General features: G+C 38.5%; 228 protein-coding genes, 4 tRNA genes and 5 pseudogenes (2 of these 237 running past the window's edge). 128 read left to right on the top strand and 109 right to left on the bottom strand.

All coding sequences use genetic code 11. The annotated features are described in order from the left end of the window. Window positions 1–350, top strand: the 3' portion of a protein-coding gene (locus DJ533_RS17095; RefSeq protein WP_065993734.1) for a Holliday junction resolvase-like protein. The gene continues 121 nt to the left of window position 1, outside the view; 350 of the gene's 471 nt are visible here — the last part of the coding sequence; its start codon lies beyond the left edge, outside the window; its stop codon occupies window positions 348–350. On the opposite strand, the gene DJ533_RS17090 is transcribed toward DJ533_RS17095, so the two are convergent. Next, window positions 347–967, bottom strand: a complete 621-nt coding sequence (locus DJ533_RS17090; protein ID WP_065993861.1) for a class I SAM-dependent methyltransferase — start codon at window positions 965–967, stop codon at window positions 347–349. The genes DJ533_RS17095 and DJ533_RS17090 overlap by 4 nt on opposite strands. 172 nt (window positions 968–1,139) lie before the next feature. Between DJ533_RS17090 and DJ533_RS17085 the strand changes: the two genes are divergently transcribed. Together DJ533_RS17085 and DJ533_RS17080 are read left to right on the top strand one after the other, a co-directional pair. Beyond that, window positions 1,140–1,700: a hypothetical protein gene (locus tag DJ533_RS17085; RefSeq protein WP_065993733.1), complete on the top strand. Its 561-nt coding sequence runs from the start codon at window positions 1,140–1,142 to the stop codon at window positions 1,698–1,700. 143 nt (window positions 1,701–1,843) lie between these two features. Beyond that, window positions 1,844–2,251 carry a protease inhibitor I42 family protein gene (locus tag DJ533_RS17080; RefSeq protein WP_065993732.1) on the top strand — a complete coding sequence of 136 codons (408 nt, stop codon included), beginning with the start codon at window positions 1,844–1,846 and terminating at the stop codon, window positions 2,249–2,251. 82 nt (window positions 2,252–2,333) lie between these two features. Here DJ533_RS17080 and DJ533_RS17075 read toward each other — a convergent pair whose 3' ends face one another. Further along, window positions 2,334–2,879, bottom strand: a complete 546-nt coding sequence (locus DJ533_RS17075) for a hypothetical protein (protein ID WP_065993731.1) — start codon at window positions 2,877–2,879, stop codon at window positions 2,334–2,336. Between the two features lie 22 nt (window positions 2,880–2,901). Beyond that, window positions 2,902–3,681 (bottom strand): class I SAM-dependent methyltransferase, encoded by a 780-nt coding sequence (locus tag DJ533_RS17070; protein ID WP_065993730.1) that lies wholly within the window; start codon window positions 3,679–3,681, stop codon window positions 2,902–2,904. 120 nt (window positions 3,682–3,801) lie between these two features. Here DJ533_RS17070 and DJ533_RS17065 point away from each other — a divergent pair, with 120 nt between their 5' ends. Further along, the gene (locus DJ533_RS17065; protein WP_065993729.1) at window positions 3,802–5,064 is read left to right on the top strand and encodes a hypothetical protein; all 1,263 of its coding nucleotides are present in this window, start codon (window positions 3,802–3,804) and stop codon (window positions 5,062–5,064) included. On the opposite strand, the gene DJ533_RS17060 is transcribed toward DJ533_RS17065, so the two are convergent. After that, a complete protein-coding gene (locus DJ533_RS17060) occupies window positions 5,061–5,492 on the bottom strand; it encodes a hypothetical protein (protein ID WP_065993728.1) in 432 nt (143 codons plus the stop codon). The two genes, DJ533_RS17065 and DJ533_RS17060, sit on opposite strands and share 4 nt — an antisense overlap. Before the next feature lie 274 nt (window positions 5,493–5,766). Between DJ533_RS17060 and DJ533_RS17055 the strand changes: the two genes are divergently transcribed. Beyond that, entirely contained in the window at window positions 5,767–6,465 is a 699-nt protein-coding gene (locus DJ533_RS17055) for a TetR/AcrR family transcriptional regulator (RefSeq protein WP_065993727.1), read from the top strand. Between the two features lie 105 nt (window positions 6,466–6,570). Continuing rightward, window positions 6,571–7,524: a 2-hydroxyacid dehydrogenase gene (locus DJ533_RS17050; RefSeq protein WP_065993726.1), complete on the top strand. Its 954-nt coding sequence runs from the start codon at window positions 6,571–6,573 to the stop codon at window positions 7,522–7,524. 102 nt (window positions 7,525–7,626) lie between these two features. Here the strand turns inward: DJ533_RS17050 and DJ533_RS17045 are convergent, their stop codons facing one another. The 4 genes from DJ533_RS17045 to DJ533_RS17030 form a co-directional block, all read right to left on the bottom strand. Beyond that, window positions 7,627–8,187 carry a hypothetical protein gene (locus DJ533_RS17045; RefSeq protein WP_065993725.1) on the bottom strand — a complete coding sequence of 187 codons (561 nt, stop codon included), beginning with the start codon at window positions 8,185–8,187 and terminating at the stop codon, window positions 7,627–7,629. 382 nt (window positions 8,188–8,569) lie between these two features. Further along, window positions 8,570–9,199, bottom strand: coding sequence for a RodZ family helix-turn-helix domain-containing protein (locus DJ533_RS17040; protein WP_065993724.1), 630 nt, complete (start codon window positions 9,197–9,199; stop codon window positions 8,570–8,572). A 631-nt stretch (window positions 9,200–9,830) separates the two neighbouring features. Then, window positions 9,831–10,214, bottom strand: coding sequence for a hypothetical protein (locus tag DJ533_RS17035; protein ID WP_065993723.1), 384 nt, complete (start codon window positions 10,212–10,214; stop codon window positions 9,831–9,833). A 65-nt stretch (window positions 10,215–10,279) separates the two neighbouring features. Further along, entirely contained in the window at window positions 10,280–10,729 is a 450-nt protein-coding gene (locus DJ533_RS17030; protein WP_109849264.1) for a hypothetical protein, read from the bottom strand. 18 nt (window positions 10,730–10,747) lie between these two features. On the opposite strand from DJ533_RS17030, the gene DJ533_RS17025 reads away from it, so the two are divergent. Beyond that, window positions 10,748–11,880 (top strand): IS3-like element ISAba14 family transposase gene (locus DJ533_RS17025; protein WP_223155595.1). Its coding sequence is split into 2 segments (ribosomal slippage): window positions 10,748–11,000 and window positions 11,000–11,880, totalling 1,134 coding nucleotides; the frame shifts between segments, so codons are not numbered across the junction. A 726-nt stretch (window positions 11,881–12,606) separates the two neighbouring features. Here the strand turns inward: DJ533_RS17025 and glyS are convergent. The 3 genes from glyS to DJ533_RS17010 all read right to left on the bottom strand — a co-directional run bounded on the left by glyS (window position 12,607) and on the right by DJ533_RS17010 (window position 17,368). Then, a complete protein-coding gene (gene glyS / locus DJ533_RS17020) occupies window positions 12,607–14,676 on the bottom strand; it encodes a glycine--tRNA ligase subunit beta (protein WP_065995536.1) in 2,070 nt (689 codons plus the stop codon). After that, window positions 14,676–15,653 carry a glycine--tRNA ligase subunit alpha gene (glyQ, locus tag DJ533_RS17015; protein ID WP_065995537.1) on the bottom strand — a complete coding sequence of 326 codons (978 nt, stop codon included), beginning with the start codon at window positions 15,651–15,653 and terminating at the stop codon, window positions 14,676–14,678. Before glyQ ends, glyS begins: the two co-directional genes overlap by 1 nt. Before the next feature lie 71 nt (window positions 15,654–15,724). Beyond that, window positions 15,725–17,368: an SIR2 family protein gene (locus DJ533_RS17010; RefSeq protein WP_228716499.1), complete on the bottom strand. Its 1,644-nt coding sequence runs from the start codon at window positions 17,366–17,368 to the stop codon at window positions 15,725–15,727. A gap of 75 nt (window positions 17,369–17,443) precedes the next feature. Between DJ533_RS17010 and DJ533_RS17005 the strand changes: the two genes are divergently transcribed. The 4 genes from DJ533_RS17005 to DJ533_RS19110 all read left to right on the top strand — a co-directional run bounded on the left by DJ533_RS17005 (window position 17,444) and on the right by DJ533_RS19110 (window position 20,379). Next, entirely contained in the window at window positions 17,444–18,421 is a 978-nt protein-coding gene (locus tag DJ533_RS17005) for an FAD-binding oxidoreductase (protein WP_228716498.1), read from the top strand. Then, window positions 18,370–18,921: a hypothetical protein gene (locus DJ533_RS19015; protein WP_228716497.1), complete on the top strand. Its 552-nt coding sequence runs from the start codon at window positions 18,370–18,372 to the stop codon at window positions 18,919–18,921. The genes DJ533_RS17005 and DJ533_RS19015 overlap by 52 nt, the downstream gene beginning before the upstream one ends. 183 nt (window positions 18,922–19,104) lie before the next feature. Then, window positions 19,105–19,740 (top strand): hypothetical protein, encoded by a 636-nt coding sequence (locus DJ533_RS19115; RefSeq protein WP_323809363.1) that lies wholly within the window; start codon window positions 19,105–19,107, stop codon window positions 19,738–19,740. 24 nt (window positions 19,741–19,764) lie between these two features. After that, the gene (locus DJ533_RS19110) at window positions 19,765–20,379 is read left to right on the top strand and encodes a hypothetical protein (protein ID WP_323809362.1); all 615 of its coding nucleotides are present in this window, start codon (window positions 19,765–19,767) and stop codon (window positions 20,377–20,379) included. Window positions 20,380–20,457: 78 nt separating this feature from the next. Here the strand turns inward: DJ533_RS19110 and DJ533_RS16995 are convergent, their stop codons facing one another. After that, on the bottom strand, window positions 20,458–20,898 hold the full coding sequence (locus DJ533_RS16995) for a hypothetical protein (RefSeq protein ID WP_065995539.1): 441 nt from the start codon (window positions 20,896–20,898) through the stop codon (window positions 20,458–20,460). Window positions 20,899–21,099: 201 nt separating this feature from the next. On the opposite strand from DJ533_RS16995, the gene DJ533_RS16990 reads away from it, so the two are divergent. After that, complete coding sequence (locus DJ533_RS16990; RefSeq protein WP_065995540.1) at window positions 21,100–22,215, top strand: HPP family protein; 1,116 nt, start codon at window positions 21,100–21,102, stop codon at window positions 22,213–22,215. A gap of 82 nt (window positions 22,216–22,297) precedes the next feature. Here the strand turns inward: DJ533_RS16990 and DJ533_RS16985 are convergent, their stop codons facing one another. Then, a complete protein-coding gene (locus tag DJ533_RS16985; RefSeq protein WP_065995541.1) occupies window positions 22,298–22,564 on the bottom strand; it encodes a PspC domain-containing protein in 267 nt (88 codons plus the stop codon). Window positions 22,565–22,869: 305 nt separating this feature from the next. On the opposite strand from DJ533_RS16985, the gene DJ533_RS16980 reads away from it, so the two are divergent. Next, complete coding sequence (locus DJ533_RS16980; protein ID WP_065995542.1) at window positions 22,870–23,499, top strand: hypothetical protein; 630 nt, start codon at window positions 22,870–22,872, stop codon at window positions 23,497–23,499. A 22-nt stretch (window positions 23,500–23,521) separates the two neighbouring features. Here DJ533_RS16980 and DJ533_RS16975 read toward each other — a convergent pair. From DJ533_RS16975 to DJ533_RS16950, 6 genes are all read right to left on the bottom strand, one after another. Further along, a tRNA-Lys gene (locus DJ533_RS16975) sits at window positions 23,522–23,597 on the bottom strand. A 294-nt stretch (window positions 23,598–23,891) separates the two neighbouring features. Next, window positions 23,892–23,967: transfer RNA gene (locus DJ533_RS16970), tRNA-Lys, on the bottom strand. A 140-nt stretch (window positions 23,968–24,107) separates the two neighbouring features. Continuing rightward, window positions 24,108–24,183, bottom strand: a tRNA-Lys gene (locus tag DJ533_RS16965). Window positions 24,184–24,321: 138 nt separating this feature from the next. Beyond that, window positions 24,322–24,397, bottom strand: a tRNA-Lys gene (locus DJ533_RS16960). 189 nt (window positions 24,398–24,586) lie between these two features. Further along, complete coding sequence (locus DJ533_RS16955) at window positions 24,587–26,428, bottom strand: long-chain-acyl-CoA synthetase (RefSeq protein ID WP_065993364.1); 1,842 nt, start codon at window positions 26,426–26,428, stop codon at window positions 24,587–24,589. Window positions 26,429–26,635: 207 nt separating this feature from the next. Further along, on the bottom strand, window positions 26,636–30,151 hold the full coding sequence (locus DJ533_RS16950) for an Rne/Rng family ribonuclease (protein ID WP_065993365.1): 3,516 nt from the start codon (window positions 30,149–30,151) through the stop codon (window positions 26,636–26,638). A gap of 247 nt (window positions 30,152–30,398) precedes the next feature. On the opposite strand from DJ533_RS16950, the gene DJ533_RS19010 reads away from it, so the two are divergent. The 8 genes from DJ533_RS19010 (at window position 30,399) to DJ533_RS16910 (ending at window position 39,122) form a co-directional block, all read left to right on the top strand. Further along, window positions 30,399–30,725 (top strand): hypothetical protein, encoded by a 327-nt coding sequence (locus DJ533_RS19010; RefSeq protein ID WP_228716496.1) that lies wholly within the window; start codon window positions 30,399–30,401, stop codon window positions 30,723–30,725. Between the two features lie 216 nt (window positions 30,726–30,941). Next, window positions 30,942–31,892 carry an RluA family pseudouridine synthase gene (locus DJ533_RS16940; protein WP_065993366.1) on the top strand — a complete coding sequence of 317 codons (951 nt, stop codon included), beginning with the start codon at window positions 30,942–30,944 and terminating at the stop codon, window positions 31,890–31,892. A gap of 173 nt (window positions 31,893–32,065) precedes the next feature. After that, window positions 32,066–32,722 (top strand): HAD-IA family hydrolase, encoded by a 657-nt coding sequence (locus DJ533_RS16935; RefSeq protein ID WP_065993367.1) that lies wholly within the window; start codon window positions 32,066–32,068, stop codon window positions 32,720–32,722. A gap of 714 nt (window positions 32,723–33,436) precedes the next feature. Beyond that, window positions 33,437–34,234: a 2-keto-4-pentenoate hydratase gene (gene mhpD, locus DJ533_RS16930; protein ID WP_065993368.1), complete on the top strand. Its 798-nt coding sequence runs from the start codon at window positions 33,437–33,439 to the stop codon at window positions 34,232–34,234. Window positions 34,235–34,289: 55 nt separating this feature from the next. Continuing rightward, a complete protein-coding gene (locus DJ533_RS16925) occupies window positions 34,290–35,189 on the top strand; it encodes an acetaldehyde dehydrogenase (acetylating) (protein ID WP_065993369.1) in 900 nt (299 codons plus the stop codon). 11 nt (window positions 35,190–35,200) lie between these two features. Beyond that, window positions 35,201–36,220 (top strand): 4-hydroxy-2-oxovalerate aldolase, encoded by a 1,020-nt coding sequence (dmpG, locus tag DJ533_RS16920; protein WP_065993370.1) that lies wholly within the window; start codon window positions 35,201–35,203, stop codon window positions 36,218–36,220. A gap of 502 nt (window positions 36,221–36,722) precedes the next feature. Further along, complete coding sequence (locus DJ533_RS16915) at window positions 36,723–38,015, top strand: OprD family outer membrane porin (RefSeq protein WP_065993371.1); 1,293 nt, start codon at window positions 36,723–36,725, stop codon at window positions 38,013–38,015. 246 nt (window positions 38,016–38,261) lie between these two features. After that, window positions 38,262–39,122 (top strand): alpha/beta fold hydrolase, encoded by an 861-nt coding sequence (locus DJ533_RS16910; RefSeq protein WP_065993372.1) that lies wholly within the window; start codon window positions 38,262–38,264, stop codon window positions 39,120–39,122. A gap of 73 nt (window positions 39,123–39,195) precedes the next feature. Here DJ533_RS16910 and DJ533_RS16905 read toward each other — a convergent pair whose 3' ends face one another. Further along, window positions 39,196–39,873, bottom strand: a complete 678-nt coding sequence (locus tag DJ533_RS16905) for a DUF1345 domain-containing protein (RefSeq protein WP_065993373.1) — start codon at window positions 39,871–39,873, stop codon at window positions 39,196–39,198. Window positions 39,874–40,169: 296 nt separating this feature from the next. Then, window positions 40,170–41,075 carry a DNA-binding transcriptional regulator HcaR gene (gene hcaR / locus DJ533_RS16900; RefSeq protein WP_065993374.1) on the bottom strand — a complete coding sequence of 302 codons (906 nt, stop codon included), beginning with the start codon at window positions 41,073–41,075 and terminating at the stop codon, window positions 40,170–40,172. Between the two features lie 280 nt (window positions 41,076–41,355). Here hcaR and hcaE point away from each other — a divergent pair, with 280 nt between their 5' ends. The 6 genes from hcaE (at window position 41,356) to hcaD (ending at window position 46,826) form a co-directional block, all read left to right on the top strand. After that, window positions 41,356–42,723 (top strand): 3-phenylpropionate/cinnamic acid dioxygenase subunit alpha, encoded by a 1,368-nt coding sequence (hcaE, locus tag DJ533_RS16895; protein WP_065993376.1) that lies wholly within the window; start codon window positions 41,356–41,358, stop codon window positions 42,721–42,723. Continuing rightward, complete coding sequence (hcaF, locus tag DJ533_RS16890; protein WP_065993377.1) at window positions 42,720–43,238, top strand: 3-phenylpropionate/cinnamic acid dioxygenase subunit beta; 519 nt, start codon at window positions 42,720–42,722, stop codon at window positions 43,236–43,238. Before hcaE ends, hcaF begins: the two co-directional genes overlap by 4 nt. Beyond that, complete coding sequence (hcaC, locus tag DJ533_RS16885; RefSeq protein WP_065993378.1) at window positions 43,238–43,564, top strand: 3-phenylpropionate/cinnamic acid dioxygenase ferredoxin subunit; 327 nt, start codon at window positions 43,238–43,240, stop codon at window positions 43,562–43,564. The genes hcaF and hcaC overlap by 1 nt, the downstream gene beginning before the upstream one ends. Window positions 43,565–43,566: 2 nt before the next feature. Next, on the top strand, window positions 43,567–44,382 hold the full coding sequence (gene hcaB / locus DJ533_RS16880) for a 3-phenylpropionate-dihydrodiol/cinnamic acid-dihydrodiol dehydrogenase (RefSeq protein ID WP_065993379.1): 816 nt from the start codon (window positions 43,567–43,569) through the stop codon (window positions 44,380–44,382). A gap of 217 nt (window positions 44,383–44,599) precedes the next feature. Then, complete coding sequence (locus DJ533_RS16875) at window positions 44,600–45,562, top strand: 3-carboxyethylcatechol 2,3-dioxygenase (protein WP_065993380.1); 963 nt, start codon at window positions 44,600–44,602, stop codon at window positions 45,560–45,562. A 16-nt stretch (window positions 45,563–45,578) separates the two neighbouring features. Then, window positions 45,579–46,826: a 3-phenylpropionate/cinnamic acid dioxygenase ferredoxin--NAD(+) reductase subunit gene (gene hcaD / locus DJ533_RS16870; RefSeq protein WP_065993381.1), complete on the top strand. Its 1,248-nt coding sequence runs from the start codon at window positions 45,579–45,581 to the stop codon at window positions 46,824–46,826. 85 nt (window positions 46,827–46,911) lie between these two features. Here hcaD and DJ533_RS16865 read toward each other — a convergent pair whose 3' ends face one another. After that, complete coding sequence (locus DJ533_RS16865; protein ID WP_065993382.1) at window positions 46,912–47,358, bottom strand: GNAT family N-acetyltransferase; 447 nt, start codon at window positions 47,356–47,358, stop codon at window positions 46,912–46,914. A 127-nt stretch (window positions 47,359–47,485) separates the two neighbouring features. On the opposite strand from DJ533_RS16865, the gene DJ533_RS16860 reads away from it, so the two are divergent. Together DJ533_RS16860 and DJ533_RS16855 are read left to right on the top strand one after the other, a co-directional pair. After that, entirely contained in the window at window positions 47,486–48,427 is a 942-nt protein-coding gene (locus DJ533_RS16860) for a cation diffusion facilitator family transporter (protein WP_065993383.1), read from the top strand. Continuing rightward, on the top strand, window positions 48,427–49,545 hold the full coding sequence (locus DJ533_RS16855) for an MBL fold metallo-hydrolase (RefSeq protein WP_065993384.1): 1,119 nt from the start codon (window positions 48,427–48,429) through the stop codon (window positions 49,543–49,545). Before DJ533_RS16860 ends, DJ533_RS16855 begins: the two co-directional genes overlap by 1 nt. A 172-nt stretch (window positions 49,546–49,717) precedes the next feature. On the opposite strand, the gene DJ533_RS16850 is transcribed toward DJ533_RS16855, so the two are convergent. The 4 genes from DJ533_RS16850 to DJ533_RS16835 form a co-directional block, all read right to left on the bottom strand. Continuing rightward, window positions 49,718–50,110 (bottom strand): DoxX-like family protein, encoded by a 393-nt coding sequence (locus DJ533_RS16850; protein ID WP_065993385.1) that lies wholly within the window; start codon window positions 50,108–50,110, stop codon window positions 49,718–49,720. Beyond that, window positions 50,097–50,543, bottom strand: coding sequence for a thiol-disulfide oxidoreductase DCC family protein (locus DJ533_RS16845; protein ID WP_065993386.1), 447 nt, complete (start codon window positions 50,541–50,543; stop codon window positions 50,097–50,099). Before DJ533_RS16845 ends, DJ533_RS16850 begins: the two co-directional genes overlap by 14 nt. A gap of 91 nt (window positions 50,544–50,634) precedes the next feature. Then, a complete protein-coding gene (locus DJ533_RS16840; RefSeq protein ID WP_065993387.1) occupies window positions 50,635–52,158 on the bottom strand; it encodes a catalase in 1,524 nt (507 codons plus the stop codon). Window positions 52,159–52,636: 478 nt separating this feature from the next. Next, a complete protein-coding gene (locus tag DJ533_RS16835; RefSeq protein WP_065993388.1) occupies window positions 52,637–53,251 on the bottom strand; it encodes a TetR/AcrR family transcriptional regulator in 615 nt (204 codons plus the stop codon). Window positions 53,252–53,331: 80 nt separating this feature from the next. Here DJ533_RS16835 and DJ533_RS16830 point away from each other — a divergent pair, with 80 nt between their 5' ends. Both DJ533_RS16830 and DJ533_RS16825 read left to right on the top strand, forming a co-directional pair. Next, window positions 53,332–55,008, top strand: a complete 1,677-nt coding sequence (locus tag DJ533_RS16830) for an acyl-CoA dehydrogenase family protein (protein ID WP_065993389.1) — start codon at window positions 53,332–53,334, stop codon at window positions 55,006–55,008. A 550-nt stretch (window positions 55,009–55,558) separates the two neighbouring features. After that, window positions 55,559–56,050 carry a macro domain-containing protein gene (locus tag DJ533_RS16825; RefSeq protein WP_065993390.1) on the top strand — a complete coding sequence of 164 codons (492 nt, stop codon included), beginning with the start codon at window positions 55,559–55,561 and terminating at the stop codon, window positions 56,048–56,050. A gap of 368 nt (window positions 56,051–56,418) precedes the next feature. On the opposite strand, the gene DJ533_RS16820 is transcribed toward DJ533_RS16825, so the two are convergent. Both DJ533_RS16820 and DJ533_RS16815 read right to left on the bottom strand, forming a co-directional pair. Further along, window positions 56,419–56,613, bottom strand: a complete 195-nt coding sequence (locus DJ533_RS16820) for a hypothetical protein (protein ID WP_065993391.1) — start codon at window positions 56,611–56,613, stop codon at window positions 56,419–56,421. A gap of 267 nt (window positions 56,614–56,880) precedes the next feature. Further along, the gene (locus DJ533_RS16815; protein ID WP_065993392.1) at window positions 56,881–57,786 is read right to left on the bottom strand and encodes a LysR substrate-binding domain-containing protein; all 906 of its coding nucleotides are present in this window, start codon (window positions 57,784–57,786) and stop codon (window positions 56,881–56,883) included. A gap of 132 nt (window positions 57,787–57,918) precedes the next feature. Between DJ533_RS16815 and DJ533_RS16810 the strand changes: the two genes are divergently transcribed. Both DJ533_RS16810 and DJ533_RS16805 read left to right on the top strand, forming a co-directional pair. Continuing rightward, window positions 57,919–58,596 (top strand): hydrolase, encoded by a 678-nt coding sequence (locus DJ533_RS16810; RefSeq protein ID WP_065993393.1) that lies wholly within the window; start codon window positions 57,919–57,921, stop codon window positions 58,594–58,596. Between the two features lie 181 nt (window positions 58,597–58,777). Then, window positions 58,778–58,972: a DUF7230 family protein gene (locus tag DJ533_RS16805; RefSeq protein WP_065993394.1), complete on the top strand. Its 195-nt coding sequence runs from the start codon at window positions 58,778–58,780 to the stop codon at window positions 58,970–58,972. Window positions 58,973–58,997: 25 nt separating this feature from the next. On the opposite strand, the gene ptsP is transcribed toward DJ533_RS16805, so the two are convergent. Continuing rightward, window positions 58,998–61,295 carry a phosphoenolpyruvate--protein phosphotransferase gene (gene ptsP / locus DJ533_RS16800; RefSeq protein WP_065993395.1) on the bottom strand — a complete coding sequence of 766 codons (2,298 nt, stop codon included), beginning with the start codon at window positions 61,293–61,295 and terminating at the stop codon, window positions 58,998–59,000. An 83-nt stretch (window positions 61,296–61,378) separates the two neighbouring features. Then, window positions 61,379–61,879, bottom strand: a complete 501-nt coding sequence (locus tag DJ533_RS16795; RefSeq protein ID WP_065993396.1) for an RNA pyrophosphohydrolase — start codon at window positions 61,877–61,879, stop codon at window positions 61,379–61,381. A gap of 183 nt (window positions 61,880–62,062) precedes the next feature. Here DJ533_RS16795 and DJ533_RS16790 point away from each other — a divergent pair, with 183 nt between their 5' ends. From DJ533_RS16790 to DJ533_RS16785, 3 genes are all read left to right on the top strand, one after another. Further along, window positions 62,063–62,713, top strand: a complete 651-nt coding sequence (locus DJ533_RS16790; protein ID WP_065993397.1) for an HAD family hydrolase — start codon at window positions 62,063–62,065, stop codon at window positions 62,711–62,713. Between the two features lie 100 nt (window positions 62,714–62,813). Continuing rightward, window positions 62,814–62,984 (top strand): hypothetical protein, encoded by a 171-nt coding sequence (locus tag DJ533_RS18745; protein ID WP_171488577.1) that lies wholly within the window; start codon window positions 62,814–62,816, stop codon window positions 62,982–62,984. Window positions 62,985–63,387: 403 nt separating this feature from the next. Further along, complete coding sequence (locus tag DJ533_RS16785) at window positions 63,388–63,630, top strand: DUF2789 domain-containing protein (protein ID WP_065993398.1); 243 nt, start codon at window positions 63,388–63,390, stop codon at window positions 63,628–63,630. Between the two features lie 319 nt (window positions 63,631–63,949). Here the strand turns inward: DJ533_RS16785 and DJ533_RS16780 are convergent, their stop codons facing one another. After that, window positions 63,950–64,807, bottom strand: a complete 858-nt coding sequence (locus DJ533_RS16780) for a LysR family transcriptional regulator (RefSeq protein ID WP_065993399.1) — start codon at window positions 64,805–64,807, stop codon at window positions 63,950–63,952. 412 nt (window positions 64,808–65,219) lie between these two features. On the opposite strand from DJ533_RS16780, the gene DJ533_RS16775 reads away from it, so the two are divergent. Then, a complete protein-coding gene (locus DJ533_RS16775) occupies window positions 65,220–65,894 on the top strand; it encodes a glycine-rich domain-containing protein (RefSeq protein WP_065993400.1) in 675 nt (224 codons plus the stop codon). Between the two features lie 27 nt (window positions 65,895–65,921). Here DJ533_RS16775 and DJ533_RS16770 read toward each other — a convergent pair whose 3' ends face one another. Further along, a complete protein-coding gene (locus tag DJ533_RS16770; protein ID WP_065993401.1) occupies window positions 65,922–66,179 on the bottom strand; it encodes a DUF2061 domain-containing protein in 258 nt (85 codons plus the stop codon). Window positions 66,180–66,320: 141 nt separating this feature from the next. Here DJ533_RS16770 and DJ533_RS16765 point away from each other — a divergent pair, with 141 nt between their 5' ends. The 5 genes from DJ533_RS16765 (at window position 66,321) to leuB (ending at window position 71,076) form a co-directional block, all read left to right on the top strand. Next, the gene (locus DJ533_RS16765; RefSeq protein WP_065993402.1) at window positions 66,321–67,058 is read left to right on the top strand and encodes a hypothetical protein; all 738 of its coding nucleotides are present in this window, start codon (window positions 66,321–66,323) and stop codon (window positions 67,056–67,058) included. Window positions 67,059–67,172: 114 nt separating this feature from the next. Further along, window positions 67,173–68,621, top strand: a complete 1,449-nt coding sequence (gene leuC, locus DJ533_RS16760) for a 3-isopropylmalate dehydratase large subunit (protein WP_065993403.1) — start codon at window positions 67,173–67,175, stop codon at window positions 68,619–68,621. A 24-nt stretch (window positions 68,622–68,645) separates the two neighbouring features. Continuing rightward, window positions 68,646–69,296, top strand: coding sequence for a 3-isopropylmalate dehydratase small subunit (leuD, locus tag DJ533_RS16755; protein WP_065993404.1), 651 nt, complete (start codon window positions 68,646–68,648; stop codon window positions 69,294–69,296). Window positions 69,297–69,387: 91 nt separating this feature from the next. Beyond that, window positions 69,388–69,951 (top strand): hypothetical protein, encoded by a 564-nt coding sequence (locus DJ533_RS16750; protein WP_065993405.1) that lies wholly within the window; start codon window positions 69,388–69,390, stop codon window positions 69,949–69,951. Between the two features lie 45 nt (window positions 69,952–69,996). Beyond that, the gene (gene leuB, locus DJ533_RS16745; RefSeq protein ID WP_065993406.1) at window positions 69,997–71,076 is read left to right on the top strand and encodes a 3-isopropylmalate dehydrogenase; all 1,080 of its coding nucleotides are present in this window, start codon (window positions 69,997–69,999) and stop codon (window positions 71,074–71,076) included. A 63-nt stretch (window positions 71,077–71,139) separates the two neighbouring features. Here the strand turns inward: leuB and DJ533_RS16740 are convergent, their stop codons facing one another. Next, on the bottom strand, window positions 71,140–71,514 hold the full coding sequence (locus tag DJ533_RS16740; protein WP_065993407.1) for a hypothetical protein: 375 nt from the start codon (window positions 71,512–71,514) through the stop codon (window positions 71,140–71,142). A 149-nt stretch (window positions 71,515–71,663) separates the two neighbouring features. Here DJ533_RS16740 and DJ533_RS16735 point away from each other — a divergent pair, with 149 nt between their 5' ends. After that, on the top strand, window positions 71,664–72,032 hold the full coding sequence (locus DJ533_RS16735) for a lysozyme inhibitor LprI family protein (RefSeq protein WP_065993408.1): 369 nt from the start codon (window positions 71,664–71,666) through the stop codon (window positions 72,030–72,032). A 53-nt stretch (window positions 72,033–72,085) separates the two neighbouring features. On the opposite strand, the gene infA is transcribed toward DJ533_RS16735, so the two are convergent. After that, window positions 72,086–72,307: a translation initiation factor IF-1 gene (infA, locus tag DJ533_RS16730; RefSeq protein ID WP_001284370.1), complete on the bottom strand. Its 222-nt coding sequence runs from the start codon at window positions 72,305–72,307 to the stop codon at window positions 72,086–72,088. Window positions 72,308–72,536: 229 nt separating this feature from the next. Here infA and DJ533_RS16725 point away from each other — a divergent pair, with 229 nt between their 5' ends. Both DJ533_RS16725 and DJ533_RS16720 read left to right on the top strand, forming a co-directional pair. After that, window positions 72,537–73,547, top strand: a complete 1,011-nt coding sequence (locus DJ533_RS16725; RefSeq protein ID WP_065993409.1) for an AraC family transcriptional regulator — start codon at window positions 72,537–72,539, stop codon at window positions 73,545–73,547. 92 nt (window positions 73,548–73,639) lie between these two features. Then, the gene (locus DJ533_RS16720) at window positions 73,640–74,350 is read left to right on the top strand and encodes an SMI1/KNR4 family protein (protein WP_065993410.1); all 711 of its coding nucleotides are present in this window, start codon (window positions 73,640–73,642) and stop codon (window positions 74,348–74,350) included. A 73-nt stretch (window positions 74,351–74,423) separates the two neighbouring features. On the opposite strand, the gene truA is transcribed toward DJ533_RS16720, so the two are convergent. From truA to asd, 5 genes are all read right to left on the bottom strand, one after another. Beyond that, window positions 74,424–75,221 (bottom strand): tRNA pseudouridine(38-40) synthase TruA, encoded by a 798-nt coding sequence (gene truA / locus DJ533_RS16715; protein WP_065993411.1) that lies wholly within the window; start codon window positions 75,219–75,221, stop codon window positions 74,424–74,426. An 8-nt stretch (window positions 75,222–75,229) separates the two neighbouring features. Then, the gene (locus tag DJ533_RS16710) at window positions 75,230–76,228 is read right to left on the bottom strand and encodes an asparaginase domain-containing protein (protein WP_065993552.1); all 999 of its coding nucleotides are present in this window, start codon (window positions 76,226–76,228) and stop codon (window positions 75,230–75,232) included. Between the two features lie 64 nt (window positions 76,229–76,292). Continuing rightward, complete coding sequence (locus tag DJ533_RS16705) at window positions 76,293–77,702, bottom strand: hypothetical protein (protein WP_065993412.1); 1,410 nt, start codon at window positions 77,700–77,702, stop codon at window positions 76,293–76,295. A 54-nt stretch (window positions 77,703–77,756) separates the two neighbouring features. After that, window positions 77,757–79,205, bottom strand: a complete 1,449-nt coding sequence (locus DJ533_RS16700; protein ID WP_065993553.1) for a type IV pilus assembly protein FimV — start codon at window positions 79,203–79,205, stop codon at window positions 77,757–77,759. A gap of 150 nt (window positions 79,206–79,355) precedes the next feature. Continuing rightward, window positions 79,356–80,474 carry an aspartate-semialdehyde dehydrogenase gene (gene asd / locus DJ533_RS16695; protein WP_065993413.1) on the bottom strand — a complete coding sequence of 373 codons (1,119 nt, stop codon included), beginning with the start codon at window positions 80,472–80,474 and terminating at the stop codon, window positions 79,356–79,358. A gap of 186 nt (window positions 80,475–80,660) precedes the next feature. Here asd and DJ533_RS16690 point away from each other — a divergent pair, with 186 nt between their 5' ends. The 3 genes and pseudogenes from DJ533_RS16690 to DJ533_RS16680 all read left to right on the top strand — a co-directional run bounded on the left by DJ533_RS16690 (window position 80,661) and on the right by DJ533_RS16680 (window position 83,954). Next, window positions 80,661–81,770: an endonuclease/exonuclease/phosphatase family protein gene (locus DJ533_RS16690; RefSeq protein WP_065993554.1), complete on the top strand. Its 1,110-nt coding sequence runs from the start codon at window positions 80,661–80,663 to the stop codon at window positions 81,768–81,770. A 307-nt stretch (window positions 81,771–82,077) separates the two neighbouring features. Then, window positions 82,078–82,305 (top strand): hypothetical protein, encoded by a 228-nt coding sequence (locus DJ533_RS16685; RefSeq protein ID WP_228716495.1) that lies wholly within the window; start codon window positions 82,078–82,080, stop codon window positions 82,303–82,305. Between the two features lie 203 nt (window positions 82,306–82,508). Beyond that, window positions 82,509–83,954, top strand: a pseudogene (locus DJ533_RS16680) (DUF2252 domain-containing protein). A gap of 98 nt (window positions 83,955–84,052) precedes the next feature. On the opposite strand, the gene DJ533_RS16675 reads toward DJ533_RS16680, so the two are convergent. Both DJ533_RS16675 and DJ533_RS16670 read right to left on the bottom strand, forming a co-directional pair. After that, window positions 84,053–85,156 carry a glycosyltransferase family 4 protein gene (locus tag DJ533_RS16675; protein WP_065993414.1) on the bottom strand — a complete coding sequence of 368 codons (1,104 nt, stop codon included), beginning with the start codon at window positions 85,154–85,156 and terminating at the stop codon, window positions 84,053–84,055. 69 nt (window positions 85,157–85,225) lie between these two features. Then, window positions 85,226–86,161, bottom strand: coding sequence for an LpxL/LpxP family acyltransferase (locus DJ533_RS16670; RefSeq protein ID WP_065993415.1), 936 nt, complete (start codon window positions 86,159–86,161; stop codon window positions 85,226–85,228). A gap of 121 nt (window positions 86,162–86,282) precedes the next feature. Here DJ533_RS16670 and DJ533_RS16665 point away from each other — a divergent pair, with 121 nt between their 5' ends. Together DJ533_RS16665 and DJ533_RS16660 are read left to right on the top strand one after the other, a co-directional pair. Beyond that, window positions 86,283–86,834 carry an O-acetyl-ADP-ribose deacetylase gene (locus DJ533_RS16665; protein WP_065993416.1) on the top strand — a complete coding sequence of 184 codons (552 nt, stop codon included), beginning with the start codon at window positions 86,283–86,285 and terminating at the stop codon, window positions 86,832–86,834. A 30-nt stretch (window positions 86,835–86,864) separates the two neighbouring features. Further along, entirely contained in the window at window positions 86,865–87,872 is a 1,008-nt protein-coding gene (locus DJ533_RS16660) for an acyltransferase family protein (RefSeq protein ID WP_065993417.1), read from the top strand. Between the two features lie 45 nt (window positions 87,873–87,917). Here DJ533_RS16660 and DJ533_RS16655 read toward each other — a convergent pair whose 3' ends face one another. After that, a complete protein-coding gene (locus tag DJ533_RS16655) occupies window positions 87,918–89,819 on the bottom strand; it encodes an ATP-binding cassette domain-containing protein (protein ID WP_065993418.1) in 1,902 nt (633 codons plus the stop codon). A 36-nt stretch (window positions 89,820–89,855) separates the two neighbouring features. On the opposite strand from DJ533_RS16655, the gene DJ533_RS16650 reads away from it, so the two are divergent. The 8 genes from DJ533_RS16650 to DJ533_RS16610 all read left to right on the top strand — a co-directional run bounded on the left by DJ533_RS16650 (window position 89,856) and on the right by DJ533_RS16610 (window position 98,192). Continuing rightward, window positions 89,856–90,101, top strand: a complete 246-nt coding sequence (locus DJ533_RS16650; protein WP_065993419.1) for a SlyX family protein — start codon at window positions 89,856–89,858, stop codon at window positions 90,099–90,101. A 119-nt stretch (window positions 90,102–90,220) separates the two neighbouring features. Continuing rightward, complete coding sequence (locus DJ533_RS16645) at window positions 90,221–91,228, top strand: hypothetical protein (protein WP_065993420.1); 1,008 nt, start codon at window positions 90,221–90,223, stop codon at window positions 91,226–91,228. A gap of 25 nt (window positions 91,229–91,253) precedes the next feature. After that, window positions 91,254–92,246 carry a PIN domain-containing protein gene (locus DJ533_RS18810; RefSeq protein ID WP_215900542.1) on the top strand — a complete coding sequence of 331 codons (993 nt, stop codon included), beginning with the start codon at window positions 91,254–91,256 and terminating at the stop codon, window positions 92,244–92,246. A gap of 68 nt (window positions 92,247–92,314) precedes the next feature. Next, the gene (locus tag DJ533_RS16630) at window positions 92,315–92,764 is read left to right on the top strand and encodes a hypothetical protein (RefSeq protein ID WP_065993422.1); all 450 of its coding nucleotides are present in this window, start codon (window positions 92,315–92,317) and stop codon (window positions 92,762–92,764) included. A gap of 29 nt (window positions 92,765–92,793) precedes the next feature. Next, window positions 92,794–95,436: a type I DNA topoisomerase gene (gene topA, locus DJ533_RS16625; RefSeq protein WP_065993423.1), complete on the top strand. Its 2,643-nt coding sequence runs from the start codon at window positions 92,794–92,796 to the stop codon at window positions 95,434–95,436. A gap of 310 nt (window positions 95,437–95,746) precedes the next feature. After that, a complete protein-coding gene (locus DJ533_RS16620; protein ID WP_065993424.1) occupies window positions 95,747–96,715 on the top strand; it encodes an NYN domain-containing protein in 969 nt (322 codons plus the stop codon). 28 nt (window positions 96,716–96,743) lie between these two features. Then, window positions 96,744–97,502: a hypothetical protein gene (locus DJ533_RS16615; RefSeq protein WP_065993425.1), complete on the top strand. Its 759-nt coding sequence runs from the start codon at window positions 96,744–96,746 to the stop codon at window positions 97,500–97,502. Between the two features lie 126 nt (window positions 97,503–97,628). Next, window positions 97,629–98,192: an HdeD family acid-resistance protein gene (locus tag DJ533_RS16610; RefSeq protein ID WP_065993426.1), complete on the top strand. Its 564-nt coding sequence runs from the start codon at window positions 97,629–97,631 to the stop codon at window positions 98,190–98,192. Between the two features lie 76 nt (window positions 98,193–98,268). Here DJ533_RS16610 and DJ533_RS16605 read toward each other — a convergent pair whose 3' ends face one another. Further along, complete coding sequence (locus DJ533_RS16605; RefSeq protein ID WP_065993555.1) at window positions 98,269–98,718, bottom strand: carboxymuconolactone decarboxylase family protein; 450 nt, start codon at window positions 98,716–98,718, stop codon at window positions 98,269–98,271. 100 nt (window positions 98,719–98,818) lie between these two features. On the opposite strand from DJ533_RS16605, the gene DJ533_RS16600 reads away from it, so the two are divergent. After that, a complete protein-coding gene (locus DJ533_RS16600) occupies window positions 98,819–99,952 on the top strand; it encodes a glycerate kinase family protein (protein ID WP_065993427.1) in 1,134 nt (377 codons plus the stop codon). An 18-nt stretch (window positions 99,953–99,970) separates the two neighbouring features. Continuing rightward, the gene (locus tag DJ533_RS16595) at window positions 99,971–100,300 is read left to right on the top strand and encodes a hypothetical protein (RefSeq protein WP_065993428.1); all 330 of its coding nucleotides are present in this window, start codon (window positions 99,971–99,973) and stop codon (window positions 100,298–100,300) included. Window positions 100,301–100,353: 53 nt separating this feature from the next. On the opposite strand, the gene DJ533_RS16590 is transcribed toward DJ533_RS16595, so the two are convergent. After that, a complete protein-coding gene (locus DJ533_RS16590; RefSeq protein ID WP_148245844.1) occupies window positions 100,354–100,602 on the bottom strand; it encodes a hypothetical protein in 249 nt (82 codons plus the stop codon). A 22-nt stretch (window positions 100,603–100,624) separates the two neighbouring features. Continuing rightward, the gene (locus DJ533_RS19070; protein ID WP_267285735.1) at window positions 100,625–100,753 is read right to left on the bottom strand and encodes a hypothetical protein; all 129 of its coding nucleotides are present in this window, start codon (window positions 100,751–100,753) and stop codon (window positions 100,625–100,627) included. 109 nt (window positions 100,754–100,862) lie between these two features. Between DJ533_RS19070 and DJ533_RS16585 the strand changes: the two genes are divergently transcribed. The 5 genes from DJ533_RS16585 (at window position 100,863) to DJ533_RS16565 (ending at window position 104,538) form a co-directional block, all read left to right on the top strand. Then, a complete protein-coding gene (locus DJ533_RS16585) occupies window positions 100,863–102,854 on the top strand; it encodes an ATP-dependent helicase (RefSeq protein WP_065993430.1) in 1,992 nt (663 codons plus the stop codon). 29 nt (window positions 102,855–102,883) lie between these two features. Beyond that, window positions 102,884–103,135, top strand: coding sequence for an RNA recognition motif domain-containing protein (locus DJ533_RS16580; protein ID WP_065993431.1), 252 nt, complete (start codon window positions 102,884–102,886; stop codon window positions 103,133–103,135). 68 nt (window positions 103,136–103,203) lie between these two features. After that, window positions 103,204–103,566: an ASCH domain-containing protein gene (locus DJ533_RS16575; RefSeq protein WP_065993432.1), complete on the top strand. Its 363-nt coding sequence runs from the start codon at window positions 103,204–103,206 to the stop codon at window positions 103,564–103,566. A 74-nt stretch (window positions 103,567–103,640) separates the two neighbouring features. After that, complete coding sequence (locus DJ533_RS16570; protein ID WP_065993433.1) at window positions 103,641–104,144, top strand: DUF6586 family protein; 504 nt, start codon at window positions 103,641–103,643, stop codon at window positions 104,142–104,144. 115 nt (window positions 104,145–104,259) lie between these two features. After that, complete coding sequence (locus DJ533_RS16565; RefSeq protein ID WP_065993556.1) at window positions 104,260–104,538, top strand: hypothetical protein; 279 nt, start codon at window positions 104,260–104,262, stop codon at window positions 104,536–104,538. 69 nt (window positions 104,539–104,607) lie between these two features. Here the strand turns inward: DJ533_RS16565 and DJ533_RS16560 are convergent, their stop codons facing one another. The 5 genes from DJ533_RS16560 to DJ533_RS16540 all read right to left on the bottom strand — a co-directional run bounded on the left by DJ533_RS16560 (window position 104,608) and on the right by DJ533_RS16540 (window position 108,907). After that, window positions 104,608–104,853: a hypothetical protein gene (locus tag DJ533_RS16560; protein ID WP_065993434.1), complete on the bottom strand. Its 246-nt coding sequence runs from the start codon at window positions 104,851–104,853 to the stop codon at window positions 104,608–104,610. A 156-nt stretch (window positions 104,854–105,009) separates the two neighbouring features. Continuing rightward, window positions 105,010–106,728 carry a cation:proton antiporter gene (locus tag DJ533_RS16555; RefSeq protein ID WP_065993435.1) on the bottom strand — a complete coding sequence of 573 codons (1,719 nt, stop codon included), beginning with the start codon at window positions 106,726–106,728 and terminating at the stop codon, window positions 105,010–105,012. Between the two features lie 160 nt (window positions 106,729–106,888). Then, complete coding sequence (rpmG, locus tag DJ533_RS16550; RefSeq protein ID WP_004976146.1) at window positions 106,889–107,044, bottom strand: 50S ribosomal protein L33; 156 nt, start codon at window positions 107,042–107,044, stop codon at window positions 106,889–106,891. A gap of 12 nt (window positions 107,045–107,056) precedes the next feature. After that, a complete protein-coding gene (rpmB, locus tag DJ533_RS16545) occupies window positions 107,057–107,293 on the bottom strand; it encodes a 50S ribosomal protein L28 (protein ID WP_000048256.1) in 237 nt (78 codons plus the stop codon). Between the two features lie 165 nt (window positions 107,294–107,458). Continuing rightward, complete coding sequence (locus DJ533_RS16540) at window positions 107,459–108,907, bottom strand: coniferyl aldehyde dehydrogenase (RefSeq protein ID WP_065993436.1); 1,449 nt, start codon at window positions 108,905–108,907, stop codon at window positions 107,459–107,461. A 112-nt stretch (window positions 108,908–109,019) separates the two neighbouring features. Between DJ533_RS16540 and DJ533_RS16535 the strand changes: the two genes are divergently transcribed. The 5 genes from DJ533_RS16535 to DJ533_RS16515 all read left to right on the top strand — a co-directional run bounded on the left by DJ533_RS16535 (window position 109,020) and on the right by DJ533_RS16515 (window position 112,761). After that, a complete protein-coding gene (locus DJ533_RS16535) occupies window positions 109,020–109,712 on the top strand; it encodes a TetR/AcrR family transcriptional regulator (RefSeq protein ID WP_065993437.1) in 693 nt (230 codons plus the stop codon). A gap of 85 nt (window positions 109,713–109,797) precedes the next feature. Continuing rightward, window positions 109,798–110,664 carry a formyltetrahydrofolate deformylase gene (purU, locus tag DJ533_RS16530; protein ID WP_065993438.1) on the top strand — a complete coding sequence of 289 codons (867 nt, stop codon included), beginning with the start codon at window positions 109,798–109,800 and terminating at the stop codon, window positions 110,662–110,664. A gap of 212 nt (window positions 110,665–110,876) precedes the next feature. Then, entirely contained in the window at window positions 110,877–111,704 is an 828-nt protein-coding gene (locus DJ533_RS16525; RefSeq protein ID WP_065993439.1) for an energy transducer TonB family protein, read from the top strand. Between the two features lie 32 nt (window positions 111,705–111,736). Then, window positions 111,737–112,357 (top strand): MotA/TolQ/ExbB proton channel family protein, encoded by a 621-nt coding sequence (locus DJ533_RS16520; protein WP_065993440.1) that lies wholly within the window; start codon window positions 111,737–111,739, stop codon window positions 112,355–112,357. Beyond that, entirely contained in the window at window positions 112,357–112,761 is a 405-nt protein-coding gene (locus DJ533_RS16515; RefSeq protein ID WP_065993441.1) for an ExbD/TolR family protein, read from the top strand. The genes DJ533_RS16520 and DJ533_RS16515 overlap by 1 nt, the downstream gene beginning before the upstream one ends. 68 nt (window positions 112,762–112,829) lie before the next feature. Here DJ533_RS16515 and msrA read toward each other — a convergent pair whose 3' ends face one another. The 5 genes from msrA to thyA all read right to left on the bottom strand — a co-directional run bounded on the left by msrA (window position 112,830) and on the right by thyA (window position 116,515). Then, on the bottom strand, window positions 112,830–113,354 hold the full coding sequence (gene msrA / locus DJ533_RS16510) for a peptide-methionine (S)-S-oxide reductase MsrA (RefSeq protein WP_065993442.1): 525 nt from the start codon (window positions 113,352–113,354) through the stop codon (window positions 112,830–112,832). Window positions 113,355–113,447: 93 nt separating this feature from the next. Beyond that, the gene (locus DJ533_RS16505; RefSeq protein WP_065993443.1) at window positions 113,448–113,870 is read right to left on the bottom strand and encodes an META domain-containing protein; all 423 of its coding nucleotides are present in this window, start codon (window positions 113,868–113,870) and stop codon (window positions 113,448–113,450) included. Window positions 113,871–113,964: 94 nt separating this feature from the next. Beyond that, a complete protein-coding gene (locus DJ533_RS16500; protein ID WP_065993444.1) occupies window positions 113,965–115,032 on the bottom strand; it encodes an Lnb N-terminal periplasmic domain-containing protein in 1,068 nt (355 codons plus the stop codon). A 28-nt stretch (window positions 115,033–115,060) separates the two neighbouring features. Continuing rightward, window positions 115,061–115,573: a dihydrofolate reductase gene (locus tag DJ533_RS16495; protein WP_065993445.1), complete on the bottom strand. Its 513-nt coding sequence runs from the start codon at window positions 115,571–115,573 to the stop codon at window positions 115,061–115,063. Between the two features lie 99 nt (window positions 115,574–115,672). Further along, window positions 115,673–116,515 carry a thymidylate synthase gene (gene thyA, locus DJ533_RS16490; RefSeq protein WP_065993446.1) on the bottom strand — a complete coding sequence of 281 codons (843 nt, stop codon included), beginning with the start codon at window positions 116,513–116,515 and terminating at the stop codon, window positions 115,673–115,675. Window positions 116,516–116,646: 131 nt separating this feature from the next. Here thyA and DJ533_RS16485 point away from each other — a divergent pair, with 131 nt between their 5' ends. Further along, window positions 116,647–117,456, top strand: a complete 810-nt coding sequence (locus DJ533_RS16485) for a YwqG family protein (RefSeq protein WP_065993447.1) — start codon at window positions 116,647–116,649, stop codon at window positions 117,454–117,456. A gap of 305 nt (window positions 117,457–117,761) precedes the next feature. Further along, the gene (locus DJ533_RS16480; RefSeq protein ID WP_065993448.1) at window positions 117,762–118,304 is read left to right on the top strand and encodes a peptidoglycan amidohydrolase family protein; all 543 of its coding nucleotides are present in this window, start codon (window positions 117,762–117,764) and stop codon (window positions 118,302–118,304) included. Between the two features lie 64 nt (window positions 118,305–118,368). Here the strand turns inward: DJ533_RS16480 and DJ533_RS16475 are convergent, their stop codons facing one another. The 3 genes from DJ533_RS16475 to lgt form a co-directional block, all read right to left on the bottom strand. Then, window positions 118,369–118,740 carry a hypothetical protein gene (locus DJ533_RS16475; protein ID WP_065993449.1) on the bottom strand — a complete coding sequence of 124 codons (372 nt, stop codon included), beginning with the start codon at window positions 118,738–118,740 and terminating at the stop codon, window positions 118,369–118,371. 2 nt (window positions 118,741–118,742) lie between these two features. Beyond that, the gene (locus DJ533_RS16470; protein ID WP_065993450.1) at window positions 118,743–119,126 is read right to left on the bottom strand and encodes a hypothetical protein; all 384 of its coding nucleotides are present in this window, start codon (window positions 119,124–119,126) and stop codon (window positions 118,743–118,745) included. A 142-nt stretch (window positions 119,127–119,268) separates the two neighbouring features. Next, complete coding sequence (gene lgt / locus DJ533_RS16465; protein ID WP_065993451.1) at window positions 119,269–120,087, bottom strand: prolipoprotein diacylglyceryl transferase; 819 nt, start codon at window positions 120,085–120,087, stop codon at window positions 119,269–119,271. Window positions 120,088–120,193: 106 nt separating this feature from the next. On the opposite strand from lgt, the gene DJ533_RS16460 reads away from it, so the two are divergent. Continuing rightward, window positions 120,194–120,973, top strand: coding sequence for an NRDE family protein (locus DJ533_RS16460; RefSeq protein WP_065993452.1), 780 nt, complete (start codon window positions 120,194–120,196; stop codon window positions 120,971–120,973). 63 nt (window positions 120,974–121,036) lie between these two features. On the opposite strand, the gene DJ533_RS16455 is transcribed toward DJ533_RS16460, so the two are convergent. The 4 genes from DJ533_RS16455 to tatA all read right to left on the bottom strand — a co-directional run bounded on the left by DJ533_RS16455 (window position 121,037) and on the right by tatA (window position 124,850). Beyond that, a complete protein-coding gene (locus DJ533_RS16455; RefSeq protein WP_065993453.1) occupies window positions 121,037–123,223 on the bottom strand; it encodes a PhoX family protein in 2,187 nt (728 codons plus the stop codon). A gap of 149 nt (window positions 123,224–123,372) precedes the next feature. Beyond that, entirely contained in the window at window positions 123,373–124,152 is a 780-nt protein-coding gene (gene tatC, locus DJ533_RS16450; RefSeq protein WP_065993454.1) for a twin-arginine translocase subunit TatC, read from the bottom strand. Continuing rightward, a complete protein-coding gene (tatB, locus tag DJ533_RS16445) occupies window positions 124,149–124,610 on the bottom strand; it encodes a Sec-independent protein translocase protein TatB (RefSeq protein ID WP_065993455.1) in 462 nt (153 codons plus the stop codon). Before tatB ends, tatC begins: the two co-directional genes overlap by 4 nt. An 18-nt stretch (window positions 124,611–124,628) precedes the next feature. After that, entirely contained in the window at window positions 124,629–124,850 is a 222-nt protein-coding gene (gene tatA, locus DJ533_RS16440) for a Sec-independent protein translocase subunit TatA (protein WP_065993456.1), read from the bottom strand. Between the two features lie 165 nt (window positions 124,851–125,015). On the opposite strand from tatA, the gene DJ533_RS16435 reads away from it, so the two are divergent. Continuing rightward, the gene (locus DJ533_RS16435) at window positions 125,016–125,894 is read left to right on the top strand and encodes an AEC family transporter (protein WP_065993457.1); all 879 of its coding nucleotides are present in this window, start codon (window positions 125,016–125,018) and stop codon (window positions 125,892–125,894) included. A 69-nt stretch (window positions 125,895–125,963) separates the two neighbouring features. On the opposite strand, the gene rdgB is transcribed toward DJ533_RS16435, so the two are convergent. From rdgB to DJ533_RS16380, 11 genes are all read right to left on the bottom strand, one after another. Next, window positions 125,964–126,590, bottom strand: coding sequence for an RdgB/HAM1 family non-canonical purine NTP pyrophosphatase (gene rdgB, locus DJ533_RS16430; RefSeq protein WP_065993458.1), 627 nt, complete (start codon window positions 126,588–126,590; stop codon window positions 125,964–125,966). An 85-nt stretch (window positions 126,591–126,675) separates the two neighbouring features. Further along, complete coding sequence (locus tag DJ533_RS16425; RefSeq protein ID WP_065993459.1) at window positions 126,676–127,173, bottom strand: hypothetical protein; 498 nt, start codon at window positions 127,171–127,173, stop codon at window positions 126,676–126,678. 138 nt (window positions 127,174–127,311) lie between these two features. Beyond that, entirely contained in the window at window positions 127,312–127,905 is a 594-nt protein-coding gene (locus DJ533_RS16420) for a tetratricopeptide repeat protein (RefSeq protein ID WP_065993460.1), read from the bottom strand. Then, a complete protein-coding gene (gene metW / locus DJ533_RS16415) occupies window positions 127,902–128,495 on the bottom strand; it encodes a methionine biosynthesis protein MetW (protein ID WP_065993461.1) in 594 nt (197 codons plus the stop codon). Before metW ends, DJ533_RS16420 begins: the two co-directional genes overlap by 4 nt. After that, window positions 128,495–129,655, bottom strand: a complete 1,161-nt coding sequence (gene metX, locus DJ533_RS16410) for a homoserine O-succinyltransferase MetX (protein WP_065993462.1) — start codon at window positions 129,653–129,655, stop codon at window positions 128,495–128,497. Before metX ends, metW begins: the two co-directional genes overlap by 1 nt. A gap of 109 nt (window positions 129,656–129,764) precedes the next feature. Continuing rightward, on the bottom strand, window positions 129,765–131,462 hold the full coding sequence (gene leuA, locus DJ533_RS16405) for a 2-isopropylmalate synthase (protein WP_065993463.1): 1,698 nt from the start codon (window positions 131,460–131,462) through the stop codon (window positions 129,765–129,767). Between the two features lie 290 nt (window positions 131,463–131,752). Next, entirely contained in the window at window positions 131,753–132,856 is a 1,104-nt protein-coding gene (locus tag DJ533_RS16400; protein ID WP_065993464.1) for an alpha-hydroxy acid oxidase, read from the bottom strand. Then, complete coding sequence (locus tag DJ533_RS16395; protein ID WP_065993465.1) at window positions 132,853–133,536, bottom strand: Fe2+-dependent dioxygenase; 684 nt, start codon at window positions 133,534–133,536, stop codon at window positions 132,853–132,855. The genes DJ533_RS16400 and DJ533_RS16395 overlap by 4 nt, the downstream gene beginning before the upstream one ends. Before the next feature lie 106 nt (window positions 133,537–133,642). Next, complete coding sequence (locus tag DJ533_RS16390) at window positions 133,643–135,904, bottom strand: catecholate siderophore receptor Fiu (protein WP_065993466.1); 2,262 nt, start codon at window positions 135,902–135,904, stop codon at window positions 133,643–133,645. A gap of 370 nt (window positions 135,905–136,274) precedes the next feature. After that, window positions 136,275–138,578, bottom strand: coding sequence for a TonB-dependent receptor (locus tag DJ533_RS16385; protein ID WP_065993467.1), 2,304 nt, complete (start codon window positions 138,576–138,578; stop codon window positions 136,275–136,277). 210 nt (window positions 138,579–138,788) lie between these two features. After that, complete coding sequence (locus tag DJ533_RS16380; protein WP_065993468.1) at window positions 138,789–140,984, bottom strand: TonB-dependent receptor domain-containing protein; 2,196 nt, start codon at window positions 140,982–140,984, stop codon at window positions 138,789–138,791. Between the two features lie 283 nt (window positions 140,985–141,267). On the opposite strand from DJ533_RS16380, the gene tig reads away from it, so the two are divergent. The 4 genes from tig to DJ533_RS16360 all read left to right on the top strand — a co-directional run bounded on the left by tig (window position 141,268) and on the right by DJ533_RS16360 (window position 145,659). Next, window positions 141,268–142,602 (top strand): trigger factor, encoded by a 1,335-nt coding sequence (gene tig, locus DJ533_RS16375; protein WP_065993469.1) that lies wholly within the window; start codon window positions 141,268–141,270, stop codon window positions 142,600–142,602. Window positions 142,603–142,788: 186 nt separating this feature from the next. Beyond that, window positions 142,789–143,400, top strand: a complete 612-nt coding sequence (gene clpP / locus DJ533_RS16370; protein WP_065993470.1) for an ATP-dependent Clp endopeptidase proteolytic subunit ClpP — start codon at window positions 142,789–142,791, stop codon at window positions 143,398–143,400. A gap of 34 nt (window positions 143,401–143,434) precedes the next feature. Beyond that, the gene (gene clpX / locus DJ533_RS16365; RefSeq protein WP_065993471.1) at window positions 143,435–144,745 is read left to right on the top strand and encodes an ATP-dependent Clp protease ATP-binding subunit ClpX; all 1,311 of its coding nucleotides are present in this window, start codon (window positions 143,435–143,437) and stop codon (window positions 144,743–144,745) included. A 158-nt stretch (window positions 144,746–144,903) separates the two neighbouring features. Next, window positions 144,904–145,659, top strand: coding sequence for a DUF2846 domain-containing protein (locus DJ533_RS16360; RefSeq protein ID WP_065993472.1), 756 nt, complete (start codon window positions 144,904–144,906; stop codon window positions 145,657–145,659). A gap of 66 nt (window positions 145,660–145,725) precedes the next feature. On the opposite strand, the gene DJ533_RS16355 is transcribed toward DJ533_RS16360, so the two are convergent. From DJ533_RS16355 to DJ533_RS16340, 4 genes are all read right to left on the bottom strand, one after another. Beyond that, window positions 145,726–146,259, bottom strand: coding sequence for a DUF2059 domain-containing protein (locus DJ533_RS16355; RefSeq protein WP_065993473.1), 534 nt, complete (start codon window positions 146,257–146,259; stop codon window positions 145,726–145,728). Between the two features lie 60 nt (window positions 146,260–146,319). Beyond that, entirely contained in the window at window positions 146,320–146,811 is a 492-nt protein-coding gene (locus DJ533_RS16350; RefSeq protein WP_065993474.1) for a DUF2059 domain-containing protein, read from the bottom strand. Continuing rightward, on the bottom strand, window positions 146,811–147,320 hold the full coding sequence (locus DJ533_RS16345) for a hypothetical protein (RefSeq protein ID WP_065993475.1): 510 nt from the start codon (window positions 147,318–147,320) through the stop codon (window positions 146,811–146,813). Before DJ533_RS16345 ends, DJ533_RS16350 begins: the two co-directional genes overlap by 1 nt. Window positions 147,321–147,402: 82 nt before the next feature. After that, on the bottom strand, window positions 147,403–148,929 hold the full coding sequence (locus tag DJ533_RS16340; RefSeq protein ID WP_065993476.1) for a fumarate hydratase: 1,527 nt from the start codon (window positions 148,927–148,929) through the stop codon (window positions 147,403–147,405). Window positions 148,930–149,254: 325 nt separating this feature from the next. Here DJ533_RS16340 and DJ533_RS16335 point away from each other — a divergent pair, with 325 nt between their 5' ends. Together DJ533_RS16335 and DJ533_RS16330 are read left to right on the top strand one after the other, a co-directional pair. Further along, complete coding sequence (locus DJ533_RS16335; protein ID WP_065993477.1) at window positions 149,255–149,869, top strand: M17 family peptidase N-terminal domain-containing protein; 615 nt, start codon at window positions 149,255–149,257, stop codon at window positions 149,867–149,869. An 8-nt stretch (window positions 149,870–149,877) separates the two neighbouring features. Next, window positions 149,878–150,288 carry a hypothetical protein gene (locus tag DJ533_RS16330; RefSeq protein WP_065993478.1) on the top strand — a complete coding sequence of 137 codons (411 nt, stop codon included), beginning with the start codon at window positions 149,878–149,880 and terminating at the stop codon, window positions 150,286–150,288. Window positions 150,289–150,354: 66 nt separating this feature from the next. Here DJ533_RS16330 and pta read toward each other — a convergent pair whose 3' ends face one another. The 4 genes from pta to DJ533_RS16310 form a co-directional block, all read right to left on the bottom strand. Then, complete coding sequence (gene pta, locus DJ533_RS16325) at window positions 150,355–152,496, bottom strand: phosphate acetyltransferase (RefSeq protein WP_065993479.1); 2,142 nt, start codon at window positions 152,494–152,496, stop codon at window positions 150,355–150,357. A gap of 62 nt (window positions 152,497–152,558) precedes the next feature. Then, window positions 152,559–153,776 (bottom strand): acetate/propionate family kinase, encoded by a 1,218-nt coding sequence (locus DJ533_RS16320; protein WP_065993480.1) that lies wholly within the window; start codon window positions 153,774–153,776, stop codon window positions 152,559–152,561. A 299-nt stretch (window positions 153,777–154,075) separates the two neighbouring features. Then, the gene (locus DJ533_RS16315) at window positions 154,076–154,477 is read right to left on the bottom strand and encodes a hypothetical protein (RefSeq protein ID WP_065993481.1); all 402 of its coding nucleotides are present in this window, start codon (window positions 154,475–154,477) and stop codon (window positions 154,076–154,078) included. A gap of 159 nt (window positions 154,478–154,636) precedes the next feature. Then, window positions 154,637–155,902, bottom strand: coding sequence for a glutamate-5-semialdehyde dehydrogenase (locus DJ533_RS16310; protein ID WP_065993482.1), 1,266 nt, complete (start codon window positions 155,900–155,902; stop codon window positions 154,637–154,639). A 314-nt stretch (window positions 155,903–156,216) separates the two neighbouring features. Here DJ533_RS16310 and DJ533_RS16305 point away from each other — a divergent pair. Both DJ533_RS16305 and DJ533_RS19175 read left to right on the top strand, forming a co-directional pair. Continuing rightward, window positions 156,217–157,261: pseudogene (locus DJ533_RS16305) on the top strand (alpha/beta fold hydrolase); the annotation flags it as partial. A 95-nt stretch (window positions 157,262–157,356) separates the two neighbouring features. Then, window positions 157,357–157,551: pseudogene (locus DJ533_RS19175) on the top strand (alpha/beta fold hydrolase); the annotation flags it as partial. A gap of 60 nt (window positions 157,552–157,611) precedes the next feature. On the opposite strand, the gene DJ533_RS16300 reads toward DJ533_RS19175, so the two are convergent. Together DJ533_RS16300 and nagZ are read right to left on the bottom strand one after the other, a co-directional pair. After that, window positions 157,612–158,460, bottom strand: coding sequence for a class I SAM-dependent methyltransferase (locus DJ533_RS16300; RefSeq protein WP_065993484.1), 849 nt, complete (start codon window positions 158,458–158,460; stop codon window positions 157,612–157,614). A gap of 72 nt (window positions 158,461–158,532) precedes the next feature. Then, window positions 158,533–159,552, bottom strand: a complete 1,020-nt coding sequence (nagZ, locus tag DJ533_RS16295; RefSeq protein WP_065993485.1) for a beta-N-acetylhexosaminidase — start codon at window positions 159,550–159,552, stop codon at window positions 158,533–158,535. Between the two features lie 193 nt (window positions 159,553–159,745). Between nagZ and DJ533_RS16290 the strand changes: the two genes are divergently transcribed. The 12 genes from DJ533_RS16290 to DJ533_RS16235 all read left to right on the top strand — a co-directional run bounded on the left by DJ533_RS16290 (window position 159,746) and on the right by DJ533_RS16235 (window position 175,411). Further along, entirely contained in the window at window positions 159,746–161,926 is a 2,181-nt protein-coding gene (locus DJ533_RS16290; RefSeq protein WP_065993486.1) for a carboxy terminal-processing peptidase, read from the top strand. 222 nt (window positions 161,927–162,148) lie between these two features. Further along, window positions 162,149–164,206: a bifunctional diguanylate cyclase/phosphodiesterase gene (locus DJ533_RS16285; protein ID WP_065993487.1), complete on the top strand. Its 2,058-nt coding sequence runs from the start codon at window positions 162,149–162,151 to the stop codon at window positions 164,204–164,206. Window positions 164,207–164,412: 206 nt separating this feature from the next. Continuing rightward, complete coding sequence (locus DJ533_RS16280) at window positions 164,413–166,002, top strand: peptide chain release factor 3 (protein WP_065993488.1); 1,590 nt, start codon at window positions 164,413–164,415, stop codon at window positions 166,000–166,002. 107 nt (window positions 166,003–166,109) lie between these two features. Continuing rightward, complete coding sequence (locus DJ533_RS16275; protein WP_228716494.1) at window positions 166,110–166,928, top strand: hypothetical protein; 819 nt, start codon at window positions 166,110–166,112, stop codon at window positions 166,926–166,928. A gap of 93 nt (window positions 166,929–167,021) precedes the next feature. Then, window positions 167,022–168,014 (top strand): RsiV family protein, encoded by a 993-nt coding sequence (locus DJ533_RS16270; RefSeq protein ID WP_065993489.1) that lies wholly within the window; start codon window positions 167,022–167,024, stop codon window positions 168,012–168,014. A gap of 21 nt (window positions 168,015–168,035) precedes the next feature. Then, the gene (locus tag DJ533_RS16265) at window positions 168,036–168,860 is read left to right on the top strand and encodes a TatD family hydrolase (protein WP_065993490.1); all 825 of its coding nucleotides are present in this window, start codon (window positions 168,036–168,038) and stop codon (window positions 168,858–168,860) included. Window positions 168,861–168,985: 125 nt separating this feature from the next. After that, a complete protein-coding gene (acnA, locus tag DJ533_RS16260) occupies window positions 168,986–171,742 on the top strand; it encodes an aconitate hydratase AcnA (protein WP_065993491.1) in 2,757 nt (918 codons plus the stop codon). A 107-nt stretch (window positions 171,743–171,849) separates the two neighbouring features. Then, window positions 171,850–172,617, top strand: coding sequence for a hypothetical protein (locus tag DJ533_RS16255; RefSeq protein WP_148245843.1), 768 nt, complete (start codon window positions 171,850–171,852; stop codon window positions 172,615–172,617). A 56-nt stretch (window positions 172,618–172,673) separates the two neighbouring features. After that, window positions 172,674–173,441 (top strand): tRNA threonylcarbamoyladenosine dehydratase, encoded by a 768-nt coding sequence (locus DJ533_RS16250; protein WP_065993493.1) that lies wholly within the window; start codon window positions 172,674–172,676, stop codon window positions 173,439–173,441. Between the two features lie 177 nt (window positions 173,442–173,618). Further along, window positions 173,619–174,152 carry a hypothetical protein gene (locus DJ533_RS16245; RefSeq protein ID WP_065993494.1) on the top strand — a complete coding sequence of 178 codons (534 nt, stop codon included), beginning with the start codon at window positions 173,619–173,621 and terminating at the stop codon, window positions 174,150–174,152. A gap of 176 nt (window positions 174,153–174,328) precedes the next feature. Further along, the gene (locus DJ533_RS16240) at window positions 174,329–174,733 is read left to right on the top strand and encodes a hypothetical protein (RefSeq protein WP_065993495.1); all 405 of its coding nucleotides are present in this window, start codon (window positions 174,329–174,331) and stop codon (window positions 174,731–174,733) included. A 12-nt stretch (window positions 174,734–174,745) separates the two neighbouring features. Beyond that, entirely contained in the window at window positions 174,746–175,411 is a 666-nt protein-coding gene (locus DJ533_RS16235; protein WP_065993496.1) for a CDP-alcohol phosphatidyltransferase family protein, read from the top strand. A gap of 58 nt (window positions 175,412–175,469) precedes the next feature. On the opposite strand, the gene dusA is transcribed toward DJ533_RS16235, so the two are convergent. After that, window positions 175,470–176,486 carry a tRNA dihydrouridine(20/20a) synthase DusA gene (gene dusA, locus DJ533_RS16230; RefSeq protein WP_065993497.1) on the bottom strand — a complete coding sequence of 339 codons (1,017 nt, stop codon included), beginning with the start codon at window positions 176,484–176,486 and terminating at the stop codon, window positions 175,470–175,472. Between the two features lie 133 nt (window positions 176,487–176,619). Here dusA and DJ533_RS19005 point away from each other — a divergent pair. Next, window positions 176,620–177,023: pseudogene (locus DJ533_RS19005) on the top strand (integrase); the annotation flags it as partial. Between the two features lie 73 nt (window positions 177,024–177,096). On the opposite strand, the pseudogene DJ533_RS19000 reads toward DJ533_RS19005, so the two are convergent. Then, window positions 177,097–177,677, bottom strand: a pseudogene (locus DJ533_RS19000) (IS1 family transposase); the annotation flags it as partial. Window positions 177,678–177,963: 286 nt separating this feature from the next. Here DJ533_RS19000 and DJ533_RS16220 point away from each other — a divergent pair. The 9 genes from DJ533_RS16220 (at window position 177,964) to DJ533_RS16180 (ending at window position 186,680) form a co-directional block, all read left to right on the top strand. After that, complete coding sequence (locus DJ533_RS16220) at window positions 177,964–179,430, top strand: purine-cytosine permease family protein (RefSeq protein WP_065993498.1); 1,467 nt, start codon at window positions 177,964–177,966, stop codon at window positions 179,428–179,430. A 205-nt stretch (window positions 179,431–179,635) separates the two neighbouring features. Then, a complete protein-coding gene (locus tag DJ533_RS16215; protein WP_065993499.1) occupies window positions 179,636–181,195 on the top strand; it encodes a 4-hydroxyphenylacetate 3-hydroxylase N-terminal domain-containing protein in 1,560 nt (519 codons plus the stop codon). A 33-nt stretch (window positions 181,196–181,228) separates the two neighbouring features. After that, window positions 181,229–181,771, top strand: a complete 543-nt coding sequence (locus DJ533_RS16210) for a flavin reductase family protein (RefSeq protein WP_081406082.1) — start codon at window positions 181,229–181,231, stop codon at window positions 181,769–181,771. Window positions 181,772–181,800: 29 nt separating this feature from the next. Beyond that, complete coding sequence (locus DJ533_RS16205; RefSeq protein ID WP_065993500.1) at window positions 181,801–182,733, top strand: VOC family protein; 933 nt, start codon at window positions 181,801–181,803, stop codon at window positions 182,731–182,733. A gap of 8 nt (window positions 182,734–182,741) precedes the next feature. After that, entirely contained in the window at window positions 182,742–183,467 is a 726-nt protein-coding gene (locus DJ533_RS16200; protein WP_065993501.1) for a ribonuclease activity regulator RraA, read from the top strand. Window positions 183,468–183,469: 2 nt separating this feature from the next. Beyond that, entirely contained in the window at window positions 183,470–183,895 is a 426-nt protein-coding gene (locus DJ533_RS16195) for a cupin domain-containing protein (RefSeq protein ID WP_065993502.1), read from the top strand. Window positions 183,896–183,915: 20 nt separating this feature from the next. Next, entirely contained in the window at window positions 183,916–185,481 is a 1,566-nt protein-coding gene (locus DJ533_RS16190) for an aldehyde dehydrogenase family protein (protein ID WP_065993503.1), read from the top strand. 45 nt (window positions 185,482–185,526) lie between these two features. Continuing rightward, window positions 185,527–185,913, top strand: a complete 387-nt coding sequence (locus tag DJ533_RS16185) for a RidA family protein (protein WP_065993504.1) — start codon at window positions 185,527–185,529, stop codon at window positions 185,911–185,913. Between the two features lie 65 nt (window positions 185,914–185,978). After that, window positions 185,979–186,680, top strand: a complete 702-nt coding sequence (locus tag DJ533_RS16180; protein ID WP_065993505.1) for a fumarylacetoacetate hydrolase family protein — start codon at window positions 185,979–185,981, stop codon at window positions 186,678–186,680. Between the two features lie 94 nt (window positions 186,681–186,774). On the opposite strand, the gene DJ533_RS16175 is transcribed toward DJ533_RS16180, so the two are convergent. Then, window positions 186,775–187,614, bottom strand: coding sequence for a hypothetical protein (locus tag DJ533_RS16175; RefSeq protein WP_065993506.1), 840 nt, complete (start codon window positions 187,612–187,614; stop codon window positions 186,775–186,777). A gap of 181 nt (window positions 187,615–187,795) precedes the next feature. On the opposite strand from DJ533_RS16175, the gene DJ533_RS16170 reads away from it, so the two are divergent. Beyond that, complete coding sequence (locus tag DJ533_RS16170) at window positions 187,796–188,737, top strand: LysR substrate-binding domain-containing protein (RefSeq protein ID WP_065993507.1); 942 nt, start codon at window positions 187,796–187,798, stop codon at window positions 188,735–188,737. A gap of 50 nt (window positions 188,738–188,787) precedes the next feature. Here the strand turns inward: DJ533_RS16170 and DJ533_RS16165 are convergent, their stop codons facing one another. From DJ533_RS16165 to DJ533_RS16155, 3 genes are all read right to left on the bottom strand, one after another. Further along, complete coding sequence (locus tag DJ533_RS16165) at window positions 188,788–189,759, bottom strand: MBL fold metallo-hydrolase (RefSeq protein ID WP_081406083.1); 972 nt, start codon at window positions 189,757–189,759, stop codon at window positions 188,788–188,790. An 18-nt stretch (window positions 189,760–189,777) separates the two neighbouring features. Then, window positions 189,778–190,599 carry a hypothetical protein gene (locus DJ533_RS16160; RefSeq protein ID WP_065993508.1) on the bottom strand — a complete coding sequence of 274 codons (822 nt, stop codon included), beginning with the start codon at window positions 190,597–190,599 and terminating at the stop codon, window positions 189,778–189,780. A 424-nt stretch (window positions 190,600–191,023) separates the two neighbouring features. Beyond that, window positions 191,024–191,512 (bottom strand): YajQ family cyclic di-GMP-binding protein, encoded by a 489-nt coding sequence (locus DJ533_RS16155; RefSeq protein ID WP_065993509.1) that lies wholly within the window; start codon window positions 191,510–191,512, stop codon window positions 191,024–191,026. Between the two features lie 91 nt (window positions 191,513–191,603). On the opposite strand from DJ533_RS16155, the gene DJ533_RS16150 reads away from it, so the two are divergent. Then, window positions 191,604–191,918, top strand: coding sequence for a rhodanese-like domain-containing protein (locus tag DJ533_RS16150; protein ID WP_065993510.1), 315 nt, complete (start codon window positions 191,604–191,606; stop codon window positions 191,916–191,918). Window positions 191,919–192,028: 110 nt separating this feature from the next. Here DJ533_RS16150 and mnmC read toward each other — a convergent pair whose 3' ends face one another. The 4 genes from mnmC to DJ533_RS16130 are packed head-to-tail and all read right to left on the bottom strand — an operon-like array spanning window position 192,029 to window position 195,458. Further along, window positions 192,029–193,969, bottom strand: coding sequence for an FAD-dependent 5-carboxymethylaminomethyl-2-thiouridine(34) oxidoreductase MnmC (mnmC, locus tag DJ533_RS16145; RefSeq protein WP_065993511.1), 1,941 nt, complete (start codon window positions 193,967–193,969; stop codon window positions 192,029–192,031). Window positions 193,970–194,027: 58 nt separating this feature from the next. Continuing rightward, complete coding sequence (locus tag DJ533_RS16140; protein ID WP_065993512.1) at window positions 194,028–194,525, bottom strand: hypothetical protein; 498 nt, start codon at window positions 194,523–194,525, stop codon at window positions 194,028–194,030. A gap of 4 nt (window positions 194,526–194,529) precedes the next feature. Next, window positions 194,530–194,832: a YciI family protein gene (locus tag DJ533_RS16135; protein ID WP_065993513.1), complete on the bottom strand. Its 303-nt coding sequence runs from the start codon at window positions 194,830–194,832 to the stop codon at window positions 194,530–194,532. 14 nt (window positions 194,833–194,846) lie between these two features. Continuing rightward, window positions 194,847–195,458 carry an inner membrane-spanning protein YciB gene (locus tag DJ533_RS16130; RefSeq protein WP_065993514.1) on the bottom strand — a complete coding sequence of 204 codons (612 nt, stop codon included), beginning with the start codon at window positions 195,456–195,458 and terminating at the stop codon, window positions 194,847–194,849. A gap of 47 nt (window positions 195,459–195,505) precedes the next feature. Here DJ533_RS16130 and DJ533_RS16125 point away from each other — a divergent pair, with 47 nt between their 5' ends. Then, window positions 195,506–196,357 (top strand): PHP domain-containing protein, encoded by an 852-nt coding sequence (locus DJ533_RS16125; RefSeq protein WP_065993515.1) that lies wholly within the window; start codon window positions 195,506–195,508, stop codon window positions 196,355–196,357. A 127-nt stretch (window positions 196,358–196,484) separates the two neighbouring features. On the opposite strand, the gene DJ533_RS16120 is transcribed toward DJ533_RS16125, so the two are convergent. Both DJ533_RS16120 and radC read right to left on the bottom strand, forming a co-directional pair. Beyond that, on the bottom strand, window positions 196,485–197,396 hold the full coding sequence (locus tag DJ533_RS16120) for a bestrophin family protein (protein ID WP_065993516.1): 912 nt from the start codon (window positions 197,394–197,396) through the stop codon (window positions 196,485–196,487). 39 nt (window positions 197,397–197,435) lie between these two features. Continuing rightward, window positions 197,436–198,173, bottom strand: coding sequence for a RadC family protein (gene radC, locus DJ533_RS16115; RefSeq protein WP_065993517.1), 738 nt, complete (start codon window positions 198,171–198,173; stop codon window positions 197,436–197,438). Between the two features lie 114 nt (window positions 198,174–198,287). Here radC and coaBC point away from each other — a divergent pair, with 114 nt between their 5' ends. The 4 genes from coaBC (at window position 198,288) to DJ533_RS16095 (ending at window position 201,694) form a co-directional block, all read left to right on the top strand. After that, window positions 198,288–199,553: a bifunctional phosphopantothenoylcysteine decarboxylase/phosphopantothenate--cysteine ligase CoaBC gene (gene coaBC / locus DJ533_RS16110; protein ID WP_065993518.1), complete on the top strand. Its 1,266-nt coding sequence runs from the start codon at window positions 198,288–198,290 to the stop codon at window positions 199,551–199,553. 130 nt (window positions 199,554–199,683) lie between these two features. Further along, the gene (locus tag DJ533_RS16105) at window positions 199,684–200,058 is read left to right on the top strand and encodes a cytochrome b562 (protein WP_065993519.1); all 375 of its coding nucleotides are present in this window, start codon (window positions 199,684–199,686) and stop codon (window positions 200,056–200,058) included. A gap of 180 nt (window positions 200,059–200,238) precedes the next feature. After that, a complete protein-coding gene (locus DJ533_RS16100; RefSeq protein ID WP_065993520.1) occupies window positions 200,239–201,096 on the top strand; it encodes a bifunctional transcriptional activator/DNA repair enzyme AdaA in 858 nt (285 codons plus the stop codon). Then, window positions 201,083–201,694: an alpha-ketoglutarate-dependent dioxygenase AlkB family protein gene (locus DJ533_RS16095; protein WP_065993560.1), complete on the top strand. Its 612-nt coding sequence runs from the start codon at window positions 201,083–201,085 to the stop codon at window positions 201,692–201,694. Before DJ533_RS16100 ends, DJ533_RS16095 begins: the two co-directional genes overlap by 14 nt. Window positions 201,695–201,951: 257 nt before the next feature. Here the strand turns inward: DJ533_RS16095 and DJ533_RS19105 are convergent, their stop codons facing one another. The 5 genes from DJ533_RS19105 to rsgA form a co-directional block, all read right to left on the bottom strand. Next, complete coding sequence (locus DJ533_RS19105; RefSeq protein WP_171488575.1) at window positions 201,952–202,179, bottom strand: hypothetical protein; 228 nt, start codon at window positions 202,177–202,179, stop codon at window positions 201,952–201,954. A 151-nt stretch (window positions 202,180–202,330) separates the two neighbouring features. Further along, the gene (gene secB / locus DJ533_RS16085) at window positions 202,331–202,789 is read right to left on the bottom strand and encodes a protein-export chaperone SecB (RefSeq protein WP_065993521.1); all 459 of its coding nucleotides are present in this window, start codon (window positions 202,787–202,789) and stop codon (window positions 202,331–202,333) included. Between the two features lie 30 nt (window positions 202,790–202,819). Beyond that, entirely contained in the window at window positions 202,820–203,077 is a 258-nt protein-coding gene (gene grxC, locus DJ533_RS16080) for a glutaredoxin 3 (RefSeq protein ID WP_065993522.1), read from the bottom strand. 16 nt (window positions 203,078–203,093) lie between these two features. Then, the gene (locus DJ533_RS16075) at window positions 203,094–203,501 is read right to left on the bottom strand and encodes a rhodanese-like domain-containing protein (protein WP_065993523.1); all 408 of its coding nucleotides are present in this window, start codon (window positions 203,499–203,501) and stop codon (window positions 203,094–203,096) included. A 91-nt stretch (window positions 203,502–203,592) separates the two neighbouring features. Next, window positions 203,593–204,651 carry a ribosome small subunit-dependent GTPase A gene (gene rsgA / locus DJ533_RS16070; protein ID WP_065993524.1) on the bottom strand — a complete coding sequence of 353 codons (1,059 nt, stop codon included), beginning with the start codon at window positions 204,649–204,651 and terminating at the stop codon, window positions 203,593–203,595. A 121-nt stretch (window positions 204,652–204,772) separates the two neighbouring features. On the opposite strand from rsgA, the gene orn reads away from it, so the two are divergent. Beyond that, window positions 204,773–205,330: an oligoribonuclease gene (gene orn / locus DJ533_RS16065; RefSeq protein ID WP_065993525.1), complete on the top strand. Its 558-nt coding sequence runs from the start codon at window positions 204,773–204,775 to the stop codon at window positions 205,328–205,330. A 175-nt stretch (window positions 205,331–205,505) separates the two neighbouring features. On the opposite strand, the gene DJ533_RS18990 is transcribed toward orn, so the two are convergent. After that, window positions 205,506–206,030, bottom strand: a complete 525-nt coding sequence (locus DJ533_RS18990; protein ID WP_228716493.1) for a hypothetical protein — start codon at window positions 206,028–206,030, stop codon at window positions 205,506–205,508. Between the two features lie 56 nt (window positions 206,031–206,086). Continuing rightward, a complete protein-coding gene (locus tag DJ533_RS18985) occupies window positions 206,087–206,743 on the bottom strand; it encodes a hypothetical protein (RefSeq protein ID WP_228716492.1) in 657 nt (218 codons plus the stop codon). Between the two features lie 54 nt (window positions 206,744–206,797). Between DJ533_RS18985 and DJ533_RS16055 the strand changes: the two genes are divergently transcribed. From DJ533_RS16055 to DJ533_RS16035, 6 genes are all read left to right on the top strand, one after another. After that, window positions 206,798–207,190, top strand: coding sequence for a hypothetical protein (locus tag DJ533_RS16055; protein ID WP_065993526.1), 393 nt, complete (start codon window positions 206,798–206,800; stop codon window positions 207,188–207,190). A 73-nt stretch (window positions 207,191–207,263) separates the two neighbouring features. Further along, entirely contained in the window at window positions 207,264–207,461 is a 198-nt protein-coding gene (locus DJ533_RS16050) for a hypothetical protein (RefSeq protein WP_065993527.1), read from the top strand. A 78-nt stretch (window positions 207,462–207,539) separates the two neighbouring features. Next, window positions 207,540–208,016: a P-loop NTPase family protein gene (locus tag DJ533_RS16045; RefSeq protein WP_065993528.1), complete on the top strand. Its 477-nt coding sequence runs from the start codon at window positions 207,540–207,542 to the stop codon at window positions 208,014–208,016. An 89-nt stretch (window positions 208,017–208,105) separates the two neighbouring features. After that, window positions 208,106–208,258 carry a hypothetical protein gene (locus DJ533_RS18980; protein WP_228716491.1) on the top strand — a complete coding sequence of 51 codons (153 nt, stop codon included), beginning with the start codon at window positions 208,106–208,108 and terminating at the stop codon, window positions 208,256–208,258. Window positions 208,259–208,300: 42 nt separating this feature from the next. Further along, entirely contained in the window at window positions 208,301–208,588 is a 288-nt protein-coding gene (locus tag DJ533_RS18975; protein ID WP_228716545.1) for a GNAT family N-acetyltransferase, read from the top strand. A gap of 12 nt (window positions 208,589–208,600) precedes the next feature. Continuing rightward, entirely contained in the window at window positions 208,601–209,149 is a 549-nt protein-coding gene (locus DJ533_RS16035) for an NADAR family protein (RefSeq protein ID WP_065993530.1), read from the top strand. 42 nt (window positions 209,150–209,191) lie between these two features. Here DJ533_RS16035 and DJ533_RS16030 read toward each other — a convergent pair whose 3' ends face one another. Next, entirely contained in the window at window positions 209,192–210,205 is a 1,014-nt protein-coding gene (locus DJ533_RS16030) for a hypothetical protein (protein WP_065993531.1), read from the bottom strand. 171 nt (window positions 210,206–210,376) lie between these two features. On the opposite strand from DJ533_RS16030, the gene pheS reads away from it, so the two are divergent. The 3 genes from pheS to DJ533_RS16015 all read left to right on the top strand — a co-directional run bounded on the left by pheS (window position 210,377) and on the right by DJ533_RS16015 (window position 214,176). Then, window positions 210,377–211,357 (top strand): phenylalanine--tRNA ligase subunit alpha, encoded by a 981-nt coding sequence (pheS, locus tag DJ533_RS16025; protein WP_065993532.1) that lies wholly within the window; start codon window positions 210,377–210,379, stop codon window positions 211,355–211,357. Between the two features lie 144 nt (window positions 211,358–211,501). Continuing rightward, complete coding sequence (pheT, locus tag DJ533_RS16020; protein ID WP_065993533.1) at window positions 211,502–213,883, top strand: phenylalanine--tRNA ligase subunit beta; 2,382 nt, start codon at window positions 211,502–211,504, stop codon at window positions 213,881–213,883. Then, complete coding sequence (locus DJ533_RS16015; RefSeq protein WP_004723042.1) at window positions 213,880–214,176, top strand: integration host factor subunit alpha; 297 nt, start codon at window positions 213,880–213,882, stop codon at window positions 214,174–214,176. Before pheT ends, DJ533_RS16015 begins: the two co-directional genes overlap by 4 nt. A gap of 278 nt (window positions 214,177–214,454) precedes the next feature. Here DJ533_RS16015 and DJ533_RS16010 read toward each other — a convergent pair whose 3' ends face one another. From DJ533_RS16010 to trxA, 3 genes are all read right to left on the bottom strand, one after another. After that, window positions 214,455–214,736, bottom strand: coding sequence for a hypothetical protein (locus DJ533_RS16010; protein WP_065993534.1), 282 nt, complete (start codon window positions 214,734–214,736; stop codon window positions 214,455–214,457). 381 nt (window positions 214,737–215,117) lie between these two features. Next, on the bottom strand, window positions 215,118–216,386 hold the full coding sequence (gene rho, locus DJ533_RS16005) for a transcription termination factor Rho (protein WP_065993535.1): 1,269 nt from the start codon (window positions 216,384–216,386) through the stop codon (window positions 215,118–215,120). Window positions 216,387–216,717: 331 nt separating this feature from the next. Then, a complete protein-coding gene (gene trxA, locus DJ533_RS16000; RefSeq protein ID WP_065993536.1) occupies window positions 216,718–217,044 on the bottom strand; it encodes a thioredoxin in 327 nt (108 codons plus the stop codon). Window positions 217,045–217,320: 276 nt separating this feature from the next. Here trxA and ppx point away from each other — a divergent pair, with 276 nt between their 5' ends. The 5 genes from ppx to DJ533_RS15975 are packed head-to-tail and all read left to right on the top strand — an operon-like array spanning window position 217,321 to window position 222,468. After that, window positions 217,321–218,841: an exopolyphosphatase gene (gene ppx / locus DJ533_RS15995; protein ID WP_065993537.1), complete on the top strand. Its 1,521-nt coding sequence runs from the start codon at window positions 217,321–217,323 to the stop codon at window positions 218,839–218,841. 51 nt (window positions 218,842–218,892) lie between these two features. Beyond that, window positions 218,893–219,717, top strand: a complete 825-nt coding sequence (locus DJ533_RS15990; RefSeq protein ID WP_065993538.1) for an acetyl-CoA carboxylase carboxyltransferase subunit alpha — start codon at window positions 218,893–218,895, stop codon at window positions 219,715–219,717. Continuing rightward, on the top strand, window positions 219,654–221,003 hold the full coding sequence (gene tilS, locus DJ533_RS15985; protein WP_081406084.1) for a tRNA lysidine(34) synthetase TilS: 1,350 nt from the start codon (window positions 219,654–219,656) through the stop codon (window positions 221,001–221,003). The genes DJ533_RS15990 and tilS overlap by 64 nt, the downstream gene beginning before the upstream one ends. A gap of 26 nt (window positions 221,004–221,029) precedes the next feature. Next, window positions 221,030–221,860 (top strand): pyrroline-5-carboxylate reductase, encoded by an 831-nt coding sequence (gene proC, locus DJ533_RS15980; RefSeq protein WP_065993539.1) that lies wholly within the window; start codon window positions 221,030–221,032, stop codon window positions 221,858–221,860. 38 nt (window positions 221,861–221,898) lie between these two features. Further along, window positions 221,899–222,468, top strand: coding sequence for a YggT family protein (locus tag DJ533_RS15975; RefSeq protein ID WP_065993540.1), 570 nt, complete (start codon window positions 221,899–221,901; stop codon window positions 222,466–222,468). Window positions 222,469–222,612: 144 nt separating this feature from the next. On the opposite strand, the gene polA is transcribed toward DJ533_RS15975, so the two are convergent. Continuing rightward, entirely contained in the window at window positions 222,613–225,384 is a 2,772-nt protein-coding gene (gene polA, locus DJ533_RS15970) for a DNA polymerase I (RefSeq protein ID WP_065993541.1), read from the bottom strand. A gap of 163 nt (window positions 225,385–225,547) precedes the next feature. Between polA and DJ533_RS15965 the strand changes: the two genes are divergently transcribed. Further along, window positions 225,548–228,253: a DUF2339 domain-containing protein gene (locus DJ533_RS15965; RefSeq protein ID WP_065993542.1), complete on the top strand. Its 2,706-nt coding sequence runs from the start codon at window positions 225,548–225,550 to the stop codon at window positions 228,251–228,253. 105 nt (window positions 228,254–228,358) lie between these two features. Here DJ533_RS15965 and DJ533_RS15960 read toward each other — a convergent pair whose 3' ends face one another. Next, on the bottom strand, window positions 228,359–229,297 hold the full coding sequence (locus DJ533_RS15960; protein ID WP_065993543.1) for a mechanosensitive ion channel family protein: 939 nt from the start codon (window positions 229,295–229,297) through the stop codon (window positions 228,359–228,361). A gap of 19 nt (window positions 229,298–229,316) precedes the next feature. Continuing rightward, window positions 229,317–230,138 carry a hypothetical protein gene (locus tag DJ533_RS15955; protein ID WP_065993544.1) on the bottom strand — a complete coding sequence of 274 codons (822 nt, stop codon included), beginning with the start codon at window positions 230,136–230,138 and terminating at the stop codon, window positions 229,317–229,319. Between the two features lie 100 nt (window positions 230,139–230,238). Here DJ533_RS15955 and gspE point away from each other — a divergent pair, with 100 nt between their 5' ends. Next, window positions 230,239–230,686: the 5' portion of a type II secretion system ATPase GspE gene (gene gspE, locus DJ533_RS15950; protein WP_065993545.1), read on the top strand. It continues 1,040 nt past the right edge of the window; only the first 448 of its 1,488 coding nucleotides appear in the window; the start codon lies at window positions 230,239–230,241; the stop codon falls past the right edge of the window.

The following is a 230,686-nucleotide window of genomic DNA, read 5'->3' as shown; positions in this document are numbered from 1 at the left end:
TAGAGTTAGAACACCAACAAGCTTTGGCTACAGCAAAAAAGCGTAGTGTCAATAGTAGTCGTGCCGTTTTAAAAGGCAAAATGGCAGAGCAATTAGCACCAATCATGCCCCAGTTTCAATACCTACCGAGTGATGCCAAATTTTTGGGTGATCCGATAGATTATGTGGTTTTTGATGGTTATACCGAGTTCCGTGATGATGGGGGAGCTGCTGAAAATATTGAAATTGTTTTAATTGATATTAAGAGTGGAGGCGCACGCTTAAGCAAAGGACAACAAGCCATTGCTCAAGCGATTCGTGAAGGTCGAGTTCGTTTTGAAACGATTCGGATTGATTTTGAGGATGGCTAAACTTTTTGGACACGTGCCATAAACATACGTCGCCCAACTTTGGGGAGCTCTTCTGCATCAAAATAATATTTTTCTAAAAACTTAAAATTGGCATTCGACAAATACAATTCAATATTACGGTTTAAATGACATCCATCGGCAATGACTTTTTGTACAGGAGTTAAAATATTTTGTAGTTTTTTGAGCTTTTCATTGTCATGATATTGCACATGTTCGACCAAATGTAGCGTACCTTCAGGTTTTAAAACCCGATGAATTTCAGCTAAGGCTTGTTCTAAATGGGCAATGCTACACATCGTCCATGTACTCACAATATTGTCCAAAGAATTATCTGCAAAAGGCAGTTTTTCTGCACTGGCTTGAATGTGTTGTACATGAAAAGGGGTATTTAAAACATTTTTTTGTGCTAATTGATAAATATCTGCATTCGGTTCTAAGGCAATCAGTTGTTCAACCTGATAAAAAGGTAAGTTTAATCCTGTCCCAAAACCAATTTCTAGTGCACTTCCATGTACTTTTCTTAACAGCTCCGCACGCGCTTGCATCATGCTTGGTGTTTTCATAACTTGATTAAGTAAATGCGGAAATATCCGTTGTTGGTAAAATTTATAAATCATCATTTTGTCGCAGTTTTATTTATTCAAAAATATTCTAACGAGAATATCAGCATAATGAGAAGACAAAAAAGCCACGAAGTTTCTATATTTTGTTACCCAAAATTGATTTTATTTTAATTTCCATCATGGATACTGCTTTATAGTTGATTCAATCGTGACGTAGGAGACTTAGATGACACGAAATTTAGTATGTGCTGTGGCATTGGCAGTATGTTCATTTCAAGTCAATGCGTCACAATCTGCGGAATATAATATTGCCAATGGTTTAGCCCCGATTATTAAAGATCAAAAAATTTCAGTACTTGAGCCATTTCATGGTGAGTTTCGAATTTTAGGCTCGAAAGAATATCGGGATGATGAACAAGCGAAATTCTCCCCCATTGATTATGCCGTGACACGCGGTATTTTTACTGAACCTGAAATTGCACGCCAAATCTCGATTAATCAATATGATCGGTTTTTAAACTGGAAAATGGCACGTCCACCTGTACCGCCAAAATTGGCAACACAAATGGTGAGTAATATGCACATCATTCCTGCTAATCCAAAAATTGCGCAGCAAATCAAAAAAGTTAAACGGGGGGATTTGGTACGTTTAACAGGTGATCTGGTACAAATCAATGATAAGGATTTGGTGTGGAAGTCTGCGCTAGATTGGAACGGGGTTGGCGATGGTGCTTGTAAGTTAATTCGAGTTGATTCGATCCAATGGGTTGAAAAACAAAATATTTAAATTATTTCCTTATTTTATGAGGAAATAATTTACAGCAATTTTAATTTTCCTTGGCATGTTAAGGCATTGAGGGAAAATATTTTAATAGATGTTTGGCATACTTATAAAATAATGGTGCTACATCATGAAAAAGAGTTAAGTTTATGAAAGGTTTTTGGGGTGTTGCAGCTTTGCTGACGGGGATGATCTTAACGGGCTGTCAAAGTAGTAGTCCGACCATCGATGGTCAAACACATCAATATTCAGTAAAGCAACATTGTCCAGCATTGATGGAAATGAAAGTGGGGGAAATTGTCGAATTCTCTGCGCCTGAAAATCCAAGTACAGGTTATCAGTGGCAGCTTTTACAACCTTTAAAGAATTTTAAAATTGAAGAAACCTATTTGCAAAATGATGCTGAAGAAGGTGCTGTCGGTGTGGGCGGTACAAAAGTTTTTCGTTTTACTGCATTACAAGCAGGGCATGATTATATCGAGTTGGTACATATACGTCCGTGGGAATCTAGCAAGCAACCTGACCAACAATGGCAATGTCGTATTCGGATTTCTTAATATTAAACTAATAATATGGAATGCGAGCAATCTGCAAAGATTGGAGTTTATCTCGCAATCTTTGCTTAAGAAAAATTAAAACTTATTTTGTGGTCTTGGTTTTCCAATGATCCAATTGTGCTTCCGCAGTGAGTAAGTCACTCATTCCACGTACAGATTCAGTAGGACTATTCTCCTCAGCATTTGTTGTGGTTTTACTGTCAAAAGCTTTGGCTTGGTTTTCCCAGTATTGATAAAGTAAACCTTGAATATAACGTCCTTGTTCAGTCTTTAAATCTAACTCTTTCAACATATTTAAAGCAGATTGGATGCTGTCACGTTTACGTTGTTGGTCGATTTCTTCGGTAAGAGTTCCTTCTTTATCCATTTTTTCTAAATCAGCTTCAAGGGCTTCATTCATGGCATCAAACTTTTCTTGATACTCCTCCAGTAAGGTAATATCGGCTGCATCTTGTGCTGTGCTTGGGAAGTTTTGAATTGGCTTGGTTTTTAGTTCTTTCATCACCGTCTCAGAACTTTGTTCGGTCTTTTCCGTAGGTTTGCTGTCGTTTTGAGAAGAACATGCACTGAACAAAGCAACACTGGTCAATACAGTAATATAGGTCAAAGGACGAAATAATAGATGCATAAAGATGAAGCTCCTTCACATTTTATGGTTTTAATTTTTGGAAGTGGTAAGCATAAGTGATGTAAGGAAAATCAATCACATCATGGGCATGCTTACCTGTGTGTTCAAAAACAATTTGCTCAAATTGCTGTTTTAAGTGTTGCTGCTGTGTGGGAGGCATTGCAGCAATAAAGCTTGTAGACAATAACCGTTTACTTACTACATTTTCAACCGTTCCTGTTTGTATTTGTGAAAATAATTGTAGACTGACAAATTCAAACAAAAACTGATGTTCAAATACCTGTTTCCATTGTTCATTATGAAAACGTGGTGTATCACCTTCAAAAGGTGCGATCAAATCTGCTAAGGCTTTGACCCACGGTACATTTTCATCACGTTGATTCCAAACTAAACCTAAATGTCCCTCAGGTTTGAGGATGCGGTCAATCTCATTTAGGGTGTCGATATTGGCAAACCAATGAAAAGACTGGGCACATAACACCGCATCAACACTTTGTGCGGCGAGGTCGATTTGGTCGCTTTTATTGTGTAAGGTTTTGACATCGGGATATTGCAGCTGTAATTGCATGAGCATTTCTGCAACAGGTTCAACTGCAATAATATGCTGAGTGACGTGTTGGAGATAAGGTAAAAATTTGCCTGTCCCTGCACCCAGATCGACAGCGATGGCTTTGCTTTGTAATTTCAGTTCATCTATTAGCCAATTAATGATTTCAGATGGATAGTTTGGACGAACTTGTTGATATAGTTCAGCGGCAGAGCTGAAGCCTTTTTGTGCGGCAGGATGTAAAGATTGTGTCATATTTTGCGCTTTTTTATCTGTGCAGACACGATAAAATATGACACCTGATACGATGAATAGGCAAGTTATCTATTTATTTAATTTTAACGAAAGATAAGAGAGCCGTTTTTCGGTATTGCAATGGACAAGCAAATCATTTTTGAAGACGATCATATTCGCGCAATTTATTTACAAGGCACCACTGACACGTTGGTATTGTCATTTGGTGATTTGATTACACGTGCCAAAGGTTTGTCTATTAATGCTGAAAAATCATTAATGAAATATGACTATAGCGTGGTTGGCATCATGCCAAAACAAAAGTCATGGTTTCCTGCATCCAGCATGTTGGCTTTACTAGAACAGTTACAACCGATTTTAAAACAATTTAAAAAAATAGTCGGTTATGGTGGTTCGATGGGCGGCTATGCTGCAATTAAATATTCAAAACCTTTACAGATGACCCGTGTCGTGGCAATGGTGCCACAATATTCAATTGATCCAAATGAAGTGGAAGACAAACGTTATACGGACTTCTATGATGCAACTTTAAATGCTGATATGCGTATTCAAGCCCACGATATCGTGGCAGACTGTGAATACATCATTGTCTATGATCCATATTTTGAAAATGACAAAGAGCATTATTTAAAAATTAAACCCCTGATTCCCCAGTTACATACCTTACATTTGCCCTATACAGGACATGATGCGATCGCTGTGTTGGCAAACTCAGCTTTATTGCATGATTTTATTGAATATCCTTATGATCAGACTTATTTTTATAAGCAAATTCGTGACGTTAAAAAGAACAGCAAATTTTATTATCGTAGTGTGATTGCGCATTTGCTTGGCACACATAACGAAGCTTTAGGTAAAATTTTAAAAGGTATTGATTTACAACTGGATAGTACTTTTTTGGATGCCAATTTAAAGCAGACCATTACCCGCATTTTATTGACCAATAAACGAGTTGATGAACAAGACTTACAAAAATTGGGTATTCAGGTCAATTTAGCTTTTGAAGAAAAAACTCAACTGCAAGACTGTTTTGGCAATATCATCGTCTTTAATGTGATTACCCAAAAACTAGAAAGTTATAGTCAGCAAGTTATTGATGTAAATGGTAAATATATTATTCCATTAAATGTTGAACACAGTGGTTTGGTGGAAATCGAAGTGAAGAAACAGACCTATTTGATCTGCATGAATGACCGCCGTGTCACCAAACTGTTTAAGCGTGAAGATGCATTGTCGATGGACATGAATCCGATTGTCATTAAAAAATGTACAGATTTTTATGTGCTGAGCTATAAAAATTTATATATGCGTTGTGACGCATCAGGCAATTGCTATTTTGATGCTGAAAGTGTGCAAGACACTGAAAAATTTACTGTGGTTTAATGGCATTTTTTTAATTCAGTGCGTGAAAATAAGCTGAGATACTCCTGAAAATCAGCCCGTGTTTTTGCAGTTTTAGGGTCAAGTTCAATCCGTTTTTGTAGAGATTTAAACTTGCCTTGATTGTCAGATAAATTACTTAAACCGCCATCAGAATAGGTGTATTCATAACGTGCAGCATAATTTAGCTGCTGTTGTTGAAACAGGTAGTTTTCTTTGACCTGACCAAGCTCACCATAAAATTGTGCTTCGATTTTACAGCCGTGTTTGAGTTTAGATAGTCGTAAAGTATTCCCTTCTGTAGAAGGGTATTGTTCAATATTTTCAAATGTTTGTAGCGTGGTGTCGGAATAGCATAAGCGACTAAATATAATCAGTAAAATGCCACCAAGCCGCAATTGCAGTTTTGGAAAAGCAGGCAAATTGAACATTTTCAAATACTCCTAAAATTTAAAGTTCAAATATGTTGGAAATGCTGCAAAAAAACAAATTTAGTCAAGATAATCAGGAAAAACGTTGATCTCTAAGATACTGTGCTATATTCAAAAATATTCATTTAATTTCTTATTTTAATTTCAATAAGTTCTAAATGAAAAAATAAATCATGGTCTGACATAGATCAGCGCAGTCAGGGAAAGACTTTTTATATCAAGCATTAGATTGTTGATATTAAAAAATGCAAATACAAATAAATAAGGGTAAAACATGATTAAGGCACAGGCGACTTCTGTTCTCAAAAAAATAAGAAAAAAAGCGGCACAGCCAAAACAAGAACGCACACAAAAGCGTATGCAGATGGTGATTCAAACCACGCAAGAACTTTTATTAGCCGTTGGAATTGAGCGTATTTCGATTCCTGAAATTGCCAATGCAGCAGGGATTCCTCGTACCAGTATTTATCAGTTTTTCCCTACAAAATATGATTTGTTACGTCATATCGCATTGATTCACTTAAATGTGCTTGTGACAAGAATTGGGCAAGCTGCCATCGAGGTTTTAACTGAAAATCCGAAAGCAAACATCGATGAATATGCTAAAAAGCTGTCAGCCAGTATGATCCGAACCACTGCAGATTTTTTTAATGCATCTGAAGTGGCGAGTTTAATTATTTTAAGTGGACCATTCACGCGTCAAGCGTATATGGAATACCAAGTTGAACTGAAAAAGGTCAGTGCAAGTGTACGTAAAGCCTTAGAAATGATTGATGTGGATAGTTATGTACCGCAGCAACCCGATGCGCTGACGATCCTCATGGAGCTGGTATTTACGTGTATGAAACATGGGTATTACACAGAGAATTATATTTCTGAGAAAATTATTCAAGAAGCTTATCGAATTGCGATTAGTTATTTATTTACGCTGAAAAATGATGCCTATGTGTTGGCAGAGGATTTACCGCAATAACATGACATATCCTTTTGCTCAGAGAATCTTTTACTTAGAGAGTCTTTTGCGTAAGCAATTATGCTAACGTAAATACATTATTCTGTTACTTTAGCCAAGAATGCTATGAAAGGTGTATTTTTAGATTACGCATCACTCGACAAGAATGATTTAGACTTTAAAGAATTAAAATCATATTTTGATGCGTTTGATTTATATTCTTCAACTGCTCCTGAGCAAGTGCTGGCGCGAATCCAAGATGTAGAGGTAGTGATCAGCAATAAAGTAGTATTAAATGCTGAACACATTCAACAAGCGAAACATTTAAAATTAATTCTGATTTCTGCCACAGGCACCAATAATGTAGACCTTGTGCAAGCCAAACAACAGGGCGTTGTGGTGTGTAATTGTCAGGGCTATGGTACTTCGGCTGTGGCGCAACATACGATTGCATTGATGCTAGCGCTAGCAACCTCGCTATGCAAATACGAGCAAGCCGTCAAACAAGGTGAGTGGAATAAATCCCCGATTTTCTGTTTGTTGGATTTTCCGATTATAGAATTGGCAGGTAAAACCTTAGGAATTATTGGCTATGGAGAATTAGGCAAAGCCGTTGCAAAATTAGCCAAAGCGTTTGATATGAAGGTACTTATCGGTGCATTGCCCAATCGCCCACATGATGATGAACGTGTACCATTGCAAGAGTTACTGCCACAAGTTGACTTTTTAACTTTGCATTGTCCATTAACCACAGAAACAGAAAACCTGATCGGTGAAGCGCAACTGCTTGCTATGAAAAACTCTGCTTTTCTGATCAACTGTGCCCGCGGTGGAATCGTAAATGAATCTGCTTTGGCAAATGCCCTCAGACAAGGGCTAATCGCAGGCGCAGCGACCGATGTATTGACGGTTGAACCACCAAAACAAGGCAATGTTTTATTGGCAGATGATATTCCAAACTTAATCATTACCCCACATAGTGCATGGGGCAGTGTCGATGCTAGACAACGGATTGTTAGTCAAATGACAGAAAATTTAAAAGCATTTAAACAGGGAAATGTGATTCGCCAAGTGAATTGATGTCGTAATTATCAAGACATCATATAAAAAATCCCTCAATATATGAGGGATTTAACAGCATTCAAAATAGATTGCTAAAAATTAAGCACCAGCTTTTGTGGTCTATTCAGCAGGTTTTGCTTGTTCGCCACGGAAGAAATTTTTAGTTTTTTCCCATGTTCTAGAGAAGAATCCTTGTGTTTTTTCGGACTGTTCTTTTGCAAACTCTTTGCCTTGTTCGGCTTTATCTGCAACAAAATCTTTTGCTTCTACGGATTTTTCAACAACAACATCTTTCGCATGCGCAGTTGAATCTACCACAGCATCTTTTGCTTCAGTAGTTTTTTCAACTGTCACATCTTTAGCGTGTGTGATTTTATCTTTTGCAATGTCTTTCGTTTCACCAGTTTTTGCAACTACAGCGTCTTTTGCTTCAGTGGTTTTTTCAACTGTCACATCTTTGGCATGTGTAATTTTATCCTTTGCAATGTCTTTGCTTTCTACAGTTTTATTGACCACCGCATCTTTTGCTTCAGTCGTTTTTGTAACCGCTGTGTCTTTAGCCTGTTCTGCATTTACTTTTACATCTTGCGTAATTGTATGGGTTGCAGTCGTTGCTTCAGCAAAAACAGATGTACAAGTTAAAATACTTGCAGTGATGATCGTTGTTTTTATGGTTTTCATGAAATGACATTCCTCAAAGTGAGGAGTACCGTATTGTACCCCAATAATAAGGCGGCAATATTAAAACGATGATTTTAATAAATGTGTAAATGAGATGAAAACAATACAGCTTAGCTACAACAAAGCGACAAAGGACATATTAAAAGAAAGCGTATTTTACTTTTAGATTAGTTTAATAATTTCAATTACTTATTTTGGTAGTGTATTATTTTAAATGTATTTATTATTTACATTTTATTACAATATGGTTGGAATATCAGCAGTGAATAAATGGTCTTTAATACTGATCACTTTGGTTCTGTCGAAAAGTAAAGTGTAGCTTAAATGAATAATTCATTGGGCTTTATTGAAAGTTTAGATAAAGCCCAAAGCTGTCTTGTTATTATTGGGGAATATCTTCTTTGACTGCTGTAGATGGGGTGGCTGCATCATCAGAGGATTGGGGTAATGGAAGAGATTTGAGTGAAATTTCAGGTTCTTCTGGTGCAGCAACATTCTGTTGGGTTGGATCAATTACACTCGCTGTAGTGTTTGTGGGTGCTGGTAATGTTGTTGCTTGTACAGTTGAGTGGTTTGGCACAGGTGTTGGTGGGGCTTGCGGTACAGTGGTTACAGGTGACGGTTGACTTAAACTGCCACGTTCTATCGGTACGCTGCCTTTGTTGGTTCCCACTATAACATCTCGTGTATTATTTGCAGTTTCTGCGACTTTGTTGACACCTCGTTGTAAGCTTGCTTTGGCACGTTCGCTTTGTTCTTCAGTATAAGTTTTTGTTTCTTCCCAAGCATTGTCAACTTTCGGTTTGATTTTCTCGATACCACGTTCAGTTGCAGCACCCACACGTTCTGCGGTATTTTGAACTTTTTCACCTGTTTTATGTGCAAGTACTTTGAAAATATTAGGATTATCACCATAAGGTGGTGGTGTTTTTGTTTCTGTGGTGGTTTGGGCATAAACGGAAGATGTTGCTAAAATGGCAACCGCAATAGGTAGTATTTTAATACTTTTCATTTTAATCATTCCCTCATAGGCGTGGGTAAATTTGGCACTTGTCAGCATGATACTGTTAAAAAACCTTATGCATGGCTTTTGTTAGCAAAGTCATACACAGGAAAAACAAAGTTGTTATACAGTCTACATCAACAAGAATAGCGTAGTCAGACGAAATTTATAAAAATGAAATACTTAAAATTATTGGCATGCACTTTTGCTTTTATATTTCTACAACCAAGTTTTGCATGTGGGTGTGGTGATGAATTTAGCAATGGTGGTATTTCAGGAATTGTTGTGTTTGGCTTGGTTGTTTTTAGTTTTTTTATTCCACTAATTTATGTACTTGCAAAATTTAAAGCTTATCGAATCTTAGCTAAGATATTGTTTATAATCTATATTTTTTATTTACGATCATTGAAGGCTTATATATTTTAGTGGGAAATTCGGAAGTAATATTCCTATTCCCATGATCCATACTGTTTCCATAGATACGATCGCAATAATAAGTTGTGTTTTAATCCTTTTATTATGGATTTTTCCTGCAATTTATACCTATAGAAAAAGTAAACTTTTGAAGTGAAAAATCACCATTGAGTCACAGCATCCCAAAGTACATCAAAATACAAAGGGATGAATTGTGCCTATTGAATTACTGGCATTTTGCTAAGTTCGTGGCTTTAAAGTTCTTTTTGAGTGAGTCAAAGTTTTTGAGCTTTTCTGCATCTTGGATATCAAAAATGGTTTGTTTCTTTTCTACTTCTGCATCGACATCTGAAAATGCGGAAATGAGTTGATCGCCCTTAAAGATCCAGTGTTCTGTGGCTTTGCCAGTTTCAAAGTTGCCAGTAAATTCAATCACGCAGTTATCACGTTGTTTGATCAAACGGGCAAGGTTGTGTTTAGTTGCTGGTTCAGCAGAGATGTTTTTGTGCTGTTCGAGGACAATAGGGGCGTTGGGGTTTGTAGGTGTAGTTGAGCAAGCGGTGAGAGCTGTAGTTAAGATTGTGAATACTAAAATTTGTGTTTTGATCATAAGATTCTTCTTTAAACTTTTGATTTGGAATAATTCCAAATGTAGATTTAATACATATTACTATGTTAAGTGATAAGTCCAGAACAGCCAATACGATCTCCACTTAAATAATATGCACCTTTGTAATTTAAAATATTAAGTAAATAAAGTCGAAGTAAGTCACTGACATTTTGTAAATCTTCCACAGCTTGTTTACTGTAATTAGGATCTCCTAAAGGTAATAGAATACCTTCATGAATCATTTTATTACGTTTATCCAAAGTTGCTTTAATCTGAGAATCTTCTTTGGATAATCCTATTTCTTGAAACATTCTTTTTGTCATTTCAGCTGTGCCACATTTACCATATTTTTTATGACGATATCTCTTTCTTGTCTTATGATTAATTGTCTCATATTCTTCTAAATGTTGAGGCTCATTTTCTAAATCAGGAAAACTAGGATGAAAGAGATGGATCCGTAAATTTGAACAACTCCTATAAGTGATATTCTGCTCCTCAAATGATGTTATAAACATCAATATATGGAGTATTTTATGGCACGTAGACCAAGAAGAAATCATTCAAATGATTTTAAAGCTAAGGTAGCACTTGCTGCGATTAAAGCAGAAAAAACACTTGCTGAATTGAGTGCTGAGTTTGATGTTCATCAAAACCAAATTATTGACTGGAAAAATCAATTGATCTCAGCTTCCTCGCAAGCTTTCGATCAATCAAAAGCTCCAACAGAACCACCCATCGATCTAAAAAAACTACATGCAAAAATCGGTGAGCAGGCATTAGAAATTGATTTTTTAGAAGGTGTGTTGAAGAAACTGGGCCGCTTCAACCACAAAAGTTAATCGACGACTCACTTCAGATTTCAGTATCTAAGCAAGCTAAGCTGCTGAAAGTCTCCCGTGGTTGTTATTACTATCGCCCAAAACCTGTGAGTGCATCAGATCTGAAGCTGATGCGATGTATTGATGAATTACATATGCAATATCCTTTTGCAGGCAGTCGTATGATGCGTGATTTGTTGAATCGTCAAGGACATCATATAGGACGACGTCATACACGTACTTTAATGAAGAAAATGGGTATTCAGGCGTTATATTGCAAACCAAATTTAAGCCAGGCTAATCAAGCTCACCGTAAATATCCATATCTGCTCAAAGGGTTGGCTATTCAGCGCAGTAATCAAGTGTGGTCTACGGATATAACGTATATCCCTATGGCAAAAGGCTTTGTTTATTTATGTGCTGTGATTGATTGGCATAGCCGCAAGGTACTTGCGCATAGGGTATCGATTAGTATGGAGGTGGATTTTTGTATTTCGGCTTTAAATGAAGCAATTGAAAAATATGGTCGACCTGAAATATTTAATACAGACCAAGGCAGCCAGTTTACCAGTGATGCATTTATTGATGTATTGAAATCAAATGGCATTCAAATCAGTATGGATGGTAAAGGTCGATGGGTAGATAATGTGATGGTTGAACGATTATGGCGGAGCGTTAAATATGAAGAGGTGTATCTCAAAGCTTATAGCAGTGTCACAGATGCGAAAAAGCAATTAAGTGCATATTTTGAGTTTTATAATTTGAAACGACCTCATTCGAGTCTAGACAAAATGACACCAAATGAGTTTTACTATGATCAGCTACCCCAACAAAACAAGGTGGCTTAACTAGAGCGGAATATCACTTATAAATACGCTTTTAGTTGTTCAAACAAGTGGGACCACCTCTTGAATATAATCACGCTCTTTTTCCTTTTTTATAAATCCATTATGAATGGCAAACGTATGTTTCAGATTTTCAATTAATACATAATGTAGAATTAGTTTGGCTTCTGATGCTAATGAATCACGATTTGATTCGCATATATAACCAATAACAACTGTTAGCTGTCTTGATAATTTTAACTTTTTAAATGTGGGATAAGTTTGTTCAATAAAGTTACGAATAGCTTTCCCTTGATCATTAATAATACTTTTCAGTGGGTTAACGATAATACCTAAACATGAGTCAAAACTTTCTTGACTAGCATTTACTTTATAGCCATGACGGGCAACAGGTGATTGTTGAGCAAAAGATAGTAACCAACAGATATTATCAATAATTTCTAAAATTTGAGGAATTTGCTCTTCTGTAATATCACGAACTGTAACTATAGTGGTTAAAATAGTTTTATTAATATATTCACTTTGTTTTAATTTGATGTCTTGTTGTCTAAATTCAAATACAAAACCTTCACATTGTATAATTGTAGTGTCAAGAACTCCTTAAATTGAGAATAATTCGCCCCACATAAATAAATTGATAAGAAATATTTCTAATTTTTCCATAGTAAATTTTTATAAAAAAACCCCACTTATTTAAGCAGGGTTTTTATTTTATTTCAAATATTTAGCTTAGTGCTGTAACACCGAAATATCCGCAACACTTGTAAACAAATCACGTAACTGCACAAGGATACGCAAACGGTTTGCTTTCAACTCTGCATCTTCTGCCATCACCATCACACTATCAAAGAAAGCATCAATCGGTGCACGTAAAGCAGCAAGTTTAGACAGCGCTTCTGTGTAATCTTTCGCAGCCAAAAGTGGTTGAACCACAGGAAGTAATTTTTGAATCTCGGCATAAAGTGCTTTTTCAGCATCTTCAACCAGTTTAGATTCAACGATTTCACCTGTAGGCGCAGCTTCTTTCGCCAAGATATTTGCAACACGCTTGTTTGCAGCAGCAAGCGCAGCAGCTTCAGGCAAATCACGGAAATGATTCACCGCATTCACACGCTTATCAAAATCTAAAGGAGATTTTGGAGAAAGTGCTTGAACTGCTTGGATTACATCTACCTCTACGCCTTGATCTTCATACTTCGCACGATAACGACCTTCAAGGAATGCAACCGCATCTGCCAAAGTCTTATCGTGATCTTTCACAACATCGCCATACGCAGCTAAAGCCAACTTGATCAATTCTTCAATCGAAACATCAAGATTATTTTCAGTTACAAGACGCAAGATACCAATCGCAGAACGACGTAATGCAAACGGGTCTTTCGAACCTGTCGGTGCTTGACCAATTCCGAAAATACCTGTCAACGTATCTAAACGGTCAGCAAGCGCAATCGTAGTACCTGTCTTCGTTTGTGGTAAAACATCACCTGCAAACTTCGGTAAATATTGCTCACCTAAAGCTTCAGCAACTTCATCATTTTCGCCTTCAATACGTGCGTAGTAAGTCCCCGCAATCCCTTGAAGTTCAGGGAATTCACCTACCAATTCAGATGTTAAGTCACATTTTGCAAGAAGCGCAGCTTTTTCAGCATCAGCAGGGTTTGCACCTGTGATTGCAGATAAAGCCACAGCTAATTTTGCAATACGTTCAGATTTATTCCAAAGCGTACCCAATTGAGCTTGGAAGACCATATTGGCTAATTTCTCTTTACGAGATGCAAGCGGTTGCTTTTGATCTTGTAAGAAGAAGAATTCAGCATCAGACAAACGAGGACGTACAACTTTCTCATTCCCTTCAATGATTTGAGTCGGGTCTTTAGACGCAATATTTGAAACGGTAATGAAGTAAGGTTGCAATTTATTATCCGCATTCACCAAACAGAAATATTTTTGGTTGTCCTGCATGGTCGTGATTAACGCTTCTTGTGGAACAGCAAGAAAACGCTCTTCAAAACTTGCACGAAGCGCAACAGGCCATTCAACCAATGCAGTTACTTCATCACGTAAGTCAGCAGGTACGATTGCAATTGCATTTACTTCATCAGCAAGCGCTTTCACTTGTTGGTCAATGATGGCTTGGCGTTCTTCAAAAGAAGCCACCACATGCGCTGCTTTTAGTTTCGGTAAATAGTCATCTGCATTTGCCAATGTAATCGCTTCAGGCGCATGGAAACGATGACCATAAGTCACATTACCTGCTTTGTGATCTTGAATCGTCGCCTCAATCACGTCGTTGTCTTTGAGCAATACCACCCATTTTACAGGACGAACGAATTCAGTACGGCTTGCCGCTGAACGCATACGTTTTGCAATTGGAAGATTATCCAAAGCAGTTTGTAAAATTTGTGGCAATAAAACGTCGAGGCTTTGACCTTTCACATCTTTCAAATAACAAACTTTTTCAACTTTACCTGCTTGGAAAGTAGATACTTGATCAACCGTGATGCCTTGACCACGCATAAAGCCTTCGAGTGCTTTGGTTGGTTTGCCGTCGCTATCAAAAGCCGCTTGTTTTGCAGGACCATCGAAACGTTTTTGTGTGTCTGCTTGTGCACCATCAACATTAACAATTTTCAACGCTAAACGACGTGGAGCAGCATAAGCTTCAATCGCATCAAACGCTAAGCTAGCATCTTTTAAACCTTTTACAGTTTCAGCTTGTAGTGCATCACGTAAATTTTTTAAGCTTTTTGGTGGGAGTTCTTCACAGCCAAGTTCGAATAAAACGGTATGTTTAGACATTATTTATTCTCCTCAGCTTTTGCATCGCTTTCAACTTGTGCTTTTAACTGTGCCAATACTTCATCACGTAAATGTGGTTCAGCCATTGGGAAACCAAGTTTTGCACGTGCAGCCACGTAACTTTGCGCAATAGAGCGTGCCAAAGTACGAACACGTAAAATATAGCGTTGACGTTCAGTCACAGAAATTGCACCACGGGCATCGAGCAAGTTAAAGCTGTGTGATGCTTTGATGACTTGTTCGTATGCAGGAAGTGGCAGTTCAGCTTCCATTAAGCGGGTTGCTTCTGCTTCGTAGAAGTCGAAAAGCTCAAACATTTTTTCTACGTTAGCATATTCAAAGTTATACGTTGATTGTTCAACTTCATTTTGATGGAATACGTCACCGTAAGTCACTGTACCGAACTGACCTTTGGTCCAAACCAAATCGTAGACTGAATCTACGCCTTGGAGGTACATTGCCAAACGTTCAAGACCGTAAGTGATTTCACCTGTGACAGGGTAGCATTCAACACCACCCACTTGTTGGAAGTAAGTGAACTGAGTCACTTCCATACCATTGAGCCAAACTTCCCAACCTAAGCCCCAAGCGCCGAGTGTTGGAGATTCCCAGTTGTCTTCAACAAATCGAATATCGTGGACGAGTGTGTCGATGCCGATGGCTTTTAATGAATCTAAGTACAACTGTTGAATGTTATCTGGGTTTGGCTTAAGCACCACTTGGAATTGGTAGTAGTGCTGTAAGCGGTTCGGGTTTTCACCATAACGACCATCTTTCGGACGGCGTGAGGGTTGAACGTATGCTGCGTTCCATGTTTCAGGTCCAAGCGCACGAAGGAAGGTTGCTGTGTGGAATGTCCCTGCACCCATTTCCATATCGTAAGGTTGTAACACGACGCAACCTTGTTCAGCCCAGTAGTTTTGTAAGGCAAGAATTAAGCCTTGGAATGTATCAATATGCGATATGGCGCGACTCATGCAGCATCCACTATAAGTATTAGAAAAATTGGTTCTAAGTATAAGGATTTTGAGGGAGAGTGGCAAAGGCTTTAACCATCGGTTGACCTCATATTTATTTCATTAGGTGCAGTGTGGAATATAGATTTATACCATGCACAGAAATCATTATTTTGGATTAGTGCTGGTATATATTCTTCTTGGAAGATAAGAACTTTATGTGATTTTATTATCTGGAGGGTTGGTGTTTCATTAAAGTAATCAATTAGTTGATTGAATTCTTCTAGTAATATATAGCACTCTAAAGAGTACATTACATGCTCTGCATAATCATCACTTAATCTAAAGTTCTGAATAGCATTATGTAAAAGCTCTTTTTTTCGGAGATCATTCATCTTAAGAAGTTTCGCCAGTTCTAATTGATAAATTCCACAAAAGTGAAAATTTCCGCCAAAAGATGGATCTTGTTTTATTCCTAGCTGCGTTATTTCTAAGGCTTTTTCAAAGGCTGAGATTTTTTCATCAATAAACTTACTATCAAACTCCTTATTTAGAGGGCAGTATGCACCTGCCCACCAGAAGAAAAATTCGCCTGATAAACTCTCTTTTAGTAGTGGATAGAGCTCTTCACAAGTTGAAATTAATTTTTCTTTTGAATAGTTTAGGTCATCTGAATCAGAGTGAAATTCTTCATTACCAATATAGTCTGTGACAATTTCTGCTAGCTTGAATTTGTTAATTACAGTATCATTTTTTAAGATAGAAATATAATTTTTAACTTTGGATAATAATTGATAACCTTTAGATTTTGATGTGTTGAAATTGATTTCTTTAGTGTAAAGTTCAAGTTCTGTATATGGTTGTTCAATAAAATCTAAACTGCAACTTAAAAGTTCTGCAATTTCCATAAAAGTTTCATCAGCATCACATCCATAAATGACTTTGCATTCCTCATCACTTTCTAAAAAATGATGACTGTCTTTTTGTAGAACTTGATTGCCATATTCAAGCCAGTATAACCAATTATTGTAAGGACGAAGTTCAGTTAATGCTTCCATCAATGGATCATTTTCACCACTATAACCCGCAACTACCCACGTTTTATTACAGCCAGTAGAGCGAACAATTTGCGTTAAAGTTTCCTTATGTGCTTTAAGTTGATCTGTGGTATTTCGTTGAACAAAACCAACATGCTGACCATTTAAATAAACAATACTTGGGTCATGTAAAAGTTCAGCATTCACTTTACCCATTGCCCCTAAATCATAAATTGCAGGGAATGGATACATGCCAACCATATAGCAAGCATGGATTAAAAGTGGATCAAAATTTACAGTAAGAATACGGCTGAAATAGCATTGTTTTAAAAGTTCAGCAATCGCAATGTGTGCGAAGTTCAGTTTGGCTTTTTCAATACCTTTATCTTTATTGCCTTCGATAAACCATTTAAAAAGCTCTTTACGTTTTACATTCGACAGTTTGGTCATAATGTCATTGTATTGAAGTTGGCTTAAATCTTCTTGAGCAAGCCTTTGTTCTTCTTCCGTAAAATAATTAGGAAAGTTTTCAATCGCAATTTTCATCAGTTTAAATGCAGGTGGGATACCTGCTGAGACAGAAATACCTGCACCGACTAGAAGGATTGCACCACCATCTTCTTTGGCATCTTTGAGTGAAGCAGCTAAATGTTTTAATAATTCATCGCGATTTTCAGACATTTTAGATAATATTTTCAAAAGTTAGTTTTATATTAAAGCCAAGAATTTGATTATCAAGCCAAACATTTAAAATTTGAATAGAATTAAATTACTATGCAAAAACACCATAAAAACACACTTTGGCTTAGCCTTTTACTGCTTGTACTCGCCGTGATTTCTATTCCTGCCTTACACTTACTGAAAACCAAACTCAATGAACATCCAAAGATTGAGCAGATGCCCAGTGGTTATCGTGATGATGTCAGCCAACTGAATAAAACCAAAGTACATAAAATCGTGGATGTTGCAGAAGATCCCGTTGCGATGCAAAACCAACTTAAGGAAATATTGATTTATGCCAAGCAGCATCATTTAAAAGTGTCGATTTCAGGGGCAAAACACAGTATGGGCGGGCATACCATTTATCCTGATGGTATTGCGCTCAATATGTTGCCATATAACCACATGAATTTAGATGAACAATCCAGTATTCTAAGCATTGGTTCAGGTGCAACATGGCAGCAAGCTTTGCAGTACTTAGATGGCTTTGGTAAATCGATTGCGGTGATGCAGTCTTTTAGTGACTTCTCGATTGGTGGTTCGCTGAGTGTGAATGGGCATGGTTGGCAAAAGAGTTCGCCACCAATTTCGTCCAGTGTTAAATCTTTTACTTTAATGAAAGCTAATGGTGAAATCGTCAATTGTAGCCGCACTGAAAATCCTGAACTGTTTAAATTGGTGATCGGAGGCTATGGTTTATTTGGCATTATTTTAGATTTGCAAATAAAAGTCGTAGACAATGCCACATTAAAATTCCATTCAGTTGCAATCGATCCACAACAATATACTGAAAATTATCAAAAATTAGTCAGTGACAAGCCACAAGTACAATTTGCTTATGGGCGTTTACGGATTTCTGATAAGCATTTTTTAGAACAAGCGACTTTAAACTATTTTACCAAAACAGATGAAAAACCAATGTCATTGATGCAACAGCAAAGTAAAAATGCAGAAGTCAGACGCATGTATTTCGTGGTTCAGTGGGAAATGAATATGGTAAGCGCTTACGCTGGGATTTGGAGAGCAGTTTAAATAAAGTTTCACCTTATGCGGTATTTAGTCGTAATGAAATTTTAAGCGAACAAGCTCGTTTAATTGAAAATAAAGACCCAAATTCAACCGATTTATTACATGAATATTTTATTCCCAAACAGCATTTGGCAGCGTTTATTCAGGATTTAAAACCAATTTTAAAAGATTCAAAAGTAGATTTACTGAATATTACCATTCGAGAAATTCAGCAAGATCAAGATGCTTTTATGAACTATGCCCGTGAGGATGTATTTGGTTTGGTGTTTTTATTTAACCAAAAGAAAACCGCTGAGCAAGAGCAGGACATGCGAACATTAACTAATCGAATTTTGGATGCTGCATTAAAAAATCAAGGCACGTATTATTTACCATATCGTTTGCATATTAGTCGTGAAAAAATGCGTTTAGCCTATCCGCAAGCAGATAAGTTTTTTGCCTTAAAGAAAAAATATGATGCCGATGAGATATTCAGTAATCGGTTTTATCTGCACTATCGTTGATGATTTTAATTTTAAAGATATTGTTTTTTAATCAAATATTTTAAAATCAGACCCTAATAAAAACTGCGAACTTCAACTTTGAAAATCAGCTCATCATAAAAATGAAGAAAGTATGATGCTTTGTTTATTGTTATGTTATAACATTTCTTAAATTTAAATAATACCAACCACTAGGATATAAGAATGTTTACTTCAAAACATTTATTAGCAATTCCATTGAGCAGTATTTTGCTAACTGCATGTGGGGGCGGATCATCGGATTCATCTTCTAACCCTGAACCTGTAAAACCCACACCAAAACCAACAGAAACACAGCAAGGACGCTTAGTGATTGCAAATGCTGATCCAGTTCGACCTTTGCTGTCTGTTTATGATTTAAATGAACATAAAAATATCAATACCACCGCACTCACAGTTGTACCCACCACAATGTATAGCAGTCCTGCATATCGCTATGCCGTTCTACTCGGACGCACAGATCATGTAGTCAATTTTGTCGATGGCGGTATTTTTAATAAAAACACTGTATTACAAAAAGATAATCCACATCTTTTGGTTTACAAATTAACAGGTGCAGCACCAACGCATTATCGTTCATTTAATGGTTTAGCTACGATTTTCTATGATGGAAATGAAACAGAAAGCTCAAAATTTGAAGCATTTACAGATCAAGATATTGAAAAGCAAAGTGTTGCTAAACAAAGCCTTGCTAAAAAACATCATGGTGTTGCAGAACCTCGTGGTGGCTATGTATTGAGTACTTATTTAGCGCCTGATTCAGATTTATTAAGTATTGTAAAAAGTTATGAATTACATTGAGATCATTTTCATGTTGATCAAACTTTGAAAAATCCGTGCAATAAATTACATGGCGCTAACTCAAATACAGACTATGCTGCTTTTGGTTGTGAGAATGGGATCTTGGTTGTTGAGCAAAGAGGCAATCAATTTATCGACAAAAAAGTTTTTATAGATCAGAGGATTAGTGCCATTGCAGGACATCAAAAATTAGCTAAATTTGCAGGTTTTGCGTCAGGAACAGGTGATTTATTTATTATTGACCCTAAAAACCTAAATGCAACCAGTTTAAATTGGGCACAAGGTGCAAAAGAAGCCGATGCTAAAACGCCAGTCAAACGCCTACAGCATGTCTTCAATACATCTGGTCAATTTCTGGTTATTTTAGACAGTACAGGCACTTTGCATCTGATTGATACTGCGACATGGACAGTAACAACAAAATTGAAAGTAATTGAAAATGTCGTGCCTGAAGAACTGCTAAAGAGCCGTTTAGTGGCAAACGCCAGTACCGATACAATTTTTATCAATGACACACATGCCAAGAAAATTTTAGAAATTGATTTAAAAGCGCTAAAAGTAAAACAAGCAATTCAGTTAACAGATGTGCCAAATACTTTTACTTGGGTAGGTGTAGTAAATAATTCAGTCAATAAATAATTTTTAAATCAAAGAGATAGTTTATGGTTTGTAGATAAAATTTTGAATTAAGGAGATCTTTGATCTCCTTAATTTTTTCTAAGATTTGACCTGATCTATAGCACCATCTCGCTGTTTAAGTCCAAGTAAGATTGCCCAATAACATACTCCGACAAAGACCGTCACAAAATAAAAGCTAGGATTTGAAAATAGTTTCCAAAAAGGTGTGGGTAATCCGCCCATAAAAATCAAATGTCCGATTATCAAGATTAAAAAGCAGATCAAACATGAACCCATGATAATGGTATAAAAATTCAAGTAATTTTTTCGGGAAAGCCCAATCGAAATCGCATAAGCGAAGGGTACAATAAGGACACAATACATCAGATAAATCATCAGATTAATGCCAATTACCACGACAAAAGTATCTAGACCATCGTGATAATTCATGACGATAAAAGATACAGCAACCAGAACTTGCAAAATAATCGGTGCAAATAATAATGCTTGGTAAATGGTTTTATTACGATAATGAGACATCATTACAAGCTAAAAATGAGTATATTTTAAGCATGCAAGATTATGCCGATTTAATCAATTTTTATCTGGTTAAGAAAATGGATAGCTTGAGTTCAGTTTATGAGAAAAACCTATAAATTTAAGATGGATAATAAATACATCTTATAAAAGCAACATCGTATAATTCACTACTTCTTGATCAGGTCACAACAAGGGAATGTCGTGTTTCATACACAACTTGAATGGTTAAATACGCTTAAACCAAATTTTAAAGTCTTGGCTTTTAAAGACCGTTTTCTATGCGGCTTCGGTGCATTGATGGGTCTCTTAATTTCATCCTTGATCAGTTGGTATATCTTGGGTGGATTTAATGCGTGGTATATTGCGCCGATGGGTGCATCTTCAGTGTTACTTTTTGCGGTGCCTGCCAGTCCTTTAGCACAACCATGGAATATGGTGGTGGGCAATACCATTGCTGCGATATTGGGAGTTACTTGTTATTTATTTATTCCAGATTTGACCATTGCCTTTAGTGTCGCAGTATCTTTGGCGATTTTTTGCATGATGAGTACTGATTCATTGCATCCGCCCAGTGGAGCCGTGGCAATTACTGCGGTATTGGGTGGAGAGAGTTTGCATGATTTAGGTTATCTATTTGTATTTTATCCTGTTTTACTCAACTCGATTTTATTAATGATCGTGGCAATTATTTTTAACCGCTTAATAGGCAAACAATACCCACAACAAGCGCAAGTCAATCTACGCTCCAAAGATCCAACACCTACCCAAAAAGTTACAATTCAACCGCATGACATTCAAGAGGTTTTAGATCAACAAACAGAGCTTTTGGACATCAGTGACTATGATTTGCAAAAAATCATTTTGAAAGCACAAGAAAAAGCCAATGCACGTGCTGTAAATCTATTTTTATGCCAAGACATTATGACCAGAGATGTGGTGAGTTTGTCCGAAAATGAAGAGATTCAAAATGCCTTAGACAAATTTAAACAGATGAATTTGATGAGTTTGCCTGTGACCAATGCAGAGCACCAATTGGTCGGTACGTTGGCATTATATGACGTTGTGGACTGGTTTAAGCGTGCAGCCGATATGCAAACTTCATGGGAACACCAAGTTAAACAAATTATGAATAGAAAAGTGGTGACAGTACGCCCCAATCAACCGCTTCAAGACTTAATTCCTTATTTTGTAGAGCGTTCTTTTAATTATATTCCTGTGGTGGAGCAACAAAAACTGGTCGGGATTATTAGTCGAGCAGACATGATTGCGGTATTAAATCAACAAGTAAATAATTTAAAAAGTTCAAATAATAGATAGGTAAGTTTTAAACATAAAAAAACGCTACGGCAGTTTAGGGGAAGTCTGTCGTAGCGATAAAATAAACTTAAAATCAGGTTAATTATTTCACGTGATCATCCTGAATCGTGCGAATGGACTGCTGATAGGAATTTGAGTAAGGTGGATTCAATTGTAAATCTTGTTTAGGAATTAACAGCCATAATACCAAGTAAACAATAATTCCTGGGAACGCTGCACTCATACATGAAACAAGTACAAAAATGATGCGAAGTAATGTTACATTCCAACCAAAACGTTCAGCAATACCGCCCATTACACCGGCGATCATATTGTGTCGGTTGGAACGATATAAACCAGATTTGGCCATGAATTGTTTCTCCTAAAACGATTTAAAAAGGAAAATACCTTTGATTTATATATTGGGTGAAGACTTAGTTTTTAAAGTGAAGAAATCACTTGAGATTGTGTATTTTATGTAATTTTAAAAAAGCATTTAACGGATAGACATGAGAAAATTAAGTCATCAGTTATGATGTACTTTTGTAACAATCTACACCGATCAATTTATACAGCACTGAAAAATAAATATCATAACGATTATTAAAAAAGCTTAAATTTTGTTGAAAAAATAAGCCTTAGTCTATTGGTATGATGTGGTTGATGAGTGTGTAAATGCGTCTAATAAAGTATCTTGGGGTTGGGCTATGTTTTTTGCTTAGCGCATGTGATGCAAAGCAGTCGGATATACATCCATCTGACAGCTCAGCATCAGAAAGCATAATTGAGTCAGATGCTCAAGCAGAAGTTGAAGAGGGTCGCCGTTTAACAGAAGTTGCAGGTCGAACTACCTTGCCAAGTGCGACAGATCAAGATAAACCTTTTCAGAAAAATCCATTGTCCAAACAAGCGCAAGCATATATAGGACGTTATCACGTTGTGGTGGATTGTACTGAGAAATTTGCGCTGTGTGAAAAAGAAGGTAAAGTTGAGTTTGTGATCAGTTTACTTAAAGATGGCACGTCTCATCGTACCTTGATTTATTTGGGTAAAATGAGTTATGAGAAAAATAAAGGCATTTCAAACCGAATGTATCAGCACAATACATGGACTTATAACCCTGAAACACATCAAATTGAAGTTAAACGCTCAGAAGGAGTAAACTTCTATTACGATGTGACTAAAAATGGCGATCTGGTAATAGATTTAGATCAGATCTATGCCAATAATAAGGTTAAAAACGGGCAATTTAGAGATGGGAGTTATGTGCCTACGCAAGAATATCTATTGAAAAAGCTATCTTAAAATACAAGAATATTAAAAAATATGGTGGGTTGTGTGGGGTTCGAACCCACGACCAATAGATTAAGAGTCTACTGCTCTGCCAACTGAGCTAACAACCCTAAGCGATGTAGCAAATAAATATGTTTAAACCTAAAAGCAAAACGGTATTATCTGTCTACCAACTACCAATATGTGCAAATCGTACATTACTGCTGAGTATAAAAAATCTATAACTTAAAAAGATGTATTGAGAATACCTTCTTATGTAATTTAGATAAAAGTCTTCAACAGGTCTTGCAGCAAAATTTCGAGAATGGCGAATCAACCGAATGGATTGGTTTGTCTTGGTCGGAACTTGTAGGTTTCATTTCATTGTACGCTGAAAAGCAATAGAAAGAAGCCTTAAGAAAGAATGGTGGGTCGTCCGCGATTCGAACGCGGGACCAACGGATTAAAAGTCCGCTGCTCTACCAGCTGAGCTAACGACCCTGAGTGAGGATTAACGAAACAAGGTTTCGTCCGAACGCAAGAGAAAATCTTTGATTTTCTATAGATATAAGAAAATATCACATTTTGCTTTGTCGGAAATTATCCTGGCAGGTTTTGTAAAATTGGATTTTACAAGTAAATGGTGGGTCGTCCGCGATTCGAACGCGGGACCAACGGATTAAAAGTCCGCTGCTCTACCAGCTGAGCTAACGACCCTGAACGAGGCTTAGTGAACTTAAAGCAAGACTTTAACAATTCACCCGAGTGCAAGATAAAATCTAGGATTTTTATAAGTTTATAATAACTTATATTGCAATATCGGATTAAGATCCTTTTCAAGCCAAAACAATAAAATGGTGGGTCGTCCGCGATTCGAACGCGGGACCAACGGATTAAAAGTCCGCTGCTCTACCAGCTGAGCTAACGACCCATCAGTACTTCAGTTTTCACTGTCATACATAGTGTTTTGACAACACTACTTTGTTTTGATGGTGCGTATTTTAGCAAGTTATTGATAGAGCGCAAGCAAAAATTAATAAAGTTTGCAACGTTCGGTTATAAATAACACAATTTAAATCATTATTTGCTCAAAAAATGTATTTATTCCCGAACTTAAGTATTAGAAGCGATATTTGTAAGCTTCAATATTTTCGCAAATCTCATCGTTTATTTCACAATAACGATTTTCACCAGGTAAAAGAACATATAAACGATCAGACGTTTTTTTCGGGTCGTAAGCTTGTTCTTTTAGTTTGTTTTTTTGGTACTTGAAAGTGCCTGTGGTTTCCATTGCCTCTTGAATGCGTAAAAACACTGGAACAGCATAGGAGGGTAGTCCTTTTTTAAACTCAGTAACCATGTCAATGAGGTCTTGCTCATTCAGTGCTTCACCTGCATTTAAAGTAATTGCTGCCATACCTGCACGACCATTGGTATTGGGAATTTCGACTCCATACACAACAGCTTCTGTGATTTTGGCATATTCACTGACGATATTTTCCACTTCAGTTGTAGAAACATTTTCACCTTTCCAACGGAAGGTATCTCCTAAGCGGTCTACAAACTGTGCATGACGGAAGCCGATATCTCGTACCAAATCACCTGTAATGAAGTATGAGTCTCCTTTAGTGAAAACATTATTCATAATTACAGCTTTATTTTTTTCTGGATCCGTATAGCCATCGAAAGGTGAGCGTTTGGTAATTTTACCCAGTAATAAACCGACTTCACCTTTTTTCACTTTGATACATTGACCTTTTTTATCTCGTACAGGTTCATTTTTTTCTTTATCAAATTGAATAATCGCATAGGGAATCGGAGAAAAACCTACGGTATTGTCAAAGTTAAAAATATTGCTGAAGCCAACATTACCTTCACTTGATGCATACAGTTCTAAAATTTCTTGAATACCAAAACGTTGCTTGAACTTACTCCAAATATTAGGACGCATGCCATTCCCAATCATTTTGGTGACACGATGATCACGGTCAGCTGTGGACTCAGGCGCATCCATTAAGTAACGACAAAGCTCTCCAACATAACCTATGGCAGAGGCATTAAATTTTTTAACGTCTGCCCAAAAGGCTGAAGTTGAAAATTTGCGACGAATTGCCAAAGTCGATGCGCCCGCAAGCACACCACACCAACATACCACCATGCCTGTTGCATGGTAGAGGGGTAGGGTGCAGTACATGACATCATCTTCATTGAGGTTGAGTACGTGTCCATAAGTTCCAAAAGCCAACATCCAACGACTATTGGTGAAAATTACAGCCTTTGGTAAACCCGTCGTGCCAGAGGTATAGATATAGAATAATCCATCTTTTCCTGTGACTTTTTGAGTGGTTGGTACATTGAATTTAGGAAAATCATCAATTACTTGGGCAAGATTGGTATAGGCTTTTGGTGCTTGACCTGCATCTTTAAGGGTTTCTTGGTCTGCAAACCAGTGAAAACGATCTTCTGCAATCTTGAGGTCTTGGCGAATGTCATCGACTGCGGCACGACATTCTTCACCAACAATAATGGCAATCGGGTTCACAAGATTAATACTGTGGGCAAGCACTTTACCGACTTGTGAGGTATTCACCAATGCAGAGGTTACCCCAATTTTTGCTAAAGCAATGACGGTAGCGATCAGTTCTGAACGGTTTTCAATCATCACTGCGATAACATCGCCTTTTGATGCACCAATCGATAAGTAATAGTGGGCGATCTGGTTTGCCCAGTTATTTAACTCTTTATAACTAAAGCGTTGATCTTCAAAAAGTAAAGCATCCCCATAAGGATTACGTTTGACTGCACGCTCAAATGCTAATCCTAAACCAGAAGGGGTTTTAGGTGTGCGTAAATAAGCTTGTTTTAATCCAGTCAGTAAATTCGGTACTTTATTGAGAAATTGGGGTAATCGTGCTGCGACATCGGTGATCCCAATAAGATCATTTTGTATATTTGCGCTCATAAGCATCCTATTTATTTTTCGTAATCCAATAAGGTCTATTCTATTTGCGAGTGACTTTACATAAATTTTACAGTTGTCCTTTTACTGGTATAGTGCTAGAGCAATCAACCTAATTTGACAAAACTTATAAAAATACTATCTACGATAACAAAAAAACCTAGTCATCGAAATGACTAGGTTTTTTGAAATCACCCGCAATTCTGCAAGTTATTCAGCTGTAGGTGGTGTCGTTTTCTTTGGTGGACGACCACGAGGACGGCGTGGACGAGCTGGTTTTTCACCATCTGCTTTTTCTGCATCTGTATCTACATCGCTTTCAGCTTTTTTACTGGTTTTTTCTACTAGTGTAGAGCTTTCAGTTTCAAGCGCTAAGTCTTGTTGAGTTTTGGCTTTGCTTTGTGGTTTTTCAGCAACTTCTGGTGTTGTGTCAACCGCTTTTTCCTCTGCTTTTGCTTCCACTGTAGGCGCAGGTTCAACAGCAGTCGTCAGTTCAGCGACAGAGACATTTTCTGTTTGTAGCGCAATATCACTTTGTGTTGTTGCTACAGGCGTGGTGACATTTACAGCATTGTCAACAATAGCTGTTTCTTCTATTGTTGTAACTGTTTCAGGTGCAGTCACTTCAACAGGTTCAGCAGTTTGTACGCTGGTTTCAGTTTCAACCGCTTGCTTTTGTTCCACATGCGCTTGTTTTGCTTGTTCAGCGGCAAGTTTCGCTAAACGACGGCGTTCACGAGGGTCATTGGCTACACGTTTGTCTGATACAGGTTTTGGCGGTGTTAAGTCTAACACTGGCGCTGGTTCTGCCTCAGGCGCTGCTTTACTAATCGCAACATCACGTGTTACAGCTTTTTTCTCTGCAGGTGTACCCGTTTTTTCAATCTGCAGTGTCGCTGCATATTCATCTGTAAACTTTTGTAGCGCACGATTGAAGGTTGGAATGAGTCCAAACTGTTCAATCAGTACAGCACAATCTTCACCATAGACATGACGGATAAGGCTACCGATCGTGTATTGCCCCAAAGTTGGCACTTGTGACGGTGTTAGTTTAGGTGCTTCTGATGCTGTATTAGTCACAGCTTGACGTTGTTGACGGCGACGCTGACGTGGGTCATTGCTTGCACGTTTTGCAGGTTGAGTTGCTTGTTCAGCTTGTTGTGCTGGAGCAAGTGGCATTTCAACTTTTTCTACAACAGGTGCAGTTACTTCTTGAGCCACAGCTTTTGCAACTTCAGTTTTTGCGACTGTAGTCGGGGCTGTGATTTCTTTAGTCGCAGTTGCTGCTTGTTGCTGCGGTGCTAAAGCGATAATTTCACTTTGTGCTTGATCCACATTGACAACCAATGCAGTGGTAAGAGGTTGATTGCGAGGAGCATCAACCAAGTCCACTTTAATACTGGCTGTTTTTTCTACTGCTTTGATTTCTTCAACAACAGTTTGCGGGTTTTGGTTTGCTTCATCATTGAACACGCTTGCATCTCGATGACGATTTGGGCGGTTTGGTCGCTGATGATTGTTGCGATCACGACGTGGAACTGTTTGCTCCTGTGTATCCGCAGTGTGTTCGTGTTGAGGACGCTGTTGTTTAGATTGACGGCGTTGTTCTTGACGTTGCTCACGTTGTTCTTGGCGCTGTTCATGACGCATGCTTTGAACAACTTCTTCAGTCACTTGATTTTGTTCATGTGATTGTTCACGTGTTTCTTTATATTTATTGTTATTACGCTTTTTATTGTTGCGTTGTGATTTTTCATCTTTCTCAAACGCTTTTTCAGCATAATCACGTTGTTCATTTTTTTGAACAGGAGGATGACTTAGATAAGCGTTGGTCTCTGCAACCGCACGTTGTGGTTCAGTACTAACTGTAACAGCAGTATTAACATGACCAAACTGCCCACGACTGACTGCACCGCCATTCACCATTTGTTCAATCGCAGCAGCAGCATTGTTTGCAGTGCGTGACTGATCAATTGTGCTGGCTTGTTTTTGTACAAACAAGTTTTCTAACCAAGCACATGGGCTAGACGATGGTTGTGCAACTTGTGCTTGAACAGTCTGTTGTGGTTTTTGTTGTTGTGCATGTGTAGCATTTGGCTTTTTATTGCCATTGCCTTGCTTTTGATTTTGAGCAGGCGCAGCTTGGTTTTGTTGAGCAGCTTGTTGCTGTTCTTCTTCTAAATGCCATTCAGAAGACTCATAACCCAACTCTTTTTCACTAGAACGTGTTGCTTCTGTACGCTCATAGCTTGTTGGGGCAAAGCCTTCAGGGTTGTATGAGATCTCGTAATGCGGTGTTTCTAAATGTGGATGTGGTAATACTGTCACACGTACATTAGAGGTTTGTTCTAAATAAACAAGACTATGACGCTTTTCATTCAATAAGAATGCTGCAATTTCTACAGGCACTTCAACTTGTACTTCACCATGACGTTCACGAAGTGCAATTTCTTCCACTTTACGCATGATTGAAAGTGAGAGTGAACGTAAGTCACGTACCATACCTGTACCATGACAGCGAGGGCAGACATAACCTGTTGCTTCTTCAAGCGATGGGCGTAAGCGTTGACGGCTCATTTCCATTAAACCAAAACGTGACAATTGACCGAATTGGATACGGGCACGGTCACTTTGAGTCGCTTCACGCAGTTTTGCTTCAACCATACGTTGATTGCGCTCTTTGGTCATGTCGATAAAGTCGATCACGACCAAGCCACCAATATCACGTAAACGCAGTTGGCGAGAAATTTCTTCAGCAGCTTCTAAGTTAGTACTTAAAGCTGTTTCTTCAACATCATGACCACGAGTCGATTTTGCAGAGTTGATGTCAATTGAAACCAAAGCTTCTGTTTGGTCAATGACAATCGAACCACCTGAAGGAAGTTTAACTTCACGTTCATAAGCAGTTTGGATTTGGCTTTCAATACCAAAATGGGCAAATAAAGGCTCATTAATGGTGTAAGTTTTTAATTTTTCGAGTTGATTTGGCATCACTGCTTTTACGAAGTTATACGCTTCGTTATAAGCCTGTTCAGAATCAATTAAAATTTCTGCAACATCATCACGTAAATAGTCACGAATTGCACGTGTTACGACACCTGCTTCTTGGTGGACTAACATGGGTGATGGACCAGAGTTTGCGGTGCTTTGGATTTGCGCCCAAAGATCGAGCAAATGTTGTAAATCTAGTTGTAATTCTTCTTGGGTGCGACCAATACCTGCAGTACGGACGATTACGCTCATACCACGAGGGGTATTAAGCGATGCTAACATCTCTTTAAGCTCTTCACGCACTGAACCAGAAATTTGACGGCTGATACCACCACCTTTCGGGTTATTTGGCATGAGTACTAAATAACGCCCTGCAAGCGAGATGTAAGTAGAAAGTGCAGCACCTTTGTTGCCACGTTCTTCTTTTTCTACTTGGACTAACAGTTCAGTCCCTTCAGTAATCAACTCACGGATATTTGAAGTTTGGCGAGGATCCGCTTTGTAATAAGAGTTGGCAATTTCACGCATCGACAAGAAACCTTGACGACCAGCACCATATTCTACAAATACAGCTTCTAATGAAGGCTCTACACGTGTCACGTGACCTTTGTAGATATTGGCTTTCTTTTGTTCACGCGTGCGATTTTCTAAGTCAAAATCGTAAACGCGATGACCAGTGATAAGTGCAACGCGAATTTCTTCGGCATGTGTTGCATTAATCAACATACGTTTCATGGGTGTAACACCTAATAGTGATCTACACTGACAACTCGCTATTTTCGTCTAACAAACATCATGGCTTAGAAATGCATTACTGATTTTGGATAAATCGCAATGCGTCTAAAGATGATTTGCCTGCCTGTGAATAGGCGGGGAATTACACCTGTTTTGTGATGTTGTAGCACCACTTTAACCTTTGCACGATTAAAGTTTTTTTGAGTGGTTCACTGGCACTAAAAAAGTGGTGCATTGGATGACTGTGATGTCGTCTTTCACTGGCACATATTGCTCGAAGATCAACTTGTCTTATGTGAGACCAAGTGTGTCTTGGTACGGAATTATCATCGTACCTTTACAAGTTGTGCAGTTCCAATGCCTCAAACACTTATGTCCTGAAATTACTCTAGCGACTTGTCTGATGTGGATCAGTTTATGTTTAAAAACCAACGTAGAGGTTGGCGCATATATTTTTAAACAAACTGATTTATGTACTTTAAGTACAATTAAACGCAACAGTCTGTCATTTTGCCGATATAATAAGCCTTCGGCGTCGGCATATTCTTTTGGGACCATTCCGAGTTTTGGGTGAATGCTCTATATCATCGTTTGCACTTTCAAAAATTTCTTGTTTCAAAAGTTTTTGAAATTACGATGATAAAGTTCACTTACGGTGGTATCCGTGCGCTGACTATAGCAAACCTTGCATCATCTGCCTATGGGCTATACGTTTATTTTGTATGAAATGTATAGTCTAAGTGATCAGTTTTTAATCAAAATTTCGTTTTTATTGGGTCATTGTAACTGTATGAATTCTACGCAAGATTGGCAAAGTGTAACTTGGTTTGAAGTTGACGAACATCAGGAAGCGCAACGCATTGATAATTTTTTATTTTCACGTTTAAAAGGCGTACCGAAAAGCCGTATCTATCGTTTGATTCGTGAAGGTCAGGTGCGTGTCAACAAGAAGCGGGTAAAGGCAGAAACCAAGCTTGCTATTGGTGACCAAATCCGTGTTGCACCGATTCGCTTTGAACAAAAAGATGAGTCTGCTGTGCCCGTATCAGATAAAGTGGCGCAAAGTTTACTGAGTCGTGTGGTCTATGAAGATGAAGGTTTAATGGTGGTGAATAAACCTTCAGGCATCGCAGTCCATGGGGGCAGTGGTGTGGCGTATGGCTTAATTGAGGGTTTACGTGCGGCGACAGGTAAGAAGTATTTAGAATTAATTCATCGTATTGACCGTGATACATCGGGTTTGGTGATGATTTCTAAAAAGCGTAGTGTATTAAAAACATTACAAGATTTATTGCGTGAACACAAAATTCAAAAAACTTATGCTGCGATTGTGAAAGGACAAGTCAGTTTAGACAATCAACTGATTGACCAACCTTTATTGCGTTATGAATTGGCAAATGGTGAGCGTCGTGTGCGTGTGTCAAAAGACGGTAAAGAATCTAAGACACAATGGAAAGTCGCAGAGCGTTTCATGCATGCAACTCTGGTGTATGCTTCACCGCTGTCAGGGCGTACGCATCAGATCCGTGTACATGGTTTAAGTATTGGGCATCCACTCGTGGGGGATGATAAGTATGGTCATGAAACTGAATATCGTGGACCAAATCCACGCCGTTTGTGTCTACATGCGATGCGTTTAGAAATACCAGGTTATGAAACCATTGAAGCGCCATTACCTGAAGATATGCAGAGTTTGGTGGCACAGTTAAGAGCGCAGAAAGCGGATAAACCTGTTGCTTAATTTAAGGGGGGTTGAGAGGCTGTTTTCGATTAACTAAGTGCGCTGCTTTCACCTCTTTTAAACCAGAACTCCTTATCCTTCTAAAGGAAATGGATTTATAAACGATTCAAATTTAGGCTTCACCTCTCCTTACCCCCTCTCCTAAAAGGAGAGGGAACTTATTGGAAATAAACATGCAAAAACCTGTAGAACTGATTATTTTTGATTGGGATGGGACACTATTTGACTCTGTCGGGCAGATTGTGGCGAGTTTGCAGTTTGCTGCACAGCAATTTGAACAACCGTTAACAGACGATGCTGCCAAAAGTATTATCGGTTTAGGTCTGCCTGAAGTGGCGCAGATTTTATTTCCCAAAGTACCTGAGCTACATGATGATATTTTAAAATGCTATGGTGATCATTATATAGAACATTCAAAGGATGATCAGTGGTTCGCAGGTGTAGCGGAAATGCTGCAAGATTTAGATGCGCAAAACATCAAATTGGCAGTGGCAACAGGCAAAAGTCGTAAAGGTTTAGATCGTGTTTTAGGGCAAACTAAGAGTCGTGATTTGTTTGCAGTGACACGAGCAGCTAGCGAAACCAAATCAAAGCCCAATCCTTTAATGTTGTCTGAAATTTTACAATATACGGGTGTACAGGCTGATCGGGCAATTATGGTGGGCGATACCTCGTATGATTTGGAGATGGCGAAAAATATCGCGATGCCTCGTGTTGGCGTGAGTTATGGTGTGCATAGTGTCGAGGTTTTAAAAAGCTTTAAGCCACTCAGTATTGCGCATGATATAGCAGCCTTGCATCATTTTTTAAATACACAAGTCGATGCTTAGGGGGTTACTGCCGAATCTGGATTCATCATTCATAAAAATCAGAAAAGCTACTTTATTTTTATAACGTAGCTTTGAATTTATTTAATTTTAAATTTTTGAATATCAGATTTATGTGCACCCCAACCTGTCCAATAAAGGGTGGCAGTGCTGGTTTTATTTTGAATGGTCATAATTTTATAGACATCAATTAAATAATTTCTTATCAGTGCTGATTGATCATTTTCTATAAAGTAGGGGGAAATGGTGTCTAGAGAGGCTCGTAAGACGCAGAATTTTATAAAGTTAAAAAAAGGATGATCGGTGCCTAGATATATGATTTGAGTGTCGAATATAGGTGTTTTTGAGGGCGATTTTTCATTCAGGACATTAGCTTTTAGTCGTAGAAAAAGAAAAATTAAACTTTCCTTTAATTTTAATCTTGAGTAAATTAGTAGCCTTTGTGGTTGATTTTAAAAAATTTTTTTTATGCTGAAAATTATTCCTATTATTTATAGGTTCTAACTATTGTTATAAATAAAATAAGTATTGGCACAAAAACAGCATTTTACCGATGCTTAAACTGTTCATAAAAGTATCCGTTTTAAATAAATCATCAGATGCAGAACACCTGCAACGATTGGTCTGATGGATGCCGTAAATTCTTGAATGCTAAGCATTGTAAAGGTTGCGCCATCTAACGGTATAACTCTATCTTTGTCGTTTAAGGAAATATTGATGTCGAATTCTGCTGTTGTTGAATCAGTTGCCCAAACCATCCGTGATGCTGAAATATCAAAAACTGCGATTGCACCAATTCGCCCACAGCTGGGTGGTGAGAGTGCCGATGTCGATATCGCTTATGCTGTTCAAGAAGTAAATACGCAACGTGCACTTGCTGACGGGCGTCGTTTGGTGGGTCGTAAAATTGGTCTAACCTCGATTGCGGTACAGAAACAATTGGGTGTCGATTCCCCTGACTTTGGGATGTTATTTGCGGATATGGCTTATGGCGATGGTGAAGCGATTCCTGCAGGCTTACTGATTCAGCCGAAAGTTGAAGCTGAAATTGCGTTAATTATCAATAAAGATTTAACCCAAGAAAAACATACTTATGCAGACATTATCAGTGCGACTGAATATGCTTTACCTGCGGTAGAGGTTGTGGATAGTCGTATCGAAAACTGGAAAATTTCACTGATTGATACGGTGGCGGATAATGCATCTTCTGCAGCCTATGTACTCGGTTCTAAGCCTGTAAAACTTGAAAATCTTGACCTTGTGAATTGCAAAATGACCATGACCCGTGCTGGTGAAGTGGTTTCTCAAGGCGTGGGTAAAGCTTGTCTTTCAAATCCACTCAATGCAGCAGTGTGGCTTGCTGACGAAATGGTACGCCGTGGTCGCCCACTTTTGGCAGGTGATATCATCTTAACAGGTGCGCTTGGTCCAATGGTTGTGGCACATGCGGGTGATGAATTTGTTGTGGAAATCGATGGTTTTGGTTCAGTGACTGCAGCTTTTGCAGCTGAATAAACCTGAATTTTACAACGTCTTGAAGTTTATAATGTATTGTTAAGAGATAGCGTGAATGAAAAAGATTAAATGTGCATTGATCGGTCCTGGGAATATTGGTACTGATTTACTTTATAAATTACAACGCAGTGAATTTTTAGAACCCGTGTGGATGGTAGGGATTGACCCAACATCTGAAGGTTTGGCACGTGCTGCAAAAATGGGCATTAAAACCACTGCTGAAGGTGTAGATGGTCTGCTTCCACATGTTTTAGAAGATGACATTAAAATCGCGTTTGATGCAACCTCTGCATATGTGCATGCTGAAAACAGCCGTAAACTCAACGCGCTTGGCGTACAAATGATTGACTTAACGCCTGCGGCGATAGGTCCTTTCTGTGTGCCACCTGTGAATCTTGAAACTTTGCTTGAAGCAGGCGAGTTGCCAAATGTGAACATGGTAACTTGTGGTGGTCAGGCAACTATTCCTATGGTGGCGGCGATTTCACGTGTTCAACCTGTTGAATATGGTGAGATTATTGCAACAGTTTCAACTAAGTCTGTGGGACCTGGTACACGTAAAAATATTGATGAATTTACCCGTACCACTGCGGGTGCCATTGAAAAAGTCGGTGGTGCAAAAGCAGGTAAAGCAATCATTATCATTAACCCTGCTGAACCACCTTTGATGATGCGTGATACTGTGCATTGCTTGGTTGAAGGTGAGCCTGATCAAGTAGCAATTACTGAATCCGTGCATGCCATGATCTTCGAGGTTCAAAAATACGTTCCAGGCTACAAATTAGTCAATGGTCCTGTATTTGATGGCAACCGTGTGTCTATGTTCTTAGAAGTTGAAGGTTTGGGTGATTATTTACCTAAATATGCAGGCAACCTAGACATCATGACTGCAGCTGCTGCACGTACTGCTGAGATGTTTGCAGAACGTTTGATCGCTAACCAAGTAGAAGCATAAGGAGCATTTTCATGTCTAAGATTATTATTAATGATATGACTTTACGTGATGGTATGCACCCAATGCGCCATCAAACTACACCTGAACAAATGGTTGCGATTGCAACTGCACTCGATGAGGCAGGTGTACCTCTAATCGAAGTGACGCATGGTGATGGTTTAGGCGGTAACTCAGTCAATTATGGTTTTGCTGCTGCAACGGATGAAGAGTATCTAAAAGCAGTCATTCCGAACCTAAAACAAGCCAAAGTTTCCGCTTTACTTTTACCAGGTATCGGAACGGTTGATCACTTGAAAATGGCACATGATGTGGGTGTCGCAACCATTCGTGTAGCAACACATTCAACAGAAGCGGATGTGTCTGAACAACATATCACTGCAGCACGTAAACTCGGTATGGACACTGTGGGCTTCTTGATGATGGCACACATGGCTTCTCCTGAGAAACTACTTGAAGAAGCGCAAAAAATGGTGTCATACGGTGCAAACTGTATTTATGTGACAGATTCAGCAGGGTATATGCTTCCACAAGATGTGACTGATCGTGTCGGTATTTTACGTGCAAACCTTGCTGCTGATATCGAAATTGGTTTTCATGGTCACCATAACTTAGGTATGGGGGTTGCAAACTCTGTCGCTGCAGTAGATGCGGGTGCAAAACGTGTTGACTTGGCTTCGGCAGGTTTAGGCGCAGGCGCAGGCAATACACCACTTGAATTGTTTGTTGCGGTAGCAAACCGTATGCAAATTGAAACAGGTGTGGATTTATTTAAAGTACAAGATATTGCTGAAGAACTGATTGTACCGATGATGCAACAACCGATTCGTGCGGATCGTGATGCAGCAACGTTAGGTTATGCAGGTGTATATTCTTCATTCTTGTTATTTGCTAAACGTGCCGAAGCAAAATATGGCGTTTCAGCGCGTGAAATTCTACTAGAACTCGGTCGTCGTGGTACGGTCGGTGGTCAAGAAGATATGATTGAAGATTTGGCATTGACCATGTCAAAAGCCAAAGAAGCGAATGCTTAATTTGCAATCATTGTCTTTAAAATTAAAGTAAATGAAAGCGTCCGAAAGGGCGCTTTTTATTTGTTTGTATTTTTTAATTTTAAGAGTATATATAAAATTAGTGTTTCGTAAAAAAACTATTTAAAATAAAATGGATAATCCGTTGAATTAGATATAGTTAATTTCTTTTAGTTAAAAGTTATTTCTTATAAATATAAAATCTTAAAATAAAAAAGCAAAAATATGTTTAAACTTAAAAACGCTAAAGGATTTCATATTGTAATAATTATTCTATTTATTGGTGAAGAATATCGATTATTTTTAAAGAGTAAAATCTTAAAATGAAATATTCACCAAAAAAGACTTATTGTTAAAATATATTAAATAAAATCATGAAACACTAGCGACGATTAACCACCCTAAAAAATAGTAGAAACTGTCAGACTCTGGTCGGATATTAACTTTCTATAGAGTCCAGCATGATTGGCGACATTGCTCAATTTGATCATTAGGAAATTTAGCCATGCGTCGTCACAACTTATGGATAGCAATGTGCGCTGCAACAGCGATATTAGGGACAACTGCAACGAAAGCAGATTTTATCGACGATCGTCAAGTACAACTCAAACTAAGAAATTTTTATTTAGATCGACAAATTGATCAACCTGATCCAAACAAAACGCAAGATTTTGGCAGTTGGTCACAAGGGGTAACCTTGGACGCAAAATCAGGTTATGCGCAAGTGGGACCTGTGCAAGTGGGTGTCGACGTTTTGGCACAATATGCACTACGTTTAAGTGGTGATCGTGGTGATAATGATTACATCATGCCATACGATTATATAAATAAAGAGCAAGCCCGTGATAATGCAAAAATTGGTGCAACCTTAAAAGCCAAAATTAGCCAGACAGAGCTGCGTGTTGGTGAAATTTTGCCTGCAACTCCGGTGGTGCATTTTGACCCATCTCGTCAATTGTTGACGACATTTCAAGGAGCGTGGTTAGAGTCTAAAGACCTTAAAAATGCCAAAATCACCTTGGGGTATTTAGGTGGAATCAATGCGCGTTATGAAAATCAAGTCCAAGATTTTAAACTCTGGCCAAATGAGTTAAATACAGAAAAAAATCAAGTGAAATCGGGCGATAGTGATGGAATGTATGTGGCAGGGATTGATTATCAAATCACACCTGAGCTACAAGCAAGTTATTACTATGGTGATGTCACCAATATTTATCGTCAAAACTATGTTGGTTTTGCCTATAACAAAAAACTGGATGCACACAATAAAATAGCGACACATGCACGTTATTTTGATAATACTGAATCTGGTGATGCTTTATATGGTGATATTGACAGTCAAGCGTTGTCTTTAAAAGCAGCTTGGACACATGGTAATCATACTGTTGATGCAGGTTGGCAACAAATGTTTGGTGAACATGGTAGCCATACACCATTTATGCCGACGTTATCAGGTTGGGTACCACAACCCTATTTAGTGAATTGGTCGGTAGCAAGCTTTATTCGTAAAGATGAAAAATCATGGAGCTTGGGTTATAGCTATGATTTTAAAGATGTGGGTGTAAATGGTTTGACTGCAACCCTGCGTCATTATGATGGTCATAATATTGATAATAAAAATGGTACACGTGGTAAGGAAGATGAAAATAATTTCATTTTGAATTATGTCGTACCTGAAGGTAAGTTGAAAGGCTTAGGTTTTCAATGGATGTATATTGATGTGAACTATGACAATGTACCTGGTTTTGTTGATTTAGAAGAACATCGTGTCGCAACTACGTATACATTTAAATTTTAATTTTGAAGCGCTCAAGAGCGATGAGAAATCATCGCTTTTTAAAGCTTTAATTTTTTAAGTTTTATATAAATAATATTAAAAATCAAAATCTTAAATTATCGTTTTTTTATTGTTTGTCATCGCAAATAAGTATCAGTAAGTGCTTGATGAACAGGTAATATGTTGGGGTAAATAAGTTAATTTAAATGAATGAACGTGTCATTGAAGTGATTCAAAACACGCATGATGCTGATCTAAGGAGTTATTATGAGCACTGTTCAAATCCCTGATTATAAAACTGATTCTTTCTTTGGATTAGAGGATAAATGGATTGAAACTGCTGAAGGCGAATTAACACACTATCATGAAGTGGGTGAAGGAACGCCGGTATTGTTTTTGCATGGTTCAGGTACAGGTGTATCTGCGGCTGCAAATTGGTGGTTAAACTTACCACAAATTGGTGAGCAAGCACGGTGTATCGCCATTGATACGATTGGTTATGGTCAAACGGTTGTTGCACCGAATACTGCTTATGGGATTCGTGCTTGGGTCGATCATGCAGTGCGTACTCTAGATGCTTTAGGGATTGAAAAAACGTGGTTAGTGGGTAACTCTTTGGGTGGTTGGTTATCTTTCCAATTGGCATTGGATTATCCAGAGCGTGTTTTAGGCATTGTGTCGATGGGGACAGGTGGTGCAAAACAAACGGCTGCATTGAAAGCGCATGCTAACCCAGTGTTAACTGAAGAAGGCATCAAGAAAACTTTATCTATGTTTGTGGTTGATAAAGACTTAATTACCGATGAATTGGTAAAAGTGCGTTATGAAGCTGCGAAAAATGACTATGCTTCTGACCGTTTGATGGATGTCGTGGGTGCACGTGACCGTGATCGTTTTGAATTTCCACTTGATTTTGAAAAAATGAAAGACATTAATGTGCCAGTTTTATTGATTCATGGTGTACAAGATGTGGTGATTCCTGTGTCACGGACTTGGGATATTTTAAATACTGTTCCAAATGCAGATGCGCACATTTTCAGTCAATGTGGTCACTGGTCACAAGTTGAAAAAGCTGACGAATTTAACACGGTGATTAAAAATTATTTGGCGGCACGTGGCGTGAAATAATTTTTACTGTGGGGTGAAGGAGGATAGCGAAAGCTGTCCTTTTTTATGAGCTGTTGTTATTTGTTGGATAGATTTAACGCATGATAATGCTTGCAGCAACATTAATACAAATCGCTAAAATTGATGTATTAAACGCATACGCTAATATCAAATGTAAGGTATTTAAAATCCGCATTGAGCGTGAGGTAATCGAAACATCAGCTGTTTGCGCCGAAGTCCCAATGATATAACTAAAGTATAAGAAATCAGGATACGTCGGTTCAGGTGTTTTGGGAAATTCTAAACCACCGTCTAAATTTTTTTGTTTTGCCAAATAGAAGTCATGTGCATAATGAATGGTAAAAATGGTATGTAAAAATAGCCAAGCACATGCAATGGTTGAAATGGCTAAAACCAAATGCCCAGTTTTAAAGGATTGAATATCCTGTAAGTGTGTTAATTCAATGAAAATCGCAATAAAACACATGATTAAACAGCTTATAACCAGCAGTAAAATAATCCATTTACTGGCATCTTGTTGTTGTGCTCGTTTTAAAATGTGTTTAGGGCTTGCTGCCCATAGCATTTTCATGGTCAATACCAGATAAATAAAAATAGAAATATCCCAACTCAATAAAAGCCGGGTAGACCATTTCCAATCCGTACTAAAACCCATCACCTCATATAAGACTGCTGTACATAAAAATGTGATAAAGAAATATGGACGTGATGAAATTCCAGATTGGAAATGCTGAAAAGGAGAGGTTTTCATAAATTATTCAGCCTTTTATGTGATTGCTTATATTTATTTACAAATATTTTTGTGCAAGTTGATGTGGATCATTAGACTTAAGTTGTAGTAAATCATGCCATTCATTGAGGATGGTTCACAATCAGCATGCTGTTTAAAAATAAAACAATTTGTTTTAGTAATCTATTTAAATGAGTACAAAATTATTTAATGGTCGTTATTCGTGAAAAGTGTGATTTATTTGGCGATTATAAAGCCACCATTATTTTTTAACGAAATAATGGTGGCAGATTTTTATATTTAGAATGGTTAAATATTTAACTTTCTATGCGATTAATATCAAGATAAAACACTTTGGTTAACAGTTCGATGAATTTTTGCACAGCGGTAGAGTTGCTATTTTTACGGTAGCTCACATACAGGTCTAGATAAGGCAGTTCTACATCTAAGGGGCGAATCACTGAATTGTTCATGGTCAGTGGAGCGATATAGCCTGGTAAAATTGTACAGCCTAATCCCATACCGATAGAGTTGATATTAAATAAAATATTATCAGCCGTTTGGACAATATTAAATTCGATTCCTTGCGCTTTGGCAAAGTCTAAAATTGCGTTATGTAGCGTACCAGACTGCTCAAGTGCAGGAATAATAAAATCTATTCCATTCAACGCTTTCACAGGAATGCGCTCATGCTTTGCTAAAGGGTGATCTGCAGGGAGAATAAAGATTAAAGGTTCACGCAGTACAAATTTACTTTCAATTTCTTCATTATGAAAGTTATGACGTGTGAAGGTAATATCGAGTTCACCTTTTTGAATGGCACGCATTTGTTCAAGGTTATTTAAACTTAAGAGTTCAATCTTTAGATCAGGGCTTTGTACTCGCAAGTTTGGCAGCACATAAGGAAATACTTTCATCTCAGCAACAGGAACAAAGCCAATCCGTAGTTGTTGCTGTTTGGCTTGTGCAACTTGACGAGCCATTGCTACTGCTTTATCTGCTTGTGCAAGTGTTAAGCGGGCTTGTTCAAGGAATACAGCGCCTTCTTCTGTCAGTTCAACTTTACGTTTAGTACGGTTTAAAAGTTTGACCCCCACATCTTCTTCCAAGTCCTTAATTTGTTGGCTTAGTGAAGGTTGGGCGGTATATAGCTTCAAGGCTGCCTTACTGAAGTTTAATTCTTCAGCCACAGTGATGAAATATCTAAGGTGTCGTAATTCCATATAACTCTTCCAAAGAGTAATCCAAAAAAAGTCTTAGTGTGCCACTGCCCGAGTATAATCTATAAACGGCTATTACGTGAAGATGATTATGCCATTTAGAAAATAAATGATTTGCTGATGAGCATCAAAATTTAAGATAAAAAATATGCAGCTTATTAATTCATAAAATATCTTAATTAAAACAAAATAAATATTTCCATAAAGTACCTTGCTAAAGCGATGATCATTGCCAACTTGAGTCATTTGTTTGTGACCCCACGTTTGTCGCAGGAGAGCTTTCATGAGTGGAAAAATTGATGTGCGTGAAATCGACGCTTTAGTCGATGCACAAAATGGACGAATCTCACCATCAATCTATACCGATCCAGATTTGTACGAACTTGAACTTGAACGTGTGTTTGGTCGTACTTGGTTATTTCTTTGCCATGAAAGCCAAATTCCTAAAGCTGGCGATTTCTTCAATACCTACATGGGTGAAGATCCAATTATCGTGGTTCGTCAAAAAGATGGCTCGATCAAAGCATTGCTCAACCAATGCCGTCACCGTTCTATGCGTGTGAGTTTTGCAGACTGTGGTAATACCCGTGCATTTACTTGCCCATACCACGGTTGGTCATATGGTGTTGATGGTTCTTTAAAGGATATTCCACTTGAAGACCGTGCTTTCCCACAAGGTGCATGTAAAGAAGAATGGGGTCTAATCGAAGTTAACCGTGTGAAATCTTATAAAGGTTTGGTGTTTGGTTGTTGGGATGAAACCACACCTGATCTTGAAGAATACATGGGTGATATTGCTTGGTATTTAGATGGTGTTTTAGACCGTCGTCCAGGTGGCACAGAAATCATTGGTGGTGTGCATAAATGGGAAATCGAGTGTAACTGGAAATTTGCAGCAGAACAGTTTGCATCTGACCAATATCATGCTTTGTTCTCGCATGCTTCTGCAATCCAAGTTTTAGGTGCAAAACCAGATGATGATGCATCGAAACAATTAGGTGCTGCGCAAACTGCACGTCCTGTTTGGGAAACTGCCAAAGATGCCATTCAATACGGTTCACGTGGTCATGGTTCAGGCTTCTTCTTCACTGAAAAACCAGATGCAAACGTATGGGTTGATGGTGAAGTTGCGAACTATTTCCGTGAAACCTATGAGGAAGTGAAAGAACGTTTAGGTGAAGTCCGTGCTTTACGTCTTGCAGGGCATAACACCATGTTCCCAACATTGTCTTGGTTGAATGGAACTGCAACTCTTCGTGTTTGGCATCCACGTGGTCCAAACAAAACTGAAGTATGGGCATTCTGTATTGCGGATGCGGAAGCATCACAAGAAGTCAAAGAAGCATTTGAACGCTCTGCAACGCGTGCCTTTGGTCCAGCAGGTTTCTTGGAGCAAGATGACTCTGAAAACTGGATTGAAATCCAAAAGGTTTTACGTGGTTATAAAGCACGCAAAAATCAACTGATTATGGAAATGGGTTTAGGTAAAGAAAAAGTACGTGAAGATGGTATTCCTGGGATTACCAACTACATTTTCTCTGAAACGGCAGCACGTGGTATGTATCGCCGTTGGGCAGACTTACTGATCCATGAAAAATGGGAAGATGTAGAAGCTGCTGCGGAAGCATATGAGAAGGAGCTTGTAAAATGAGTTTAGTGAGTCTAGAACTTCAGCACCAAATCAGCCAATTTTTATATCGTGAAGCAAAATTGCTCGATGATTGGAAATTCCGTGATTGGCTAGAACTTTTTGCAGAAGATATTTCTTATACTTTGCGTACAACACCAAATGCGCAAACCCGTGATCGTCGTCGTTCTGTTGAACCACCAACAACGTGGGTATTTAACGACAATAAACATTTACTGGAACGCCGTGTTGCTCGTCTTGAAACAGGGATGGCATGGGCAGAAGAACCGCCATCACGTACCACGCACATGGTTTCCAATGTTATTGTAGAGCCGACTGAAGTAGCAGGCGAATACGATGTATATGTGACGTATTTGCTCTACCGTACGCAAAAAGAAAAAGATGTGACGATTTACTGTGGTAAACGTCGTGACAAACTTCGTCAAGTAGAAGGTGGTCTAGGATTCCAAATTTTTGATCGCAAGATCACATTGGATCAAGTGACTTATAATTCACATAACCTGAGCGTGTTCTTCTAATGAATAAAATCTTTGTTTGCCAAGTAGATGAATTGGATGAAGGTGAAGCCTTAAAAGTTGATTGTGGCGTGAATGGTATCGAAGCCCTCGCTGTATTTAACAATAATGGTGAATTCTTTGCGATGAATGACCGTTGTTCACATGGTAATGCATCTATGTCCGAAGGTTATCTCGAAGATGATGGCACGGTAGAATGTCCACTACACTCAGCACGTTTTTGTTTAAAAACAGGTGAAGCATTATGTCTGCCTGCAACTGATCCAATTAAAACATTCCCCGTGCTGGTGGAGGATGGTCAATTGTTTGTCGATATGGCAGGAGCGTAATCATGGGTTGGCTACAAGGCGAAGTTGCACTGATTACTGGTGGTGGTTCTGGTTTAGGCTGGGCATTGGTAGAGCGCTTTATTGAAGAAGGTGCACAAGTTGCGGTACTTCAACGATCAAAAGCCAAAGTGGATGCCTTAAATGAACACTTCGGTGGCAAAGTACTTGCTATTGAGGGTGATGTAGCTAGCTATGCAGACAACGTTCGTGCTGTGAATGCAACCGTAGAACGCTTTGGTAAACTCGATTGTTTTGTGGGCAATGCTGGCATCTGGGATCATTATGCTGACATTGTGAATACATCGGGTGAGCAGTTAGAAAAAGCCTTTGATGAAATCATGGGCATCAACACCAAGTCACTCATTTTGGGCGCAAAAGCTGCTTTAGATGAATTGGTTAAATCAGAAGGTTCAATTATTTTCACACTTTCTAACTCTGCGCTGTATTCAGCAGGCGGAGGTCCTGTATATACAGCGTCTAAGCACGCTGGTGTGGGGGTGATGAAAGAATTGGCTTATGAACTTGCACCTAAAGTACGCGTGAATGCGGTTGCCCCATCAGGTATGAATGTCAATATCAAAGGTGCAGCATCTTTAGGTCAGGAAAATGTGGGCTTATTAGATGCTCGTGATCCTGAGAAAATTGCCCGTGGTATGCCATTGAACTTCCTTCCTGAGCCTGAAGAAATGACTGGCTCTTATGTCTTGCTTGCTTCTCGCCAAAACAATCGCCCACTCACAGGTGTGTTGATTAATGCAGAATGTGGTTTGGGAATTCGTGGATTACGTCAACCACGTGCAGGTTTCTTTGATGAGTGATATCTGATTTTTGTTGAGTATTTCAATCGAAATTACACATTTTTCCTCATAACCTCCCTAACCCCTCTTTAAAAAGAGGGGGAATTCTTGATGCGTTTTGATTGTATATTCGAAATGCTTCCTCCTTTGAAAAAGGTGAGGAACGTGTTCCGCAAGTGGGAGGATTAAAGCTTTTACGATGTCTTGAAAAATAAAAGCTTCTATTTCGGAGTCCAACATGCCTGTTAAGCTCATTTGTGCATCGCACAGTCCATTGATGGAATTTGCTTCACCGCAACAACAATACAAAGAACAAAAAGTTCGTGACACGTTTGCCGAACTGGCTAAAGCAGTGGAAGCATACCAGCCGACTTTAATCATTACATTCGGTCCTGACCACTTTAATGGTTTCTTCTATGACCTGATGCCAAGTTTCTGTGTGGGTATTCGTGCCAAAGCTGCAGGTGATTGGGACTATGGAAAAGACAATGACCATATTAATGTGCCTGAAGAGACCGCACTTCATTTAGTACGCAAAGTCTTGGATGAAGGTGTAGATGTGGCGTATTCTTACCGTATGCAAGCAGATCATGGGGTAACTCAACCTTTACACTTTTTGTGCCATGGGCAATTAGATCGTTATCCAACGATTCCTATTTTCATCAATGGCGCTGCTGCCCCAATGCCTACTACCAAACGTACAGTAGCTTTAGGTCGTGCAGTTGGTCAGTTCATCAAGTCTTTAAATCTTGAAAATGAACGTGTCTTGATTTTAGGAACAGGCGGATTATCACATGATCCACCGACACCGCAAATGGGTTCAGTTCCGCCTGAAGTGGAAGAGTTTTTGATCTGTGGACGTAATCCAACTCAAGAAGCACGTACTACACGTCAAGGTAAAATCATTGCTGTCGGTCAAAAGTTGGCAGCAGGTGATACTTCTGTAGCCGTACCGTTAAATCCTGAATGGGATCGGGCATTGCTCCAAACTTTTGCCAAAGCAGACTTTGCAACCATTGAAGCCATGACTGAAGCTGAAATCCGCAAAGATGGTGGTCGTGGCGGTCAAGAAGTTCGTGCTTGGATGGCAGCCTTTGCTGCCATGCATGAAGTAGGTGAATATGACATGACCACACATTGCTATGAAGATATTAGTGAGTGGATTGCGGGCTTTGGCATCGTATCTGCTGAGTTGAAATAAATTAAGGACAAATCCCATGAACCAAAATGATATTCAAACCATCGTGATTGTTGGTGCTGGTCAAGCTGGTGCAAGCGCCATTTTAGAACTTCGTGCCAACAAATATGAGGGCAACATCATTTTGGTGGGTGATGAAACCCATCTACCGTATGAACGTCCACCCTTATCCAAAGATGTGATTTTAAAGCCTGAAGACACAAAGATTGAGATTCTATCGGAACAAAAATTAGCAGATTTAGGCGTTGAGCATATTCGTGGTAATGGCGTGGTGAAAATCAATGCAGATGCAAAAACAGTTGAACTGAAAAATGGTGAAACTGTTGCATTTGATAAATTATTGCTTGCCACAGGTGGTTCAGCACGTCGTTTGCCAAACTTTGATGCATTGGGAAAACACGTTTATACACTTCGTAATCTTGAAGACTCACAAGCACTTGTGCCTGTATTGCAAGCAGGACGTCGTATAGTCCTAATCGGTGGTGGTGTGATTGGTCTTGAACTTGCATCTTCTGCACGTGCAAAAGATTGCCAAGTGACTGTGATCGAAATGGGTGCAATGGTGATGGGGCGTTCATCACCACGTATTTTAAGTGAGTTTTTATTGGCGCAGCAACGTCTTGCAGGCGTTGATGTTCGTCTAGAAACCCAGATTGCCGATTGCCGTCTTGAGCAAAACCAGCAGGGTGAAGAAGTCGTGATCACCTTAGAAGGTGGTGAAGAACTTCGTGCCGATGCCGTAATTTATGGGATTGGGATTATTCCAAATGCCCAATTAGCTCTAGATGCAGGCTTAGACGTTGATTTTGCGATTAAAGTGAATGATAACTGCCAAAGCTCACATCCTGACATTTATGCAGCAGGGGATGTCGCAACCCAACTGCGTGATTGTGGTAATCACCGCCGTGTAGAAACTTGGGAAAATGCAAACTTACAAGCAGGTATTTTTGCACGTCATGTGATGGGTGTAGAACATCCTATGCTTAATCCTGCATGGTTTTGGACAGATCAGCTTAATATTAATTACCAATTTGTGGGTGATATGGCAGCGGCTGAATGGATCGTGCGTGGTGAAATGAATCCAGAACAACGTGATGCATCATCGTTTGTACTTTTTGGTGTGACAGATGGCGTGATTGTGGGTGGAATTACCGTGAATGCAGCCAAAGAAATGCGTCATTTGAAAAAATTGATTAGCAAACAAGCGCCATTTGAAGCGGATAAATACTTAGATTTAAGCCAAGATTTACGTAAATTAGTTAAATAAATTTAAGTTTATGTAAAAAGCCTGAGTAAATTTACTCAGGCTTTTTTTATGTGTTTGTTCTATGAAGATGACTTAAGCTTTTACTCTAAGTGTGTGCATGAAAGCGTAAATGCAATGTCGGACATGGATAACCTTGTGTATCCCATTTAGAACGTGCGCTCAGTTGAAAACCATGCTTTTGATAAAATCTAAATTCTTTGACATTACTTTCAAAAACATCCACTTCTTGAACACCCAACTTTAAAGCATACTTTAACAGCATTGAACCAAAGCCGAGTCCTGCATATTGGGGATGTACATAGAGCATTTCTATTTTACGATAAGCAATCCCAATAAAGCCGATAATCTTTTGATTTAGCTCGAGATGAAACAACTGCATATGTTCAAAATAATGATGTACGGTTAAAAGCTCTCGTATTTTTAAAATATGCTGGTGCTGAAAAAAATGTTGTTTAGCATCCACGCATTGTTGCCAAACAGAAAAGAGTGCTGGATGTTGATCAGGTTGAGATGAACGAATTTCGGTTTGCATAAAAAAATCGCTCAATCGTGAACAGCAACAAAAATTAAAGGAAAAATACATGCGGTTTAACTAATATGGCTTAAAATGCAGAGAAAAATCAAATCACTGTATTTGATCACAATAAACAGGACAATAAATGTCAGATTCCAACAAAATTGTGGTATATGCAGCACTTTTCGGTAATCTTGCGATTGCATGTGTAAAGTTTGTGGCAGCTTATATTACAAATAGTTCTGCAATGCTCAGTGAAGCGATTCATTCAGTTGTAGATACACTGAATGAAGTATTGTTACTGCATGGTATCAAAAAATCGCAACAACCCGCCAATGCCAAACATCCTTTTGGTTATGGGCGAGAGTTGTATTTTTGGGCATTTATTGTTGCATTGCTGGTTTTTGCTTTGGGTGCGATCGTTTCGATTTATCAAGGTGTGCAGCATGTTTTACATCCTGAAGAAATAACATCACCTTATGTTAATTATATTGTGTTAGTCATTGCGATCCTGTGTGAAGGGACTTCGTGGTTGGTTGCTTTAAAGTCTTTTAAAAAATTAAAAGGTAGAATGAGCTATTTCGAAGCTTTTAAACGCAGTAAAGATCCGACCACCTTTACCGTATTGTTTGAAGATTCGGCAGCACTGATTGGTTTGTTTATTGCGTTGATCGGGATTTTTCTGGCACATCAGTTGAACATGCCAGTGATAGATGGTATTTCTTCCATTTTAATTGGTATAGTTTTGGCGATATCCGCTTTACTTTTAGCAAGAGAAACGAAAGGATTGCTGTTGGGTGAAATTGCTCATCCACAATTACGTGAAAATGTGTTAAAAGTGGCGAGGGAAGATTTTGCTGTGCAGTATGCCAATGGTGTTTTAACTGAACAAATGGGTGCTCATCAAGTACTTGCCTCACTGAGTTTAGAATTTAAAGATAATTTAACTTCAGATGATATCGAAGCTTGTGTTAATCGTATTGAAACCAAGATCAGAGAAATTCATCCTGAAATTATTGCATTATTTATTAAACCGCAAACACAACAAATGTGGTTAGAAAGAATGAAAGGGCGTTTAGAGTCGTAATGTCAAAAGAGATTGAACAGAATTCGGTTGAAGATCGTACTTTAAATACCGAAGAAGTTGTAGCGACCGTTCCTACACAACAGCTCCATTATCGTTTAGAAACTGAAAGTTGCCTATCACATACGTGGTATCGACCTGTATTTAAGGTGTTGGCTTCAGACCATCATAATGGTGAAAACTTTTTTAATCCTGTGCGTCGCCCTGAAGGCAATCGCCGTTGGGATTTAGTGAAATGGTTGAGTACACGCAAGTCTTCAACTTGGGGTGTCGACTCTAGCAAAGAAGCCGCTGAGTTTTATGCAACCCCACGCGCATTGCCTCAAAACCGCCCAAATGCCTCAGAAAATGATTGGCAAATTTGGTTTATCGGACACGCAACCGTATTGTTACAAATCGGACCTTATAATTTTTTAACAGACCCAGTCTGGGCAGATCATGTCAGTCCTAAACAAGGACGTGGTCCTAAACGTGTGATTCCAGCAGGGATTGCATTGGAGCATCTACCAACGATTCATGCAGTATTACTCAGTCATAATCATTATGATCATATGGATATCGCCAGTTTGCGTTGGTTACATCGTAAATTTGCAATGCCGATTTATACAGGTTTAGGCAATAGTCACTATTTACCGAATGACTGGCATGTCATCGAAATGGATTGGTGGCAATCTGCATTATTTAAAAATTTAAAAATCGTCTATACCCCTGCACAACATGGCTCAGGGCGTGGCTTCCGTGATCAAAATGCTGCACTGTGGGGTGGTTTTTCTATTGTTTCACAGTATGGGCATTTCTTCTTTGCAGGAGATACTGGCTACTCAGGACATTTCAAAGAGATTCAAAAACGTTTAGGTTCACCACGTATTGCGCTGATTCCTATTGGGGCGTATGAGCCACGCAATTTAATGAAATATATGCATATGAATCCACAAGATGCCTTTCAAGCGCATATTGATTTGCAAGCAAAACGCTCATTGGCAATTCACTATCGGACTTTCCAGTTGACTGATGAAAGCCGAGAACAGCCTGAACATGACTTACATGATGCAATGAAAAATACGTCTAAGTTGATGAATCCGTTCTATTGTATAAAAGAAGGGCGGAAGTTGATTGTTTAATTCAGCATAATTCAATATGGACATTCAGTAAATTGTTTTGAACGTATTTTTATTGTTAAGCCAAATAGGGTCTAAAAAGTCAAACATGCTCAAAACGTCTGAAAAAGCATTACTTTAAATAGTTAATGCTTTTTGTCCAGAGTATGTAATGGCTTGAATCAAATAGGATAAATTATTTGTTGTATTTTAAGAGTTGCAGAGCAATGAGAGATAACGCTGCCATCGCTAGATTCATCACAAAAGGATTAAAAGCTTGCTGGAAATAGGTCACATCAGTGTATAAAATAAATATACTTAACCCAAGCATGGCTGCAATATTACAATAATGTAAGATCTTACGCTGCTTCAAGAGTAGAAATAACGCACCAAAAATAATTTCCATCCACCCTGCAACCTCAACCAGTATTAATATCGTCAGCTCATCTAAACCATGTAATTCCCACAAGCGTTGTTCATCGAGTGCATGAAACATTAATTTGGGCACACTGCCTTGATAAATCCATACTATTGCCAAAGTAAAATGTAATGTAAATAAAACCTTATCAATAGTTTTAGATTGTTGCATGAACCACACTTTCCAAAAAATGTTGTTTATTTTCAGCAGAAACGAATAAACAATAATCTGTCGTACCAAACAAACCATAACGATTCTGTGCTACACGTCGATATACAAAATCACGCATACGTTTTGGAAATAGATAGCCAATTTTTACACTAGAAAATGGTCGACCTAAACTGTCCATCACTTTTAAAAATGCAGTAGATTCTGTATAGGCTTGTCCATTTTGAATGACCAACATGGTGTCAAAATTGTCTAAAGGCATATCATAATGTTGTAAAATTGCTTGCCCAAGTGCAGACTGTACTGAAGCAAGTTTAAATTGCGCTGTATGATCATATTTGATTAAAAACTTTGCCCACCTATTACACAGCACGCATATTTCATCAAATAATACAATGTCATGGGTTTCAATGATTTTCTCGATATTTTTATTCATTTTTTATTTTTCAACACTGTAAAGTTAGACTATAGCAATTTTACAAATAAAGAAAAACCACCCGAAGGTGGTTTTTCAATTTGACTTCTATTTAGAGCAAACCAGGATTCCCTTGAGCAGGATCAGTGGCACGTGCGGCTTGCGCATCAGCAACTGTCATGCCTAAAGCTTTAGCTACACCTTCACCATAGGCTGGGTCACAGGCATAGCAGTTACGGATATGACGATATTTGATGAAATCAAGCGCATCGCCCATCGCAGCCGCAGTATTGTTAAATAAAGCCTGTTGTTGTTCAGGTTTCATTAAGTTAAATAATGCACGGGGTTGACTAAAATAGTCTGCATCATCTTGGCGATAATCCCAGAAATCTGCATCTCCTGTAATTTTTAAAGGTGGCTCTTTGTATTGAGGTTGTTCTTGCCATTGGTGGAAACTATTTGGCTCATAGTGTGGCAAGCTACCATAGTTACCATCCATGCGACCTTGACCATCACGGCGGTTAGAGTGAACTGGACAACGTGCGGCATTGACAGGGATTTGAGTATGGTTGACACCGACACGATAACGAGCAGCATCAGCATAGTTGACTAAACGCGCTTGTAGCATACGGTCTGGAGAATAACTAATACCAGGTACAAGGTTGCTCGGTGCAAAGGTTGCTTGTTCGACATCTTGGAAGTAATTTTCAGGATTACGATTTAATTCAAACTCACCCACATCGATCAGAGGATAGTCACCATGTGGCCACACTTTGGTTAAATCAAAGGGATGATATGGCACTTTTTCTGCATCAGTTTCAGGCATGATTTGAACTTGCAGTTTCCATTTTGGGAAATCGCCACGTTCAATTGCATTAAAGAGATCAGTTTGTGAACTTTCACGATCTTTGGCAATGATTGCTTCTGCTTCGGCATCAGTTAAGTTTTTAATGCCTTGTTGGGTACGGAAATGGAATTTTACCCAAAAACGTTCATTTTGATCATTGATAAAGCTATAGGTATGACTACCAAAACCATGCATATGACGATAGCCATCAGGAATACCACGATCAGACATGACGATGGTCACTTGATGAAATGCTTCTGGTAATAATGTCCAATAATCCCAGTTATTGGTTGCACTACGTTTGTTGGTTTTTGGGTCACGTTTAACAGCTTTGTTTAAATCTGGAAATTTACGTGGATCACGCATGAAGAATACAGGGGTGTTGTTCCCCACAAGATCCCAGTTCCCTTCTTCGGTATAAAACTTAAGTGCAAAACCACGAATATCACGTTCAGCATCTGCCGCACCACGCTCACCTGCAACGGTAGAGAAGCGAGCAAACATTTCAGTTTTTTTGCCAACTTCAGAGAAAATTTTAGCGCGTGTATATTTGCTAATGTCATGCGTTACTGTAAATGTACCAAATGCACCAGAACCTTTGGCATGCATACGGCGCTCAGGAATCACCTCGCGAACAAAGTTGGCTAATTTTTCATTGAGCCATAAATCTTGTGCAAGTAATGGACCACGAGCACCTGCCGTCATACTGTTTTGGTTGTCTACTACAGGAGCACCAACATCAGTGGTCAGGTGGGTGACTGGGCATTTTTTAATATCGTCTTGGCTCATCGTATTTCTCCATTATTCTCATCATGTATTTTAAGGAATGTTCCATAATGAATATGGATAACATGCTTCAACAGATATCACATTAAACGTTTTGTTAATTCATTCTAAAATTACAATATGACAAAGCGATGTTATCTAAAGTCATTTTGAATGGCTTAAAACTGAAAATAACGCGTTTAAAAATATATACCTGTATATTGAAGTTAATATTTTCAATGTTATTTGACAAATGGAATATAAAGGTCTAAATAAGTGGAAAAAACGATTGATTAGTGTTTTAAATTGACATGAATACTCGGAAATCAAGTGCTTTCTATTTTTGAAAGCCTGAGATGCTGCTCAGTGTTTTATGATTGCTAGCATGCTAAATGGTACGCTGAGCTCAATATTTTTTGAACATTGGGTTGGTTAATATTCAATATGAAATCAATATGCTGGATCAAGTTAGATGAATAAGACATTGAAATTACTATTTTGCTTAAATCAAATTTTTTAGCATTTGTACAATATCTTTCTCTAAATGCTCCCATTCTTTAAACTTCGGTTCAATCAACAATATCTGCGATACAAAACCATAGCAAATTCTTTGTACATTTAGACTGACATGGTTGAGCTGTGTTGTATCTTTTATGAACGAAGCAAGTATATGCTGCCACATTTGAACCATCATGGCATAACTTTTCTGATAAATTTCAATACTAGAAATCTGGCGTTCCAATAAAAAAGTTTGCGCCCATAAAAACTGCTCAGCCTGAATTTGTTGTAACTGAAACTGAATGATCTGCTGTAAATAACTCTCCAAAGTCAGATTTGTGGATAACTCATATCGACTTTGTGCATAACTTTTTAAAGCTTCGGCATTATTTTTCACATGCTGATGGATGGTTAGGGCAATCAAATCTTCTTTCTTAGAAAAATACTCATAAAACGTCCCTAATCCTACACCTGCAAGCTCAGTGATTTCCCGAATGGTAATTTTATGGGCAGGACGCTCATGTAAAAGCCGAACAAAACTTTCTATCAACGCTTCTTGTGTGATGCGCGCCCTTGATTGACGTGGTTTACGTCGTACATTAATCGCAGCTAAAGCCATAAAACTAATCCGAACACCAATGAATGCATTTTCTTCTATACTGAATGGAATTGAAGTAAACAACAAGATGAGCGTTTAGGATGAATACAGCACAATTTGCAGCACGACCAGCATGGGAAACCCACGAGATCAATAATCAGTTTGATGAATTGCAAAACTACAACTTATTCAGCACTGACCAAGTATTACAAGAAATATTGCAGCGTTATGGCAGTCAAGATCAGCAAGCTCTAGCGGAGTTTGGAGAGATTGTTGGTTCAGCAGAATATTATCAATATGCAGACCTAGCCAATCGTCATACCCCAGAATTACATGCCTTTGATGCACGTGGTCGTCGTAAAGACTTTTTAGAATTTCACCCTGCATGGCATAAATGGATGAGTATAAACCGTCAGTTTAATACCCATGCACACCCATTTAACAACCCGCAATCAACTTCAAAATGGGTTGATTGGGCGGCACGTTTCTTCTTAAGTGGGCAAGTCGAATGTGGTAATTTATGTCCAAATTCTATGACCTTAGGTAGTATTCCTTTGATTCAGAATGAACCTGAACTGTGGGCGAAAATCGGTGAAAAATTATTGTCCAATGAATACGATGAACGAGATATTCCGATTTCCCAAAAGAAATCTATTTGGATGGGCATGGGTATGACCGAAAAGCAGGGTGGTTCAGATGTCCGTACCAATGAAACCTTAGCTGTTCCTGTGGTGGAATCAGGTCGTGGTAAAGCTTATTTATTGACAGGACATAAATGGTTTTTCTCAGCACCAATGTGTGATGCACATTTGGTGGTGGCGAAAACTGAACAGGATGGTTTGGCGTGTTTCTTTGTCCCTCGTTGGCTAGAGGATGGCACCAAGAATAACATTCAAGTACAACGTCTAAAAGACAAAGTCGGGAATCGTAGTAACTCAAGTTCAGAGGTTGAATTTAAAGACGCATGGGGCATCATGATCGGAGAAGCAGGACGTGGCATTCCAACCATTATCGAAATGGCGAATTACACCCGTTTAACCTGTTCAGTTGGTTCAAGTGCCATGCTCCGACAAGCATTGGTACAGTGCATCGCCTATACGCGTCAGCGTAAAGCTTTTGGAAAGCATTTAGCCGAGCAACCTTTGATGCAAGCGGTACTTGCAGATTTGGCATTGGAAACTGAAGCTGCGATGCAACTCAGCTTTCATCTCGCACATTGCTATGAACAAGATGATGAGTTATCACTGGCATGGAAACGCATCATGACCCCTGCATCTAAGTTTTGGGTCTGTAAACGAGCTGTGGAACTGACAGGCGAAATGATGGAAGTCTTTGGTGGTAATGGTTATGTGGATACAGGCATTATGGCGCGTATTTTTAAAGAAGCTCCTGTCAATACCATTTGGGAAGGTTCGGGTAATGTCATGTGTTTGGATGTATTACGTGCCATTCAGCGTGATCGTAATTCCATCGAAGTCTTATTCCAGTCTTTTGCTCAAGTGACCTCAAGTGATGCTGTTTTGCAGAATGAATTGCAGTCATTGTTAAAATTATTTAGTAGTCTACAAGCTAATGAAATGCAGTTTATGGCACGCAGTCTGGTCAGTCGCTTGGTGATTCTGGCGCAAGCGATTTTACTGAAACAGCATGCACCTGATGCTGTTGCAGCGGCTTTTATCCAAACGCGTTACAATGAGTTTCATGGACGAGTTGTCGGTATGATTGATGCAAAAGTGCTGGATGTTGAACGAATATTAGCAAGAGCCTTGGCACATTAAAAATTTAAAAATTGAAGAGGTTGTATGATACTAACCTCTTCAATGGGAGTTTTTTTAGAATATTATTCAATCAAAAACAACCCAACAGATACTGATCAAAGCATTGGCATGTCTCATGTTTGGTTTAGCATGTAGTATATTATTCCCAAAAGTATATAAACTATTTTTATAAATGGTTTTATTAAATTCGTATCGGATAGATAATTTTTTAAAGCACCTTTATATTTTTATTTTATGCATGAATTTAAAATATTTATTTGAGTATCTTTATTAGAAATGAATAGGTTAACTGTTTTTTGAAATAAAATTATTTTATAAATATATGTTTTTAATCGTTGTTTTAGGTGTAACATAATAATAGAAGCAGTGCTTTATTTTAAGTTTTAAAAGTACTGCATTTATATAAACATATTAACATTATTTTGAATGATTTTTAAGCAAAAAATGTGACTCCCTTGTTGATGTAAAAGACATGAAAATAATAAATAAATCCTCCATATTAGAAATAGAAAGATAGCAATATGATAATTTTAAATAGAGGAGATTATTTATGATCTATGAAGTTTCTGGAGATATTTTACTGAGTGACGCACGTGCAATTGCGCATGGGGTTGCACCAAATGATAACTTTGCAAGTGGTTTGGCTTTAAATTTAAGAGAACACTGGCCTGCTTTATATAAAGATTTTAGAAATTATTGTCATATTTATCATCCAAAATCAGGTGAGTTGTGGACTTGGGTGAATGCTGAAGGGCAACGCATTATTAACCTCATGACTCAAGAAGCAGCTTATGATAAAGGTGCAAAACCGGGTAAAGCTTCTATTGAATACGTGAACAGTACATTGAAAGCACTCAGACAAGTAGTACTTGATGAAAAGATAGAAAGCCTTGCTTTACCTCGTTTAGCAACGGGTGTGGGTGGTTTGGACTGGGATGAAGTTCGCCCTTGGGTGTATAAGCATCTTGAAGATTTGAATATTCCGATTTATATCTACACACTGTATCAAAAGGGTGTTAAGGCTGAAGAAAAAGCTGAATAATCAGTGCTTATCGTCTATTAAATGATGCTGAATAATACTGTGAAGCTCAACAAATGATTTTGTTGGGCTTTTTTGTGTTTTTATAAGTGAACATACGATTGAGTGCCTTAACTCAAAAAGTTCGCCAATCAATCTATTTTTTATGGATGCTGACATGAAATGACATAAGGGTTAAGTTTCGGAAAACTTAACCCTTATTGGCTTAAATTCATTGCTTATTTAAAGCATGAGCTCAAATCTTTAAATAAGATTACTTTTGTTTTTTAAGCTCTTTTTTAAGCTGTTTCAATTTGCCTTCGTGTTTTGAAATTTTATCCAAACGCGCTTTGATTTTTTTCTTTAAAGATTTAACTTGCTTAGACATCATGTTACTCCTTAGTTTTGGTATCCGTTGGCTGATGTTTTTTGATAAAACTACGGATAAATTTTCTTAATTCTCGTGCTGCACTGGTATCTAGGTTTTCACACAATTGTAAGAACTCATCCCGCTCAGCACTATTAATGCGAATTAAGAGTTGACCATCTTTTTTATTCACCTTTGTTTTTTTGGGTAATTCAGCCATAACGTATTTATCCCCAAAGGTGATTTTCAAAAATGTATATACAATATATATACGTTTTAAAAATAAAGCAAATTTATCTTATTGAAAATGTTTGATTATTTAGTATTTTAATGAAAATTTATGTAAAATGATGTAAGTATTTTTAAGTAAGTTGCTGTTATCACGATGTTTATTTTAGAAGTAATTCCGCTTAAAAAATAAAGATCATTTCATCAAAAGACCCAAATAAAATAGCCGATCTTGGCCTTTTTATTACTTATGCAATATTTATGTCGTTTGATTTGTCCTGAACTCTTCAACTAAAAAATCAATCAATGCTTTGACGGATGGCAGTTGTCCTCTGCGTGACGTATAAGCTAGATGAATCAATTCTGGTTTTGGCTCCCATTCAGGAATGATTTTAACTAAACGTCCCGTTTTTAAGTCTTCACTGCTGATTAGCTCGGGTAGTTTCGCTACGCCTAAACCTTGTAAGGTTGCAGAATGCAATGCAACTAAATCGGTAGTCGTAAGTCGAGGTTCACATTTAAAATAATAATGATCATTGTGTTGATTAAATAAATTCCAATGATATTCAGGTGCAAATGATTCCATCATTAAAATGGGCCAGTGATGTAACTCATCTAAAGATTGAAGCTTGAAACGTTGATTGACCAGATCAGGACTTGCCACAATATATTGCTTTGAAATAGCCAAATCACGCACAATCAAATCACTGTCCGTTAAAGGCAGAGGTCGGATACGAATGGCAACATCATAACGCTCATTAATTAAATCAACTTTACGATTGGTGGCTTCAATATGTAATTTTACTTTGGGGTATTGCATTAAAAATTTATTCAGCATTTGGCTGATATTAATGTGTAGCAGATTGGTTGGACAGGAAACTTTTACAGTTCCTGTCGGTTCGGCACTCAGCATTTGCATGGCTTCATCAGCAGCCTCCGCTTCAATTAGCATCGCCCTGCAGTGTTGATAATAAATTTTGCCCACTTCCGTGATGGAAATTTGTCTGGTTGTTCGATTTAATAATTTGACCCCTAAACGTTTTTCTAACTCTGCGACTCGGCGACTTAATAATGATTTTGTCAGCATTAACTCATTACTCGCTGCGGAAAATCCACCGTATTCAATCACTTTTGCAAAATAGTAAAGATCGTTTAGGTCTTTCATTGGCTTATCTCATTTAAAAAAACATTTTATTGTTTATATATTGGGACAATGTGTCATATTTAGAATATTTAATAAACATTGTTCCATTACTAATATTATAAACACAAACCAATCAATATGAAGGTAATAAAAATGTCTACGCCAGCAAATTTTGACGGACAACGTCCAGTGATTGATTCTACAGATTCAGTGATGTTATTGATTGATCATCAAAGTGGCTTATTTCAAACCGTAGGGGATATGCCAATGACTGAATTACGTCAACGTGCATCTGCTTTGGCAAAAATTGCATCATTGGCAAATATTCCAGTCATTACAACAGCTTCTGTACCACAAGGTCCAAATGGTCCATTGATCCCTGAAATTCATCAAAATGCACCCCATGCACAGTATGTTGCACGTAAAGGTGAAATCAATGCGTGGGATAACTCTGAATTTGTACAAGCAGTAAAAGCAACTGGTAAAAAAACATTGATCATTGCAGGAACGATTACTAGCGTATGTATGGCTTTCCCTGCAATCAGTGCAGTTGCAGAAGGCTATAAAGTATTTGTTGTCGTTGATGCCTCTGGGACATATAGCAAAATGGCGCAGGAAATAACCTTAGCACGTATGGTTCAAGCAGGTGTAGTACCGATGGATACCGCAGCAGTTGCTTCTGAAATTCAAAAAACTTGGAATCGTGAGGATGCAGCAGAATGGGCACAAGTTTATACTCAAATTTTCCCAGCATATCAGTTGCTTATGGAAAGCTATAGTAAAGCACAACAAGTCATTAGTAATAACGAAGTATTGGATTCCAATCGCTAATTTTAACGGATACAGCCATCCTGTAAAGGGTGGTTGTTGAATATAAAAAGCAATATTTATATTTTTGTAAGCTACTGATCATTATGATGAAATATTTTATAAGAATGCTTGTATTTTGTGCAAAAAGGCGTAATATCACATTCCCATCTTATTTTGATGGATATTAAAAAAGGTAAATAAAATGGCGAAGAAAAAAGCTGCGCCTGAAGTTGTGATTCACAACTTTGTGGCAAAACACATGAATGATTTTAACAAAAGTCAAACTTTTGTAGATCGAAAAAAAGATGCAAAACGTGGTTATTCTAAACACAAAAAAGGTCGATATTCTGATGATTATCGACCTTTTTACTTTCTAGCATTTTGTTTTTGCTTTTAAAAAATATAGCAGTATCAATCAAAAATTATAAGCTGACTGCACGAGAAGAATTTTTTACCATATCCCCCAAGCCATGGGTTTTAAAATAATATTCCAATAAACTTTTGACCATCAACGGATTATTCATTTGCAAAGATTGGTCGAGTAATACTTTGGCATCAGGCATTGGCACATGACAAATTGCTTTACGCACTCGCAAAATATTACTTGAACTCATCGATAGGGTATTGAAGCCCATTGCCATAAGTAAAATCGCTGTTAGTGGATCACCTGCCATTTCCCCACAAATACTGACAGGTTTATCGTATTTATGACATTCTTGTACTAAACGAGTCAAAGCACGCAATACTGCAGGATGTGAATGTGAATAAACATTGGCAACACGTGGATTATTGCGGTCAACGGCGAGTAAATATTGGGTTAAATCATTGGAACCCACTGAGAAAAAGTCTACTAAAGGTGCAAACTCATCAATCTGTAAAAGCACACTTGGCACTTCGACCATGATGCCGATTTTTGGCTTGGTGATTTTGACTTGTTCTTCTTCTTGCACAGCAACCCAATCACGTTCCAGTAAATACAAGGCTTCTTCAACCTCACTGACACTGGTCACCATGGGCAGTAAAATATGCAAGTTATTCAAACCAATACTGGCTTTGAGCATGGCACGAATTTGTGAAGAAAAAATCTCAGGATGATCAAGGGTAAAGCGAATTCCACGCCAGCCCAAAGCTGAGTTTTCTTCCTCGATAGAAAAATAAGGTAGGTCTTTGTCTGCACCAATATCGAGGGTACGCATCACCACAGGTTTGTTGGCAAAGTGGCTCAGTTGTTGGCGGTAAATGGCACGTTGTTCTTCTTCACCAGGGAAGCGTTCACGAAGCATGAACGGAATCTCAGAACGATATAAACCGACACCTTTTGCACCACGTTGCACGCCACGTACAACATCAATCATCAAGCCTGTATTGACGTATAGTTTCACAGCAACACCATCAGGGGTGATAGCGTCTTTGGTTTCATACTGCTTTAAATCTTTGGCGATTTGTTCTTCTTCTTTTTGAATTTCTTTATAACGGGTACGCATACGACGTGGTGGATTGATGAAAACCCGCCCTTGATGCGCATCGACGATCATTTCCACATCATCGAGTGTACTTACTGGCAGTTCAGTCACACCGACAACAGTTGGAATGCCTAAGGCACGTGCCACGATGACCATGTGTGAATTCATTGCACCTTCAGTGGTGACAATCGCTGCAATTTTATCGACAGGGAGTTCAACTAAAGCAGCAGTAGAAATTTCATCTCCAATCAGAATGCTTTCATCAGTTAGTTCACGATGACTCGAATCTGCTTCTTGTAAATAGGCTAAAATACGACGACCGAGGTCTTTTAAATCAGAAACCCGTTCACGTAAGTAGTCATCTTCCATCTGTGCAAACAAAGCAATATGTTTGTCGATGACAATACGTACTGCACCCTGCGCCCAATGACCATCACGGATTTCAGTTTTAATCTCAGAAGGTAAGGCATTTTCATCTAACATGCGTAAGAACACACTAAACAGCGCGCGTTCTTCTGCCATGAGTGCATCCTGCATTTTGTCATCAAGTGACTGAATTTCATCACGTACAGATGCTATCGCATGATCTAAAAGTTGTAACTCTTCACTAATATCATCGGCTTCACGATCTGGCACAGCTGCCAAATCCGCAGGTGGATAGAGAATAATGGCACGACCAATCGCAATCCCGCCTGAGCCTGAAACTCCTTGAAAGGTTTTATACGTTGGTAAGCTATTCGGCTTACGAAAAACATCAATATTACCTACTGCATGTGCATGCGCGATCACACCAGAGAGCTGTGCACATAAAGTGACTAAAAATGATTCAGCCGCTTCACTAAAATCTTGAGGTTCTTTATTTTGTACCACCAGAACGCCCATCACCTTGCGGCGATACATGACAGGTACACCGAGGAAAGAGTTATAAATCTCTTCGCCAGTTTCAGGTAAATACAAAAAACGCTCATGTTTTGGCGCGTTGTCTAAGTTGACAATTTCCTCACGCTGTCCGACCAAACCGACCAAACCTTCACTGGTATGCAATGAAACATTACCCACTGCATTGGGATTGAGTCCTTTGGTCGCCATCAGGACAAAACGTTGATTACGCTCATCAAGTAGATAAATGGAACATACATCGACATGCATTGCTTCAGAAACTTGATTGACCATGATTTCTAAAGATTCATGCAAGCTGACAGACGTATTAATTTCTTGGACAATACGTCTTAGGGTGTCTAGTTGCATGTTCGACATGGGATATATGCTCCTTTATAGTAGGATTGTGCTCAAATGTATAATTTCACTTTTATTTATAACAGCAGCCTCTGAAAAAATCTTTAGATTTTTATAGAAACTTCAGGTAAAAATTGTGGCATTTGCATACACAACTCCATCATTGCTTTACGATAAACATCACGTTTAAAATTCACTACCTGTCCCAGTGGATACCAATAGCTGACCCATTGCCATTGATCAAACTCTGGCGGATCAGATAAGTTCAACTGAATGTAGTTCGTTGATGCTACCAATTTTAATAAAAACCATTTTTGCTTTTGTCCAATACATACGGGATCAGAATCCGAACGAATGTATCGAAGCGGCAAACGATAATGCAACCAACCTTCGGTTTGTGCAATTATTTGGACGTGCTCTGGTAGGAGCCCAACTTCTTCTCGTAGTTCTCTAAAAAGAGCTTGCTCAGGAGTTTCTCCAAACTGGATACCTCCTTGAGGAAATTGCCATGCATTGTGACCAATGCGTTTTGCCCATAAAACTTGTCCAATATCATTTGCCAAAATGATCCCGACGTTGGGTCGGAAACCTTCTGAATCGATCATTTGGCTACCTAAATTTTGTGAATTTCATTGACTTTGTATATGGGGACATTCACTCTTGCATCCAACTCGACAAAGTCAAAGTAATAATGTTGTAAAATTGCTATGATCTTAACGAATTTCTATCGACAAGCGGAGATAGATTTACATTTTTTTTCTTAATTTTCAGTTTGCACGAGTATTTTCATGAAATTGGCGTTGTTTGATCTTGATCACACCTTATTAAATACCGACTCAGATCACTCTTGGGGTGAGTTTTTAGTCAATGAAGGCTTGGTCGACCCCGTCCGACATCGTGCGATGAATGATAAATTTTATGAAGACTATAAAGCAGGGAAGCTGGATCCGATTGCCTATAACGAATTTGTATTTGAGTTTTTAACTCAACATGACCATACCTATTTGACAGAATTACATGAGCTGTTTATGCAAAAAGTGATTCGCCCACAAATGCGCCCAAAAGGTTTTGAGGCGATTCAACGTCACAAAGAGGCAGGGCATGAGTTGGTTGGGATTACGGCAACATCGGATTTTATTACTGCACCGATCTTCCGTGAGTTTGGGATTACCGAAATCATTGCCACCAATGCAGAAGTTAAAGATGGAAAATATACGGGTAAAGTCATCAATATTCCATGTTATCAAAAAGGCAAATTGGCACGTTTAGATCAGTGGCTTGAAGGTCGTGACGTCACGGAGTCATGGGTATATTCAGATTCGGTTAATGATCGGTTCTTGTTGGAATATGCAGATCATGCTTTTGCCATCAATCCTGATGATCGTTTGGAGGTTTTAGCCAAAGAAGAGGGTTGGGAAATTCAAGACTGGTCGATTTGATTGATTTCGCTTTTATTGATGAAGTAGATGAATGACAGCACTGAGGTGCTGTTTTTTATGTACGATTAATGAATATAAGAAATTAAAAAGGAAAATAAAAATGGGAACGAATTTAAATTCAAAGCAAAACTTAAAACAATTTGTTGTGCATCATGTGGATTATTATCAAAAAGTTTTTTCTGATTTTGAAAAAAAAGACACCAAGTTTACCTTTAATTTTGCTGCATTGATTGGTGGTTCATTATGGTTTTTTATCGGAAAATTTATTTAAAAGGGATATTGGCTTTCTTTTCACCAATAATTATTTTATTCATTTTTAGTCTGTTTAAATCGGTAATTTTAAGCGTGATTGGCTCTGAATCATTGGGTATTTCCATCCTGTTGGTTTGGGGAAGTACTCGAGTATTCTTTGCCTTTAACGGAAATTACTGTTTGTGGAAAAGGTATAGGAATTATTTTATAAAACAGCAGAGTAAATCATTGCGAGAGTATGGTGGAGTAAATTGGTGGTTACCTAGCATTGTTTTGATTCTTATTGTTTCATGTATTTGGATTTTAAGTGAAATGATGCAAGGTATGAGACATTAAAAAACAGGTGGTGAATTTAAGCTTCACTTTTAGTTTAAAAATGCTATGTTGGTTTTAGAACTTTTAGAAACGAATGGAGAGATAAAATGAGCCAAACACGCCCAAGAATGACCAATTTATTTGAACAACTTGGCTTAGACTCTAGTGAAGCTTCAATTCAGAAATTTATTGAAACCCATCAGCTCGATGCAGATACAACGATTGTACAAGCCAATATTTGGACAGAATCACAACGCCAATTTTTAGCTGAAAAACTCAGTTCAGATGGCGAGTGGGCAACGATTGTTGATCAGTTAAATGAATCTTTACACGAAGATTCAGTGAAATAATATTTTTCTGATTGAGTGATAAAGAGTGAAAAGATAAAACCATGTTATCAAAATTGACATGGTTTTTTTATTTCTTCAATTATTTAATTAAATTGCAATAGTGTATGTTTTAAAATAGCTCTACAAACAATAAGAATAGTGAAAACAAAAAAAGAAAAACTCATTATTCAACAACACAACAGAGACAACAAGAAAATACAGCGCTCAACTCAGAATTCCATATTTCAGATACGGAGTTCTTCCAAGTTTAGTATGACTTGGATGATTTCTGAAATATGGTTTTCTGGTTTTATTTTAAAATTTTAAATCTTTCAAAAAATTATTTCATCATTTCAATAAGTTCTAGAACAGCACGTGATTGACTACGGGCGGGATGCCATACCATTCCTAATTGACGATACATATTTACATTGATATCGAGTTGTTTTAAGTCGTTGTTTAACAAAGTTTTAGGTAGAACTGACCAACCTAAACCGATCGAAACCAACATGCGAATTGCTTCTAAGGTGTTGTTACTCATTGTAATTTTAGGTTTTAACCCTTTTTTCTCAAACTCCGCTAAGGTGATTTGACTAGTATAGGTTTGGGATGCAGGAATTAGACTTGAGTACTCGATTAAATCTTCAAGTCTAAGGTTTTCTTTGTGTGCCAATGGATGGAAAGGCGCAACTACAAATGCCAAAGGATCATCCCAAATTTTGACGTATTTTAAACGTTCATCCCCTTGTGGTGGTAAAGTTAAAAATGCAAGCTCGAGATCACCTGCGAGTACTTGTTCGTGTGCTTGTTCAGAATCAACAAAATGCACATCTAAAGTGACATTTGGAAAGTCTTGGACATATTTTTTGAGGTGTATGGGTAAATGATGCAAGCCGATATGATGACTTGTACCAATTTTCAGTTTACCTTGCACTTGCCCTTGTTCATGGCTGAGCGTGTGGTGAATATCTCCTAACTCATTTAACCAGTTTTTGACTTTAGGCAACAATGAATGTGCGGCATGTGTCGCTTGAATTCCACGGCCTGCAGACTCAAAAAGTTTGACACCAAAATAATCCTCAAGGCTATGTATACGTTTAGTGACAGCAGGCTGGGTAATAAACAGTTGTTCTGCTGCCATAGAAATTGAACCAGTTTCCATAACTTTAACAAAGGCTTCAAAAGCAGCAAGATTCATGATATTCCCATCCATAAAGAATTTTTATGCGTAATTCATTATTTAGAAATTTTTAGAATTAATCAAAACAATTCTGAAATATTTACAAATTAAGTGAAATGACCGGAGTATGCGTAATTGTTTGGAAAAGTTTATATACAAGTTTTTACTGTACAAAAAACAGGACATTTATTTATAGTGATGAGAATAAAAACAACAAAAAGGTAGATTTTATTTGCATACACAACAACATCATTCTCTCCAACATTTCAGTACCGTGAAGCGAAATATATTTAAGTTATCTTGGTTTAGGTTCTTGATATATAGCTTGATTATTTTGTCATTGGGTGGATTATTTCTCTATTATTTTCATATCTATTTCCTACTGATTTTTAGCGTTATTTTTGTATTTTTTTGGACGTTGGTGCGAAGATTGCATCTTAAAAAACTCCAAGATTTGGTGGCGATACGTATCCCTGATTATATTTGGCAGGCTTTTTATCAGCGTCATCCACAAATGAGTGAATCCTCACAAGAGATCATTGAAGAAGGATTTAAAGATTATCTCGCTCTACATTTGTGGTCAAAAAACTCCTATGCGATGCCTTCACATGCAGTCGATGCGTTGTGGCATGTTTTGATTGAGGAGTTTCAGGATTTTTATGATTTGATGTGTAAAAATACTTTGGGCTATGAACTCAGGCATAAACCACATGATAAAAATCCGACTACAAAACAAAAAGAGGAACAGCGCAAACAATTAATAAATACGTGGCAAGCGGCTTGTCAGATTCATCATTTAGACCCTAAAAACACGCAAACTTTACCTCGTTTATTTCAAATCGATACACAGGTGAAATGGGAAAATGGCATTCATTTTCAATTACCCGTATTGCTTGCGATGTATGGTCAGTTACTTGATACTCGTTCAGATACCTCACCTTCACATCCAAATAGCGCATGTTCATCGACAACCGCATTTTCATCTTCTTCATGCTCAGGCTCATCCAGCGATGTGAGTCACTCGCATTCAGGTTATGATGCAAACTCCGATGGGGATTCGAGTTCAGATTCTTCGTGTAGTAGTTGTGGCGGAGGTGGTGATTAGTTGCCACAGCATTTTTGATTTTAGAAATTAAGCTTCTATTACTGTTACTGTGGATTTTTGTGCATTTAATGCAGCTTGGTCTTTTTTATTCCATACTTTTTCATGGAAGAAGAATGCAAAGGCTTGCACAGTCGGTTCGAGTAAACTTAATGTAACAGCCATCCATAAATTACCTGTCACCATGTATGCAACTAACATCGCAACGGTAATGTGCATGATGTAATAGCTTAAGGTTTTTTTGAAAATTCGTTGATTGGTTTGAACAAAATTTTGAATACGCGCCATGACAGTCACCATAAGATTAGAAGTTAATTAAATAATAATCATTATCATTTATAGTGTAAAAGAGATTTTTTAATTATTGATGATTGGATTTGTGAATGATCGTTTATGATGTGAGTTGAATTTTTATAATAAGTGAAAAATATGGAAAATATTATACAAATAGAAGGGTTTGTAGAAAATCTAGAAATTCAATTTAGTCAGTTAGGGTTAAAACTAGGGAAACATAAGCAACAATACGTTAAAAGTAAAAAATTTACGTGTACTGTAAATGGTCATTTATTACAGGGAAATTTTCATCAACTTATGTTTGGAGATGGTTCGAACGTTCGAATTGTAACTTATAGGTTCGATGATGTTTCTTGTAGACATCAGATTGATGCAATATTAAATTTAGACAATGGAATTCTGCATATACCTGCGTGGGTAGGGTATGGCACAACACCTGCAATTATTGATCTCGTTATTTTCTTTCCAATATTGATCGGGTTGGGGACCATGATATTTTTTGGAACCATTCTATATTCTACTGAGTTCGGTTGGATTCTTACACTAGGCTTTGCTACAGCACTATTTCTTGTATATTTCATCGGTTTTATTTTTACGATCCCCTATATTTTATATTTAGCTAAAAAGGATCAAGAGCTACTCGCTGATATAGGATTTTCTCAGCCTGAACTTGCATTACAACGTATATTTTATTTGCATAATGGAAAGTTCAGATTTGAGCATTCATATGGTGAGGTATATTTCAATGGAAAGTATTGCCATGGAATCCATGATTGTAAAAAACTTGTTGATGTTTATCCTGATTTTAAATTATCTGATATTTATCAACCTCAAGGTAGTACCACCCCTGATTTTTACAGTGTTGGAATTTAAATATTAATTCCAGAAAGTTTTTAAATTAATAAAAATGATAAATTAGATTTATGTAAAAACACGGTTATAATCGAATTAATGAAAGAATTACCCAGTCCAGTGGAGCACATCGACATGGCAGGCGAAAACCAAAAAGCAAAAACCGAAAATGCAAAAACATTGTACGATAAATTGTGGGATGACCATTTAGTAAAACAACGAGATGATGGCTCTGCATTACTGTATATCGACCGTCATTTATTACATGAAGTAACGTCTCCACAAGCGTTTGAAGGTCTGCAATTGGCAGGTCGTACACCTTGGCGTTTAAGTGCCAACGTGGCAACACCTGACCACAACGTTCCAACGTCTACTAAAGAGCGTTCAGAAGGGATTGCAGGGATCGAAGATGATACTTCACGTATCCAAGTGCAAACTTTAGATGACAATTGTAAAACCTTTAATGTGGTTCAATTTGACATTAATGATGTTCGTCAAGGAATTGCACACGTGGTTGGCCCTGAGCAGGGTTTAACTTTGCCAGGTATGACGGTGGTTTGTGGCGACTCTCATACTGCAACACATGGTGCATTTGGTTGTTTGGCACATGGGATCGGAACATCAGAAGTTGAACATGTATTGGCAACCCAATGCTTAGTCCAAAAGAAAATGAAAAACATGTTGGTGCGTGTTGATGGCAAATTAGGTCAAGGCGTAACACCAAAAGATGTGGTATTGGCGATTATTGGTAAAATCGGGACTGCGGGTGGTACAGGTCATGCGATTGAATTCGGTGGTCAAGTGTTCCGTGATATGTCGATTGAAGGTCGTATGACGGTCTGTAACATGGCGATTGAAGGTGGTGCCCGTGTTGGTATGGTTGCTGTCGACGAAAAAACGATTGAATATGTGAAAAATCGTCCTTATGCACCGAAAGGCGAGCAGTGGGATGCAGCAGTAGAATATTGGAATACTTTACATTCTGATGAAGGCGCACATTTTGATACTGTTGTAGTTTTACAAGGTGAAGAGATCGAGCCACAAGTGTCTTGGGGAACGTCACCTGAGATGGTGATTCCTGTGTCACAAGCGGTTCCTACTTTAGAGCAAGCCAAAGATGACGTACAACGCAATGATTGGACACGTGCCTATCAATACATGGGCTTAAATGGCGGTCAGGCATTGACAGATATTCAGTTAGACCGTGTATTTATCGGTTCATGTACAAACTCTCGTATTGAAGACATTCGTGCAGCGGCAGAAGTTGCGAAAGGCAAAAAAGTTGCTTCTAGTATTAAACAAGCGATGGTCGTTCCAGGTTCTGGTTTAGTTAAAGCGCAAGCAGAAGCAGAAGGCTTGGATAAAATCTTGGTTGAAGCTGGTTTTGAATGGCGTGAACCAGGTTGTTCAATGTGCTTGGCAATGAATGCAGATAAATTACAACCGGGTGAGCATTGCGCATCGACGTCTAACCGTAACTTTGAAGGTCGTCAGGGCAATGGTGGTCGTACACATTTGGTGAGTCCAGCGATGGCAGCAGCGGCGGCAATCGCAGGTCATTTCGTTGATGTACGTACATTCTAATTCGGGCTAAGAGAAGCAAAAGACATGAAAAAATATACCGTTGAACAAGGTATCGTTGCACCATTAGACCGTGCCAATGTCGATACCGACTTAATTATTCCAAAACAATTTTTGAAGTCCATCAAACGTACCGGTTTTGGTGACAATTTATTTGATGAATTGCGTTATTTAGATGAAGGCTTTTTAGGTCAAGACAATTCTAAGCGTCCTAAAAATCCTGATTTTGCATTGAATCAGCCACGCTATCAAGGGGCTTCAATCTTGATTTCACGTGCTAACTTTGGGTGTGGTTCAAGTCGTGAACATGCGCCATGGGCATTGGAAGAATATGGCTTCCGTACCGTGATTGCACCAAGTTATGCAGATATTTTTTTCAATAACAGCTTTAAAAATGGCATGTTACCTGTAATCTTGTCTGAAGAGATTGTTGATCAATTATTTAAAGAATGCTTTGCAAATGAAGGCTATCAGTTAACGATCGATTTGGAAGCGCAAGAAGTACGTACTCCCAGTGGCGAAGCATTTAAGTTTGACGTTGATCCATTTCGTAAACACTGTTTGTTAAATGGTTTAGATGATATCGGTTTAACTTTACAAGCGAGTGATGATATCAAAGCCTATGAAGAGAAAACCAAAGCTGCTCGTCCGTGGGTTTTTGCTGAAATACAGGCTTAATTGCAGAATATATAGCGTGAAGGTCTAACTCTTGCTAACATGTAAAACATAACAATATGTATGTTTTAGATGATAGGGTTGGACCAAAATAATGATGAAGGTCTTTAATTATCGCATTTTGATCGGTGTATTGGGTATTTTACTGAGTGCGTGTCAAACATCAGACTTTGCACGTGTAAAGAAAGCCGAAAAAAAATATCATGATCCACTCAATAATGTTGTTGTTTATTGCTCTGGTGCGGAACGTTGTGAATTTAGTCGATTAACCAATATTAATTTAATTGATGAAAGCACCCATCGTATTTATCCAGACGTGCTTAAAAAAGGTTATTTTAAGCTTGCAAATCATGATCCTAAAAATCAGTCACTCTATCTCACTATACCTGCTAGCCAGTATGAAATGGTGATTCGTTTTTATCCGATTTCTCAACAACATGCTGAAGTTTTTCATGTCATTCATCGTTTTAAAGCCAATCAGCAATATACTTTTAAAATGTATCGCAAACGCTCTGAAAACGCAGGGAGCTTGTTGAATGTTTCAGCACCTTCACCATTATGTGTCGACTTGTTGCAAGAGAAGCGCACCATACGTCGTTTTTGTCGTCCCTATAACGTAGAGACGGGCTTAAGCGAATATATTGAACAAAAAATTTAAACGTAATTGGCAGGTTAACTGTCAACAATGAAAATGGAAATACAAATGTCTAAACAAATTTTGATCTTGGCAGGTGATGGGATTGGTCCTGAAATTGTTGCTGCGGCTGAAAAAGTATTAAGCAATGTCAATGACAAATTTAATTTAGGTTTAACGTGGGAACATGGTTTGCTTGGTGGTTCAGCGATAGATGCCCATGGTGAACCTTACCCAGCGGTGACTGCTGAGCAAGCAAAAAAAGCAGATGCAATTTTACTGGGTGCAGTTGGTGGTCCGAAATGGGATAATATTGAACGTTCTATTCGTCCAGAGCGTGGTTTATTAAAAATTCGTAGTGAATTGAATTTATTTGCAAACTTGCGTCCTGCGATTCTTTATCCACAACTTGCTGATGCATCAAGCTTAAAACCAGAAGTGGTTTCAGGTTTAGACATTCTGATTGTACGTGAGCTTACAGGTGGGATTTACTTTGGTCAACCACGTGGGATTCGTGAACTTGAAAATGGTGAAAAACAAGGCTACAACACGGATGTGTATGCGGAGTCTGAGATCAAACGTATCGCCAAAGTTGCTTTTGAAATGGCAAATCTACGTGGCGGCAAAGTTTGTTCAGTGGATAAAGCCAATGTCCTTGAAGTGACTGAACTTTGGAAGCAAACCGTCACAGCATTGAAAGAAGAACAATATCCAAACATTAATCTTTCACACATGTATGTCGACAATGCCGCAATGCAATTGGTTCGTGCACCGAAGCAGTTTGACGTAATCGTGACAGGTAACTTGTTCGGTGATATTTTGTCTGATGAAGCTGCTATGTTGACAGGTTCAATTGGTATGTTGCCATCGGCATCTTTGGATGAAAATGGTAAAGGCATGTATGAGCCATGTCATGGTTCAGCCCCTGATATCGCAGGTCAAAACATTGCCAATCCGCTGGCAACGATTCTTTCTGTGGCGATGATGCTTCGCTATACTTTCCGTGAAGAAGCGGCTGCTAAAGCAATTGAAGATGCAGTGGGTAAAGTACTAGATCAAGGTTTACGCACAGGTGATATTATGTCTGAAGGTATGACCAAAGTGGGTACGATTGAAATGGGAGATGCAGTGGTTGCTGCGCTTGCTTAATCTAAAAGATTTGATGATGTTAAACGCAGCTTAGGCTGCGTTTTTTGTATGATTGAGATGGTTTTAACACGCTCGTCCTGAATAATTTACTGCTTTTGCAATCCCCTGAGTGAGCTGGAAAATAATTTTACATTGAAAATTAATATCATAACTACTTGCACCTGCTCGCACTGTACCTTGACCAAGATTGCCTTGTGGAATAGGAATATTTAAAGGTCGATAAACAATATAAATCAATTGATCATCACTGACCTGTGGTGCGCTACTCTGATAGCCTAATTTTTTGAAATTTAAGTTGTCTTGAATACTTTGGCTAGATTGACCGAGAAAATTATGTAAATAGGCATTCAAATCATAAGGACGATTGAGATCAGTTTGACAGCCAAGTAACCCAAAAGAAATAACAGCAACGCTTGATAATAATATAATCTTTTGCATTTTATACTCCATGTTTTCGGCACATTATTTGTATTGACATTCATGTAGAGTGTAGTAAATATTTCTATAACTAAATGTTGTTTGATTGCTAAGTCAGATAATTGGTCGTTAAGAACAAAAAAGTGAAATAGGATAAAAAGGAAACAAAGATGAAAAAAATTTGGGCAGCGTTAAGCGTCATGCTGATATCAAGTTTTGCGTTTGCAGATAATTGTGATAATGCACGTAATGCGTATGACGATATTTATTGTAGTAATAAAATTTATGCGAGTGCAGATGCTGAACTCAATAAAAACTATCAGCTTCTTCGAACTAAACTCACCACAAATCAGAAAACAATTTTGAAGCGTTCACAAGTCTCCTGGATTAAACAACGTGATGCACAATGTTCTGACGAAGCAGAACGTACAGTTTTTGTAAATTGCAATCTAGAGCAGACACAAGAACGTAACGCTTGGTTAAGAGAGCGTATTCGTGAATGTGATACTGTTGGTTGTAAAAGTAGCGCGCTGAATTAAGCTAGAATAGCACATGAAAAAAGCCACATAGGTGGCTTTTTGCTTGCTAAAACTTAGCGTGCACGATATGTGATACGACCTTTAGTTAAGTCATAAGGTGTCATTTCTACTTTCACACTGTCGCCTGTTAAGATACGAATATAATGTTTACGCATTTTACCAGAAATGTGAGCAATCACTTCGTGACCGTTTTCTAAACGTACACGGAACATAGTATTAGGAAGCGTTTCGGTGACAACGCCTTCGAACTCGATAAGTTCCTCTTTATTGGCCATAGCCTACCTGATGATCAAATTGGAAAGGCGCAAATTATAGGCAAAATTTTAGAAAAAAACAAGTCAATGCAAGTCGCTTGCGAAGCAAATTTAGGCAAAATAGTCAAACAAAGAAATAAATTTTTTCAACAAAAAGTTGCTTATACAGGTTGTCAGTTTGGTCAATCGACTGTAATCTAAATCACATGATTTAATTATAAATTGAATAAGATACAAGGAAGGGCACTGCGTGAGTCAGCTAACTGATGCTTCGGTTGTTTTGCGATTAGGCTATCAAGCGATTCGTCGTGCGGGATTGCCAACCGAAGAACTATTATCTAAAGCGGGTGTAGCATTAAATCAAATTGATCAAAATGCCCGTACCCCCTTAAGTGCGCAATATGCTTTTTGGATTGCCGCTGAAGAGGTAAGTAAGGATCCAGACATTGGATTACATCTTGGTGAACACTTACCACTCTATCGTGGTCAGGTAATAGAGCACTTGTTTGTTTCAAGTGAAAATTTTGGTGAGGGTTTAAAACGTGCCTTGGCATATCAACGTCTGATTAGTGATGCTTTTCATGCCAAATTGGTAGTTGAAAGTGACGGACGTTGTTATTTAACCAATGGTGAACAACCTTTTGCGGATAGCATTGTGAATCGTCATTTTTCTGAATGTGCGATTTCGGGCATCTTACGTTTCTTTAAGTTTATTACAGAGGGGCGCTTTGAACCGATTTACATTGACTTTAACTTTAATGAAGGTGCATCGGACGATGAATATTTAAGGGTGTATGAATGTCCTGTGAGTTTAGGGCAAAAAGAAACACGCCTATATTTTGATGCGACTATTCTAGATTATCCACTGTGGCAAGCTGAACCTGAGTTATTACAGTTACATGAGCAGCTTGCCATTGAAAAATTACAAGAGTTAGCACGCTATGATCTGGTCGGTGAAGTGCGCCGTGCTATTGGTTCAACTTTAGAAAGTGGTGAAACGACTTTAGAAACGGTAGCAGCACAGCTACATATTACCCCACGCCGTTTACGTACTCAGTTGTCTGAGGCAAATACTAGCTTCCAGCAAATTCTTTCAGATTATCGCTGTCGTTTAGCGAAAAAACTTCTGGCAAATACCAATGAGAGCGTGGAACGCATTGTCTATTTAACAGGTTTTTCTGAGCCAAGTACTTTCTATCGTGCGTTTAAACGTTGGACCAATGAAACTCCTGTGGAATATCGAAAACGTAAACAACGTTGAGTTGAATATTAGAGTCACTCTTTAAAAGCTTCGGATGTCAGCATACGAAGCTTTTTTATTATAAATAATGTGAAAATAACAAAGGATAAAAAGTGAATCAGCAATTGCAAAGAATAACAGCCAAGCTTGAACAACTAAAAAATTTAGATATTCATTTACAATTGTTTGGTGCCCAACAGCATCAATATCACCTCAATCCTCCTCTGTCTGTTGAGGTGATTCAGGCTTTTGAACAAGACTATCAGGTGACTTTGCCTAAAGATTATGTGGCATTTTTTACGCATATCGGCAATGGTGGTGCAGGTCCATTTTTAGGTTTAGAACCTTTTGAGCAGGCATTATTTGTGGATTTAGACGATCCAAATCCGCAATTATTGCTGCATCCAAATTTTCCTTTTCAGCATCAAAATGCATGGAATGCCTTATTTATTGCAACTTGTGATGAAGATGACGAAAACTATGAAGAACAATATTATGCATTTCATGCACATCAAATGGATGGCTGTATTGCTATCTGTAACTATGGTTGTGGTGTGAGTTTAAACTTGGTGGTGAATGGTGCTGAGTACGGTTATATTTGGACGGATGATCGTGCTAATGATGGCGGGATTTATCCTTCACAACAATTGGGAAATAGTGAAAAATTAAGCTTTTTAGACTGGTATGAGTTATGGCTAGATCAAAGCTTAGTTGAAATACAAGCAAAACTTGCGCCTCCACATCTTAGTGAAGACGATAAAAATGATTTAAAAGAATCAATTGAGTCAATTATAAGAGATAGAAAATGGTGGAAATTTTGGTAAGGAGAATGGAAGTCGATGAGTGAACTTTATTCTTCAAAACCTAGATATAAGTAGTGAATGGGTAGATTGAATATTACTCTGGCATATTGAGCCAATGCGGTCCTAAGGACATTTTAGGTAATTCAAATTGTTCAGGATAATCTGCGTGAATAAAATATAAGCCATCGGGTGGCGCAGTAATACCCGCAGCTTTACGGTCTTCAGCTGCAAATATTGCATCAATATGCTCAATCTCATACATGCCTTGCCCAATTTCCAATAAACAGCCCATGATGTTGCGTACCATGTGATGTAAAAAACCATCTGCCTGAATATCAAGGACTAAATAATTACCATGTCGAATTAAGCGACAATGTTTTACATGACGAACAGGCTGGTTGGATTGACAGGCTGCTGCACGGAAACTTTCAAAATTATGTGTACCTTCAAATTTTTTGGCAGCTTCAATCATTTTATCAACATCCAGTGGATAAAATGCATGGGTAACCTGTTTATAGAGTAGGGCAGGACGGCTTGAGGATTGATACACGACATAGCGATAACGACGTGCTTTGGCTTTAAAGCGGGCATGAAACTCTTGATCCATTTCCTTGATCCACTGGATGGAAATGTCTTTGGGCAGTTGGCTGTTTGCACCCATTAGCCAGCCTCGTATCGGACGAATGGCATTGGTATCGAAATGTGCCACCATATTGGTTGCATGTACACCTGCATCAGTACGTCCTGCACCATGCAAAATGATGGGTTCATCGGCAATGGTGCTGAGCACTTTTTCCATAGTTTCTTGAATACTGCGTACGCCAGCCTGCTGAGTTTGCCAACCTTTATATCGAATGCCACAAAACTCAATCCCAATTGCAAAGCGTTGCATAATTATCCCTATTCAGGTTGATTGTCTAAATGATCGTACCAATGCTCATGCCGTTGTGCGGAGCTTGGGTATTGTAAATAAATTTTTAAGATTTTGGCATAAAGATCAGCTTGGCTGTGTGCATCACTGCATAAAATATTGGCATTTTGTATCCACTGGCTGACAGCATAGCGTTGATCTAAAGCGCCGAAGGGGACTTGAGTACTTAAAATTACGCTACAATCCTGTTCTTTTAAAGTTTTAAAATATTCAATAACATTATGATTTACGGATAAATTTCCAACACCATACGCTTGTAAAATGAGAAAGTGTGGTGCTTTGTGTAGCAGTGCGCTGAGATTATTTTCCAATTGTTGTTGTTCAATCGGTAAGACCATCCAATTGAGAATATTTAGTTGTTGCGCTTTTTCAATATCAGCAATAGAAATACTATACACCTCACTTTTAGCGTTTAAGCGATTATCCTGATCTAATTGTACTTTTTTGCCACGAAAAGCGTCTAAGGCTGTGCTATGCACTTTTAAAACGCTATTTGCATGAAAAACCTGATGATAAAATGCTAAATACACCCCCATTGGAACTTTTGTGACATTGTCGAGCGCTGTATTGAGATTATCAATCGCATCGGTAAATTCACGGGTATTATCGCCTTGCACAGTAAGAAGTGGATATTGACTCCCTGTAAGTATTAGGTGACAAGAGTGGGCTAAAAAGCGCGATAAGACTGCAGCTGCATAGCTCAGAGTATCCGTCCCATGAATCACCACAAAATATTGAAAAGCTTGTTGTTGTAAACTTTGAATTTGTTGTATGAGTTTGAGCCAGTCTTGTGCAGTACATGCGCTACTGTCTAAAATGGCAGGTGCTTTAAAACATTCGATGTGTAGATGGGCAGGTAATACATGTTTGAGCTGAGGAATAAACTCATTTTCAGGCATGGGGCTTAAAGGTTCGCCAATACAACCAAAAGTTCCACCTGTATAAATTAATGCAATTTTTTTGATCATAATTTTCTGGTTCACCATAAAAAAGCAGCCAAGAATGGCTGCTTTTATCTTAAAAGGAAAAAATTTAAGAAGCTATGCGATTGAGTAAATTTTCAGAGTGTTGTTTTTGCTCGGCTGAATAGCTTTCTTGATTTTGTGCTAAAAGCTGGCGTGCTGCATCATAAGCACCAAGTTCAATATATTGCTCTGCAAGCTCTAAGTTTAGCGTAATTTCATTGGTCGTTAATAATGCTGGAAATGCTTGTGCTAAAGGATCAGCAGATGTTGATTCAGAAACAATAGGCGTATCGGTTTGACTTTCAAATGCTAAGTCTTGAGTCTGTGGTTCACTCAGGTCAAAACTAAAACTTGGTTGAGGATCTAGAGTAGGACTGTCTAATTTAAAGTCAACAGAAGGTGCTGTTGTATTTGTTTCGGAAATTGATGGTTCTGGTACAGTAGGAATAACTGGCGCTTCAAGGTCGAGTTTAAATTCAGTAAGTGTTTCTGTTGTATGAGGTTCGTCTGCGATAGGTTCGGTTACTGGTGCTACAGCATCAAAACTGAACTCAAGCGGAGCAGTGTTATCTAGCTGTGCTGAGCTAACATTCTCTTGCGCTGCTGGACTAGTGGGTGCTGTTGTATCCAAACCAAAACTAAAATCCAAAGCTTCATGGGATTGTGGTGTTTCAGGTTCTTGCTTGGGTTCAGCTAAGTTGAACTCTAACACTGCTGGTTCTGCAGTAGATATTTCTTGCACTGGTGTAACAGGTGCTTCAGTTGAGGTGCTTGAAGAAAACTCTAAATCAACTGACTGTGGCGCTAGCTCATTTGTTTTTAAACTTTCTTGTGTTTCAGTTTTTTTCGTTGAAGTGTATTCATCTTGCAATAAATCAAAACTATTATTTGTCTTTGGTCTGTGATCAATCAATACATCGAAAGCCTCAGATGAAACAGGGTTTTGTTCAACTGGGGGAGTTGTTGGTATTTCTGTTTCAACAGCAGTTTTAAATTCAATAACCTCAATTTCTTGTTTAGCAAATTCAGCTTTTTTCTCTTCAGCTTGCTTTACAATATCGTGTAAACCAAGACTGCGTAAATATTGCAATAATTGATTGACTGCAAACTCATCTTTTTGCGCTAAATGGATATCAAGTAAAGATAAATATAAACCATGCTGACGATTATCTTGATTGAGTGCCAGATTAATCTGTGCTTCAGCCGCAGAATAATTTTTTTCTTTGATTAACGTTTCAATTTTTTGCTTTAAGTCTTTATTGACTTCTATAACAGTTTCTTGGATTGCAACAGGTTCTTCAACCACTTGAGTCTGTTGACGTTGACTTGTGCGGGCAGTTTTAGCGACATTTTTTTTCGCTGATTTTTTGTTGCTAACTTTTTTATTAGCGTTATTGTCTTGTTGACTTGCTTCTCGTTTTTTGAGCACGATAGCAACCACTAACAATAAAATAAAAGGAATGATATACAACAACATGTTTTCTACCCCTTCATTGCATCCAATGAACCTTAATTTAAAAAAATACGTGAATTACTTAGTTTTTTTTGCTTGAGCTTGCTGTTGCAATTGGTGCTGAATTTGAGCAAGTCGAGCATTGAGCAATTGAATACGATTGTTCTTTTCATTTAGAGCTGAATTCAGTTGCGTCACGTCATTTTGTAATTTAACTGTTTTTTCACGTGCTGTCATAACTTTTGTAGATAATTCTGCTGAAGTTGTCTTATCTAAGCGATTTGTGTGTGTAGTAGATGACGTTTGCGATGATTTTTGATCTACAACAATGCTCATTTCTGCCTGATTTAAACGATATCTAGTTTTACCAGATGGCGCTTGCTGTGTAGTCGGTGGCGCTGGCTTAAACTTTTGTTGTGCATTCGGCATTGGCTGTGCCAAATTTAAGGCAATACCTTGACGCAGGCGGTTTGGGTCACCTTGTATAAAAGCTTGAGGATTATTGGCTTGTAATTCTCGCATGACCTCAGGAACACTTCGTTTGGTCTTCGCTGCGATTTTGCTTGCAATAGACCATAAAGATTCATTTGCTTGCACTTTATATATTTCTTTTGATGCCACAGCTGCTTTTGCTTGCTGTGTTGCATTTGAATTTTGTTTATTTTGATTTTGTCCTGTAGCTGGTTCTGGTTGAAGTTTTTGTTCTGATTTTTGTTGCGCTATTTCTGCTTTAGGTGTTATAGCAGAATGTTGCTTTAAAAATGCAGCACGTGTTGCATCAGCATCTTCACGGGCATGATTTGTATTTACTGTTTGAGTAATTTGAGTAGATGGTGAAGCTGTATTTTCTTTTGCTGTTATTGGCGTATTTTGAATGGTTGTAGTGGTATTTGTATTTACTGCTGTAGTATTAGGTGATGTATTTAATATCGGAAGTGGTACTGTTGAAATTGCAAGTGGTGTCACTGTACTGCTGGGTGATGTTGTCGTTACTGTAGTTGTTTTTGTAGCATTGTTCTCTGTAGAGGCAGATTTAATTAACGTACTTTCTGGTAAATTTAAAGCAAGATCTTTTTCACTCACAATGACTTGAGGTGTTAATGATTTTTCATTGCTTGGCATCGCCATAGGTGTAGCTGCTGATTTTGTACGTGTTAAATTGGCTTTAACCTGCTGAATATGGGTGGCACTACCTTCCTGAATTTTTAAAAGAATATTTAATTCAGGTTCAATGATTGGTCGAGTTGAAGTAATGACAATCACGCCACTACCATCGCTTGAACGGCGCGTAAAAAAGTTTAAATGACCGGGTGCTTGATGTGATGCGCGAAGATTGATCATATCTTCAGTTGTAGCCAAATTGACATCAATTTTTTCGTTTGGATTAGAATTGCTAAATTTCATCTCTGCATAAAGCAAATCTCCTGAACCCGATTGGATTTGAATCGGATCAAGTTGGAGTGCAGATACAGATTGTGATGCAATAATAGCTAATATGGCAATTTTTAGTTTGTTATATACGGTCATCGCTTTCATTGCTCTAATGAAATTGTCGTCAGTTAACCAAGCACGAATTTGCTTAGTTATATCCCCAAATAGATTTTTAACAGTATAGTTACATAAAAAAGCCGAACTTTATAGTTCGGCTTTCGATTATTTGACTAATTTTTTCAAAAATTAAGCATTTTTATACTCAATTAGGATACGGAGCATACGACGTAAAGGTTCAGCAGCGCCCCAAAGTAATTGGTCACCGACAGTGAATGCGCCCAGATACTCTTTACCCATATTCAGTTTACGTAAACGTCCCACTGGAACAGTTAAAGTACCTGTTACTGCGACAGGTGTTAAATCTGTCATTGATGCTTCACGGGTATTTGGAACCACTTTTGTCCATTGATTTGACTGACGAATCATATCTTCGATTTCATCAAGCGGTACATCTTTTTTCAGTTTCAAAGTCAAGGCTTGTGAATGACAACGCATTGCACCAATACGCACACAGTGACCATCGATTGGAACAATTTGCGCATTGCCCAAGATCTTGTTGGTTTCAACTTGACCTTTCCATTCCTCTTTCGACTGACCACTTTCAAGTTGCTTGTCGATATATGGAATGAGTGAACCCGCTAAAGGCACACCAAAGTTTGCAGAAGGGAAACCTTCGCCACGTTGTAATTGTGCAATTTTAGAGTCGATATCTAAAATCGGCGAACGAGGATCATCCAATAAATCTTTGGTGTTGTTATATAAATAACCCATGCCATTGATCAATTCACGCATGTTTTGTGCGCCTGCACCAGATGCCGCTTGATAGGTCATGGCAGTCATCCATTCCACTAAGTTAGCTTGGAATAATGAACCCATACTCATGAGCATCAACGAAACAGTACAGTTACCGCCAACAAAAGTTTTTGTGCCTTTTGCTAAACCATCTTTAATGACATTCATGTTCACTGGGTCAAGTACGATGATTGCTTCATCATCCATACGTAAAGTAGATGCTGCATCGATCCAGTAACCATTCCAATTTTCAGCTTTGAGCTTTGGAAAAACTTCAGAGGTATAATCGCCACCTTGACAGGTAATAATGACATCCATTTGCTTCAGACTATTAATGTCTGACGCATCCATAAGTGCTGGGGCAGTCTTACCACCAAAAGCAGGTGCTTCACCACCTGCATTACTGGTAGAGAAATAGAATGGCTCAAAATGAGCAAAATCATTCTCTTCAACCATACGTTGCATAAGGACGGAACCAACCATCCCGCGCCAACCGACCAGACCTACTTTCATGTCACTTCGCCTCGGTGCGTAAAAAAATTAATAGGGGGATTCGAGTGTATCAAAAGGCGGTGTAACTGCAATAGCTACACAATCAAAACACCAACAATATTGTGCAATATATCTTGTTTATGTTACATGCAAAACTGATATAAATTTATGAATCGATAAAAAATTAAGAATATAAGAGTTTGAATGATGATTTGGATTGAAATTCTAGCAGGTCTGGTGATTTGGCTAAGCTTCTGGTCGTTGATTCCACGTGATGAATGGTGGTTTCGAGGAGCAGATTTTCCCCGCCTGCAAATTTTAGTGTTGGGCATAATTGCATTTTTCTTGTTGATATTTTGGCAGGGAGAATGGGATTTAAAAAGAGAAGTAATCCTATTTTTATTGATTGCTGCATTAGCATATCAATTAAAAATGGTTTTGCCTTATACGTTTATTTGGAAAAAGCAAGTTGCACACGTGCGTAAGGAGCAACTTGATCCTGATCGTCAAATTTCTTTGATTGTTTCCAATGTCTTAACCCCAAATGATCAATATCATCTACTGATTGAACAAATTCAAAAGTATCAGCCAGATATTGTACTGACCTTAGAAACAGACCAAACTTGGCAAAATGAGTTGTCTGTTATCGAAAAAGATTATCCATATCGTGTCCCTGTACCTTTAGATAATCTGTATGGTATGCATCTCTATAGTAAATTAAAGTTGGTTGATACAGAGGTTAAATTTATTCTCAGTGATGAAATTCCCTCTATTCATACCACAGTGATTTTGCCTTCGGGACAGCCTGTACAGCTATATTGTTTACATCCTAAGCCACCGAGCCCCACTGAAGCCAAAGACTCTGTTTTACGTGATGCAGAGCTATTGATTGTGGGGGATCAGATTAAAGATTTGGACGAAAGTTGCATCGTGATGGGCGATCTAAATGATGTGGCATGGTCGAGAACAACACGTTTATTTCAGCGGATCAGTGGCTTGCTTGATCCACGAGTAGGTCGAAAATATGTCAACACTTTTCATGCTGACTATAAGTTACTCAGATGGTCATTAGATCATATTTTTCATAGTACAGATTTTGCCTTAGTGCAGATGCAACGTTTACCGCATGTCGGCTCGGACCATTTCCCAGTCTATGTCACTTTACAAACAGGACGAGTATTTGAAAATATCCAAGAAGAATTAGAACAAACTGATGCAGATGAAGATGAAGCACAGCAGGCGATTCAAGAGGGGATTGAAAAAGCGGAACGGGAAGAAAAAATTGTCACAGATGAAATCGCGCAAGATTATAAATAGCACTGTAAGTTATGTGTATCTTCGAGAGTTTTGTAAGCATAAGCTTACGTCAATTTAGGCGCTTAGCGGATAGGCAAGTAACGGTGTTGGTTTTATTATAACATTATCGGCACATGGAGTCGGGAAAGGAAAAGTCCCATAAGGAAGACGAAGCCGATGGAAAACCATCATGGAGATGATGTTGGAATGGATCACCAAACATAATAACAAGAATGCCCCTTGAAAGCACAACCTCATATACCCGAGTTTTGCAGGAAGCAGAACTCGGGTTATGCTTATTTGAAAGTCTAACCAATAAACAACTGTGATGTATTTATCGAAATTTCAAGAATTTAAAATCTATATTGTCAATTTTACGGATTTGGCTCGTGACGCTTTGCATATTTATGCAGGGCTATTGGTTTTTTTCATTGTGGCATTTCTACATAAACGGCAACTTAAATCTGTTTGGGCGTTATTAGCTGTCATTGGAGTAGCAATCGGGTGTGAGCTTCTGGATGCACGAGATGATTGGATTAATCATGGTTATTGGTGAGTGGATGCAAGTCTACACGATATTGTAAACACCTGTTTTTGGCCACTTTTGATTTGGTTAATGGCACGTTTTAAAGTTTTTAAGGCGTAAGTTAAAAAAGATCACTGGCAAACTATTTTGCAAAAAATAAGATAAAATGGAATATGTGATTTGCAGTGTCAATGCTATGATTTCGCATCAAAATAAATTAGAAATTTCTTGTGATGCAAAAGAAAATTTTTTTAGAATTACCCAAACAACTTTGGACTGAATACAGTTTAGAGCTCACAACGCACCAATATCACGGCAAGTTACTTGACCAAGATCAAGGTTTTGAATTGGGAAAAGCACAACGCAAAATTACGCCACGCTCAGAACTGAGTCAGTTGTCTGAACGTCCAAAAGGCGTGGATGCGCTCACGGTCTATCATTGGAGTAATCAAGGTCGTGTTGATTTATTAAAGCCTGTTCGTGCTAAAAGGATGAGTGTTTCTCCATTTGCTTACTTTCGTGGTATGCCTTCACTGATGTTATATGATCTGGCATGGGAAAAAAGTCATTCAGGTCTGATGCAATAGATTTGTGGAGATTGTCATTTACTTAACTTTGGTGGATTTGCTAGTCCTGAGCGGAATCTACTATTTGGTCTCAATGATTTTGATGAAACCTTAGTCGCACCTTTTGAATGGGATTTAAAGCGTCTTGCAACCAGTTTTATGATTGCTGCATGTGAAATCGAGTTAGGAGATCGTGTTGGATTAAAAGCCATCGAAGTCATGATAAATGCGTATCGTCAGCATCTACAACATTTTAGAACATTATCACCATTACAAACATGGTACGAAAAAATTGATGCTGCAGTGCTTTTGCAGCATACTGAAGATCAAAAAATTAGAAAAAAACGTGAAAAGCATTTGGCTTCAGCACATCGCCGTACCTCAGCATCGGTATTACCTAAACTTACCGATTATGATGTTGAAACAGGACATCGTTGTTTTATTGATGAACCTCCTTTACTACGCCATCCTGAAGAAGGAGAAGTATTTGCCAAAAATTCTAAGGAATTTTTTAGGCGTTATCGAGACTCGCTTAAATCAGATCGCCAAGTTTTGTTTGACCGTTATCGTTGTACGGATGTGGCTTTAAAAGTGGTTGGGGTGGGCAGTGTAGGCACGCGTGCAGCGATTGCATTATTTGAAGATGCAGATCGTGAGCCTTTGATTTTACAGATGAAAGAAGCTAATCCTTCAATTTTAATGCCATTATTTCCTGAGAAAATCAAGCATGAGGGTGAGCGTGTGATCTCTGGACAACAGTTGATGCAAGCTGCAAATGATATTTTCTTAGGTTTTGCCTCATATAGCAAAGAACATCAGCAGTTCTATGTACGTCAGTTGCGTGATATGAAAATCTCGATTGATCTTGAAGATATGGATGATGTGTATTTATATGAATATGCAGACAGTTGTGGTTTGGCTTTGGCACATGCACATGCCAAAGCAGGCAATGCAGATGTAGTACTAGGATATTTGGGTGAAGGTAAGCAAAGTGTCAAAGTGCTGCAAGAATATGCTTTTAAATATGCTGAACGTAATGCTGCCGATTATGCACAATTTTTACAAGAAGTTGAAAATGGCAAAATCGAAGTTGCAGGCGATGAAGCTTTATAATCACCTTATATTTTGAGTGGTATTTAAAATGCCTTTCTATCCATGAAGGCATTTTTTAGCTAATCAATTTAGCTAAAATAACGAGGTGTTAAAGCTACTTATTGATTTAAAACTTGTTGATACAATTGTATCGTTTGATCACACATATCTTTTAGACTGAACTGTGTTACAGGTGCAACCTGCTGTGGTGTATCAATATGTAATTTTACAGCATTCAAAAGAGTCACTTTGTCATCTACCGCAATTTTACCTTGTGGGTAGACATTTGCTAAAATTTCAGCGACGCCACCTCTGTCCCAACCAATCACAGGCGTTCCGACAGACAGTGCTTCTAGTGCGGTGCGACCAAAGGTTTCGGCTTGATTAGACAATGACAAAACCACATCAGAAAACGCCAACCATTCTCGAATATCGGAACGATGCCCTACAAAGGTGATCTGATCACGTAGGTTTTTGCTTTGAATGGTATTTTCTAGCTCATCCAAATAGGCTGCTTTTTTCGGGTCTGCGCCACCCACCACGACTGCATGCACATTGGGATATTGGGTATGCAATTGTTCCATCAATTCAATCAGTGTTTCATGCCCTTTCAGACGAGTAATACGCCCTGGTAGGCAGATTAAAAACTTATTTTCCAATTGGGGGAAATCTTGAAAAGTGTGTTGAAACCACTGTGCAGATGGCTGATAACCATGCGGAAAAGCCGCAGGATCAATTCCGCGATAAATCCGTACAATATCCTCAGGTGGGCAGTTTTTATAGTGATCAGTAATATATTTCACCACGCTATTTGAAACAGCAATGACTTTTTCCGCTTGCGTCATGATGGCACTGTAACGATTAATCGAATAAAAGCCATGTACGGTACTGATCAAATGTGGACGTTTTTCTACAGTAATGCCTTTAAGTGCAAAATGAGTTAACCATGCAGGTACACGAGAACGAACATGCACAATATCAGGTTGATGTTGTTCGATCAGTTTTCGTAATGGGCGAATTTGCCATAAGCTCGACACAGCTTTTTTATGAATGGGCAAGGTTAAATGAGTCGTGCCTTCTGCTTCTAGTTCAGGAACTAAACGCCCACCATTTGAAACCACCAATGATTCATGACCATCGGCAACTAAGGCTCTGGCAATTTCTAAAGTACCACGCTCAACACCACCACTATTGAGCTCGGGAAGCAGTTGCATTACTTTCATACGTTTTCCTTTTAGTGGTGATATTTATAAGATGAGTAAAATAATTCAAAGTGAAGATATTGAAAAACCTTAATAAATTTTTTCATAACCTTCAGGGCGAGTTTTAAAGCGGCGGTGAAACCACATATATTGCGTAGGTGCGATGCGTAATTGATTTTCAATAATTTTATTGACTCGAATTGCATCATCAAGTTCATCCGCACTGGGTAAATTCTCTACAGCAGGTTCGATTAACACACGATATTGCGGATTTTTAATGTCACCATGTCGATAAAAATACAGGGGAACTGCCACAGCTTTAGAGATTTTTAATAATCGGCGATGTGCTGTTACGGTCGCCGCAGGGATACCAAAAAAAGGCGCCATCACGCCTTGTTTTAAGCCAAAATCTTGGTCAGGACTATACCAAATCGCATCGCCTTCCTTAAGGTGGCGAATCAGACCACGCATATCATCATGATCAATCTGTGCTTTATAGATTGTCGCACGACAACGATAAATGAGCATGTCTAGTAAAGGATTATTTTGTGGGCGATAGACCACATCAGGCTCAAAGTATTGTGCACACAAATATCCCCCTGCATCAAGTAAGGTGCTATGTGTGCCTAAAAGCAAAACACCTTTACCTTCTGCTTGTGCAGTTTGGATGTGCTGTAAGCCTTCAATGCTCACTCGATCTTTAAACCATTGGGGTGAATACCACGCATTTAAAGTTTCAAATACACCAAGCATCATATCGACAAAGACAAGACGAGCATTTTCTTGCACTTGTTCGACTGTCCATTCAGGAAAGCAAACCTCAAGATTGCGAACAGTGGTTTTACGGCGTGATTTCAGATATTTAAAAGCAAGATTACCTAAGAAGGTTGCTAAACGATGTTGGATTGCCCAAGGTAAAATGGCAAGCAACATGAGAAATACAATTGCAATCCATATTCCCCAATATTGTGGCAATAAAAATGCCCAATAAAATTTTCCAGATTTGTAATGATGCTTTTTACTCATATGAATGTGAGAGATTGCAATTGTTTAGATGGCTGAAGTTTAACATGAACTAAATTTAAAGGCGTAAAGCATTGTTCTATAATCCCAGAAACAATGCTCAGGATGATATGGCTTAAGTTTAATGAAAAGTATTCGATTAATTCAGGGTGATATCACCATTCAAAAAGTAGATGCGATTGTCAATGCTGCCAACACTTCTCTACTTGGGGGTGGTGGGGTAGATGGTGCGATTCATCGTAAAGGTGGGAGTGAGGTTTTAGATGAATGTCAGCAAATCCGAGCACAACAAGGAGGTTGTGCTGTTGGAGAGGCGGTTATGACAACCGCAGGGTTACTGCCAAGTCATTATGTCATTCATACTGTAGGTCCAACCTGGCAAGATGGGCAGCATGAGGAAAATCAATTATTACAAAACGCTTATATCAATAGTTTGAAGCTTGCCGAGCAAAAACATTTACAAAGTATCGCTTTTCCAAATATTTCTACAGGTGTCTATCGTTTTCCAAAGTTTGAAGCAGCAGATATTGCAATCACAACCACAGTGGACTTTATGAAAAATGCACAGCATGTACAGGAAGTTCATTTTGTTTGTTTTGATGTGGAAAATTTTAAGATTTATCGACAACGCTTAGCGCAAATTGATACCTCTGATGTGCAAATTTTAGGTATATAATTTCTAAAATTTTCTGGTTTATACGCCATTATGCGCAACCATTTTCTTGATACCCATAAGGCGATACTGATCTTTTTGGTGGTCTTTGGACATTTTTTAGAACGCATGATTGGATGGCGTGATCCGATTAGCCATACTTTGCTTGGAACGATTTATTTGATTCATATGCCTGCTTTTATTTTTGTGTCAGGCATTTTATATAAAGATAAAAATTGGCTGAAAAATACTTTATTTTTCCTCTCGCTTTATATTCCATTTCAATTTTTATTTGCGGTTTATGATGGCTTTTGGTCAGGGCAAATACACTGGAATTGGAATGTATTTATCAAACCTTATTGGGTATTTTGGTATCTGTTCGCAATGATGGCATGGACATGCCTTACGCATTTCTTATTAAAAGTATCCAATGGCTTTGCTTTTATATTTTCCTTGCTTATGGCTGTTTTTATAGGATTAAGCCCTTGGAATAACTATTTATATTCTAGTGGACGAATTTTTGTATTTTTCCCATTTTTTATCTTTGGGGTGATTTATGGCAAAAGTGTGCTTGAAAAAATCCAACAACAAGCTACTGCAAAATATTATGGTTTAATGGGTTTAATGGGTTTAATGGGTTTAATGGGCTTGGCAGCTTTTGTATATTTTACACACATCAATCCATACTGGTTGTACGGAAGTTTGAGTTATTCACAATTAAAAGTTACTGTTTTTGATGGAATATTCATACGAATATTCGTTTTGATCTTATCCAGTTTCGGTATTGTGGCTTTATTGTCAGTAACGCAATTTTTTCAAGGGAAATGGCAAAAATTAGGAATCTATACCTTGCCTGTATATCTGTTGCATGGTTTTGTGGTGATGTGGATTGCACGTTATTACCAAGTTGATTTTCATATTTTTTTGGAAATTTTGATTTGTATTATCTTATCTATTTTGAGTTGTTGGGTTTTACAGCAAGCATTTTTTGATCATCTTTTAAGAAAAATGTCGTTATGGTTACTAAATCCAACTGCAAGATTTTGGCGTATGCAGAAATAACAACTCCACACACATGCGGAGTTGTTATTTAAGGCAAAAGTAGCATTAACCTTTACTCATTTCCTCAAGTTCTTCCCAACGTTCTAATTTTTCCAATAACAAATCATCGATTTCAGTCAAACGATTTGAGAGTTTCATGGCTTTGTCAGCATCGGAAACAAATAGAGAGCCATCTGCAAGTAACTCATTAATTTCAGCTTGTTCTTTTTCCAAAGCGTCCATTTCTGCAGGAAGTTGCTCTAAGGCACGTTGGTCTTTATAGCTCAGTTTGACTTTTTTCGGCTGAGCAGTTTGTGCAGCAGCTTCAGCTTTTGCTGCGGCTTTTTTCACGGCACTTTTTTGATCGACTACAGTTTGATCAGGGCGTTGTTCTAGATAATCTTGGTAGCCACCGATGTATTCATCAATGTTGCCTTTACCATCAAATACCCATGTAGATGTCACGACATTGTCCATAAAGGCACGGTCATGTGAAATCAGCAACAATGTACCTTTATAACCGCCCAACATTTCTTCTAATAGCTCAAGTGTCACCATGTCCAAGTCATTGGTTGGCTCATCCATCACGATCAGATTTGATGGTTTAAGTAATAGTTTAGCCAGTAAAATACGGTTACGCTCGCCACCTGATAGTGCTTTCACAGGCGTACGAGCACGTTCAGGGGAGAATAAAAAGTCTTGTAAATAGCTATAGATATGACGGCGTGAACCATTGACATCAACATGGTCAGAACCTTCTGAAACGTTATCTTTCACTGATTTTTCAAGGTCTAAAGCGTTGCGGAGTTGGTCAAAGTAGGCAATTTCAAGTTGTGTACCTGTTTTCACCGAACCACCGTGTTCAATCTCCCCTAAAATGGCTTTGATCAGTGTAGTTTTACCTACACCGTTGTCACCAACTAAACCGATACGATCACCACGCAATACTAAAGTAGAGAAATCTTTGATGATCGGATAGCCATCATATTCAACACGTAAATGTTCAATTTCAAACACCATTTTCCCAGAACGCTGTGCGTCTTGGGTTGCCATGCTGACTTTGCCTTGTTGAGAACGACGAGCCTTAGATTCTTCACGTAAGGCTTTTAAAGCACGCACACGTCCTTCATTACGTGTACGACGGGCTTTGATGCCTTGGCGAATCCAAACCTCTTCTTCAGCCAGTTTCTTATCAAACAACGCATTTTGCTTTTCTTCAGCTTCCATTTGCTGTGCTTTAAGGTCTAAATAACGTGAATAGTTCCCTTCGTAACTACGCAAAATGCCACGATCTAGCTCAACAATACGGGTTGCGATATTGTCTACGAATGAACGGTCATGCGAAATGAAAAGCAATGTTAAATTATTTTGATCAAGTAAGAATTTTTCTAACCATTCAATACTTTCAACGTCCAAGTGGTTGGTTGGTTCGTCGAGTAACAACACATCAGGCTGGGTCAGTAGCGCACGAGCCAACAGCACACGACGCTTACGCCCACCAGATAAATCCGCCAAGTCTGCTTCAGGGTCTAAACCCATTTTACTTAAAATCGAGTTGACTTTGGTTTCAAGCGACCAACCATCAAGCTGATCCATTTTGTGTTGTAGATTGCCCATACGTTCACAGGCATCCATATCACCGAGTACACACGCATCACTGGCTTCATGATATGCTTTTAATACCGTAGCCGCTTCGCCTGCACCCTCAGCCACAATGTCAGCAACTTTACCTGAGTCCATCGGTACATCTTGCGCTAGCATGGCAATGGTGATGCCATTTTGTAGTGAAACTTCGCCTGCATCAGGTAATAGACTTCCCTCAATCAGTTTAAGTAAAGTAGACTTACCTTCACCGTTACGCCCAATCAAACAGACTCGTTCGCCACGTTCCAGACTGAAGTTTGCGCCGTCGAGCAGGGCAGGTCCACCAAATGCAAGTTGGACATCCCTTAAAGTAATATAGGCCATAATGTTTCCTAAACATCCCACAGTGAGGACTAAAAAGTGACTAAACAGAAAAATTTTGATGATCAAGCGTCATTGTCCGCACCCATAGAAGATTTGCAAGTCCGAATTACATTTTTAGATGATTTAGTTGAACAATTAAATGATCAAGTGGCGCAACAAAGTTTGGAAATTGCAGATTTAAAGAAGCAAATGCAGTTGCTTTATCAGCGTGTGGAATCTGCAGATTTGTCAGAAGGGATTGCGGCGTTTGATCCAATGACCAATCGTCCACCGCATTATTAATGTCGTTTATATCCTATTTTTTAAACTTTGAAACAGTAGCAACACACTGAAATAGATTTGACCTTTATGCAAAAGCTCGGTGTAATGCAGGCTCTTAATCTGGTTGTTAAAAATTGATCATGCAGAATAAAGTTGTACTTCTTGATATTGAAAATAATATGCCAACATTAAAAATGTTAAGGGATGTTGTGAAGCATTATTCAGCTTTATATCTGTTTAATTGCACAGGAAAAATTGAATTTGCACTGGATGATTTAACTGAGCTGGCGAGTCTAATTAGCAGTGGGCAAGTGATCATTTTAGATGTACCTGAAACCACTGAAAAAGAATATGAATATGCGGTGGTGGTAGGTCAGCTTTTAGCTTTGCTTGAACCTGATACACATATTGAAGTGATTTCTGCGATGCCAAGTTGTTCTATGTTAATGGACATGTTGCGTAGTTCAGACTTGAGTTGCCATTTAATTCAAATCGAAACAGAAAATTCAGAAAAAGCTTCTAAATATACGATCCCAAGTGTTGAAACGATTTTAAATAAACCCGCCTTACAACTGGTTAAAAAATATTGTGATGCTGTGGTGAAAATGACAGGTAAACCCAATACGGTTGAAAAGCTAAAAAATTCAATTGTGAATTGCTTACAAGTCGTCCCTGAAAAAGCCCAACACTTATTGGGTATGTTGATTAATCTAAAAATAGTTAAGAAAGAAGATGAACACGTTTGGTTTAGAAAAAAACGATTAAAACAATGGTCTGAACTTGATTTAGAACAAAAAAGTGTTATTTCAGATGTTAAATTTTTACAAATTGATGCTGTTTTAGACAAGCTGAGTGCAGATGCCAAACAGATTGCTTCTGCATTAGACAGCCAACAAGAATCAGATTCGACAACAACTTCTTTGAATAAAAATTTTGAAGAAATTGATCCAGTGCAATGGGAAGTAATTCAAAAGTTAAATGAATTAAAAACAGACAAACCGAAAGATATTTATGCGCTACGAGATTTGTTGGAAAAAATGTTTCCCCAGTCTGATGTGCGATTATTACTCAAAGAGTTGATTGAAAAAGGCTATATTTATTGGAACGGTCATGATGTGATTTATAGTCATGAGATGTATTTGAATTAAAAATTAAAATTGTGTTGGGGGACGCATGAAAAAAATCTTATTACTTGATATTGAGAATTTACATAAAACCGAAAAAGAACTACTTAAATATTTATCTCAATATCAATTAATCTATCTTGTTTATGCAAAATCACCCGTGAATTTTAGTTTAGATGGATTGGTAAAACTTGCGCCATTTGTGATGAATGGAAAATTAAAAATTTTAAAAATGCCTAAATTAGGCAAAGATGCTGCTGACTTTGGTTTAGCGTTTATTGCAGGACAATTATCCGTTCAAATGCAAGCAAAAGAGTATTGTTTTGACGTCATGTCAAATGATCATTCAATGGAATATGTTGTTGATTTGCTTAAATTGGCACAATTTGATGTGAAAATTATCCATGAAAAGCCATTGATTGCATATCAACAGATACAAGAAATTAAATCTGAATTCAATCTAAATAAAATGCTTTATCAATATTGTGAAAATTTGACCAAATCGAATTTTTCTAAACCTGCAAAAGTAGAGTCATTAATTAACTCTTTGAAGGCAAATTTAAAAATTGAGGAGGATATTGCAAAAGCAGTGATTGAAGAGCTAAAAAAATTAAAAGTCATTAAAATTAATGAAAATAAAGTACAGTATTTTCAAAATATTATAGGGAAATTAGTGCAGGATTTTTCTGCTGAAACTGCTGAAACTGCTGAAACTGCTGAAACTGCTGAAACTGCTGAAACTGCTGAAACTGCTGAAACTGCTGAAACTGCTGAAACTGCTGAAACTGCTGAAACTGCTGAAACTGCTGATTTTGAAGTATTAGAACAAAGATTAACTGAAATTCAATTTAAACTCGTGACTTATTTTAATTCACAGAATAAACCTTATCCAAAAACATTAAGCGGTTTTACGACGATTTTAAAAAAATGTTTAGATGAAACATTAATAGAAGAAAGTTTATATTTATTAAAGAAATATGAGCTTATTCAGGTGAATAGTAAAAAACAAATTTCATATAGTCCAATTTTATTTGCGAATTAATTTATCAAACAAACTTGCGTTTTATATTCAGCTTATGCAAATCTAATATAGGAATAAAAAGGTGAATTATGGAACACACAGGTCTTTGGATAGCAGTCATTGTTATTGTTTTTGTCATGGGCTCAATTTTTGGTTTGCGTGTAAGCCCAAGAGAAAAAGCACTGGGTATGATGCGAGAAAAAGCCCGAAAAATGGGATTGCATCCACGTTTGGTGGCAGCGCCTGATTGGACAAAAGTCCCAATGGCAACAGAAAGTCGTGCCAGTATGGTGGCATATTATAGTGTGTTAATTCCAGAAGCTCGCTTGCCTTTGATGCGCGCTCGCGTAGAAGATCAAAAATTGAAATTACTTCAGGGTGATGCGAAATTTAATGATTTTCCCATTGCATTAAAAGGGATTTATGCTATTGATATGCAAGCTAACTGTGTAGGACTCTATTGGGATGAAGAATCAGACCTTCGAGCAACACAATTAGAAGATATGAAAGCATATTTACTTTCTTTGGCTGAAATTTAACTTAAAAAGAATAGGATAAACGGTTCATTATGGCGAAAGCTCCTCGGTCCACAACCAAAAGCACAACTGCAGACACTCCCAATGCAGGCAAGAAGCGTGCCTTAGTGATTGTGGAGTCGCCTGCAAAAGCGAAAACCATCAATAAATATTTAGGTTCAGATTACATCGTAAAGTCATCGGTCGGTCACGTACGTGATTTGCCTACAGGTGGCTCAAGTAAAACGACAGAAAAAAAATCTGTGACACGCACTAAACTGACCGATGCACAAAAAGCTGAAAAAGCACAAACTGCACTGGTTAATCGTATGGGCGTTGATCCAGAGCATGATTGGAAGGCACATTATGAAGTACTTCCAGGCAAAGAAAATGTCGTTGCTGAACTGAAAAAACTTGCAAAAGATGCTGACGAAATCTATCTCGCAACGGACTTGGATAGAGAAGGGGAAGCGATTGCTTGGCATTTAAGAGAAGTGATTGGTGGGGATGAAAATCGTTACCATCGTGTGGTATTTAACGAAATCACAAAAAATGCCATTCAAGATGCTTTTAAACAGCCAACACGTCTTGATTTGAACCGAGTGAATGCCCAACAAGCACGTCGTTTTCTCGACCGTGTAGTGGGCTTTATGGTATCGCCGTTACTCTGGGAAAAAATTGCGCGTGGTTTATCCGCAGGGCGTGTGCAATCCGTTGCAGTGAAGCTTGTGGTAGAACGTGAACGTGAAATTCGTGCATTTGTTCCTGAAGAATATTGGCAAGTTTTCGCAGATACCAAATCTAAAAAAGATAACATTCGCTTAGAAGCAGTGAAGCAAGGTGGTAAAACTTTAAAATTACAAAATAAAGCGCAAACTGATGCTTTATTAAAAATTTTAAATGATGCTGAATATAAAGTTGCAACCCGTGAAGATAAACCGACTAAGGTTAACCCTAGCGCACCGTATATCACGTCAACTTTACAACAAGCAGCCAGTACACGTTTAGGTTTTTCTGTGAAGAAAACCATGATGTTGGCACAGCGTTTGTATGAAGCGGGCTATATTACTTATATGCGTACTGACTCAACATTCCTAAGTGATGATGCGGTCAGCATGGTACGTAACCATATTCAGACTGAGTATGGCGATAAATATCTTCCTGCAAAAGCCAATCGTTATGGTAATAAAGCGGGCGCACAAGAAGCGCATGAGGCGATTCGTCCATCCAATGTGGCACTGAAAGGTGATCAATTGGTGGGTGCGGAACGTGATGCACAGCGTTTATATGATTTGATTTGGCGTCAATTTGTCGCATGTCAGATGACCCCTGCGGAATATTTATCATCCACAATTTTGATCGATGCCAATGGTGTAGAGCTTAAAGCGAAAGGTCGTACCTTAGTATTTGATGGTTTCACCAAAGTGCGTGGTCAAAACAAATCGGATGATGATGTTTTACTGCCTGCGGTAAAAGTCGGTGAAGTGCTTAAGTTAGAAAAACTTGATCCATCACAACATTTTACCAAACCGCCTGCACGTTTTACCGAAGCATCATTGGTCAAAGAGTTAGAGAAAAAAGGCATTGGTCGTCCATCGACCTATGCTGCGATTATTTCAACGATTCAAGATCGTGGATATGTCAAACTGGATAATCGCCGCCTTTATGCTGAAAAAATGGGTGAAATCGTCACAGATCGTTTGGACGAAAGCTTTAATAATTTGATGAATTATGCCTTCACAGCAGATTTAGAAGGTCAGCTCGATAAAGTTGCAGATGGTGAACGCAATTGGAAAGAGTTACTCGACAGTTTCTATGGTGACTTTAAAAAACGTTTAACCACTGCTCAAGGTGAAAGCGGTATGCGCCGTAACTTACCTGTGGAAGTTGAGGCTGTACATTGTCCAGAATGTACTCGTCCTATGCAGATCCGTACAGGAACAACAGGTGTATTCTTAGGATGTTCAGGCTATAACTTGCCACCAAAGGAACGCTGTAAAGGTACATTAAACTTAACACCTGTCGAGTCGCTCGCTGCATTGTCTGATGATGATGGCGCGGAAACAGCAGATCTAATGTCGAAAAAACGTTGTCCGATCTGCGGTACAGCGATGGACAGCTATGTGATTGATGGTGGTCGCAAACTCCATATTTGTGGTAATAACCCTGACTGTAACGGTTATGAGCTTGAAGAAGGCGAGTTCAAAATCAAAGGTTATGATGGTCCAACCATTCCATGTGACAAATGTGATGGTGAGATGCAGTTGAAAACAGGTCGTTTCGGTCCTTATTTTGCATGTATGAGCTGTGACAATACCCGCAAAGTATTGAAAAACGGGCAACCTGCGCCGCCACGTGTTGATCCGATTAAAATGGAACATTTACGCTCTACCAAACATGACGATTATTTTGTCTTGCGTGATGGTGCTGCAGGTCTGTTCTTGGCAGCCAGTAAGTTTCCGAAAATTCGTGAAACGCGTGCGCCAAAAGTGGCAGAATTACGCACAGTCGCAGATCAAATCGACCCGAAATATCAGTTTATTTTACAAGCACCTGATGTCGATCCTGAAGGCAATCCAACTTTGGTGAAGTTTAGTCGTAAAAATCAATCACAATATATTGGTTCTGAAACGGCAGAAGGCAAACAGACCAAGTGGTCGTTGCTGTATAAAGATGGAAAATGGGTTGAGGCTTAAGCTTTTATTCATCTCAAAATGCTAACTTCGGTTAGCATTTTTTATATTTAAAGTTTAAAAATAAAAAACTTAGAGAAATCCAACTCATTCCATTATTGTATCCAGTATTTTACTTTCCAAAAAGGAGAGTGAGATGAAAATCTTGTTGATGAAGCGAAAGCATTGGTGATATTTTTAAATCAAAGAAAACTATATGATTTTGTGTGGGATAATTTTGTTGAACATGCGCCTGAAAAGTGGTTGGAAATAAAATAATATTCTAATTTTTGAATGATGTGTATGTATAAAATGAAAGTTTTTTGGGGAAATAATGGAAAATAAAGTTCATAAATTAGCAGTTTTAATTGATGCGGATAATTCGTCTGTGCATTCAATTTCATCCGTTTTAGAAGAAGTTGCAAAATATGGAATTGCAAGTGTTAAAAGGGTATATGGCGATTGGAGCAGTGAAACGCTAAAAAAATGGCGAGAAGTGCTACTTCCTCATGCAATTACTCCTGTTCAGCAGTTTGCTTATACCAGTGGTAAAGATGCAACAGATATGATTTTGATCATAGATGCAATGGACTTATTATATGGCGGTGCATTAGATGGATTTTGTATCGTTTCTAGTGATAGTGATTTTACACCTTTAGCTTCAAGAATAAGAGAAAGTGGTTTAACTGTGTATGGTTTTGGGCGTAAACAAACACCTGATTCTTTTAAAAAAGCATGTGATAAATTTATTTCCGTAGAGAATTTACATATTGATGAAAAAGAAGAAAAACAAAATACTGATACTAAAGTGAGCGAGAATTCGTTAAAAACATCTACAATAGAACGAGAAAAAATTAAGCAACAAGTTGATAAGGCAACATTAAATCTGATTTACAAAGCGGTTAAGGACAATTCTGACGACAGTGGGTGGGCATATTTAGGTTCTATTGGGACATATCTGAGTACGGTTAAACCTGATTTTGATACACGGGATTATGGGCATTCAAAATTATCAGGATTAATTAAAGAATTAGGTATCTTTGAAACAAAAATGCAAGGTAGCCAAATGTATCTAAGAAAAGCGAGCTTTAGTACTTTTATTAAACTGGTACAAAAGGCTATCAGCGAAAATGTATCTCAAGATAATTGGGCGAGTTTTAAAGATATCATTCAAGCGTTGAAAAAATCAGATTTAAATATTAGGAATTATGAAGAAGCCATAGAAACGATACATAATGGTTGGATTGAAACCAAACAAGAGGGTGAAGTGAAATCTGCTAGAATTATTAGATTAATGCCATAAAATACGATAAATATTAAGTAGAAATTTTATGTGGAAAAATATTCGAGTCATTATTTTATTGGCGATTTTACTTGTGGTGGCTGTAAATGCTTGGCGAGATATGAACCAAGATTGGACAAAACCGATTATAGTATTACTCCATCCAATCAATGCAGATGGGCAAACTGCTACAGATAAGTACATTCAGCAACTTTCAATTGATGATTTAGATGAACCCAAACAATATCTAGAAGAACAATCGAAAAACTTTCGAGGACAGCCGATTCAGTTTTATTTTCAATTAGGCAGAAAATTAGAACAATTGCCACCTAAAGTACCTGAAAATGGCGGAGCATTGGACAATATTTTATGGAGTTTAAAATTTCGCTATTATGCTTGGAAGCAACATAAAAATGGCGATGGCGCACCTGCGCTAACGTTATATCTCAATTATTATGATCCCAAACTCACCAATCAAGTAAAACATTCCACTGCTTTAGAGCGAGGCAGAATTGGTATAGTCAATTTATTTGCCTCAAAAAAGCAAAGTGAACAAAACAAAGTCGTTTTAGTGCATGAGTTGCTACATACCTTTGGTGCAAAAGATAAATATGACTTGATGACAGGTCAGCCTATTTTTCCATTGGGTTATGCGCATCCTGAACAAAAACCGTTGTATCCTCAACAATATGCAGAAATTATGGGAGGGTACGTCCCCATTTCTGCTACGAAAAGCAAAGTCCCAGATAATTTGCAAGATACCATGCTGAGTGATTTAACAGCACAAGAAATTGGTTGGATTAAATAAATTATTTTTTTGGTAAAACTGTGGATAAAGTTGAATTTATCCACATCTCGGATGCATATTCTATACAGACAAAAAACCAAATTAGACTAACAATCAAAGTGATGTAAAACAAACTTGAGAAGAATTATGCGTACTGTGGGAAATGATTTAGTTCGCCATCAACTGCATGAAAATCGTAAGTGGTATCTTTTACTTGGTGCAGTGTTGGTGATTTTTGGGTTGGTTTTATTGGCTTCATTGGGTATGGCGACTTTAACTGTGGTTGCTCTATTCGGTGTGTTAATGATGATTGGGGGAGTTTTACACCTCATTGCTGCTTTTAAAATCTTTGATGGTGGTTTTCGTTGGCTATGGGCATTGTTTGGGATTTTGTATTTAATTGCTGGATATTATGCGTTTAAATCACCGATCACTACGGCAGTTGTATTGACTAGTTTATTAGCAATTGCTTTGTTAATTGGTGGCTTTATCCGTATTTTTAATGCCTTTATGCTAAAACCGATGTCTGGGTGGGGATGGACTTTGTTTTCAGGTCTTTTAACTTTGGCAACAGGTGCGATTATTTTGGCTTCACCTGACTCGCCATTTTGGGTATTAGGTTTGTTCTTGGCAGTAGATATTTTATTTCAAGGGGTGAATTACCTCACTTTTGCAGCTGCGATTAAGAAAATTCCACCAGTAAGTCATTGATGATTTAAAAGAAAATAATGCCCAGTCCATGTATTGGGCATTTTTATTTTATTCCGCCTCATAAAACGGAAGTCAGTCAAGGCATCACTGAGTACTGACTTGAAATTGCAATACGATTCCACGTATTAATCACAATCGCAATCCATTCAATTGCAGTAATTTCATCATCATTCAACACTTTTTTCGCAGCTGCATAAGCTTCATCAGGAAAATGCTGTTGGGCAATCAAAGTGATTTCTTCAATTAAAATCAATGCAGCACGTTCCTTTTCTGAAAAATACTGACTTTCACGCCAAGCACTGATGAGCGCAATGCGATCTATATTTTCACCTGCTTTTATGGCATCTTGGGTATGCATTCGCACACAAAAAGCACATTGGTTAATTTGCGATGCTCTGAGTTTAAGTAAATGGGAAAAGCCAATCTCTAAACCTGCTTGTTTCACTTTTTGCATGGACAACTTTTCAAGTTCGAGCACCGTTTTATAAAGTTCAGGTGCGGTTTTTCCTAAATTGACACGTTGCATATTTATCACTTGTTTGGTTTTGGAAATCATTTATAAGTTTATCTATTTACTAAAAATAGGTATGTTGTTTTTTGACATTGTACATATTTGAAGCTTTCTTATGTCTAAAATTTTTGTGCTTGCTCCCGATTCATTTAAAGAAAGCATGACTGCTGAACAAGCTTGTTTGGCGATGCAACGTGGTATTGAAAAAGTTATTCCGAATGCAAAGAGTATCCGTGTACCGATGGCGGATGGTGGTGAAGGCACTGTCGATGCTTTAGTTTCTGCACGAAATGGGCGAAAAGTTGCAATTGAAGTTTCAGGACCATTCATTGAGCAAAAAGTAAAAAGCTATTTTGGTTTGATCCAAAATGATCAAACAGCAGTGATTGAAATGGCACTTGCCAATGGGATTCATTTACTTGAAAAATCACAACGAAATCCCTTACTAACCTTAACTTATGGCACAGGAGAAATGATTAAAGCTGCTTTAGATTTGGGAGTTTCTAAAATCATCATTGGTTTGGGGGGTAGTGTCACCAATGACGCAGGTGCAGGTATGGCGCAAGCATTAGGGGCTAAGTTTTTGGATAAGTGTGGTCAAGTTGTTGCATTAGGCGGTGGTCAGTTGCATCAAATAAAGAATATTGATCTTTCTGAACTAGATACGCGTCTAAAGCAGACAGAGATTATTATTGCGAGTGATGTGAATAATCCTTTGTGTGGTGAAAATGGTGCGTCCTATGTCTTTGCACCACAGAAAGGGGCAAGCCCCGAAATGGTGAAAGTCTTAGATCAAAACTTAAAACATTTTGCTGATTTGGTTGAAGCAACTTTAAATATAGAAAAACAGAGTATTAGCGGTGCGGGGGCAGCAGGTGGTTTGGGTTTTGGGCTGATGGCTTTTGCTGGAGCAACGATTCGTGCAGGTGTGGAAATCGTGATTGAAGAAACCCAACTTGCTGAAAAAATTGCTCAAGCGGATTATGTTTTTACAGGTGAGGGTGGAGTTGATTTTCAGACCAAGTTTGGTAAAACCCCATTTGGCGTGGCGCAAGTTGCGAAGCGTTTCAATAAACCTGTGATTGCTTTTGCAGGTAATGTTGGTGAGGGTATTGACGAGCTGTATGATGAAGGTTTTACTGCGATTTTTGGTATTGTGGATAGGGTTTGTGATCTGCAAACAGCTTTGAAAAATGGTGAGAAAAATTTGGAAAGGACATGTGAAAATGTTGTTAAACTATTGAAATAATTATTTTGAGATAAAAATATGAAAAAAATTATAATGGTAATTGTATTGTTAAGCATACAAAGCTTTAGTTTTGTTCACGCTGATGTGACAAGTGAAGTGAAAGATTATTTAAAACAAGGGAAACTGACGTCTTTTCGCTTTAAAGAAAATTCAATTGGAACTGTAGCCAACCTCATTCAGCATGCAAAAGGCATTAAAGTTCTTATTGATAAAGATATAGATACTACACAAAGCTTTCCTATCAACTTGCGTGATCAAAACTTTTTGGTTTACCTTGATGTAACAACGAAAAAATTGGGCTTAAAGTATGAAGTATTGGACAGTAAAACGATACGGGTTTATCAATAATATTTTGAAGGATCCTGATTCAGCACAATTTTATGATGCTGTCATAAGTGTGTTTATTCATCATCCCAATAATAATCAGGCTTTTCGCCATATTTTTTGATTAATAATTTCACTGCAACTTCAAAACATTCATTACCAAAACGGCTAATGAGGTGAATTGCATCTGCATAATCAAATGGATGATCAAGAATATAACTTTCGCCAAAACGTAAGGAATAAAGTCGAATTAAACAGCTCATTTTATCAAAGCGAATCAGGTCAAAACTTGGATAAATATCAAAGTCATCATGCGGATACATCACGACATAATTTTCATAGCCTAATTTATCCTGCTTGATAAGGATTGAATTTAAGTCCCTTTTCTTTATCAAAACCTTTTGGTCGAATGAGTTGATAACTGCCACACATTTCGGTATCAAGATTAAAAATTTGGTAAACGGTATTTTTCTTCATTTTAAGTTTTCTATTTGAACGTCATTTTATGATTTGATTCTAAGCTTAAAAGACATAATTCCGCCATAGCTCTGCTAAACTACCTCCATCCACAACACGATGAGTAAACATGAGTTTAGCCAACCTGATCAATGAATTAAACCCTCAACAAAAACAAGCAGCTACAACTGAAAAAAAACACAGTTTAGTACTTGCAGGGGCAGGGTGTGGCAAAACCAAAACCATCGTGGCACGTGCAGCTTATCTGATAGATCAAGGTGTGCCTGCCAATCAAATCCAAATTCTGACTTTTACTCGACGTTCTGCGAGTGAAATTGTGGCACGTGTGGAACTCGCTTTAGGTGATCAAGCCAAAGGCTTACGGGCTTCAACATTTCATACTTTTTGTATGTACCTCTTGCGCCGTGTGCCAAAAGCCTTTGGATTAGAACAATTTTCAATTATTGATCGTGATGATCAGTTGATGTTGTTCCGCTTAATTCGAGGCAAAGATGATAAGAAAAATCCAAACGCCTTACCCAAGCCACAACAGCTTTGTGATCTCTATTCATTTGCTCGAAATACCCGTCAAAAACTCAGTTTGGCTTTAGAAAAGCAATTGCCCGAATTTTTAGAATATAAAGATCAAATTGCAGAAATCATGAAAGAGTATGAGACACGCAAAAGGGCGCGTCATTTTCTTGATTATGATGACATTTTAGCTGTGGTTGCTTCGGGTTTGGCGCAGTCAGAGGGTTTAACCGATTATGTCGCTGGGCTGTGTCAACACATGCTGGTTGATGAGATGCAAGACACTAATCCTTTGCAATGGGCGATACTCGAACCACTGAAAGACAAAACTTCATTGTTCTGTGTTGGCGATGATGCACAGTCGATTTATGGATTTCGTGGTGCAGATTTTGAAAATATTCATCATTTCAAAGATCGAGTGCCTGATGCAGAAATTTTCAAACTGGAAAAAAATTATCGTTCTACCCAAGAAATTTTAGATCTGTCTAATTGGTTGCTCGATCAAAGCGAAATTCATTACGATAAAAAATTAGAAGCCTATCGCGGTGATGGCATAAAACCTAAAATGCATGTTTTTCCCAATGAGTTTGATGAAGCGAAATGGATTGCGATTGATATCAAAGAGCGTCATTTACTTGAAGCTGCTGCATGGAATGATCACATGGTTTTGGTGCGTTCCGCTTTTGCGGCACGACATATCGAAGCTGCATTTATTCAAGCCAATGTACCCTATCGCTTCATCGGTGGGATGAAACTGCTTGAAACAGCACATGTGAAAGACTTACTGAGTTTACTCCGTGTGATCGCCAATCCGATGGATGATATCGCGTGGATGCGCTTTTTAACTTTGTGGAATGGTGTCGGTGATGTCGGTGCAAGTAAGCTGGCACAGCAACTTTTACTCGAATCTGACCTAGATAAATTATTTGAAAAATTAGAAAAGTTTGGACGTATTCCTGACAATACTTTGCTAATAATGAAGCAAATGTTGGTGCTCAAAACTGAAGTGGAAGCCTGTGTAAAATTAGGTGTGGAAGCCATTCTCAATCAACTTGAAGAAAATTATGCCAAGAAAGATTGGCATAAACGGGTTGGTGATTTTGATCTAGTGAAGCAGCTTGCATCTAAACATTCTCAACTCAGTGAGTTTTTAGAAGAATATGTGCTTGATCCTGTGTCTGTTTCGGAAATAGAACGTCAGTCGCAAGATGATGTGGTGACGTTGATTACCATTCACTCTGCCAAAGGCACTGAACAAAAGGTGTGTTATGTGGCAAATGTTTCCGCAGGGCAATATCCACACGCACGAGCGCAAGGTGATTTTGATGAAGTTGAGGAAGAACGCCGTGTGCTCTATGTGGCGCTCACACGTGCGCAAAATGAGCTGATATTAACCAAACAAAATTTAAGTTTTTGGGCACACACCCAAACCGATGAAAAAGGGCGCAAGGTGGAAAGCTATTTTCTCAATGATTTAACACGCAATTTATGTAGCACAGAAACGCATTATCGACAGCGAGAGCAAACCGTGAAAAGTGCGTTGATTGAACGAAAAGCGATTAATTTAGATTTTGGGATTGATCTGGATTAAACTATAGCGAAGATATTAAAGGTTTGATCATGAAAATTTTAGTGCGTAATTTAGAGCGTTCTGTGACTGAGGCAGAATTACTTGAATTGTTTAAACCTTATGGCACAGTTGAGTCTGCGGTTGTGGTGATGGATGCTGAAACCAAAAAGTCTAAAGGTTTTGGTTTTATCGAAATGCCAAATCCACGTGAAGCGATCAAGGCGATCAAAGGCTTGAATACCCTAAAAGTGAAAGGTGCAGGTATTCGTGTCAAAGCTGCGGAAGAAAAGCCACAAGCTTAAATATGTTGAGTAAAGGAGGAGCTGAAATGGCTCCTTTTTTATGTTTGAAAATGCTGAATTGAGAATATATGAAGAAAAAATATCCTGCATTATCCATCGTTGTACCGAGTGGATCGAAGATTGCGCAAGGCTTAAAAACTTTAGAAATACGTTCTTGGATACCCGAACAATTACCCCTCAAAGATTTAGTCATTGTTGAAAATACTCAACTTTTAAGCGCTGAATATACAGAAGAAATGGGAAAAGCGGTTGCCATTGTTGATATTGAATCAGTTCATCCTTGGCGAGAGGATGAATGTGCTGCAGCGTGTGCGAGCGATTGGGCGGAAGGCTATTTTGCTTGGGTGATCAGTAATGTTCGCCCCATTACACAGCCTTTGGGTGTGCCTGCAAAGCGTAAAATCTATTTTATTGACATTGATCATTTATAAATATTATTGTGATTTTCTGACAAGAAAGTTTATCTTAGTCAGGTCAATGCTGCCAAAATCTAGGAAATAACATCATGTCCCGAGTTGCTCGCTTTCATGCAGACCGCACCAATCAAAAATTGTATTTTGCTCGACTCTCTTGTATGCAAGCAGAGCAGTCTGAAAATGTACAACAAGCACAGGCACAGCGTGAAGCAGCAGTTTTTCATTTACATGGGGCTATTTTGGCATTTTTGCAGGAGTTGGTACGCTACTATCGCCTCAATGACTTTGCACCAACATTAAAATCCATTGAAGAACACATGGCTGCAAAAGGACAAGTGTCTCCAGAAGTTGTCGTTATGCAACAGCTTGCGAAAATTGGGTTTATTGCAGAGCTTAAACGTGCATATCGCTCATGTCAGTATGCACCTGAGCCGAGTGCACCTGAACCAGAAGATGAAACATCATCAAATTTAATTATCAAAGTGACACAAACCCCACAAGCATGGTTGCCTGATAGCAAGATTTTAAGAGAATGGCACCGTGATTTAACCCAATTGATAGATGGCTTTCGCAATGAAATGGTGGAGTTCTGATGTTTTTACTTGAATCCACTTGAAATTTATCATTTGAATGACAATATAACAATATCTACACGATGCAAAGTACATACAGTATTTTGCCCCATGTTGAGCATGGAGGATGATTGATATGTCTATTGAACAGTTAAAAGAGTTGTTTGGGAATCAAGAAGCAATTTTAGAGTTAGTTCAACTCGAAGGTGGAGAGTTGGCGCTACGTAATGCAGGTTCAGAAAAAGAACCCTTGGTCACTATTCAGTTTAATGAACAAGTGAAAGCTTTGCTTGGTGAACAAACCCCTGTGATTGCTCAGCATATGATTCAAGCTGCATTGTACGCATTGATGGAAAATCAGATGAATCAATTACAAGCAGAAGTCGTTGATGAGCAGCCAAAATATTTTAGCTAATTGATTGTTATTTATTTTCAAATAAAAACGCACTTGAAAGTGCGTTTTTTATGTTTAAGGTTTTGAATTTTAATAGGTTGGCAAAGACTGCTGCGGTGCAAAAAAGTAGCTACCCACAAACATGATGGCTAAGCCAATCAATTGTAGAAAAAATGGATTTTTAGCTTGATGCCAATGTAGGATCAAAAAAATCAAAGAAACAGGGGAAAGCAATAAACAGCCTAAACCCCATAAAATACTTTCTTTAAATGCTGCGATAAGAAAGCCAACAGAGGCGATCACCAAAATAAGTAGCCCCAAATAAAATACAAACATATTGTCCCCTTATTTATATTTTTCAATACATTGATTTAGGTTTTTAATTGAAAATTCATTTTATGAAGTCGTGACTTATAGTGCTTCTTCAACAATGACTTTACTTAAAACAAACAGACTAGCATATCTGATCATCTGTTTGAAATACCCTGTGAATCAATGGGTTGGTGCATGATGATGTGCAATTTCAATCTGATTCAAAATATAATTGCTCATGTTTTTCGCCATTTCTTCTTTGGCATAATACACCTCGCCAATATTGTCTTGGCGAATCACGTCAGCTTCTTCTTTACTCTCCGCACATACCAAAACTTGAATTTGCGGATTTAATAACTTTGCTGTATCAACGATTTTATGAATATCTAAAATATCCATCGGTGAAAGCACCAAAAGTCGTGCATGTTGAATATGTGCTTGGATTAAAACCCCTGGTTCAGTGGCATGACCTGAAACCGCAGCAATACCTTTCTCACGTAGGTTCTCGACAATTTCACGATTTTCTTCTGCGATGACCACTTTAATGCCTTCACGCATCAACGTTTTGGTAATTCTACCGCCAACCTCACCATGACCTACAATGACCACTTGATCACGCAAATAATCTTGATCGACTTCATCAGGTAGCATTGCCAAAGGATCACCACTGCGTTCGAGCATACGTGCCAAATGTGAACGTTCACGAATCCAGTTTTGTACAGGCTCAATCGCTGAAAACAAGAAAGAGTTGAGTGTGATGGAAAATAAAGCCCCTGCTAAAATTAAGTTTTGTGCTTCAGGTGTCAGTAGACCAAGTGATAAGCCTAAGGTCGCAAGAATAAATGAGAATTCCCCAATTTGCGCCAAACTTGCGCCCACAGTTAATGCTGTGTTGAGGGGATAGCGGAAGAATAAAACCAATCCCATTGCCGCAATGGTTTTACCAATCATGATAATAGCGATCACGGCTAAAATATGTAACGGTTGCTCAATCAGGATACGTGGGTCAAACAACATGCCTACAGAGACAAAGAACAAAATCGAAAATATTTCTCGAAGTGGTAGGGTTTCCTCTTCAGCACGGTGGCTAAAGTCAGACTCTTTGACGACCATGCCTGCAAAGAATGCACCGAGTGCCATAGAAACGCCAAAGATCGCATAAGAGCCATACGCAATGGAAACTGCAGCAGCGACTACAGTTAGGGTAAAAAGCTCTCTAGAGCCCAAACGAGCGACATATTGCATGATCATTGGCACCAGACGTTTACCGACAATCAGCATAAAAGCAATAAAGCCCGAAACCTTAAGTAATGTAATCCCTAAAGTCAGCCAAATGTTCTCATCAGAAGCATGCCCCTCAAGTGCATGCCCGCCTAACAGTACAGCCGTAGCAGGTAATAAAACTAAGACCAAGACCATCACGAGGTCTTCAACCAAAAGCCAACCCACTGCAATTTTGCCATTGACTGAGTTGAGTAAACCTTTGTCACCTAAAGCTTTAAGCAAAACCACGGTACTGGCACAGGACAGACTTAAACCAAAAACCAGTGCAGAACCCCAACTCCAACCCCAGAAGTGCGATACAATCATGCCTAGAATCGTGGCAACAGTAATTTGTAAAATAGCCCCAGGTAGCGCAATACGTCGCACTTGCATCAGATCATTGAGTGAAAAGTGCATACCTACACCAAACATCAGGAACATCACCCCCAGTTCCGCAAGCTGATTGGCAAGGGCAATATCTCCCACCACACCTGGTGTATTTGGACTAATAATAATTCCGGCAATCAAATAGCCGATCAATGGAGGTAAACGCAAACGAGCAGCGATATAACCAAAAATAAGGGCAATACCAAAACCAACTGCAAGTAAAATAATCAAATCTACATCATGTGGCACTCAACACTCCTTAAAAGGTGGAGAAATTTATTAGACAACTCAATGCGCAAACTAAGCACAAAGAGTGCCAAAAGAAAAAACTTGGAGGATTTTAACCATGTGCATAAAAAAAAGGCAAAAAAAACGACCCAAAAGGGTCGTGTTTTTTAAAAAACTAAAATTATTTAATTTTAGCTTCTTTGAATACGACATGTTGACGGATTTTTGGATCAAATTTTTTGATTTCCATTTTTTCCGGCATAGTACGTTTGTTCTTAGTTGTGGTATAGAAATAACCTGTACCAGCAGTAGAGACTAGGCGAATTTTATCACGCATGGTTCAGACTCCTTAGATCTTTTGACCTTGAGCACGTAGGTCAGCAACAACCTTTTCGATACCCAATTTGTCGATAATACGCATACCTTTAGTGGTTAGACGAAGACGTACAAAACGTTTTTCGCTTTCTAACCAGAAACGGTGGTGGTGCAGGTTCGGCTCGAACCGGCGTTTAGTTTTGTTGTTGGCGTGTGAGACGTTGTTACCAACGACTGGACGCTTGCCGGTAACTTGGCAAACCTTAGACATGGTGTAACTCCATTGATTTAGCCAACAGCAAATCTGTATGGCCAGTCAAAATAAAACGGATTGAATTCTTTCAAGGGGCGTTTTATACCAAAATTCCGCTTAAAAGACAAGCGGAATCGGTGAAAACACTGCATGATCTTTGACGATAGATCATGCCTTGATCAGTTAACGGATAAAAGTTTTCTCTAAAATTTTATGAACAGCGCCACCAAATGGCGGTAGGATGAATTTTATGCTAAATAGTTTAGGCATCGACATCATAGAACGTTCATGTGACAAATTGAAGAAACCTTCTGGGCCGTGATATTTACCCATACCTGATGCACCAACACCACCAAATGGCAGATCATCTTGTGCAACATGGGTTAATAATGCATTTTGACCGAAATGCCCTGAATGGGTACGCTGCGCCACATATTGTGCTCGTGCATCGTCAAAGTCGAAATAGTATAATGCAAGTGGGCGTGGACGGCTATTAATAAAGTCGATGACATCATCAATTTGATCATATTCCATGATCGGTAATACTGGTCCAAAGATTTCATTTTTCATGATATCCATGTCAGTGGTTACCTCTGTAACTAAGGTTGGTGCAATTTTACGTACTGAGGTTAGATCCTCATTTTTAGGATTAATTTCAATCAGTTCTGCACCTTGTGCTTTAGCGTCTTCTAGATAGCCTTGCACACGTCTATATTGCTTATCATTAATCATCGAGGTGTAGTCTTGGTTGTTGGCAAGTGTTGGATACATACTGCTGACAATTTTTTTGAACTGATCCACAAACTCAGCCGTTTTGCCTTTCGGTAAGAATAAATGGTCTGGTGCAACACAAGTTTGTCCTGCATTCCATAACTTACCAAATGCTAAACGTTGTGCGACATCTTTCATTTCAGTAGACGGATGCACAATAGCAGGGGACTTACCACCCAACTCTAAAATCACAGGAACTAAATTCTCTGAAGCTGCTGCCATCACAGTTTTACCGACATTGGTTGAACCTGTGAAAATGATTTTATCAAAAGCTAGGTGGCTAAATGCATCTGAGATTACACCACCTCCAGTAATGACGGCAACGAGTTCACGTGGAAATGCTTCTGCTAAAGCATTTTCTAAAACATAACCAAAATGCATAGATGAACTTGAGATTTTGATCATGGCATGGTTGCCTGCGGCTAAAGCACAGATCAAAGGACCTATTGAAAGTAGTAATGGGTAATTCCATGGTGTAATAATACCAATCACGCCAAGCGGTTGGTACTGTACCCATGCTTTAGAGGGTTGATGCATGATGCCAACATGACGTTTTGATGGCTTCATCCATGTAGTTAAATTTTTACTATAATATTTGATCTGTTCTAAACAGGTCACCAATTCACCGATTTTAGTTTCAGTGATAGATCGGTTGCCATAATCTTGATTGATTGCTTCTGCAATTTGATCTTGATATTTTAGTAACACTTTTTTTAAGCGAGCCAAACGCTCAATACGTTCTTTTGCAGTTGGAACGGGATAACGTTGATATGCTTGTTGTTGTTGTGCAAGCGTATCATGTAAATGTTGAACTTCAGAGGAATAAGAAGTCATTGGATTTGTTTTTGTTTGACTGTTCATCTCGAACACCGTTAGATAGGAGCTGATTTATGATAATTTTTAGAGTAAAAGCTCTAATTAGTCAAGTCACTTTATATGTTAGCTTAAGCTAACGCTGAAATATGGGATCAGGATGTCGCACTCCAAAACGGTAAAAACCAAAGATCGAATTTTGCAAATCAGCCTACAATTGTTCAACGAACGTGGCGAGCGTTCAATCACGACAAACCATATTGCTGCTGAGCTTGGGATTAGTCCGGGCAATTTGTATTATCACTTTCGCAACAAGCAAGAAATCATCAAAGAGTTGATGGAACGTTATCAAAAAGAGACTTTAGAAATGCTGGCTTTGCCAGATGACCGAGCAGTCAATGCGAATGATAAAATTCGCTATTTTCAGGTTTTGAGTAGTCAGTTGTGGGAATATCGCTTTTTACATCGTGATGTTTATCATTTGATTGAAAATAACTGTGACTTTAGAAAAGTTTATCCACGTTTTGCAGGGAAAGTGATGCAACAAGGGCAAAAAATTTATCATGCTTTTGTTGATGCAGGTCTAATGCAAATGACGGCATCAGAGATTGAAGCCTTGATTATCAATATTTGGATCGTGCTGACCAATTGGACAAATTTCTTATATATGTCAGGACATTTGAGTAATTCTAATCATTTGGATGAAAAATGGATGTGGCAAGCTTTGCGTCAAATGGTGTTTTTGGAAGGACCTTATTTGCGTGGTGAAAGCCGTGAAACCTATGAGCGTTTGTTGGAAAGTTTTGGTTCATCTGAGTTATTTGCCAGTTTATCAACATTTAAACATGAATGAATGTCGATCAACGATTGAAAGCTGTGTAAAAAGCGTTAGAATATTCGGCTGTTTTCAAATTAACGTATAAGTGATACCCATTAACATGAACATGACCACTGCCAACACAGCACGTCTCCTGATTACTTGTGAAGATAAACCAGGAATCGTGCAAGCTGTATCGAGCTTTTTGTATCATCAAGGCGCAAATATTACTGCGCTTGATCAATATGCAACTGAAGCTCAGGGCGGACGTTATTTTATGCGTGTTGAGTTTGAGTTGGAAAACTTACAAAGTCGTCGTGAAACTTTGTTACAGACGTTTGCCAATAATGTCGCAGAACGTTATGCCATGCATTGGCGTTTGGCTTTGGTCAGTGATTTGAAAAAAGTCGGGATTTTGGTATCGAAAGTTGATCACGCTTTACTAGAGTTGTTATGGCGTCATTCTCGTGGTGGTTTACCATGTGAAATTACCCAAGTGGTATCAAATCATCCTGATTTAAAAGAAGCGGTTGAAAATTTTGGTATTCCATTTCACGTTGTACCTGTCAATAAAGAGAATAAACGTGAAGCTTATGCGCAAATCGATGAATTCATGCAAGGTAATGATTTATTGGTGTTGGCGCGTTATATGCAAATTTTAGATGAAGAATTTGTATCTAAATGGGAAATGAAAATTATCAATATTCACCATTCCTTCTTACCTGCATTTGTTGGGGCAAATCCATATAAACAAGCACATGAAAAAGGCGTGAAATTGATTGGTGCAACAGCGCATTATGTGACGGCTGATCTCGATCAGGGTCCGATCATTGAGCAAGATGTAGAGCGTGTTAGTCATGATTTTACCGTTGAGCAATTACGTGAGCTTGGACAAGATGTGGAACGAAATGTTTTAGCACGTGCGGTAAAATGGCATTTGGAAGACCGTATTATTGTAGATGGTAATAAAACTGTTGTATTTCAATAAAATATTTTAATTGTGATGTGAAAAAAGGATGCTGCTATGCATCCTTTTTCTATTTTTAATTCATAGAAGCAATAAAAACCATCGAAAAAGTAGTTGCAAATGAAAACACTTCTCATTTATTATTGGGTCACTTTCGTTGTTTTATCCGATGAAGAACATCTGACAAACTATTTTGATACAGATTTTTTTCAGATTTAGGTCATTAGATTCGTATGAGTCAATCTTCCACTTCAAATATGCAGGCTCCAAACCCAATGAAGAAAAAGGTCATTGCTGCGCTCATTGCCGTTCTAGTCGGACACCTAGGGGCATTGTGGGCATTGAGTCATTTAAAAACGCCTGAACTGAAGCCTATCGAGAAAAAACCGATTCAAGTTAAATTCGTAAAAATTAAAGAAGAGCAGATCGCACCACCACCACCGCCACCTCCTGTAAAACCAAAGGTTGAACCAAAACCTGTGGTTGAGAAAAAGGCACCACCGCCACCGATTGAAAAACCAAAACTGATTACGCAGAAAAAACCTGTGGTGGAAAAGAAAGCCATTCAACAGGAAGAACCAAAGATTGATTATGAAAAAATCAAACGTGAACAAGAGCAGCGTCAGCTCGAACAGCAACGTTTAGAGCAACAACGCCAAGATCAATTGAAGCGTGATCAAGCTGCGAGAGATCAAGCCGCACGTGATCAGGCGGCAAGAGAACAAGCTGCGAGAGATCAGGCAGCAAGAGATCAAGCGAATCGAGATCGTGAAGCCCAACAACCGCGTAAATTGAGTGCGGGTGAGATCTCTTGGAAAAAAGCGCCATCGTTTGAGTTCGATGATGAATTGTTGAAAAATCAAGATCGTACTTTACTTGTTCGTATTGAAATCAATCCAGCAGGTAAAATCACCAATGTCACTGTTTTAAAATCAAGTGGTTTATCTGGTCTTGATCGTGAAGTGCGTAGTGCTGTACGTTTTGCAAGAATGAATCCATCGAGTGATGGACGTGCTATGGTGGCTGATTTACCTGTAAATCTGAAAACCTCTGGACAATAATTTAACCGGCTAACCCTATCAGGAGTTCGAGTATGAACTTTTCAGTTTATTGGCAACATGCAGATGCAGTGAGTAAGACACTGTATTTCGTGTTATTGGCAATGTCGATTGCCACATGGACGGTATTCATTTTACGTTTAATGGGTACACGTCAGCTTAAACAACAAGCTCAAGTTCATCTTGCTCAAGCCTTAAATCAGCTGAAAGCAAAACTTGCTCCTTTGAGTTTTGATCAGCGTAAAGCAGTCGCTGAACAAGCTTTGTTGCGTCAGATTTCAGTTGAAAAATCAAATGCCGAAAAAGGTGTTTCAGTTTTAGGGACCATTGCTTCAATTGCTCCATTTGTGGGTTTGTTTGGTACTGTGTGGGGGATTTTCCATGCACTGGTTGCTGTGGGTAAAAGTGGTCAAGCAGGGCTAGCGCAAGTGGCAACACCTGTAGGTGAAGCTTTGATCATGACAGGTTTAGGTCTGGCTGTGGCGATTCCTGCGGTATTAGCATATAACATTTGTGTGCGTTTCAACCGTACCTTGTCCAATGAGTTACAAAATCAAGCACATGGTTTATTGATTGATACAATGTTGCAGCAAGATTCAACCTTAAAAGTTGAAAACCAAGCGACACAAAAAAGTTTAGTTGGAGGTCAAGCTTAATGGCTTTTCAATTGGGTGAAGACAATGATGCTGGCATGAATGAGATGAATCTCATTCCGCTCATCGACATTATGTTGGTATTGATGATCATCTTTTTGGTGACTGCAACCGTTGCTAACCCATCAATACCATTAACCTTACCAAAAACCACTGCGGAAATTGTGGATCCGCCACCAGAAGCCATTACCATTAGCATCAATAAAAATGGTGAAGTGGCTTGGAATGATCAAGTGATCGGTTTACCTGAGTTGGAAAAACGCTTCCAAGAAGCGGCAGGAAAATCTGTAAAACCTGCAGTTCAACTTAGAGCAGACCAAGATGCACGTTATGATACAGTTGCTCAAGTCATGTCTCGTGCCAGTGAAGCCGGGCTGAACGACCTTGCCTTTATGAGTGATCATTAAGTTTTCAAATAGCGTAACGTGTTAAAAAGCGATCTTTAAAGATCGCTTTTTTATTTTTTTATAAAGACTTAGCTCTCTTTAAGTAAGTCTTTAAATTGGCTTTGCAGTTTCATTAACTTTGGAGGAATGGCAAAGTTACAATAACCCTGTGATGGGTTTTTTGCATAATAATTTTGATGGTAGTCTTCAGCAGGATAGAACGTTGGCACAGGGCTTAATTCAGTGACAATATTTAAATCTTGTGCTGTTAATTCTGCAATATAGCTTTCAGCTTGTGCTTTTTGTTCAGCATTAAAATAATAAATCACTGAGCGATATTGTGTACCAATATCATTGCCTTGACGGTTTAAAGTCGTTGGATCATGTGTGCTAAAAAATACTGTCAGCAGTTGTTTAAAACTGATTTGTTGCTCATCAAAATCAATCAAAATCACTTCCGCATGGTTGGTCGTGCCCGTGCAAATCTGTTCGTAGGTAGGCTGATCTGTATTTCCACCTGCATAACCACTGGTGATTTGTGTAACGCCTTTCAGTTGTAAAAATACTGCTTCGGTACACCAAAAACATCCACCGCCAAATAATGCTTGTTGCATCACGATCTCCTTTCTATTTTATTTTCTGGATCAAAATAAAACCGCATAAAACCTGAAAATATAAGCTTTTATGCTGTTAAATGCCGTCCAACATTATGGCGTTTTGTATTGCAGGACGACATTGCCATATTTGTCCACCAATTTTAAAGTTTTAGCATAGACCTGATAGCCCATGACTTGCTTTAAAGCGGTGTTGTATTTTGCAACGACATCTGTATTGTTTGGGCAAAGCATTTTTGTAGATGCAATTTCACCTAAGTTTAAATGGTAATCTTTAACTGCATAATGTCCCATGACACGGTTACAACCATCAGCGCCACTGACACGTAAGTCACTTCCAAACTGAATCACGGGCGAATCCGTTTTTTGCTTATATTCAGTTGTACCAATATGGGTCATAACCCAAACTTTATTTTGCAAAAGTGCTAGATTTTCTTGTTGTTTTACAGTGTTTGTTGTCGCACAGCCTACAAATACAGTTGACGTCAGTCCAACCCATAAAAGATGTTTTAGCATGATTTTCTCAAAAATATAATTTGCCTATATATAACCAAAAAATCATGCAAATCACTAGTTTGACAATGTATCTAAGCGTTAAAAAGTCATTGGATTATGAACCATTTATGACACTCTTCGGTAAACCTTCACGAATCACCTTAGAATAGTTTTCGCTGCTTGGGTTCTTCACCTGTTTAAGTAGATCAGTACGTGGGTTTACATGTGCATGTTGATACCATTGTTTGATGTTCCACTGTTGATTTAATGCGCCTAAATCATAAAGATAATTCGGCAAATAGCCTGAAGCAAGCAAACGATAATCTAATGGTAGCTCTTTAGATGAAATGGCTTGAATCATATCAAACACTAAAGTTGTACAATTACTGGTCAAGGTGTTATACCATTTTGGTTGTTGCGCTAACTCATCAGTTTTACTTAAATATTCTTCAAATAAGGCTCTCATTTCCGCTTTTGGCATATTGATTGGGAAAAAATAAACTTGTTCATTACGAATATTGCTACGGGTATAAATTAAGTCCTTTTCATCTGAAGCAATCAGACTCAATTCATATTTTCTAAAAAAACCACCAATGGCAGAGAAGCTTTCTGTTTTTTCTTTACGGATTTCGATTGAAAACACCAAAGGTTTTTGATCAGCAAAATCAAAACTGACTAAAGTGTGGGCGATTTGTGGTCCCATCCAATAAGAAGTAATGATATTCACACCAGTAATATGATTCAAATTATAGCGACGTGTATCCCAATGCACCTCGTATTGATCTTCAGTGATCCAATTAAAATTGCGAACATTTTGAATAGTGACAATATCACCTTGTTTTTTATAGGTAAATAAACGATCTACTTCGGGATTCCAGTCCCGATCTTGTTTTGCAGGAATATTGAAATACCCAATCAAACTGAGTAAAAATGCCACAATATAAATCGCAATATCTTTATTTCGACTAAAAAGATTTTGGCTAATATAAATGCCTAAAATACTGAGTGAAAATATAATCCAAATGCCGATCAAAATACGGCTGAATATCGTCCCTAGAGGTTCTTGAAACCAGATGACACAGCATAGCCAAATGGAAGAAATGATGACAAAAAGACTAAAAATGGAATGGAGTAATCCCATTCCAAGTGTATGAATAATTTTCTTTTTTTCGAGTTGTGGCATAGCGCAGAATACTTAGCGAAAGTCAGGCTTATTTTTGATAAGTTGCAAACTCAAAAGCAATGGCAGATTTGTCATCAATATGTGATTCACTTGCGACTTTTTTAAACGCAGCAGGAACTTCTGGATAATGGGCATTGCCTTGAACATCTAAATTAATATGGGTAAGTTCTAAACGATCTGCAATTGCAAGGGTTTGTTTAAAAATTTCACCCCCACCGATAATGAAGATACTATTAGGTTTTTCCGATATTACGACATCATTGATTGAGCCTTGTAAAGCGTCTTCAATACTATGTGCCACTTTAACGCCATCAAAAGTCCAGTTTAGATCACGGGTAATCACCCAATTGACACGTTTCGGTAAAGCACGCCCCATAGATTCAAGGGTCTTACGCCCCATCACCACGACACCGCCTTGAGTGATTTCTTTAAAGTGTTTTAGGTCAGCAGAAATATGCCAAGGCAGGTCGTTATCTTTACCAATACAGCGTTGTTGATCCATTGCAACCACATGTACCACTTCTAAATCTTGGTAAGCCATAACATTTCATCCAAAGCATAATAAAAACTATGCCTATTAAAAGATAAAATCCCACTTTAAGCAAAGTGGGATTTTATTATTTTAAATACTTAAAGAGAATTAAACTGCAACAGGTGCTTTAATCGCAGGATGTGACTCATAACCTACAATTTCAATATCTTCAAATTTAAAGTCAAAAATATCGCTAATCTCAGGATTAAGTTTGAGTTGACACAAAGCTAAAGGTTCACGGGTTAACTGCAACTGTGCTTGTTCAAAATGATTGGCATATAAATGTGTATCACCACCTGTCCAAACAAAATCACCTACGCCGAGACCACACACTTGCGCAATCATATGCGTTAACAGGGCATAGCTGGCAATATTAAACGGCACTCCAAGAAAAACATCAGCACTGCGTTGATAAAGCTGACAAGATAATTTTCCATTTTGCACAAAAAACTGGAATAGCGTATGACAAGGTGGCAGCGCAACATTGCCAGCCTCATTCGGGTTCCAACCTGAAACGATCAAACGGCGTGAATTTGGATTGGTTTTTATTTCATTAATTAACCATTTAATTTGATCAAAACCGTCATTTTCATATAAACCATTGTCTTTTTGGGTTGCACCAAAATTACGCCATTGATGACCATATACAGGACCAAGTTCACCTTCGGGGCGACCAAAACGTGCTGTTTGTTCGGCAGTTGCCCATTCATCCCAAATGGTAACTTTATTGTCTTGTAAATACTTTACGTTGGTGTCGCCTTTGAGAAACCAAAGTAGCTCAATCACAATGGAGCGGAAATGTACTTTTTTGGTGGTCAGTAAAGGAAAGCCTTTGGATAAGTCAAAACGCATTTGATGACCAAATACAGAACGTGTTCCTGTGCCTGTACGGTCGCCTTTGTCGCCACCATTGTCGAGGATATGTTGTAGAAGGTCTAAATACGCTTTCATATTGGTTCCAAAATTAAGCTCACACGCCAGATTATGACGTTTTGTTTTGAGCATGTCATATTTTTGCTAAACGCCTCAGTTTATACTAAAGCTAGATTTATTTTAACTAGAGATAACAAGAGAGAAGAAAAATGAGTATTGTATGGAATGAAATTCCTGAATTTATTCAGCAATATAAAGATCAAATTTTGGCAACAAAAAAGTCAGCCATTGAGCTTAATTTAACACCTTGCGATGATTTAACTTTATGGCAAAGTAAAATCGGTGGTCAGCCATATTTACCGGTTGGTGTGGACTATCCTTGTAATGAAAATGGGGAAGCTTTACAGCTTATTGCACAAATTAATTTTGCAGAATTGCCAAATAATCAGATTTATCCTAGTCAGGGTATTTTACAATTTTATATTGATACACAAGATGATTTACTTGGCTTGGATTTTGATGATCAGCAAAAGCAAAATGGTTTTAGAGTGATTTATTTCGCTGATGTCATAGCAGATCAAGCCCGCTTACAACATGATTTTCCAACTGAAGAATTGCACGAAGAGATGAGTCCAATAGCAGGGCAGTATGCAGTACAATTTGCTGCAACCGAGCGTTATATTTCAATCGGCGATCATGAGTTTAGTAGCAAAATTTTTGATCCTTATGCGATTGATGAGGATCTCTTAGAAGAAGATGAGCTATTTGATGGCTATGAGGATAATTTTTCTTCAAATGGACATCATTTAGGTGGATATCCATTTTTTACTCAAGAAGACCCACGTACGCATGATGATCGTTTTAAAGATTATGTTCTTTTATTACAAATAGATACCGATGATGCAGAAGATGTGCAAATTATGTGGGGCGACAGTGGTGTTGCGAACTTCTTTATCCATCCTGATGATTTGAAAAATAAAGACTTTTCTAAGGTATTGTATAATTGGGATTGTTATTAGTTTCCCACATGCTAATTCTATTTTAGCACCCATTCGTCAGAGTGGGTTTTTTTATAGATGATGATTCATAAAATTTTATTGCATAAAAAAAGATAACAATATAAATAAAATTGATATAAAAACTATTTATAAAAAATAGCCCAATAAAGAGCAACTTAAACTATTCTCATTTACATTCACAAATTTTATTACATTTACATTAACCACTTTTTAAGAATCTATGGCTAGTATCTCAGCTTCGTTCATTATTGTATCGGTCATTTTATGGTAAAACTGGTTCAAATAAACAGACATGGGGTTGAGTCATGATTGTCGATTTAAATACTCAACCTATTCAAAATTTAGAAAATAATGCAGTGAGTCAATTTATTTTCCAAAACGAAAATGGCTCTTTTTACCCACCACAGGATTTTAATCCCACTGCAATTATTCAGCAGAATAAATTAAAAGCTGCACAAGCCAATAAATTTTCTTTAAGTAATGCTTTTCAAATTGATATTGATAAATTCATTAGCAAGTTAGATAGCATTTCCGCTCGTACCAGTTCAGCGCGTTGTGCACGTAGTATTCGTATCGCTTTGCAAACAGCAGGTGCTAAATTTAGCAACCATCCTGTTGCTGCGGCAGATTGGGGGGATACTTTAGAAGAAATTGGTTACAAACAAATCCAACCTGCTTTTGATAATCCGCAAGAAGGTGATATATACATCATTGATCGGACTCGTAAGCATCGTTATGGGCATATTGCAGGCTATACAGGCTCAGAATGGGTGTCTGACTTTAAACAACGGAGTTATGATGTTTATAAAGGCGATGTGACTTATAAATATTATCGTTTATCCGCTTAAGTAGATGCTTGATCAGTAAAACTGATAGATTAAAAAGGAAGCTTGTTCGGGAAAATCTTCCTTTTTAATCCGAGCGCTTGGCACGATTTTCATAGTTAGCAATGAGAATAAATCCAAGCGCGATAAACCCAAGACATTGTAAGATCAAATAGAGTAGGTTTTGTTGGGGTAAAGACCAAACCATGCTTGCCAATGCGAAAGCTGGCAGCAGCATAATAAAAGCTTTTAATAGTTTAAATTGAACTGTTTGAGTCGGTGTTTTTAAGCTAAGTTGCTTTAAGACATGTAAAATAATACCAATGGCTAGGCTGATTCCTACAAATAAAGGGCTGAGTTTGGCAATGCTAGAGCAATAATAAATCGCAATGCACAGCACAATGCTGACCATTAATTTAACTTGGCGTGTACAACGTTCCGAATACCAAAAATCTAACATGGCTAGGGTACTTGCTTAGGTTCATTTTGATGAAGCAGAGATAAGGGTGAAAATAGGCAAACTGCCAAAGCCATAAAACCAATGCCTTGAGCCCCTGGGATTAAAATTTCACCTTGATTCATGTTTTTAAAAATTAATGCCAATAACAGTGCAATCGGAATCCAAGTCAGTAGGCGATAGATCAGCCCAGTTGGATTTTTAGCAGCGAAATGAATTTTGCAATAACGACAAATCAGAAAAATCACACCTGTTGCCACAAACATTAAAATAGCGGAATAGACTAAAGGCTGTATGCGATACAAAACTGCAGTTGCGATGGCAATCACAATAAAAATCAATAACTTTTTTAATACAGATGTTTGTGGATCAAACCAAAATTCAAGCATAATGTCTGAGTAATCGAAAAAGACAGTCTAAGTATAAAGCAACTCCATGCTAAGATGATTTTTAGTTACACAGCAGTTGATAAATAAGAATACAGCACATAAAAAAGCGGATGTTATTTCATCCGCTTTAAGGTGTTAAAAACTAAGTATTTTTCTGAGGACCCCAATCGAATATTTTCTTTTGATAGGCATACCAAATCATCCAAACCCCGATCAAAATCATTGGGAAGGATAAAATCTGTCCTTTGGTCATCCAGCCAAATAAAATATAACCTTGATCTGCATCTGGTTCACGAAAGAATTCCATAAAGAAGCGAGCACAACCATAACCCATCAAGAAGATCGCTGATACTGCCATACGAGGACGAGGTTTGGAGCTAAACCACCACAAAATAATAAAGAGTAATAAGCCTTCGCATAATGCTTGATAAAGCTGTGAAGGGTGGCGTACCAAATGCAATGGGTCAGTTGGAAAGACCATACCTAAAGCAAAGTTTGGATCAGAAACCTGACGACCATAGAGTTCCCCGCCGATAAAATTACCAATACGACCAAACATTAAGCCTGTGGGTACACAAGGAGCAATAAAGTCTAAAGTTTCAAACCATGTTTTTTTGTATTTATGACACCATAGCAACATCGCAACCATGACCCCAAGGAACCCCCCATGGAAACTCATGCCCCCTGTCCAGACTTTAAATAACCAAATCGGATCGGCAAGAAACTTATCAAACTCGTAAAATAGCACATAACCAATACGTCCACCGAGCACGACACCCAAAGCACCGTAAAATACAAGGTCTGAAACCATTTCAGCGTTCCAGTTGCTACGCTGTTTGGCACGATAGGTTGCTAGTCCCCAAGCACATAAAAATGCTAAGAGATACATTAATCCATACCAATGCACTTTGAGCGGACCCAGTGATATCGCTACTGGATCAATATTCGGGTAGGTCAGCATGGTGACTCCTTTGAATTCTATTTTGCACAGATTTTAGCTGAAAGTTATTAAAAATGTTGTACATTCAATGTGTAAACTTAGAGTAAGAAAAAAGTGGAATAAAAATATGTGTATTGTGGCATTGGCATGGCAAGTCTTGGACGATATGCCATTATGTTTGATCTCAAACCGAGATGAATTTTATCAGCGTCCGACTTCGCAGTTACATCAATGGGAAAATAGCCCAATCATTGCAGGCAAAGATTTGCAACTGGGCGGAACATGGATGGGGGTAACAACACAAGGGCGTTGGGCAATTGTCACTAATTTTAGAGATGGTCATGACAAACAGCACTATAAAACCTCAAGAGGCTATTTGATTCAGAACTTTTTAGAATCAGACCAAACTCCCATTCGTTTTGCACAAAACTTAGAAAAACAACAATGTGATTATGCGGGGTTTAATTTATTTATTGGCGATCGAACTCAAGCAGTATACCTGAGTAATCGAGGTGAAGCCCCTCAGGTTTTAGCCAACGGTGTTTTTGTGGTGTCTAATGGTTTACTCAGTGAAGATTGGGAAAAAACTAAACATTTACGCAAGCGTTTTACTCAAGAATTTTTACCTATGCTACAGCTTACGACGACATCAGAGCAAGATTTACAATATGCGGCATGGGATATTTTACAAGATGAACGTAAAGTGAGAGCAGATTTGTTGCCTGATACAGGGATCGATCTAGAGATGGAACATTTATTGTCTTCGACTTTTATTCAAAGTCCGATCTATGGGACACGATGCTCGAATTTTTTAAGGATAAAAAAACATGCGATTGAATGGCTAGAAAAAACACAACAAGGTGAGCAAGCAGGGGATGTGGTAAGGATAAATTCGTCTGTTTCATAATAAAAATATCCACACTTGCTTTGGCAAATGTGGATATCTCAAGACAAATTATAGTTTTAACAATTAACCCGCAATTGTTCCGCCATCTTTACGTGTAATCACAACCGTTGCTGAACGTGGACGTGCGATTTGATTGTTTGCGTCTTTTTGTGTTGCTGGCCAGTGACTGGTTGGTTTGTCATAGCTCTTAGAATCTTCACCTGGATGTTGCACATTGATAAAGATTGCCTTGTGGTCTGGGGTCATGGTTACCCCCGTGATTTCACATTCTTTTGGACCAGTGAGAAAGCGACGTAAATTATCATCGGTCATTTTTGCACCAACAATTGTTTCCTGACCTGCAGAAGTTGTTGCTTTGGTACCATCACCAACTTTACCAGGAAGTGCAGCAAGCATCATACAGTTAGTTACATCTGTATATGCACCGTCATCAGTTTGAATCCAAAGCACACCACGAGGGTCAAACCACATCCCATCTGGAGAAGATAAGTCGTTGTTATCATTCAAACCAGATAAGTTAATGTTGCTTGCCATTTTCGCTTCAGCACCAAATAGGTAGATGTCCCAAGTAAAGCTTTCCGCAGTTGTTTTGCCATCTTTTTCGTGGAAACGGATAATATGACCGTTCACGTTCCCTTTACCACCTTCTGGATCTTGGTAGTTACGTGGGTTAGCTGCATCTAATGGATGTGTTGTACCACGGTTTGAGTTATTGGTTAAAGTTACATAAACCTCACCATTTTCTGGGTTTATTGCGACCCATTCTGGACGATCCATCTTAGTTGCGCCAACTGCATCACCTGCAAGACGCGCAAAAGTAGTTACTTCAGCTTGTGATTTAAATGGATAAACTTTATTTGCTGCATCTAAACCATTTTTACCATAAGCCAATTCAATCCATTGACCTGTACCATCATTATTGAACTTAGCAACATAAAGTTTGCCTGAGTTCATGTACTTATCACCTGCTTTATAGCCGCCATTAATGTCTTTTGCAGACCATTTTGCATCTGAAACGAACTTATAAATATATTCGCCACGAGAGTCATCTCCCATATAGAATGCAAGATTTTCACCTTCAATTAAGCGACTTGCTCGGCAATCTTCATGAGCAAAACGACCTAATGAGGTACGTTTTACTGGGTTTTGGCGGTTATCGAATGGATCAATTTCAACAATCCAGCCAAAAGTATTGGCGCTATTACGATAGTCTTGCGCTGCTGAAGCACCTGTTACTGATGAGTTCCAGCGATCATATAAGTCTTGGCTTTCGAGTTGACCGATCGCAGTTTCCCATTGATAACGTGAACTTGCACCCTCTTTTAAACCATAACGATTTAATGCAATGATTTCTTCAGGCGTGCGTTTTGCATCATCGCCTTTTGCACGAATGAAGTAACCAATATAGTTTTCTTCTGTAGTGAGATATGTTCCCCATGGAGTGTAACCATTACCACAGTTATTATGTGTACCACGGGTCTGTTTTGCTGTTGGAGAATATTGAGTCGTTAATAAGTTAGAACCTGCTACTACACCCGTAAAATCCATTACAGTTGAAGCTGTAATACGGCGGTTAAAAATCGAGTTTTTAACGATTTCAACTTTTTGCGTATTTTTATCTTTTTTCAACTCGATGATCGAAACGCCATGTGCATTCATTTCACGAATTACTTCATCTTCAGGACGACGACCATCAGCGGTTTTTGTTGGACCTTTAGGATGTAAGAATGTCTGATTAATATACTCATGGTTCATAACCAATAAGCCGCTTTCAGATACTGTTGGATCATAGTTTTTATTGGTTTTATTTAAACCAAAATAGCTCATACCATCATGGCAGTCACCTGAGCGATATTGAAAACTTGGACCCAATGGAACCGCATTATCATTCCATTCTGGATATGCAGGGTTAATCGAATCACCCATCGCATACAGTACAGTTGCTTCATAACCCTCAGGTACAGTCACGATATCATTGAGGTTTTTAGCAACAGGTTTAAATGTGAGTTTTTCGGGTTTTTTATTTGGATCAAGAGGTGTAGGTGGTGTTACATTGTTTGATGATGAATCTTTGTCATCCCCACAACCGGTCAAAGTAGAAGCCAAAGCCAAGGCTGCTGCACCACTCGCAGTTTTAGCAATTAAACTACGGCGAGTAATATGTTGTTCTAAAATGTCACGGAAATGGATATTGTCAGAAGTATTATTATCAAGTTCTTGATCTTCATGATATGGCGTCAGCTCGGTCATGGAAGTTTCCCTAAAGTTAATTAACAGTAATAAAGTTGCTATTAACTTAGAGAATAAATATGACGAGGCTTTGACAGTTGGGTGACATTCTGGTGAAGAAAAATAATCAAAAGTATAAAAATAAAAATGTTCGGCTGCTCAAGACAACGTCAAGCATTACGTTGTCTTTTTTCAAGCATTTTTCCAAATAATAAACCAAGTTCAAACAATAACCACATCGGAATGGCGAGCATAATCATGGAAATAGCGTCTGGTGGCGTAATAAACATAGACACAAAAAAACAGCCCACAATGATATAACGACGTTTATCAACTAAATCTTGAGTAGAAACCAGACCAATTAAAATCAGTAATAAGGTAATAATTGGAATTTCAAAGGTTAAACCAAATACCAAAAATAGTTTTAAACAGAAAGTTAAATAACTATTAATATCGGTCATCGGAGCAACTGTTTCGGGTGATACACTAATGAAAAAATGTAAAATTGAAGGAAGTGCAATAAAATAGGCGAAAGCGATACCGGCATAAAATAAGCTAATACTGCTGATCAATAAAGGCAGTGCTAGAGTTTTTTCTTTTGCGTACAGTGCAGGTTTAACAAATGCCCATATTTGATAAATAATAAAAGGCATTGCCAACATCAAGGCAATAAAAAAGTTCAGTTTAAACGGCGCCATAAATGTTGCAGTTACATCCGTTGCAATCATCGTAGACGTTGTTGGAAGCTGCGCTCTTAAAGGCTCAGATAAGGTGATATACGTTTTATTGGCAAAAGGTAATAAACAGAAAAATAGCGCAATTAAAACGCCCATGATTTTAAACAGATGTCGTCTTAAAACGATCAAGTGTTTGGTAATGGGCATTGATTCTAATTCAGGCTGTGGATTTGGCTCAGATGATTGAATCTGGGGTGTAAAAGAACTATTCATACCGCAACCTCTAAGTTTTTCGATTCAAAAATATGAGGTTCAGGCTTTTGGATCGGATGAACTGAAGTTTTCAATTTTTTTAACCAAATATGAGCGATATAAGGTGATGGAATTGAAGCCTGAATCAAATGATAAGAGCTATCTAACAGTGGATGCGTAGTGACGAATGTATGATTTTGTTTTTCTTCAGCAAGTTTAGATTGTTGTAATGCTTGCATCTGCGTTTGCATTTTTTCTTCAAGTTCTTGAATGCGTTTCATTTCAAGTTGCATTTGTTCCCGCAATTCTGAAAGACGCAGTTCACGATCAATGTCATTCTGAACATTACTCACAGTACGTTTTATTTTGGAATACCATTTTCCTGCAAAACGTGCAGCGACAGGTAGCTTTTCAGGACCTAATACCAATAAAGCAATAATTCCAAAAACCAGTAATTCAGAAAAACCTACATCGAGCATGATCTACGACTCCCAGTTTTAGTGCTTAACTGTAGAGTTCACATCATTTGTGTTTTGATGTTCTAAAGTACGTGGCTCTTTGATTGCAGCAGTATTTCCCTCATCCTCTTTAATTGATTTTTTAAAGTCTTTTACCGCACCACCAACATCTTTGCCTAAGTTTTTAAGTTTTGATGTCCCGAATAACAAAATCACCACGATTGCAAAAATCAGTACGTGCCAAATTGATAATCCAGCCATGATAAAAACTCCTATTTAATTTTGACCTTATCTCAACAGGTATCTATGACAAAAAGGTGACATCTATATTGCAATTTAGAGACAGCATTTTTTTAGCTGTATTTTCAAAAGCATGTTTAAGTATCACATGCTAAGATTGAGTGAAATAATTTTAGGTGAATGCGAGTGTCTGCTGTATTACCCCTTTTGGGATTTTGTAGTGGCTTAATTTTAGCGACAACGCCATTCTCACCACGCTTGAAAAGCTTATTTTCCTCTGTGCTGTCACGTTTATTTATTCCGATTGTGATTATTTACAATATGGTGTTTTATAAGGCAGGCAGTTTGGGGTTGATGCTGTTTAGCTTTTTTTCAGCGATTTTTCTGTTTTTTATTTATCTTGTTCTATCCAAAGACCGTTTACAGTCACTCTGTTTTAGCTATACCAATATGGCATGGTTGGGCTTTCCGATAGCAATGGCTTTGTTTGGTGAAAATATTAGCGCCGCGATGATTGCAATTTATATTGGGGGCTCAATTTTTGGCAATGTTTGGGCGGTGACGTCAGTCAGTTCGGAACCTTTAAATATTCAAGATATTTTAAAAAAAGTGATGAAGTCGCCACCAGTGGTTGCGTTGACATTGGCTGCGATTTTCCGATTTTTAAATCTACAAAATCTGCAAGATCATACTTGGATTGATGCACTTTATCATTTCTCAAAATGGGGCATGGTGTTTACGGGCATGTCTGTTTTAGGGATGTGGTTGCGTAAAACCAAAGTGTATATTGACGATCTAACATATAGCTTCCGAGTCGCTTTGCTCAAACTATTTTGTGGTGTGATTTTTTGTACATTTGCCTATTACTGGCTGCCAATTACACATATTCAGGAAAATATTGGCGTAATGTTCTTACTGTTCTGCTTGCCGCCCGCAGCAAATATTGTGGCATTAGAAACGCATTATCAGGGCACAGGAATTTCTGCCAAATACATCGCAGCAGGCACAGTGGTAAGTGTCATGATTTGTCTATTTTACGGTATAGTTGTTCACTTATTTTTTTGATTTTTAAAAACCTCTCCTTCTTGTGAACTTTAAATTTTTCTTCTAAAAGGAGAGGGCAGTTTAAGGTACTTATTTTGTCAAGCTTGCTTTGAATAGTTGCATCGCTTGTCCACGGTGGCTAATTTTATTTTTTTCTTCTTTGCTCATCTCTGCACTTGAAACACCGAGTTCTGGTAATAAAAATAATGGATCATAGCCAAATCCATTCGCTCCACGTGGAGCATCTAAGATTTCCCCTGTCCAAATACCTTGAAAAATTTGTGGTAATGGGTCATCTGCATGTTGCACCAAAGCCAAAACACACACGAACATGGCTTGAATTGGTTTTCCATCTTGGCGAAATGGTTTTAAATGCTCTAGGAGTTTTTGATTATTTGCGGCATCATCACCATGTTCACCTGCATAACGTGCTGAGTAAATTCCTGGTGCACCACCTAATAGAGGAACACAAATCCCAGAATCATCAGCAATGGCAGGTTTGCCTGAAATACGACTAGCATGACGTGCTTTGATAATGGCATTTTCAATAAAACTTAGCCCATCTTCGATCGCATCTTCGATGTTGAGCTTCCCTTGAGGAATGACCTCTACTGGGAGTTTGAGCTCGGCAAACATTTTTTCAAATTCAGCAATTTTACCTTTATTGTTACTTGCGAGGACTAAAGTTCCTTGGGATAACCAATCTTGTGCAGACATTTGAATTGCTCTGAGTTTGAATAATGGCAGCTATTTTAGCTTAATCTGAGTATGAAGGAAGGGAGTATAAATTAAATCTTTGTTTTCAATGAATTTGCTTTGTTTTTGGTTTAATCCATTTATCTAATTCATTTTTTAAATCAATAATATCTTCGTTTTTCATCCAACCCAGTGCAAAGTTAATTTGCTGTTTTGTTTGATCTCGCATATGAAAAACCAAATAATAATGTCGATCTAGCCAAGTCTTTTTTAATTCAACTTCATCAATATCTTGTAATAATATGATTTGTTTGTGAATAGCTTGACCTTTGAAATTAATCGTTTGGATTTTAGTGGGCATTAAGGTCAGAATTGGTTGGTGATTATGAAAAAGTCGCCATGCCTTACAGGAGAGTAAATAAGTAACAAATAAAATGGGGAATAGCAAAATGAGTAAGTATAAGCTTTTAAAGCCATGATTGAATTGAACGATTTCCATGGATAGTATTATGCTTGTGAGCCCAAAAGGACAGGCGAAAAGAGCAGTGAAAATTGCGAGAATCTTCATACGTGTATGAGATGCAAAATATTTTTTCTTATTCATATTTGTCATGCATAAAATAGTCAAGATTCCAATTCAGTCAGATGTGCTAAAAAATCATAAATTAAAATGATAGCTTGGGATTTAAAATTCTATAACGACAAAAAAAGCACCCAAAGGTGCTTTGATGTTCTCTGCAAATTATTGCGTTTGAATCCAACGATCCGCGCGATCACGTGCAGTACGAATTTGCTCAGGCGTTAAGTTTGCTGCCAAAGCCGTTTTTTTAGTTTCAGACATATTAATCACTTTATTATCTAACATGCCATCACGTGTCGAAAGCTCATACCACTGATAAGCACCGATATAGTTTTTCTTTTGCTCTTCCATCACAGCTAAGTTAAAGCTAGCACGGTTATCACCATGACTTGCGGCTTTTTCAAAATATTGACGAGCAGAAGCTTCGTTTTTAGATACCCCGATTCCATCTGCATACATACGACCAACATTTAACTGTGCAGCAGAAATACCTTGATCAGCTGCAGATTTAAATAAACTGAATGCTTCTTTTAAATCTTTAGCGACACCATTACCTGATTGGTAACGTGTAGCAAGGTAGAATTGTGCTGCAGGTTGACCTGCTTTTGCGGCTTTGGTTAGATCGGCAATGTTCATATGCGCATATTGTGCAGCTAAAGCAGCAGTCGATGGTTTTTGCTGCGGCATATAGTCTGCATGGGCTTGAAAACTTAGCAGCCCAAAAAAGAATGTACTGCTTAATAATAATTTTTTCATAGAGCGCTCACTCGATAAATAGCGACTTCGCCGAACAAATTCGGGATGGACTTACTGAGTAAGCTCCCTTGTTGATTCCCATTTACAGCGAGTCTATTAATAATACGAATATGATTTTCAGCACACAAGGCTTCAAAGTCACGAAAGGTGCATAGGTGGATATTTGGCGTATTGTACCACATATACGGTAATGCATCTGAAACAGGCATCATTCCCTTTAAGGCAAGAAAAGAACGGGTCTTCCAATGCGCAAAGTTAGGAAAAGTAATAATCGCTTGTTTCCCCACACGCACCATATCGCGCAAAAGCACATCAGGCGCATCCACCGCTTGCAACGCTTGAGCCATGACCACATAGTCAAAAGACTGATCAGCAAAACGACCTAAACCAAGATTTAAGTCTTGCTGGATAATATTTAACCCTCTGCTGACCGCAATTGCAATCTTTTCTTGATCAATTTCTAATCCATATGCACGAATATTGTGCTTTTTGCTCATATGGGCAAGTAATTCACCATCACCACAGCCTAAGTCAAGCACACGAGAATCAGGTTGAATCCATTTTTCTGCAAGTTGATGATCAATACGCATTACACATTCTCCTTAGGCGTCGCTTGAAGGTGCTGTTCACCCCCTAAAAATGCGCGTAATGATTTGACATATAAAGGAATGGGGAAGAGGAATGAATCATGTCCTTGTTCGGCATCAATATCTAAATAGCTTACAGGTTTATGGGTGCTGATCAATGCATCCACGATCTCTTGAGAGCGTTGAGGGCTAAAACGCCAATCGGTGGTAAAGGACACTACCAAAAAGCGACATTGGGTATTAGACAAGGCTTTGACCAGTGATTGTTCATATTCACGCGATGGATCGAAATAATCCAGTGCTTTGGTCATGATGAGGTAAGTATTGGCATCAAAGTTACGACTGAACTGTTCACCTTGATAACGTAAATAACTTTCCACTTGGAACTCGACATCAAAGCCATACATAAATTTGCCAGATTTTAAGTCACGACCAAATTTTTGTTTCATGGCTTCTTCGGACAGATAGGTAATATGACCGACCATACGTGCCAAAATTAAACCACGTTTTGGATAACTGTCCTGTTCTAAATAACGTCCATGATGGAAGTCAGGATCAGATAAAATCGACTGACGTGCCACTTCGTTAAAGGCAATATTTTGTGCTGAAAGTTTCGGTGCAGAAGCAATGATGACACATTTTTGTAAACGATCAGGATAGTCCACCGACCATTGTAAGGCTTGCATACCACCTAATGAACCACCGATGATTGCGTACCATACATTTATACCGAGACGGTCAGAGAGCATGGCTTGGGTTTTTACCCAATCTCGTACAGTGACGAGAGGGAAGTCTGGTCCATAGGGACGATTTTCATTTTCAGGATTTGGCGAAGTTGGTCCTGTAGAACCATTACAGCCGCCAATATTATTCAGTGCAACAACAAAAAACTTAGAAGTATCAATGGCTTTACCTGGACCAATACACGCATCCCACCAACCAGGTTTTTTATCATCCTCATGATGATAGCCTGCGGCATGGTGATGACCTGAAAGTGCGTGACAAATTAAAATAGCATTCGATTGATCTGCATTCAGTTCACCATAAGTTTCAACCATGATTTCAAAACGTGGTAATACACGACCACATTCAAGTTCTAAAGGTTCTTCAAATTCAAACTTTTGCGGGGTAACGAGACCCACCGAGTCAGCAGGAAAGGACACTGGAATAATTCGCCTTAAAATTTTATAAAACAATAAATAAAAGAAAGGATACCACTTGGGATATCCTTTCTAAAGTCTTTTTCGTGCTAAAGTCTAGTTCTATAAACGCTTAAACTGCTGCGGCAACGACTTGTTCAGTGTTTAATACACCACGATCAATCAAACGGTTGGTACACGCAATAATTGCTTCAATGGATGCCGTAACGATGTTGTCATGTACACCAGCACCAAAGGCAGATTTGCCTGTGCCTTGCACTTGAAGCTCAATCAAAGCCAATGCTTTGGCATGTGCGCCCGCACTGATGCTACGTTCTTCGTAGTTCAAGACATCAATTGGTAATTGAAGCGCATTTAAGATCGCTGAAATCGGTCCATTGCCTTCACCACGTAATTGTTGGATTTCACCATTCACCTCAATATCAAGCTCAATCACTTGCTTGCCATTTTCGTCATGTAAACGATAGTTTTTCGCTGAATAATGCGCATCTTTTGCGGCAACATAGGTGTCTTTGAACAATGTCCAAATTGCTTGTGCTGAAATTTCAGTGCCTTCAGCATCGGTTTTTTGTTGAACCACTTGTGAGAATTCAACTTGTAAACGACGTGGTAAAGTCACGTTGTAGTTTGATTCTAACAAGTAAGCAATACCACCTTTACCTGACTGTGAGTTGACACGAATCACCGCATCATAGTCACGACCTAAATCTTTCGGATCGATTGGCAAGTATGGCATATCCCAAATTTCTTCATCTTTTTGGAATTCAAAGCCTTTCTTAATCGCATCTTGGTGTGAACCTGAGAATGCAGTAAATACCAAATCACCTGCATACGGATGACGTGGATGTACTGGTAAGCCTGTGCATTCCTCAACTGTTGCGATAATTTCATTAATGTTTGAGAAATCTAACTCACAAGGTACGCCTTGGGTGTACATGTTCAAAGCAATCGCAGCTACGTCCACATTACCTGTACGTTCACCATTTCCAAAAACACAACCTTCAACACGGTCAGCACCTGCCATAATCGCCAACTCAGATGCTGCAATACCACAGCCACGGTCATTATGACAATGTACTGAAATGATCACACCATCACGACGTTCGATATTACGGTGCATCCATTCAATTTGATCTGCATAGACATGTGGACCTGAAACTTCTACAGTTGCAGGCAAGTTTAGAATTACTTTATTGTCAGGGGATGCTTCCCAAATTTCAGTCACCGCATCACAAACGTCTTTTGCTACTTCCAATTCAGTTGCAGTAAAACACTCTGGACTATATTGGAAAATAAATTCTGTTTCTGGTTGCTTCGCTGCATACTCTTTGACTTTGGTTGCAGCGTTGATCGCCAATTGTTTTGCGCCTTCTACATCAACATTCAACACTTTTTTACGGAAGGTAGGCGAGTTTGAGTTGTAGATATGCACAATGGCACGTTTCGCACCTTGCAAAGACTCAAAAGTACGTGCAATTAAATGATCACGTGCTTGTACCAAAACTTCGATATACACATCATCTGGAATATGACCTTCTTCAATCAATTTGCGTGTGAAGTCAAAGTCGATTTGCGAAGCAGAAGGGAAGCCAATCTCAATGTGTTTAAAGCCAATTTTCACCAACATTTGGAACATTTTAAATTTCTGTTCAATGTTCATCGGTTCAAAGATCGCTTGGTTTCCGTCACGAAGGTCGGTACTCATCCAAATCGGCGCTTTATTGATTTCATTATTTGGCCATTGGCGGTCTGGCAAGTCTACACGTTGGTACATGCGACGATATTTTTTACTAGGATCAGCCAACATCATGAGGAAACTCCTTGTGTAGTGTGTACTGCCCGTTGCTTTGGTAAAGACAGGGGTAAAGGCAGCTTACTACAAATATAGATTGTGTCTATTCTAACGATTTACAAGTATTTTTCGGAGAATATTCGCCTAAAGTGGCATAATATTATGGATGTTGTAGCATCGCATAAATTCAACGCTGACGGCTTGTAAACGAACTAACTTATAATTTATTCTAGAACAGATTGTTTGGAAATAATTTCCTTAATTTGCAGCATTAAAGCTAAATAAGGAAATTATTTTCATGAAAATGGCTATTCTTGAGAAATAAAGTCTGTATTAATTTCGTTCAGTGTAGACGTTCCCATCAAAGCCATCGTAACCTCAAATTCTTCTTTCAAGATTTTAATGACATGCGCTACACCCAAAGCGCCTGCTACAGCTAAACCATGAATATAGGGACGACCAATTAAAACTGCTGATGCACCCAAAGCGATGGCTTTAAACACATCTGTACCACGACGAACGCCACCATCCAGTAAGAGTGGAAAATCAGTCGGTACAACGGCTTTAATTTTTGCTAAGGCTTTGAGTGGTGAAATCGAAGTATCTAAAACACGCCCACCATGATTGGAAATGATTAAACCTTTCACGCCGATTTCTACGGCTTTTTGGGCATCAAGTGGATGTAAAACACCTTTTAAAATTACAGGTAAATCAGTATGCGCAATGATAAATTCAATATCTGCCCATTTGGGTGCGATTTGCATTAAACCTGCAAAGACAGGGTGCTGATTTTCATGGAGTTCTGGTAGTGGGATATGGCTAGGCGTATGCGGATGCTGCATATTTTCAGGTAAATGGAAAAATACGCGACGTTCCCGATCTCGTACCCCTGTATGCGGTGAATCTACGGTGATCACAATGGCTTTAAAATTTTGCTGTTCTGCGAGTCGAATCAAAGCCAGTGATTTTTTCCGATCCCCTTGCCAATACAACTGAAACCATTTGTAAGGATTTTCTTGTTTTAAACTGGCTAAGTCGGTATTGGTAAATGTACTGAGAATAAAGTTACTGCCTAATACTTCGGCTGCCAAAGCACTTGCGGCTTCTGCATCAGGATGAAATTGTTGTTGATGTCCAATGGGTGCTAAGAAAATCGGATGGGGAAATGTTTGTCCTAAAATTTCACATGCAGTATGCCCTTGGGTCAAGTCATTGAGTAAACGAGGAACGAGTTGAATTTTGGCAAATTGTTCACGATTGTCACGAATACTGTATTCATCCATTGCACCGCCTTGTAGGTATTGCCATACCATATCAGACAAATGCTTTTGTGCCTGAACTTCATAATCTGCCAGCGTTTGTAAATGAGGTGGAATTTCTTTTAATGGCGGCAGAATATTTTCCATACTCATAAGTCGCCCCACTGACGTAGCAAATTATGATAATGATGCGTCAAACTCAGTACTTCTTCTGAATCTCCTAATTGCTGACGCAGCTTGATAATCGTCATGTCGAGATTAAACAGGGTGGTGCGTTGCCAATCATCTTTGACCATACTTTGCATCCATGTAAAAGCTGCAATACGTTTACCTGACGTCACAGGTTCAACTCGATGTAAACTGGTGGCAGGGTAGAGAATCACATCACCTGCATCAAGTTTGACTTCATGACAGCCATAATTATCTTCAACAATCAGCTCACCACCTTCATATTCATCAGGTTCTGATAAAAATACGGTCATAGAAACATCGGTGCGAATCATTTGCCCTGTAAGCGATGAAAATTGCACCGCATTGTCTACATGATTGCCATAATTGCCTGAATCTTGGTAACAGTTAAGCATAGGTTGTAAAATGTGTTTCGGCAGCCCAGCAGATTGAACTAAAAGATTTTGTTTTAAGGCGGCTAAAATTTGTGTGGAAATGCTCTGATAAACATCGTGTTGAACATCCACTTGTAAATTATTTTTAATGTGTTGTGCTTGTGCGCCTGCACTGATTTTACCATTTACCCAAAGCTTTTCATCTTCCAGTAATTTTCTAAACTCCAAAACTTGCTGTTTACTCAAAACTTCAGGGATATGTAGCATCATTAGATTTCATCACTCTTTGGCACAATTTGGTGTATCAATAAAAAGTAGTACACATTCACAATGTACTACTTTTTAGAAGGCAACTAAATCTCAATTTGGTGGAAATTTAGAAGTTATAATTCAAGGTCAATGCTGCCGAACGAGGCTGTCCCATAATGACACGACCACCACCATTATTTAACGTGCTGATGTAGTCTTTGTCTGCGATGTTGTAAATATTTAAATTTATAGAGGCATTTTTATTGAAGCTATAACCCACTAAAGCATCAAAGACCACATAGCTCGGAATGGATGGCATATTGGCGAGTGCTGTACTATCGGTAATGACACGTTTTTGCTCATCTACATAACGTGCGCCAACACCTACTTTTAAGCCTTTGAGTGTATAGGTTGACCATAAACTTGCAGTCCATTCTGGTGACCAACGAACATGATTGGTTTTGGTAATTGCTCCCGTTGTTGCATTGATGCTGAGCTGATCTTCTTGTTCTGTTTTCATGTGGGCAATGCCTGCTGAAATATTCCATGCATCGCTAATTTGACCCACTGCACCCAACTCTACACCTTTAACAGTCGTTTTACCTTCTTGAATGGATTCTCGTGTAATGGCATCTTGGGTAAACTGATTTTCATTTTCGGTATAATAGGCTGCTGCGGTTAATGCAAGTTGATCATTCAGCAAGTCCCATTTTGTCCCTACTTCATAATGATGGGTCTCTTGAGGTTTGGCTGCGGCGCTGTTGATTCCTTCCGCTGAAAGGCTGAAATTGGCACTGCCTGGAGGCGTGAGAGATTTCGCATAAGACGCATACACACTACTTTTTGCGGTAGGTTTAAATAAACCACCCAGTTTCCAACTGATCAATGTATCGTGCGCACGAAGATCGGCTGGTGTATATGTAACGGCTAAAGTGTCAGCATTGGTACTCACGCTTAAGCCATTAAAATTGGTTTCATAGTAGTCCGCACGAAGTCCTGTATTGATTTGAAAACGTTCACCAAATTTTAAAGTATCAAATAAATAAACTGCAGCGGTATCTGTTTGACCCTTGCTAAAACCACCATTCGCTGCAACATTTGGAACACTATCCTCACGATGAGGATGATAAAGACTTGCGACAGGTGAGGGCGCTTTTTGACCCGGAATCTGTGCTGATCGCGCTTTGCTGTGTTGTTGTTCTTGGATAAGCTCCACTCCAGCTACAACCGCATGTTCGATGACGCCTGTTTGAATATTCCAGTTTATAGTTGATTGATTTGCCAAGATTTTATTTTCTTGATCGACACCTTGACGAGAACGGCTGACAGTCCAGTTGGCAGGATTGTTCGAGTTATTTCGATTTAAAGCGTTGATCCCAGTCAATACACGATTCATCTCAGTTTTACCGAAACGGGAAATATTGGTAAATTTAAGATTTTCAGCGAGATCAGTTTCTATTTTTGCTGTCAGCATATTAGCATCCACATCTTCATGATCATCTTTGTGACCATAATAATTTTCACGATCCACTTTAGGTGCTTGGGCTAAATCAGAATCAGCATTCCAAAAGCCCTGCATTCCAATCGTAGGAATACCCCCATCTGGAATGTTGCGCTGACGAGTATGTTGCGAATATAAATAAAAACGTGTGTCAGTATCTAATCCAAATGCAATGGCTGGCGCAATCGCATAACTATTATTTTCAATATAATCACGACCTTCGATTCCACCCTCTTGTCCCATGATATTTAGACGTACCGCAGTATTGTCATTTATAGCTTGGTTGATGTCTGCAGATAGACGTGCATGCTCGGCAGTATTGTAGGTTGCTGAAATTGAGCGAGTATTTTTTAAATTAGGCAGTTTGCTGACCAGATTGATATAGCCTGATGCAGAACCACGTCCTGCTTCTGAGCCAGAAGGACCTTTGACCACTTCAATTTGATCAAGATTAAATACATCACGACTGATAGCGCCGACATCACGGATATCATCAACATACGTTGATGTTTGGGTAGAAAATCCTCGCATTTGGAAGGCATCACCAGCACTGGTATTGCCATTTTCACCCAGTTGCAGGGTAATGCCGGGGGTATTGCGTAGTGCTTCGACTAAAGATGTTGCACCTTGTTCTTGTAAGAGTTCTTTTTTGATGACGGAAATGGTTTGAGGTGTATCAACTAGCGCTTGCGTATATTTAGGCGAGTGAAGAGCATTAGCTTTATAACTTTCTGTTTTCTTATTTGCATGTGCGGTGGCTTCAATTTTAGGAAGTTGTACAACCTGATCTTCCCTCACATTTTCTGCATGCGTCAAAAAAGGCAAGGATGCGGCTAAAGCCACAAGTTGTGGCATTGTCTTATGTTTACGGCTTAGGATAGGTGACATTTTAAATTCCTAATAAAGTTGGGGTTCTGATTGCTTGGGGGGATTGCAATCAAAATGTGCAGTAAAGTTGTGGGGTATGTTACAAGGTGTAAATAATTGATGAGAATAATATTGATAATGATTATTAATAACAATACCTAAAAATATTATTTTCTATGAAAAAATACAGATAAAAATGTTAAAAAATTAAAAGTTAATCTATTAAAACGATTGAAAAATAAAGGTAATTTATTGAATGGTATAAACTTGATTTATGAATGAAAGGGTAGATATAGATGCCGAAATTTATTTTATACACAATAAAATAGCCACTCAAAAGTGACTATTTTATTTAAAGATTTCGCATAAAAACTATGGATTTATACTGAACTTAATACTTGAAATTTAAAGACAATACCGCATTACGTCCTTCAGCTTCAGTTGCATAGTGTGAAGCATACGCTTTAGTAAAATAACGTTTGTCAGAAAGGTTGTTTACATTTAATTGAACATTCACTTGTTTGTTTACATCATAGCGAGCCATGGCATCGTAACGGACATAACCCGGAACAAATTTAGTGTTTGCAGCATCGCCATAGACTTTATCCATACCTAAAGCACCAGCACCAATTGTTAATTGAGGAAGTACTTGGTAAGTTGTCCAAAGTGTCGCAGAGTTTTTGGCTACGTTTTGCACTTGATTGCCATTTGTTGGGCTAGCAGAATATGAACCATCTGTATTTTTAACAAAACCAGCATCTACAATTTCGCTGTCTAAATAAGTATAGCCAACTGAAATTGCCCATTTTTCGGTGAGGTTACCATTTGCTCCAAGTTCAATACCATCTACACGTGTTTCGCCAATGTTGCGAGTAAATCCATCAGTATCTAAGGCACGGGTATTTTCTTTTTCAGTACGGAAAATAGCAGCAGTTAAGTTGAGCTTATCGCCAAATACATCCCATTTTGTGCCAATTTCATAAGTTTTCACTTCTTCTGGTTTTAAGTTGTTAATAGTACGTGCTTGTTCATCAGTTGTGTTACGTCCTGGAACGCTAATTCCTTCAGAACCATCACCAGCATCTACACCTACAGGGTTAGCAGAAGTTGCAAAACTTGCGTAGATTGAACCATTTTCTACAGGTTTAAATGTTACACCTGCTTGATAATTAAAGAAATCATTGTCTGAGCTATAATGTGTTCCTGCTTTAACAGCAGAAGTACCCGAACCATTGTCTTTCTTATAATTCATCTCTGTTTCAAATTTGTCCCAACGGACACCTAAATCAAGCAACCATTGTGGTGTGATTTCAATATTATCTAATGCATAAATAGATTGAGTTGTAGAAGTAATATTCATGACATTTGGATTGGCTGTAATCTTACCTAACCATGGATCACGAGAGTTTGGACTGTTGAGATCTGTACACCAACCATTTGAGTTTACAAGTGAACATGCATTATTTGTACCGCTACCGCCGATTACAGAAGTATTTGGGTCTGTAACTAAATTTCCACCACGATCAGAATCTTGTTTTGCATATTCTGCACCCACATTAAATTTATGTGTGAACGCACCCGTATTGAATTTACCAGTTAAAGCAAGTTGGTCAGTAAAACTGTCAGTACTCGTTAAATTGGTATTTAGACGACGCCACACTTCTCCATTTACAATGTTACCTTGACTGTCATCAGGTTGCGTCCATAAGTAGTTGTTTTTAGATTTGTTATATACGGCTGTATTACTGATTGTAATATTGTCTGTTAAATCATGTTCTAATTTAATCGTACCTGCTTGATTTTCTTGTTTTTGGAAATCACGATCTAACCAACCATAATAAATGCCTTGTTTCACATCTACTGGTTTACCAACAGTCGCTTTTTTAACAACATCATATTGATATGGAACACCTGAATCAGGCGTGTCGTCGGTTTTTAAGTAGTAATAACTTAAAGTCGCACGTGTTGGGGTATCTAAACCAAAGCTAATGCTTGGCGCAATCCCTGCACGTTTGTATTCAGAAGCATCATCACCTTGACCTGCTTTATTGTTGTGATGTCCCATGACAGCAACACGTGCCGCAATGCCATTACCAAAATTTTTATTTCCATCTAAAGTAATACGTTGATAGTTATCAGTACCACCTGCAACAGAACCTTCTAAAAAGTCACCTTTTTTCGCAACTTTAGAAATCATGTTGATACTACCGCCTGAAGTACCTGCTCCACCCATTGCAGAAGCAGAGCCTTTGGTGACTTCAACTTGTTCGACTGCGAACATTTCACGGTTTTGTGATGTTGAATTACGCACACCATCAATATACATTGAGCTTTCAGAGTTATAACCACGAATAAATGGACGGTCGCCATTTGGGTTACCGCCTTCACCTGCACCTAAAGTAATGCCTGGAACTGTACGCAGTGCATCTGCAAGTGTTGCAACTTTCGTATCTTCAATTAATTTTTTTGAGATAACAGAAACAGATTTTGGTGTATCTAACAGAGGTGCTACAAATTTAGAATTGGCAGATTCATCCACTTTTAAGCTGTCTTTTTTTGTTGCGTGAGCTTGTGCATGAATAGTAGGGAGTTGTTGAACTGATTCTTCTTGTGCAATTGCGCTTGTTGCGATGACGGATAAAGAAGAGGCAAGGGCAGAAACAACGACCTTTTTACGTGACTTAATAAATGACATGACGACTCACTGGAGATGAATGCAAATTTGTATGCGAATAATAATAATTCTTATTTGTTTTAACTATTCTTTATAATTGGTTTTAACAATGAATTTAATGATGGTAATTTGTAAATAGAATCTATTTAATTGCTTTACTTTATTAAGTGGTTGATTTATTTGTTAAATAAAAAACCCTTTTAAAGAAGGGTTTTTTATTGGTTTTATGAATTAGAAATCATAGGAAACCGATAGCCAGAAGTTTCTTCCAGGTAAATAAGTACCATCCATGCCTGAACTAATTGACATATAGTCATAAGCAGTTGCGAGTTCACCTTTTGCGTTGATATAAGTTTGATTTCCTGCAAAGTCTTTATCTAATAGATTGTTAATAGCGCCATTGAAGCGTAATTGGTCATTCACTGTGTAGCTTGCACCTAAATTAAATAAGTTATAGCCTTTAAGTTTATTGCCTGTTAATTCATAAATCGTTGCAGCATCTGTCCCTGGCGTTTGTGCAGTGTCATAGCGAGTACGGCTTGATTTATATTCATGTTGTAACCATAAATCAAACTGGTCATTGATATGCCAGGTTGATGTAGTGTTAAAAGCATTTTTAGGGACATTACTTAGTGCATTACCTTTGTCTTTACCTTTCGTAATCTCAGTTTCCATATACGTATAGGCGGTTTGTATATCCCACTCAGGTAGGACACTATATTTCATACTGACCTCTACGCCTTCAGATTTTGCTTCATCGGCATTGGTTTTTTGTGAGAATGCTTGTTGGGTAATATGTGAACCAAAACTGACGCAGCTCGGATTTGCTAAATTCGGCTGAGTACCATCTTTGTCTACATAATAACAGTTGAGTAATTCAGGACCATTGGTAAAACGGTCTTTGATTTTGGTATGAAATACAGTGGTAGAGAAGTCGAGATCGCCTTGGTTAAAATAAAAACCAAGTTCATAGTTGGTTGATTCTTCAGGTTTTAGGTTGGGAGAGCCAATTCCAAAACTGGTGCCTTGTCCACCGACGCTGATGATACCATTGTATAAATCTTTGGCAGAAGGTGCTTTATAACCTGTGCTTACACCACCTTTTAGGGTAATGGCATTATTGGCATTCCATACCAAATAAGCACGTGGGCTGAAATGTCCGCCAAATCCGCTATGCTCCTCAAAACGACCACCTAGAGTTAATCTTAAATTATTGAGCATTTTCCATTCATTTTCAGCATATAAAGACCAAGAATCCTTTTTGAACTCTGACCCTATGCCTGCAATATCATCTGCAACAGTTGATTCTTTATATTCAGCACCAACAGTAAGTTTATGATTGGCAATCGGTGCAATGAAATGCGTATCTACAACAAGATCTGTATTTTCTAAAGTACGATCTGCACCTGCACTTAGATTATTCGGGAAGGTATTGGTAGGAATAGTACGTCCAACCGTTTCAGTAGTGGTATGGCTTGCATATGATCTCAGTGAACCTAGTGCATAATCACCATCATGACCGACAGAGAATTGAGTACGTTTAAACTTTAACTGGTCGTGATAACCATTGGCTTTTTTATCTGTATCTTGTGTACCTAAGCGATTATCATCATTTTGATAAGTCTGTGAGGAATGAAAGGCATCTGTCCAAAGACTATTTTGATCATTCAGTTTTAGACTGAGTTTTGTACCAAAATCGTAGTTATCTGCTTCACTCGGACGAGGATCACGACCAGATGTTCCCGGAATACGTTCTGATTTTTGACGGTCTAAATAGCTACCGCGAAGCTGGATTCCTAAACGATCTTGGACAATTGGACCATTTACGACAAAACTAGATTTCCATGAATCTGCTTCGCCTGTATGCTCCATGATATTGCCACCCAATGTGATATTGCCATGCCACACATCGCTTATTTTTTTGGTAATGATATTGATGACACCGCCCATCGCTTCAGAACCATAACGCGTAGCCATTGGTCCACGAATCACTTCAATACGTTCAATAGCGGCAATCGGGGGGAGATAGCCAGTGGATGTTTCACCAAAACCATTTGGCGTGACATCGCTAGACGTTGATTGACGTCTTCCGTCAATCAAAATCAAAGTATAAGGTGCATCTAAGCCCCGCATTTTGATATTTAGACCAGAAGTTTTTCCGACGCCATCACGGATATCCAGTCCAGGTACATCTACCAATAAATCAGCAATCGATGTGGCATTTTTCTTTTCTATTTCTTCTTTGGATACCACGCTGATACTGGCAGGTGCATTTTTCAATTTCTGTTCAAAGCCTGATGCAGTAAGTACCACAGCTTCAAGTTGTTGCACAGGTTCTTGAGGTGCAGGCTGTGCTTCTGCATAGGCAAAGCTTGAGCTAAAAGCAAACAGTGCAAGTGTGAGAGGATGGAGGTTGAATTTACTCATAAAAGAATTCCAATACTTGGACGAGATCAAAATAGTAAGTTAATGAAAAATAAAAAATTACGTAAAGTTGAGTTTAATAGTAATGAGAATTGTTATTATTTGCAATAAATTTGTATATTGTTTTTTCTAAATGTAGAAGAATTGAATCTGGAAAATTAGTGAAAAGAAATATAGAGAAATTTTTAATTTAGAGGTTAAAATAACCCACATTTTGTATATCTATAAAGTTGTCATATAATATGGCACTTTTTTAAATTGTAACTACTATTATATAGAGGAAGCCATGCAAGTAACTTCTGAAGCGGTTTCGGGCGTTGCCCGTCGTTTAAATGTTTCTGTACCGACGAGCCGTGTGAATGAGCAATTCGAAGCTCGTTTAAAACGCACTGCCAAAACTGTGAAGATTAACGGCTTCCGTCCAGGTAAAGTTCCTGTAAACGTTGTTCGTCGTGAATATGGTGCTGGCATTTACCAAGAAGTGGTGAATGACATCATTCGTGACACGGTGTTTGAAGCAATTCAACAAGAAAAAATTAACGCTGTTGGCATGCCAAACATCGAAAAAGTTGAAAATAAAGATGATGCTTTAGTTTATGAAGCAACTGTAGAAGTTTATCCTGAAGTGACTGTAAATGCGTTAGACGGCTTAGAAATCGAACGTAAATCAACGTCAGTGAATGACAAAGATGTCGACACAATGCTCGAAAACTTGCAAAAACAACGTCAAACTTGGGCTGAAACCAAAGGTATGGCGAAAAAAGACATGCAAGTGACTTTCGACTTTGAAGGAACTGTAGACGGTGAGAAGTTTGAAGGCGGTGCGGCTGAAGACTTTAAACTAGTATTAGGTTCTGGTCGTATGATTCCTGGCTTCGAAGATGGCATCATCGGTATGAAGAAAGGCGAAGAGAAAGTGATCGATGTGACTTTCCCTGAAGATTACCAAGCTGAAAACCTTGCAGGTAAAGCAGCACAATTTAAAATCAATGTGAAATTGGTTGAGAAACCAAAACTTCCTGAAATTGATGCTGAATTCTTACAAATCTTTGGTATTACTGAAGAAGAAGGCGTTGAAAAATTAAAAGCTGACGTTCGTAAAAATATGGAACGTGAAGTGAAAAATGGTCTTCGTAATCAAGTTAAATCTGCTGCGTTTGATGCACTTGTTGCTGCAAATGAAGTTGAACTTCCTTCTGCGATGGTTGCACAAGAAATTGATCGTCAACGTCAACAAATGATTCAGCAGTTCACACAACAGTTTGGTGCGCAAGGTGCAAAAGCATTTGACAGCAGCATGCTTCCAGATGACTTATTCAAAGAACAAGCTGAAAAATCAGTTAAACTTGGCGTATTAGTCAGCAAGATTTTAGCTGATGCTAAGCTTGAAGTTGATGCTGCACGTGTAGATGCGTATATCGAAGACATGGCAACTTCTTATGAAGATCCTGCTGAAGTGATCGAATACTTCAAAAATGATGAAAAGCAACGTGCTCAAATCGAAGCAGTTGTTTTAGAAGATCAAGTTGTAGATTACATCTTGGCTGCTGCGAAAGTATCTGATACAGAAGTGAGCTACCAAGATTTATTGAAAGAACAACAAGCGCGTCAACAAGGCTAAGTTCTTGTGAGTTAAGAGGCGCTTTCGAGCGCCTTTTTTTATGCTGTATCAAAATTGTAATTGACCCAAATTCATAATGTGTATTCAAAAAAAATGATTTTTAATGGGGAATATTTTGCAATTTCAATCATTATCCCTCATATTGTCATTATGAGCTGGGTAACAAAATTCAGGAATAAATAACATATGTATGTTCCATCTATTGAAAACGCTTTAGTGCCTATGGTCGTAGAACAATCATCTCGTGGAGAGCGTTCTTTCGATATTTTTTCACGTCTTTTACGTGAGCGTGTGATTTTCTTAACAGGTGAAGTTGAAGACAACATGGCAAACTTAATCGTTGCGCAAATGTTGTTTTTAGAAGCTGAAAACCCAGATAAAGATATTCATTTATATATTAACTCTCCAGGTGGTTCTGTGACTGCAGGTATGGCGATTTACGATACCATGCAATTCATTAAACCAGATGTGGTGACCTATTGTATGGGGCAAGCTGCATCTATGGGGGCATTCTTATTAAATGCTGGTGCGAAAGGTAAACGCTATTGCCTTGAAAATGCACGTGTTATGATTCACCAACCCTTGGGTGGTTTCCGTGGTCAAGCATCGGATATTGAAATCCATGCCCGTGAGATTTTATTTATTAAAGAACGTTTAAATCGTTTGATGGCAGAGCATAGTGGTCAAGACTATGATCGTGTAGCAAAAGACACAGATCGTGATAACTTTATGACTGCCCAGCAAGCCAAAGAATATGGTTTAGTGGATCAAGTTTTAACCAAACGCCCGCAAAACTAAGCTTTAATGTACAGATTTAAGATTTGGAGTGAAAATGTCCGATAATCCTCAAGGACAAAAACATTGTTCATTTTGTGGAAAAACACAGTCTGAAGTTGGAAAATTGATTGCTGGTGAGGACGCTTACATTTGTAATGAGTGTGTAGATGTCTGCTTAGACTTAGTTCAGACCAGTCAACAAGTTGAAACTGGGGATTGGGCAACACGTCCATTGCCTAAACCACATGAAATTCGTGCTGCGCTTGATCAGTATGTGATTGGTCAAGATACGGCGAAGAAAACTTTATCCGTTGCGGTATATAACCATTATAAACGTTTAAAAGTGACGCAGTCTGCACATAAATCTAAAGATGTGATTGAACTTGCCAAGAGTAATATTCTACTGATTGGTCCAACAGGTTCAGGGAAAACGTTATTGGCGCAAACGCTTGCACGTTTACTCGATGTGCCTTTTGCAATGGCAGATGCAACGACTTTAACCGAAGCGGGGTATGTTGGTGAAGATGTTGAAAACATCGTGCAAAAGCTGTTACAGAAAGCAGACTATGATGTAGAAAAAGCGCAAAAAGGCATTATCTATATTGATGAGATTGATAAGATTACCCGTAAATCTGAAAATCCATCGATTACACGTGATGTATCAGGTGAAGGTGTTCAACAAGCACTCTTGAAAATGATCGAGGGTACGGTTGCATCGATTCCACCACAAGGCGGACGTAAGCATCCACAACAAGAGTTTATTCAAATTGATACCTCAAATATTCTATTTATTTGTGGTGGCGCATTTGCTGGGCTTGAAAAAGTGGTACAACAACGCCAAGAAAAAGGTGGAATTGGTTTTACTGCAGACGTAAAAAACAAAGACGATAGCAAAAAACTTTCTGAATTGTTTAGCCAAGTTGAAGCGACTGATCTGGTGAAGTTTGGTTTAATTCCAGAGTTTATCGGTCGTTTGCCCGTGATCGCAACGCTTGAAGAACTTGATGAAGAAGCGTTAATGCAAATTTTGACTGAGCCAAAAAATGCCTTAACACGTCAGTATCAATACTTGTTCGAAATGGAAGATGTAGATCTGATCTTTGAAGATTCTGCATTACGTGCTGTGGCGAAAAAAGCACTTGAGCGAAATACGGGTGCGCGTGGTCTACGTTCGATTTTGGAAAATGTCTTACTTGAAACCATGTATGACTTACCAAGCCGAGAAGATGTTGGCACAGTCATCATTAATGCTGATGTGATTAATGATAAAGCTGAACCAATTTATCAAGCAGAGCGTCAGCCAAAGCAAGAAGCAGCAGCTGAAGAAAAAGTGGATTTAAAAGTGATTAATAGCAAATCTGCTTAATATTCATTAAAAAACTCTGCAACTCATCCGAAACGTGTAAGAAGCTGGACTTTTTACACGTTTTTTATTTTTAAATCGTCAATGAAATGTTAAGCTAAATTTGAGAAAATCATCTTCATTCAAAAATGAAAATAAAAAATACGTGGTGAGGGATAATCATGCGTTATGTGGGTCTAATGATTGTAGCAAGTTGTGCGTTGACAGCTTGTCAAAGCCATAAAGCAGTGGAGCAACAACCAAGCAGTCATAATGTAGTTTCAACACTCAAAGCAGTCGATTTTGAAAAAGAAAATTCATTTGTTTATGAAAAATTAGACCAATATAAATTGGGTAAATTTTCCGTAGGTTCATGGATCAATCAAGAACCAGGACAATATTTCAAATTGGTGAAACCACAAAATCCAAATGCGGCAGTGGTGTATTTTTATCGCCCAGATAGTAAGTGGAATCGTCAAGAAATTATTGCACAAAGTTTTTATCTGAATGGTAAACGCATTCCAAGTTTGATCAGCAATCATTATTATTGGATTGAGTTGGCAGAAGGAGATTATAAACTCAGTTTAAGTCGTCCTTTGGCGGTGATTCATTTCCAAAAACCAAAAGTTGCCTATTTTCATGTACAAGCAGGGCAGCAATACTTTGTAAAGTATGAGGAAGAGAAATTCCGTGGGGGTCCAAATGGTGGTGGCGAATTGTTGAAAGTTGGACCTCTTATGCAAATGCCAACTCGCCAAGCACTCAAAGAAATCGGTATGACTCAGTTGAAGTCACCCGGTTTAAACTTTGTCGGTGAGCTGCGTGCAGATGGGAAAGTTATTCAACCCAAAGAAAAAATCGACAGCGGTGATTATCAAGCCAGTGATGATGTGCATTTAAGTACACCATTTAAAATTTGGAATCCACTCACATGGTGATTTAGATTTTTTATGATTTGGAAAAGAGGTATTAAAACCTCTTTTTCATGTTTAAAAGATTTATCTTTACTGTGCTTCTGCTGCTTTTTTCAATGCTTCTAATTTTTTATTTAGTTGCGCAAAGTCTTTCTCAGTCGATTGCATGGTCGACAAGAGCTGTGTATTTACTATTTTCATGGATTCTTGTGCCACGATTGGGCTTTTCTCAAGGATGGCTTGTCCAACTTTACTTGAATAAAAATCAATCTGTGCTTGAACCTCTTCACCACTATACACGTCTTTATAAATTTTCTGATAAATCGGCTGCATTTTATCCCAAGAAATACTTTTCTTACTTTGCTCGAAAAGTTGATCTGCCAATTCATTGGCAACAATTTGTTCTTGTGGGCTGAGTTTGTCATGTTTCACGATATTTTGCACAATGACATAGGCTTGTTGATCTATCTGTGGACGGATTTGTTGGACGGTTTGTTGTAAAAGTTGATCAATCCTCATGACATCAATGAGTTTTTGCACTTGCTGATTAGTGGCTTGTGCTGCAAAAGTCATAGGCGCAAGTGTGCATAATCCAAGGCAAAGTAGTATTTTGAATATATTCATTTTATGTCCTTTGATTTATCTAAATCTATAATTTGTGTGTTTGTCTCTACAGGACGAGTTTTATCTGAGGAAGAATTTTTCCATTGCGTGGCTGAGTTTCTGTTGAGCTCGTGCAGAAGGTTCTGCATTTTCAGGAAAAATTTGTTCAACAGCATTTACAATTTTATCTTCAAACTTAGAGTTATTTAAAATAGATTTACCTATGGGTGTTTTATAAAATGTGATCCATTCTTGTAACTCTTCTTCACTCATGTTTTTACTATAGATGTCAAAAAGTTGTTGTTGGAATTGTTGTTTGTATGCATCACTTTGATAGTATTTTTTTATTGCATTGTTGATACGTGTCTGATTTTGTTGCGTTTGAGGAATCTGATAATAGGCAATGATTTGCTGAGTTAGTTCCTGAAATGCATTGCTATTCGAAAGCTTTTGAATGTGCTGTTCCAGTTGAATGGTTTCAATAAACTGCTGTGTAGTAGCAGTACTGGCTGGTGTTGCATAAAGTAGTGAACTCGTTAGGTAAAGACTAACAAAAACTATGCTTTTTTTCATTACTGTTGATTCTCACGAATGATGTCTTGGATTTCAGTCAAACTGATGAGCTTATTAAAATCGTTGGTCGATGCATCCACCATGTGTGCAATCATTACCGGAATATTTTTACCTGCATTTTGCATATGAGGCTTTTTATACACGTTTAATAAAGCTGCCGCTTGTGCTTTGCTGAGTGTTTGATAGGCAGCATAAATATTGTTGAGAAAAGCTTGCTCATCGACTCGTTCGATCATGTCATTGATTATAATGTCAGAAATTTGAATAATCAGTACTTGTTGATCTGCAGTAATCGGTTGAGGATCGCTTTGTTGTATCTGCTCAAGCATTAACTCTTCTGTGGCAGCTTTCATATTGGGCATGCTTTGTTGAAGCAATGCGGGTTTGAATTGATCCCAATGTTCAAGTTTGATGAGTTGTTGAATTTGTTGTGTCGTTGCAGGTGCTGCAAAAGCTTGTAAACTCAAGCCAAATAAAAGTATAGAAAATACATAAGGTTTTATTTTCATCGTTTTCTCAAAAATAAAAAAGCACCCTCATCATAGGGTGCTTTTTCATCAAGATTCAAGTCGAATCTCTCTAAATCTCGGATTAGTTCGCAGCAGCATCAACTACTGGGATTTTTCCGATTTTTGCTTGCCAGATTTTTGGTGCAGTGGCATGAATCGATGTGCCGTTGACATCTACAGCAACAGAAACAGGCATATCTTCTACTACAAACTTGTAGATCGCTTCCATACCTAAGTCAGCAAATGCCACGACCTCAGCCTGACGAACCGCTTTAGAGACGAGGTAAGCAGCACCACCGACAGCCATGAGGTAAGTTGCTTGATTGTCTTTAATCGCTTCAACCGCAGCAGGACCACGATCCGCTTTACCGATCATGCCGAACAAGCCAGTTGCTTCAAGTACTTGGCGAGTGAACTTGTCCATACGTGTAGCCGTTGTAGGACCTGCAGGACCAACCACTTCATCGCCAACTGGATCGACTGGACCCACGTAGTAAATGAATTTACCTTTTAGGTCTACAGGAAGTTCTTCGCCTTTATTTAACATGTCGACCATGCGTTTATGCGCAGCGTCACGACCTGTATAGATTGTGCCGTTAAGCAGCAAGGTATCGCCTGGTTTCCAAGAATTCATTTCTTCTTGTGTGATGTTGTCTAAATCAACACGTTTAGATTTTGAAGAATCCCAAGTGACTTCTGGGTAATCAGAAAGTTTAGGTGCTTGAATATGTGCAACACCAGAACCATCTAACTGGAAATGTGCATGACGAGTTGCAGCGCAGTTCGGAATCATACCGACTGGTTTGCCCGCAGCATGACATGGATAATCTTTGATTTTAATATCAAGCACAGTGGTTAAACCACCAAGACCTTGCGCGCCAATCCCGAGTGCATTCACTTTCTCGAAGATTTCGATACGAAGTTCTTCGATTTGGTTTTGTGGGCCACGATGAAGTAACTCGTCCATGTTGATTTCTTCCATGAGTGACTCTTTGGCAAGCATCATGGCTTTTTCTGCAGTCCCCCCGATCCCGATACCGAGCATACCTGGCGGACACCAACCTGCACCCATGGTTGGTACAGTTTTCAGTACCCAATCCACGATTGAGTCAGATGGATTTAACATCGCAAGTTTAGATTTATTTTCTGAACCGCCACCCTTAGCCGCAACAGTAATATCAACTTTGTTGCCTGGGACGAGTTTGTAGTGAATCACAGCAGGGGTGTTGTCTTTGGTATTTTTACGACCAAAAGCAGGATCTGCAAGTACAGATGCACGAAGTACGTTTGAGTTTTCTAAATAACCTTGGCGTACACCTTCGTTGATCGCATCATCCAAACTCATGGTTAAATCAAATTTAACATCCAAGCCCACATCAACAAATACATTAACAATACCAGTATCTTGACAGATTGGACGATGACCTTCTGCACACATACGAGAGTTAATTAAAATTTGTGCGATGGCGTCTTTTGCAGCTTTGTTCTCTTCACGATCATATGCACGGCTCATCGCTTGGATGAAGTCTTGTGGATGATAGTAAGAAATGAACTGAAGTGCATCCTTGACCGATGTGATCAAGTCATCTTGCTTGATAATAGTTGTCATATCAAAAATCTCTTGAGCGGGCTGATAGCTAGCGGGCTAAATTATACGTGATAAAGCAAGATTTGTCGGCACTTTGCTTAAGATTTGGGCTAAAGTTTAATAAATCTTGAGGGGAAGTAATTTTACAATATTGTAATACGATTTAATTGGAGGATAGGGGTTGAACGTCATTGAGCATGGATTGCTGTACAGAACATTAGGATAAAAAATGATGATGTATTTAAAAAAATTACTCAAAACACCACAAATGATAAGAATTTATCAACATTCATTTTAGCCTAAAGCCGACAAAATAGAATTGTCCCCCAAAAAGAATGATTTATTTATGTCAAATACAAAACAATTTGTTGTTGGTCAATATAAAAACATTAACATTCATATTGTGACATGGGATGCCGTAACCGCTGAGGTTGATTTGGCATGTGGATGTTTCTTTGAACATGAAATTAATCATGCACCTATCAAAGGCGGACTGGCAGATTTAAATCACGCATTGAATGGAAAATTACTGTATATCAGAGAACAAAAATTATTTTCAGCAATTCGTTTTGAAACATTACTTATTAACCACCCACAACACAATCTGCAATCTGAAAAAGTCTTGTTGATTGGAATGGGAAATCCTGAAGAATGGACAGTTGCTGATACGTCAAAAGCAGTGCAAATAGCATTTCGAACTGCCAACCAACTGGCAGTGAAAAGTGTGGCATTTGCTCCCAGTATTTTGGATACAGGTTTAAATATACAAACAGATTTAAGTTCTGTTTTGTTAGACGCTTTACTTGAAGTATGTGATGCGCAGCTTGAATTGGAAAAATTGGGTTTGGTGAAACCAAATACAGTAGAAACTTGGTATTTTGGTGCAGGCGATCATCAATTTGAAGAAAAAGCGAATCATTATATTCAAAACTTTCAGCAACGCATTACACAACAAAAATAGAGGTAAAAATGAGTGAAATTCAGCAAAAAATAAAACTGAGAGAACTTGAAATTGTGGATGAAAATGATCAAGTTCGTATCCGTCTCGCAGTCAAAGCAAACAGCCCTACGATTGAATTATTAGATCAAAATGGCAAGGTTGCTGGGCAAATTGATGTGAGCGTGGATGGTTATCCTAAGCTTGAATTCTCATCGGTTGCAGATCAATTGCTCAACGTGAAACTTGAGCTTGATCCGAAAGGCTCACATCTCAAGTTTGATCATCAACAAGGTGCTTCAAGTTATTTATTTCTAAATAATCAAGGTATTTCAGGTTTGGTGATGGTAGATGTAAAGCAACAACGTAAGTTTGCCGCGACAGTAAATGAACAAGGTGAATTGAATTTTGAACCTGAATATTTACATCAATCGGCGAAATAAAAAAGACCACCCAATCCGTAAATTGGGTGGTTTGAGTATCAAACGTTAAAATGTTATTGAATAAAATTATTGTGCAGCTTGCTGCTCAGTTTGAATCGCAGTTAGGGCAATCGTAAAGACAATATCATCGACCAAGGCACCACGAGACAAGTCATTCACAGGTTTATTTAAACCTTGTAGCATTGGACCTACACTGACCACATTTGCCGAGCGTTGTACTGCTTTATAGGTGGTATTACCTGTATTTAAATCAGGGAAGATAAATACATTGGCACGACCAGCAACTTTTGAGTCAGGTGCTTTTGACTTACCAACACTTTCAACCGAAGCCGCATCGTATTGTAATGGACCATCGATCAATAAGTCAGGACGGCGTTGTTTGGCAATTTCAGTTGCTTTCGCTACTTTCTCGACATCTGCTCCCATGCCTGATGTTCCTGTAGAATAAGAAATCATCGCAATACGTGGATCAATGCCAAATGCTTTTGCAGAGTCTGCAGATTGGATCGCAATCTCAGCCAATTGTTCCGCATCGGGATCAGGGTTGATTGCACAGTCACCATAAACATAGACTTCGTCAGGTAACAGCATAAAAAATACTGAAGATACCAGTGAATAGTCAGGTGCAGTTTTGATTAATTGGAAAGCAGGGCGAACAGTATTGGCTGTGGTATGTACAGCACCAGAAACTAAACCATCTACTTGATCAAGCGCTAGCATCATTGTGCCAAGGACAACGGTATCTTGGAGTTGATCTCGTGCTTGTAGATCATTCAATTTGCCTTTACGCAACTCCACCATTTTTTCGACATATTGTTCACGGATTAAATCTGGATCAATAATTTCTAAATCATCAGGTAAGTCAATATTACGTGCGCGTGCAACTTCAACCACTGCTTCAGGTTTTGCCAATAAAATACACTGTGCAATACCACGAGATTGACAAATTGCCGCAGCTTGAATAGTGCGTGGTTCATCACCTTCAGGCAGTACAATACGTTTTTTCGCTGCAATCGACTTTTGAACCAATTCATGACGGAATGCAGAAGGCGATAAACGTGGTTGATAATCACCATTGAGCAACAACACCAACCAATCCATATTGATATGACTTGAAACGAAACGGGTCACTTGCTCAGCACGTTCCGTATCATCTACAGGAATTTCATTGCTGAGGTTTGAAAGTAACTGTGTCGTTTCAAAGGTACTCAGGGGGGTGTGTAAAATCGGCAAACCATTTTTAATGGCTGTTTGGCAAAATGCCAAAGCGACAGGATTTGGCTCTTGTTGCTCTGCCAAAACTAAACCTGCCAATGGAATGCCATTACTGGTTGCTAAGCTTGCAGCAAGTAATACATCAATGCGATCTGCCGCACTGATGATCAACTCACCCGCGATAAATTTTTGTAATTCGTGTTCAATATTGGAAGCGATTAGACTGCTATGTAAAACACGGCGTACATTAGATTTACCTTCATTGATCCAAGTCGCTTGAATATGCATAGCCAAGTCTGAAACACGTGGCACACTTAAAGTATCGCTAAATGGAACTAAACCAATAATCGGTAAATGCTCTGTACCAATATGTGCGTGTGTGCGTTGAATGGCTTGGGTAAATTTTTCAGTGTCTTCAACCAAACGTAAGTCTGGGGCAAAGGTAACAGGAATTTGTGCAGATTCTTCAGGCAAACCACGCGTACGCATGAACAACACACCAACATTACGTGAAGATGCTGCACCCCCAAAGTTACGTAATTGTGCTTCAACTTTTTCAGCTGTTTGCTCTGGTTTTTCAATGTTGGCATTACTGACAAACACTACTTTTGCATCAAGCGCCTGAGCAAGTGACGCATTCAGTTCACTGGCAAAAGCATCACGAGCAGTCGGAACAACGCCTTCAACAATGATGATGTCATGTGTGCGTGCAACTTCACGATGTAAACGAACAGCTTCTTCAAGCAGCTCATCTTCTTCGCCAGCATTGAGTAAATGCGTGAGTTTGGTGTATGCAATTGGCTCTACCGTCTCACTTTTTGCGACATGACGATATAGTGCAGTTGTACGATCCGAGTCAGCCTTTTCGTCTTGTGAAAAAGGTTTTAAAAATCCAGCTTTGACTCCTTGGCAGTCCAAAGCATAAATAAGTCCAAGACATGCAGAGGTAAGACCTACGCCTTCACCTGTAGGAACCAATAAAATTGTTTTCATACACTGTTCTTAAAAAAATAAATAAAAATTAAATTTTAAATAAAATAGAAGCCCGAGACAGCTTAAGCTATCTCAGTTTCCGCATTAGACTTTTTTACAGAAGAATTCACCTCTTGCACCACTACATTTTCAGTTTCTTTCGCAATACGACCTTCTTCATCTGTTGGAATAACCCAAATTTGTGGACCTGTACCAGCATCAATACGACCTTCAGTACCACGCTTTAAGCTGTCATTGTTTTCTTTGCTCAGGTTAAAACCAAAGTGTGGTAAGTAAGCAACTGTTTTTTCACGGATATAAGCTGAGTTTTCACCAATACCACCTGTAAAGAACAAGCCATCAATACGTGGTAAGCCACAGCTTAAACCTGCCAATGATTTTGCTAAACGGTAGCAGAATACTTCGATGGCAAGCGTTGCATCTTCATTGCCTTGTTCTGAAGCTTCAATCAAGGTACGCATATCATTGGAAAGATCAGACAAACCAAGCAAGCCAGATTGGCTATTGAGCATTTTGTCAATTTTATAAATGTCCCAACCTAAGTTTGAAGCAAGAAAACTATGGATACTTGGGTCTACATCACCACTACGTGTGCCCATCACCACACCTTCAAGTGGTGTTAAACCCATAGAGGTATCGACAGATTGACCATTCCAAATTGCACAAGTTGAACTACCATTGCCTAAGTGAGCAGTAAGCCAACCACCTTTTTTGAAGCTGCCTGCAAGCTCAGAGCCACGTTCAGAAACATAAGCATGGCTTGTACCGTGGAAACCATAACGGCGGACATTATGCTCGGTGTATAAAAATTTTGGTAATGCATAACGATATGCATGTGCAGGCATGGTTTGATGGAATGCTGTATCAAACACAGCAACTTGTGGTAAATGTGGGAATAAACGCATGGTTGCATCAATACCCACTAAATGTGCAGGATTATGTAATGGTGCAAGTGGCGTTGCTGCACGAATACGTTCAATAATTTCAGGAGTTAATAACTCAGCTTTGGTTAAAGTTCCACCATGTACCACTCGGTGACCAATCGCTTGGGGATTGTGATGCGATAAGCGCTCAAGAATCGTTTCTAATGCTTTTTCATGATCTGCATAAGGAATAGAAAGTTCCAGTTCAGCACCACCAGTGGTAATCCCTTTAATACGTGCATCAGCAGAACCTAAGTTTTCTGCCAAACCAAAGATTCGATCTTTGCGGTGCTCTGAAACCAAAGCATATTTAATTGATGAAGATCCGCAGTTAATAACTAATACTGATGTAGACACGTTTTATTACCCGAAATTGTAATTTGATATGGTCGTCCTGATTGATCTGATTACGCTTTTTGTTGATGCAATTTAGATCAGTAGTAATGTTGTACCATGTGTTGATTTTCTGTCCTAGATAGACTTTAGGTGATTAGACTTAAGCACTATCGACCCTTTTAAGAATTATAATTAAAATTTATCAGTTGATAGATTCCATTTATAAATTAAATACCCATGAATTCAAACATTCTGAGTGTTAAAACATTCAGACCATAACATGAGTTCGCTAGACATTCTAAATAGATTTGTTTAAAAAATTATTTCGAATATTTAATTTCAGACCAACGTACAATCACATAAGCGATCAGTGACACCATAAAAAATACCAACATCATCCACGCCAAACCTTGTAAAGTTTCAATGATGGTACGATAAATTTCCAAGAACCAACGTTCATGCGTAAGTTCGATAATAATACGTTTGTCATTTGCTGTATAAGTAAGAGGCGTGATGTATTTTTCCATGTCATAGATACGAATACCTGAAGACGTCCCCACCACCATGCCTGCAAATTTGGTATATTTTGCCCAAGCTGTATGGATTGGATCATTGATGATACGCGCCAAGATGGCATTAATTGAATTTGAGAAAATACGCATCACAATGAAAGACACCAACAGCGCCAAGAAAAAAGTAATAATCACTAAGGCATAAAACATACAAACTCCTTATTTTTTTATCTTGTTAGCATTGTATGAAAATATCATCCTAATGTTGTAAATTTTTATAACCTTATAATTTTCAGAAACATAAAAAGCTGCACAGCTTATTTAAAACTATGCAGCTTGAAACTTGATAAAAATAACTAAAAATGAAAATTATTGGCGAATTTGACCATCACCTAATACGATCCATTTTTGTGAAGTTAAACCTTCTAAACCCACTGGACCACGTGCATGAATTTTATTGGTTGAGATGCCAATTTCAGCACCTAAGCCATATTCAAAACCATCCGCAAAGCGGGTAGAGGCATTTACCATCACTGAGCTTGAGTCGACACGGGTTAAAAACTGGCGTGCCAAACTAAAGTTTTCAGTGATGATCGAATCGGTATGATGTGAGCCATATTTATTGATATGATCAATGGCTTCATCTAAACCTGAAACAACTTTGACCGCAAGAATAGGACCAAGATATTCTTCATACCAATCTTCTTCGGTTGCTGTTTTGACAGATGCGCCTAAAATGCGACGTGTTTCAGCATCACCACGTAGTTCAACTTGCTTTTCAGCATAAAGTTCAGCAATACGTGGTAAAAACTCTTCTGCGATTTTTTCATCAACCAGTAAAGTTTCCATTGCATTACACACGCCATAACGATGGGTTTTGGCATTTAAAGCAATTGGTAAAGCTTTGTGTAGATCTGCTTGTGCTTCCACATAGACATGACAGTTGCCATCTAGGTGCTTGATCACAGGAATGGTTGCTTCATTGGTAATCAGTTCAACCAAACCTTTGCCCCCACGTGGAACGATGACATCTACATATTCAGATAACGTAATCAATTGACCCACCGCAGCACGATCTGGGGTATTGATGACTTGAACACATGTTTCAGGTAAGCCTGCTGCTTTTAAACCATGTTGAATCGCTTCAGCAAGTGCTTGATTTGAATTTAAAGCTTCTGAACCACCACGTAAAATAATGGCATTGCCTGATTTGAGTGCCAGTGATGCAGCTTCAAGTGTAACGTTCGGGCGAGATTCATAAATCATGCCGACAACACCCAAAGGTACACGCATTTTACCGATTTGAATCCCCGTTGGACGATACGCCAAATCAGTGATTTCTCCAATGGGGTCAGTCAAACTCATGACATCTTTTAAGCCTTGGAGCATGTCTTGGAAGCGTTTGGGGTTAAGTTCTAGGCGATCAAGTAAGGCGCTGTCTAAATTGTTAGCATGTCCTTTGTCCATGTCCACTTTATTGGCAGCTAAAATTTGCGGTTGGTTGTTTTGCAAAGCTGTATAAATAGCTGAAAGTGCATTATTTTTTTGCAGCGTAGAAGCACCCGCCAAAAAGCGTGAAGCTTGGCGTGCCTGTTTCCCTACAGTTTGCATATACTGTTCAATAGAATCTTGCATAGCGTTTTAATTGACCACCTAGAAATTTCCCTTCGATAGTAGCAGTCAATATCAAAGCAAGGAAGTCTGATTAGTAAATAAAATATAAAATGCAAGTGAAAACGTGAGCTTGTAAATATTTTGCAATGCTTTTTTGCTCTAAAAATGATAAGCGGTCATTTCAGCAATTGCGTGGAATTCACATATTTGTATAGAATGAAACTATAAGGACATTGAAATGATACAAAAGTAGGTCTGTATCACGATTTGATAAAACAACGCGAGCGATAATAATCTTGCAGACTAAAAGAATAAAGCAAGGATGGAGGAAGGATATGAATTCCATTATCCAGATGGACTCAGAATCAAATCAAAATTTTACACATTTTGGTTTTTTCGATGTTTACAATAAAAATAGTTTCAAACAACCCGCCCGTACCACATGGATTGATGGCTGGAAAATTGAATATATGGCGATTGCTGATCCACAGACAATTCATAATACGCCTATTGTAATTATCGGTGGTGCTTTTCAAAACTTTAACTCCTACAAATACTGTGTAGAGCAGTTTTTTGAAAGTGGACCTGTGATTTTAATTGACCTCCCCTCGATGGGAGCCAACCAACAAATTACCAATGTTGATACGGGTTTATCCGCAGGCACTTTAGAATTACCCGATTTATCGCTTATGCTGGGTCAGTGGTTTGATATTGTTGGTATTCCGAAAGTTGATGTTGTAGGCATTTCCTTAGGTTCTGTGATTGCCTCTTTTTTTGTGGAGCAACGTCCTGAACTGGTTGAGAAAATGATTTTGATGGGGGTGATGCAAAAGACACGCAAGAGTTGGCGTATGCTGCTTGAAGAGTCTTTAATGTTGATGAAAGAACAGCGTATGGATGAGTTTGGTCAAGCTGTAATTTTGTATTTGGTCAATCACGCTAAGCTCGACAAAACACGGATGTCACCAACAGCAAAGCGTCTTTTCTTTAAACAGATGGCTGAGTTCTCTGCAACCGAACAAGAGCGTTATGAAATTAACTGCAATCGTTTGTTGCGCTTATCCAATGTCCCCGTGCCACAGTGCGATACTTTGGTTGCTTGTGGGCAGTACGATAGTTTTACTTTGCCACATGAAAATGCAGCATTTGCATTGCAATGCCCAGATATGCAATTTGCCATGATTGCTAATGCGGATCATGTGCCACAACTACAACGCCGTAAGGAAACCATGACGCTATTTACCACCTATTTAAAAGGTGAGTCGATTCATGGTTTAGATGGCATCATTAATTTAAGTCGTGAAGACATGCAAAATATGGAACGTCGTGGGGAAGACCGTATTCATCTTCAACAACCTAAACGTCAACTGCACCATCGTCATTTAGCGTGTAGACTAGATGTGCATGTTAATGATCTAAATTATTTTGGACTTTCAATGACATTAAGTGCAGAAGATGTGCAAGTTGCAGCTGAGCATACACGTGATTTGGCACTGATTTTAAATGATGAGCAAGGCGATTTTGCCATTGAATGTTTGATCTTTGAGACAGGCAAAAATCATATTCGTGCTTTATTTAAGCATGGTAGTTTTGAAAATGCAGATCGTTTACTTAAATTCATTGCAGCAGAACGTGCCATATTAGACGCAGAAGTCTGTGAAAGTGTTTAAGATTTTCAGGTGAATAAAAAATCAGTCGAATATGACTGATTTTTTTATAGCTAGAATTCGCTATTTTTCAGCATGAATCATCCACACTAAGTCCCCTAAATGTTCTTCAGCATTGCCATTGTTAAGTTGTTTTTCTGAGAAATAAAGGCTCGGTTGAATCACATCCACTTGATTAAATCCTGCTTTTTGGAAAAAAACTCGGGCTTCTTGAGGTGTTTGAAAGTGAAAACTAAAAGCACTACGAGAAACTACTTTAAGTAGTTTACTACTGTTCCAAATGACAGATGCCAGTTTGTTTTTGATTGGTTCAGGATAAATATCGGTCAGATAATGTAGCACCGCAAAGTTTTGTCCATAATTCACAATCGATTTTAATAACTGCTGTAATAGACTTTTCTCAAAATAATTAATTAAACCTTCACTGATGATCACCAAAGGACGTTGTGGGTCAAAAACAGCAAATGCATTTTTAAAATCTTCAGTAAATAAATCAACCGATAAAACATCAGGGCTTGCTGCATTGATTTGTTTTAAGGCTGCTTGTTTGGTTTTTGCCATCTCAGGCAAGTCTAATTCACGATAATCAATCTGTGGAAAATATTCTCTAAACCACCACCCCCGTGGTGATAATCCTGCAGCGATTTCCAAAACTTGTAGATCAGGATAACGCTCGATCAACTGTTTGAGTGTGTCATCTAACATGATATGACGATCTTTTAAGGTGGTGCGCATACTGCCACCCACATATTTTTCTGCCCAAGTTTCAACAGGATTGGCAATAAAGGCTAAGGATTTGCCTTTTGAGGTTGCAAGGAGGGGATGGGAGATCCCCATTTGATACCAAATATATCCAGTATAGTGGGCAGTAAATGAAATATGGCGATGTTTTGACAAGACTTGATCAGACATAGTTATCCTTAACGTTCTTTTTGTTATTTTGATTTTGAAATCAAAAGGGACACACTTGGTGTCCCTCTATTTTTAAAGTGAATTCTTAAATTCTTCAATGACTTTTTTGACAACTTGCCATTCTTCACCCAAATCTAGTTGTTCGCCAATGTGAATATTTGGAATTTTTCCACGCATACGTGCTAAACGTTCTTGATTTGGCAATGCTAAATTTTCAATACCTGCGAGGGCTGTGCATGCTGACTCACGATCATTACAGACCAGTCCCATATCGCAACCTGCTTCCAAGGCTGCTTTGATGCGTGCATCTGCGCCGCCTGCCACACAAGCTGCTTGCATACTTAAATCATCTGAGAATAGCACGCCATCAAATTTTAACGTTTGGCGTAATACTTTCTGAATCCAATACGGTGAGAAGCCTGCAGGATTTGGGTCAACATTTTCATAAATCACATGGGCAGGCATCAAACCATCAAGTTGATCTTGTAGTTTGATAAAACTTTGCATGTCATTTTGGTAAATTTCATCATAGCTACGTGAGTCAATCGCTGCGGCAACATGCGAGTCTGCTTTGATTGAGCCATGTCCTGGGAAATGTTTGCCTGTAGTTGCCATACCTGCACGTTGCATACCTTTCATAAAGGCACTTGCAAGTGGCACAATATCTTGTACATTTTGAGCAAATGCACGATCACCGATGACATCACTAACTCCATTGAGGTCTAAAACAGGCGCAAAGCTAAAATCAATCCCTACAGCTAAAACTTCAGTTGCCATCAGCCAGCCACATTTTTCAGCTAAATCAAGTGCTTTTTCAGGTTGAGTTAAGTAAAGTTCGCCAAAATGTCCCATTGCTGGTAATAATGTAAAGCCTTGTTTTAAACGTTGTACACGACCACCTTCTTGGTCAACAGCAATTAAAATGTCTGGGCGAATTTGACGCATATGATCGGTAAGCGTGCGTACTTGCGCAGGAGATTGGATATTTCTTGAAAATAAAATCATGCCACCGACTTGCGGAGCTTGTAATAGTTGAATATCTTCTTGAGTAAGTTCTGTGCCTGCAATGTCAAGCATCAATGCGCCGATCATAAGAAATCCGAATTGTATTTATTTAAAAAGAAACAATAACCGAATTCTGCAATGATTTGCTACATTTTGTCAGTACAGATTATGATAAAACTACACGATATAAACAGATAAAGTTGTTTAAGATTTTGAATCACATGAATTCATTTAAAAAACAGCGCTGAAATTGGTAAATCCAAGGAAGTACACACAATTTATGAAACTTCAAACAATCGCATGTGCAGTTGCTATCGCAACAGGTGGATTATTTTTTAATCATGCTATTACAGAGGCTATTGCCGCAACTGAACCAGCTTCTGTTTCAGCGTCTATTCAACCGACCAAAGAACAAGCTTTGGTGACACGTCAGTTGGCGACTTTGGTGGATCGTCAGCATTATTTGAATATGCGTTTGGATGCCACTACATCTGCACGTATTTTAGATATGTATGTAGATAGTTTGGATCCAGACCATTCTTTATTTTTAGCGCCTGAAATTGAACAGTATAAAAAGCAATATGGTGCATCATTGGGTGCTGCTTTAAAAGCTGGGGATTTAACAGGGCCGTATGCGATTCATGCGCAATATCGGGCACGTCTAAAAGAGTTTTATACCTATATGTTGGCTGAATTAAAAAAGCCACAAAACCTGAATCAGCCTGATGTTTATATTGAAACGGATCGTGAAAAATCACCATTTTTTAACAGTAAAGCGGAGCAAGAGCAGTACTGGAATAAAATGTTGGTGTCCCAACTCATCAATTTAACCATTACCAAACAAGAGGAACAGGCAAAACAAAAAGCCTTAAAAGATGATCCTTCTTTGGCAAATGGTCAGGATTTGACAGCATCTGAAGACTTAACACCTGTGCAGACATTGACCAAGCGCTATACTCGTCAGTTAGAGCGTATGGGGCGGGTGAAGAGTGACGATGTCCTTGAAAAAATCTTAAACTCAATGACATTAACCTATGATCCGCATAGTAATTATTTCCCACCGTTAGATGCGATCGAACTGAATCGTCAAACCACCTTGCAGCTTGAAGGGATTGGGGTGTCGATTCGTCCTGAACGTAGCAATGAAGATTACACCAAGATTGAAACCATCGTAGAAGGTGGACCTGCGAGTAAATCAGGGCAAGTCAAATCAGGGGATCGTATCATTGGTGTAGCACAAGATGGCGAGAAAATGATTGATGTCATTGGCTGGCCAAGTTCAGAAATTGTGGGATTGATTCGTGGTAAACGTGGCACCAAAGTGAGTATTAAACTCTTAGGTGCAGGTGCTTCGATGAATCAAGCGCGTACCGTGACATTGACCCGTGATGTGATTCAAGAAGAAGATGCTGGCGTGCGTTCTCGTACAGTTGAAGTCATGCGTGATGGTAAAAAGCATAAGTTTGGTGTGATTGAAATCCCATCTTTCTATTTGAACTATCGTGCACGTCGTGCAGGTAATGAATATCGCTCTGTGGCTGAAGATACCAATAAAGCATTGCAGTCATTAGCCAACGCTAAAATTGAAGGGATTATTATTGATTTGCGTAATAATCCAGGCGGCTCGCTAGAAGAAGTTGCAAAAATGATTGGACAGGTCGTTAAAGAAGGTCCAGTGGTGCAAATTCGTGATGGTAATGGCACGGTAAATGTGTTTGAGGATACGGATGGTGGTGCGCAAACCTACGCAGGTCCATTGGCAGTCTTGGTCAATCTTGCATCCGCTTCAGCAAGTGAAATTTATTCTGCTGCGATTCAGGATTATGGTCGTGGTGTAGTTTTAGGAAGTACCACCACAGGTAAAGGAACCGCACAAGTTCAGTTGGACAGTTTAGCGTATGGTCAAGCGACATTAACGCAACGTAAGTTTTACCGTATTACGGGGGGAAGTACCCAAAATAAAGGTGTAATTCCAGACATTAAGTTGGTGGATATTTATGATGAAGAGTTTGGTGAGCGGAAAGCTAAAAATGCCTTGAAATGGGACACGATTCCAACTGCGCCATTTAAACGTGAAGGTTTAATTCAGCCACACGTGGCACAATTGGCTGAACAGTCAAAATTACGTGTAAATGCCGATCCTCAATTTCAATATCTAGCAGCGCGTAAAGCCATCTCACAACATACCAAAGATCAAAAACAGGTCGTATTAGATATTGAGAAACGTAAAGCTGAGTTGAATGAGCTTGAGTTGAAAACTTTAGCTGCGGAAAATAAACGTCGTGCTGAAACTGGCTTAAAAGCTTATCCGAACTGGGAAAGTTATCAAGCTTCTTTAGATGCACTGGCTGAGTCTCGTGCGAAAATGAAAGCCAATAAACGACCAGCTTTACCTGAAGAAGAAACTTTTGTCACTGAAGCAGCAAATGTATTAATTGATCTTGCTCAACTGCAAAAGTAAGCGCAACTAAATACTCTGTTAATCATATGTAAAAAAGCATATTTCGATATGCTTTTTTCTTGTCTAAAAAATTAAGAATAACTTGACCTTCAATAAGATAATGCTATTTTAATCCTATATTTTTTACTCTTTAAAAGGTGAACCTTCACACTGTTTTATGCTGTATTTTTCGATTGAATAACACAAGTATGAAAGCGAGTGTAAGTGTTTCTATGGTTTCAGATGCTAGACAACATTGATCTAATTTTAGGTGCTGCTGTACTCGCATTCATCGCAAGTGGGTTGTTGATGTGTGTAGAGAAGCTCATCAAGAAAAAAGATAAAGTTGTCTATAGAAGGGCGATATTAGTTGCCTTTGGTAGTTGCTTTGGTTTGTGTGTCTGGGGCATTCATTTTTTGGGAATGCAAAATTATTTGCCTGATACCTATAGTTTTAAGCTAGGTTTATCTTGTTACTCTTATTTTATTGTTGTACTTGCATCTGTGTTTTCTGCATGGGTGATTACCCAAAATAAATTACCGTGTTCACGTTTGTTACTGTGCTCATTATTCATGGGTACAGGTATTTCTGGTATGCATTATCTAGCGTTAATGGCAGTCAATTTACCTGAACATGAAATTCATTATGACCCAATATGGGTCATTCTTTTGATTGTTATCAGCATCATTGTTTCAGGGTTTAGTCTTTGGTTCGCTTTTAAAGCAAAAAATAGTGTATATGCCAAGCACTGGATGAGAGTTACAATTTTTTTGATGCTTGTAATCAGCTTGATGGGGCTTTATTACACAGGCATGACAGCCGCTTCTTTTTATAATTTTACAGAAGTTCCACATTTAGATGATGGGGCGCAGCACTCTCAAGAAATGCTGCTGCTCAGTATGATGTTTTTTACGTGCGTGGTTTTAGCATCAGCCTGTTTGGTTGCAGTATTAGAATTACGGTTGGAAGAGCGAAATTTACAACTCCTAAAAATTAATGAAGAATTGGAAAATTTAACATTACAAGACAATTTAACTAAATTACCGAATCGCTTGTTTTTACAAGATCATATCGAAAAGTTATTTCAACGTTATAAATTAACCCATCAAAAATTTGCATTGATTTATTTGGATTTAGATTTTTTTAAAGCGGTGAATGATAACTTTGGCTATCAAGTTGGAGATCATTTACTGGTTGCTTTGACAGAGCGTCTACAAAGTGTTTTGGATGATAATCAGATTTTACTGCGCTTAGGCGGAGATGAGTTTTTAATCATTTTGCCACAGATTAAAGAGTTTCAACTCGAAAGCATTGCTGAAAAAATTTTAGTCAAAGTTCAAGAGCGTTTTTTGATTGAACATAAACAAATCAATATTTCAGCCAGTTTAGGCATCGTACTTTATCCTGATCATGGGCAGTCTTTACACGACTTGTTAACACATGCGGATACTGCAAAAATGCTTGCTAAAGAACAAGGGCGTAATACTTTTTGTATTTATAGTGCTAGTTCTGAGCAATATTTTCAGCATCGTCATCAATCTAAACTGATTAATGATTTGTATCGTGCTGTCGATGAACAGCAATTTGTTTTATATTATCAAGCCAAATTTTTAGCAGATTATCAAATTTGTGGTGCAGAAGCGCTAATTCGTTGGCAACATCCAACGCTGGGTTTGCTTGCGCCGAACAGATTCATTGAGGCAGCAGAACAAACGGGTTTGATTATTCGTATGGGCTATTGGGCACTCGAACAAGCCTGCATGCAATTACACGTATGGCATGAAAAAAAACTACCATTTTGCCAAATTGCAGTGAATTTATCCGCCGTTCAGTTTGAACATAAACATCTTGTTTCCACCTTAGATAAATTAATTAAAAAATATAAAATTCAACCTAAAGAGTTGGTTTTAGAAATTACTGAATCAACCGCAATGCATCATATTGAAAAGAGCATTTGCACGTTTGAGCGTTTAAGGGCATTAGGTGTTTTGCTGGCAATTGACGACTTTGGTACTGGGCATTCAAGTTTTTTGTATTTAAAAGATTTACCTGTGGATGAATTGAAAATTGATCGTGAGTTTATTCGCAACTTATGTGAAGGTTCTAAAGATGAGATTATTTTAGAAAGTATTATTCATTTAGCGATTCGACTTGGATTGGTTGTGACTGCTGAAGGCGTGGAAACAGAGCAACAAGCAGAAATCTTAAAACGCTTAGGTTGCCAGCAACTACAGGGTTATTTGTTGGGCAAACCGATGCCTATCCAGTGTTTGGAAGCTAAATATTTTGCAGGGTCTTGATTGAGGAAAGAAACAGGATTGGCTCAAAGAAAATGATAAATATTTCAAAAATAAAAATACGTCTAGAAATGAAACATGTCTAATTTATTAGCGGATAGTCACGTATTCATATACAATTACGCCAATTTTTAATTTATTTTCTCTCACACAAAACACCTCAATTTGAAGTGGTGTATAAAATTGTGTGCCAATTTAAGATTTAGTTTATGTTTAAAGAGCAATTAGCAAAAGAAGTTGCGGCACGCCGAACCTTTGCCATCATTTCGCATCCCGATGCGGGTAAAACAACCATGACAGAAAAACTGTTGTTATGGGGACAAGCGATTCAGGTTGCAGGAATGGTAAAAAGTCGTAAAGCTGATCGTGCTGCGACTTCTGACTGGATGGAAATGGAAAAAGAGCGTGGGATTTCGATCACCACCTCAGTGATGCAGTTTCCGTTTAAAGATAAGATGATCAACTTGCTCGATACGCCAGGGCATGAGGACTTTTCTGAAGATACTTATCGTACTTTAACCGCAGTCGACTCAGCATTGATGGTGATTGATGGCGCAAAAGGGGTCGAAGACCGTACCATCAAACTGATGGATGTGTGTCGTATGCGTGATACACCCATCATTTCATTTGTCAACAAAATGGATCGTGAAATCCGTGAGCCCTTAGAGTTGCTTGATGAGATTGAAAACGTCCTTAAAATTAAGTGTGTTCCTTTGACTTGGCCGTTGGGTACAGGACGTGATTTTGCAGGGGTCTACAATTTAATCGAAGAAAAATTTTACGTCTATAAAGCAGGTTTTGGTTCTACCATTACCGACATCGAAGTTCGTGATGGATACGATCATGCTGACTTACGTGAAAAAGTGGGTGAATTGGCATGGGCTGCATTTGAAGAATCTTTAGAGTTGGTGCAAATGGCAAATGAGCCATTAGATCGTGAAGAATTTTTGACAGGTCGTCAAACCCCTGTCTTGTTTGGTACAGCCTTGGGTAATTTTGGTGTAGATCATGTCTTGGATGCGTTCAGTAATTATGCACCACCACCCAAAGCGCATCCGACAGAAGTACGTACGGTAGAAGCGACTGAGGAAGGCTTTACAGGTTTCGTCTTTAAAATTCAAGCTAATATGGACCCGAAACATCGTGACCGTATCGCATTTATGCGTATCTGTTCAGGTCGTTATGAAAAAGGCTTGAAAATGAAGCATGTGCGTATCGACAAAGATGTACGTATTAGTGATGCTTTGACCTTCCTTGCAGGCGATCGTCAGCATTTGGAAGAAGCTTGGCCAGGTGACATCATTGGTTTACATAACCACGGTACCATTCAAATCGGGGATACCTTTACTTCAGGTGAAAAATTACAATTCACGGGTATTCCACACTTTGCCCCTGAGATGTTTCGCCGTGTTCGTCTAAAAGACCCTTTGAAATCGAAACAACTACAAAAAGGTTTAAAAGAGCTTTCAGAAGAAGGTGCAACGCAAGTCTTTATGCCACAAAACAGCAACGACTTGATCGTAGGTGCAGTCGGTGTGCTTCAGTTTGAAGTGGTGGCATATCGCTTGAAAGAAGAATACAAAGTCGATTGTATTTATGAACCTGTGAGTATTAACACGGTGCGTTGGGTATCTTGTAGCGATGAGAAGAAATTCAATGAATTTAAGAAAAAAGCGCATGATCAATTGTCTGTTGATGGCGGTGGTCACTTGACTTATCTTGCACCAAGTCGTGTAAATCTACAGTTGATGCAAGAGCGTTATCCTGATATTGAATTCCGTGCGACACGGGAACACTAATCATAGATAGTGATATATCATTCGATTTGATCAAAACAGCTTCCTTGTGAAGCTGTTTTATTTCGCTCAAAATACCGCAACAGTTATTGACAATAATGGAGAATGCAATGCACATTCAAAAACGATTTATGCTGATGCTTTGCATGGGTATATTTTTGTCAGCATGTGATTCAAACAATAAAACTGCACAACAAGAAAAATCTAAAGACATTTCCGTACAACCAGTAGAAAAAGCAGAAGTTTTACCCTATTTAAATATCCAAGAAGCTAAAGCAGATTATGCTGTTCCATTTTGTGAAAAGAAAAACTGTATTGATATCGACATTCAAACATTAAAAACTCAAGACAAATGGTTAAATAGTTGGATTGCCAACAATCAATCCAAAGTGATTCAAGATCAGATCGGTCTGAAACAAAATATGAGTTTACAACAAGCTGTAAATGCGTATGTGAAACAGTCGGATGCATGGCAAGAAGAGTTTTCTAAAAATAAAGCCTATGAATTGCACTTAAGTACACGTATGGCATCGCAGCGTAATCAATATGTCTTATTACAATTGTCTGTGAATACACAACAAGCTGAAGTTGCGGTCAAAGAACGTCAATATTTTTTTGTAGCAGATCGTAAGACACAGAAAAGTTTAAGTATTTTGGATGTAATTCAATCAAAAAAACAAACTAAACTGAATACATGGGTACAAGAAAAATATCAAGCATGGCTCAAAGATCAAGACAGTTTGGTACAAAAATCTGCACCTAAGAAGTTGTATTGGGGGCAGTCAGATTGGTTCTTTGATGGTGAAGGTGTGGGTTTACATTATCGCGCAGGAGAAATCGTGGAAGATGCCAAGCAGTTAGATATTTATTTTTCCAAACAACAAACTCAGGAAGTTTTGCAAGCACAAGTCTTTCAGCAGATGTTTTAAGTTCAGATACAAATAAAGATTGAGCAGCATGCACAGGAAGCATAAGCTAGAACGATACCTTGTTTATTCAATTTTGTTTTAAGGTTTTATGAGATGTTAGATCAGAAACGTACTTTGGTATTGTCCATGTTGATGGCAACTTTTGCATTATCTGCTTGTCAGCCTAAAGCAGATCAAAAAGAGCAAAAACAACCTGTAGAACAAAGCAGTAGTTCCGAAGCTGTGGATACAACGTTGACTTTGCAAGGGCAATCAGAAAAAGTGGCTGTTGAATTGCCTGAGTGTAGCGGGAATAGCTGCCCCGAATTTTCGGTAGAGCGCTTACATACTAATCAGTTTGTGGTCGATAATATCATTGACCAAGCGATTTTGAAGAACTTAGATCAAATCTTGGATGTGGGTAATCAGAGCAAAAGCATTCAAGAGGAAAAAAAGAAAACTGAACAACAGCAAAAACAAGATGAGCAGCAAGCCAGTAGTAGTGTTATTGCAGCCAATGCCGCAAAAACACCAGCTCAATCTATGGCAGATCAGTTAAAACCTTATGTTGCGACTTTTACCGCTTTACAGCAAGAGCTTTTAAGTCTTGGTGCAAGTAGTAAAATCAGTGTAAGTGTCAGCCCTAAAATTTTAAACTCAACAGAACCATTGGCAACAGTTGTCTTAAATACCAGTAGTTATTTAGGAGGCGCACATGGTTCAGCATCACAGGTATATTATAACTTTGATTTGAAACATCAAAAGCAAGTAGGCTTAGATGATATTATTGCGCCAAATCAAAAGAAAGAATTAGAAAAACTGGCATATGAAGCATTTAAAGTTTGGGTGACTGACAATAAGTTAGCCGATAATTTGCAAGAGTATGAGCAAGTTTGGAAATTTAAATTATCGAATAATTTTTATTTAGGAAAGAATGGCTTAATTCTTCAATATGGAGAATATGAGATTGGTCCTTATGTGGTGGGATTACCGCGTTTAGAAATCCCTTATAGCGCATTAAAAACTGTTCTCAAACAGCCTTATTTGCCTGCAGAATTGTTGGTAGATCAACCTGCATCAGCAACTCTTGCTGCAAAAAATAAATAACACAAGAACGAGGACAATATCATGTCTAAGTTGGCTTTGTTTGATACCCATACCCATTTTGATGTTCCTGATTTTGATCAAGATCGAGAATCCTTGGCGTATCAAGCCAAAGCTGTTGGTGTAGACGCTTTAATTTTAATTGGTTTTGTGCAAGAGCGTTTTGCAGATTTAATCGATACGCATCATTATTTAAATCAGCTCATACAAGCACCGTGTAGTTATTTGGCACCTGGTTTACATCCTTTTTATATCGAACAACACCAAGACGAACACCTTAGCCAACTTGAAAATATTCTCCAACATGAAGACTGCGTGGCGATTGGTGAAATCGGTTTAGACACATTTTTAATGCAACATAAACAGCCTGAATGCTTACAAAAACAAAAGCAATTTTTTGCAGCACAGTTAGATTTGGCAAAGCAATTTGAACACCCAGTGTTGCTTCATATTCGCAAATCTCATGCAGATGTTTTGGCGATACTAAAACAACATCAATTTAAAAATGGGGGTATCGCCCATGCCTTTAGCGGTGGTGTAGAAGAAGCCAAAGCATTTATTAAGCTGGGTTTCAAGATTGGTGTGACAGGACAGATTACCAACCCCAATGCTAAAAAACTGATCAAGGTGGTACAGGAGATTGGGGCAGAGCATTTGGTTTTAGAAACCGATTGTCCCGATATGACCCCTTTATGCTGTCAGACTTCCACTGAGCATCGTACGCGAAATACCCCAGTTAATCTGCCTTATGTGCTTGAAGGCTTGGCAAAACAACTTCATATTTCTCCTAAAATATTAGCGCCTATTCTTTGGGAAAACTCATTACAAGCCCTAAACTTAAAACTCTAATTTTGGTGAATATGTTAAAAATTAACCAATCAATAACACGCCTAAAGCTAAATTGACTTACATTAGAATTATAGTAAATTTTTATGATTGAATAAAAAATATATCTCGCCAAAGGAGCATCACCTATGGGCACATACAGCCAGAAAAATAGTTTCCAAGCCTTAAAAGATTTACAGGTTGGTTCAGCGCATTACAAAATTTTTAGCCTCCAAGCAGCACAAACACAGCTCGATGACTTTTCACAACTCCCAAAATCATTGAAAGTATTATTAGAAAATTTACTGAGATTTGAAGATGATCTCACCGTAAAAACTGAACATATTTTAGCTTTGGTGAATTGGCAAAAAACACAACGCTCTGATCAGGAAATTCAATATCGACCTGCACGTGTTTTGATGCAAGATTTTACAGGTGTGCCTGCGGTGGTCGATTTGGCAGCCATGCGTGCCGCTGTTGCCAAAGCTGGCGTTGATCCTGAAAAAATTAATCCTTTGTCACCTGTAGATTTGGTGATCGACCACTCTGTGATGGTGGACTATTTCGCAACGCCACAAGCCTTTGAAGAGAATGTCGATATCGAAATGCAGCGTAACGGAGAACGTTACCAGTTTTTACGTTGGGGACAGTCTGCATTTGATAATTTCAGTGTCGTCCCCCCAGGCACAGGGATTTGCCATCAGGTAAACTTAGAATACTTGGCGCAAGCCGTTTGGACAGCAGAACATGATGGTGAAAAATTTGCTTTCCCAGATACTTTAGTGGGAACAGACTCACACACTACCATGATCAATGGTTTGGGCGTACTCGGTTGGGGCGTTGGTGGTATTGAAGCAGAAGCAGCCATGTTGGGACAGCCGATTTCGATGCTGATTCCTGAAGTGATTGGCTTTAAATTAACAGGAAAATTAAAAGAAGGTATTACTGCGACAGACTTGGTACTGACCATTACGCAAATGCTCCGTCAAAAAGGTGTGGTTGGCAAATTTGTTGAGTTCTATGGTGATGGTTTAGCAGATTTACCACTGGCTGACCGGGCAACTATTGCCAATATGGCCCCTGAATATGGCGCAACTTGCGGTTTCTTCCCTGTTGATGAAATCACTTTAGATTATCTAAGACTGACAGGACGTAGTGCAGAACGTATTGCTTTGGTTGAGGCATATTGTAAAGCGCAAGGTTTATGGCGAAATACAGGTGATGAGCCTATTTTTACTGATGTATTGAGCCTAGACATGGGGACAGTACAAGCCAGTGTTGCAGGGCCTAAACGTCCACAAGATCGAGTCGTTTTAGCCGATATTCCACAGGTCTTTGATGCATTAATGGCATTAGATTTAAAACCTGCCAAAGAAGACAAAGAACGTTTAATGAATGAAGGGGGGGCAGGAGCGGCTGTGGATGCAAAACAATCTGCGCTGCAAAATGATGAACCGCATTGTGTGATTGAGGGTAAACGTTATCCATTGGTAGATGGGGATGTCGTGATTTCAGCGATTACCTCATGTACTAATACCTCTAACCCAAGTGTGATGCTTGCAGCAGGACTTTTAGCGAAAAAAGCTGTTGAAAAAGGTTTACATCGTAAACCTTGGGTGAAAAGTTCTCTTGCACCAGGTTCAAAAGTGGTGACGGATTATTTGGCTGCGGCAGGGCTGACACCGTATTTAGATCAATTGGGTTATAACTTGGTCGGTTATGGTTGTACTACCTGTATCGGCAACTCAGGTCCTTTACCGAAGCCAATTGAAGATGCGATCCAGTGTTATGACTTAAATGTTGCTTCGGTACTTTCAGGTAATCGTAACTTTGAAGGGCGTGTTCATCCATTGGTAAAAACCAATTGGTTGGCATCACCGCCATTGGTGATCGCTTTTGGTTTGATGGGGACGATTCGCAAAGACATTACCCAAGAGCCTTTGGGCGTGGATTCACAAGGTCAGGCTGTATATTTGAAAGATATTTGGCCAACCCAAGCCGAAATTGATGCGGCACTGCAAAAAGTCAATACACAGATGTACCATAAAGAATATGCAGAAGTATTTGATGGTGATGAAAAATGGCAAGCGATTCAAATTCCAGACAGTCAAACTTATGAGTGGAATCCGCAATCCACTTATATTCGTCATCCACCATTTTTTGATGGTATCGATCAGCCTGCAAAACCGATTCAAGATATTGTAAATGCAAATATTTTAGCAGTGCTTGGCGATTCGGTGACCACTGATCATATTTCACCTGCGGGAAATATTAAAGTAGATAGTCCAGCAGGGCGTTATTTGTTGGCACAAGGTGTGGCACAAAAAGACTTTAATTCCTACGGCTCACGCCGTGGTAATCATGAAGTGATGATGCGTGGAACATTTGCCAATATTCGCATCAAAAACGAAATGTTAGGCGGTGAAGAGGGAGGCAATACCTTATATATTCCCACAGGAGAAAAGCTTGCCATTTATGATGCCGCAATGAAATACCAAGCGACACAAACGCCATTGGTGATCATCGCAGGAAAAGAGTATGGTACGGGCTCATCACGAGATTGGGCAGCGAAAGGCACCAACTTACTCGGTGTAAAAGCGGTGGTTGCAGAGAGTTTTGAGCGGATTCACCGTTCAAATTTGGTGGGTATGGGCGTGTTACCTTTACAGTTTGTGAATAATCAAAGTCGTCAAAGTTTAAATCTCACAGGACACGAGCAATTGTCTATTAGGGGGCTGTCAGATGAGTTGCAACCGCATCAAAGTCTGAATGTGGAGCTAAAACGTGCAGATGGCTCAATTGAGCAGTTTAAAGTACTGTGTCGTATTGATACTTTGAATGAAGTGGAATATTTTAAAGCAGGCGGTATTTTACATTATGTCTTACGTAACTTGATTGCCTCATAAAATATTCAGTTCTCCAAGCCCTACCTAGAATGTAGGGCTTTTTTTATCGGTTTGTATGGGCATGTTTGAGAACCGAAAGATTTTAAATTGAGCTAAAGGACTTTAAGGTGACCAAGAAAAATAAGATCTTGATGTTATTTGTATTATTAATGATTTCTAATTTAACATTTTCTAAACCACAGCAAATCATTTTTAAAAAGCAACATATCAGCGTATTACAAAACCAACAATTATGTGAACTTCTCAGTGAACGTTGTCAACAAAAACCGAACTGGACACTTTATAAAACAGCACAACAACAATATTATTTGATTGATGATTTAAAACTGTATCAACTTAAAAGTGAAAATAGAAAATGGCGTATCCAAGTAAAATGGGACTTTTCTGATTATTCAGCAAAGACTCAAACACCGCATTGGGCAACATTTCAGCAAGATGATCAAAAAAACTTATCTATTTTTCCAAAATTATTTCCTGTGAGCACGACAGAGTATGCAATTGCCATTGTTGGATCATGGAGTGAGGGATATTCAGGTGGTGGAATGGGAGAAGAAGTCGCAGATTTTTTAAAAGTTAAAAATAATGGGCAATACCTACAAGTTTTCCAAAATATTCCGTTGTCTATGTATCGCATGGTTCGCGCATGTTTTTCTGAAGCGGATTATGTAGAAGCACAAGGAAATTGCCATGATGAGTATGGTTTAGGCAGTCAAATTGAGTATGTAAAACCTTATGTATGGCAAGTGAAATATCATTTTCAGGCAGATTTTTCGCCTGTATCCGATACAGGAACAAAACCTATTAATTTACATAAAACTTATCTATTAAAAGACAATCGGGCAGATGAGATCGTATTGCCTGAAACATGGAATTAGCTTTCTTAAAGCTGAATTTGCTAAAATGGTTTTAAATTTTTTGTTGATTGAAGAGCATGACTGATTTACCTCAAAATGATGAATATGACCGCCGTTTTGCAGGTGTTGCAAAAATTTATGGTGATGATGAGTTTCAACATTATGAAAAAAGTCATGTGATGGTGATCGGAATTGGGGGTGTCGGTTCTTGGGCGGTTGAAGCTTTAGCACGTACAGGGATTGGTGAGTTAACTTTGGTTGATATGGATTCGATTGCTGCCTCAAATATCAATCGCCAATTGCCTGCGATGACTTCGACATTAGGACAAGAAAAAATTGAAGTGATGGCAGAGCGTTGCCGTTCGATTAATCCTAGAATTAAAATCAATTTAGTTGATGATTACTTAAATGCTGACAATATCAAAGAAATTTTGGCAGACAGACCAGATCTTATTTTAGATTGTATTGATGACGTTAAAGCCAAATTGGCTTTAATGTTGCATTGTCGTTTTAATAAAATTCCATTAATCGTATCGGGTGGAGCTGGAGGAAAATTAGACCCACTTAAAATCCGTGTAGCTGATTTATCCAAAACTGAACAAGACCCAATGTTAGCGAAGTTACGTACTCAATTACGTGCTATGGGCATTTGCAAAAAACCAAAAGATAAATTCGGCATTACTTGTGTGTATTCGACTGATAATCCATTTTCGAGTGCAGATGTATGTGCAAGTGCAGGTTTACGTTGTGGCGGTTACGGTTCGGCAGTTGTTGTGACATCAAGTTTTGCGATGGTGGCTGTGGCAGAAGTGTTGAAAAAGTTGGATAAAATAAAATCTAAATAGAGAGTAAAAATGGCAAAGTTGATTATCAAATAAAACTAATACTCATTAATTTAAATCAAGACGCATTTGAGTTAAATCAATATGCTGTGGTTTGATAGATAAAAATTTTACCCATTGTTTTATTTAGTTTATAAATGAGATACTTATGCAATAAAAAATTAGCATTTGGGAGGGGAAATGCGGTCATTATTATTGGTATTATTCATCGTTTTTGCTGTGGGTTGTAATTACTTTATATCGACAGATCAAATCGCCAAAGACGTTAAAGAGCAAATTCAACAAGAATTTGATACGCAGTCGCAATTTAAAGATTATCATTTTAAAATTAGGGATTTAACGGTAATCAAACAACAAGGAAACCAGTATAAAGGCTTGGCTGAAGTGGAGTATGAGGGACAAGTGCATCGTATTGCTGTGAATATTTTAATGGATGGTGAAAAATACATTTGGGAAATTCCAGCAGAAAATTTTAATTTTGTGCGTAATAGTGAACTTGAAAAATACCAAAAAGAGTTGGATGATCGGCTAAATAGTATGCAACTTGAAGCTGAAGATCATCTTTCTTATTCAAGAGAAACAGAGGGGGCTGATGCAAAAGCGGATGGCGCTGATGAAACTTATTATAGTGAAGAAGATGTGCAATCTGCAGCAGAAGAAGCGGTAGAAGCTGCGGCAATGGCTGAGGGAGAAACCGTATACGAGTCGCAATAATTCAAGTAAAGATAAGACTGATTTTTTAATTTATTAGGTCAGTCTTATTTTTATCAATATTTAAAGTCAACGTTGAGACTTGATTTAGCAATAAAAAACCTAAAAAACTGCCATTGTGTCAGTGCAATGAATCTACTAGAGTGACTTTAGTTTAATCCTATATGCTATCGTAAAAGATGAATAAAACAATTAAAAATACCCAACGTTATAATTTTTTATCTGCTTTTTTTGCATTTCTACTTTGGGGCTCATGGTCATTTTATATCAATATGAGTCAAGGTAGCTTAAAAGCTGGGATCATTTCAGGGCTTGCACAAGGTATTTGTAGCTTTATTATTACTTTATTCATTACACACTTGATTGAAAAACAGTTTAATTTTTATCAAGCCAAGTTTTTAAAAATATTCCTTCCCCCCATTTGCACGATTTTTTTAACGGGGAGTGGGCTTGTTTTGGTACATAACCTGATTCATACCCCAAATATTGTAAAAACAGTCGTACCTGCATTAACTGTCGCTTTTATTTTTGCTTTTGTTACTAATTTAAAACTTTATAAGCAATATCAAAATGTTGAATTGTGAGGGAAATAAAAGATGCCACTAGAAAATAATTCATCTGAAAACCGTCGACCACTGAAAGTGCGTGGCGTAGGACTGGTGAATCAATTTGCCAAATGGTTAAGTCAAAAGTCAATTACGCCTAATCACATTTCATTGCTCAGTATTGTTTTTGCAGCGTTTGCCGCAGCATATTTATTTGCTGTGCCATATTATGTTGGAATGACACAACTCGGATTGTATCTTTTAGCGGCATTGTTTATTCAAGGGCGTTTATTATGTAATTTATTTGATGGCTTGGTCGCGATTGAAGGTGGCAAGTCAACAGCTTCAGGTGAATTATTTAATGATATTCCAGATCGGATTTCTGATCCTTTGATTATCATTGCAGCAGGTTATTCGATCGTCTGTGTAGGCTATGGTGATATTTTAGGATGGTGTGGTGCATTGTTGGCAGTATTGACTGCTTATGTACGGACATTAGCGGTATCGATTGGTGCACCTGCCAATTTTACTGGTCCAATGGCAAAACAACATCGTATGGCATTATTAACAGTAGCTTGTGTTCTTAGTGCAGTTGAACAGTGGATTTGGCAACATGATTTTGTGATGCTGGCTGCATTGGTGCTGTTAAATCTAGGTGCAGCAATCACAACATGGCGTAGAGCTGCTTTGGCATATCGCTTTTTAGAAAATAAATAATGCAAACATTGCTGTAAATATTCATATAAATGAGCTCCCAATTCGGGAGCTTATTGCTTTAGTTTTGTTTTTCTAACATATAGTCTTCAGTACGTTTCATGGCTTGTTTAATGTTGGAAATTGCATTTTCAAGATCTGCAAAAGTTTTGGCATTGCCTCCACTGAGCGCTTGACGCCATTTTCGTGCACCGGGAAGATTTTGAAATAAACCTAAAATATGACGAGTAATGATCGACAATGGCGCACCTTCTTGCATACGTTTGGCAATATAAGGCATCATTTGCTCCATGATTTCAAAGCGGTCTGGTGCTTCCAAGTTCCAAAGTTGACCGAGTTCAGCCAGTAAATAAGGATTATGATAAGCTTCTCGACCAATCATCACACCATCGACATATTTTAAATGTTCTTGGGTTTCAGTAAAGGTTTTGATGCCGCCATTGATTTCGATGAGTAATTCGGGACGATCTTGTTTTAAACGATAAACATCCTCATAGCGAAGCGGTGGAACATCACGATTTTCTTTGGGTGATAAACCTTGTAGTAGTGCGATTCGGGCATGCACGATAAAGTTATCACAACCTGTTTCTGCCACTGTATCGACAAAGTGCAGCATTTCTTCATAAGATTGCATGTTATCAATGCCGATTCGGTGTTTTACCGTGACAGGAATATTGACAGCGTTACGCATTTCCGAAATACATTCAGCCACGAGATCAGGCTCTGCCATCAAACATGCACCGATCTTATTATTTTGCACACGGTCACTTGGGCAGCCAACGTTGAGGTTGACTTCATCATAACCCCAATCCTGTGCCATCTTGCTACAGAGTGCTAAATCTTTAGGATTTGAGCCACCTAGCTGTAATACAATTGGATGTTCTTCATGATTATAATCTAAATGGCGATTTGCCCCACCATAGATAATAGCTCCTGTAGTGACCATTTCTGTGTATAGAATGATATTGGGATTAAATAAACGGGCAAAAAAACGATAATCGCGAGTTGTCCAATCCATCATCGGTGCAACACTGATTCGCGGAGATTGAGTGTTTTCAATGTTTTTGTTAATAGTCATTAAAAATCATACCTTTAATCTATATTTCGCAACCTGCGAGAATCTGTTCTAACCTGTGTTTAGGTGGGTTAATCGGTTTGCATTTACACCAAATTTTACACCATAATCAAAAAAACAGGTTGTGGTGTAAATTATGGGGTCAATTACAGTAAGGAAAGGTGCAGATGGTAAAGTTAACTATCGTGCCGCGATTCGACTTAATCGAAAGGGCTTTCCTACACTTTCTGAAAGTAAAACATTTCACTCAAAGAAGTTAGCTGAAAACTGGATTAAGAAATGAGAAGTCGAAATTCAAGACAATCCTGATATTTTACTGGGCAAAGAAAAGCTGATTGATCTGACCTTATCAGATGCCATAGATAAATATTTGGATGAAGTCGGGAGCGAGTATGGAAGGACGAAACGCTATTCTCTGCTCTTAATTAAGAATCTACCAATCGCGCGCGCAATATTATCACAAAAATTAAGCTAGCCGATATTTCTGACCATGTTGCGTTATGTAAGAAGGCATATTCCAAATTGGATTTGAAATCTATCTACATCAAGTTTACGATTAGACTTGTCTTTTAATTTTAGGTTTTTAGGAAGTGTTTCAAAAAGTATGCTGGCATTAAATGAATCCATTGTTGATATAAAAGAACACTAAATCAAAGGTTTTGAAATGATTTTAAAACCTTTAGGAAAAGTTACAATCCTACTAAACCCTTGCCTAATCCGATGGCGTAAGCGACGATTATTGCCTTCAATACCCACAGTGAAAAACTTACCAATCAACTGTTTATATTTTTTAAAGATCGTAATCAAGCTATCCTAATTTTCACTTGATATACAGTATCGCTCACATCTAACTGCTTTAATTTAAATCGTTTTACTGTGTCTAAATCTCGTTCACCTCATACATAGGCAATGATTTCACCTGTTTCTTGATGATAGGCATAAATTAACCACTGCTTAATTACTGAAAAAAGTCTAAAACTCATCTACCTCAAGCGTTTCATAATAATTTTGCCGTGCTTGAAGTTGATATTTTGATTGACTGAGTGTATGTAAAATCTTACCAATACTCACTCTCTCAACTTCGGCAATATCCCTGATACCACTGCCTCGTACCACCAAATGTAGTATTTTGATTTTGCTACCAGAGTGACAGCGTTGATAACTCAGTGCGTGATCACCGCTAAATTGACGTTTGTATATTTGGTTGCCTTTATAGAAAAAATTACATACTACAAATGTCAAAACGCTTTAGTTGAATGAGCTACCAAAGTCATGATGAATTATAAATAATTTTAAGAGGCTGATTCTTGCTTGATATAGCAGCATATATATCCATTCGGTTATTAATCCAAATTTAAAGATGATTAGACTTCAAAGCATATTCATTCAAAAAATAGTACTAGTTTAAAACAGGATTGAATTCTGTTCATAAATGATCACCAGAGGATTGGTGTGCCAATATTGATATAAAGGAATGATAATGAATATACACGAAGTCAGTTCACAAAGCGTGAACCAAATGGGGAGTACAATTGCAAATGCAGTTGAAGATCATGCATTGGTAAGTGTGCCACTCGAAGAACGTCAAAGTGGTTTTAAGTTAGCAATGAGTCCTGTTGGGGTTGCAACGGCTTTGGTTATCTTTGCCATAGGTGGATTTACAGTATTACTTTCAGGGTTTTGGACAGGACTTTTAGCGGGGTTCATCGCAACCATTATTGGTTTTACTTTAAGTTATTTCCTCGGGAAAATGACTTTTCAAACCGGAATGTCGAGTACTGTAACTTCAAGATTTTTCGGTTTTGGTGTGAAAGGTTCATCTTTTGGTGCAGCCATTTTTGCATTTATGATTTTAGGGTTTCTTGCTTTAGAAAGTGCTTTGCTTTATGAGGGAACATTATTAATGTTCAATTTGCAAGATACTATATTCGTAAGAATTTCTTTGTATGGTGCTTTGACGCTGACATGGATCCTATTGGCAATTTTTGGATTACAGATTGCATTGAAAGCATCTAAATTTATGATAGTCATTACATTAGTTGTTACATTTTATATGATTTATCAGATTTATGGTGTCCGAGGTATGGATCCTATGCAAGTTTTTAATTCAACTGGTGTTATACCTGGTGGTTTCTGGACAAAATTGAGTACTGCACTTGTATTAATGGGGGCGACAGCAGGAACAATTTCATTGGTAACAACAGACTTTGCTCGTTATTGTCGCAATACTCAAGATGTAAAGGTATTAGCGATGGCTGGACCTATTACACAAAACCTTTTAATGATTGTATTAGGAGGGTTGGTTATTATTGGTGGCGTCCCAGAAGTGGCTGACTACTTAATGCAGCGTAATGCAGGGTTATCTCCACAACAAGCAGCAGAGGCTGCTGGAGGTTTCGCAATGAGTAACACAGGTGCATTCTTTGTGGTACTTGCTGGATGGGTTGGATTTATTACAATTTATGCGGCCCAGGCAAAGGCCCAGGCAGTAAATGCGTATTCAGGTTCTCTTGCTCTCGTAAACTTACTTGATGCACTTACAGGCAAAAAACCAGGGCGTGCTTTTATGGTTGTACTAGGTAATATCTTTGCATTAATAATGATTGGTGGTGGAATTTTAGGGCAATTTGTTGCTTGGTTGTCTTATCTTGGTTGTATGACCATGAGTCTGTGCGGAATTATGCTTGCAGATTACTATTTCGTCCGAAAGGGGCAGTTTTCAGTGAATAATGTAAGAGTTGAGAGTTGTAACTGGGCTGGTGTGCTTACGCTGTTTATCTCTTCCGGCATAGGGATCGTATTAATTGTAACAAAAGTATTTGAACTGGGATTTTTTGTGACCCTAGCATTGTCATTGATCATCTATCCATTATTGAGAAAACTTATGCCAGAAGGAACAGCGACTCACTTTGTACAAGCTGATATTGCATTAGATGCAGCTGAATAGAATTTAATCAATTTTTCCATAAAGAGTCACGTGAGGATAAACGTGACTCTTTTTTTGCTTACAAGATAATTATTCATAACAAAATAGTTATATATATGGTCTTAATTCATGATTGGACGCATATATATAAGGTTGTTAATCTCAAGTTGAGCTACAGGGAAGCGTTAAGAATTACGCTACAAATAAAGTAAATAAGGATGTGAAAATGAACAGTAAAGTGAATGCTGAAAATGGTGCGGTCAATAAGGATTATATTCCATTTACAGGTAGAGAGTATTTAGAAAGTTTGAATGATGGTCGTGAAGTGTGGATTTATGGTGAGCGTGTGGAAAACATTGCAGATCACCCTGCATTTCGTAATTCAGCTCGTATGATTGCACGTATGTATGATGCATTACATGCACCTGAAACTAAAGATATTTTAACAGTACCAACGGAATGGGGTGGTTTTACTCATCGCTTCTTCCGTGCAGCCAATAATGTTGAAGAACAAGTTGCCTCACGTGATGCAATTGCAGAGTGGCAACGTATTTCATGGGGATGGATGGGACGTTCTCCAGACTATAAAGGGTGCTTCCTTGGAACACTTGGTGCAAATGCGGAGTTCTATAAAGGTTATGAAGAAAACGCGCGCCGTTGGTACCGTAAAGCGCAGGAAAAAACGTGGTTTATTAATCATGCAATTATGAATCCACCAGTGGATCGTGGTTTGGGCGCAGATGCGGGCAAAGATGTTTTTGTTCGCGTGGTTAAAGAAGATGATAAGGGAATTTATGTCTCGGGTGCAAAAGTCGTTGCAACAGGTTCGGCACTGACTCATTACACTTTCATCGGTCATGTAGGGCAAGTTGCTATTCAAGATCCTGCATTCTCACCAGTATTTATCATGCCAACGAATGCACCTGGTGTGAAGCTCTTATGTCGTATGTCGAATGAGTATCGTGCAGCAGTATTGGGCAGTCCTTTTGATTATCCGTTATCAAGTCGGTTAGATGAAAATGATGCCATTTTAGTGATGGACAATGTTTTTATTCCTTGGGAAGACGTATTTATTCATAACGATCTAAAGCAAGCAAATGCCTACAATATTGGTTCGGGCTATTTAGAACGTGCATCTTTACATGGCTGTACCCGTTTTGCGGTGAAATTAGATTTCTTGGTAGGTACTTTAGCAAAAGCATTGGAAATTACAGGTGCGGAAAAATTCCACGGTGTGATGTCGCAAATGGGGGAAGTGATCGCATGGCGTAATACTTTTTGGGCACTTTCAGATGCGATGGCAAAAAGTGCCAAGCCTTGGAATGGCATGATTCGCCCAGATCCACATCATGCAGGTGCTTATCGTGTGATGAATCAACTGGCAATGCCAAAAATTAAAAACATTATTGAGCAGATTGTTGCAAGTGGTCTGATTTATTTAAATTCGCATGCAGATGATTTTAAAAACCCTCAGATTCGCGGTTATTTAGACACCTATGTTCGTGGTTCAAATGGTAAAGATGCCATTGAGCGTGTAAAAGTCATGAAAATGCTGTGGGATGCAATTGGAACTGAGTTCGGTGCTCGTCATGAGCTGTATGAAATTAATTATATTGGTAGTAATGATGTTACTCGTCAAACCAACCTATTTGCTGCACAAGGAACGGGTTTGCTTGATTACTGTAAAGATTTTGCACAAAAAGCAATGGATGAATATGACATTAATGGCTGGACAGTACCTGATCTAATTAATCCAGATGATGTGAGTATTTTAAATCGAAAATAATCTAAGTTAGTGGCCAATATAAGGATATAGAAAATGACAGTTGCAAACTTACAAGTAACGACTTTAGGTGAAATGGTGAATATCATGAAAGCAAATCAGCCCGAAGTGGACTTTACGGCACGCGAATTTCGTAATGCAATGGGAAAATTTGCTACAGGTGTTGTGGTAATTTCATCTTGCCATGAGGGACAACCACATGCTATGACCGCCAATGCATTTATGTCTGGCTCACTTGAGCCAGCAATGGTCTTGGTGTCAGTAGATAATAAAGCAGCATCGCATGAAAAAATTACGCTTGGTGAGTGCTTTGGTATCAGTATTTTGAATGAAGATCAGTTACAGATTAGTAATCACTTTGCAGGTAAGAGACAGGAAGGTTTTGACCCTGAATTTGAGTATATTGATGGTTTTCCTGTGATTAAAGATGCATCTGTTCAGGTAGTGACTAAGCTGCAATTTGCATATCCATGTGGTGATCATACATTATTTGTTGGATTAGTAACCAACCTACAGCAACAAGAAGGGGTGAAGCCATTGATATTTCATAGTGGAAAATATGCACATATCGCAGTTTGAAATACTGAAAAAGCAAAAGGAATTGAAATATGGCAAAACCTATTGAAATCGCTCAAGTTACTTATGCAGCACCAGATTTGAAGCTGATGGAAAAGTTTATGACTGATTTTGGTCTGAGTTGTGTCAGTAATAAAGATAATGTGCTGTATATGAGAGGTAGTGGTGAGCAACATCATATACATGTAACTCATTATGCTGAAAAACAACGTTTTATTGGTGCTTCAATTGAAGTATCAAGTCAGGAAGATTTAATTGAACTGGCTAAACTAGAAGGTTCATCTGTGATGCAACCATCTCGTGAACTTGGTGGTGGTTATGAAGTAGTAATGACTATGCCAGATGGTTTTGAAATAAAAGCAATCTGGGGACGTGAAAAGCATACCAAAGCGACAGAACGTTCAGCTTTTGAGTTTAACAATGCAGATCATAAACCTCGATTAAACGAATGCATTCGTGTCAAACGTCAACCTTGCCAAGCGATCAAACTTGGACATTTTGTATTACATGTAAGCAATCATGATGCGTCAGTGAAATGGCTTGAGGAACGATTTGATTTACTTCATTCAGATTATTTTGTACCACCGGGTGAAGATGGACCAATTATTGGCACATTTCTACGTTTCAACCATGGTGCTGAAAAAGTTGATCATCATGCGATTTTGATTTTGCAGTCAGATTGGGTTGGCGTACATCATTGTTCTTTTGAAGTAATAGATCTAGATGCAGTCATGACTGCACACGATTATCTCGTTGATAAAGGCTATCAACTGGAATGCGGGGTAGGTCGACATATGTTGGGAAGTCAGATTTTTGATTACTGGAAAGACCCTTTTGGTTTTCGAGTAGAGCACTACACCGATGGCGATATGTTGGATCATCATGCCCAGCCAGTGAAATTTAATGGCACTGCAACTGAAACCACTCAGTGGGGAATGGCACCAGGACTGGAATTCTTCCAGTAGGAGATCACATGACATACGTGTTAAAAGCCCCAACTCGCGAAAAATTAATGCGAGTTGGTACGGCAAATATTGCCAACGTTTTACTCAAACATGGCTTTAAGAATGCCATGATGCACGGCATTTTCCCAATAAATTCTGCTCAAGCACAACTTGTAGGACCTGCTTATACATTACGTTTTATTCCTGCGCGTGAAGATTTGGATAACATGACTAATTACAGTCGTGATGACAATATGCATCGCCGTGCTATTGAAGAATGTCCTGAAGGTGCTGTGCTAGTGATTGATGCTTTTGGAAATACGAAAGCTTCAAGTATGGGTGACATGATGGCTGCACGACTGAAATACCGTGGTGTTTCAGGTGTTGTGACCGATGGTGGATACCGTGATTCTCCTGCTATTCATGCAATTGGTTTGCCTTGCTTTCAGAAGCACAATGCACCACCTGCAACGCCTATCGCATTACACCCAATTTCCTTAAATGAACCTGTAGGTTGTGGCGGTGTCGCAATTTACCCGGGGGATATTATTGTGGGTGATGGAGATGGTGTGGTAGTGATTCCGCAAGCACTTATCGATCAGGTTGCAGATGAAGCTTTAGATGCATTTGAGTATGAAGAATTTGCAGCGCTTCAGATCCAACAAGGACGTTCTATTTTTGGGCTGTTTCCTGCTACAGAAAATAGCCGTAAAGAATACAGCATATGGAAATGTGCGCAAAAAAAGGAAGGATAACAATGGATATCAATGCTGAAACATTTAAAAGTTTAGAAGTCTTACTGAATACTACTGAGTTGAATGAGGATGGTTGGATCGATTTTCCAGAGTATGGATTCCGTCAATACTTTCTTTGGAAGAATATTGAGACAGGTGCAACGATAGCATTACTTGAGTATCAAAAGGGTGGTCGTATTCCTGTTAAACATACACATGCCTCTAACCAATTTATGTTCTGCCTTGAAGGTGAATATGAATATACCGATGTGGGTATGACGCTAAAAGCAGGCTCATTTTATATGAACCCTAAAGACAACCCACATGGACCAACATTGGCACATCAATTTAGCCGTCTGATCGAAATTTATGATGGCCCACACTATTACGAAAAACCTGTGTATCACACAAATGAAACGATTGGCGATTTTGTAAAGAAAGAAAATTAAGAGAATAGGTTGAAACAGATATGAATATTGCACAGAAAAATTATGCAGATGATGCCTTGTTTAATACAGAACAGGTTTTAAAAGCATTTGATCTAGATCAGCTGCACGCTGGTTCTTATGGTGTAAAACAAGGATGGTCTGGCGTGGAAGGGCGTGAAGTGATTCATGCAGTATGTCCAGCAGACAATGAAATAGTGGGTCAGATTGCAGCATCCACAGCAGAAGACTATGAAGAAATTATGCAGGCTTCTGTGGCATATCAGAAAAAATGGCGTATGGTTCCAGCACCTCGCCGTGGTGAGCTGATTAACCGTATTGGTCAGTTGGTGCAGCAGAATATGGAGGTTTTGGCAGGTATTGTTGCTTTGGATACGGGAAAATCTCTGATGGAGGCCAAAGGCGAACTGAAAGAAGTGGTTGATATGGCAACGCTTGCAGCAGGTCAGTCTCGCATGATGTATGGTTTCACTCAGCAATCTCAACGAGTAAAACATCGTATGTATGATCAATGGTTGCCACTTGGTGTTGTTGGCGTGATCAGTGCCTATAACTTTCCAGCAGCCGTATGGGCGCAAAATGGTTTTCTTGCTGCGATCGGTGGTAACACTGTGGTATGGAAACCGAGTCCAAAAGTTCCATTAACAGCGATTGCTATGCAAAAGCTTGCCAATCAAGCGATGCAGGAAATGCAGTTTGAAGGCGTATTTACCTTGTTCCTTCCAGCACAGAATGATGTTGCTGAACTGATGATCCGTGATGAGCGTGTCAGTATGGTGTCATTTACAGGCTCTACAGGCGTGGGCAAAAAAGTGGCCAATGTGGTGGGTTCTACGCTTGGGCGTAAATACATGCTTGAATGTTCTGGAAATAACGGTTGTATCGTTGATGAAACAGCTGATTTAAAACTCGCTGCTCGTGCAATTACTTTTGGGGCAGTAGGAACCACAGGACAGCGCTGTACCAGTACTCGTCGCTTGATCGTTCATCGCAGTGTAATGGTTGAACTGATTGAACTGCTTAAACAGTCTTTTGATCAGATCAGTATTGGTGATCCACGTGAAAAAGATACAGTGGTCGGTCCTTTGATTGATGCAGCGGCTGTGGAAGAATACCAAGCAACGGTAAAACGTGCGCAAGAGCTTGGTGGTAAAGTGGTTTATGGCGGTCAGCGTATTGATCGACCAGGTCTTTATGTAGAAGCATGCTTGATTACAGATGTACAGCCTGAATGGGACTGTGTGCAGCATGAAACTTTTGCTCCGATCGTATTTGTTATGCCTTATGACGATCTGGAAGAAGCGATTGCAATTCATAACGGTGTTGCACAAGGTTTGGCTTCGGGAATCCACAGTTCAAATTTAAGTAATATTGAGCTGTTCCTTTCAGCCGCAGGCAGTGATTGCGGTATTGTCCGAGTCAATATGGGTACAACCGGTGCAGATGTCGGTGCTGCCTTCGGTGGCGAAAAAGAAACAGGTGGTGGTCGTACCGCTGGATCAGATGCATGGAAAGGTTATGTACGCCGCCAGAGTGTGTGTATTAATTGGGGTGGTGAAAGTGCATGGGATTCACGCATTAGCCTGTAATAGAAAATATAAGTGATCAGCAAGTTTAAATAAAAGGAAAACGGTATGTTAAAAGAACGCATTATTTCGCCATCAGTTAAAGAGCCTGCACCAGATATGTGGTCGAACTGTTTAAAAGTGGGCAATCAAGTTTTTATTTCAGGAATGACTGCTCGCCAGCCAGATGGTGAAACTGTTTTGGGTGAGGAGTACGAACAGTCACAGGTCATTTTTCAGAAGATCAAAGACCTAGTGGAAGCCGCAGGTGGCAGTATGAACAACATTATCAAAATGACGATCTTTGTTACCAACATTGCCAATAATTCAGCAGTATGGAAGGCACGTAAAGAGTTCTTTGAGGGAGACTTCCCTACTTGCACACTGGTAGAAGTGAAGTCTCTTGCTAAACCTGAAATTCTGCTAGAGATTGAGGCAACAGCAATTCTTGGTTAATCCCTTTAACAGGAGCGGTAGCGGCTGTTCCTGTTTTATATGAATTGAAAACAAGGAAGATCCATATGTCTACAGAAGTACTTTTTCCCGTTAAACCGCCCGTACTTGTACCTGTTGTTAATGAACCCAGGAAATTCCCTGTGAACCGTATTTTTTGTGTAGGACGCAATTATATGGCTCACGCTGCTGAAATGGGTGTCAGCGTGGATAAATCTACACAGTCACCATTTTATTTTTTGAAAGATGCAGCGACTTATATTCCATCTGGCAGTGAAATTCCATACCCATTAAAAACTCAGAACTATCATCATGAAATTGAACTAGTGATTGCTGTAGGGAAACAGGGCGTCAATATTCCAGCTAGTCAGGCTGCTGAATATATCTACGGTTATGCCTGCGGTCTGGATATGACCCGCCGCGATATACAGCTTGCAGCACGTGATCAGGGCAAACCATGGGATTTTGGAAAAAATTTTGATCAGTCTGCTGTGATGTCAGACATTGTGCTTGCTGCTGATGTTCGGGCTGATATCAATGCAGTCAATATTGAATTAAGAGTGAATGGCAGGACAACCCAGTCATCAAATACACAGCATTTCATCTGGAATATTGCAGAAATTATTGAAGATCTATCGACTTATTATGAGCTACAACCAGGTGATCTGATTTTTACTGGGACGCCAGAAGGTGTTGGTCCAGTTGTAGTAGGAGATTTTCTTGAAGGTTCAGTCGAAGGAATTGCAGAGATAAAACTGCAGATCCGTTAAGTTAAAAAATCCAGAACTCATTTCAGTTCTGGATTTTTTTGTTTGTAGTTTATAAAAAATTAACCCATCAAAAGGTTAGTATTCTAAATACATATCAAAATGAATAACGTGCTGCAATAAAGGGCGCGCTGTGAGTGGCATGACCATAAGGATCTTTCTGATTGTCATTTAGGTACTTGTTACGGAAATATTCATAACCGACACCAACTTTTAAGCCTTCTTTTGCGCCCACGTCATACATATAGTTGATTTGAAACAAGGTGGATGGTTTGGCGTTGACGTTGAAGTATCCGGGTCCAGTTGCACCAACATAGTCGACAAAACCATCGATGAAACCTTTGTCATGAACAGGAAAACCAAAGTTTGCCCACAATGCATAGGTTGGATCAAAATTGAATCGCCCACCTGTAAAATTATTGTTGGCACTTTCATAATAATAATCGGCACCTGCTTCGAAGTAACCTTTTAGAACATTAAAATCTATGCTCAAACCAGCACGCCCCTTTGTCGGATTGGGTTCAAGTGCGGAGTTTTTTAAACCCTTATCAAGTCTTAATGTCAAATTAATATCACGAACTAGCTTATTTTCAATTTTATGATTGAAAATAGAATTATAGGAAAAGTAACGACGATAGAATACATAATACTCAGTTGCTCCACCATCTCCATTTGCCTTTTGATCTTTGTCATCTGAGAGGTAGAGATTAGCAACTAATACATTTCGCCCGAGCTGATCACTACTTAAATGTGCGTAGTTAATAATAGTTTTTGAAACTTTATCTGGATTGGCTGGTTCATGATATTGATTGCTCCATGATATGCCTACTTGGTTATTTTGCCAAAAGTCTGCATGTGCTGCTAGGCTAAATAAACTAATCGTTGTACCCCATAATATATGTGGGGTAATATTTTTTTTGAAGTATTTAAAATACATAGGTACATCCTTGAATTTATCCTTGAGTTTTAATTTTGCCTGAACATGTTAATCAGTCTATTTATATTTAAATTTGGATTTATAATAAAAAGGTTATGTATTTTAATTTGATTATTAAATAAAAGTGTATATAGTATTATTAATCTAAAATAAATGGATTTATATTAGGGGTTAAATAATAATGGCAAAAATAGATCAATATTTACGGTCAAATTTAAAGTTAAGGCATTTACAATTACTTGTAACCTTAGATGAATTTCGGCATATTGGTAAAGCTGCAAACTATTTAAATGTAACACAACCCGCTATTTCGAAAACTTTAGCAGACTTTGAGGAGGGACTTAATGTTCGCTTATTTGATAGAACTACCCGTGGAATGCTTCCTACGGAAGCAGGCGTTTGCCTAGTTAAGCATGCAAAAAAAATACTTAATGAAATTGCTTTTGCAAGAGATGAACTTGTTGCAATCAGTGAAGGTCGTGCAACACGAATAGCCATTGGTTTATTGCCTGCAGTATCCCTTTCCATTCTTCCAAATTTTGTGGCACGTGTTGAAAATGAAATGATTTCTACCAGTATTAGTGCACGAGAAGGTAGCTCAGATGTGTTACTTTCTTTACTAAGAACTGGTGAATTGGATGTTATGATTGGAAATTTGACTGCTAAACCATTGGGAATCGAGTTTAGAACAAAGCATCTATATAAAGATCCAATTGTTGTCGTGGTTAAAAAAGGGCATCCTTTAATTGAAAAGCAAGAGTTGGACTGGAAAGATTTATCTAATTTTCCAATGGTCTTACCACCAGAATTTGCTACTACTCGGAATGTAATTGAGGAATTTTTACTATTTAATCGAGTAAATCTTTCTAGGCGTTATGTTGAGTCTTTATCAACATTAACGAATATAGGTGTTTTACAAGAAACAGAATCTATTGGGTTTTTATCACGTCAGGTTGCTGAATATTTTAAAAAAGCAAATTTAGTTGATATATTACCTTTAAATATGAAAAATATTTATATTGATATTGGCTTGGTTTGGTATGCAGAAAGAAAATTAACACCATCGCAGCAAAATATTATATTTATGTTGGAAGAAACAGTAAATAAAAGTAATTTAAAATAATTAGGTGGGAAGAATGGTAGGGTTTAATTTTTCAACCCTACCATAAACTATTAATCAATAATCATATTATCTTCAGCAAGGATAACATCACCTTTATATATCTCTGTAACTTCATTTAAAAGAGATTGTTCCGACTGACCAAAAAATATTGCATGATTTAATACAAGTTTTTTAGGTTTCACTATATTAGCAATATTTGCGAGTTGTGTTGTAGTTGTATGTGCTTCAAGCATATATTTTTGCCAATCAGGAGATAGTTTTTTATTGCCTACATCACTTAAAACCTCATGAATTAATATATCTGCATCTTTAAAAAATTGGAAATTACGTTCTTCATAACGAGTATCGCCACTAAGAACGATGACTTTATCTGGTGTTTGAATACGATAGCCATACGCCATACCATCTGCCCAACTACCATGAGGAACTTTAAATGCAGTTACTGTTACTTTGGCATCCTGATATACAACTCCTTCCTTTGAGATTTCATGGACAATTGCTTTGTATCCAGTTTGATTTGAAGGTTGAGAACCTAAAGTACGATGGTCAATATCTGACTTAAACGCATTTAGACTCTGTGCAACTAGGTTTTTAGTACCTTTAGGACCATAAATGACAGGCTGCGTAGAACGCCCTTGCACCCAAGGGCGTAATAAAAATTCATCTAGTCCAAGGGTATGGTCTGAATCTAAATGAGTTAGAAATAGTTTATTAATGGCGCCATATACTGAATCATTCGTAAATAATGTGTCTTTTGGCATCCATGGTAGCTTTGAGAGGCTATTAAAATTTTTCATATAGCCAGGTCCACAATCAAAGAGGTAAAGCTTTTTATCGACCACAATTAAAATGGCTTGTCCTGCTCGCTTGCTGTCGAATCCAGGATGTCCTGTTCCAAGCATGACAACTTTTGTCCCCGTTTCTTGTATATTAGTAGCAGGTTTAATTGAATTTTCAGCATATACAGTAGAAATACTTCCAAGACTGAGCATAATACTCAAGAATAAATTTCTTACTTTCATTAGGTCACTCCTTGTGATTTAAAAATGATAACTACCGAGCAGTACAAATGCTTTTTGATCAGAGCCTTTTGTTGGGTCTATTGCATTATTAGAACTATATTTATTATTAAATTGTTCATAGCCAACACCAACCTTGAACCCCTTAGGTTGACCAATGTCATAAATATAATTTGCTCTTAGTATTGTTAAAGGTTTGGTCTCATTACCAAATCCATCCTCTCCAATGGCACCCATATATTCAAGTATTCCATTAATTTGAGATTTTTTTGTAATAGGATAACTCCAAGACGTCCAAGTCACTAGCGTTGGTTCAAATTCAAAATGGCGATTTGTAATACCATTATAGGATTTTTGGTAAACTCCTTCTAAACCCCATTCTAAATGACCTTTAGGTATTTTTAGGTCAACGACTCCACCTAAACGAACTTTAAATGGCCGGGGTGAAAGATGAGTATTTTCATATCCGACATCCATACGACTAGACAAATGTATATCTTTAATTAAATTATTATTTATAGGTTCTTTTGCCAGTGCATTATAAGATAGTGTTCTACGATATAAGCCATAAAATTCCTCAGCCCCAGTTGCATTATCCTTTGATGGATCATCCATATCCGAAATATAATAGTCCATAAGTAAGAAATTACGGCCATAATCATCTTGACTAACATGGGTAAAATTCAAAATAGTTTTAGAAATTTTATGTGGGTTATAAGGTTCTCTAAAAATACTTCCCCAACGAACACCAGCACTAGTATCTGACCAGTTAGCGGCTTTAAGATCATTACTCAATAGGGCTATTATAGTGAAGTAAAAAAATCCTTTATTCCTTGATTTCATTATTTATACTCCTGTAATTTATAATTATTTTCAAATTAAAATAAAAAAAAAGCTATTGACTTTTACAGCATGCATTTATTGCAAATGATTTATGATAAATTAGAATTACGCACTGATAGACTGTAAAAATAAGAACTAAGCTGTATAAAATATAGGGATCAAACAAACTAAATATTTTTGTATAGCACATAGCAAGCTATGATTTTATATAATTTTTTAGAAAAAAGAGCTTTGATTCTCATGAGGTAAAATGAATAGTAACCCTACTATCTAAAGGCCTTATTATTTTGTATCTTTTAGCATCATGAACGAAAATGGGTAAAATGATAGGAATGTTCCCTTGTCATCTTACCCGCTTTATAATAGCTTTTAAGAAAATTAATTTTAAATTAAAATCAAATTCTTATATAAAAAATAAAATATCTTAGTCTTTGAAGTTGTTGAATTGAAGTGGGACACCAAATTGCTGTTCTTTTAAAAATGCCATCACTTGTTGCAAAGTATCGCGCTTTTTATCAGTCACACGAATTTTGTCACCTTGGATAGATGATTGCACTTTGACACCGCTTTCTTTAATGGCTTTATTAATTTTTTTTGCAGTATCTGAGTCAAGACCATCTTTAAGCTTGATGATTTGAATCACATTTTTACCTGAAGCCGTCATTTTTTGTGGATCAAGTGCTTGGATGTCTACTTTACGTTTAAAGAAGTGATTTTCCAACATGCTATAGACTTGTTCACATTGGAAATCGCTTTCAGTTGAAATTTTGATTTCTTTATTTTTTTCATTAATTTCAATAGAAACATCTTGACCACGGAAGTCAAAGCGAGTCGCAATTTCTTTTTGAGTGTTCTGAACGGCATGATTTACTTCAAAAATCTCTAATTCTGAAACAATATCGAAAGATGGCATAGTTTAGACCTTTACAAATGGAAAGAATATCTGAGATGCTAGGGATGTTTTCTTCATTTGCCAAGTGTTGTTTACATCAAAGGAGTGCGCAATGATCCGTAAACAAGAAATTACAACATTTGAGTTCCCAGAAAATGCAATTATCTGGGATGTTCGTGATGCCAAAGCCTATGCTGAAGGTCATATCAAAGGTGCTGTTAATCAGCCTATTGATGATTTATCCGCAGACAGCTTAACTCAAGTGGATTCGGATCAGCCCATATATATTTTATGCGGCGGTGGCAGTAAAGCTCCACGTGCAGCAGAAAAACTAGAAAGCTTGGATAGCTCTCGAGATTATGTGGTACTTATGGGTGGTACACGTGCAGCACGTGATGCAGGCTTGCCTTTAGAGCAAGAAGCATAAGAAAAGCGCCGTAAGGCGCTTTTTTGTTGTATTGGGATTTATTGGAATTTGAAGAAAACTAAAATAATCTAACCTTAAGGCTTCTTTTTAGAAAGCTACTCAAAATAAAATCAAAGTTCAGGTGCTTGATAATACGGTTTACGTACTCGTACTTTCTTTCGACCACGGGTTGCGCTGAGTTTGTCCAATAAGTTTTGCGAAATAGGGCAAGCTTCTTTTAAAACCAATGCCACCAAGATTTCACTACATAAGGGTGCAAATAAAAAGCCTTTCGAGCCTAAACCTGAAAATGTGTATATTTCACAATCATCCACACCTTTTCCAACGACAGGAAAATAGTCAAGTGTTTGTGCACGCACGGAGGCACGACCTTGCCAAGTGTCTATTTTAGGCAATGATTTCGCATAGTCAGGGAAAGCAGTGTGGATAAGTTCATAGTTATGCACATGATCTGCATGCTCGACAGCTGAATCATCTCGTTCAGGGTGAAATGAGGCACCTAAAATCAAATGCTCAGCATCGAGTTGCATACAATAACCACCAAAACTATAAGCTTGTTTGGGATTTAATTGTAATCCAGTATTTTTCAGCCAGCTAACTTGTCCTCGAATCGCTCTTAAACGTGGATAATGAGAAAAGAAGCGCTGACTTTCACGTGCACAGCACACTACAACATGATCAAATGCTCCTAAGACATTTTGATCAATATCTAAAAGTTGAATCTGTGCATTGTCCAGTTTTTGACAGTGTTCAATTTGTGCGACTTTGAAATCAATTAAATCGTGCGCAAGAATTTGATCACACAATTGCTGCGGTGAAATTGCACCTGCTTGTTTGAAGTGTAAGCTTGCATATTCAGTTTTTAAATCGATTTCAGTTGCAGCAGTATGCGTTAAGACATCATCTGGATAGTGTTGTATTAAATCTAAAGCTTCTTGAGGATTTTTTTGAATTAATTGATGAATTGAAATCGCTCGAAATGCCTGAAAATGAGGATAATAATGTTTTGCATATTGCCATGACAACGTCATGAGATGATCAGCGCTTTGCTCAATTGGACACAGTTTAGGGTTCAATAATGCAAGAGGGTTTCCAGAAGCACCTGCTAGTGGCGCTGATTGGTCGTAGATCGTGACTTGATGCCCACGTTCAGCAAATGCCCAAGCACAACTTAATCCAGCAATTCCAGCGCCTATAATGGCAATTTGACGCTGTTTAAATTGCGAAGTAGATCGGCATTCAGTTTTTTGAGGTGTTGAATCTTGGTTTCTATTCGTCTCATGCTTATTTTCAGTGGTTAATTCTTCTGTTTGTACATTAGGTTTAAGCCAAATTGCTTTGAGCATTTCCCGTTTATGACCAAAACCTCGTGGACGTGAGATTGAGATCCCATGTTCTTTCAAACCACGTTTTAAAATACCTGCCACACTGAATGAAGCAAAACTAGTTCCATAATCTGATAAACGCACAATGTGATTTAAAACATTCTCTGCCCACATATCGGGGTTACAAGAGGGCGCAAATCCATCTAAAAACCATGCATTCACTGAGGTCGTTTTGGGAATGATTGGGAAAATATCTTGTGCATCACCGAACCACAAATCAATCGAAAAGCGTTCTTCAGGAAAATTCAGACGATGACAGCCTGCAAGTGGTAATGGATATTGTTGAATCAGTTGATCTGCTAAGGGTTTAAGTTCATCCCAAACACTCAAAGCTCGAATCAAATCTGCTTTGGACAATGGAAATTTTTCGACACTGATGGCATGTAAATGACTGTGATTATCAGGGCGTACTTGTTGCCAAAGTTGCCATAAGGCTAAAATATTTAAACCTGTGCCGAAACCCGTTTCAGCCACCGTAAAATACTCAAAAGCCTGTAAATCCGTTAAACGAGTCGAAAGATCATTACCATTTAAAAATACATGCCGTGTTTCAAAGAGTCCATTGTCTTTGGAAAAATAGACATCACCAAATTGTTTGGAAATTGGAACTTCAATGCCATCGACAGATTGCCAATCCAAGTCAGCAGTTTGAATGGTATTTGACAATGTTGTGTACCTTTTGAAACTTTAAAAAGAGATAAACCGATAGGAGATCGTCAGTGGTTTACCACTGACGACGACGTTTGGTATAGATATAGCTGGCGATCAGGAAACCGAGTAATACACCGACAGCGATGGTCGCTGCGCCATACAAAAACATTTGCGCGCTTTGCTCACTTTGTAGGACTTGCACTTGTACCCCAAGATTATCATTTTTTAATTGCAGCTCTTGGTTCTGTGCTAAAGCTTCTAGATTTGCTTTTTCAAGTTGCTGTAAACGAGTGGCTTGATCTTTGACGAGTGCTTTGACTTTAGCATCTTGTGATGCTTTTTCTTTGATGATTTGTTCTGCGGTTAAAGGTTTATTTTCCTGTGCTTGCGCTTGATTTTGAATAATCGTATTAGCACCTGCAACCGCAGGTAAAATAGAAGGTTTTGGGGGAGGCGTTGCTGCAGCAATTTGTGCAGCTTGATTGGTTGGTGGAGTAGCTGTCGGTTCTGCCCATACAACAGATGAGCAAAGTAAAGAAAAACCCAATAAACTTTGGACGACAACACGCATTGGCTTATCCTTTTGGTAGAGCTTTGTTAAATGGTTTTACATCAACGTGGCTATACACACCTTCTTTAACAAAAGGTTCATCCTTCAACCATTCATCTAAGGCTTCACGACTTTCAAAATCTAAAATCATGGTGCTCCCATAAAAACCTGCTTGTGGATTTTCACGATCTTTAGGCATTGCACCAGCAACGATCACACGACCTTCAGCATCTAATTTTTCTAAACGTGCCAAATGTTGAGGACGAACAGCAAGACGTTTTTCAACTGTACCGTCTTGGTCGGTACAGGTAATCACAAATAAAGGCATGGAAAAGACCTGATTTACTCTGAAGATTTAAAATGTTTTCGCAAGCAAAATAGTATAACAGCAAGGTAGCTTAAGGATACGATAATATCGCCAAAAGCGGTAAATTCGCCCCAATATTTGCCATCCATATACAAGAAACCGAAAAAATAATGTAAAGCGGCTAATAAGAAGAATTGACCACACCATGCCCAGTTTAAACGCATCCAGCCTTCACGACTAAGTTCTAGCATTGACCCCAGCAATTTTTGGATAATTGGTAAACGTTCTTTATTGAATAATGGCGTGACCAAAAAGCCAATGCCAATACCTAAATTTAAGATGACTGCTTTGAGTTTGATATAGGTCACATCGCTGAAAGCAAGGGTAATTCCCCCAAAAATCACAGACATGATGACGATAAACCATTGCATCTTTTCAAGTCTGAACTTTTGTGCGAAGAACAAGCAACCATAAACCACTAAGGTTGAAATCAATAAGGCACAGGTTGCAACTAAAATATGGTTTTGGTCAACATTGCCTGTACTTCCCACCAATTCGAGTAAAGGGTGTTGGTGATCTTTGGGATCTGTCGTTTTATAAAAATAAAAGAAGATAATAATAGGTAAATAATCAAATAGCGCTTTCATGCTACAGTAGGGTCATCAAATTTTGGTGACTTAGCATAATACAAACAATGATTGGTGTCGATTTACATACGCATAGTAATATTTCAGATGGCACACTCACGCCTGAAGAGCTGATCCAAGCTGCCCATGCATTAGGTATAAAGACCTTTGCATTAACCGACCACGATACAATGGATGGTGTATTACGTGCGAAATATTGTGCTGCAAATTTAGGTATGCAATTGATTTCTGGTGTAGAAATTTCCAGTCAATGGTCACGCCCATCCACCAAAAAAAGTTATGGCGTACATATCGTGGCTTTAAATATGCAAAATCCTGAACCTTTAGAAAAGTTACTTGCTAAACAAAAACGCATCCGAGCAGTACGTTCCAAGCAAATTTGTGATTTGCTGATTCCTTTGATTGGACAGGATATTTATGCTGATGTCATTGCTAAAGTTGATGGTGAAGCAGATCGTGTAACGCGCACGCATATCGCCAAAACTTTAGTGGAAAAAGGAATAGTGCAGCGACCACAACAAGCCTTTGATAAATATATTAAAGAAGGTAAAAAAGCTTATGTAAAATTTGATGGTTTAGGACTTAAAGAGACCATTGAAGTGATTCATGACAGCCAAGGCTTTGCTGTTTTGGCACATCCCACACGTTATGATTTGTCTTCAACAAATATTAGATACTTGATTGAAATTTTTGCTCAATTCGGTGGTGATGCTGTTGAGCTTCCACCTGCAATTGATACTGCATCTACCCGACAAATGGTTGATCGTATGATTGCTCAGTTTAATTTAAAAGTGTCCGTGGGGAGTGATTTTCATGGTGGTCATATGCCTTGGATTAAACTAGGCAATATTCCACGTGTAAAAGAAGGGCAAGTGGGGATTTGGGAGAGCTTTCGTTAATCCAAATGTAATTTGCTAATCCTTTGTTAGATACAGCAAAGAAGTTTTCATTTGTTAGATTCTAAAGTAAATAAAGCTTGTTTTTTTGACAGAAGAAGCTTAAAGGGAAAAAAATTAAAACTTAGGATCAAAGTAGGTTATGATCCTGCGCCTGAATCGGCGGCGGTGTGGGTTTACCCAAAGTCCCTAACAGTTCGATTTCAATGGTGCGTACCATCGCATCCAAAGGTAAGTCATTGCTTTGTGTACCAAAAGGCTCTTCGATTTCACTACTCAAAGCATCCAAACCTAAAAAGGTGTAGGCTAAAATCCCGACTAAAAGTGGTGTTGCTAAACCCAACAATGAGCCTAAACTAAAAGGCAACATAAAACAGAAAAAATACACAGTGCGATTCAATAAAACAGAATAAGCAAAAGGCAAAGGTGTGGTTGCAATACGATCACATCCTGTTTGAACTAGACTTAATTCAGTCACATGCTGGTTCATTTGCGTATAAATAATATCGGAAATTTCACCTTCTTTCAGCGCTTGCATCAGTTCCCATTGGATCAAACTCAAAGTATATTGAGGCGCATTGGCTTGTTGATATAATTGTTTTAAGGCTTGTTGACTCATGCCACTGGTTTCTAATAAAGCATCGGGACTGGCGGTTTGATGGCGTAAGCGATCACGTAGTACATTTGCAAACACAATAATATGTTGAATAATGCGTTCACGACGACCTTGTGGAAAAATACGACAATCACGGTCAAAATGGCGAGCATTGGCAATCAACATGCCCCACAGTTTACGTGCTTCCCACCAACGGTCATAACAAGCGGTATTTTTAAAACCTAAAAAGATCGAAAGAACGACACCGATTAAAGTAAAGCCAACTAAAGGTAATTCGGGAAAACGATATAAACCCGTATATTCAATACCACCCACAATGGCAGAGATCAGCATGACAAAACCTAAGGGAGGTAAAACTTTAGGTAAAATCGTGCCACGCCATGAAAAAAGTAGTTTAAAAGTGTCGTTTTGTTCCCGAACAATCATGTAAATCGAATCTGTTATTTTTGTACGATCTTCCTTGCTTCAAACGGCATTGTCAATATGATTTGGTATAAAATCCTTGGTCTTGATTTGTTGGTGCTCTGCAAAGGAATAATTCTGCTCGGCTGCGATGATAATATGATCAAGCAGTTGTATTTCAACCAATTGACACGCCTGTAAAATCTCTTGGGTGAGTTGATGGTCAGCAGAGGAAGGATTTGCACAACCTTTGGGATGATTATGTGCAATCACGATAGATGATGCTTGTTTTTGTATCGCATACCGTAATAATTGGTTAATGGAAATATTGCAATAATTCATTGAGCCATAAAATAACTTCTTAAAGCTTAATTTGCGTAGTTGACTGTCTAAACACAATACAGCAAAAACTTCCTGACTTTCACCGAGCAACTCATAACGTACATAATCACAGATCAAATCGGAACGACTCAAATCCATACCTTGATAAAGTTGTTGTTTAAGATAACGCCGACCTAATTCTTTCACTGCCATGAGTTGAGAATATTTGGTATCTGCAATCCCATGAAATTGCTTGATTTCATCAGGGGAGGCGTCAAAAACGGCATTCAGATGCCCAAAATGTTGAATCAGAATACGAGCCAACGCCACAGCAGAATGTTGTTTTGAACCAGAGCGCAGAAATATTGCCAAAAGCTCAGCATCAGACAAGCTCTCAGCGCCTTGGCTAAGTAAGCGTTCTCTTGGACGTTCTTGTTCAGGCCATTGTTTAATGGATGTCGCTTTAGTGGAGTTATTCATTATTATTCACTGTTTTGATTTATTTTACTTTTCAATTTTCCCAAGTGAATGACTTGGGATATAGATTATTTAATGCTATTGTGAGCGCCACTGCAACAAAAAGGTGACTTGATCGTGAGTTTCGATCTCAGTGTATTTTCTAATAAAAATATTATTCTTGCTGTCACAGGTGGAATTGCAGCTTATAAAAGTGCGATTTTAGTCCGCCGTTTAAAGGATTATGGTTTTAATGTGCGTGTGGTGATGACACATGGCGCGCAAGCATTTATTACCCCTCTTACATTTCAAGCGTTGTCAGGTAATCCTGTGCATACGGAATTACTTAATCCTGAAGCTGAAGCAGGGATGGGGCATATTGAACTGGCACGTTGGGCGGATTTAGTTCTTGTTGCGCCTGCGAGTTGTGACACGATTGCCAAGTTTGCAGCAGGTTTAGCAGATGATTTACTCAGTACTTTATATTTGGCGACCAAAGCACCTGTGTGGATTGCACCTGCGATGAATCAGCAAATGTGGGCAGCTAAAGCAACACAGCGTAATTTAAATACGTTGGTTGAAGATGGCGTACATGTGATCATGCCTGATGCAGGTTCACAAGCATGTGGTGATGTCGGTTTAGGACGTATGCCTGAACCTGAAGATTTAGCCGAACAAGTCAAAAACTATTTCCATCAAGCACAACGTGCGCTTGCTGAAAAGTTCGGTTTACTCGCAGGTAAACGTGTCACCATTACCGCAGGGCCAACACGGGAAGCCATTGATCCTGTACGGTATATTTCTAATCATAGTACAGGAAAAATGGGTTTTGCAATTGCTGCAGCATGTTATACCGCAGGGGCAAAAGTGACGCTAATAGCAGGTCCTGTCAGTCTGGATACGCCTAATGGGGTAAAACGTATTAATGTTTCTTCTGCACTCAAAATGTTAGATGAAAGTCTGCATCAGCTTGAAGAGGGGTGTGATGTGTTTATTGCAACGGCTGCCGTAGCGGACTATCGTGTAGCAGAAGTAGCTGAACATAAAATCAAAAAAGCAGGGGATGAGCTGAATATCGCTTTAATCAAGAACCCTGATATTGTGGCAACGATTGCGCAGCAACAGAAACGCCCATTTATGGTGGGCTTTGCAGCAGAAACTCGTAATGTTGAAGAATATGCAGCAGGTAAACTGGTTGCGAAAAAACTGGATATGATCGCATGTAATGATGTGTCACGAGCGGATATTGGTTTTGCATCAGATCAAAATGCCATGACTGTATTTTTTGCAGATCAATACCAAATGGAAAAACGTGATTTAGAAAAAGCCTCTAAACAAGAGATTGCTCAGCAACTCATTGAAGCAATTCACGATGCTTTAAATCATGAGATTGATCCTGTTTAAAATTACCTTCAAATATCAAAATGCAACGAATTCGTTGCATTTTTTATTGGTTTTTTTGCGATTTTAAATTATGTTTAATCTTGAAAATGGATAATCACCAATGATAGCCACAGTTTTAAGGATGATCCCAATGATCAAAAAAACATTAGCCGCATTCATGCTAGTTTCGGTATGTAGTTTCAGTACAGTAAGTTTTGCTGGTGGTGCTCTTGAAGGGCACATGGAAACCCTTGCTAAAAACTTCAAAACTTTTAATAAAACCACAAATCAAAATGATGCCATCAAGGCTTTAGACAATATGCGAGCTGCCGCAGTCGAAGCGCAAAAAATAAAACTAAAAGCTCAGGATGCCAAAGCACCGACATCAACACAATTATATGCGCAGTTGATTGCTGAAATCGATAAAACCAAAAAGATTGTGCAAGATGGACATCTGGATCATGCCAAAATAGAAGCAAAAAAAATTGCGGCAATTCGTGACCAAGGGCATAAATTGTATCGTTAAAGTTATATTGTTAAGTATGCTCTTCGATGTTTAAAACTGCATCCTTTAAAACGATGCAGTTTTTTATTGTCGATTTCAATTATAAAAATCAATATCATGCAAATTGCGCATGATCTGGATTTATTTTCATTACCTGGGTTGATAAGGTGATCTTTAGAAAATGATCATGAGGATGTGACAATGCAGAAACAAATGCAATTTGAACGTATTGCGCAAGCCATCGAATATATACAAAATAACTTTAAAGATCAGCCAAATTTAGATGAAGTGGCGAAGCACATCCATTTGAGTTCAGCACATTTTCAGCGTTTATTTACCGAATGGGCAGGTACCAGTCCTAAGAAGTTTTTGCAATTTATCAGCCTGCAATATGCAAAGAATATCTTAAAACATCAGCAAGAGTTATCTATTTTAGACGCAACATTTGCAACAGGTTTGTCAAGTCCAAGCCGTTTACATGATTTGTTTATTCAAATTGAAGGCATGACGCCTGCTGAGTATAAAAATGGCGGTGCTAATTTACATATTGAATATCACTTTGCAGCAACGCCTTTTGGTGAAGTGCTGATAGCATCGACAGCGAAAGGGATTTGTGCAATGAATTTTGTAGAGCAAAGAGAACTCGCATTACAGCAGTTAAAAGCACAATTTCCAAATGCAGCGTTTTTAGTGCAGAAAAATGATTTACAAAACAGTGCATTGGCAATTTTTAAGCTGACTGAACATGAGCAAGTGCAGGCATTACCACAAATTAAACTGCATTTGAAAGGTACAGCTTTTCAGCTTAAAGTTTGGGAATGTTTATTGAAAATTCCTAAAGGGCAGTTAAGTAGCTATGGGAATATTGCTGAACTACTCGGAAATCCTAAAGCTTCACGTGCAGTGGGCACAGCGATAGGCAACAATCCTGTTGCATTTTTAATTCCATGTCATCGTGTGATTCAAGCCACAGGTGTATTGGGTGAGTATCATTGGGGCAAAGCCCGAAAAACAGCAATAATCGGTTGGGAAGGAGCACAGAGTGGTGCAAAGTACTGAAAGCAATCGTGTTCCTCATTCTAATATATTGCCCTATGAGGGGTGTGTACATTATTTTGGTCAGATTTTGACTGAAACTGAGGCAGATGCTTATTTTGAAACGTTACTGCAAACTATTGCATGGCAACATGATCAAGCCATTATTTTTGGTAAAACTATTACCACGAAATGCAAAGTGGCATGGTATGGCGATCAGGCATTTGAATATACCTATTCGCATATTCATAAATATGCGCTGCCGTGGACAGCTGAATTACGTATTTTAAAAGCTTTGGTGGAAGCCGAAACGGGAGAAACATTTAATGCGTGTTTATTGAATCTTTATCATTCAGGGGAAGAGGGCATGGCGTGGCACAGTGATGGAGAAAAAGATTTAAAAAAGAATGGTACAATTGCATCACTCAGTTTTGGTGCTGTGCGTAAATTTGCATTTAAACATAAGCAAAGCAAAGAAAAAATTGACATTATTTTGCAAAATGGCAGTTTATTGTTGATGAAAGATACGACACAACGTCATTGGTTACATCGTTTACCACCCACGAAAAAAGTTCATACAGCTCGGATTAATCTGACATTTAGAACGATTGTTGCGTCCTGAGACCTTGCCGAGTGTTAAGGCTTACGAACTAAATAGCCAATTCCACCGATGACGAATCCCATTAAACAGCCATAAAAAATAACAGAATAAGGCACAAGGGTAGATAAAAATAGTGTTTTACTGAGTGGGTAAAATGGATACATATCACTATGTATCAAAGCATCTAATAAAATGTGACTAAAACTTCCAACAAATGCACTGAGCGCAGCAACTTTCCAAGAAATTTGACATGCAGGATAATTAAAAAGCTTTAATACTCATTCACTGATTGGTTTGCCCAACAAGGTTGCAAGACCACCAATCAGCAAAGCACCGATGAGATTGTGTGTGTAAAAATGTAAATATTGCCATCCGTAGATCATGCCAAGCAGGGGTTCGAGATCTATCAGCACCTGTGTGCCTGCAAAGATCATAAAGCTGGTTTTTCTATGTCCGATGACTTTGCAACTTGCACCTAAGCCTAAATGTAATGGGGTAAATGGCATAGCAATGCTGCATGAAAATATTGATTTTAAAATGATAAGTTTTTATGTAAGGCAGAATGTGAAGTCGAGGTGAAGTTTGAATGAAATCTAATAGACAAAACAAAAAAGACCGCATAAAGCGATCTTTTTAGTACAGACATTACTTAAATACTTAAGCTTGACCTTCCGCTGCAGCAGTTTGCGCACGTTCCATATTTGCTTCAAATTCCGCATCAAAATTGATTGGTGTAAGCAGCAATTGAGGGAAACTACCTTTAGTTACCAAATCATTCACCGCTTCACGCAGGAATGGGAACAAAATGTTCGGGCAGTAAGCACCTAAGATATATGGAAGACGATCTTCTTCGATACCATCAATGAGGAAAATACCTGCTTGCGTTGCATCAACGATAAATGCAGTTTCGCCCGCATTGTTCGCTTGAACCACAACTTTTAAAGATACTTCAAAGTGAGTTGGGTCAACTTTTTCAGCAGAAGAAGACAAATTGATGTTGAGTTCAGGTTGCCATTCTTTGGTAAAAACTTGTGCCCCAGGAACTTCAAAAGATAAGTCTTTTGCGTATAAACGTTCTAAAGCAAGTTGTGGTTGAGATTGTTGTTCTTCACTCATTCTTTATATTCCTTAAATATTATGAAGTGATTAAGCAAGTAATTCGTCAAGTTTGCCAGCTTTTTCGAGTGCATAAAGTTGGTCAAACCCACCGATGAATTGATCTTTAATAAAAATTTGTGGCACTGTACGGTGTTTTGTACGTTGCATGAGTTCTACACGAACTTCAGGTGCTTCATTTGAAAGATTAACTTCTTTAAACTCAATACCTTTACGCTCAAGAAGTTGTTTTGCTCGAACGCAATATGGGCAAGACACTGTAGAATATACAATTACATCAGCAGTCATTTTCAACTCCTTAAACTTATTTTGCTTTGATCAAAGGTAAGCCTTGGGCTTTCCAGTTGCTAATACCACCGTCTAAGCGATAACTATCTGCATGACCGACTTGTTGCAAAGCACTGCCTGCAACTTGACCCATATTACAAATAAACACCAATGGACGATCAGCAGTTTTTAACTCTTCCAAATGACTGGTAATTTTGCTGTAAGGGATATTGCGACTACCGCTGATATGACCCTCTTTGAAATCTTTGGTATCACGTAAATCGATCAACATGGCATTCTTCGCTTTGACTAAAATACCAAGTGATTGAGGAGAGATTTTACGACCACTACGTTGACCTTCAAATACGAAGAACAAAATGATCAGAACCCCTAAAACACCAAATAAGAAGGGGTGATTCCCCATAAACTCAAACCAACGTTCCACAATTCACCTAATGACAATCAAAATTTGTGTCGAGTATAGCCTATATATATGGTGATCAAAATCACTGCTTCAAGGCTAGATTTAAAGAAAATTAATTTTTTTGTTGCGCCTCAGTAATTTCTTCGACTAAGCGCAAATAACTTTCTAAGCGTCTAGGGAGTATTTCACCTTCGGCAACGGCTTGTTTTAGTGCACATTGTTTTTCATGGGTATGGGTACAATTACGATATTGGCAATGTCCAATAAATTGTGCAATATCGGAAAATCCAGCATCTATTTTTTCTAAATCTAAATGCCAAAGTCCAAACTCACGGATACCAGGAGAATCGATCAAAGCGCCATTTTCACCAAAACGAATCAGACGTGTTGATGTCGTGGTGTGTTGTCCCAGTGCTGAGTTTTCAGAAATAATATTGGTTTTTTGTGCAGCATTCGGCACGATCACATTGATTAAGGAACTTTTACCGACACCAGATTGCCCAACAAATGCCACTGTTTCATTATCAAGGCGCTGACGAAGCTCAGTTAAATTACCTTCAGCGCGTGTGATGAGTACTTCATAGCCGAGGGCTTGATATTCATTCAGCATGTCTAAAATGGGATCATTATCTTTGAGTAAATCTGACTTATTGAGTACCAATAACACTGGAATATCTGCATCCGCACATGCCACGAGATAACGATCAATCAATGTCGGTGCAGGTTCAGGTAAAACTGCAAACACAATCACAATCAGACTGATATTTGCAGCGACAGGTTTAACTTTGTGATAACGATCAGGGCGGGTCAGTAATGATGTTCGTGGATGAATGGCAGTAATAATGCCTAAACCTGTATTTGGATCAGCTTGCCATTTGACTTTATCACCCGTAACCAACAGTTCTAAGTTGGTGCGCGTATGACAACGCCATACACTATTCAGTTCAATCGGCTTCCAAAACGGTTCAGGCTCGCCTTCTGCAACGCTGGGTTTTGGGGGATGTTCTAGAGGAGTAGAAAGGGCTTGTACTTCAAGTTGGCGTCCATAATGCTGAACGACCAAACCTTCAAGATCATTGGACGTATCAATTTCTTCTTGACGTGTTTTATGTTGTTTCTGAATACGGCGTTGTTGCTGTTCAGTTAAACGACGTTTACGAATTAAAGCCATTCATATCCTAAGAACCACAAAAAAGAGAAAGCAAAAATAACATGATGCAGAAATGAATTACAGCGAAGATCTCAGAAATTTGCTACTATTCATATTTTATAGCCTAATAAGATTGCACTTTATGAGCAGCACGCCAGATACACGCTTGATTTGGATCGACCTTGAAATGACAGGTCTAGACACCGACAATGATCAGATTATTGAAGTCGCAACGATTGTGACAGATGATCACTTGAATATTCTCGCGGAAGGACCTGTACTTGCAGTTCATCAATCAGATGTAATTTTAAATGCGATGGATGAGTGGAATACCAAACAACATGGTCAGTCAGGTCTAATTGAGCGTGTACGTCGTAGTAAATTAACGGCACGTGATGCTGAACTTCAAACTTTAGAGTTTCTAAAGAAATGGGTGAATCCAAAAACATCACCGATGTGTGGTAATTCGATTTGCCAAGACCGTCGTTTTTTACACCGTTTAATGCCTGAAATGGAACAATATTTCCATTATCGTAATTTGGATGTATCCTCTGTGAAAGAGCTTGCAAAACGCTGGCGTCCTGAAATTATGAGCGGCTTAAAGAAAAATGCTTCACATTTAGCAATGGATGATATTCGTGATTCGATCGCAGAGTTAAAATACTATCGTCAGTATTTCTTTATCTCAAATAATGATTAATGCATGCTTTTTGTCTAATCATAAAATGAGTGGATACTATTTTAAACAAGATGCCCAATGAGTCCCATTGGGCATTTTGTATTTTTAGTTACGGCTGTGGATGACATCGCTTACACTGTTTTACAGAAAATGAAAATAAAAATGACAGGTCATTGAATCGGTGAAATAAATAGATTTACGCAGATTTTTTATTTGAATTAGGTAGTATTTTGTACAGTGCATATAGAAAAGCGACTGTAAGGACAAAAATATTCCCCCAATGCACTGTAAAATATGCCAATGTCCATAAAGCACAATAACACCACAACATAAACCATAAAAACTTAATCAGTCCAAACCATTTGAAGCCAGCAGATGCTTCATTTGATTTAAGGTTTTCAGGATTAGTGTATTCTAAATTTATTGAATCATCGTGTGAGTTTTCTATGGTTTTTGACATGGAAACAAAAGGCGTGTTGGATTGTGTTTGTACATTAAGCACAGCATCTTGATAATGGTTAGCACTGTGTTTTAATAAAATTGGTAAAAATTGATCTAAGGTATGATCTGCTTGTGAAAATTCTCTTTTTTCATCTTCTGATATGTGCCAATAATCAGCATGTTCATTTTTAGGATGAGATTCGTTATTAAAGCGATGATGGAGCGCAGCCGCATTGATAATTAAATTACTCGCATAATTTCGTTTTAAACTAAAAGGCAATAAGGGAAATTGTTCCTCTTTTTGATAGAGATCACCTTCATAGCAATTACTTTCTGTCAGTGGAACAGGAAAGGCAATAAGGGAAATTGTTCCTCTTTTTGATAGAGATCACCTTCATAGCAATTACTTTCTGTCAGTGGAACAGGAAAAGAACCATAGCGTTTTGAAATATCAAAGGCGTAGACGTTATTTTGATAGTCATTATAAAAAGATTGCCATGAAAAAGGCTGCAAATCCGCTAAAATTTTGTCTGAAAAATCAGGTGATACATCCATCAATACGTAGTTTTCAACACTATCATGATAATTATTATAGTTAGACTGTAATGGAAATTGATTTGCATCATATTCTTGCCAAAGTGGTTTTTCATCAACATGAATGAGCACTTTAAAAATTTGATTTGGAAAATGGCAGACGATGCAAAAATCTTGTTCACGATTATAAAAATCAAAGATTTGAGAACCGGTAAGTGGTGGAAATATTTTAGATGCAAAGTGCAAACTAATTTTATAAAGCCCCTGAATTTTCAGATGGTTGAGTATATGTGAAGCAGAACCTGCCAATAAAGCCCCTTTTTCTAGATCACGCAAAATTGGAAAATGAGTAAAAAGTAAAGGATGGCGATCTAAAATTTCTGAATCCACTGCGCCAGTTAAAAACTCATTTCCATAACTGACTAAAGCCACTTGGCGATAAGCTCTTTCTAAATACACGGTATTTTCCTGTTATTATGTTTTTTGACTAGGATATAGCATGTGTAAAAAATAATGAGAAAACAATATCATTTCCGTCAAGTGGGTGATGATACTTATATTTGGGATGTGGATCATTTGATAGAGTTAAGCCGACATTTTCCAGTCATAGAAATCCTCTTAGTTGATATTCAAGAGCTCAACGAGGCTTATTGGTTTCCAGACAGTTATCCAACAATTCAACAAATTATTGGGCATATTCAATTGGTTCAAGAAGCAGACCTCACCTATCCTATTATTTTATGTGCAGATGGACGAGTGATGGATGGCATGCATCGTGTGGCAAAGGCACAATTACAAGGTCAATTGACCATTCAAGCAGTAAAATTTGAAACCACACCTGAGCCAGATTTTAAAAATATAGATGAAGACGATTTAGATTACACAGCGCGGTCAACACTTACATAAATTCTACAGGATCAGTATTTTGCTTTGATTAAGTGTTGCATAGAGTAGAATCACAACAACAAGGAGTAATACCATGCGTGTAGAAATAGAAGGCTTACAACAAGGCTCAATCGAAGTTGAACTACAAATAATTCCAAGAGTTGGGGAAACGGTCAAAGTGATGTATGGCGCGGACGCTGAAGTGAAAGGTGAAGTGACTGAGGTTGAACATTATATTAACCAACATGCCAATGATCAAAAGGTGATATTAACGATACGCCCATTGTATTGATCAAATAAAGATGTGGTTAAAAAGTAGCTCAGGCTACTTTTTATTTGCATATAATTTAGAGGTTTATAGGATAGCTATATGCAAAGAATAAATGTTGTTGGTACATCTGCCTCAGGGAAATCAACATTTGCTCGACAATTAGCACAAAAACTTAATTTAGCCTATATCGAGTTGGATGATTTATTGTGGTTGGATAATTGGCAAGAAACGCCTGATGCTGAATTTTTTCAAAAGATTAAAGATGCGATGGTGCAGTCATCTGATGGCTATGTGATTGATGGAAATTATACTCGAACAGTACCTTTGACTTGGCAAGAGATTGATACTGTCATTTGGCTTGATTTACCTTTTTACCTTAATTTATATCAATCGATTAAACGTGCCTTAAGTCGTGCGATCTCAAAACAGCCATTTTGGGAAAATTCAAATAATACTGAAAGTTTTAAACAAATGTTGAGTCGAGATTCAATTATTTTATGGATGATCAAAACCCATAAAAAGAATCGGAAAAAGTATCAAGCCAGAATCAAAAATTCTGAATATGCACATATTTAATTTATTCGTTTAAGGTCAAGAAAAGAAATTGAAAATTTTTTTAAAATGATTTGATTACTTAAATCCATAGGTATTTTAGGAAGAAATAAATGATTCGACTAGCCACACCAGCTGATATTACACAAATTGCAGCAGTTCATGTGCAGAGTTGGCGTGAAACTTATCAAGGTCTAGCAAAATCTGAAATTTTGGCTACTTTAAATGTCGTGCAAAAAATACAGATTTGGACACAAGTGTTTTAGGATGACAATCATTGCCTTCTTGTTTATGAAAAAGATCAAAAGATTTTAGGCTTTTTAGATGGCTATTTACCAAAGCAAAAACGGACTGCTGAAATGCGAGCATCTTATTTATTAAAATCTATTCAAAAACAAGGAATAGGGCGAGAATTGTTTAAGCGATTTTATCAATGTATCGATGTCGAAAAATATGATGCCTTAACTTTGGAAGTCTTTGATCAAAATCCAAGTCGTTATTTTTATGAAAAACTAGGTGCGACACTGGTTCAAGTTGAAGATGCTGAAAACTATGGTGACGGTTTAAAAATCTGTCATTATCAATGGAAAATTTAACAAGAGAAGAATGTGTCTGATTTTCAATACCTCACTGATGTACAGGAAGACGTGAGAAAAGGTAAACACTTTAAATATTTATGTTTTTGGGGACATACACCGAAGCAAAAAAGTGTGGTTGATAAAAGCTGTTTTAGTCAGTGGTTTCCTGCCAAGTTTGAGCTAAATGGTATTGAATATGAAACGGCTGAACATTATATGATGGCGCAAAAAGCCAAACTATTTGCTGATGAAGATATTTTTCAGAAAATTATTCAGGTGAATCATCCTAATGAAGCTAAAGCTTTGGGACGGAAAGTGAAAAATTATCAGGAAAATGTTTGGCTTCAGCATCGTTTCGATATTGTTGTAAATGGAAATATTGCCAAGTTTTCACAACATCCTGAATTAAAGCAATTTTTATTAGATATACAAGAGCGTATTTTGGTTGAAGCATCACCTGTAGATAAAATTTGGGGCATTGGTTTAGCCGCAGATGATAAAAATGCCGAAGATCCATTGAAGTGGAAAGGTTTAAATCTTTTGGGTTTTGCACTGATGGAAGTAAGAAAGCAACTTTAATGTTGCTTTCTTAGTCAGTTAGATTTTATTTAAAATTAAAACTTATAAACCAAAATAATATGCTGCGATACAGATCAAAATCGTGATCACAATCAAGGTCATCACGCTTGATTTACCTACTTTAGACTCAGTGTTTTGACTAAAACGTTGCTGTTTATTTTCAGTGGTCATCGGTTCAAAAGGTGAGGATGCTTGTTTTGGGGTTAAATGTGCTGACTTGTAATGGTTGGCAACTTTAGTAATAAACTTGCTATATAAATCATCGAGTTTTTGTGAAAAATGACGCAAATTTATCTGTTCTTCTGGACTGATCTCTGGTTCTAAATCATTTGAAGAAGATCGCATTTTATTTTGAATAAAAGCAGACAACGCCTCTAAGCGGTGTAGCGTTTCATGTGCATACTCTGCTGGGTAAGCGCTTGGGAATAACGCAAGATGGTTGATATTCTCTTGAGAAGTTGCGGCGGTACTTACACCTAAATAAGGCTGTGTCATCGTACTTGGCGCAACAAAGCCTTGTGCATATTTGCTATTAAACAATTCATTGTCAGTATACACCTGAATATCATCCCAATTCGGTTGGGCAAGATCTTGCTCTATTTTTTTATGATATTTTGCAGTGAGTTCAAAACGCCAAAATGTTTCTTGACGAGTGCTGTTTTGCTGAGCTTCTGGAACAGCATAATCATTATCTGCTGTGTACCATTCGGCAAGCTCTTTGCCTAAAATCCAAGCCGTATGTTGTTGCTTGCTATGACTCACAATAAAATGTGGTGTCGCCAATAACTCGACATTGGCATTTGGGTTTTGTTCGTCATTTAAAAGACTTGAACTATGTAAACTTAAGCGATAAGCGCCTTGTTTTTTTAAGCCCTCTAGCCAGATTTGAAAGTGCTGTGCCAATAAATGTTGGCTAAGCAAATCCCGAAAATATAAACGATGTTGTTTAAAAATGGCATGATTGACCCATTGATTAAAACTTAAATCTTGGGACAAAAATTCGTTGCCATAGGTGACAAGTGTGAGTTGTTGTTTCCAAATTGGGTCGAGTGCCATGTGTTATTGATCTCAGTGACAGCATTTTTATGAAAGTCTGATTATCTTATACTTTTTATGATGGAAAATACTAATTTGATTTTCCTGTTTATGAGGCTTCATCCAGCTGCATAAAAACTGTTAGAATACACAGTTATATTAATTTCTAAATTTGTTGCTTTGAGAGTTACTATGTCACTGGAAGCCCTGACCACTGAAGCGCTCGCTGCGATTGCAGCAGCAGACGACCTTGCTACACTCGATCAAGTACGAGTGCAATTTACAGGGAAAAAAAGCCAGCTTGCGGAACAATCGAAGGCATTAGGTAAAATGGATCCTGAAGAACGTAAAGTTCAAGGCGCTGCCATTCATGCAGTTCGTGAAGCCATTAATGCTGCGTTGAATGAACGTCAAACGCAATTACAAAAAGCGGCATTAGAACAAAAACTGGCGATCGAAACGATTGATATTACCTTGCCGGGTCGTGGACAAACTGTGGGCAGTATTCACCCTGTTACACAGGTACAAGAACGTATTTGTCAATTTTTTACTAAAGCTGGATTTACTGTGGCAACAGGTCCAGAAGTGGAAGATGACTATCATAACTTTGAAGCATTGAATATTCCTGGGCATCATCCTGCACGTGCGATGCACGATACTTTTTATTTTGATGCGACGCATTTATTGCGTACGCATACTTCAGGTGTGCAGATCCGTACCATGGAAACGCAACAACCACCGATTCGTATTGTTTGCCCGGGACGTGTTTATCGTTGTGACTCAGACCAAACCCATTCACCGATGTTCCATCAAATCGAAGGTTTATACGTTGCTGAAAATACCAGTTTTGCAGAATTGAAAGGGTTGTTGGTGAATCTGCTGAACGAATTTTTTGAAAAAGATTTAAAAGTGCGTTTCCGTCCATCTTATTTTCCATTCACAGAGCCAAGTGCGGAAGTAGACATTATGGATGAGCGTGGCAAATGGTTAGAGGTTTTAGGTTGCGGTATGGTGCATCCAAATGTACTACACGCTGCGGGCATTGACCCTGAAAAATATAAAGGCTTTGCGTTTGGTCTAGGGGTAGAGCGTTTTGCGATGTTACGCTATGGCATCAATGACTTGCGTATGTTCTACCAAAATGATGTGCGTTTCTTACGCCAATTTGCTTAAACAAGATTTTTTATGAATCCTCTCCTAGCCTCTCCTTTATAAAAGGAGAGGGACTTCTCGGAGCAATTGCTTGAGGTGTTCTCCCCCTTTTTAAAGGGGGAGTTAGAGGGGGATTAGAAATTTAGAAATAATAGGTTTTTTGAAATGAAAATTAGCGAAAATTGGTTACGCACGTGGGTAAATCCTGCGATTGATAGCGAAACTTTATCTGACCAGCTAACCATGTTAGGTCTGGAAATTGATGACTTAACGCCTGCTGCAAAACCATTTACAGGTGTAGTGGTTGGGGAAGTTTTAACCGTTGTACAGCATCCTGATGCAGACCGTTTACGGGTAACAACGGTGAATATTGGTTCAGGTGAGCCATTGCAGATTGTCTGCGGTGCGCCAAATGTCCGTGAAGGAATGAAAGCGCCTGTTGCAACGATTGGTGCAGTATTACCTGGGGATTTTAAAATTAAAAAAGGTAAACTTCGTGGTGTGGAATCACAAGGTATGCTGTGTGGGGCTTCTGAAATTGATCTTGAAGATAAAGTTGATGGTCTGTTAGAGCTTCCTGATAATGCGCCAGTCGGTGTAAATATTCGTGAATATCTAAATCTTGATGACAACGTGATTGATATCAGTATCACGCCAAACCGTGGTGACTGTTTCAGTATTCGTGGTATTGCCCGTGAAGTGGGTGTTATTAACCAATTGCCTGTAACTGCACCTGAAATTAAAGAGGTTGCAGCAACAATTGCAGATCAAAAGCAAGTTGTGATTACGACTGAAGGTTGTCCACGATATTTAGGTCGTGTGATTAAAAATGTCAACACTAAAGCACCGACTCCTGCATGGATGGAGCAAGCTTTAGCACGCTCAGGTATTCGTCAGCACAGTATTTTAGTCGACATTACCAACTATGTGTTGATGGAGCTTGGTCAGCCTTTACATGCTTTTGATGGTGGCAAAGTACAAGGTTCTGTGCATGTGCGTCAGGCAACTGCTCAAGAAAAATTGGTTTTACTCAATGAGCAAGAAGTTGAACTGTCTGAAAATGTGATGGTGATTGCAGATGATGCCAAAGCATTGGCAATCGCAGGTATCATGGGTGGTTTATCTTCATCTGTGACAGATGAAACCACTGAAATATTCCTGGAATCTGCATTCTTTGCACCACTTGCAATTGCAGGTCGTGCCCGTAGTTTCGGTTTACATACCGATGCATCACAACGTTATGAACGTGGTGTTGATTTTGAATTGCCAATGCTTGCCATGCACCGTGCATCACAATTGATTCAACAGCTTGCTGGTGGTGAGTTTGGTCCAATCACAGTAGCTGAAAAAGCTGAATTATTGCCAAAACGTGATGCGATTGAGCTGAATCAGGCGCAAGTCGATCAGTTGTTGGGTTATACAGTTGAATCTGATTTTATCACGGACGCATTACAACGTTTAGGTTGTGAAGTTACGGTTAAAGCACAAGGTGAATGGTCTGTAGTACCACCTTCACATCGCTATGATATGGCGATTTACCAAGACCTGATTGAAGAAGTTGCCCGTATTCACGGCTATGATAATATTCAAATCAGTTTGCCTGTCATTGATGTGAAATTAGCAAAACATCAAGACCAATATGAATTGCCGCAATTACGCCAAACTTTAGTGACTTTAGGTTATCAAGAAGCGATTAGTTTTAGCTTTGCCGATTTAAAACTTGAAAAGCAACTGAATTCACAGGTGAATCCATTGGCATTAGCAAACCCAATTTCAAGTGATTTGGCTGTGATGCGTTCAACTTTGCTTTCAAGTTTGATCCCATGCGTACAGTACAATCTTAATCGTCAACAAAGTCGTGTACGTTTCTTTGAGCTGGGTTTACGTTTTGATTATCAAAATGCGCAAGGCATTGATGATCTTAAACAGATTCCTACCTTGGCAATGATTGCAACAGGGGCGAAACAAGCTGAATCATGGCATGCCAAACCACAGGCAATGGATTTCTTTGACTTTAAAGGTGAAGTGGAAGAGTTATTGGCTGCGGGTCGTGTACAGGTTGAATATGTACGTTCTGAACGTGAATGGTTGCATCCTGGTCAGTCTGCTGAGATTTTGGTGGATGGGAAGTCAATTGGTTACTTAGGTCGTTTGCATCCTTCATTAGAAAATGAACTTGATTTAGCAATAACTTGGGTCGCTGAATTTGATCAATTGGCTGTTTTGCAAACTTATGTATCTAATTTTACAGAATTATCACGATTTCCATCGGTCAGACGTGATATTGCACTGGTAATTAATGATAAGATTAATGTTAGTGAAATTCAGCAACTTATACAACAAACAGGTGGCGAACTGTTAGATGCAACTTGGTTGTTTGATGTGTACACTGGACAAGGCGTTGAACAAGGTAAGCGCTCATTGGCATTTGCATTGTTATGGCAACATCCTACACGTACACTTGAAGATGCTGAAATTAAATCTGGTATGGATAATATTATTCAAGTGTTAGAAAACACTTATCAAGCGACATTGAGGGCCTCATGACAGCATTAACAAAAGCAGAAATGGCTGATCATTTAAGTGAGCTTACGAGTTTGAACCGTCGTGAAGCAAAGCAAATGGTCGAGTTGTTTTTTGATGAAATTAGCCAGGCATTAATTGCGGGTGAACAAGTCAAACTTTCAGGATTTGGTAACTTTGAATTGCGTGATAAACGCCAACGTCCAGGTCGTAATCCGAAAACTGGGGAAGAGATTCCAATTTCTGCGCGTCGTGTAGTGACTTTCCGTGCAGGGCAAAAGTTTAGACAGCGTGTAGGTACAGAACAAGAAGATTAATTTTCTTCATACTGACTTTATATTGGAAACCCTGAGTGAAAACTTGGGGTTTTTTATGATTTAAAATTAGGTAAATAGAATAAGTAATTATTGTTGGGTAGATGAGTTGAGGGAGAGAGTGAGTTTAAGCGCAAAGCAGTATTATTGGGATTGAATAAGTTTTTATTTTTGAAATTGAAAAGAATAATGATAGGTACAAAACTTTTAGATATAAATTTTGAGCATAAAAAAGAGAACCAATAAGGTTCTCTTTTTCTGATAATAATCTAAATTGATTATTATTGAGCAGCAGATGCAGCAGCAGTAGCGTCAGCAGCAGCAGCAGTAGCGTCAGAAGCAGCAGCAGTAGCGTCAGCAGCAGCATCTACAGCAGCAGAAGCAGCAGCAGTGTCAGTAGCAGCAGCAGCGTCAGCAGCAGCAGTAGCTTCAGAAGCAGCTTCTACAGCTTCAGAAGCTGCAGCGTTAGCGTCAGCAGCAGCTTCTTCAGTTTTTTTAGCACAACCAACGAAAGCTAAAGTAGTAGCAACTGCAGCAGCAATAGCGATTTTTTTGAATAACATGGCATCACTCTCATAAAATAAATTGAGACAAAAAACCCAAGTTAGCCTGTTTTTTGCTTTGTGCATAGCAGTCTAACTGGTATGCGAATATGCTATCACTGCGGATTTAGAATTGCTACTGCCTCAAATTAAAAAAATGTGAAAAAAGGGTATAAAATGACGTTTTTTTAACAGATATTTACAATTAATATTTCATTTTATATTGGATAATTGCAAGCTAACTGATTAAAAAACATAAAATTTATTTATCAAAAATATTATTATTCAAGGGCTTGTAATATAGGTTAACAGTCAGAAGTTATCTGTGTAATTTTATGTAAACAAAGTCAACCAAATAAAAAGGCTATCGTTATAGATAGCCTTCTTAAAATAAATAAAACTTTAGTTAGTTGCTTTACGCTTCATTTGGTCAAAGAAATCATCATTGGTTTTGGTTTCTTTCATACGATCTAGTAAGAACTCCATTGCCGCTAACTCATCTTGTGTATGTAGAAGTTTACGTAAAATCCAAACTTTACGCAGATTTTCTTCGCTCATTAAGCGTTCTTCACGGCGTGTCCCCGATTTTTTGATATTCATCGCAGGGAAGACACGTTTTTCTGCAATACGGCGATCAAGTGTAATCTCTTGGTTACCTGTACCTTTGAATTCTTCGTAGATGACTTCATCCATTTTACTGCCTGTTTCAATCAATGCAGTAGAAATGATAGTGAGTGAGCCACCTTCTTCAATATTACGTGCTGCACCAAAGAAGCGTTTTGGACGTTCAAGTGCATGTGCATCCACACCACCAGTTAAGACTTTTCCTGATGACGGAATCACAGTGTTATAGGCACGTGCTAGACGAGTAATCGAATCGAGCAAGATCACCACATCTTTTTTATGTTCAACCAGACGTTTTGCTTTTTCGATCACCATTTCAGCCACTTGGACGTGGCGTGCAGGTGATTCATCAAAGGTTGAAGCAACCACTTCACCACGCACAGTACGTTCCATTTCAGTTACTTCTTCAGGACGTTCGTCAATTAGGAGAACGATTAGGAAGCATTCAGGATTATTACGAACAATCGACTGTGCGATGTTTTGTAATAACATGGTCTTACCTGCTTTCGGTGGTGCAACAATGATTGAACGTTGACCTTTACCAATTGGTGCGATTAAGTCGACAACACGTGCGGTTAGATCTTCTGTTGAACCATTACCTAATTCCATAACCAATTGTTCAGTTGGGAATAAAGGTGTTAAGTTTTCAAATAAAATTTTATTACGTGAATTTTCAGGTGTGTCATAGTTAATTTGATTTACTTTTAATAAAGCAAAATAACGTTCACCTTCTTTAGGTGGGCGAATCGTACCAGTAATGGTATCCCCAGTTCTTAAATTGAAACGGCGAATTTGCGATGGGCTCACATAGATATCATCTGGTCCTGCTAAGTAAGAGCCAGCAGCCGAACGTAGGAAGCCAAACCCATCAGACAAAATTTCTAGAACACCATCACCAAAAATTTCTTCGCCATTCATTGCATGACGTTTTAAGATGGCAAAAATAATGTCTTGTTTGCGGTTACGAGCCATTCCTTCAAGGCCCATAAACTCAGCAATCTTAATGAGTTCGCCAATCGGTTTTTTCTTGAGTTCAGTTAAGTTCATAGATGTCAGATTGATGTAAGGATGTGTTGTGGTACACAGAGATAAAAGAAAGAAGCAAAAATCGCCCGCAGTACAATAGGTGAGTGGAATTGTATTTGCACAATAACAAAACTCAGAATCTAATTAGTTCTTTCGAGGAGAAATGTGTAAAACAATTTCTGTTGCCGAGTGGCGATCTTATGTGTTGTGTTTTAAGAAACTGGAATGACGCCCCAAAATTTCTTATGCATGGAATATAAGTGAGAACTTTAAAATTGTCAATCAATAGAAGAAAAATACGCCATATTTTTATGGCGTATTTTTGAGGAATAACCGACTGTTAAACTCTGAATTAGATATTTTCGTCGATGAATGCAGTCAATTTAGACTTAGGCACTGCACCGATTTGTTGTGCAACCACTTCGCCGTCTTTAAACATTAATAATGCAGGAATGTTACGGATGTTGTAGTTTACTGCAGTGGCTTCACATGCAGTTACGTCCACTTTAACAATTTTCACTTTACCAGCGTATTCTTCAGATAAAACTTCGAGTACAGGTGCAATGGCTTTACATGGTGCACACCAACCCGCCCAAAAGTCTACAAGTACAGGAGTTTCAGATTTTAAAACGTCTGCTTCAAAGTTGGCATCGGTAGTATTTACGATATTGCCTGACATGGATATTGCTCCAAAATATTTTAAAGATGTCATCTATGTCTATAAGTATTACATAGACATCTTATACAAAGTAGGGGAATAGGTAAATTTTCGATCTTAATTGTTAATTTGTCTAATTGATGCTCGCGATAACTGTAATCGGAAGGTTGAAATTGTCACACAACTGTCACAAATGTAGAAAAAATAATGTCTCAGTGAATTGTCATCATAAATGGCTTTTCAATTGTTTGTATGTGAATTAATCTAGGCACACTTCTGAATGAGTTTGTATGAATAATGTCTGATTTTTTAATTGATGAAGAATTACTTGCTGCCATTGATATGGGGTCAAACAGTTTTCACTTGGCGATTGCACGTGTCGATCATGGTGAAGTAAAAAAAGTAGCATCAATGTCAGAGAAAGTTCAGCTTGCGGCTGGGCTAGATGAAAATAAAAATTTAACCGAAGCCGCTCAACAGCGTGGCTTGGCGTGTTTGGCACGCTTTGTCGGACGTTTAAGCTCAGTTCAGCCTAATCGCTTGCGGATTGTTGCAACCAATGCTTTGCGCCAAGCGAAGAATGGTCAAGAATTTATTCAAAAAGCCGCAGAAATTTTACCCAAACCGATTGAAATCATCGCAGGTCGTGAAGAAGCACGTTTAATTTACCTTGGTGTTTCCCATACCATGGCAAATAGTGGGCGTCGTTTGGTGATTGATATTGGCGGTGGGTCAACTGAATTGATTATTGGTGAAGAGTTTGAACCGATCCATACTGAATCTTTGCAAATGGGGTGTGTGGCATTTACTAAAGCCTATTTTCCAAACGGTGAGATTAACCAAAAAGATTTTGATAAAGCAGTTGTTGCTGCACGTAAAGAACTCACTTCGATTGCCAACACTTATAAAGCTGAAGGTTGGGATACGGTAGTGGGTTCTAGTGGTACGATTAAAGCCTGTCGTCAAATTACGGTAAATATGGGCTGGAGTGATGATCAGGAAAATTTAACTCGTGAAGGTTTAGAAAAACTCAAAGATAAGATGCTGAAATATAAACATGTTTCAGACATGGAGTTTGAGGGCTTAAAGGAAGATCGTCGGGCGGTATTACCTGCTGGGTTAGCCATTTTATATGCAGTTTTTGAAATTTTAAATATCGATAAATTAGTCTATTCTGATGGTGCTTTGCGTGAAGGAGTAATGTACGATTTACTTGGACGTTTTCAACATGAAGATATCCGTGATCGCAGTGTTCAAGCCATGATCGGTCGTTATAGTGCAGATTTAAAGCAAGCACAACGTGTAGTCGATACAGCACAGCATTTATTTGATAGTGTGGCGACAGCACTGAATTTAAATAATGATGACAGTGACTTATTACGCCGTGCTGCGTATTTACATGAAATTGGTTTAGCCATTAGTCATAGCGGTTATCATAAACACAGTGCTTATTTATTACAGCATTCAGATATTCCTGGTTTTTCACAAATTGATCAAAATCATTTGTCACATTTGGTCGCTCATCATCGCCGAAAATTGCGTACAGATAGCAAAATTGATGTGATGAGAGTGGGCGGCTACAAGCTTATTTACTTATGTTTATTGCTGCGTCTTGCCGTTTTGCTGAATCACAGCCGTAGCGATGAGATGCTTCCTGCCATTGAATTAACGGTTAAGAATGAGCAACAATGGCAACTCAGCGTTTCTGGTGATGCCAAACAATGGCCATTGCTCGTTGCCGATTTGCATGATGAGCTACTGCAATTTAAGCATTGGGACATTGAATTGAATATTCAGTCGGAACAGTTTATCGATTAACACAAATTTCTCGGTGTAGGTCATCGGCGAATTAGGGATAATACTCGACTTATGAAAAATAAAGCTGCTCAATCTAAAGCTTGGAAAACGGTTCAAATTGCACGTCATCCAGAGCGTCCGCAATTTTTGGATTATGTAGGCGAAATTTTTACAGAATTTGATGCGTTACATGGCGATCGTGTGTTCGGTGACGATGGTGCTATGGTGGGTGGCTTAGCCCGTTTTAATGGTCAGCCTGTGATGATTGTAGGTCAACATCGTGGGCGTAGTACGCGTGAAAAGTTACAACATAATTTTGGGATGAGTAATCCTGAGGGTTATCGTAAATCACAGCGTTTGCTTGATATGGCGGAGCGTTTTAATCTACCTGTGTTTACTTTTATTGATACGATGGGAGCATATCCAGGCGTAGGTGCCGAAGAACGCGGTCAAGCAGAAGCGATTGCGACCAGCCTTGCGCAGCTTTCAAGTTTAAAAGTGCCTGTCATTGCAACAGTTTTAGGTGAGGGTGGTTCTGGTGGTGCATTAGGGATTGGTGTCGCTGACCGTGTGATTATGCTTTCACATAGTATTTATTCAGTGATTTCACCTGAAGGTTGCGCTTCGATTTTATGGAAAACGGCTGAAAAAGCTGAACAAGCCAGTGAAGCTTTAGCATTAACCGCAGATAAATTACAAAAACTCGGGATTGTAGAGTATGTGGTTGATGAAGGTGAAGGTGCACATTTACATCCATTCAAAGTGATGGAAGCTTTGAAAGATGTGTTAAAACAGGCGCTTGATGAATTACAACCGATGGATGCGCAGGAGCGATGCGAAGCACGTTACCAACGTTTGATGAAGTTTGGCAGCGACAATTTAGGGCTCGCTTCTTAAAACAATCTCAGCAATTTCAAAACAATACTCAATTTCTCATTGGATGCAGTGGCGGCATGGATTCCATGCTGTTGTTGTATCTTATGGCTATGCTTTGTCCCCAGCAGGTACGTGCCATTTATGTGAATCATCAACTTCAAGAAGTCAGTAATGATTGGGCAGATTTTGTTGCTGCACAATGTCAGTTTTTAAATATCCCTTATATTATTGAAAATGTTCAGGTTGCGAAAGGTAATCTCGAAAACCAAGCTCGAGAAGCACGTTATCAAGCTTATTTAACACATTTAAAAGATAATGAAATCTTAGTATTGGCACATCATCAGCAAGATCAAGCTGAAACACTGATGTTACGACTTCTGTCTGGTGCTGGCGTATCTGGTTTAGCCGCCATGAAAAGCTTGGATGTGCGTGAGCAGATGACTGTTTGGCGACCGCTTTTAGCGCTGAGCCGTGAGCAGATTTGCCAATGGGTAACTCAGAGTAATATCAATTATGTTGATGATCCCACCAATCTCGACACGTATTATGATCGGGCATGGTGTAGACAGGAACTTTGGTATATTTTGCAAAGTCGCTATCCAAAAATGCAGCAGGCTTTGGCGCGTACCAGTGAGTTGATGCAAGATGCAGACGAAATTTTGGCTGAGGTTTCACAGCAAGACTTAAGAGTTTGTGGAAATGCTGAATATTTAGATCTAGCAACCTTTCAAACATTATCACAAGCACGACAACGCCAACTTTTATCGGTTTGGATGAAAGGTGAAAGTAGTTATCGTCCTCCTTTTGAGATGGTACAACGTGTGCAAGATGAAGTGATTGCATCAAAAAATGATGCACAAGCTGCTTTGCATTTTAATCAATTTTATTATGTACGATTTCAAAATACTTTATATCGTTTGGCGGCTGCCACTTACCAAGCAAGTAAACAGGTGCCGCAGCAAAATATTAAACAAGTTTGTTGTGATCTCGGGCAAGATTTGACTTTGGCATCAGGTCAATTTCATATTCAAATAGAAAAAATCGGCTTATCTCCGACATTACTGAACAAAAAACTGACTTTGCAATATCGTGTAGGTGGCGAAAAAATTCATTTTTATGGGCGAGTGGGCGCATGGCCTTTAAAAAAAGCCATTCAAAACCAGCAAATTTTTCCGTGGTTGCGTCATACAATTCAAATATTGAGCATAGATAATGTTATGCTTGGTGTTTTTACACCGAAAGGTTTTTGGTTAGCACAATCAGACTATGTTGAAGTCGATGGTTGGCAGCCAAATTTAATGTCTTAGCGAGCAAAATCAAACGAGCGTAATTCATGAATGCAGCTTTAAATTGTAATATTACTTTCATTGGTGGTGGAAATATGGCACAAGCCCTCATCGGTGGCTTGATTACCCGTGGACTGCCTGCAACACGGATCACAGTGTCTGACCCAGTGGAAAAAATACGTGAATTATTACAAGAAAAAGACGTTCATGTAACAGATAATAATCGTGCTGCAATTGAAAATGCTGATGTTGTAGTTTTGGCAGTCAAACCTCAAGTTTTGGCAGGTTTGCTTAAACCGCTAAAAGGTTTATTTGAAAATAAATTGATTATTTCCATTGTTGCTGGGGCTGAAATTACCACCATTTCTGAGTTGACTGGTACTGATCGTATTGTACGTGTCATGCCAAATACGCCTGCGTTGGTACAAACAGGTGCACATGGTTTATTTGCAACTGAGAATGTGGCTGCCGTAGACCGTGAGTTGGCGAGTCAAGTTTTAGCTGCAACAGGTCTGACTATTTGGGTTAACTCAGAAGCACAAATCGATGCGGTGACTGCGGTTTCAGGTTCTGGTCCTGCTTACTTCTTCTATATGATGGAAAGTATGATCCGTGCAGGCAAAAATATGGGTTTGGATGAAAAAGTTGCAACAGCTTTAACTCTTCAAACCGCTTTGGGCGCTGCACAAATGGCAATTACCAGTTCAAATACACCTGCTGAATTACGCAAAAATGTGACTTCTCCAAATGGCACAACACAAGCGGCATTAGAAGTTTTTGATCGTGCACAAATTTCACAAAATATTCAAACTGCTTTGGCTGCAGCACAAAAGCGTAGTCAAGAGTTGGCACAAGAATTAAGTGATAGCACAAAATAACTCATTTAATTATTGATTTTATTTAGGAATATTCCGATATGGGTGCAAATTCTGCGCAGATTTTTGGCATTATTATTAACGTCGCAATTTTGCTTGTATTCTTTCGCTTTTTAATGCAGTTGGCAATGGTGAGTCCATATAATCCAGTGGTATTGTCTACAGTCAAAGCGACCAAAATTGTGGATGTTTTTAGTCGCATCTTCCCAACCGTTGCCAAAGGACGAGTGAATACGGCTGCATTGGCATTATTGATTATTCTGTATTTGTTGAAAATTTTTGGAATCATGTATTTACAAGGTGCTATGCCAAATAGCCCTGTACATCTTTTGATTTTGACTTTTGTCACGATGATTCAGGATTTGATTCGCTTCTGTCGTTATTTAATTTTTGCAACGATTATTTTGAGTTGGGTGGTGATGTTTACGCAGTCACGTTCCCCTTATATTGAGGTCATTCAAGAGCTTGCAGAGCCTTTACTTGCACCATTTCGTCGTATTATGCCAAATATGGGAATGATTGATCTTTCCCCGATTTTGGCGTTCCTTGCATTGTATATCGCTGAAATTTTAATGAATGAAGTTGCAAAGGTGTTATTAACAGGTTTGTAATTCAATGATTTAAATAAAAAAGGACTCGTAAGAGTCCTTTTTTATTGGTGATGGATGTTCATTTATTAAAACGCTGGAAAATCCCTCTCCCTTTACGAAATAGTATTTCTCATCTCCAGAGAGGAGAGGGAACTTATTTAAAGTTTAATGCGCCTCATCCCAATTGTTGCCTTTACCGACTTCTACCACCAAAGGCACAGTTAAGGTACACACTTTTTGCATCACATCCTGAATCTGTTTTGCCAATTCATCTGCAATCGCTTCATCCACTTCAAAAACCAATTCATCATGAACTTGTAGCAACAGTTTGGCTTGATCTTTTGGTAAGATTTTATCCACTTCGATCATTGCCATTTTAATGATTTCTGCTGCAGAACCTTGGAGCGGCGCATTGATCGCTGCACGTTCTGCTCCTTTACGTACCATCATATTACGAGCATCGATATCAGGTGTATATAAACGACGACCTGTGATGGTTTCGACATAGCCTTGTTCTAACGCCACTTGACGTGTACGTTGCATATACTCATAAATACCTGGGTAACGATGGAAATATCGTTTGATATACTCTTGCGATTCTTGACGAGTAAACCCTAACTGACGAATCAAACCAAATTCAGACATACCATAAAGTAGACCGAAATTGACGGCTTTGGCTTGGCGACGTTGATCATTAGTCACTTCTTCAAGTGCTACCCCCAACACTTCCGCTGCAGTACGACGATGCACGTCTTGACCATGGTTAAAAGCATGTACTAATGCTTCATCTTGGCAGAAATGCGCCATCAAACGCAGTTCGATTTGTGAATAATCGGCTGCAAGTAAAACCCGACCTTTGGGTGCAATAAACGCTTTACGGATTTGACGTCCAATTTCTTCACGCACAGGAATATTCTGTAAATTTGGATCCGTCGAGGATAAACGACCGGTTGCAGTCAATGCTTGATGGTAACTGGTATGCACACGATGGGTTTCAGGATTGGCTTGCTTGCTTAAACCTTCGGTATAGGTACTTTTGAGTTTGGTTAAACCACGGTATTCAATAATAAGTGCAGTAATTGGATGATCGATTTTTTCCAAAACTGCTTCAGATGTACTGTATTGACCTGTTGCTGTCTTTTTTCCACCTTTTAAGCCGAGCTTTTCAAATAACACTTCACCGACTTGCTTCGGTGAGCCAACATTAAAAGATTCACCCGCAATTTCAATAATTTGATTTTCAAGATTTTGAATAGTTTCAGCAAAATCAACACTGAGTTGATCCAAAAATGCCAAATTAAGTGCGATGCCATTTTCTTCCACTGAGGTCAAAACACTGGCAACTGGCATTTCAATATTATGCAAAATATTGCTCAGTTCAGGTATTTCTTTGAGCTTACGATCCAGCACTTCATATAAGCGATAAGTTACATGCGCATCTTCTGCTGCATAGTGTGCTGCTGTTTCAAGTTCAATTTGATTAAAGGTTTTTTGTTTAGCGCCTTTACCAGCGATTTGTTCAAAAGTGGTGGTCAAGTGGCTCAGATAAACCCGAGCGACATCATCCATACCGTGACGTGTTGCCACCGAGTTTAAAACATAGGACGCTAACATGGTATCAAAATACCAGCCTTGTAAATGAATGCCATGATTTTCAAAAATATGTGCATCGTATTTTAGGTGATGCCCAATTTTTTCAACTTTTGGGTCTTCTAAAATTGGTTTAATAAGTTGGATAATCTCATCACGATTCAGCTGTTCTGGTGCACCTTCATAATCATGGGCGAGCGGAATGTAGTAGGCATCATGCGCATCAAATGCAACAGAAAATCCAACCATTTCTGCCACACGATAATCTAAACTCGTGGTTTCAGTATCAATTGCAAAACGTTTTTCTGTACTTAAACGCTTGAAAAACTGCTCCCAATCCGTTTGGGTTAAAATGGTATGGTAAGTTGCTTGCCCTAATTGGTCATCCACACTACTGAGGTTGGCTTGGTCTTCCACAACCACGGCTTTATCTTCTGATGTTTGTTCGTTTTTTTCGATTTGTTTTGATGTCTGTTTATAAGTCGTGCCATTGGGATTATTTGGATGATCTAACGACTGTAACTGATTACGAAATTCGAGTTCGGTATATAGGCTGCGTAACGCTGCAACATTGGGTTCGCACAATTTCAAATCATCATAAGTCAAGCTCAGATCAAGGTCGATAATAATACTTGCCAGTTGATGATCAAGTTTAATGCCGTCTAGGTTTTCTTTGATACTCAGTCCAACCTTACCTTTGATATTGTCAGCATTGGCAATAATGTTTTGCAAATCACCATATTCATTTAGAAGTTTTGCAGCAGTTTTTGCACCTACCCCCGGAACACCTTTGATACCATCGGATGCATCCCCCATGAGTGTTAAATAATCAATAATTTGCTCAGGACGTACACCAAATTTTTCAATGACCCCTTCAATATTCATCGGTTTGTCTTTGAAGCTGTCTTCTAAGGTCACTTTTTCAGTCACCAACTGTGCCATGTCTTTGTCGCCTGTTGAGATCAACACTTGATGACCTGCTGCTTCAGCACGTTTGGCTAATGTACCAATAATGTCATCGGCTTCCGCACCCGGCAGCATATGCAAGGGAATACCTAAAGCACGAATCAAAGCATGTAAATAAGGAATTTGCTGTGCAAGTTCATCAGGCATACTTGGACGATCACCTTTATAAATGGGTGACAGCTCATGACGAAAAGTGGGTTCAGGCGTATCGAAAATTACAGCCATGTGGGTAGGTTGTACACGACGCATCAGTTTTTGAATGGCAGAAATCGCACCACGAATCGCATTGGTTTGTAAACCCGTTGAGGTTGTTAATGGTGGTAGTGCATGAAAGGCACGAAATAAAAAATATGAACCATCAACCAATACAAATGGTGGCATTGAAACATTCCTAATTCAAATAATAAGGCTTATTGTACGTGATTTTTCGCTATTGCGAAGTGACAACGGTGCTGCTTCTGTTACTGAATATCTGATGATTTTTGCGAAACAGCCGTTCAGGCTGTTGTATGATCACATCACTCAGGAAAGAGAAAACATAGATATGCCAAAAGGGCAAAGTGAAATTCGGATTATTTGGCTCATGGTACTGACCATCGTTGCTGTAGTAGCATGGTTTTTTGATCTAAAGGTGGTGACATATCTGTGTGGGCTCGCCTTTGTCATGAGTGTGATGCACTATGTCGATGCTTTACAACAACCTTTGACGAATCTTGCTACACAGCAACAGATTTCTGTGCAATTTACATCTAAAGTTCCACTTTATATTTCATCGATAGTCGCAATTATTGGAATGAGTTTGAATTGGAGTTGGCTGATAGGCTTAGGCTTGACCTGTTGGATTTTCTTTTTCTTGCGTTGGTTACGGCGACTGGAACGCTATGTGCAGCAGATTCAATCTCGTTTGCAGCATGTGGTAAGTCCAGTGGTATTACAGAATGATCTGAACACCGCAACATCACCGCCTTCACATTCTAGCCACTCTGAAATCACTTTGCTTGAGCAAATCAAACAATGGATTTTTCAAGGCAATCCCGTGTTAAAAGTGGCTGTTTTAGTCCTTGTCGTTGGCATAATTTTACTTTTACGCTTTGCGACGGAACATTGGCAACTGAGCTTGGCTGTAAAACTCGCTCTCGTGGCAGCCGTAAGTTTAGTGGTTACAGGTTTCGGGGTATTTTTACAGCGTAAAAATCGTAGCTTCTCCTTAGCACTTGAAGGTTTGGGCTTGGCTGGATTGTTTCTGACCTTATTTTTTGCCTATTACAATCACATCATTCCTCATATTTATAGCGCAAGTTTGTATTTTGCCGTGATTATGCTGCTGACTTTGTACCTCAGTTTAAAACAACAAAGTATTGAGTTAGCATTAATGGCAATGATAATTGCAGCAGCAGCGCCTTTCACTTTGCCTGTACGCGATGCAAATGCTGTTGAGTTTGTTGCCTATTATTTGGTAATTAATGTCTGTGTGGCGATCTTAACTACATTACGCCCTTGGAAAATCCTTAATCAAATCGCATTTTTAATGACTGTGATTGTGGCAGGAAGCTATGCTTTTGTTCATGGTCACTTACAAGAGCGAGATACTTTAGCGCTGTTGGTTAGCGCACATACAGCAGTATTTATTTGGCTTGGTTTTCGTTTTAGTCAGTTATTAGCAAAACAAGATGTTGAACAGTTTAAGCTTAAACCTGCGTTGGATATTGCACTGATTTTTGGTGCACCGATTGTGGGTTATATTTTCTTATATCTGATGTATTTTGAAAAAACTTTGTGGCAAGCTGGTCTAAGTTTAGCTTTTGCAGCATTGTTTGCGGTTTTATATAGTTTAGCCAAACGTAATCAATCGGTATATTTGATCTCACAAAGTTATTTTAGTTTAGCGCTGATTTTTATCAGTTTAATTCCACCGATTTTGCTTGAAAATGAATGGAGTGTCATTGGTTGGGCAATAGAGGGCGTATTGATTTTTGTATTTGCGCTTTATCGTCATTCAACGATTAGTCGCTATTTGGCAATTGCATTATTGATTGTTGCAGGTTTATTCAGTTTATATTATTGGGTGGATTTGGCTTATTTCCCAACGACGATGTATTGGCTGCTTAGCCTAAGTTATGTCGCTGTTGTGGTGATTGCCAATACGCATGAAAAATTTCAAAAACAAATCACGAGTTCGACGATTGCCTTTTTCAGTCTGCTGTTGATTGCTGCGACCAGTATGTTGTTGCTTCTGTTATTGGATTATTTTGATGGACAGCATCAGTATGTATTGGCTTTACTCGGTGTGAGTTTGACTTATGTAGTGCTCAATGAAGTGTTATTGCGCTGTAAAGCCACATGGTCTTGGCTGATTCCAAAATGGGTCGGAGTGATTCCACTGTATTTTTTTGCGCTAATTTTTGTGATAAATCGCAGTCACTTGGGTGAAATTGTTTGGCATTCGCAATTTGAGCGTCTAGGTATGGCGATTGCAGGAATTCTGCTCAGTGTACTATGGTTACGACCATCGGCAAGTGTCAAACTTGAAAAAGAGTGGGTGAGTTTGGGGACTTTGCTGAGCTTGGCTTTGACTAGTTTGAGTCTTGTGCCAACTATGCCCTATATCAGTATCATGATTTTACCTTTGGTATTTTGTGCGTGGTGTTATTCTCAAAAGCAAAATCCAGACTGGAGAATATTTTGGCAAACGCGCAGTAGTTTAGCTTTAGTGTTGCTATGGATAATTTGCTCACAGCTTTTTTCACAACACGCCTTTGAATATTATGTATTGCCTGTGTTGAATCCATTTGACTTGATCAGTATTGCGATTTTGGCTGGTTTTATTTGGATGCTGAGTTTACAACTCGAGCAAGATATGGATCGGGGAGTTATTGCAGTTTTATCTGTGCTGAGCGTATTGTGGTTAAGTAGTTATGTGGTACTACGTGCATTGCATATCTATTTTCAAACACCCTATAACGAACTGGCGATTTGGGGAAATGCGACCATTCAACTGAGTTTTACGTTGCTTTGGGTCAGTTTGGCTTTTGTTACGATGAATTATGCCAGTCAAAAACATTTGCGACCTTTATGGATCTTGGGTGGCAGTATTTTAATGTTGGTGACTTTAAAATTGGTATTACTCGACTTGTCCCACATTGGTACATTGACCCGTGTAATTTCGTTTCTTGGTGCTGGTTTTGTGATGTTAATCATTGCCTATATTGCCCCGATTCCTGAGGCTGAGTCTAAAGCTTTAAAATCTTAAATTTTAGATTGATTTATAAACGTCCTTCCGCTTTGAACAATGTAACACATTGCTCGATAAGAGGAAGGATTTTAATAAATTCTCTATTTTACTTGTTATCCATCATCATAATCGTTTGTCTTGTTTTTTCTCTAATTTCACTTCTTGTTCATTGGCATAGGTATCAACATCTTCATCTCTGGTGCTAGTCACATGCGTATCAGGTCGATCTACAAAACCAATTTTCGGCACAGGAATTTCAATATGACGCTCAACAAAACGGTTACGAATCAATTCATGAATTTCATCTTTTACTTGTAAATAGTTACTTTGCTTACACCACAACGCAAAAAGAATTTCGATAGAAGACTCACCAAAAGCTGACACAGTCACACGCGGTTTAGGATCTGCCAAAACCAGTGGATAAGCATTCGCAACATTAATTAAAACCTCACGCACCTTATTGATGTCTTCATTAAAATTAATGGCTACTGTAATGGAGAGACGTCGAATCGGAAATTTTGACAGATTATGTACAGGCGCTCGAATCAATTGCTCATTCGGTAAACGTACATAGACATTATCCATGGTTAATAATTTAACAGACAATAAATCAATGGAAATAACTTCACCTTCAATGGTATGCCCACGAATTAAAGTGATTTGAATGGTATCCCCGACCTCAAAAGAACCTTCACCAATCAAAAATAGACCACTAATTAAGTTAGATGCTGAAGTTTGTGAAGCAAAACCCAAAGCAACCGTTAAAATCCCTGCCGCCCCTAAGAACACGCTCAGTTTGAAGCCAGCTTCTTTTAAACTCGCCATGATAAAGATCATGAAAATAAAGTAAAAAATACCACGTCGCCATACTAAGCGTTGATGGGCATTAAAGCGAAAACCAATAGTACGGATAAATGTATTGGATACCACACGTGCTAAGATAAAACCGACAAAACATAATGCGATAGCCACAGCGATTTCACTTACACGATCAACATTAATATTGGTGAAAATGCTTTTTAAGCTATTTACAATGTCTTTGGGAATATTGGATTCAGCCATACATAATTACCTCATCCCATTAAAAAAATGAATCAAACATATTAAATAATGCACCGCCTGGCGCGCGTGGAGGATGTACATAGCTAACCTCACCGGCTAAAGGTGGGGTGCGACTCTCAATTTTAACGCGTGCAGGACGATCATCGCCTTCATAAATAACTTTGATTTGGGAGGTCCAAAGACGTCCTGTACTTTCACTATAAAATAAAGGTAGTGCAGGAACAGGGACATTCATTCGATCAAAACGCAATTGATGATGACTAATATTATGAAAATCAATTGGGGTCACGGCACGAAAGGCACGGGGGCGCAATAAGTTGAGTTCAGTACGACCATCCACAGAAGTGGCATAGCACATTTCACCATTACGATGGTCAGGTCCAAACCAAGTGTCTTTGGGTAAAATCACAGGAATATCAAATAACGGTTCTTTTTGCGCTTGTACAAAACCTGATACCCAAAGCGGTGTGCTGATATATAAGGTTCCTCGTTGTCCTGCGGGAATATAAATTGGGTCGACAGGGCGAATCACCACAGAGCGGTCTGCTAAACGTGGCATAATTTGAAAGGTATTATGCGTTTCTCGAAACATATAACGTTCGACGTGTACAGGCTGTGGAAAGCCAAAGTTGACATCATGGATGCAGTGCCATTGTTGTTCATAGTCGTATTGCATTTGTGGGCGATAATATTCAAGTCGCCATTCTTGCAAACCACGTGTTAAACGCATCATCATTGAACCAAATTGCCAAGCTTTGGCTTGATTTAGCTCAAATTTTTCTTCTCCCCACCATTTTAGATCAGGAAGTTCAGGTTCTAAATGTTCATTTTTTATGGACAAGGCTGTTTATTCCTCTGATCATTTCTTTAAAAAACAGACTTCACGCTGTCATGCGCTTAGAGTACACTCAAAACAATTTTAATCATTCATATAAGTTGTAATGCAAGTCCTTAAACAATTACAAATACCCTATAGCTTTGCAAAACGACACGGCGTGCTATTGCGTTATGAAGGCGATCAAGTTTTTATTATTCGTCGTGAAAATACTGCTCAAATTGCCATTCAAGAAGCACGTCGCTATTTAGGACGACCTGCACATCATCAACTGTGTACTGAAACCGAGTTTAATCAACTACTGAGCTCCAGTTATGCGGGTGAAACAGGTGAATCTCAGCAAGTCGCAGCAGGTTTAGAAGATCATCCTGATTTACTTAGTTTAGCAGATCAAGTTCCTGAAACAGAAGATTTAATGGATCAGGAAGATGATGCACCGATTGTTCGTTTAATTAATGCGTTATTGTCTGAAGCGATCCGTGTCGGTGCGTCTGATATTCATATTGAAGCCTTTGAAAAGAAATTATCCGTGCGTTTACGTGTGGATGGTCAGT

This window comes from Acinetobacter defluvii (genome assembly GCF_001704615.3).
In the GTDB taxonomy this organism is placed as follows: Bacteria; Pseudomonadota; Gammaproteobacteria; order Pseudomonadales; family Moraxellaceae; genus Acinetobacter; species Acinetobacter defluvii.
Note: the sequence above shows the minus strand (reverse complement) of the source record. Positions and strands in the feature narration are given on the sequence as shown.

Coding starts and splice junctions, on each gene's coding strand:
- DJ533_RS16285 (WP_065993487.1), top strand. CDS start 162,149: ATGCTAGACAACATTGATCTAATTTTAGGTGCTGCTGTACTCGCATTC.
- DJ533_RS16475 (WP_065993449.1), bottom strand. CDS start 118,740: ATGTTAGATTTTTGGTATTCGGAACGTTGTACACGCCAAGTTAAATTA.
- tatB (WP_065993455.1), bottom strand. CDS start 124,610: ATGCTCGATGTAGGTTTTTCTGAATTACTGGTTTTTGGAATTATTGCT.
- DJ533_RS16770 (WP_065993401.1), bottom strand. CDS start 66,179: ATGGCGCGTATTCAAAATTTTGTTCAAACCAATCAACGAATTTTCAAA.
- DJ533_RS16915 (WP_065993371.1), top strand. CDS start 36,723: ATGCGTCGTCACAACTTATGGATAGCAATGTGCGCTGCAACAGCGATA.
- DJ533_RS16795 (WP_065993396.1), bottom strand. CDS start 61,879: ATGATCGATTCAGAAGGTTTCCGACCCAACGTCGGGATCATTTTGGCA.
- DJ533_RS16340 (WP_065993476.1), bottom strand. CDS start 148,929: ATGACAACTATTATCAAGCAAGATGACTTGATCACATCGGTCAAGGAT.
- dmpG (WP_065993370.1), top strand. CDS start 35,201: ATGTCTAAGATTATTATTAATGATATGACTTTACGTGATGGTATGCAC.
- DJ533_RS16935 (WP_065993367.1), top strand. CDS start 32,066: ATGCAAAAACCTGTAGAACTGATTATTTTTGATTGGGATGGGACACTA.
- DJ533_RS16170 (WP_065993507.1), top strand. CDS start 187,796: ATGGCAAAAATAGATCAATATTTACGGTCAAATTTAAAGTTAAGGCAT.
- nagZ (WP_065993485.1), bottom strand. CDS start 159,552: ATGATCGGCGCATTGATGCTTGACATTGCAGGCACAGAACTTACTCAA.
- DJ533_RS16580 (WP_065993431.1), top strand. CDS start 102,884: ATGAAAATTTTAGTGCGTAATTTAGAGCGTTCTGTGACTGAGGCAGAA.
- hcaF (WP_065993377.1), top strand. CDS start 42,720: ATGAGTTTAGTGAGTCTAGAACTTCAGCACCAAATCAGCCAATTTTTA.
- DJ533_RS16140 (WP_065993512.1), bottom strand. CDS start 194,525: ATGCGTGTTGTCGTCCAAAGTTTATTGGGTTTTTCTTTACTTTGCTCA.
- DJ533_RS16395 (WP_065993465.1), bottom strand. CDS start 133,536: ATGATGCTACATATCCCTGAAGTTTTGAGTAAACAGCAAGTTTTGGAG.
- DJ533_RS16660 (WP_065993417.1), top strand. CDS start 86,865: ATGCGCAACCATTTTCTTGATACCCATAAGGCGATACTGATCTTTTTG.
- lgt (WP_065993451.1), bottom strand. CDS start 120,087: ATGCTGACCTACCCGAATATTGATCCAGTAGCGATATCACTGGGTCCG.
- DJ533_RS16250 (WP_065993493.1), top strand. CDS start 172,674: ATGACTGATTTACCTCAAAATGATGAATATGACCGCCGTTTTGCAGGT.
- DJ533_RS16335 (WP_065993477.1), top strand. CDS start 149,255: ATGTCAAATACAAAACAATTTGTTGTTGGTCAATATAAAAACATTAAC.
- DJ533_RS16805 (WP_065993394.1), top strand. CDS start 58,778: ATGGCGAAGAAAAAAGCTGCGCCTGAAGTTGTGATTCACAACTTTGTG.
- DJ533_RS16355 (WP_065993473.1), bottom strand. CDS start 146,259: ATGAATATATTCAAAATACTACTTTGCCTTGGATTATGCACACTTGCG.
- DJ533_RS16380 (WP_065993468.1), bottom strand. CDS start 140,984: ATGAGTAAATTCAACCTCCATCCTCTCACACTTGCACTGTTTGCTTTT.
- DJ533_RS17035 (WP_065993723.1), bottom strand. CDS start 10,214: ATGATCAAAACACAAATTTTAGTATTCACAATCTTAACTACAGCTCTC.
- DJ533_RS16565 (WP_065993556.1), top strand. CDS start 104,260: ATGTCTATTGAACAGTTAAAAGAGTTGTTTGGGAATCAAGAAGCAATT.
- DJ533_RS16480 (WP_065993448.1), top strand. CDS start 117,762: ATGATTGTCGATTTAAATACTCAACCTATTCAAAATTTAGAAAATAAT.
- DJ533_RS16925 (WP_065993369.1), top strand. CDS start 34,290: ATGAAAAAGATTAAATGTGCATTGATCGGTCCTGGGAATATTGGTACT.
- DJ533_RS16535 (WP_065993437.1), top strand. CDS start 109,020: ATGTCGCACTCCAAAACGGTAAAAACCAAAGATCGAATTTTGCAAATC.
- pheS (WP_065993532.1), top strand. CDS start 210,377: ATGTCACTGGAAGCCCTGACCACTGAAGCGCTCGCTGCGATTGCAGCA.
- DJ533_RS17030 (WP_109849264.1), bottom strand. CDS start 10,729: ATGTTTATAACATCATTTGAGGAGCAGAATATCACTTATAGGAGTTGT.
- DJ533_RS16570 (WP_065993433.1), top strand. CDS start 103,641: ATGTCCCGAGTTGCTCGCTTTCATGCAGACCGCACCAATCAAAAATTG.
- DJ533_RS16265 (WP_065993490.1), top strand. CDS start 168,036: ATGTCTAAGTTGGCTTTGTTTGATACCCATACCCATTTTGATGTTCCT.
- DJ533_RS16015 (WP_004723042.1), top strand. CDS start 213,880: ATGACAGCATTAACAAAAGCAGAAATGGCTGATCATTTAAGTGAGCTT.
- DJ533_RS16790 (WP_065993397.1), top strand. CDS start 62,063: ATGAAATTGGCGTTGTTTGATCTTGATCACACCTTATTAAATACCGAC.
- rdgB (WP_065993458.1), bottom strand. CDS start 126,590: ATGTCTGCACAAGATTGGTTATCCCAAGGAACTTTAGTCCTCGCAAGT.
- DJ533_RS15990 (WP_065993538.1), top strand. CDS start 218,893: ATGAAAAATAAAGCTGCTCAATCTAAAGCTTGGAAAACGGTTCAAATT.
- DJ533_RS19115 (WP_323809363.1), top strand. CDS start 19,105: ATGTTTACTTCAAAACATTTATTAGCAATTCCATTGAGCAGTATTTTG.
- DJ533_RS16540 (WP_065993436.1), bottom strand. CDS start 108,907: ATGAACAGTCAAACAAAAACAAATCCAATGACTTCTTATTCCTCTGAA.
- DJ533_RS16985 (WP_065995541.1), bottom strand. CDS start 22,564: ATGGCCAAATCTGGTTTATATCGTTCCAACCGACACAATATGATCGCC.
- DJ533_RS16855 (WP_065993384.1), top strand. CDS start 48,427: ATGTCAAAAGAGATTGAACAGAATTCGGTTGAAGATCGTACTTTAAAT.
- DJ533_RS16560 (WP_065993434.1), bottom strand. CDS start 104,853: ATGTTTGTATTTTATTTGGGGCTACTTATTTTGGTGATCGCCTCTGTT.
- DJ533_RS16160 (WP_065993508.1), bottom strand. CDS start 190,599: ATGAAATCAAGGAATAAAGGATTTTTTTACTTCACTATAATAGCCCTA.
- DJ533_RS18745 (WP_171488577.1), top strand. CDS start 62,814: ATGGGAACGAATTTAAATTCAAAGCAAAACTTAAAACAATTTGTTGTG.
- DJ533_RS17055 (WP_065993727.1), top strand. CDS start 5,767: ATGATTAAGGCACAGGCGACTTCTGTTCTCAAAAAAATAAGAAAAAAA.
- DJ533_RS16360 (WP_065993472.1), top strand. CDS start 144,904: ATGCGTTATGTGGGTCTAATGATTGTAGCAAGTTGTGCGTTGACAGCT.
- DJ533_RS16330 (WP_065993478.1), top strand. CDS start 149,878: ATGAGTGAAATTCAGCAAAAAATAAAACTGAGAGAACTTGAAATTGTG.
- DJ533_RS16785 (WP_065993398.1), top strand. CDS start 63,388: ATGAGCCAAACACGCCCAAGAATGACCAATTTATTTGAACAACTTGGC.
- DJ533_RS16765 (WP_065993402.1), top strand. CDS start 66,321: ATGGAAAATATTATACAAATAGAAGGGTTTGTAGAAAATCTAGAAATT.
- clpP (WP_065993470.1), top strand. CDS start 142,789: ATGTATGTTCCATCTATTGAAAACGCTTTAGTGCCTATGGTCGTAGAA.
- DJ533_RS16045 (WP_065993528.1), top strand. CDS start 207,540: ATGCAAAGAATAAATGTTGTTGGTACATCTGCCTCAGGGAAATCAACA.
- clpX (WP_065993471.1), top strand. CDS start 143,435: ATGTCCGATAATCCTCAAGGACAAAAACATTGTTCATTTTGTGGAAAA.
- DJ533_RS16950 (WP_065993365.1), bottom strand. CDS start 30,151: ATGAAACGTATGTTGATTAATGCAACACATGCCGAAGAAATTCGCGTT.
- DJ533_RS16875 (WP_065993380.1), top strand. CDS start 44,600: ATGCCTGTTAAGCTCATTTGTGCATCGCACAGTCCATTGATGGAATTT.
- DJ533_RS16700 (WP_065993553.1), bottom strand. CDS start 79,205: ATGACCGTATATAACAAACTAAAAATTGCCATATTAGCTATTATTGCA.
- DJ533_RS16485 (WP_065993447.1), top strand. CDS start 116,647: ATGAGTATTGTATGGAATGAAATTCCTGAATTTATTCAGCAATATAAA.
- DJ533_RS16300 (WP_065993484.1), bottom strand. CDS start 158,460: ATGTCTGATCAAGTCTTGTCAAAACATCGCCATATTTCATTTACTGCC.
- DJ533_RS16995 (WP_065995539.1), bottom strand. CDS start 20,898: ATGTCTCATTATCGTAATAAAACCATTTACCAAGCATTATTATTTGCA.
- DJ533_RS16615 (WP_065993425.1), top strand. CDS start 96,744: ATGTGGAAAAATATTCGAGTCATTATTTTATTGGCGATTTTACTTGTG.
- DJ533_RS16690 (WP_065993554.1), top strand. CDS start 80,661: ATGATTTGGATTGAAATTCTAGCAGGTCTGGTGATTTGGCTAAGCTTC.
- pheT (WP_065993533.1), top strand. CDS start 211,502: ATGAAAATTAGCGAAAATTGGTTACGCACGTGGGTAAATCCTGCGATT.
- DJ533_RS16645 (WP_065993420.1), top strand. CDS start 90,221: ATGCAGAATAAAGTTGTACTTCTTGATATTGAAAATAATATGCCAACA.
- DJ533_RS16150 (WP_065993510.1), top strand. CDS start 191,604: ATGATCCGTAAACAAGAAATTACAACATTTGAGTTCCCAGAAAATGCA.
- DJ533_RS16175 (WP_065993506.1), bottom strand. CDS start 187,614: ATGTATTTTAAATACTTCAAAAAAAATATTACCCCACATATATTATGG.
- DJ533_RS16400 (WP_065993464.1), bottom strand. CDS start 132,856: ATGAGTATGGAAAATATTCTGCCGCCATTAAAAGAAATTCCACCTCAT.
- glyS (WP_065995536.1), bottom strand. CDS start 14,676: ATGTCTAAACATACCGTTTTATTCGAACTTGGCTGTGAAGAACTCCCA.
- leuD (WP_065993404.1), top strand. CDS start 68,646: ATGAAAAAATATACCGTTGAACAAGGTATCGTTGCACCATTAGACCGT.
- DJ533_RS16865 (WP_065993382.1), bottom strand. CDS start 47,358: ATGCAAACCGAAATTCGTTCATCTCAACCTGATCAACATCCAGCACTC.
- DJ533_RS16455 (WP_065993453.1), bottom strand. CDS start 123,223: ATGACCGAGCTGACGCCATATCATGAAGATCAAGAACTTGATAATAAT.
- DJ533_RS16955 (WP_065993364.1), bottom strand. CDS start 26,428: ATGAGCGCAAATATACAAAATGATCTTATTGGGATCACCGATGTCGCA.
- DJ533_RS19070 (WP_267285735.1), bottom strand. CDS start 100,753: ATGAAGAAAAATACCGTTTACCAAATTTTTAATCTTGATACCGAAATG.
- DJ533_RS16135 (WP_065993513.1), bottom strand. CDS start 194,832: ATGCCTTTATTTGTGATTACCTGTACCGACCAAGACGGTACAGTTGAA.
- tatC (WP_065993454.1), bottom strand. CDS start 124,152: ATGAATAGTTCTTTTACACCCCAGATTCAATCATCTGAGCCAAATCCA.
- DJ533_RS16460 (WP_065993452.1), top strand. CDS start 120,194: ATGTGTATTGTGGCATTGGCATGGCAAGTCTTGGACGATATGCCATTA.
- DJ533_RS16585 (WP_065993430.1), top strand. CDS start 100,863: ATGAGTTTAGCCAACCTGATCAATGAATTAAACCCTCAACAAAAACAA.
- DJ533_RS16905 (WP_065993373.1), bottom strand. CDS start 39,873: ATGAAAACCTCTCCTTTTCAGCATTTCCAATCTGGAATTTCATCACGT.
- glyQ (WP_065995537.1), bottom strand. CDS start 15,653: ATGAGTCGCGCCATATCGCATATTGATACATTCCAAGGCTTAATTCTT.
- DJ533_RS16050 (WP_065993527.1), top strand. CDS start 207,264: ATGCGTGTAGAAATAGAAGGCTTACAACAAGGCTCAATCGAAGTTGAA.
- DJ533_RS16980 (WP_065995542.1), top strand. CDS start 22,870: ATGCGTCTAATAAAGTATCTTGGGGTTGGGCTATGTTTTTTGCTTAGC.
- DJ533_RS16910 (WP_065993372.1), top strand. CDS start 38,262: ATGAGCACTGTTCAAATCCCTGATTATAAAACTGATTCTTTCTTTGGA.
- msrA (WP_065993442.1), bottom strand. CDS start 113,354: ATGCAACAAGCATTATTTGGCGGTGGATGTTTTTGGTGTACCGAAGCA.
- DJ533_RS17080 (WP_065993732.1), top strand. CDS start 1,844: ATGAAAGGTTTTTGGGGTGTTGCAGCTTTGCTGACGGGGATGATCTTA.
- DJ533_RS16525 (WP_065993439.1), top strand. CDS start 110,877: ATGAGTCAATCTTCCACTTCAAATATGCAGGCTCCAAACCCAATGAAG.
- DJ533_RS17065 (WP_065993729.1), top strand. CDS start 3,802: ATGGACAAGCAAATCATTTTTGAAGACGATCATATTCGCGCAATTTAT.
- hcaE (WP_065993376.1), top strand. CDS start 41,356: ATGAGTGGAAAAATTGATGTGCGTGAAATCGACGCTTTAGTCGATGCA.
- leuB (WP_065993406.1), top strand. CDS start 69,997: ATGTCTAAACAAATTTTGATCTTGGCAGGTGATGGGATTGGTCCTGAA.
- ppx (WP_065993537.1), top strand. CDS start 217,321: ATGTCTGATTTTTTAATTGATGAAGAATTACTTGCTGCCATTGATATG.
- DJ533_RS16130 (WP_065993514.1), bottom strand. CDS start 195,458: ATGAAAGCGCTATTTGATTATTTACCTATTATTATCTTCTTTTATTTT.
- DJ533_RS17060 (WP_065993728.1), bottom strand. CDS start 5,492: ATGTTCAATTTGCCTGCTTTTCCAAAACTGCAATTGCGGCTTGGTGGC.
- hcaD (WP_065993381.1), top strand. CDS start 45,579: ATGAACCAAAATGATATTCAAACCATCGTGATTGTTGGTGCTGGTCAA.
- DJ533_RS16245 (WP_065993494.1), top strand. CDS start 173,619: ATGCGGTCATTATTATTGGTATTATTCATCGTTTTTGCTGTGGGTTGT.
- infA (WP_001284370.1), bottom strand. CDS start 72,307: ATGGCCAATAAAGAGGAACTTATCGAGTTCGAAGGCGTTGTCACCGAA.
- DJ533_RS16195 (WP_065993502.1), top strand. CDS start 183,470: ATGGATATCAATGCTGAAACATTTAAAAGTTTAGAAGTCTTACTGAAT.
- DJ533_RS16495 (WP_065993445.1), bottom strand. CDS start 115,573: ATGGCTTACCAAGATTTAGAAGTGGTACATGTGGTTGCAATGGATCAA.
- DJ533_RS16345 (WP_065993475.1), bottom strand. CDS start 147,320: ATGAAAATAAAACCTTATGTATTTTCTATACTTTTATTTGGCTTGAGT.
- rpmG (WP_004976146.1), bottom strand. CDS start 107,044: ATGCGTGATAAAATTCGCCTAGTCTCTACTGCTGGTACAGGTTATTTC.
- DJ533_RS16940 (WP_065993366.1), top strand. CDS start 30,942: ATGAATTCTACGCAAGATTGGCAAAGTGTAACTTGGTTTGAAGTTGAC.
- truA (WP_065993411.1), bottom strand. CDS start 75,221: ATGCAACGCTTTGCAATTGGGATTGAGTTTTGTGGCATTCGATATAAA.
- DJ533_RS16750 (WP_065993405.1), top strand. CDS start 69,388: ATGATGAAGGTCTTTAATTATCGCATTTTGATCGGTGTATTGGGTATT.
- DJ533_RS16390 (WP_065993466.1), bottom strand. CDS start 135,904: ATGTCACCTATCCTAAGCCGTAAACATAAGACAATGCCACAACTTGTG.
- rsgA (WP_065993524.1), bottom strand. CDS start 204,651: ATGGCTTTAATTCGTAAACGTCGTTTAACTGAACAGCAACAACGCCGT.
- DJ533_RS19010 (WP_228716496.1), top strand. CDS start 30,399: ATGTCGTCTTTCACTGGCACATATTGCTCGAAGATCAACTTGTCTTAT.
- DJ533_RS16185 (WP_065993504.1), top strand. CDS start 185,527: ATGTTAAAAGAACGCATTATTTCGCCATCAGTTAAAGAGCCTGCACCA.
- DJ533_RS16705 (WP_065993412.1), bottom strand. CDS start 77,702: ATGTTGTTGTATATCATTCCTTTTATTTTATTGTTAGTGGTTGCTATC.
- polA (WP_065993541.1), bottom strand. CDS start 225,384: ATGCCACCATTTGTATTGGTTGATGGTTCATATTTTTTATTTCGTGCC.
- DJ533_RS16235 (WP_065993496.1), top strand. CDS start 174,746: ATGCCACTAGAAAATAATTCATCTGAAAACCGTCGACCACTGAAAGTG.
- DJ533_RS16165 (WP_081406083.1), bottom strand. CDS start 189,759: ATGAAAGTAAGAAATTTATTCTTGAGTATTATGCTCAGTCTTGGAAGT.
- DJ533_RS17090 (WP_065993861.1), bottom strand. CDS start 967: ATGATTTATAAATTTTACCAACAACGGATATTTCCGCATTTACTTAAT.
- DJ533_RS16180 (WP_065993505.1), top strand. CDS start 185,979: ATGTCTACAGAAGTACTTTTTCCCGTTAAACCGCCCGTACTTGTACCT.
- DJ533_RS16840 (WP_065993387.1), bottom strand. CDS start 52,158: ATGAGCCAAGACGATATTAAAAAATGCCCAGTCACCCACCTGACCACT.
- hcaC (WP_065993378.1), top strand. CDS start 43,238: ATGAATAAAATCTTTGTTTGCCAAGTAGATGAATTGGATGAAGGTGAA.
- hcaR (WP_065993374.1), bottom strand. CDS start 41,075: ATGGAATTACGACACCTTAGATATTTCATCACTGTGGCTGAAGAATTA.
- dusA (WP_065993497.1), bottom strand. CDS start 176,486: ATGACTATTAACAAAAACATTGAAAACACTCAATCTCCGCGAATCAGT.
- metW (WP_065993461.1), bottom strand. CDS start 128,495: ATGCGTATTGATCATCAACTTGCAGAAAAATGGATTCAACCTGATTCT.
- DJ533_RS16610 (WP_065993426.1), top strand. CDS start 97,629: ATGCGTACTGTGGGAAATGATTTAGTTCGCCATCAACTGCATGAAAAT.
- orn (WP_065993525.1), top strand. CDS start 204,773: ATGAGCAGCACGCCAGATACACGCTTGATTTGGATCGACCTTGAAATG.
- DJ533_RS16830 (WP_065993389.1), top strand. CDS start 53,332: ATGAATACAGCACAATTTGCAGCACGACCAGCATGGGAAACCCACGAG.
- DJ533_RS16845 (WP_065993386.1), bottom strand. CDS start 50,543: ATGAATAAAAATATCGAGAAAATCATTGAAACCCATGACATTGTATTA.
- DJ533_RS16275 (WP_228716494.1), top strand. CDS start 166,110: ATGCACATTCAAAAACGATTTATGCTGATGCTTTGCATGGGTATATTT.
- DJ533_RS16780 (WP_065993399.1), bottom strand. CDS start 64,807: ATGAATCTTGCTGCTTTTGAAGCCTTTGTTAAAGTTATGGAAACTGGT.
- tig (WP_065993469.1), top strand. CDS start 141,268: ATGCAAGTAACTTCTGAAGCGGTTTCGGGCGTTGCCCGTCGTTTAAAT.
- DJ533_RS16740 (WP_065993407.1), bottom strand. CDS start 71,514: ATGCAAAAGATTATATTATTATCAAGCGTTGCTGTTATTTCTTTTGGG.
- DJ533_RS17075 (WP_065993731.1), bottom strand. CDS start 2,879: ATGCATCTATTATTTCGTCCTTTGACCTATATTACTGTATTGACCAGT.
- asd (WP_065993413.1), bottom strand. CDS start 80,474: ATGAAAGTAGGTCTGGTCGGTTGGCGCGGGATGGTTGGTTCCGTCCTT.
- topA (WP_065993423.1), top strand. CDS start 92,794: ATGGCGAAAGCTCCTCGGTCCACAACCAAAAGCACAACTGCAGACACT.
- rho (WP_065993535.1), bottom strand. CDS start 216,386: ATGAACTTAACTGAACTCAAGAAAAAACCGATTGGCGAACTCATTAAG.
- DJ533_RS16215 (WP_065993499.1), top strand. CDS start 179,636: ATGAACAGTAAAGTGAATGCTGAAAATGGTGCGGTCAATAAGGATTAT.
- pta (WP_065993479.1), bottom strand. CDS start 152,496: ATGAAAACAATTTTATTGGTTCCTACAGGTGAAGGCGTAGGTCTTACC.
- DJ533_RS16710 (WP_065993552.1), bottom strand. CDS start 76,228: ATGATCAAAAAAATTGCATTAATTTATACAGGTGGAACTTTTGGTTGT.
- DJ533_RS17040 (WP_065993724.1), bottom strand. CDS start 9,199: ATGAAAAGTATTAAAATACTACCTATTGCGGTTGCCATTTTAGCAACA.
- DJ533_RS17070 (WP_065993730.1), bottom strand. CDS start 3,681: ATGACACAATCTTTACATCCTGCCGCACAAAAAGGCTTCAGCTCTGCC.
- DJ533_RS16030 (WP_065993531.1), bottom strand. CDS start 210,205: ATGGCACTCGACCCAATTTGGAAACAACAACTCACACTTGTCACCTAT.
- acnA (WP_065993491.1), top strand. CDS start 168,986: ATGGGCACATACAGCCAGAAAAATAGTTTCCAAGCCTTAAAAGATTTA.
- ptsP (WP_065993395.1), bottom strand. CDS start 61,295: ATGTCGAACATGCAACTAGACACCCTAAGACGTATTGTCCAAGAAATT.
- DJ533_RS16240 (WP_065993495.1), top strand. CDS start 174,329: ATGAATAAAACAATTAAAAATACCCAACGTTATAATTTTTTATCTGCT.
- DJ533_RS16500 (WP_065993444.1), bottom strand. CDS start 115,032: ATGCCACAACTCGAAAAAAAGAAAATTATTCATACACTTGGAATGGGA.
- DJ533_RS16810 (WP_065993393.1), top strand. CDS start 57,919: ATGTCTACGCCAGCAAATTTTGACGGACAACGTCCAGTGATTGATTCT.
- DJ533_RS16120 (WP_065993516.1), bottom strand. CDS start 197,396: ATGATTGTTCGGGAACAAAACGACACTTTTAAACTACTTTTTTCATGG.
- DJ533_RS16630 (WP_065993422.1), top strand. CDS start 92,315: ATGGAACACACAGGTCTTTGGATAGCAGTCATTGTTATTGTTTTTGTC.
- DJ533_RS16420 (WP_065993460.1), bottom strand. CDS start 127,905: ATGAAAAAATTATTATTAAGCAGTACATTCTTTTTTGGGCTGCTAAGT.
- DJ533_RS16600 (WP_065993427.1), top strand. CDS start 98,819: ATGTCTAAAATTTTTGTGCTTGCTCCCGATTCATTTAAAGAAAGCATG.
- DJ533_RS16670 (WP_065993415.1), bottom strand. CDS start 86,161: ATGAGTAAAAAGCATCATTACAAATCTGGAAAATTTTATTGGGCATTT.
- DJ533_RS16350 (WP_065993474.1), bottom strand. CDS start 146,811: ATGAAAAAAAGCATAGTTTTTGTTAGTCTTTACCTAACGAGTTCACTA.
- DJ533_RS16815 (WP_065993392.1), bottom strand. CDS start 57,786: ATGAAAGACCTAAACGATCTTTACTATTTTGCAAAAGTGATTGAATAC.
- radC (WP_065993517.1), bottom strand. CDS start 198,173: ATGAATAACTCCACTAAAGCGACATCCATTAAACAATGGCCTGAACAA.
- DJ533_RS17085 (WP_065993733.1), top strand. CDS start 1,140: ATGACACGAAATTTAGTATGTGCTGTGGCATTGGCAGTATGTTCATTT.
- mhpD (WP_065993368.1), top strand. CDS start 33,437: ATGTCGAATTCTGCTGTTGTTGAATCAGTTGCCCAAACCATCCGTGAT.
- DJ533_RS16860 (WP_065993383.1), top strand. CDS start 47,486: ATGTCAGATTCCAACAAAATTGTGGTATATGCAGCACTTTTCGGTAAT.
- DJ533_RS16620 (WP_065993424.1), top strand. CDS start 95,747: ATGGAAAATAAAGTTCATAAATTAGCAGTTTTAATTGATGCGGATAAT.
- DJ533_RS16280 (WP_065993488.1), top strand. CDS start 164,413: ATGTTTAAAGAGCAATTAGCAAAAGAAGTTGCGGCACGCCGAACCTTT.
- DJ533_RS16125 (WP_065993515.1), top strand. CDS start 195,506: ATGATTGGTGTCGATTTACATACGCATAGTAATATTTCAGATGGCACA.
- DJ533_RS16595 (WP_065993428.1), top strand. CDS start 99,971: ATGAAAAAAATTATAATGGTAATTGTATTGTTAAGCATACAAAGCTTT.
- DJ533_RS16270 (WP_065993489.1), top strand. CDS start 167,022: ATGTTAGATCAGAAACGTACTTTGGTATTGTCCATGTTGATGGCAACT.
- DJ533_RS16850 (WP_065993385.1), bottom strand. CDS start 50,110: ATGCAACAATCTAAAACTATTGATAAGGTTTTATTTACATTACATTTT.
- DJ533_RS16575 (WP_065993432.1), top strand. CDS start 103,204: ATGAAGAAAAAATATCCTGCATTATCCATCGTTGTACCGAGTGGATCG.
- rpmB (WP_000048256.1), bottom strand. CDS start 107,293: ATGTCTAAGGTTTGCCAAGTTACCGGCAAGCGTCCAGTCGTTGGTAAC.
- tilS (WP_081406084.1), top strand. CDS start 219,654: ATGCGAAGCACGTTACCAACGTTTGATGAAGTTTGGCAGCGACAATTT.
- hcaB (WP_065993379.1), top strand. CDS start 43,567: ATGGGTTGGCTACAAGGCGAAGTTGCACTGATTACTGGTGGTGGTTCT.
- DJ533_RS16470 (WP_065993450.1), bottom strand. CDS start 119,126: ATGCTTGAATTTTGGTTTGATCCACAAACATCTGTATTAAAAAAGTTA.
- DJ533_RS17045 (WP_065993725.1), bottom strand. CDS start 8,187: ATGAAAACCATAAAAACAACGATCATCACTGCAAGTATTTTAACTTGT.
- DJ533_RS16210 (WP_081406082.1), top strand. CDS start 181,229: ATGACAGTTGCAAACTTACAAGTAACGACTTTAGGTGAAATGGTGAAT.
- DJ533_RS16605 (WP_065993555.1), bottom strand. CDS start 98,718: ATGCAACGTGTCAATTTAGGAAAAACCGCACCTGAACTTTATAAAACG.
- DJ533_RS16190 (WP_065993503.1), top strand. CDS start 183,916: ATGAATATTGCACAGAAAAATTATGCAGATGATGCCTTGTTTAATACA.
- trxA (WP_065993536.1), bottom strand. CDS start 217,044: ATGTCAGGCAATATCGTAAATACTACCGATGCCAACTTTGAAGCAGAC.
- DJ533_RS16665 (WP_065993416.1), top strand. CDS start 86,283: ATGAAAAGTATTCGATTAATTCAGGGTGATATCACCATTCAAAAAGTA.
- DJ533_RS16835 (WP_065993388.1), bottom strand. CDS start 53,251: ATGGCTTTAGCTGCGATTAATGTACGACGTAAACCACGTCAATCAAGG.
- purU (WP_065993438.1), top strand. CDS start 109,798: ATGAACATGACCACTGCCAACACAGCACGTCTCCTGATTACTTGTGAA.
- secB (WP_065993521.1), bottom strand. CDS start 202,789: ATGAGTGAAGAACAACAATCTCAACCACAACTTGCTTTAGAACGTTTA.
- DJ533_RS16010 (WP_065993534.1), bottom strand. CDS start 214,736: ATGTTATTCAAAAAAATCGCTATTGCTGCTGCAGTTGCTACTACTTTA.
- DJ533_RS16385 (WP_065993467.1), bottom strand. CDS start 138,578: ATGTCATTTATTAAGTCACGTAAAAAGGTCGTTGTTTCTGCCCTTGCC.
- proC (WP_065993539.1), top strand. CDS start 221,030: ATGAATGCAGCTTTAAATTGTAATATTACTTTCATTGGTGGTGGAAAT.
- tatA (WP_065993456.1), bottom strand. CDS start 124,850: ATGGCTGGATTATCAATTTGGCACGTACTGATTTTTGCAATCGTGGTG.
- DJ533_RS16200 (WP_065993501.1), top strand. CDS start 182,742: ATGACATACGTGTTAAAAGCCCCAACTCGCGAAAAATTAATGCGAGTT.
- DJ533_RS18980 (WP_228716491.1), top strand. CDS start 208,106: ATGATTCGACTAGCCACACCAGCTGATATTACACAAATTGCAGCAGTT.
- DJ533_RS16520 (WP_065993440.1), top strand. CDS start 111,737: ATGAACTTTTCAGTTTATTGGCAACATGCAGATGCAGTGAGTAAGACA.
- DJ533_RS16100 (WP_065993520.1), top strand. CDS start 200,239: ATGCAGAAACAAATGCAATTTGAACGTATTGCGCAAGCCATCGAATAT.
- DJ533_RS16205 (WP_065993500.1), top strand. CDS start 181,801: ATGGCAAAACCTATTGAAATCGCTCAAGTTACTTATGCAGCACCAGAT.
- leuC (WP_065993403.1), top strand. CDS start 67,173: ATGGCAGGCGAAAACCAAAAAGCAAAAACCGAAAATGCAAAAACATTG.
- thyA (WP_065993446.1), bottom strand. CDS start 116,515: ATGAAAGCGTATTTAGACCTTCTACAACATATCCTCGACAATGGTGGC.
- DJ533_RS15975 (WP_065993540.1), top strand. CDS start 221,899: ATGGGTGCAAATTCTGCGCAGATTTTTGGCATTATTATTAACGTCGCA.
- DJ533_RS16425 (WP_065993459.1), bottom strand. CDS start 127,173: ATGAATAAGAAAAAATATTTTGCATCTCATACACGTATGAAGATTCTC.
- DJ533_RS16825 (WP_065993390.1), top strand. CDS start 55,559: ATGATCTATGAAGTTTCTGGAGATATTTTACTGAGTGACGCACGTGCA.
- DJ533_RS16105 (WP_065993519.1), top strand. CDS start 199,684: ATGATCAAAAAAACATTAGCCGCATTCATGCTAGTTTCGGTATGTAGT.
- DJ533_RS16820 (WP_065993391.1), bottom strand. CDS start 56,613: ATGGCTGAATTACCCAAAAAAACAAAGGTGAATAAAAAAGATGGTCAA.
- DJ533_RS16505 (WP_065993443.1), bottom strand. CDS start 113,870: ATGCTAAAACATCTTTTATGGGTTGGACTGACGTCAACTGTATTTGTA.
- DJ533_RS15965 (WP_065993542.1), top strand. CDS start 225,548: ATGCCAAAAGGGCAAAGTGAAATTCGGATTATTTGGCTCATGGTACTG.
- DJ533_RS17005 (WP_228716498.1), top strand. CDS start 17,444: ATGCAAAAACACCATAAAAACACACTTTGGCTTAGCCTTTTACTGCTT.
- DJ533_RS16055 (WP_065993526.1), top strand. CDS start 206,798: ATGAGAAAACAATATCATTTCCGTCAAGTGGGTGATGATACTTATATT.
- grxC (WP_065993522.1), bottom strand. CDS start 203,077: ATGACTGCTGATGTAATTGTATATTCTACAGTGTCTTGCCCATATTGC.
- DJ533_RS18810 (WP_215900542.1), top strand. CDS start 91,254: ATGAAAAAAATCTTATTACTTGATATTGAGAATTTACATAAAACCGAA.
- DJ533_RS16290 (WP_065993486.1), top strand. CDS start 159,746: ATGAAACTTCAAACAATCGCATGTGCAGTTGCTATCGCAACAGGTGGA.
- DJ533_RS16655 (WP_065993418.1), bottom strand. CDS start 89,819: ATGGCCTATATTACTTTAAGGGATGTCCAACTTGCATTTGGTGGACCT.
- DJ533_RS16735 (WP_065993408.1), top strand. CDS start 71,664: ATGAAAAAAATTTGGGCAGCGTTAAGCGTCATGCTGATATCAAGTTTT.
- leuA (WP_065993463.1), bottom strand. CDS start 131,462: ATGATGTTGGCTGATCCTAGTAAAAAATATCGTCGCATGTACCAACGT.
- DJ533_RS16675 (WP_065993414.1), bottom strand. CDS start 85,156: ATGAAAGTAATGCAACTGCTTCCCGAGCTCAATAGTGGTGGTGTTGAG.
- DJ533_RS16310 (WP_065993482.1), bottom strand. CDS start 155,902: ATGCAAGATTCTATTGAACAGTATATGCAAACTGTAGGGAAACAGGCA.
- DJ533_RS19105 (WP_171488575.1), bottom strand. CDS start 202,179: ATGCCATTTACCCCATTACATTTAGGCTTAGGTGCAAGTTGCAAAGTC.
- DJ533_RS16515 (WP_065993441.1), top strand. CDS start 112,357: ATGGCTTTTCAATTGGGTGAAGACAATGATGCTGGCATGAATGAGATG.
- DJ533_RS15960 (WP_065993543.1), bottom strand. CDS start 229,297: ATGGCTGAATCCAATATTCCCAAAGACATTGTAAATAGCTTAAAAAGC.
- DJ533_RS17050 (WP_065993726.1), top strand. CDS start 6,571: ATGAAAGGTGTATTTTTAGATTACGCATCACTCGACAAGAATGATTTA.
- DJ533_RS16220 (WP_065993498.1), top strand. CDS start 177,964: ATGAATATACACGAAGTCAGTTCACAAAGCGTGAACCAAATGGGGAGT.
- DJ533_RS16315 (WP_065993481.1), bottom strand. CDS start 154,477: ATGTTTTATGCCTTAGTGATTATTACTTTTTTCTTGGCGCTGTTGGTG.
- DJ533_RS16155 (WP_065993509.1), bottom strand. CDS start 191,512: ATGCCATCTTTCGATATTGTTTCAGAATTAGAGATTTTTGAAGTAAAT.
- DJ533_RS16685 (WP_228716495.1), top strand. CDS start 82,078: ATGTATTTATCGAAATTTCAAGAATTTAAAATCTATATTGTCAATTTT.